203 protein-coding genes and 1 pseudogene (2 of these 204 cut by a window edge) are annotated in these 225,521 nt (G+C 67.0%); 119 read left to right on the forward strand and 85 right to left on the reverse strand.

The window, feature by feature from the left end; genetic code table 11:
- A protein-coding gene (locus BCO18175_RS22455) for a siderophore-interacting protein (RefSeq protein ID WP_174984103.1) crosses the window boundary here: on the forward strand, positions 1-14 show its 3' end. Its footprint begins 808 nt before the window's first position; the window shows 14 of its 822 coding nt (coding positions 809-822); its start codon lies beyond the left edge, outside the window; the stop codon is at positions 12-14.
- Positions 15-187: 173 nt separating this feature from the next.
- Complete coding sequence (locus BCO18175_RS22460) at positions 188-412, forward strand: hypothetical protein (protein ID WP_089446765.1); 225 nt, start codon at positions 188-190, stop codon at positions 410-412.
- Between the two features lie 26 nt (positions 413-438).
- Here the strand turns inward: BCO18175_RS22460 and BCO18175_RS22465 are convergent, their stop codons facing one another.
- Positions 439-1,020 carry an undecaprenyl-diphosphatase gene (locus BCO18175_RS22465; protein WP_174984105.1) on the reverse strand — a complete coding sequence of 194 codons (582 nt, stop codon included), beginning with the start codon at positions 1,018-1,020 and terminating at the stop codon, positions 439-441.
- Between the two features lie 443 nt (positions 1,021-1,463).
- Between BCO18175_RS22465 and BCO18175_RS22470 the strand changes: the two genes are divergently transcribed.
- From BCO18175_RS22470 to BCO18175_RS22485, 4 genes are all read left to right on the forward strand, one after another.
- Positions 1,464-2,204 carry an acetoacetate decarboxylase gene (locus BCO18175_RS22470; RefSeq protein WP_021157498.1) on the forward strand — a complete coding sequence of 247 codons (741 nt, stop codon included), beginning with the start codon at positions 1,464-1,466 and terminating at the stop codon, positions 2,202-2,204.
- 52 nt (positions 2,205-2,256) lie between these two features.
- Positions 2,257-3,042 carry a 3-hydroxybutyrate dehydrogenase gene (locus tag BCO18175_RS22475; RefSeq protein WP_048021178.1) on the forward strand — a complete coding sequence of 262 codons (786 nt, stop codon included), beginning with the start codon at positions 2,257-2,259 and terminating at the stop codon, positions 3,040-3,042.
- Positions 3,043-3,171: 129 nt separating this feature from the next.
- On the forward strand, positions 3,172-4,389 hold the full coding sequence (locus tag BCO18175_RS22480; RefSeq protein ID WP_174984107.1) for a patatin-like phospholipase family protein: 1,218 nt from the start codon (positions 3,172-3,174) through the stop codon (positions 4,387-4,389).
- A 60-nt stretch (positions 4,390-4,449) separates the two neighbouring features.
- A complete protein-coding gene (locus BCO18175_RS22485) occupies positions 4,450-4,914 on the forward strand; it encodes a hypothetical protein (RefSeq protein ID WP_174974402.1) in 465 nt (154 codons plus the stop codon).
- Between the two features lie 73 nt (positions 4,915-4,987).
- Here BCO18175_RS22485 and BCO18175_RS22490 read toward each other — a convergent pair whose 3' ends face one another.
- The gene (locus tag BCO18175_RS22490) at positions 4,988-5,872 is read right to left on the reverse strand and encodes a LysR family transcriptional regulator (RefSeq protein ID WP_174984109.1); all 885 of its coding nucleotides are present in this window, start codon (positions 5,870-5,872) and stop codon (positions 4,988-4,990) included.
- A gap of 120 nt (positions 5,873-5,992) precedes the next feature.
- On the opposite strand from BCO18175_RS22490, the gene argC reads away from it, so the two are divergent.
- Positions 5,993-6,940 carry an N-acetyl-gamma-glutamyl-phosphate reductase gene (gene argC, locus BCO18175_RS22495; RefSeq protein ID WP_174984127.1) on the forward strand — a complete coding sequence of 316 codons (948 nt, stop codon included), beginning with the start codon at positions 5,993-5,995 and terminating at the stop codon, positions 6,938-6,940.
- 159 nt (positions 6,941-7,099) lie between these two features.
- Here the strand turns inward: argC and BCO18175_RS22500 are convergent, their stop codons facing one another.
- Entirely contained in the window at positions 7,100-8,023 is a 924-nt protein-coding gene (locus tag BCO18175_RS22500) for a LysR substrate-binding domain-containing protein (protein WP_174917972.1), read from the reverse strand.
- A 117-nt stretch (positions 8,024-8,140) separates the two neighbouring features.
- Between BCO18175_RS22500 and BCO18175_RS22505 the strand changes: the two genes are divergently transcribed.
- The gene (locus BCO18175_RS22505; RefSeq protein WP_174984130.1) at positions 8,141-9,226 is read left to right on the forward strand and encodes a tartrate dehydrogenase; all 1,086 of its coding nucleotides are present in this window, start codon (positions 8,141-8,143) and stop codon (positions 9,224-9,226) included.
- Positions 9,227-9,730: 504 nt separating this feature from the next.
- Here the strand turns inward: BCO18175_RS22505 and BCO18175_RS22510 are convergent.
- Positions 9,731-10,210, reverse strand: a complete 480-nt coding sequence (locus BCO18175_RS22510) for a DUF1348 family protein (RefSeq protein ID WP_174917974.1) — start codon at positions 10,208-10,210, stop codon at positions 9,731-9,733.
- Positions 10,211-10,273: 63 nt separating this feature from the next.
- A complete protein-coding gene (locus tag BCO18175_RS22515; protein WP_174984133.1) occupies positions 10,274-10,879 on the reverse strand; it encodes a TetR/AcrR family transcriptional regulator in 606 nt (201 codons plus the stop codon).
- A 182-nt stretch (positions 10,880-11,061) separates the two neighbouring features.
- Between BCO18175_RS22515 and BCO18175_RS22520 the strand changes: the two genes are divergently transcribed.
- Positions 11,062-11,700, forward strand: a complete 639-nt coding sequence (locus tag BCO18175_RS22520; RefSeq protein ID WP_174917976.1) for a GNAT family N-acetyltransferase — start codon at positions 11,062-11,064, stop codon at positions 11,698-11,700.
- Positions 11,697-12,113 (forward strand): hypothetical protein, encoded by a 417-nt coding sequence (locus BCO18175_RS22525; RefSeq protein ID WP_174984136.1) that lies wholly within the window; start codon positions 11,697-11,699, stop codon positions 12,111-12,113. Before BCO18175_RS22520 ends, BCO18175_RS22525 begins: the two co-directional genes overlap by 4 nt.
- Before the next feature lie 395 nt (positions 12,114-12,508).
- On the opposite strand, the gene tdh is transcribed toward BCO18175_RS22525, so the two are convergent.
- Positions 12,509-13,537, reverse strand: coding sequence for an L-threonine 3-dehydrogenase (gene tdh, locus BCO18175_RS22530; RefSeq protein WP_011356765.1), 1,029 nt, complete (start codon positions 13,535-13,537; stop codon positions 12,509-12,511).
- Between the two features lie 13 nt (positions 13,538-13,550).
- Entirely contained in the window at positions 13,551-14,750 is a 1,200-nt protein-coding gene (locus BCO18175_RS22535) for a glycine C-acetyltransferase (RefSeq protein WP_174984139.1), read from the reverse strand.
- A 161-nt stretch (positions 14,751-14,911) separates the two neighbouring features.
- On the opposite strand from BCO18175_RS22535, the gene BCO18175_RS22540 reads away from it, so the two are divergent.
- The 3 genes from BCO18175_RS22540 to BCO18175_RS22550 all read left to right on the forward strand — a co-directional run bounded on the left by BCO18175_RS22540 (position 14,912) and on the right by BCO18175_RS22550 (position 17,163).
- Complete coding sequence (locus BCO18175_RS22540; RefSeq protein WP_174917979.1) at positions 14,912-15,523, forward strand: helix-turn-helix domain-containing protein; 612 nt, start codon at positions 14,912-14,914, stop codon at positions 15,521-15,523.
- Positions 15,524-15,663: 140 nt separating this feature from the next.
- Complete coding sequence (locus BCO18175_RS22545) at positions 15,664-16,041, forward strand: DUF2471 family protein (protein ID WP_174917980.1); 378 nt, start codon at positions 15,664-15,666, stop codon at positions 16,039-16,041.
- Positions 16,042-16,143: 102 nt separating this feature from the next.
- The gene (locus BCO18175_RS22550; RefSeq protein ID WP_174974387.1) at positions 16,144-17,163 is read left to right on the forward strand and encodes a tyrosine-type recombinase/integrase; all 1,020 of its coding nucleotides are present in this window, start codon (positions 16,144-16,146) and stop codon (positions 17,161-17,163) included.
- Positions 17,164-17,299: 136 nt separating this feature from the next.
- Here BCO18175_RS22550 and BCO18175_RS22555 read toward each other — a convergent pair whose 3' ends face one another.
- A complete protein-coding gene (locus tag BCO18175_RS22555; protein WP_174984855.1) occupies positions 17,300-18,481 on the reverse strand; it encodes a DNA-binding protein in 1,182 nt (393 codons plus the stop codon).
- Between the two features lie 1,822 nt (positions 18,482-20,303).
- On the opposite strand from BCO18175_RS22555, the gene BCO18175_RS22560 reads away from it, so the two are divergent.
- The gene (locus BCO18175_RS22560) at positions 20,304-21,671 is read left to right on the forward strand and encodes a replication initiation protein (RefSeq protein WP_174984144.1); all 1,368 of its coding nucleotides are present in this window, start codon (positions 20,304-20,306) and stop codon (positions 21,669-21,671) included.
- 92 nt (positions 21,672-21,763) lie between these two features.
- Here the strand turns inward: BCO18175_RS22560 and BCO18175_RS22565 are convergent, their stop codons facing one another.
- On the reverse strand, positions 21,764-22,825 hold the full coding sequence (locus tag BCO18175_RS22565; RefSeq protein ID WP_174917984.1) for a ParB/RepB/Spo0J family partition protein: 1,062 nt from the start codon (positions 22,823-22,825) through the stop codon (positions 21,764-21,766).
- A gap of 23 nt (positions 22,826-22,848) precedes the next feature.
- Positions 22,849-23,511: a ParA family partition ATPase gene (gene parA / locus BCO18175_RS22570; protein WP_174917985.1), complete on the reverse strand. Its 663-nt coding sequence runs from the start codon at positions 23,509-23,511 to the stop codon at positions 22,849-22,851.
- Between the two features lie 1,072 nt (positions 23,512-24,583).
- Between parA and arsC the strand changes: the two genes are divergently transcribed.
- Positions 24,584-24,940 carry an arsenate reductase (glutaredoxin) gene (arsC, locus tag BCO18175_RS22575; RefSeq protein WP_174984148.1) on the forward strand — a complete coding sequence of 119 codons (357 nt, stop codon included), beginning with the start codon at positions 24,584-24,586 and terminating at the stop codon, positions 24,938-24,940.
- Between the two features lie 141 nt (positions 24,941-25,081).
- On the opposite strand, the gene BCO18175_RS22580 is transcribed toward arsC, so the two are convergent.
- Both BCO18175_RS22580 and BCO18175_RS22585 read right to left on the reverse strand, forming a co-directional pair.
- Positions 25,082-25,303 (reverse strand): zf-HC2 domain-containing protein, encoded by a 222-nt coding sequence (locus BCO18175_RS22580; RefSeq protein ID WP_174984150.1) that lies wholly within the window; start codon positions 25,301-25,303, stop codon positions 25,082-25,084.
- A complete protein-coding gene (locus BCO18175_RS22585; RefSeq protein WP_174984151.1) occupies positions 25,281-25,880 on the reverse strand; it encodes an RNA polymerase factor sigma-70 in 600 nt (199 codons plus the stop codon). The genes BCO18175_RS22580 and BCO18175_RS22585 overlap by 23 nt, the downstream gene beginning before the upstream one ends.
- A 367-nt stretch (positions 25,881-26,247) precedes the next feature.
- Between BCO18175_RS22585 and BCO18175_RS22590 the strand changes: the two genes are divergently transcribed.
- On the forward strand, positions 26,248-26,802 hold the full coding sequence (locus BCO18175_RS22590) for an NADPH-dependent FMN reductase (RefSeq protein ID WP_059688142.1): 555 nt from the start codon (positions 26,248-26,250) through the stop codon (positions 26,800-26,802).
- A gap of 46 nt (positions 26,803-26,848) precedes the next feature.
- On the opposite strand, the gene BCO18175_RS22595 is transcribed toward BCO18175_RS22590, so the two are convergent.
- Positions 26,849-29,107 (reverse strand): hybrid sensor histidine kinase/response regulator, encoded by a 2,259-nt coding sequence (locus BCO18175_RS22595; protein WP_174984153.1) that lies wholly within the window; start codon positions 29,105-29,107, stop codon positions 26,849-26,851.
- Between the two features lie 470 nt (positions 29,108-29,577).
- On the opposite strand from BCO18175_RS22595, the gene BCO18175_RS22600 reads away from it, so the two are divergent.
- From BCO18175_RS22600 to BCO18175_RS22610, 3 genes are read left to right on the forward strand one after another with little or no spacing between them, the layout of a single operon-like run.
- Positions 29,578-29,946, forward strand: coding sequence for a response regulator (locus tag BCO18175_RS22600; protein WP_039344648.1), 369 nt, complete (start codon positions 29,578-29,580; stop codon positions 29,944-29,946).
- On the forward strand, positions 29,939-30,565 hold the full coding sequence (locus BCO18175_RS22605) for a chemotaxis protein CheC (RefSeq protein WP_174974378.1): 627 nt from the start codon (positions 29,939-29,941) through the stop codon (positions 30,563-30,565). The genes BCO18175_RS22600 and BCO18175_RS22605 overlap by 8 nt, the downstream gene beginning before the upstream one ends.
- Positions 30,562-31,500 carry a GGDEF domain-containing protein gene (locus tag BCO18175_RS22610; RefSeq protein WP_174984155.1) on the forward strand — a complete coding sequence of 313 codons (939 nt, stop codon included), beginning with the start codon at positions 30,562-30,564 and terminating at the stop codon, positions 31,498-31,500. The genes BCO18175_RS22605 and BCO18175_RS22610 overlap by 4 nt, the downstream gene beginning before the upstream one ends.
- 45 nt (positions 31,501-31,545) lie before the next feature.
- Here the strand turns inward: BCO18175_RS22610 and BCO18175_RS22615 are convergent, their stop codons facing one another.
- Complete coding sequence (locus tag BCO18175_RS22615) at positions 31,546-32,430, reverse strand: alpha/beta fold hydrolase (RefSeq protein WP_174984157.1); 885 nt, start codon at positions 32,428-32,430, stop codon at positions 31,546-31,548.
- A gap of 175 nt (positions 32,431-32,605) precedes the next feature.
- Between BCO18175_RS22615 and BCO18175_RS22620 the strand changes: the two genes are divergently transcribed.
- From BCO18175_RS22620 to BCO18175_RS22640, 5 genes are all read left to right on the forward strand, one after another.
- On the forward strand, positions 32,606-32,938 hold the full coding sequence (locus tag BCO18175_RS22620; RefSeq protein WP_174918643.1) for a hypothetical protein: 333 nt from the start codon (positions 32,606-32,608) through the stop codon (positions 32,936-32,938).
- A gap of 259 nt (positions 32,939-33,197) precedes the next feature.
- Positions 33,198-34,046: a presqualene diphosphate synthase HpnD gene (gene hpnD, locus BCO18175_RS22625; RefSeq protein ID WP_174984159.1), complete on the forward strand. Its 849-nt coding sequence runs from the start codon at positions 33,198-33,200 to the stop codon at positions 34,044-34,046.
- 13 nt (positions 34,047-34,059) lie between these two features.
- Positions 34,060-35,313 carry a hydroxysqualene dehydroxylase HpnE gene (gene hpnE, locus BCO18175_RS22630; protein ID WP_174974371.1) on the forward strand — a complete coding sequence of 418 codons (1,254 nt, stop codon included), beginning with the start codon at positions 34,060-34,062 and terminating at the stop codon, positions 35,311-35,313.
- 11 nt (positions 35,314-35,324) lie between these two features.
- Positions 35,325-37,298 (forward strand): squalene--hopene cyclase, encoded by a 1,974-nt coding sequence (gene shc / locus BCO18175_RS22635; protein ID WP_174984161.1) that lies wholly within the window; start codon positions 35,325-35,327, stop codon positions 37,296-37,298.
- Positions 37,299-37,349: 51 nt separating this feature from the next.
- Positions 37,350-38,006: a phosphorylase gene (locus BCO18175_RS22640; RefSeq protein WP_254599388.1), complete on the forward strand. Its 657-nt coding sequence runs from the start codon at positions 37,350-37,352 to the stop codon at positions 38,004-38,006.
- A 124-nt stretch (positions 38,007-38,130) separates the two neighbouring features.
- Here BCO18175_RS22640 and BCO18175_RS22645 read toward each other — a convergent pair whose 3' ends face one another.
- Positions 38,131-39,090 (reverse strand): MlaA family lipoprotein, encoded by a 960-nt coding sequence (locus BCO18175_RS22645; RefSeq protein WP_174984163.1) that lies wholly within the window; start codon positions 39,088-39,090, stop codon positions 38,131-38,133.
- Positions 39,083-41,716 carry an MMPL family transporter gene (locus tag BCO18175_RS22650; RefSeq protein WP_174984166.1) on the reverse strand — a complete coding sequence of 878 codons (2,634 nt, stop codon included), beginning with the start codon at positions 41,714-41,716 and terminating at the stop codon, positions 39,083-39,085. Before BCO18175_RS22650 ends, BCO18175_RS22645 begins: the two co-directional genes overlap by 8 nt.
- A gap of 323 nt (positions 41,717-42,039) precedes the next feature.
- Here BCO18175_RS22650 and BCO18175_RS22655 point away from each other — a divergent pair, with 323 nt between their 5' ends.
- Complete coding sequence (locus tag BCO18175_RS22655) at positions 42,040-42,636, forward strand: MlaC/ttg2D family ABC transporter substrate-binding protein (RefSeq protein ID WP_034181524.1); 597 nt, start codon at positions 42,040-42,042, stop codon at positions 42,634-42,636.
- Between the two features lie 175 nt (positions 42,637-42,811).
- Here BCO18175_RS22655 and BCO18175_RS22660 read toward each other — a convergent pair whose 3' ends face one another.
- The 6 genes from BCO18175_RS22660 to BCO18175_RS22685 all read right to left on the reverse strand — a co-directional run bounded on the left by BCO18175_RS22660 (position 42,812) and on the right by BCO18175_RS22685 (position 50,201).
- The gene (locus BCO18175_RS22660) at positions 42,812-43,942 is read right to left on the reverse strand and encodes a fimbrial protein (protein ID WP_174984169.1); all 1,131 of its coding nucleotides are present in this window, start codon (positions 43,940-43,942) and stop codon (positions 42,812-42,814) included.
- 82 nt (positions 43,943-44,024) lie between these two features.
- A complete protein-coding gene (locus BCO18175_RS22665; protein ID WP_174984172.1) occupies positions 44,025-45,188 on the reverse strand; it encodes a fimbrial protein in 1,164 nt (387 codons plus the stop codon).
- Positions 45,176-47,803 carry a fimbria/pilus outer membrane usher protein gene (locus BCO18175_RS22670; RefSeq protein ID WP_174984174.1) on the reverse strand — a complete coding sequence of 876 codons (2,628 nt, stop codon included), beginning with the start codon at positions 47,801-47,803 and terminating at the stop codon, positions 45,176-45,178. The genes BCO18175_RS22665 and BCO18175_RS22670 overlap by 13 nt, the downstream gene beginning before the upstream one ends.
- 72 nt (positions 47,804-47,875) lie before the next feature.
- Positions 47,876-48,649, reverse strand: coding sequence for a fimbria/pilus periplasmic chaperone (locus BCO18175_RS22675; protein WP_174984177.1), 774 nt, complete (start codon positions 48,647-48,649; stop codon positions 47,876-47,878).
- An 89-nt stretch (positions 48,650-48,738) separates the two neighbouring features.
- The gene (locus BCO18175_RS22680; RefSeq protein ID WP_174984180.1) at positions 48,739-49,287 is read right to left on the reverse strand and encodes a fimbrial protein; all 549 of its coding nucleotides are present in this window, start codon (positions 49,285-49,287) and stop codon (positions 48,739-48,741) included.
- Between the two features lie 275 nt (positions 49,288-49,562).
- On the reverse strand, positions 49,563-50,201 hold the full coding sequence (locus tag BCO18175_RS22685) for a TetR/AcrR family transcriptional regulator (RefSeq protein ID WP_174984184.1): 639 nt from the start codon (positions 50,199-50,201) through the stop codon (positions 49,563-49,565).
- Between the two features lie 144 nt (positions 50,202-50,345).
- On the opposite strand from BCO18175_RS22685, the gene BCO18175_RS22690 reads away from it, so the two are divergent.
- Positions 50,346-51,866, forward strand: coding sequence for an MFS transporter (locus tag BCO18175_RS22690; RefSeq protein ID WP_174984187.1), 1,521 nt, complete (start codon positions 50,346-50,348; stop codon positions 51,864-51,866).
- Between the two features lie 54 nt (positions 51,867-51,920).
- Here the strand turns inward: BCO18175_RS22690 and BCO18175_RS22695 are convergent, their stop codons facing one another.
- The 8 genes from BCO18175_RS22695 to glcD form a co-directional block, all read right to left on the reverse strand.
- Positions 51,921-52,565, reverse strand: a complete 645-nt coding sequence (locus BCO18175_RS22695) for a response regulator (protein ID WP_174918656.1) — start codon at positions 52,563-52,565, stop codon at positions 51,921-51,923.
- Between the two features lie 29 nt (positions 52,566-52,594).
- Positions 52,595-53,980 (reverse strand): cache domain-containing protein, encoded by a 1,386-nt coding sequence (locus tag BCO18175_RS22700; protein WP_174984190.1) that lies wholly within the window; start codon positions 53,978-53,980, stop codon positions 52,595-52,597.
- Positions 53,981-54,137: 157 nt separating this feature from the next.
- Positions 54,138-55,700 carry a sensor domain-containing diguanylate cyclase gene (locus BCO18175_RS22705; RefSeq protein ID WP_174984193.1) on the reverse strand — a complete coding sequence of 521 codons (1,563 nt, stop codon included), beginning with the start codon at positions 55,698-55,700 and terminating at the stop codon, positions 54,138-54,140.
- A gap of 597 nt (positions 55,701-56,297) precedes the next feature.
- A complete protein-coding gene (locus BCO18175_RS22710; protein ID WP_174984197.1) occupies positions 56,298-58,472 on the reverse strand; it encodes a malate synthase G in 2,175 nt (724 codons plus the stop codon).
- A 46-nt stretch (positions 58,473-58,518) separates the two neighbouring features.
- Positions 58,519-58,923: a GlcG/HbpS family heme-binding protein gene (locus tag BCO18175_RS22715; RefSeq protein WP_174918660.1), complete on the reverse strand. Its 405-nt coding sequence runs from the start codon at positions 58,921-58,923 to the stop codon at positions 58,519-58,521.
- Between the two features lie 20 nt (positions 58,924-58,943).
- Complete coding sequence (gene glcF / locus BCO18175_RS22720; protein ID WP_174984199.1) at positions 58,944-60,164, reverse strand: glycolate oxidase subunit GlcF; 1,221 nt, start codon at positions 60,162-60,164, stop codon at positions 58,944-58,946.
- 24 nt (positions 60,165-60,188) lie between these two features.
- Positions 60,189-61,265, reverse strand: a complete 1,077-nt coding sequence (gene glcE, locus BCO18175_RS22725; protein WP_174984202.1) for a glycolate oxidase subunit GlcE — start codon at positions 61,263-61,265, stop codon at positions 60,189-60,191.
- Positions 61,265-62,764 (reverse strand): glycolate oxidase subunit GlcD, encoded by a 1,500-nt coding sequence (gene glcD, locus BCO18175_RS22730; RefSeq protein ID WP_174984205.1) that lies wholly within the window; start codon positions 62,762-62,764, stop codon positions 61,265-61,267. Before glcD ends, glcE begins: the two co-directional genes overlap by 1 nt.
- Before the next feature lie 219 nt (positions 62,765-62,983).
- Here glcD and glcC point away from each other — a divergent pair, with 219 nt between their 5' ends.
- The 3 genes and pseudogenes from glcC to BCO18175_RS22745 all read left to right on the forward strand — a co-directional run bounded on the left by glcC (position 62,984) and on the right by BCO18175_RS22745 (position 67,422).
- Positions 62,984-63,754 (forward strand): transcriptional regulator GlcC, encoded by a 771-nt coding sequence (gene glcC, locus BCO18175_RS22735; RefSeq protein ID WP_043186328.1) that lies wholly within the window; start codon positions 62,984-62,986, stop codon positions 63,752-63,754.
- Between the two features lie 256 nt (positions 63,755-64,010).
- Positions 64,011-64,451 (forward strand): annotated as a pseudogene (locus BCO18175_RS22740) (DUF6306 domain-containing protein); the annotation flags it as partial.
- A gap of 2,038 nt (positions 64,452-66,489) precedes the next feature.
- A complete protein-coding gene (locus BCO18175_RS22745) occupies positions 66,490-67,422 on the forward strand; it encodes an MBL fold metallo-hydrolase (protein ID WP_174984860.1) in 933 nt (310 codons plus the stop codon).
- Between the two features lie 176 nt (positions 67,423-67,598).
- Here the strand turns inward: BCO18175_RS22745 and BCO18175_RS22750 are convergent, their stop codons facing one another.
- The 5 genes from BCO18175_RS22750 to BCO18175_RS22770 all read right to left on the reverse strand — a co-directional run bounded on the left by BCO18175_RS22750 (position 67,599) and on the right by BCO18175_RS22770 (position 73,933).
- On the reverse strand, positions 67,599-68,450 hold the full coding sequence (locus BCO18175_RS22750; protein ID WP_039340348.1) for a carbohydrate ABC transporter permease: 852 nt from the start codon (positions 68,448-68,450) through the stop codon (positions 67,599-67,601).
- A gap of 17 nt (positions 68,451-68,467) precedes the next feature.
- On the reverse strand, positions 68,468-69,412 hold the full coding sequence (locus BCO18175_RS22755; protein ID WP_174984211.1) for a carbohydrate ABC transporter permease: 945 nt from the start codon (positions 69,410-69,412) through the stop codon (positions 68,468-68,470).
- Between the two features lie 54 nt (positions 69,413-69,466).
- Complete coding sequence (locus BCO18175_RS22760; protein WP_174984214.1) at positions 69,467-70,726, reverse strand: ABC transporter substrate-binding protein; 1,260 nt, start codon at positions 70,724-70,726, stop codon at positions 69,467-69,469.
- A 63-nt stretch (positions 70,727-70,789) separates the two neighbouring features.
- Entirely contained in the window at positions 70,790-72,775 is a 1,986-nt protein-coding gene (locus BCO18175_RS22765; protein WP_174984218.1) for a beta-galactosidase, read from the reverse strand.
- A gap of 9 nt (positions 72,776-72,784) precedes the next feature.
- Positions 72,785-73,933 carry an ABC transporter ATP-binding protein gene (locus tag BCO18175_RS22770; RefSeq protein WP_174984221.1) on the reverse strand — a complete coding sequence of 383 codons (1,149 nt, stop codon included), beginning with the start codon at positions 73,931-73,933 and terminating at the stop codon, positions 72,785-72,787.
- 189 nt (positions 73,934-74,122) lie between these two features.
- Here BCO18175_RS22770 and BCO18175_RS22775 point away from each other — a divergent pair, with 189 nt between their 5' ends.
- Positions 74,123-75,163, forward strand: a complete 1,041-nt coding sequence (locus tag BCO18175_RS22775; protein WP_174984224.1) for a LacI family DNA-binding transcriptional regulator — start codon at positions 74,123-74,125, stop codon at positions 75,161-75,163.
- 98 nt (positions 75,164-75,261) lie between these two features.
- Here the strand turns inward: BCO18175_RS22775 and BCO18175_RS22780 are convergent, their stop codons facing one another.
- Entirely contained in the window at positions 75,262-75,903 is a 642-nt protein-coding gene (locus BCO18175_RS22780) for a GntR family transcriptional regulator (protein WP_174984226.1), read from the reverse strand.
- Positions 75,904-76,034: 131 nt separating this feature from the next.
- Here BCO18175_RS22780 and BCO18175_RS22785 point away from each other — a divergent pair, with 131 nt between their 5' ends.
- Together BCO18175_RS22785 and BCO18175_RS22790 are read left to right on the forward strand one after the other, a co-directional pair.
- On the forward strand, positions 76,035-76,511 hold the full coding sequence (locus tag BCO18175_RS22785; protein WP_174984229.1) for an OsmC family protein: 477 nt from the start codon (positions 76,035-76,037) through the stop codon (positions 76,509-76,511).
- Positions 76,512-76,540: 29 nt separating this feature from the next.
- Positions 76,541-77,185 carry a glutathione S-transferase family protein gene (locus BCO18175_RS22790; protein ID WP_174984232.1) on the forward strand — a complete coding sequence of 215 codons (645 nt, stop codon included), beginning with the start codon at positions 76,541-76,543 and terminating at the stop codon, positions 77,183-77,185.
- Positions 77,186-77,256: 71 nt separating this feature from the next.
- Here the strand turns inward: BCO18175_RS22790 and BCO18175_RS22795 are convergent, their stop codons facing one another.
- Positions 77,257-78,207, reverse strand: coding sequence for a LysR substrate-binding domain-containing protein (locus tag BCO18175_RS22795; RefSeq protein ID WP_174917915.1), 951 nt, complete (start codon positions 78,205-78,207; stop codon positions 77,257-77,259).
- 114 nt (positions 78,208-78,321) lie between these two features.
- Between BCO18175_RS22795 and BCO18175_RS22800 the strand changes: the two genes are divergently transcribed.
- The 14 genes from BCO18175_RS22800 (at position 78,322) to BCO18175_RS22865 (ending at position 96,235) form a co-directional block, all read left to right on the forward strand.
- Complete coding sequence (locus BCO18175_RS22800) at positions 78,322-80,073, forward strand: IlvD/Edd family dehydratase (RefSeq protein WP_174984235.1); 1,752 nt, start codon at positions 78,322-78,324, stop codon at positions 80,071-80,073.
- Between the two features lie 105 nt (positions 80,074-80,178).
- The gene (locus tag BCO18175_RS22805) at positions 80,179-81,108 is read left to right on the forward strand and encodes a dihydrodipicolinate synthase family protein (protein WP_174984238.1); all 930 of its coding nucleotides are present in this window, start codon (positions 80,179-80,181) and stop codon (positions 81,106-81,108) included.
- Between the two features lie 36 nt (positions 81,109-81,144).
- The gene (locus tag BCO18175_RS22810; protein WP_174984241.1) at positions 81,145-82,074 is read left to right on the forward strand and encodes a Gfo/Idh/MocA family protein; all 930 of its coding nucleotides are present in this window, start codon (positions 81,145-81,147) and stop codon (positions 82,072-82,074) included.
- Positions 82,075-82,148: 74 nt separating this feature from the next.
- Positions 82,149-83,162: an arabinose ABC transporter substrate-binding protein gene (locus BCO18175_RS22815; protein ID WP_174984244.1), complete on the forward strand. Its 1,014-nt coding sequence runs from the start codon at positions 82,149-82,151 to the stop codon at positions 83,160-83,162.
- A 20-nt stretch (positions 83,163-83,182) separates the two neighbouring features.
- Positions 83,183-84,745 carry an L-arabinose ABC transporter ATP-binding protein AraG gene (araG, locus tag BCO18175_RS22820; RefSeq protein WP_174972822.1) on the forward strand — a complete coding sequence of 521 codons (1,563 nt, stop codon included), beginning with the start codon at positions 83,183-83,185 and terminating at the stop codon, positions 84,743-84,745.
- Positions 84,746-84,778: 33 nt separating this feature from the next.
- Positions 84,779-85,798 (forward strand): L-arabinose ABC transporter permease AraH, encoded by a 1,020-nt coding sequence (gene araH / locus BCO18175_RS22825; protein WP_069261006.1) that lies wholly within the window; start codon positions 84,779-84,781, stop codon positions 85,796-85,798.
- Between the two features lie 45 nt (positions 85,799-85,843).
- Positions 85,844-86,743: an SMP-30/gluconolactonase/LRE family protein gene (locus BCO18175_RS22830; RefSeq protein WP_174984246.1), complete on the forward strand. Its 900-nt coding sequence runs from the start codon at positions 85,844-85,846 to the stop codon at positions 86,741-86,743.
- A gap of 172 nt (positions 86,744-86,915) precedes the next feature.
- Complete coding sequence (locus BCO18175_RS22835; protein ID WP_174984249.1) at positions 86,916-87,419, forward strand: MarR family winged helix-turn-helix transcriptional regulator; 504 nt, start codon at positions 86,916-86,918, stop codon at positions 87,417-87,419.
- A 232-nt stretch (positions 87,420-87,651) separates the two neighbouring features.
- Complete coding sequence (locus tag BCO18175_RS22840; protein ID WP_174917904.1) at positions 87,652-88,482, forward strand: p-hydroxycinnamoyl CoA hydratase/lyase; 831 nt, start codon at positions 87,652-87,654, stop codon at positions 88,480-88,482.
- 36 nt (positions 88,483-88,518) lie between these two features.
- Positions 88,519-89,967 carry an aldehyde dehydrogenase gene (locus BCO18175_RS22845; protein ID WP_174984252.1) on the forward strand — a complete coding sequence of 483 codons (1,449 nt, stop codon included), beginning with the start codon at positions 88,519-88,521 and terminating at the stop codon, positions 89,965-89,967.
- Positions 89,964-91,865 carry a feruloyl-CoA synthase gene (locus BCO18175_RS22850; protein ID WP_174984255.1) on the forward strand — a complete coding sequence of 634 codons (1,902 nt, stop codon included), beginning with the start codon at positions 89,964-89,966 and terminating at the stop codon, positions 91,863-91,865. The genes BCO18175_RS22845 and BCO18175_RS22850 overlap by 4 nt, the downstream gene beginning before the upstream one ends.
- Before the next feature lie 201 nt (positions 91,866-92,066).
- A complete protein-coding gene (mhpT, locus tag BCO18175_RS22855) occupies positions 92,067-93,272 on the forward strand; it encodes a 3-(3-hydroxy-phenyl)propionate transporter MhpT (RefSeq protein WP_174984257.1) in 1,206 nt (401 codons plus the stop codon).
- Positions 93,273-93,336: 64 nt separating this feature from the next.
- Positions 93,337-94,485 (forward strand): porin, encoded by a 1,149-nt coding sequence (locus BCO18175_RS22860; protein ID WP_174984260.1) that lies wholly within the window; start codon positions 93,337-93,339, stop codon positions 94,483-94,485.
- Between the two features lie 28 nt (positions 94,486-94,513).
- Positions 94,514-96,235 carry a tannase/feruloyl esterase family alpha/beta hydrolase gene (locus BCO18175_RS22865; RefSeq protein ID WP_174984263.1) on the forward strand — a complete coding sequence of 574 codons (1,722 nt, stop codon included), beginning with the start codon at positions 94,514-94,516 and terminating at the stop codon, positions 96,233-96,235.
- Positions 96,236-96,306: 71 nt separating this feature from the next.
- Here BCO18175_RS22865 and BCO18175_RS22870 read toward each other — a convergent pair whose 3' ends face one another.
- Entirely contained in the window at positions 96,307-96,783 is a 477-nt protein-coding gene (locus BCO18175_RS22870) for an Lrp/AsnC family transcriptional regulator (protein ID WP_039340400.1), read from the reverse strand.
- Positions 96,784-96,941: 158 nt separating this feature from the next.
- On the opposite strand from BCO18175_RS22870, the gene BCO18175_RS22875 reads away from it, so the two are divergent.
- Together BCO18175_RS22875 and BCO18175_RS22880 are read left to right on the forward strand one after the other, a co-directional pair.
- A complete protein-coding gene (locus BCO18175_RS22875) occupies positions 96,942-98,174 on the forward strand; it encodes a diaminopropionate ammonia-lyase (RefSeq protein ID WP_174984266.1) in 1,233 nt (410 codons plus the stop codon).
- A 49-nt stretch (positions 98,175-98,223) separates the two neighbouring features.
- On the forward strand, positions 98,224-99,411 hold the full coding sequence (locus tag BCO18175_RS22880) for a M20 aminoacylase family protein (RefSeq protein ID WP_174984269.1): 1,188 nt from the start codon (positions 98,224-98,226) through the stop codon (positions 99,409-99,411).
- 80 nt (positions 99,412-99,491) lie between these two features.
- On the opposite strand, the gene BCO18175_RS22885 is transcribed toward BCO18175_RS22880, so the two are convergent.
- From BCO18175_RS22885 to BCO18175_RS22905, 5 genes are all read right to left on the reverse strand, one after another.
- Entirely contained in the window at positions 99,492-101,342 is a 1,851-nt protein-coding gene (locus BCO18175_RS22885; protein ID WP_174984271.1) for an amidohydrolase, read from the reverse strand.
- A gap of 317 nt (positions 101,343-101,659) precedes the next feature.
- Positions 101,660-101,830, reverse strand: coding sequence for a hypothetical protein (locus BCO18175_RS22890; protein ID WP_174984274.1), 171 nt, complete (start codon positions 101,828-101,830; stop codon positions 101,660-101,662).
- Positions 101,831-101,951: 121 nt separating this feature from the next.
- On the reverse strand, positions 101,952-103,310 hold the full coding sequence (locus BCO18175_RS22895; RefSeq protein WP_174984277.1) for an aspartate aminotransferase family protein: 1,359 nt from the start codon (positions 103,308-103,310) through the stop codon (positions 101,952-101,954).
- 295 nt (positions 103,311-103,605) lie between these two features.
- Positions 103,606-104,115: a GNAT family N-acetyltransferase gene (locus tag BCO18175_RS22900; RefSeq protein ID WP_174917893.1), complete on the reverse strand. Its 510-nt coding sequence runs from the start codon at positions 104,113-104,115 to the stop codon at positions 103,606-103,608.
- A gap of 127 nt (positions 104,116-104,242) precedes the next feature.
- A complete protein-coding gene (locus BCO18175_RS22905; protein WP_174972851.1) occupies positions 104,243-104,878 on the reverse strand; it encodes a helix-turn-helix domain-containing protein in 636 nt (211 codons plus the stop codon).
- Positions 104,879-105,166: 288 nt separating this feature from the next.
- Here BCO18175_RS22905 and BCO18175_RS22910 point away from each other — a divergent pair, with 288 nt between their 5' ends.
- From BCO18175_RS22910 to BCO18175_RS22920, 3 genes are all read left to right on the forward strand, one after another.
- On the forward strand, positions 105,167-105,520 hold the full coding sequence (locus tag BCO18175_RS22910; protein ID WP_043186509.1) for a RidA family protein: 354 nt from the start codon (positions 105,167-105,169) through the stop codon (positions 105,518-105,520).
- 31 nt (positions 105,521-105,551) lie between these two features.
- Entirely contained in the window at positions 105,552-106,802 is a 1,251-nt protein-coding gene (locus BCO18175_RS22915; protein WP_174984280.1) for an NAD(P)/FAD-dependent oxidoreductase, read from the forward strand.
- A 106-nt stretch (positions 106,803-106,908) separates the two neighbouring features.
- Positions 106,909-108,300, forward strand: coding sequence for an amino acid permease (locus tag BCO18175_RS22920; protein WP_174984283.1), 1,392 nt, complete (start codon positions 106,909-106,911; stop codon positions 108,298-108,300).
- 227 nt (positions 108,301-108,527) lie between these two features.
- Here BCO18175_RS22920 and BCO18175_RS22925 read toward each other — a convergent pair whose 3' ends face one another.
- Positions 108,528-109,175, reverse strand: a complete 648-nt coding sequence (locus BCO18175_RS22925) for a glycine zipper 2TM domain-containing protein (RefSeq protein ID WP_046548769.1) — start codon at positions 109,173-109,175, stop codon at positions 108,528-108,530.
- A 464-nt stretch (positions 109,176-109,639) separates the two neighbouring features.
- On the opposite strand from BCO18175_RS22925, the gene BCO18175_RS22930 reads away from it, so the two are divergent.
- The 3 genes from BCO18175_RS22930 to BCO18175_RS22940 all read left to right on the forward strand — a co-directional run bounded on the left by BCO18175_RS22930 (position 109,640) and on the right by BCO18175_RS22940 (position 112,649).
- On the forward strand, positions 109,640-110,839 hold the full coding sequence (locus BCO18175_RS22930) for an amidohydrolase family protein (RefSeq protein WP_174984286.1): 1,200 nt from the start codon (positions 109,640-109,642) through the stop codon (positions 110,837-110,839).
- Positions 110,840-110,923: 84 nt separating this feature from the next.
- Positions 110,924-112,108: an amidohydrolase family protein gene (locus tag BCO18175_RS22935; protein WP_174984288.1), complete on the forward strand. Its 1,185-nt coding sequence runs from the start codon at positions 110,924-110,926 to the stop codon at positions 112,106-112,108.
- A 67-nt stretch (positions 112,109-112,175) separates the two neighbouring features.
- Positions 112,176-112,649 (forward strand): nuclear transport factor 2 family protein, encoded by a 474-nt coding sequence (locus tag BCO18175_RS22940; RefSeq protein ID WP_174984291.1) that lies wholly within the window; start codon positions 112,176-112,178, stop codon positions 112,647-112,649.
- A gap of 113 nt (positions 112,650-112,762) precedes the next feature.
- On the opposite strand, the gene BCO18175_RS22945 is transcribed toward BCO18175_RS22940, so the two are convergent.
- Positions 112,763-113,623: a LysR family transcriptional regulator gene (locus BCO18175_RS22945; RefSeq protein ID WP_174984293.1), complete on the reverse strand. Its 861-nt coding sequence runs from the start codon at positions 113,621-113,623 to the stop codon at positions 112,763-112,765.
- A gap of 185 nt (positions 113,624-113,808) precedes the next feature.
- Between BCO18175_RS22945 and BCO18175_RS22950 the strand changes: the two genes are divergently transcribed.
- Entirely contained in the window at positions 113,809-114,483 is a 675-nt protein-coding gene (locus BCO18175_RS22950; protein ID WP_174984296.1) for an ankyrin repeat domain-containing protein, read from the forward strand.
- 3 nt (positions 114,484-114,486) lie between these two features.
- Here the strand turns inward: BCO18175_RS22950 and BCO18175_RS22955 are convergent, their stop codons facing one another.
- Both BCO18175_RS22955 and BCO18175_RS22960 read right to left on the reverse strand, forming a co-directional pair.
- Positions 114,487-115,176, reverse strand: coding sequence for a nucleotidyl transferase AbiEii/AbiGii toxin family protein (locus BCO18175_RS22955; RefSeq protein ID WP_174984299.1), 690 nt, complete (start codon positions 115,174-115,176; stop codon positions 114,487-114,489).
- On the reverse strand, positions 115,173-115,652 hold the full coding sequence (locus BCO18175_RS22960) for a helix-turn-helix domain-containing protein (protein WP_174972866.1): 480 nt from the start codon (positions 115,650-115,652) through the stop codon (positions 115,173-115,175). The genes BCO18175_RS22955 and BCO18175_RS22960 overlap by 4 nt, the downstream gene beginning before the upstream one ends.
- Positions 115,653-116,119: 467 nt before the next feature.
- Here BCO18175_RS22960 and BCO18175_RS22965 point away from each other — a divergent pair, with 467 nt between their 5' ends.
- Together BCO18175_RS22965 and BCO18175_RS22970 are read left to right on the forward strand one after the other, a co-directional pair.
- Positions 116,120-116,923, forward strand: coding sequence for an ABC transporter substrate-binding protein (locus BCO18175_RS22965; RefSeq protein WP_174917884.1), 804 nt, complete (start codon positions 116,120-116,122; stop codon positions 116,921-116,923).
- A gap of 31 nt (positions 116,924-116,954) precedes the next feature.
- Positions 116,955-117,803 carry a phytanoyl-CoA dioxygenase family protein gene (locus BCO18175_RS22970; protein ID WP_174917883.1) on the forward strand — a complete coding sequence of 283 codons (849 nt, stop codon included), beginning with the start codon at positions 116,955-116,957 and terminating at the stop codon, positions 117,801-117,803.
- Between the two features lie 81 nt (positions 117,804-117,884).
- Here the strand turns inward: BCO18175_RS22970 and hutC are convergent, their stop codons facing one another.
- Positions 117,885-118,622, reverse strand: coding sequence for a histidine utilization repressor (gene hutC, locus BCO18175_RS22975; protein ID WP_174984302.1), 738 nt, complete (start codon positions 118,620-118,622; stop codon positions 117,885-117,887).
- Between the two features lie 30 nt (positions 118,623-118,652).
- Complete coding sequence (locus BCO18175_RS22980; protein ID WP_174984305.1) at positions 118,653-119,195, reverse strand: helix-turn-helix domain-containing protein; 543 nt, start codon at positions 119,193-119,195, stop codon at positions 118,653-118,655.
- Positions 119,196-119,329: 134 nt separating this feature from the next.
- Here BCO18175_RS22980 and BCO18175_RS22985 point away from each other — a divergent pair, with 134 nt between their 5' ends.
- Genes BCO18175_RS22985 through BCO18175_RS22995 form a run of 3 tightly spaced genes read left to right on the forward strand, consistent with a single transcriptional unit; the run spans position 119,330 to position 121,763 of the window.
- Positions 119,330-120,112, forward strand: coding sequence for an aldolase (locus BCO18175_RS22985; RefSeq protein WP_174940598.1), 783 nt, complete (start codon positions 119,330-119,332; stop codon positions 120,110-120,112).
- 50 nt (positions 120,113-120,162) lie between these two features.
- Positions 120,163-121,059: a dihydrodipicolinate synthase family protein gene (locus BCO18175_RS22990; protein ID WP_174984308.1), complete on the forward strand. Its 897-nt coding sequence runs from the start codon at positions 120,163-120,165 to the stop codon at positions 121,057-121,059.
- The gene (locus BCO18175_RS22995) at positions 121,056-121,763 is read left to right on the forward strand and encodes an MOSC domain-containing protein (RefSeq protein WP_174984311.1); all 708 of its coding nucleotides are present in this window, start codon (positions 121,056-121,058) and stop codon (positions 121,761-121,763) included. Before BCO18175_RS22990 ends, BCO18175_RS22995 begins: the two co-directional genes overlap by 4 nt.
- A 21-nt stretch (positions 121,764-121,784) precedes the next feature.
- Here BCO18175_RS22995 and BCO18175_RS23000 read toward each other — a convergent pair whose 3' ends face one another.
- Positions 121,785-122,549 (reverse strand): SDR family oxidoreductase, encoded by a 765-nt coding sequence (locus BCO18175_RS23000; protein WP_174984314.1) that lies wholly within the window; start codon positions 122,547-122,549, stop codon positions 121,785-121,787.
- 356 nt (positions 122,550-122,905) lie between these two features.
- Here BCO18175_RS23000 and BCO18175_RS23005 point away from each other — a divergent pair, with 356 nt between their 5' ends.
- Positions 122,906-123,613 carry a YceH family protein gene (locus tag BCO18175_RS23005; protein ID WP_174972879.1) on the forward strand — a complete coding sequence of 236 codons (708 nt, stop codon included), beginning with the start codon at positions 122,906-122,908 and terminating at the stop codon, positions 123,611-123,613.
- A gap of 90 nt (positions 123,614-123,703) precedes the next feature.
- On the opposite strand, the gene BCO18175_RS23010 is transcribed toward BCO18175_RS23005, so the two are convergent.
- Genes BCO18175_RS23010 through BCO18175_RS23020 form a run of 3 tightly spaced genes read right to left on the reverse strand, consistent with a single transcriptional unit; the run spans position 123,704 to position 125,975 of the window.
- On the reverse strand, positions 123,704-124,969 hold the full coding sequence (locus BCO18175_RS23010) for a hypothetical protein (RefSeq protein WP_174984863.1): 1,266 nt from the start codon (positions 124,967-124,969) through the stop codon (positions 123,704-123,706).
- Positions 124,969-125,391 (reverse strand): hypothetical protein, encoded by a 423-nt coding sequence (locus BCO18175_RS23015; RefSeq protein WP_174984316.1) that lies wholly within the window; start codon positions 125,389-125,391, stop codon positions 124,969-124,971. The genes BCO18175_RS23010 and BCO18175_RS23015 overlap by 1 nt, the downstream gene beginning before the upstream one ends.
- A gap of 29 nt (positions 125,392-125,420) precedes the next feature.
- Positions 125,421-125,975: a hypothetical protein gene (locus tag BCO18175_RS23020; protein WP_174984319.1), complete on the reverse strand. Its 555-nt coding sequence runs from the start codon at positions 125,973-125,975 to the stop codon at positions 125,421-125,423.
- A gap of 402 nt (positions 125,976-126,377) precedes the next feature.
- Between BCO18175_RS23020 and BCO18175_RS23025 the strand changes: the two genes are divergently transcribed.
- The 3 genes from BCO18175_RS23025 (at position 126,378) to BCO18175_RS23035 (ending at position 129,611) form a co-directional block, all read left to right on the forward strand.
- Positions 126,378-127,694 (forward strand): lipase family protein, encoded by a 1,317-nt coding sequence (locus BCO18175_RS23025; protein WP_174984321.1) that lies wholly within the window; start codon positions 126,378-126,380, stop codon positions 127,692-127,694.
- A 194-nt stretch (positions 127,695-127,888) separates the two neighbouring features.
- The gene (locus tag BCO18175_RS23030; protein WP_241019847.1) at positions 127,889-129,019 is read left to right on the forward strand and encodes a 3-deoxy-7-phosphoheptulonate synthase; all 1,131 of its coding nucleotides are present in this window, start codon (positions 127,889-127,891) and stop codon (positions 129,017-129,019) included.
- Positions 129,020-129,182: 163 nt separating this feature from the next.
- On the forward strand, positions 129,183-129,611 hold the full coding sequence (locus BCO18175_RS23035; RefSeq protein WP_046548755.1) for a PRC-barrel domain-containing protein: 429 nt from the start codon (positions 129,183-129,185) through the stop codon (positions 129,609-129,611).
- A gap of 92 nt (positions 129,612-129,703) precedes the next feature.
- On the opposite strand, the gene dapF is transcribed toward BCO18175_RS23035, so the two are convergent.
- On the reverse strand, positions 129,704-130,522 hold the full coding sequence (gene dapF / locus BCO18175_RS23040) for a diaminopimelate epimerase (protein ID WP_174984326.1): 819 nt from the start codon (positions 130,520-130,522) through the stop codon (positions 129,704-129,706).
- Between the two features lie 271 nt (positions 130,523-130,793).
- Here dapF and BCO18175_RS23045 point away from each other — a divergent pair, with 271 nt between their 5' ends.
- The 3 genes from BCO18175_RS23045 to trhA all read left to right on the forward strand — a co-directional run bounded on the left by BCO18175_RS23045 (position 130,794) and on the right by trhA (position 133,905).
- On the forward strand, positions 130,794-132,872 hold the full coding sequence (locus BCO18175_RS23045; protein ID WP_174984328.1) for a carbon starvation CstA family protein: 2,079 nt from the start codon (positions 130,794-130,796) through the stop codon (positions 132,870-132,872).
- Positions 132,873-132,884: 12 nt separating this feature from the next.
- Positions 132,885-133,091 (forward strand): YbdD/YjiX family protein, encoded by a 207-nt coding sequence (locus tag BCO18175_RS23050; protein WP_006480280.1) that lies wholly within the window; start codon positions 132,885-132,887, stop codon positions 133,089-133,091.
- A gap of 193 nt (positions 133,092-133,284) precedes the next feature.
- On the forward strand, positions 133,285-133,905 hold the full coding sequence (trhA, locus tag BCO18175_RS23055) for a PAQR family membrane homeostasis protein TrhA (protein ID WP_085038110.1): 621 nt from the start codon (positions 133,285-133,287) through the stop codon (positions 133,903-133,905).
- 59 nt (positions 133,906-133,964) lie between these two features.
- Here the strand turns inward: trhA and BCO18175_RS23060 are convergent, their stop codons facing one another.
- The 3 genes from BCO18175_RS23060 to BCO18175_RS23070 form a co-directional block, all read right to left on the reverse strand.
- A complete protein-coding gene (locus tag BCO18175_RS23060) occupies positions 133,965-135,344 on the reverse strand; it encodes an MFS transporter (protein ID WP_254608156.1) in 1,380 nt (459 codons plus the stop codon).
- A 23-nt stretch (positions 135,345-135,367) separates the two neighbouring features.
- On the reverse strand, positions 135,368-135,799 hold the full coding sequence (locus BCO18175_RS23065) for a nuclear transport factor 2 family protein (protein ID WP_174984334.1): 432 nt from the start codon (positions 135,797-135,799) through the stop codon (positions 135,368-135,370).
- 115 nt (positions 135,800-135,914) lie between these two features.
- Positions 135,915-136,268: a DOPA 4,5-dioxygenase family protein gene (locus BCO18175_RS23070; protein WP_174984337.1), complete on the reverse strand. Its 354-nt coding sequence runs from the start codon at positions 136,266-136,268 to the stop codon at positions 135,915-135,917.
- Positions 136,269-136,759: 491 nt separating this feature from the next.
- On the opposite strand from BCO18175_RS23070, the gene BCO18175_RS23075 reads away from it, so the two are divergent.
- Both BCO18175_RS23075 and BCO18175_RS23080 read left to right on the forward strand, forming a co-directional pair.
- Positions 136,760-137,137, forward strand: a complete 378-nt coding sequence (locus tag BCO18175_RS23075; protein ID WP_174984341.1) for a hypothetical protein — start codon at positions 136,760-136,762, stop codon at positions 137,135-137,137.
- Positions 137,138-137,360: 223 nt separating this feature from the next.
- Positions 137,361-137,849, forward strand: coding sequence for a hypothetical protein (locus tag BCO18175_RS23080; RefSeq protein ID WP_174984344.1), 489 nt, complete (start codon positions 137,361-137,363; stop codon positions 137,847-137,849).
- Positions 137,850-138,062: 213 nt separating this feature from the next.
- On the opposite strand, the gene hpnH is transcribed toward BCO18175_RS23080, so the two are convergent.
- The gene (gene hpnH, locus BCO18175_RS23085) at positions 138,063-139,223 is read right to left on the reverse strand and encodes an adenosyl-hopene transferase HpnH (protein WP_011353720.1); all 1,161 of its coding nucleotides are present in this window, start codon (positions 139,221-139,223) and stop codon (positions 138,063-138,065) included.
- 12 nt (positions 139,224-139,235) lie between these two features.
- Positions 139,236-140,177: a 4-hydroxy-3-methylbut-2-enyl diphosphate reductase gene (gene ispH / locus BCO18175_RS23090; RefSeq protein WP_166956044.1), complete on the reverse strand. Its 942-nt coding sequence runs from the start codon at positions 140,175-140,177 to the stop codon at positions 139,236-139,238.
- Positions 140,178-140,579: 402 nt separating this feature from the next.
- Between ispH and BCO18175_RS23100 the strand changes: the two genes are divergently transcribed.
- Complete coding sequence (locus BCO18175_RS23100) at positions 140,580-141,767, forward strand: glycosyltransferase (protein ID WP_174984347.1); 1,188 nt, start codon at positions 140,580-140,582, stop codon at positions 141,765-141,767.
- Positions 141,768-141,869: 102 nt separating this feature from the next.
- On the opposite strand, the gene BCO18175_RS23105 is transcribed toward BCO18175_RS23100, so the two are convergent.
- On the reverse strand, positions 141,870-143,336 hold the full coding sequence (locus BCO18175_RS23105) for a phage tail protein (protein ID WP_174984349.1): 1,467 nt from the start codon (positions 143,334-143,336) through the stop codon (positions 141,870-141,872).
- Between the two features lie 108 nt (positions 143,337-143,444).
- Positions 143,445-144,452: a hopanoid-associated sugar epimerase gene (gene hpnA, locus BCO18175_RS23110; protein ID WP_011353724.1), complete on the reverse strand. Its 1,008-nt coding sequence runs from the start codon at positions 144,450-144,452 to the stop codon at positions 143,445-143,447.
- 176 nt (positions 144,453-144,628) lie between these two features.
- On the opposite strand from hpnA, the gene BCO18175_RS23115 reads away from it, so the two are divergent.
- The 3 genes from BCO18175_RS23115 to BCO18175_RS23125 all read left to right on the forward strand — a co-directional run bounded on the left by BCO18175_RS23115 (position 144,629) and on the right by BCO18175_RS23125 (position 147,362).
- Complete coding sequence (locus BCO18175_RS23115; protein ID WP_174918389.1) at positions 144,629-144,925, forward strand: acylphosphatase; 297 nt, start codon at positions 144,629-144,631, stop codon at positions 144,923-144,925.
- A 16-nt stretch (positions 144,926-144,941) separates the two neighbouring features.
- Positions 144,942-145,841, forward strand: a complete 900-nt coding sequence (gene rarD, locus BCO18175_RS23120) for an EamA family transporter RarD (RefSeq protein ID WP_174984351.1) — start codon at positions 144,942-144,944, stop codon at positions 145,839-145,841.
- Positions 145,842-146,237: 396 nt separating this feature from the next.
- Positions 146,238-147,362 carry an OpgC domain-containing protein gene (locus tag BCO18175_RS23125; protein WP_174984353.1) on the forward strand — a complete coding sequence of 375 codons (1,125 nt, stop codon included), beginning with the start codon at positions 146,238-146,240 and terminating at the stop codon, positions 147,360-147,362.
- A 46-nt stretch (positions 147,363-147,408) separates the two neighbouring features.
- Here BCO18175_RS23125 and BCO18175_RS23130 read toward each other — a convergent pair whose 3' ends face one another.
- Together BCO18175_RS23130 and BCO18175_RS23135 are read right to left on the reverse strand one after the other, a co-directional pair.
- Positions 147,409-147,615: a hypothetical protein gene (locus BCO18175_RS23130; RefSeq protein WP_174984356.1), complete on the reverse strand. Its 207-nt coding sequence runs from the start codon at positions 147,613-147,615 to the stop codon at positions 147,409-147,411.
- Positions 147,616-147,731: 116 nt separating this feature from the next.
- Positions 147,732-149,252 (reverse strand): peptide MFS transporter, encoded by a 1,521-nt coding sequence (locus BCO18175_RS23135; protein WP_174984359.1) that lies wholly within the window; start codon positions 149,250-149,252, stop codon positions 147,732-147,734.
- Positions 149,253-149,751: 499 nt separating this feature from the next.
- Here BCO18175_RS23135 and BCO18175_RS23140 point away from each other — a divergent pair, with 499 nt between their 5' ends.
- From BCO18175_RS23140 to BCO18175_RS23170, 7 genes are all read left to right on the forward strand, one after another.
- On the forward strand, positions 149,752-150,333 hold the full coding sequence (locus tag BCO18175_RS23140) for a cupin domain-containing protein (protein ID WP_011353729.1): 582 nt from the start codon (positions 149,752-149,754) through the stop codon (positions 150,331-150,333).
- 179 nt (positions 150,334-150,512) lie between these two features.
- Entirely contained in the window at positions 150,513-152,123 is a 1,611-nt protein-coding gene (locus BCO18175_RS23145; RefSeq protein ID WP_174971489.1) for a peptide ABC transporter substrate-binding protein, read from the forward strand.
- Between the two features lie 11 nt (positions 152,124-152,134).
- Positions 152,135-153,073 (forward strand): ABC transporter permease subunit, encoded by a 939-nt coding sequence (locus BCO18175_RS23150; protein ID WP_174918383.1) that lies wholly within the window; start codon positions 152,135-152,137, stop codon positions 153,071-153,073.
- A gap of 13 nt (positions 153,074-153,086) precedes the next feature.
- Positions 153,087-153,989, forward strand: coding sequence for an ABC transporter permease (locus BCO18175_RS23155; RefSeq protein WP_174971486.1), 903 nt, complete (start codon positions 153,087-153,089; stop codon positions 153,987-153,989).
- An 85-nt stretch (positions 153,990-154,074) separates the two neighbouring features.
- Positions 154,075-155,067 carry an ABC transporter ATP-binding protein gene (locus tag BCO18175_RS23160; protein WP_174984362.1) on the forward strand — a complete coding sequence of 331 codons (993 nt, stop codon included), beginning with the start codon at positions 154,075-154,077 and terminating at the stop codon, positions 155,065-155,067.
- On the forward strand, positions 155,064-156,083 hold the full coding sequence (locus BCO18175_RS23165) for an ABC transporter ATP-binding protein (protein WP_174984365.1): 1,020 nt from the start codon (positions 155,064-155,066) through the stop codon (positions 156,081-156,083). Before BCO18175_RS23160 ends, BCO18175_RS23165 begins: the two co-directional genes overlap by 4 nt.
- A gap of 165 nt (positions 156,084-156,248) precedes the next feature.
- Positions 156,249-157,709 (forward strand): OprD family porin, encoded by a 1,461-nt coding sequence (locus BCO18175_RS23170; protein ID WP_174918379.1) that lies wholly within the window; start codon positions 156,249-156,251, stop codon positions 157,707-157,709.
- 54 nt (positions 157,710-157,763) lie between these two features.
- Here BCO18175_RS23170 and BCO18175_RS23175 read toward each other — a convergent pair whose 3' ends face one another.
- From BCO18175_RS23175 to BCO18175_RS23185, 3 genes are all read right to left on the reverse strand, one after another.
- Positions 157,764-158,759, reverse strand: coding sequence for a DedA family protein/thiosulfate sulfurtransferase GlpE (locus BCO18175_RS23175; protein ID WP_174918378.1), 996 nt, complete (start codon positions 158,757-158,759; stop codon positions 157,764-157,766).
- A gap of 159 nt (positions 158,760-158,918) precedes the next feature.
- A complete protein-coding gene (locus BCO18175_RS23180) occupies positions 158,919-159,188 on the reverse strand; it encodes a hypothetical protein (protein ID WP_011353737.1) in 270 nt (89 codons plus the stop codon).
- A gap of 269 nt (positions 159,189-159,457) precedes the next feature.
- Positions 159,458-161,803, reverse strand: coding sequence for a phosphocholine-specific phospholipase C (locus BCO18175_RS23185; RefSeq protein WP_174984368.1), 2,346 nt, complete (start codon positions 161,801-161,803; stop codon positions 159,458-159,460).
- Positions 161,804-162,379: 576 nt separating this feature from the next.
- Between BCO18175_RS23185 and BCO18175_RS23190 the strand changes: the two genes are divergently transcribed.
- The 3 genes from BCO18175_RS23190 to BCO18175_RS23200 all read left to right on the forward strand — a co-directional run bounded on the left by BCO18175_RS23190 (position 162,380) and on the right by BCO18175_RS23200 (position 165,187).
- Entirely contained in the window at positions 162,380-162,880 is a 501-nt protein-coding gene (locus BCO18175_RS23190; RefSeq protein WP_174984371.1) for a GNAT family N-acetyltransferase, read from the forward strand.
- 272 nt (positions 162,881-163,152) lie between these two features.
- Positions 163,153-164,748 (forward strand): thioredoxin family protein, encoded by a 1,596-nt coding sequence (locus tag BCO18175_RS23195; RefSeq protein WP_174984373.1) that lies wholly within the window; start codon positions 163,153-163,155, stop codon positions 164,746-164,748.
- Between the two features lie 73 nt (positions 164,749-164,821).
- Positions 164,822-165,187: a 5-carboxymethyl-2-hydroxymuconate Delta-isomerase gene (locus BCO18175_RS23200; RefSeq protein ID WP_174918374.1), complete on the forward strand. Its 366-nt coding sequence runs from the start codon at positions 164,822-164,824 to the stop codon at positions 165,185-165,187.
- A gap of 77 nt (positions 165,188-165,264) precedes the next feature.
- Here the strand turns inward: BCO18175_RS23200 and BCO18175_RS23205 are convergent, their stop codons facing one another.
- The gene (locus tag BCO18175_RS23205; protein ID WP_174918373.1) at positions 165,265-165,528 is read right to left on the reverse strand and encodes a DUF4148 domain-containing protein; all 264 of its coding nucleotides are present in this window, start codon (positions 165,526-165,528) and stop codon (positions 165,265-165,267) included.
- 245 nt (positions 165,529-165,773) lie between these two features.
- On the reverse strand, positions 165,774-167,177 hold the full coding sequence (locus BCO18175_RS23210) for a GntP family permease (protein ID WP_174984375.1): 1,404 nt from the start codon (positions 167,175-167,177) through the stop codon (positions 165,774-165,776).
- A gap of 316 nt (positions 167,178-167,493) precedes the next feature.
- Here BCO18175_RS23210 and BCO18175_RS23215 point away from each other — a divergent pair, with 316 nt between their 5' ends.
- The 5 genes from BCO18175_RS23215 to BCO18175_RS23235 all read left to right on the forward strand — a co-directional run bounded on the left by BCO18175_RS23215 (position 167,494) and on the right by BCO18175_RS23235 (position 173,253).
- Complete coding sequence (locus BCO18175_RS23215) at positions 167,494-168,972, forward strand: sigma-54 interaction domain-containing protein (protein ID WP_174984378.1); 1,479 nt, start codon at positions 167,494-167,496, stop codon at positions 168,970-168,972.
- A gap of 54 nt (positions 168,973-169,026) precedes the next feature.
- Positions 169,027-169,554, forward strand: coding sequence for a BON domain-containing protein (locus tag BCO18175_RS23220; protein WP_174971459.1), 528 nt, complete (start codon positions 169,027-169,029; stop codon positions 169,552-169,554).
- Between the two features lie 61 nt (positions 169,555-169,615).
- The gene (locus tag BCO18175_RS23225) at positions 169,616-169,888 is read left to right on the forward strand and encodes a hypothetical protein (RefSeq protein ID WP_174940679.1); all 273 of its coding nucleotides are present in this window, start codon (positions 169,616-169,618) and stop codon (positions 169,886-169,888) included.
- Positions 169,889-169,991: 103 nt separating this feature from the next.
- A complete protein-coding gene (locus BCO18175_RS23230) occupies positions 169,992-170,291 on the forward strand; it encodes an H-NS histone family protein (protein WP_174918369.1) in 300 nt (99 codons plus the stop codon).
- Positions 170,292-170,895: 604 nt separating this feature from the next.
- A complete protein-coding gene (locus tag BCO18175_RS23235) occupies positions 170,896-173,253 on the forward strand; it encodes a GNAT family N-acetyltransferase (RefSeq protein WP_174984381.1) in 2,358 nt (785 codons plus the stop codon).
- A 664-nt stretch (positions 173,254-173,917) separates the two neighbouring features.
- On the opposite strand, the gene BCO18175_RS23240 is transcribed toward BCO18175_RS23235, so the two are convergent.
- Both BCO18175_RS23240 and BCO18175_RS23245 read right to left on the reverse strand, forming a co-directional pair.
- Entirely contained in the window at positions 173,918-174,469 is a 552-nt protein-coding gene (locus BCO18175_RS23240; protein WP_174918367.1) for a hypothetical protein, read from the reverse strand.
- A 173-nt stretch (positions 174,470-174,642) separates the two neighbouring features.
- The gene (locus BCO18175_RS23245) at positions 174,643-175,464 is read right to left on the reverse strand and encodes an IclR family transcriptional regulator (RefSeq protein ID WP_174984384.1); all 822 of its coding nucleotides are present in this window, start codon (positions 175,462-175,464) and stop codon (positions 174,643-174,645) included.
- 666 nt (positions 175,465-176,130) lie between these two features.
- Between BCO18175_RS23245 and BCO18175_RS23250 the strand changes: the two genes are divergently transcribed.
- Entirely contained in the window at positions 176,131-176,979 is an 849-nt protein-coding gene (locus BCO18175_RS23250) for an ureidoglycolate lyase (protein WP_174918365.1), read from the forward strand.
- A gap of 116 nt (positions 176,980-177,095) precedes the next feature.
- Here the strand turns inward: BCO18175_RS23250 and BCO18175_RS23255 are convergent, their stop codons facing one another.
- On the reverse strand, positions 177,096-177,479 hold the full coding sequence (locus tag BCO18175_RS23255) for a VOC family protein (RefSeq protein WP_174984387.1): 384 nt from the start codon (positions 177,477-177,479) through the stop codon (positions 177,096-177,098).
- Positions 177,480-177,756: 277 nt separating this feature from the next.
- On the opposite strand from BCO18175_RS23255, the gene BCO18175_RS23260 reads away from it, so the two are divergent.
- Complete coding sequence (locus BCO18175_RS23260) at positions 177,757-178,377, forward strand: CGNR zinc finger domain-containing protein (RefSeq protein ID WP_254608157.1); 621 nt, start codon at positions 177,757-177,759, stop codon at positions 178,375-178,377.
- A 47-nt stretch (positions 178,378-178,424) separates the two neighbouring features.
- Here the strand turns inward: BCO18175_RS23260 and prpR are convergent, their stop codons facing one another.
- Positions 178,425-180,407 carry a propionate catabolism operon regulatory protein PrpR gene (gene prpR / locus BCO18175_RS23265; protein ID WP_174984392.1) on the reverse strand — a complete coding sequence of 661 codons (1,983 nt, stop codon included), beginning with the start codon at positions 180,405-180,407 and terminating at the stop codon, positions 178,425-178,427.
- Between the two features lie 170 nt (positions 180,408-180,577).
- Between prpR and prpB the strand changes: the two genes are divergently transcribed.
- The 7 genes from prpB (at position 180,578) to BCO18175_RS23300 (ending at position 188,634) form a co-directional block, all read left to right on the forward strand.
- A complete protein-coding gene (prpB, locus tag BCO18175_RS23270; RefSeq protein WP_011353756.1) occupies positions 180,578-181,471 on the forward strand; it encodes a methylisocitrate lyase in 894 nt (297 codons plus the stop codon).
- A 214-nt stretch (positions 181,472-181,685) separates the two neighbouring features.
- Positions 181,686-182,858: a bifunctional 2-methylcitrate synthase/citrate synthase gene (gene prpC / locus BCO18175_RS23275; RefSeq protein ID WP_174984394.1), complete on the forward strand. Its 1,173-nt coding sequence runs from the start codon at positions 181,686-181,688 to the stop codon at positions 182,856-182,858.
- Between the two features lie 77 nt (positions 182,859-182,935).
- Complete coding sequence (gene acnD, locus BCO18175_RS23280) at positions 182,936-185,530, forward strand: Fe/S-dependent 2-methylisocitrate dehydratase AcnD (protein ID WP_174984397.1); 2,595 nt, start codon at positions 182,936-182,938, stop codon at positions 185,528-185,530.
- A 26-nt stretch (positions 185,531-185,556) separates the two neighbouring features.
- Positions 185,557-186,747 carry a 2-methylaconitate cis-trans isomerase PrpF gene (gene prpF / locus BCO18175_RS23285; protein WP_174984400.1) on the forward strand — a complete coding sequence of 397 codons (1,191 nt, stop codon included), beginning with the start codon at positions 185,557-185,559 and terminating at the stop codon, positions 186,745-186,747.
- 173 nt (positions 186,748-186,920) lie between these two features.
- The gene (locus BCO18175_RS23290) at positions 186,921-187,973 is read left to right on the forward strand and encodes a CaiB/BaiF CoA transferase family protein (protein WP_174984403.1); all 1,053 of its coding nucleotides are present in this window, start codon (positions 186,921-186,923) and stop codon (positions 187,971-187,973) included.
- Between the two features lie 141 nt (positions 187,974-188,114).
- Positions 188,115-188,363, forward strand: coding sequence for a type II toxin-antitoxin system Phd/YefM family antitoxin (locus BCO18175_RS23295; protein WP_174918349.1), 249 nt, complete (start codon positions 188,115-188,117; stop codon positions 188,361-188,363).
- Complete coding sequence (locus BCO18175_RS23300; protein ID WP_174918348.1) at positions 188,353-188,634, forward strand: type II toxin-antitoxin system RelE family toxin; 282 nt, start codon at positions 188,353-188,355, stop codon at positions 188,632-188,634. Before BCO18175_RS23295 ends, BCO18175_RS23300 begins: the two co-directional genes overlap by 11 nt.
- A 117-nt stretch (positions 188,635-188,751) precedes the next feature.
- Here the strand turns inward: BCO18175_RS23300 and BCO18175_RS23305 are convergent, their stop codons facing one another.
- A complete protein-coding gene (locus BCO18175_RS23305) occupies positions 188,752-189,195 on the reverse strand; it encodes a PaaI family thioesterase (RefSeq protein ID WP_011353771.1) in 444 nt (147 codons plus the stop codon).
- A 271-nt stretch (positions 189,196-189,466) separates the two neighbouring features.
- Here BCO18175_RS23305 and BCO18175_RS23310 point away from each other — a divergent pair, with 271 nt between their 5' ends.
- On the forward strand, positions 189,467-191,086 hold the full coding sequence (locus BCO18175_RS23310) for a methyl-accepting chemotaxis protein (RefSeq protein ID WP_174984406.1): 1,620 nt from the start codon (positions 189,467-189,469) through the stop codon (positions 191,084-191,086).
- On the opposite strand, the gene BCO18175_RS23315 is transcribed toward BCO18175_RS23310, so the two are convergent.
- Positions 191,059-192,168, reverse strand: a complete 1,110-nt coding sequence (locus tag BCO18175_RS23315) for an AGE family epimerase/isomerase (protein ID WP_174984409.1) — start codon at positions 192,166-192,168, stop codon at positions 191,059-191,061. The genes BCO18175_RS23310 and BCO18175_RS23315 overlap by 28 nt on opposite strands.
- A 114-nt stretch (positions 192,169-192,282) precedes the next feature.
- On the opposite strand from BCO18175_RS23315, the gene BCO18175_RS23320 reads away from it, so the two are divergent.
- Positions 192,283-192,981 (forward strand): MgtC/SapB family protein, encoded by a 699-nt coding sequence (locus BCO18175_RS23320; RefSeq protein WP_089496033.1) that lies wholly within the window; start codon positions 192,283-192,285, stop codon positions 192,979-192,981.
- Positions 192,982-193,167: 186 nt separating this feature from the next.
- Here BCO18175_RS23320 and BCO18175_RS40645 read toward each other — a convergent pair whose 3' ends face one another.
- Positions 193,168-193,458 carry a hypothetical protein gene (locus tag BCO18175_RS40645; protein ID WP_254608163.1) on the reverse strand — a complete coding sequence of 97 codons (291 nt, stop codon included), beginning with the start codon at positions 193,456-193,458 and terminating at the stop codon, positions 193,168-193,170.
- Here BCO18175_RS40645 and BCO18175_RS23325 point away from each other — a divergent pair.
- The 3 genes from BCO18175_RS23325 (at position 193,390) to BCO18175_RS23335 (ending at position 195,545) form a co-directional block, all read left to right on the forward strand.
- On the forward strand, positions 193,390-194,577 hold the full coding sequence (locus tag BCO18175_RS23325; RefSeq protein WP_438820509.1) for a flagellar hook-length control protein FliK: 1,188 nt from the start codon (positions 193,390-193,392) through the stop codon (positions 194,575-194,577). The two genes, BCO18175_RS40645 and BCO18175_RS23325, sit on opposite strands and share 69 nt — an antisense overlap.
- A 175-nt stretch (positions 194,578-194,752) precedes the next feature.
- Positions 194,753-194,908, forward strand: coding sequence for a hypothetical protein (locus tag BCO18175_RS23330; protein ID WP_006481665.1), 156 nt, complete (start codon positions 194,753-194,755; stop codon positions 194,906-194,908).
- Positions 194,909-195,065: 157 nt separating this feature from the next.
- On the forward strand, positions 195,066-195,545 hold the full coding sequence (locus BCO18175_RS23335; RefSeq protein WP_174971403.1) for a GNAT family N-acetyltransferase: 480 nt from the start codon (positions 195,066-195,068) through the stop codon (positions 195,543-195,545).
- 314 nt (positions 195,546-195,859) lie between these two features.
- Here BCO18175_RS23335 and BCO18175_RS23340 read toward each other — a convergent pair whose 3' ends face one another.
- On the reverse strand, positions 195,860-198,943 hold the full coding sequence (locus BCO18175_RS23340; protein WP_174984418.1) for a heavy metal translocating P-type ATPase: 3,084 nt from the start codon (positions 198,941-198,943) through the stop codon (positions 195,860-195,862).
- Between the two features lie 281 nt (positions 198,944-199,224).
- On the opposite strand from BCO18175_RS23340, the gene BCO18175_RS23345 reads away from it, so the two are divergent.
- The 3 genes from BCO18175_RS23345 to BCO18175_RS23355 all read left to right on the forward strand — a co-directional run bounded on the left by BCO18175_RS23345 (position 199,225) and on the right by BCO18175_RS23355 (position 205,526).
- On the forward strand, positions 199,225-199,788 hold the full coding sequence (locus BCO18175_RS23345) for a PH domain-containing protein (RefSeq protein WP_174984421.1): 564 nt from the start codon (positions 199,225-199,227) through the stop codon (positions 199,786-199,788).
- Between the two features lie 382 nt (positions 199,789-200,170).
- Positions 200,171-201,607, forward strand: coding sequence for a DUF1254 domain-containing protein (locus tag BCO18175_RS23350; protein ID WP_174984424.1), 1,437 nt, complete (start codon positions 200,171-200,173; stop codon positions 201,605-201,607).
- Positions 201,608-201,755: 148 nt separating this feature from the next.
- A complete protein-coding gene (locus BCO18175_RS23355; RefSeq protein ID WP_174984427.1) occupies positions 201,756-205,526 on the forward strand; it encodes a DUF748 domain-containing protein in 3,771 nt (1,256 codons plus the stop codon).
- Between the two features lie 59 nt (positions 205,527-205,585).
- Here BCO18175_RS23355 and BCO18175_RS23360 read toward each other — a convergent pair whose 3' ends face one another.
- Positions 205,586-205,810 (reverse strand): hypothetical protein, encoded by a 225-nt coding sequence (locus BCO18175_RS23360; RefSeq protein WP_027790361.1) that lies wholly within the window; start codon positions 205,808-205,810, stop codon positions 205,586-205,588.
- A gap of 317 nt (positions 205,811-206,127) precedes the next feature.
- Between BCO18175_RS23360 and BCO18175_RS23365 the strand changes: the two genes are divergently transcribed.
- Positions 206,128-207,801, forward strand: a complete 1,674-nt coding sequence (locus BCO18175_RS23365) for an alkaline phosphatase family protein (protein ID WP_438820507.1) — start codon at positions 206,128-206,130, stop codon at positions 207,799-207,801.
- Positions 207,802-207,889: 88 nt separating this feature from the next.
- Here the strand turns inward: BCO18175_RS23365 and BCO18175_RS23370 are convergent, their stop codons facing one another.
- The gene (locus tag BCO18175_RS23370; protein WP_174984433.1) at positions 207,890-208,786 is read right to left on the reverse strand and encodes a LysR substrate-binding domain-containing protein; all 897 of its coding nucleotides are present in this window, start codon (positions 208,784-208,786) and stop codon (positions 207,890-207,892) included.
- A 161-nt stretch (positions 208,787-208,947) separates the two neighbouring features.
- On the opposite strand from BCO18175_RS23370, the gene BCO18175_RS23375 reads away from it, so the two are divergent.
- The 6 genes from BCO18175_RS23375 (at position 208,948) to BCO18175_RS23400 (ending at position 213,652) form a co-directional block, all read left to right on the forward strand.
- Positions 208,948-209,799, forward strand: a complete 852-nt coding sequence (locus BCO18175_RS23375; protein ID WP_174918046.1) for an ABC transporter permease — start codon at positions 208,948-208,950, stop codon at positions 209,797-209,799.
- A gap of 7 nt (positions 209,800-209,806) precedes the next feature.
- Positions 209,807-210,850 (forward strand): ABC transporter ATP-binding protein, encoded by a 1,044-nt coding sequence (locus BCO18175_RS23380; protein WP_174984436.1) that lies wholly within the window; start codon positions 209,807-209,809, stop codon positions 210,848-210,850.
- A gap of 26 nt (positions 210,851-210,876) precedes the next feature.
- Positions 210,877-211,965, forward strand: coding sequence for an extracellular solute-binding protein (locus tag BCO18175_RS23385; protein ID WP_174984438.1), 1,089 nt, complete (start codon positions 210,877-210,879; stop codon positions 211,963-211,965).
- A gap of 10 nt (positions 211,966-211,975) precedes the next feature.
- Complete coding sequence (locus BCO18175_RS23390; RefSeq protein ID WP_174984440.1) at positions 211,976-212,809, forward strand: ABC transporter permease; 834 nt, start codon at positions 211,976-211,978, stop codon at positions 212,807-212,809.
- Positions 212,802-213,335 carry a TIGR00725 family protein gene (locus BCO18175_RS23395; protein ID WP_174984442.1) on the forward strand — a complete coding sequence of 178 codons (534 nt, stop codon included), beginning with the start codon at positions 212,802-212,804 and terminating at the stop codon, positions 213,333-213,335. Before BCO18175_RS23390 ends, BCO18175_RS23395 begins: the two co-directional genes overlap by 8 nt.
- A 122-nt stretch (positions 213,336-213,457) precedes the next feature.
- Positions 213,458-213,652 (forward strand): YqaE/Pmp3 family membrane protein, encoded by a 195-nt coding sequence (locus tag BCO18175_RS23400; protein ID WP_174984443.1) that lies wholly within the window; start codon positions 213,458-213,460, stop codon positions 213,650-213,652.
- A 39-nt stretch (positions 213,653-213,691) separates the two neighbouring features.
- On the opposite strand, the gene BCO18175_RS23405 is transcribed toward BCO18175_RS23400, so the two are convergent.
- Positions 213,692-214,597, reverse strand: a complete 906-nt coding sequence (locus BCO18175_RS23405) for a LysR substrate-binding domain-containing protein (protein WP_241020558.1) — start codon at positions 214,595-214,597, stop codon at positions 213,692-213,694.
- 179 nt (positions 214,598-214,776) lie between these two features.
- Between BCO18175_RS23405 and BCO18175_RS23410 the strand changes: the two genes are divergently transcribed.
- Positions 214,777-215,388, forward strand: coding sequence for a hypothetical protein (locus tag BCO18175_RS23410; protein ID WP_254599367.1), 612 nt, complete (start codon positions 214,777-214,779; stop codon positions 215,386-215,388).
- Positions 215,389-215,567: 179 nt separating this feature from the next.
- On the opposite strand, the gene BCO18175_RS23415 is transcribed toward BCO18175_RS23410, so the two are convergent.
- From BCO18175_RS23415 to BCO18175_RS23425, 3 genes are read right to left on the reverse strand one after another with little or no spacing between them, the layout of a single operon-like run.
- Entirely contained in the window at positions 215,568-215,747 is a 180-nt protein-coding gene (locus tag BCO18175_RS23415; RefSeq protein ID WP_174984448.1) for a hypothetical protein, read from the reverse strand.
- The gene (gene cydB / locus BCO18175_RS23420; RefSeq protein ID WP_174918036.1) at positions 215,719-216,726 is read right to left on the reverse strand and encodes a cytochrome d ubiquinol oxidase subunit II; all 1,008 of its coding nucleotides are present in this window, start codon (positions 216,724-216,726) and stop codon (positions 215,719-215,721) included. Before cydB ends, BCO18175_RS23415 begins: the two co-directional genes overlap by 29 nt.
- Positions 216,727-216,756: 30 nt before the next feature.
- Positions 216,757-218,169: a cytochrome ubiquinol oxidase subunit I gene (locus BCO18175_RS23425; RefSeq protein WP_174984451.1), complete on the reverse strand. Its 1,413-nt coding sequence runs from the start codon at positions 218,167-218,169 to the stop codon at positions 216,757-216,759.
- Positions 218,170-218,661: 492 nt separating this feature from the next.
- Between BCO18175_RS23425 and BCO18175_RS23430 the strand changes: the two genes are divergently transcribed.
- From BCO18175_RS23430 to ltaE, 3 genes are all read left to right on the forward strand, one after another.
- Positions 218,662-218,988 carry a hypothetical protein gene (locus BCO18175_RS23430; RefSeq protein WP_174984454.1) on the forward strand — a complete coding sequence of 109 codons (327 nt, stop codon included), beginning with the start codon at positions 218,662-218,664 and terminating at the stop codon, positions 218,986-218,988.
- A 13-nt stretch (positions 218,989-219,001) separates the two neighbouring features.
- The gene (locus BCO18175_RS23435) at positions 219,002-219,556 is read left to right on the forward strand and encodes a YMGG-like glycine zipper-containing protein (protein ID WP_174984456.1); all 555 of its coding nucleotides are present in this window, start codon (positions 219,002-219,004) and stop codon (positions 219,554-219,556) included.
- Positions 219,557-219,714: 158 nt separating this feature from the next.
- Positions 219,715-220,728 (forward strand): low-specificity L-threonine aldolase, encoded by a 1,014-nt coding sequence (gene ltaE / locus BCO18175_RS23440; protein ID WP_174984458.1) that lies wholly within the window; start codon positions 219,715-219,717, stop codon positions 220,726-220,728.
- A 114-nt stretch (positions 220,729-220,842) separates the two neighbouring features.
- Here the strand turns inward: ltaE and BCO18175_RS23445 are convergent, their stop codons facing one another.
- Both BCO18175_RS23445 and BCO18175_RS23450 read right to left on the reverse strand, forming a co-directional pair.
- Positions 220,843-221,055 carry a DUF1059 domain-containing protein gene (locus tag BCO18175_RS23445; protein WP_122948195.1) on the reverse strand — a complete coding sequence of 71 codons (213 nt, stop codon included), beginning with the start codon at positions 221,053-221,055 and terminating at the stop codon, positions 220,843-220,845.
- 254 nt (positions 221,056-221,309) lie between these two features.
- Positions 221,310-222,215, reverse strand: coding sequence for an HTH-type transcriptional regulator ArgP (locus BCO18175_RS23450; RefSeq protein WP_046548680.1), 906 nt, complete (start codon positions 222,213-222,215; stop codon positions 221,310-221,312).
- A 286-nt stretch (positions 222,216-222,501) separates the two neighbouring features.
- Between BCO18175_RS23450 and BCO18175_RS23455 the strand changes: the two genes are divergently transcribed.
- From BCO18175_RS23455 to BCO18175_RS23465, 3 genes are all read left to right on the forward strand, one after another.
- Positions 222,502-223,155 carry a peroxiredoxin gene (locus tag BCO18175_RS23455; protein ID WP_174984461.1) on the forward strand — a complete coding sequence of 218 codons (654 nt, stop codon included), beginning with the start codon at positions 222,502-222,504 and terminating at the stop codon, positions 223,153-223,155.
- A gap of 140 nt (positions 223,156-223,295) precedes the next feature.
- The gene (locus BCO18175_RS23460) at positions 223,296-224,366 is read left to right on the forward strand and encodes an MBL fold metallo-hydrolase (protein ID WP_174984464.1); all 1,071 of its coding nucleotides are present in this window, start codon (positions 223,296-223,298) and stop codon (positions 224,364-224,366) included.
- Between the two features lie 124 nt (positions 224,367-224,490).
- Entirely contained in the window at positions 224,491-225,150 is a 660-nt protein-coding gene (locus BCO18175_RS23465) for a glutathione S-transferase family protein (protein ID WP_174984467.1), read from the forward strand.
- A gap of 103 nt (positions 225,151-225,253) precedes the next feature.
- On the opposite strand, the gene BCO18175_RS23470 is transcribed toward BCO18175_RS23465, so the two are convergent.
- Positions 225,254-225,521: the 3' portion of a phosphatase PAP2 family protein gene (locus tag BCO18175_RS23470; RefSeq protein WP_174984470.1), read on the reverse strand. Its footprint extends 425 nt past the window's final position; only the last 268 of its 693 coding nucleotides appear in the window; its start codon lies beyond the right edge, outside the window; the stop codon is at positions 225,254-225,256.

Below are 225,521 nucleotides of genomic sequence, written 5' to 3' on the forward strand. Positions count from 1 at the left end.
CGCTGGAAGACTGACGGGTGCGGGTACCCGGTAAAGGGGTACCCGGTTGAAGTTGACCGGCCGATGACACAATCGTGGCGTCGGCGCACCAGCGGGCTTGGCACCGCTATCGCGGCTGGTATATATCTGTGTGTGCGACGCCGCTGTCGGGCGACAGCCGCCGCAGCCCGCCCAGGAGCGCCCGGTCATGACAAAAGAAAGCCACGCTTCGCCGTTCCTTCGCAACCTGAAGATCGCCGGCTATTGCGGCCTTGCCGCGGTAGTACTCGCACTGTTCGTCGCGATGTGCGCGATCCTGAAGGAAAGCGCACTCGACCGCGACGCCGCGCAACACCCGGCCGATACGCCGGAACTGCACGATGCGGGCGGCGGCCCGTCCGCATCGGCCGAATCGGCCAAGACACCCGGCTGACGGCGTCCTGCCCGATCTCCTGCCGCTTACGGCGCGTGCCGGCGGCCCATCACGACTGCATGCACCGAATCGCCGAGCCGTTCGAGCAGCGCGGTCGCGCGTTGCCCGTACAGGTGCGCGGCCAGCGCGCCGGCCGTGCCGACCAGCACGCCGCCCGCCATGTCGAACGGCCAGTGCACCCCCGCGTAGATACGTCCCCATGCAATCGCCACGGCCATCGCGGCCATCACGAACCCGGTGAGCCGGGTCGTGCCGCCGAGCATCAGCCCAGCTGCCATGCTCCACGCGAACGTCATGTGATCGCTCGGAAACGAGCTGTCCGGCGCGTGCGGGATCAGTTGCGTGCCGACGCCGGCCATGAACGGGCGCGGCGAAAACCAGAAATGTCCGATGACCTGCGCGAGCGCGAGCGCCACGCACACGCCGACGCCGGCTTCGATCGCCTGGCGCCGTGTCGGGCGCGCACCGAAGATCCAGGTCAGCAGCAGCATCAGGGGCAACGCATAGACGAGCCAGTCGGCGGCGAAGATGGCGAGGCGGGCAACGCCAGGCTGCGGCGCAACCCCGGCGTTGATGGCGGTAAAGAGGGTGAGATTGAGGGTCTGCATGAATCCGGTTGCGTGGGGCGTAAAAAGGCGGCCGGTTGCCCGGCCTGATACGAACGATGCTAGAGCGCACCCGCTTAAGCGATGCTTAATGCGGCGGCCGCGCGCGACGAAGCCCGCCGCGGCGAACGCACTTAGAGCCTGCACCGCAACACAAGTTCACACAATTGTCATATTCCCGCGCGACCGTCTCCCGTAAAGGCTCACCCACCATCCCGTAAAGACTCACCTTTTTCACATCGTGGCGTCATCGACGTGTGCAAACATCGGGACGCCGGGTGCCGACCATGCCGTTTGCGTCATTCATCTCAATATTTACGCTGCGAATGCTTCGAAATCGGCAACAATTAATTCCATATGCGGCATCGCACAACGGCAACGCACAGGCATAGGATTACGAGCTTACGAGCACTCATCCACGAAGCGATCAACAACAAGGAGTCCGCATGAAACCCAGCGATGTCCGATCGAAAGCGTTTGCGATGCCGTTGACCAGCCCTGCCTTCCCGATGGGCCCTTACCGTTTCGTCGATCGTGAGTTCCTGATCATCACGTATCGCACCGATCCGGACCGTCTCCGCGAAATCGTCCCCGAGCCGCTGCAGGTCACCGAGCCGCTCGTGCATTACGAATTCATCCGCATGGCCGATTCGACCGGCTTCGGCGACTACACCGAAAGCGGCCAGGTGATTCCCGTCGAATACAACGGCCAGCCGGGCGGCTACACGCTCGCGATGTATCTCGACGATCACCCGCCGATCGCCGGCGGCCGCGAGCTGTGGGGCTTCCCGAAGAAGCTCGCGTCGCCCACGCTGCACGTGAACACCGACCACCTCCTCGGCACGCTCGACTACGGCAAGGTGCGCGTCGCCACCGGCACGATGGGCTACAAGCACAAGGAACTCGACATCGACGAGCAGACCAAGCGTCTCGCCGGCCCGAACTTCCTGCTGAAGATCATCCCGCACGTCGACGGTACCGCGCGCGTCTGCGAACTGGTGCGCTACTACATGCAGGACATCAAGATGAAGGGCGCGTGGACGGGCCCCGCATCGCTCGAGCTGGCGCCGCACGCGCTCGCGCCGGTGGCCGACCTGCCGGTGCTCGAGATCGTCGAAGCCCGCCACATCGTCGCGGATTTGACACTCGGCCTCGGCGAAGTCGTCTACGATTACCTGGCTCAGTAACACGTCCGCAGTCCTTTCTCCCTGTCAATCCTTTCACCACGGGAATTCGAACATGAGCAACCTGAATGGCAAGACCGCAGTCGTCACGGGCGCCGCGAGCGGCATCGGCAAGGAAATCGCACTCGAGCTCGCGAAGGCCGGCGCGGCCGTCGCGATCGCCGACCTGAACCAGGACGGCGCAAACGCCGTTGCCGACGAGATCGTCAAGGCGGGCGGCAAGGCGATCGGCGTCGCGATGGATGTGACGAACGAGGAAGCCGTGAACAGCGGTATCGACAAGGTGGCCGAAACGTTCGGCTCGGTCGACATCCTCGTGTCGAACGCGGGCATCCAGATCGTCAACCCGATCGAGAACTACTCGTTCTCCGACTGGAAGAAGATGCAGGCGATCCACGTCGACGGCGCGTTCCTGACGACCAAGGCCGCGCTCAAGCACATGTACAAGGACGATCGCGGCGGTGTCGTGATCTACATGGGTTCGGTGCACTCGCACGAAGCGTCGCCGCTGAAGTCGGCCTATGTGACGGCCAAGCACGGCCTGCTCGGCCTGGCCCGCGTGCTGGCGAAGGAAGGCGCGAAGCACAACGTGCGCTCGCACGTCGTGTGTCCGGGCTTCGTGCGCACGCCGCTGGTCGACAAGCAGATTCCGGAGCAGGCGAAGGAGCTCGGGATCAGCGAAGAGGAAGTGGTGAAGAAGGTGATGCTCGGCAATACGGTCGACGGCGTGTTCACGACCGTTCAGGACGTCGCGCAAACGGTGCTGTTCCTGTCGGCCTTCCCGAGCGCCGCGCTCACGGGCCAGTCGTTCATCGTCAGCCACGGCTGGTTCATGCAGTAACGCCCCCGCCTCCTTGAAAGGAGGCGATTCCCGCATCACCGCCTATTCTCACTACTCACGATGGCGTGCCGTCCGTCGACGTCACGCCATCCATCTCCGCCATCGAAGGCGGGATTTCTCGGAGAACTGATGAAACCGCACGCCCGAACAGAAAAACAGGCCGTCGATGCGGCGGACCTGCATCACGAGGTCGGCGCACCGGCCGCCGCGCGCACGCTGCCGTACGAGACGATCGCGCTCGTGCTGCAAGGCGGCGGCGCGCTCGGCGCGTACCAGGCCGGCGTGTTCGAGGGGCTGCACGAGGCGGGTATTCCGCTCGACTGGATCGCGGGCATCTCGATCGGCGCGCTCAACACCGCGCTGATCGCGGGCAATGCGCCCGAGCATCGTGTCGAGCGGCTGCGCGAGTTCTGGGAAACGATCTGCAAGCCGGCGTTCTTCCCGACGGTTCCGGCCGCATTCGAATTCGCGCTGTTCAACAGCATCGACCAGATCCGCACGTTCTTCACCGCGTCGCAGGCCGCGAGCGCGATGATGCAGGGCCAGCAGGGATTCTTCGTGCCGCGCTTTCCGCCGCCCGTGCCGGGCGTGTCCGATCATCCGGAGAAGATCAGCTGGTACGACACGTCGCAACTGCGCGCGACGCTGCTGAAGCTGTGCGATTTCGACCGGATCAACTCGGGCGAGACGCGCGTGTCGGTCGGTGCGGTCAACGTCGGCACCGGCAACTTCGTGTACTTCGACAACACGCGCACCCGCCTCGCGCCCGAGCACTTCATGGCGTCCGGCGCGCTGCCGCCCGCGTTCCCGCCGGTCGAGATCGACGGCGAGTACTACTGGGACGGCGGCGTCGTGTCGAACACGCCGCTGATGGAAGTGCTGCGCGCCCGGCCGCGCCGCGACACGCTCGCGTTCCAGGTGGATCTGTGGAGTGCGCGCGGGCCGCTGCCGCGCTCGATGGCCGATGTCGCCGAACGCACGAAGGACGTGCAGTATTCGAGCCGCACGCGTTTCGTCACCGACACGCTGCAGCGCGAACAGCGCTACCGCAACGTGCTGCGCCACGTGCTCGACCAGGTGCCGGAAGAGCAGCGCAAGTCGGATCCGTGGTGCGTCGAGGCCGATGCGATGTCGTGCAGCAAGAAGTACAACATCCAGCACCTGATCTACCAGCAGAAGGCGTACGAGCATCACTACAAGGACTATCAGTTCGGTCTGTCGACGATGCGTGACCATTGGTCCGCGGGCCTCGACGACATCCGCAAGACGCTCGCAGTCAAGGACGGCCTCGCGCTGCCCAACAACGACTCGGGCTTCGTGACGCACGACATTCACCGCAAGCGGTAATGCCGTGCGCGACGGATCGGCGCGATGCATGCGCCGGTCCGTCCTCTTCTCCGACCAGACATGCCGATTTTCATTGCACTGTTCGCGCTCATCGCTGCCGGATGGGGCGCGGTTCACCTGTTTCACGTCATCGCCGCGCAGTTCGGCCAGCCGGTCGCGATTGCGGCCGCCGTGCTCGCCGCCGCGATCCTGATCGCGCTGGTCGCCTGGTGGATCAAGCGCCGCCGCGACATCGCACCGAATACGAAGGAAGACGGCTGGACCCACGTCGTGCATCGTGCGTGGGGCGAGCTGCGCGTGTCCGCGACGCAGGGGCTGCTGTGGCTGTCGCACGATGGCGCGGACGGCCGCTATACGCTGTCGCAGCTCGACGGCTGCCAGGCCGCGCCGATCGGCGGCCGCTGGCATCTCGTCGTGCGCGTGCGTGATGCCGTGCGCAGCGAATGGAAGCTGCCGATGATGGACAAGCGCGATGCGCAGCGTTGGGCACGCGTGCTGACGCTCGCGAAGGACAACCGGCTCTGAAACGGCGCGCGTCGGATGCGCCTGTGCGCCCGGCACGAACCGCCGCGCCGGCTATCCCGCATCATTCCACGCGCTATCGCGCCTTCAGCGCCCACAACGCATCGAGCACGTGCTGCGTGGCCCGCTCGACCGGCCCCGCCCGATGGGCGATACCCAGTTCACGCCACAGCGCCGGGCGCAGCGCCCGCATCACGATGCGTGCGTCGGGTAGCGGCGCACCCGCCTCGTGCGGCAGCAGCGTCGCGCCGTAACCAGCGGCGACCAGGCTCTTGATCGCATCGTTGTAGTTGAGTTCGATCCGCGGCTCCGGCCGGTGGCCGCCGAGCGCGAACCATTCCGTCGTGAGCCGCGACAGGCGGGTGGTCGCATCGTTGAGAATCAGCGGGCGGGCGGCCAGATAGCCGGGTGTCACGCGCGCCGGAAGCGGCCAGTCCGCCGGCAGAAACGCCATCACCGGATCGCGCCGCCACGCGCGGATCGACAGACCCGCGACCGCCGTCTGCGGCAGCGCCACCAGTCCGATATCGAGCGTGCCCTGCGCAATGCGCGCCAGCGTGTCGTGCGACGTGAGCACCGCAATCTGGACATCGATGTCCGGATGCTGCTCGCGCAACCGGGCCACCGCCTGCGGCAACAAGTGCGCGATCGCCCCGGTCGATGCGCCGAGGCGTACGCGCCCCGCCAACCCCTGCACCTGTCGCTGCACGTCGTCCAGCGTGGATTCGACCTCGGCCAGCAGGCGGCGCGCCCGCTCCACCAGCACTTCACCGATGGGCGACGGCCGCACGTTGCCACGCGTGCGGGACAGCAACGGCGCGCCGATGCGGCTTTCCAGTTCGGCAATGTGAAGACTGACGGTCGGCGGCGCGAGATGAAGCCATTGCGCCGCTGCGACAAAGGACCCTTGGTCCGCAATCGCGACCAGCGTGCGCAGGCGGTCCAGGCTGATCTCGCGCATTCCCCACCTCTCGTTCAAGAAAACTGAATCTGGCAGTCAGTAAATTCAACTTTTCCTATTCTAGGCGTTCGACGGACGATACGGCTTTCCCGACGACCGAACCGAAGGCACGCGACCACCATGAGCCAGCCCACTGTCTACATCGACGGCGATCAAGGCACGACCGGATTGCTGATCCACGAGCGCCTGCGCGGGCGCACCGACCTGCAGCTCGTCACGCTGCCGGATGCCGAGCGCAAGGATCCCGTGCGGCGCGCCGAAGCGATCAACGCAGCCGACATCGCGATCCTGTGCCTGCCGGATGCGGCCGCGCGCGAAGCGGTCGGCTTCATCCGGAATCCGGCGGTACGCGTGATCGACGCGAGTTCGGCCCATCGCACGCAGCCGGATTGGGTCTACGGCTTTCCCGAGATGGCCGACGGGCACGCGCAGACGATTGCGCACGCGCGGCGCGTCACCAATCCGGGCTGCTACCCGACCGGCGCGATCGCGCTGCTGCGCCCCCTGCAACAGGCAGGCTTGCTGCCGCGCGACTACCCGGTGAGCATCCATGCCGTCTCCGGATACTCGGGCGGCGGGCGCGCGGCGGTCGACGCATTCGAATCGGACGGCGCTTCGCACGCGAAACCGCTACAGGTCTACGGCCTCGCACTCGCGCACAAGCATGTGCCGGAGATCCAGCTGCATGCCGGTCTGGCGAACCGACCGATGTTCGTGCCGGCCTACGGTGCCTATCGGCAAGGCATCGTGCTCACCGTACCGATCGAGCTGCGCCTGCTTCCTGCCGGCGTGACCGGTGAGCAGCTGCATGCGTGTCTCGCGCACCATTACGCCGGCGCGCGCCACGTCGACGTCACGCCGCTCGCGGAAACACGCGCGATCACGCATCTCGATCCGCAAGCGCTGAACGGCACCAATGACTTGCGGCTCGGCGTGTTCGTCAATGCCGATCACGGCCAGGTGCTGCTGTCCGCCGTGTTCGACAATCTCGGCAAAGGGGCATCCGGAGCAGCCGTGCAGAATCTCGACCTGATGCTCGGCGCGGCAAGCGCGGCGAAAGCGGCGTAATCCGCGGGCGGGCACCCTCATCGGCCGGCCCGGCACATCGCGGCCGCGATGCGTTGGTGTCCGTTGGATGCTACCGACTCGCGATGCGGTTGCGAGCCGGAAACGGGGGCCTGCCGATGTTCCGCACAGGCCCCCGTAAAAGCTCACCTTAAGCCGGTTTCAGGCTGTTTCGTCACCCGCCGCGGCATTCAAACCGGCCAGCGTCTCCACCAGAAAATCCACGCATACGCGCACTTTCGCCGACGCCGCGACGCGCTCCGGATAGACGGCCCAGATGTTCGCGGGCTGGATGGCATCCGGCAGCACGCGGCACAGTGCGCCGCGCTCGATCAGCGGCGCGGCTTCCCAGATCGAGCGCAACACGATTCCGCGCCCGGCCAGTGCCCATTGCACGGCCACTTCGCCATGGTTCGTCGACAGCGCGCCGCCGACCTTCACCGTTGCCGTTTCGCCGCGCACGTTCAGCCGCCACACGCCGAACGGGTGATCGCGCTCCTTGATGGCCAGACAGTCGTGCGACGCGAGATCCGCGAGCGAGCGCGGCGTACCGCGCCGTGCGAGATAGTCGGGCGATGCGCACAGCACGCGGTAGTTCGCGGCGAGGCGGCGCGCGATCAGGTGATCGGCGATCTCGTCGCCGATGCGCACGTCGAGGTCGTAGCCTTCGCCCGCGACATCGACGAGCCGGTCGAACAGGTCGAGCCGTACGTTCAGCTGCGGAAAGCGCGCGGTGAAGTCGAGCAGCGCCGGCGCGACGATGTGCCGGCCGAAGCCGAAGCTGCTCGAAATGCGCAGCGTGCCGCGCGGCACCGTGCGCGTCGTCGACACGTCCTCGACGAGATGATCGACGTCGTCGAGGATCTTCTCGGCGCGCGCGTACACGCGTTCGCCGGCTTCCGTGACCGTGACGCGGCGCGTCGAGCGATGCAGCAGGCGCGTGCCGAGCTGCGCCTCGAGCAACGCGATGCGCTTGCTGACATAGGCGGGCGATACCGCGAGCTGCTCGGCAGCCGCGCTGAAGCTGGTCAGGCGGACGACCAGGCTGAACACGCGCAGGTCGTCGAGATTCGGCGATTTGTTCACGATTCGTGGAAAGTCGATTAACCTTTCGCGCGATTTTAATCCAGATGGAAATAAATAGAATGGTGTGACGCGCCGCTACCGCCCCGGGCAGCAGGCCGCCCAGCCAAGGAGATTTGCATGACCGACAGGACTTACAAGATTGCCGTGATCCCCGGCGACGGCATCGGCCGTGAAGTGATGCCCGAGGGCCTGCGCGCACTCGACGCCGTGACCGCGCGCTTCGGCGTCCGCTTCGACTTCGTCGAGATCGACTGGGCGAGCTGCGACTACTACGCGCAGCACGGCAAGATGATGCCGGACGACTGGAAAGCGCAGTTGTCGGGCATGGACGCGATCCTGTTCGGCGCGGTCGGCTGGCCCGCGACGGTGCCCGATCACATTTCGCTGTGGGGCTCGCTGCTGAAGTTCCGCCGCGAGTTCGACCAGTACATCAACCTGCGGCCCGCACGCCTGTTCGACGGCGTGCCGTCGCCGCTCGCCGGCCGCCGCGCGGGCGACATCGACTTCATGATCGTGCGCGAGAACACCGAGGGCGAATATTCGTCGGTTGGCGGCACGATGTTCGAAGGCACCGATCGCGAGATCGTGATGCAGCAGTCGATCTTCACGCGCCACGGCACCGAGCGCGTGCTGAAGTTCGCGTTCGACCTCGCGCAGCGGCGCGCGAAGCGCCTCACCGTCGCGACGAAGAGCAACGGCATCGCGATCAGCATGCCGTGGTGGGACGCGCGCGCGGCAGAGATGGCCGAGCGCTATCCCGACATCGCCGTCGACAAGCAGCACATCGACATCCTGTGTGCGCGCTTCGTGCTGCAGCCGGACCGCTTCGACGTCGTCGTCGCATCGAACCTGTTCGGCGACATCCTGTCGGACCTCGGTCCGGCCTGTACGGGCACGATCGGGATCGCGCCGTCGGCGAACCTGAACCCCGACCGCAAGTTTCCGTCGCTGTTCGAACCCGTGCACGGCTCCGCGCCAGACATCGCGGGGCAGTACATCGCGAACCCGGTCGCGATGATCTGGTCGGCGGCCTTGATGCTCGACTTCCTCGGCAACGGCACGGGCCGCGAACGCGAAGCGCACGACGCGATCATCGCCGCGATCGAGGACGTGCTGCGCACGGGGCCGCATACGCGCGATCTCGGCGGCAATGCGGGCACGCAGGAAGTGGGCGAAGCGATCGCCGCGCGAATCGCGGGCTGATGATCACGCCCGGCGCGTTCGCACGCGCCGGGCAGCGACTGCGCGAATCGACGTGCGGTGAGCGGCATGCGGTGAGCAACACGCAATGCGTTTGCACACTCGTGCGAATTCCGATGCCTGCACGGTGAAGTCGAGCGGTGAACAACATCGCACCGCAACGCACACGGCTCGCATTATCCGTCGTCGACGCCGACACGATCGGTGAGTTGCACATCGTACGCATGCACACCGATCGTCAATTCACTGCCGGCCCTGTGCGATCGGTGAGATGCATCATGCGGTGAAGCACACCGTTGCATGCCGATACGCGTATCACGCGATCCCGACGTGTGCGGCCTGTCCGCTTTGCCCGGCACGATGCCGCGTCGAACGGCTCGAAGCACACAGTCCGACGCGACATTTCACCTCGTCCCGAAAAATCTCACCTTCAGGCATCGACTCCCGAATTTCCTCACCGTTGAAGCCCGGTGACTTGTTCGTCGATCCGTCGAGTCGACGCGCGCGTCACAGCCCGAGGTCGGACAGCCCCGGATGATCGTCCGGACGACGGCCGAGCGGCCAGTGATAGAGGCGGTCCTGCTCGCGAATCGGCAGATCGTTGATGCACGCGTGACGATGCGCCATCAGGCCGTTTTCGTCGAACTCCCAGTTCTCGTTGCCGTACGAGCGGAACCAGTTGCCGGCGTCGTCATGCCATTCGTATGCGAAGCGCACCGCGATGCGGTTGCCGTCGAATGCCCACAGCTCCTTGATCAGCCGATAGTCGAGTTCGCGCGCCCACTTGCGCTGCAGCAGCCCGACGATCTCGTCGCGGCCGGTCACGAATTCCGCACGGTTGCGCCATTGGCTTTGCGGCGTATAAGCGAGCGACACGCGCTGCGGGTCGCGCGTGTTCCACCCGTCCTCGGCGGCGCGCACCTTCTGGCGCGCCGTTTCGAGCGTGAAGGGCGGAACGGGCGGACGGACTTCGGGGGATGCGGACATGGGTTGCTCCTGTTCAGGTTGTGGCCACGGACGACCGCGGCCGGTTCGGATTCGCTGCATCGACTACCGCGATACCGCGTCGAGCAGCAGTTCAGCCGTTGCGCGCGCATCGCGCGCAGCGTTTGCATCGCCGGTCACGAGCGCCACGCCGATCGCACCGTCGATCAGCACGAGCCACTGGCGCGCCAGGCGCGCGAGCCCGCGGCGCTCGATTCCCGCTTCGTCGGCATACGCATCGAAGCACTCACGCACGAATGCCAGCAGGCGTGCCTTGTGCGCACGTGCGACGACGCGCACGGGATCGTCAGCATCGGGAATCTCGCCCGATGCGTTCAGGAACGCGCAACCATGGAAATCGGGCTGCCCGAACCAGTCGCGCAGCACGTCGAACATGCCGAGCAACTGCATGCGCGGCGCCTTGCCGCGCGCCAGCGTTGCATCGACGAACCAGCGCATCCAGCGCTCGTCGCGACGTTCGAGCGCGGCCACGACCAGCGCCTCCTTCGATTCGAAATGCGAATAAAAGCTCTTTCGTGCCGCGCCGGATCGCTTGACGATCGCGTCGACGCCGGTTGCATGGATGCCGCCGGAATAGATCAGCGCTTCGGCTGCATCGAGCAGCCGGTCGCGAACGCCCGGTTCGCCGGAGGGGTCGTGATGTGTGTTCATGGGTTTACGGTAGAACGATCGTTCTCCATCGTCAACACCCGCGTGAAAAGGCCCTGTCGACGAGAGGGCTGAATCGCGGCGCGGCCGCACAGTGCGGCCCGCCGCGTTTACGACATTTTTTCTTGAAGCGGACGTGCGACGCTCACTACACTTCGGTCACCCTGTCTGGGCGAAAGGACATCATGCAGCGACCGGAATCCGCGCGCCCCGCGCGCGCCTATGCGGCTTATGCCAAGCGGCTCGACGGCCGCGTCGTCGTGCGGCGCTTCGACCCGCGCAACGATTCGTACGACACGTTGACCGCGCTGCTGCATCGCGCCTTCGCACCGCTCGGCGCGTTGGGCTTCAACTGCCCGGGCGTCGATCAGCCGGCCTCGGCGACGCGCGAACGCGTGCTCACCGGCGAGTGCTTCGTCGCGCTCGGCAACGCACATCTGGTCGCGACGATGACGATGCGTTCGCACGATCCCGATTCCCGCTGCGATCCGTACCGCAGCCGGCACGTCGCGACGCTCGGCCAACTGGCCGTCGATCCCGTCTGGCAGGATCGCGGCATCGGCCGTTCGCTGCTCGCGTTCGCCCAGCGGCGGGCCGCCGCGCGTGGCGCGACGCACCTCGCACTCGACGCACCGTACGCGGCCATCCGGCTCATCGATTTCTATCGCCGCGAAGGATTCCAACCGGTCGACGTGATGCGCTTTCCGGGACACAACTACGACAGCACGATCCTGTGCAAATCCGTCAGTGTCGCGAGCGGCCGCATCGTTGCCGGCGATACGACGCAGATCGACGTCGCGCGGCACATCGGCGCAGCATCATGAAACAAGATGTGCCGAAGCGCGAAGGCGGCGACGATCGCACGCAACTTTCCGTCCGGCAGGCACGCGTGCGTGCGGCACGGCGGCTGCGCGGCGTGTTGAAGCTGACGATCCTCACGATCGCGGTCGCGCAAGCGCTGGCGTTCGCGTTCGAAAACCTGCTGGTGTTGGCCGGCTTCGCGCCCGATGCCGCGACGGTGCTGCTGTTCCGCTTCGTGACGTGCGCGCTCGTCAGCTTCTGGCTGCAGGCAGATGCGTTGCGCGCGTATCAATATGCGGCGCAACACGGGTTCGTCACCGTTCCCGGCACGCACGGCGATCCGGTCGACGTGGCGCCGCAGTGTCCGAAGCGCTGGCTCGTCGTGTTGAGTCTTCAACTCGACCCGCGAGGGTTGAACGGTGAACGGATCAAGTAGCGGTCTGCGCACCGATCGAAGTCGATCGATGTCGATCGCCTCGCACATGAGTGAGTCGCCACGACGTGTGCGCACTCACGGTTGATGCCACGGTTCGGCACGGCATCGCATGACGTGCGTAGCGAACGATCACGCGGCAAGCCAAGAGGGAAGTGCGCGGTAGAGGGGAAGCAGGTGCCGAGCGGCGTGATGGCGGGAAGCGAGGCGGCTGACGACAGGTGAAGTGAACGTGCGACGGCAGGTCACCGATGTGCGATCGTGTCGCGATTCGGCGCGCAAACACAGCTCCCGAATAATCTCACCTTGAGCCCGGATTCGTGCGTTTCGGCCTCGAAAACGCAGACGTAAACAAGAACGGGGCAGCCGGCGAAAGCGCCGCGCTGCCCCTGCGGCACTCAGGCCGTCCAGTCGAGAATCACCTTGCCGCTTTCACCAGACAACATCGCGGCGAAGCCTTTCTCGTAATCGTCGGCCGCAAAGCGATGGGTGATGATCGGCGACAGGTCGAGGCCGCTCTGCAGCATCGCGACCATCTTGTACCAGGTCTCGAACATCTCGCGACCGTAGATGCCCTTGATCTCGAGCCCCTTGAAGATCACCTGGTTCCAGTCGATCGCCGTCTGCGCAGGCGGGATACCGAGCAGCGCGACCTTGCCACCGTGGTTCATTGCCTCGAGCATGCTCGTGAACGCGCTCGGCACGCCCGACATTTCGAGGCCGACGTCGAAGCCTTCGGTCATGTGCAGGTCGGACATCACGTCGCGCAGCGACTCGCGCGCGACGTTGACCGCGCGCGTCGCACCCATCTTGCGTGCGAGTTCCAGCCGGTAGTCGTTGATGTCGGTGATGACGACGTTGCGCGCCCCGACATGCTTCGCAATCGCGACGGCCATGATGCCGATCGGGCCCGCGCCGGTGATCAGCACGTCTTCGCCGACGAGGTTGAACGACAGCGCCGTGTGCGTCGCGTTGCCGAACGGATCGAAGATCGACGCGAGATCGTCGGAGATCTCCGGCGGGATCTTGAACGCGTTGAATGCCGGAATCGCCAGATACTCGGCGAACGCGCCTTCGCGGTTCACGCCGACGCCGACCGTGTTGCGGCACAGATGCCGGCGCCCCGCTCGACAGTTGCGGCAGAAACCGCACGTGATGTGACCTTCGCCGGACACGCGATCGCCGATCGCGAAGCCGCGTACTTCCTGCCCCATTTCGACGATCTCGCCGACATATTCATGGCCGACGTGCATCGGCACGGGAATCGTCTTCTGCGCCCAGTCGTCCCACTTCCAGATATGGATGTCGGTGCCGCAGATCGCCGTGCGGCGGATCTTGATCAGCACGTCGTTGTGGCCGACTTCGGGGCGCTTCACGCGCGTGAGCGTGAGGCCGGGACCGCGTTCGAGCTTTGCCAGTGCTTTCATGATCGCGCCTCCGTCAGATGATGCCGAGCGACTTGCCGACGCGCACGAACGCGGCGACCGTCTGGTCGATCTGTTCAGGCGTATGCGCGGCACTCATCTGCGTACGGATGCGCGCGCGGCCGCGCGGCACGACGGGAAACGAGAAGCCGATCACGTAGACGCCTTCGTCGAGCAGCTTGTCGGCCATGTTCGTCGCGAGCTGCGCGTCGCCGAGCATCACCGGGATGATCGGATGCGCACCCGGCACGAGCGTGAAGCCGGCTTCGGTCATCTGCTTGCGGAATCGCGCGCCGTTTTCGCGCACACGCTCGCGCAGCTTCGCGCCTTCGTCGCTGCCGAGCAGCTCCAGCACCTTCAGCGATGCCGCGGCGATGCTCGGCGTGAGCGTGTTCGAGAACAGATACGGGCGCGAGCGCTGGCGCAGCAGCTCGATGACCTCGCGACGCGCGGCGACATAGCCGCCCGATGCGCCGCCGAGCGCCTTGCCGAGCGTGCCCGTGATGATGTCGACGCGGCCTTCGACGCCACAGTGCTCGGGCGTGCCGCGGCCGTGCGTGCCGATGAAGCCGACGGCGTGCGAATCGTCGACCATCACGATCGCGCCGTAGCGGTCGGCGACATCGCAGATGCCTTTGAGGTCGGCGATGATGCCGTCCATCGAGAACACGCCGTCGGTCGCGATCAGCTTGTGGCGCGCGCCGGCAGCATCGGCTTCCTTGAGCTTCGCTTCGAGGTCGGCCAGGTCGTTGTTCTTGTAGCGGAAACGCTTCGCCTTGCAGAGGCGAACGCCGTCGATGATGCTCGCGTGGTTCAGCTCGTCGCTGATCACCGCGTCGTTCTCGTCCAGCAGTGTCTCGAACAGCCCGCCGTTCGCGTCGAAGCAGCTCGAATAGAGGATGCTGTCGTCGGTGCCAAGAAATGCGGCCAGCGCGCTTTCCAGTTGCTTGTGCACGGTTTGCGTGCCGCAGATGAAGCGTACCGATGCCATGCCGAAGCCGTCCTGGTCGAGACCGGCCTTCGCCGCATCGATCAGGCGCAAATCGTTCGCCAGACCCAGATAGTTGTTCGCGCAGAAATTGAGCACGCCGGCACCGCCGGCGAGCCGCACGTCCGCCGCCTGGGGACTCGCGATCTCGCGCTCGGTCTTGTAAAAACCGTCCGCGCGGATCTGGTCCAGCGTCCCGCGCACCTGGGCGAGAAAGGCATCACGCATCGCAAAGCTCCTGACAGGGTTTCGCATTCCGCAACGCGCCACTCGTGGCGGCGGCGCAACGGCCTGCTACTGTTATAGTCGGTCGTTCGGTTGACCGCATTTATCCGATATTCCGAACTAGAATTCGAAATATCGAACAACTCTAAGCGAACGGAATCCAAATGGCAAGTTCCTCCGGTTCGCGGCGCACGCCTGCCAGCGCCGCACCGCAACCGCCAGCCGCAACGCCGCCGCGTGTCGGCGAGCAGATCCAGCGGCTGCGCACCGAACGCAAGCTGACGCTCGACGACCTGTCGCGCGCGGCGGGCGTATCGAAATCGATGCTCTCCGAGATCGAACGCGACAAGGCCAACCCGACGATCGCCGTTGCGTGGCGGCTGACGAACGCGCTCGGCATCACGCTCGACGAGCTGTTCTCGCAGCCGAAAGCACCCGAGACCATTCGCGTAGACGGCCCGCACGACATCCCGACGCTCGCCGGCCACGACGGCCGGTACCAGTTGCGCGTGTGGGGCCCGATCGACCTCGCCGGCAAGTTCGAGTGGTACGAGCTGACGCTGCCGGGCGGCGGCGCACTGATATCGAACGCACACGAGCCCGGCACGCGCGAGCACCTCACCGTGCTGCAGGGCGCGATGGAAATCGAAGCCGCGGCGGCCAGCCGGCGCCTGAAGGTGGGCGACACCGCGCGCTACCCGGCCGACGAGCCGCACGCTATCCGCAATCCCGGCAAGGCCGAGGCGCGGGCACTGCTGATCGTGATACACCGCTGACGGCGCGGATAGCTGACCAAAAGGCCGATTGCAGGCTGGTTGCGGAAAACACTGTATGTTTGTACAGTATACGGACATTCCGCCATGCATGGGCCGGAGCCGGCGCACCGAGGCGCCCGCCCGGTCGACAGGAGCCTGCAATGACAGAAGAACAAGATTTGGCCGCGCTCAGCTTCAAGGCTGCCGCGCACGACCTCGAGCTGATCGTCCGGCATATTGCCGGGCGCTACATCCACCAGCGTGTCCCGCTGACGTGGCGCCTACTGCACGCCATCGAAGCCGAGGCGCTCGCCGATCTCGGCTTTGCCAGCCGGCACGACGCCGGCATGCGTCAATTGTTCGAACGGCCGTCGGACATGACGTTTCCCGAAACGGACGATCCGATCGACTTCGGGCGCTCGAATGCGCTGCCCGCCGCTTTTTCGTTCGCGGTTCTCGCGTACGAAGCGGCGTCGACGTCGCACGACACCGCGCCTCGCGAGCGTGTTCACCGCCCGTCCAAGGCGTGGGGTGACTGACTGCCCACCCGGGCTGCCGCGCATGGCGGCCTTGTCCAGCCTCTTGCTGCCCGAGACGTTGCGGAAAGGGCTACCATATACGCAACTAACGGAATAAATCACATGTCCCTTCCCGCCTCTCCCGACACCCCAGCACGCCCGGAAGAAACGGATCTGTTCGACCGCGGCGCATCCGACTGGATCGTCTCGCCCGAAGCCGCATTCGATGCGTGGCTCGCCATGCAGGACTATCGCCGCTCGTCGGCCGACGTCTATCGCGCGCAATGGGGCGCGTTTCTCACATGGATGCGTGCACACCAGAAGAATCTGGCAACGGTCGATACCGCAACCATCGCGAATTTCGTCGGCGAACTGCCGATCCGGAAAACCCAGCGAATGCGCTATTTGCGGCTGATCGAGCGCGTGCTCGACCACATCCGGCGCACCGAGTACGCATCGACCAACCCGGCCCGTTTCATTGCTCAGGATGGCGAAGCGAACTGGCGCAAAGCGCGCGACAACGAACCTACCGGTTTCCTCACGCCGGCCGAGCGCGCGACGTTGCTCGCGTACCTGTTTTCACCGATCGGCGTATCCGGTTCCGCGTACTGGAAAGAGCGGCGCGACCGCGCGCTCGTCGCCGTATTTCTCGGTGCCGGCATTAAAACCGGCGAAGCGCGCGCACTCACGATTAGTTGCATCAATACGAGTGGAACGTCGCTGCAGATCGAGTCGACACATCCGGATTTCGCGCGCGAAACCCATCTGGCATCGTTCGCGATCGCCCTGCTCGAAGCCTGGCTCACCGAGCGCAAGCGCCAGGACATTCCGGGGGAACTCGTGTTTCCGGCGTCCCACGCCGGGCGTCCGATGCACAAGGCGACGATGCTGCGCGCGATCGACGCGATCGTCGAATCCGCCGGGCTCACGTCGTCGCGCACCGCGCGCGCGAGCCCGCAAACGCTGCGCAATACCTACGCGGCCGAACTGTTCGAACACGACGTGCCGCCCGAACGCGTCGGCAAATGGCTGGGCTTCATGCGGCCGATCTCGTCGAACCGCCTGCATCGCGCGTGGAAGAACTGGCGCGATGGTCTGGCCGGCAGCAACGGTGAAGCGTCCGACAGCGACGAAACTCACTGATCGCCAAACGGCTGCTCACGCGAAATGATCCGTGAGCAGCCTTGTGTGGCGCAGCCTCACCGTTTCACCACTCCCGAAAAACCTCACCTCAAGCTCCCTGGATCGTCTCACCTGTGCGGTGCAGGTGATTCTCGCGTCACGTGTGCGCAAAACGGGCGACGGCTTCGAATCGGGACGGCCATGCGCCGGAAGCGTGTTCGCACTCGGGGCACGCCACTTCAAAACCGTCTTCGCCGTGTGACAGCTCGGGCTCTGCATCGCAATGCGGACAATGGGCCGGCACCGGAATCTCCTGATCCAGCGAGGTGCCGATCGCGGCAAACGCCTCCGCATCCAGTTGCCCGGCATCGGCGAGGCGGCGGATCAGCGCGGCGATTTCCGGATTCATGCCGCGGCTCGCGCGCAGCGAAGTCACGTCGCGGGTCGCGCGTTCCAGTTCATCGCCCTGGCTGCGCAACTGCTCTTCGAGCCGGTCGGCGCGGGCCTTGGCGGAACTCAACTGCTGCAGGAAATCGAATTCCTTGCGCTGTACGTCGCGCAAACCGCTCTGATAGGTCGACGCCATGCTGCGCAACGAATCCAGCTCGACCAGCATCGGCTTGACGCGGCGTTCGGCTTCGGCCACCGCGTCCTTGATTTGCTGCGCGTAGTGCTCGGTGCGCTGCTGCAGTTCGGCTTGCAGCGCATCGATGCGGTCGCGCAGCGTCGCGTTCTGCGTCTGCTCGGCTTCGACGCGGCCGGCGGCCGCGGCCAGTTCCTTCTCGAGTCGGGCGACTGTGGTGAGCAACGTCGCTTCGCTGGCCGAACCGTGCGTCGTTTGCGACGCGAGCTGGACCTCGAGTTCGGTCACGCGAGCCTGCAATTGCTCGTTTTTCGCTTCGCCACGCGCGAGCGCGCCTTCGAGTGTCTCCTGGCGGACGGTTGCGTCGCGCAACCGCTGTTCAGCGTCGACGACGCCGGCGCGAACCTGCTCGCGATCGCCATCGAGGCTGTCCCGCGCGGCTTTCAATGCTTCTTCATAGAGTGCGCCGAGCAACGCACCGGCCTTTTCCTCGACAGCTTTCGGGATTGCCGCACCATCGAGCCTGACCTTGGAGGCGGAACGGATGCGCTCCCAGAAATGGTCGATGTCTTTCGGGATATCGCTGGCGCTGCCGGTCTGGGTGAGATCGCGGACGTTGGCAGCCGACGGCCGGATGCCGAGATCGAAGAACAAGCGCTTGCAAGCATGCAGCGACAATTCCTGCCGTCGCGCACCGCTTGCACGCAGCGATTCCAGTTCGTCACGAATGGCTTGGCGGATTTCGTCCAGGGTCATCGCTGTGCTCACAGGCATTGAAGTGTGGCAATCATAACGAAATACGTATCTATCGATACTAATTTTGCGTTGCCGTTGTGAATTTACGTCGATCTGCACAGAAATCGGGTCTGTGAGCCAATCCGGACGACTGTGGTCCGAGTTCCCGTGAAACAAAGCGAAGAAAGTCAGCCAAGTCGTTGTCCCACAAGCATTTTCCTGCAAACCCCGAATTTTGGCATTTGTTTCACATGAACACGGATCCGATTGCCTGTGGGTGTTCAGGGGTTGGGGTGTCTGTGGAAAACTCGTCAGCCGATGTCTTGAGAGTATTAGAAGTAAACACCCTTGAACCCTTAGTTAAAAACGTTAACGCCACGGCACAGCCTTATGCTGCAAGGCTTTCCGGCCGACAAGGTGAAGTTTTACGGGAGCCAAGGTGATCTTCTGCGGGAGCTGACGTGATTGGGTTCAGGGAGCAGCGTGAGCCGTTGCGGGAAAGGTCGTGAGCGGATTCGGGAGCACAGTGAAACACGAGATTTCCCAAAGGTGAGGCTTTTCGGGGCCTCACAGCCACAGAACCCGCGCTGTGCCTGACTGCACAGTTTTCTGCCTGTGCAGACATAGGTGAGAATTTGCGGGACCTTCTTCGCGCCCCGATTCTGCCCATCTTTTGGGCAGTTTTTATGAAAGGTGAGGTTTCACGGGACTCCGCGGGTGTTTGGTGTGAGGCTTTCCGGGAAACGAACGCCATTTTGCACAGCAAAAGCGCTCTCGGGGGCCTGTGAAGCCCTAAAGGTGAGGTTTTTCGGGAGGGAAATCCGGGTTTTCCTGCCCGGATCCCGTTGAGGTGAGGTTTTTCGGGGCCTGGATCACAGGCTGTGATTCAGGCCTTGGGTGAGACTTTTCGGGATTGGAAATTGCCCGAAAAATGGTCAAAGGTGAGGCTTTTCAGGACCTGTGAACGGCCGAATTCGCCGAAAAGCCCGCCAGGACTGGAAGAAATCTCGTTTTTGCTGTGCCACTTTTTGGCACAGGTGAGATTTTTCGGGGGGCTGACATGAGGTTGTCGTATGAAGGATTTCCGGTGAAAGGTGAGGTTTTTCGGGGGATGTCGGCGATGCACAGCCAAATGCCTTCTGTGCATAAGTATCGGAAGGCATTGGGATTTTTGATACCGCGACAGTTACGGTGAGGTTTTTCGGGAGCCATTCCCAGGCCGATGGAGGCACAGCGATTTTTCGGTAAGGTGAGCGTTTTCGGGAGGCTCTGGTAGGGAGTCCCGCGCGTGCCGGGCATTCGTTGGTATCCAGGCGAATGAACACGCTGTGCTCGAGGTGAGTATTTTCGGGACCCGATACGATTTGTGCGCTGTACAATGCGCACCCGGGCCGGCAAAGCAGGCCCGATCGGGTCGCGCAGGCTGGTTTCGTAGGCGTCTTCCGTGATGCCGGACCCGATCACGATCTCCCGGTGAGTCGCTCCTGTACATGCATACAGGCTGATGCGGGTCGATCGGGAGGCGCGGTGAGGTGGGATCGCAACCCTGTGCCGAACTCACAGCTGCGCAGTCGTAAAATTACGACAAATCGAAAGGTGAGCCGATACGGGAGCATATTCCGCACGTGTCGTGCACAGGTGAAATTCTGTGAATCGGCGCATCCCGCAGCACGTCTGGACGAGTCCGGAACGCTGCAAATCCGGAGCGGTGAGGGTTTTCGGGAGCGCTTGGGGTGAGTGCCGTTTTGCACGTGCGCTTCACCCGCTATGGTGAGCATGTCGTTCTGGACGCACATCACCGCAGGCGCTATCCTTCCGGAAAACTTCTCCTCCGACCCGACGTATGGCCACGACGAAGCGCGCCAAGAAAACCGATGTGGATGTGGTGAGTGCCAGTTCAGCCGAATTGCGTAAGGCCGTCGAGGCGATCGCAATTCAGCCGAAGAGCGGCAAGATCACGCTCCTCACTCGCAAGCTGTTCAATGTCCTGCTGGCCGTGGCCCAGCAGGCCGACGACTCGGGCGATACGTATCGCGCGCTGCTGTCGGACATCGTTGCCAACTCCGCCTTCGATTCGAACGACACCGCGCTGGTGAAGGAACACCTGCGCCGCATGGTGTCGGTGCAGGTCGAATGGAGCACGGGGACGTCGAGCCAGAAGCCGGGCCGCAAGTGGGGGATCTCGACGCTGATCGCCGACGCGGAAATTCTCGAGGATCCGGCGACCCGCCGCGTGTGGGTCGAATTCTCGTTCGCGCCGAAGATCAAGAAGAAGCTGCTCGACCCGGTCCAGTATGCGCGCCTGAGCCTGCAGTTCCAGAGCCAGCTGCGCAGCAGCGCCGGCCTCGCGCTGTACGAAATCTGCGTGCGCTACCTGACGAACCCGAGCCACCTGACGATGCGCGAGCCGTGGGAATGGTGGCGGCCGATCCTGTCGGGCACGCCCGACACGGAAGCCGGCGACGAGGCGAAGCGCGAGTACAAGTATTTCAAGCGCGATTATCTGCGTCCCGCGATCGCGGAAGTCAACGCGGTCACCAACATCTTCGTCGAGCTGATCGAGCACCGTGAAGGGCGCCGGGTCGCGGAGATCCAGTTCCGCGTGACCGAGCGCAAGCAACCGATGCTCGCGCTCGACGAACACCCGAACGTGTTCGACAGCACGCTGGTCGACCGGATGGTGAAGCTCGGGATCCCGCTGAAGGAAGCGCAGACGCTCTATGCGGACAGCGAGGAGAATCGCATTCGTGCCGCACTGCAGATGACCGAGCAGCGGATGCGCAGCACGACGCTGCCGCCGGTGCGCAGCGCGCCGGCGTTGTTCAAGGACGCGCTGAAGAAGGGTTATGCGCCGCCGGTCGAGTCGGTCGACGCGCTGCCTGCCGGCACGCCGTCCCCGAAGATTGCAGCGGCCCAGCCGGATGATCTGAAGGCACGCCTGCTGAGCGAGTTCGCCGCGTTCCGCCGCAAGGAAGCGAAGGTGCTGTACGAGGAGCAGGGCGACGCGGAGCGCGAAGTGGCGCGCGAGTCGTTCGAATCGGAGGCACTGCCGACGATGGGCTCGCATCTGCGCGATGACTGGCGCAAGCGCGGCCTCGATTCCAAGCTGGCCGAGACGGCCTTTTTCGACTGGCTGGCCCAGAGGACCTGGGGCGAGCCGACGGACGGCGACCTGCTGTCGTTCACGCTGAACCAGTCGCGGGCCGCCTGAGGCCCGCTCTGGCCCGCTGACGGGCCGCCGCCGGCCCCGCCCCTCAGGCGGGTGGGCCCGGCGTCCTCACCAGGCCCTGCCGGCCGTTTCCATCACTCCGACAACAGCATCCGCTCGAGCTGCTCGAGGATCGCGTCGCGCTTGTCCTTCGGGAGACCGCGCAGGCGCAATTCGATGCGATCTTCGCCATACGACTTCAGGTCGCCGACCGACTTGCCGCCGAGCTTGATCTCGAGGCGTTGCGCATAGCGCTGGCGGCCCGCAGCCTTCGGCGTTTCCTGCGCCGCGACGCGGCCCTTGACGATGTCCGACACCTGGCGTGTGCTGAGATCGTCCGACACGATCTTGTTGATCAGCCGCAGCGTGGCCTCGGTGCCGCGCGCGTTGTGATATCGGCCGACCTGATACGCCATGTTCGAACCGAATCGATCGGGGCGCGCGACCATTTCCTGCATGATCGCTTCCGGCAGCTTGCCGATCGACAGCGCGACGGCCACCGTCGATTCGTCGAGGCCGAGGTGCTCGGAGAGCTCCTTCTGGCTCTGGAAATGCTTGTCGTCGAGGAAGCGGCGCCACACGACGGCGTTGTCGAACACCGTCTGCGAATCGCGTTGGACGTTGAGATCGTAGCCGAGCTTGTAGCTCTGGATGCCGATCGGCACGTCGATCACGATTGCCTTGACCGATTCCTTGTTTGCTTCCTTGAGTGCCCGCACGCGGCGGCCGCCGTCGCTGACGAAATACGTGCCCGGGGTGTCGTAATCCGGAATCACGTGGATCGCCTGCTGCTGCCCCTGCTTCGCGAGGTTGACCGCGAGTTCGGCAATCGACGATTTCAGATAGAAGTGCCGCGGATTGAACGGGCTATGCTTGATCGCCTTCAGCGACAGCTCGATCACCTGCCCCGGCGCATAGCGGTTCTCGAGACGCCACGCGCGATATTGCGCTGACTCATCGATCGACGGATCGATGGTGAGCTCGGGAGCGGGCGGCGGCGCGATGTCTTTCTTCGCGGATTTGGTCGGCGCCGGGGTGGGCGTCTCGGACTTGACGATGCCGTCGATCGCATTGAGTCGATCGAGCGCCGTGCGCTTCTCACTCGTCGTGATATCCGGGCGCGCTTGGAATCCTTTGGCAAATTGGGAGGGTTTCATGTGACTCCTTTGTGCGCATAAAGTCAGGGCAGCATGGCGACGATTTCGTCGGCGCATGCGCGAATTTCGGATGCGGCCAGCTTGCCGCCGCGATCGTTCATCTGCAGCACGGTCTGACCGAGCGCCATCGCCTGCTTGTACGCTTCCCGGGTCGGGATCTGCGTTTTCAGCAACGGGAAGCCGAGTTCCTCGAGCGCGCGCTTGAGCTCGCGGGTCAGCATGCGCTTCTCTTCGGTCTTGTTCAGCAGGAAGACGGCGCGGAGGTCTTCGTTCATGACCTGCGCCTGCTGGATCAGTTTGACCAGGCCGACGCTCGACCAGTAATCGGCCGGCGACGACGACGTCGGAATCACGGCAATCGATGCGGCCAACAGGACCACGCCCGATACCTTCTCGGTGATCGACGGCGGGCAGTCCACGACGATGATGTCGTAGTCGTTGATGAACTTCTTGATCTCGCGATGGATCTGGCCATCGGCTTCGGCCAGGTTGACGACCGGAAACGGAATGCCGGTGTCGCTGTCGCCGGATGCGCTCGACCAGTGAACCAGTGTGTTTTGACGGTCTGCGTCGACGACGAGGACGCGCTTCCCTTTTTCATGGAACGCGGCACCGAGGTGCATGGCAATCGTGCTTTTGCCGACGCCACCTTTTTGTTGAGTGACTGCAATGATTTCCGCGGCCAATTTTCACTCCTATTTTGGTCGTTGGAATTCTACAGGACGATATTTGAATTTCAATGAAATTGTCGTTCTGCAACTACGCATTGGCCATTCGGGCTATCGGTTTATGCGCATAAACGAACCGGCGATGAGCGGTGGCTCGAGTGGATGGTGTGGCGGACGCCGGAACGTCGCTGAGCGACTCGGGGTTTGAATCGTCGCGTGTGGGGTCGTCAGGGTGAGTAGCAAGTTGCCGCAGGATCGCGGTGCACTGCCCTTTCGTTCGATGGGGCAGTCTTGCCTGAGAGCCGGGGAGTTTGTGCGCATAAAGTCCGCGGAGCCGGGTCGGTCGATCGTGCTATGGGAAGGCCGGTACTTTCATGAGTGGGTTGTGAGCGGTATGACGACCTGGCAGGGGATGCCGCGTCGAGGTGTGCCACTGAACCCGCGTACGTCGACACAACGCGCTGTCCAGGCGTTACGTTTATGCGCACAAACCGCGAGCGATAGACGGCGAGCGGCGAAGGATCACATCCCGACCGCGCCGGAATCCAGTGTGCGGCGATCTACCTGCGAGGCATCACACCGAAGCAGGCATCACACCGAAGCAGGCATCACACCGAAGCAGGCATCACACCGAAGCAGGCATCACACCGAAGCAGGCGTCACACCGAAGCAGGCGTCACACCGAAGCAGGCGTCACACCGAAGCAGGCGTCACACCGAAGCGCCGAAATGTCCGGATTCACTGCGCCGCGGATCTCGAGACACCTCACCCGGCACACGCACGCTTTATGCGCATAAACCAATCGACCTACGAAGCACCCGCCCGCACCTTTTGCGATCCGAAACGCCCCATCGTATTGATCTGGCGTGGGGACATTTATTCACCGCCACGCGATAGAGTCCCGTCCACCTTTATGCGCATAAACCTACCAACTCCTTGAAGCGCATCCCGAACAGCACTCCCCTTCCGCGATCCGTCGCACTACCCAACCAACCTGCTTCTACATAGTAGCGAGTCCGCGTCCATCACCCCGCCAAGCCCCCGATGCAGACTGGCTACAATACAGGGCTCTCCCCTCCAGGCTTGAACGATGATCACGATCTACCACAACCCCCGATGCTCGAAGTCGCGCGAGACGCTTGCGCTGGTCGAATCGCTGAATACCACCGGTGCACCGCTGAATGTCGTCGAGTACCTGAAGACACCGCCGACGGCCGAGGAGCTGGAAACGCTGCATCGGCAGCTTGGCCGTCCGGTTCGCGACATGTTGCGCGACGGTGAGGAGCCGTACAAGACGCTGGATCTGGCCCGCGCCGACCTGACCGATGCGGAAGCCTACGCGGCGATTGCCGCTCATCCGATTTTGCTGCAGCGGCCCATCGTCGTTTATCGCGGCAAGGCAGCCATCGGCCGGCCGCCTGAATCCGTGCAGGCGCTGTTCGAATAATTCTTGTCCGCCGTATTTTTCTGATTGCGTCAGCCTGGCGCAAGCATTGGTACAAGCACCGGCAATCGAAGCCGGCCCGATCACCGGGCAGCACGCCACTACTCACCACCGTCCGGACGATCGCCGTCACGCGATCCGGGTCTAGCCTTCCCCTGGCGACGCACTGTCATCATCGGGGGAAGGCCCTCGCCCCGCCGCCGCTTTCGCGGCCGTCCGCAGCAGCGCGATCTGTCCGCGATAGGCCCTGCAGCCGCTGCAGGTCGGCAGGTGGACGCGCACCTGCAGGCGCTCATGCAGGGTCAGATGCCGGTCGAGCGCATCCGACAGCAGTCGCGTCACGTCAGTACATTTCCCCGGCAGCATCTTCGGTCGTCAGTCCTTTTTCGCTCAGGCAGGTTCGCAGGCGCGTGCGCGCCCGATACAGCAGCACGCTGCAATGATTCGTGGTCAGCGTCAATTCGCTGCAGATGTCCGTTATTTCGACGTCGAGGAATTCGCGCATCATGAACACGCGCCCGATCTGCTCCGGCAGGTGATCGAGGCAGACCTGGAACAGCGTCCAGAACTGCTGCTGCTGCAACAGCGTTTCGGGGCGCGCCCATGGTCGCGGCTTCGCATGCGCGGCCCAGTGTCCGTTTTCCTTGAACAGCTCGCGATCGAGCACCGATTCGCCGTCGAGTTCGGCATCGAGCGCGGACAGGTTCACCGTCCGCTGCCGCGCGCGCAGCACGTCGATCAGCTTGTTGCGCAGGATACCGAACACCCAGGTCTTGTGTGCCGACAGCCCGGCGAAATCACCCGCGTGTGACCACGCGGCGGCGAGCGCTTCCTGCACGGCGTCTTCGGCCGCGTCGGCATCACGGAGCTGGAGTCGCGCGAAGCGCAGCAGGTCGCTCCGCAGTTGCGCGAGATAGGCGGGGTCGTCGTAGGCGGACGGCATGTCTGGGTTGCGGTGTCTCGAGGCAAGCGCATTTGCGCCACCAAGTGGGCGCGTCGCGGTGCGAGCAGCTTACTGGGCGCGGTGCGGGCCCGCAATGCATGTTCCGTCACGAATTCACGAAACCGGCCGGCGCGCTGCGCTATGCTTGCCGAACCCTGTGTCGCGTGTCGGCGACGACGCGCGGCGGGCAATCTGTAACGTCAGAACATAACGGCCGAGTTATCCACAATTTCTGTGGAAAACCTTGTGGAAAGTCGGCCGGTCGGCCCCGTGGGGCGGTTCGCGGGCTGGCTTGCCTATAAACAGACCTTTGTCGCTCGTTCGGAAGCAATCGGTCCGATTCCTCACTCACCGGAAGGAGAATGCCATGTCCTATCGCATCGCTGTGGTCGTCGGCAGCCTGCGTCGCGCTTCGTGGAACCGCGCGCTCGCGCACGCCGTGATCTCGCTCGCCCCCGCCGATTTCTCGTTCGAGTTCGTCGAGATCGGCGAACTGCCGCTGTACAGCCAGGATTACGACGCGGATTTCCCGGAAGTCGCGAAGCGCTTCAAGCAGTCGATCGAAGCCGCTGACGCGCTGCTGTTCTTCACGCCCGAGTACAACCGCTCGATTCCGGGCGTGCTGAAGAATGCGCTCGACTGGGGTTCGCGCCCGTGGGGTTCGAACTCGTGGGCGGGCAAGCCGGGCGCGGTGCTCGGCACGTCGCCGGGCGCGACGGGCACTGCCCTCGCGCAGCAGCACCTGCGCAACGTGCTCGCGTACCTCGACGTGAAGACGCTCGGACAGCCCGAGATGTTCATCAAGCACGATCCGGCGCGTATCGACGACCAGGGCCAGATCGTCAGCGAAGACACCCGCAAGTTCCTGCAGGGCTTCGTCGATCGCTACACGGGCTGGGTGCGCTTGCTGAAGTCGGCCTGAGCGTCACACCGTTTCATGCCGCCGGCGCCGGCCCGCACGCAGCGGGTCACGTGCCGGCGTGCCGCGCGTGTCGTGCGTCGCGCGCTTCGCGGATGCCCAGCAGGATCTCGTCGAGCAGCGCGATGTCGAACGGCTTCGACAGCACGCGGACGTTGACGGTGCGCGTGCGGTCGAGCTCCTCCGCGTAACCCGTGACGAGAATCACGGGCAGCTTCTCCGGCCGCTGCTCGACCGCTTCGGCGAGGTCGATGCCGTTCAGGCGGCCCGGCATGTGGATATCCGAAATCACGAGGTCGAACGCATCGTTCGCGGCTGCGCCTTCGATCAGGCGCAACGCGTCGTCGGCGGTGGGCGCGTAGGTCACGCGGTGCCCGAGCAGCGACAGCAGCGCTTCGGTGCCGGCCGCAACTTCGCTGTTGTCCTCGACGAGCAGCACGTGCAGGCCGGCAAGCGCGCCCGCCCCCGCTTCATGCACGACCGCCGGCGGCCGTGCGACGACATCCTCGGCCCGCGCGCGCGGCAGGTAGAGACGCACCGATGTGCCGGCACCGACCGCGCTGTCGATCGTCGCGAGGCCGCCCGAGCGTTCGCAGAACGCGAACACCTGCGGCAGGCCGAGCCCCGTCCCCATCCCCTGCGCCTTCGTCGTGAACAGCGGTTCGAACGCGCGCGCGAGCACGTCGGGCGCCATGCCCGAGCCCGTATCGTCGAGCGAGATCTGCACGAAATCGCCGGTCAGCGGAAAGCCGTCCTCGCGACGCAGCGTCACGTTGCGCGCGCCGACCGTGAAGCGGCCGCCAGTCGCCATCGCGTCGCGCGCGTTGACCGCGAGGTTGATCACCGCGAGCTCGAGCTCCGCGACGTCGACGCGGATCGGCCAGACGGCGGGCTCGATCGCGACGACCAGCGACGACTTCGAACCGAGCGACGTCTTCAGCAGTTCGCGGCACGTGCCGACCCATTGCCCGATGTCGATCGTCTCGTTGTGCAGCGGCTGCTTGCGCGCGACACCGAGGAGCTGGCGCGTGAGCGACTGCCCGTTCTTCAGCGCGCGTTCGATCGCGCCGAGTTCCTTGTCGAGATGCTGGACCCCGCGCCGCCGCGCGATCTGCACGTTGCTCGAGATGATCATCAGCAGGTTGTTGAAGTCGTGCGCGACGCTGCCGACGAGGTTGCCGAGCGCCTGCATCTTGCGCGACTGCCGGTACGCCGATTCGATCGAGCGCCGCATCGACGCTTCGGCCTGCCAGCGATCCCACGCCTCCTCTTCCGCCTTCAGCCGCTTGAGCGACAGCCAGATCACGGACCACAGCGCAATCGACGGCGCGAACATCGAGATGAACAGCACGCTCAGGTGTTCGTACCATTCATGCCAGATCGCCGACGTGCGGTATGCGCACGTCACGTACACGGGATAGCTGCCGACCTGGCGATACGCGACGATCTCGCTGCTCCCGCCATCGTGGCGCACGCGCACGACGCCGGCGCGCGGATCGTTGCGCGCGTCGCCGAACGTGACCGCGCGATCGGTGTGCGCGAGTGCCGGCGGCGGCGGATACGATGCGATGACCGCGCCGTCCGAGCGCGCGAGCGCCATCGTCATCGGCGTGCTCGCGCCGCCGAGCAGGTCGCGGTAGAACGCGTTGAAATACGACGACTTCAGCGCGATCGACACCATCCCGGCGAACGAACCGTCGCTATGGCGCCGCGCGACGCCCGTGTTGAACACGGGAATGTTCTCGAGCTTGAGCGGCCCCATCATCAGCCGCGAGATGTGTTCGATGACCTTGCCGTCGCGGATGCCGGCGAAGTCGTCGCGATTCGCGATCGACGCATAGGGCGCCGGATAGTAGAGGCTGTTCGCGAGCAGCATCCCGCTTGCGCCGAAGATCGACACGGCGGCCACCTGCGGATAGCCGCCGCCGATCGTGTTCAGCGCTTCGTGGATGTCGGACTCGCGGTTGCGCACGGTCGCATCGTCCATGTCCTGCACGAGATCGACGATGCGCGCATCGAGCGTTTCGCTCAGGTCGAATACCTTGAGCGCGTGCTCCTCGGCCACCCGCACGGTGCGCATCGTCACGTCGCTCGCGGCGGCCTCGCGCGTCTTCAGGTCGTTGTACGCCATCACCACGACGTAGATGCAGGGCAGCACGATTGCCGCGACGAGCAGCACGATCAGCGTCACGCGGCGCACCGCGAAATCGTGCTCGGGCGCACCGGACGCATAGTTGCCGTCGTCCTGCCAGTCGTCGGCGGGTGTAGAGGCGGGAGCGTGGGAATCGGCGGGCCGGTCGGACGTCATCGAAGAAGCGGGTGAGGCGGAGGTGCCTGCCATCATAAACGAGTTGCGACGGCCCGCCGCACGGCCCCGGACGCACGAAATCCTGTCGATTCCGACAGGGAGAAACTGTCAGATTGAAAACGCGACGAATCCGGCAGCGCAAACGTACACAAGGAAAAATTTTGCGTGCTTATCTCGAAAATGGTCATGGCTGTTTTCGGAATGGCGCGTGTTCGGACCAATTCTGTTCGAAATGGTGAAAATGGCGAGTTGCATCGCCTCCGGTTTACTCCGAGAATCGCGCCTTGCTTTCCCTATGACAGATATATGCGCCCGCCGGCGTTCGCCGCGCGGTGCGTCGCGCGCACCTGCGTCGCGGCGCCCGCGCGCGGCCGCAAGACGGTTGCCCGCGCCCGAACGCATTGCGCCTCAAGAAGCGCGCCGCGCGGTCGTTAACGCGAGAGAGACCATTCCGTATACCGCTTCGCTCCATGCCTTTGCCGATTGTAATTGCCGACGATTCGCTGCTCGCTCGCAAACTTCTGACAAAGGCGCTGCCGGGAGGCTGGGACGTCGAAGTCGCGTATGCCGCGAATGGTCGAGAGGCCCTGGCGCTCTATCGTGACGGCAAAGCTTCCGTAATGTTTCTGGACCTGACGATGCCCGACATGAGCGGATATCAGGTCCTGGAGACACTGCGCCACGAAGATCTGAACACGTTCGTGATCGTGGTATCCGCCGATATCCAGCCGCAGGCGCAAGCACGCGTGCGCGAATTGGGCGCGATCGCATTCGTAGCCAAGCCCGTGACGTCGGAGGCATTGCTGCCCATTCTCAAGGAGTATGGGTTGTATGCCTGACTCGGTGTTCACGGCGGAGCAACGCGACGCGTTGCAGGAGATCGCCAACCTCGCAATGGGCCGCGCCGCCGCGCGGCTTGCGTTGTTGCTCGGGCACTTCATCGAGCTGTCGGTGCCGCGCGTGCGGGTCGTGAAAGCGTCCGACGCGGGCGACGCGCTGCGCGAGATGACGGGCATTCACGACAACGTGACCGCCGTGCGCCAGGGCTTTCGTTCCGACATCAAGGGCGAAGCGATCGTGCTGTGCCGCACTGCGAGCATCGCGCGGCTCATGTCGGTCGTCGACCGCACGTTCGGCGACGGCGTGTACGGCGGGATGGCGACGCCCGACGAAGTCGTGTTCGACGTCGCGAACGTGCTGATGGGTGCGTGCGTCGCGTCGATCCTCGACGAGCTCGGCCGCAAGCCCGTGTTCTTTCCGCCGGGGCTGCTCGGCGCGAACGTGTCGTTTGACGACGTCTTCCAGCCGACCGAGCTGGCATGGAGCGTGGCATTGCTGCTGGAAGTGAACTTCGGGCTCGAGGACCATGCGTTCCGGGCCCACTTCGTGATGCTGATGGCCGAGGATTCGATCCGGCTGATGGGCGACGCGCTCGACGCGTTGCTGTCCGCGCTATGACGGCCGCCACCCCGTCGCTGAGCGACCTCGTGATCGAGCGGGTGGGCTTCGGCCTGTTCGTGCTCGACCGCACGATGACCGTGCTGATGTGGAATCGCTTCATGCAGGACCACAGCGGCATCCCGGCCGCCGACGTGATCGGCCGCAACCTGTTCGACTGCTTTCCCGACCTGCCGCGCGCGTGGCTGTCGCGCAAGCTCGAGAGCGTGTTCCAGCTCGGCAGCTTCGCGTTCAGCTCGTGGGAGCAGCGGCCCTACCTGTTCCGCTTCGAGCACGACCGGCCGATCACGGGCGGTGTCGACTACATGCAGCAGGACTGCACGTTCATGCCGCTCACGCGCGGCCGCGACGTCGAGGCCGTGTGCGTGACGATCTCGGACGTCACGCACGTGAGCGTGATGCAGCGCGAGCGCGAGGAAGCGGTCGCGAAGCTGCGCGAACACGCGAACCGCGACGGCCTGACCGGCATCGCGAACCGGCGTTTCTTCGAGGCACGGCTGGGCGACGAGTTCGCGCGCTGGCAGCGGTACGGCGGCGACATGTCGGTGCTGCTGTTCGACCTCGATCACTTCAAGACGATCAACGACCGTTTCGGGCATGCGGCCGGCGATGCCGTGCTGCGCGAGACCGCGCGCCGCGTCGCGTCGATCGTGCGCGCGCAGGATACGTTCGGCCGCTTCGGCGGCGAGGAATTCGCGCTGCTGCTGCCGTGCACGAATCTCGACGAGGCGATGCTGGTGGCCGACAAGGTGCGCGATGCGATCGGCAGCATGCCGGTCGATGCCGAGGGTGTCAGCGTGCCGGTGACGGCGAGCGTCGGCGGCGCGTGTGCGAAGACGGGCGCACCGACCTGCGACGTGCTCGTCAACGAGGCCGACGCCGCGCTCTATCGCGCGAAGCGGCTCGGGCGCGATCGGTCGGTCGCGTACGCATAGGCGGTGCGTCCGCCCCGCTGCGCGCGGAGCGGACGAGTGCCGGGCTCAGCTTTTCGCGATGTCGGCCAGCACGCCCGCCAGGACGGCCGGCTGCGACATGAACGGCGAATGGCTGCTGTCGAGCTGGTGCACGTGGGTCGGGTTGCTGGGCGCGAATGCGTCGGCTTCGTCGATGAAGCGCTGCTGCAGCGCAGGCAGGATCACGCGATCCTGCAGGCACTTGATGTAGTGGCGGTCGATCGCGCCCCAGCGTGCGGCTGTCGTCGGGATCGCGGTCGCGAACGGCGCGGCCGGCACGTCGCAGGTCATCAGGTTCGCGACGGCCTCGAAGTCGGCCTGCGGCACGTCGTCGTACAGCGCGCGCTTCGCGAGGTCGCGATACGCGGCGTCGCCACTGCGCGGATCGATGCGCAGCGCACCGGCGACGCGCGGGCTCGCCAGCATCAGCGGGCCGAGCATTTCACCCTTGTTTTCAGGGGCCCGCACGTAGTCGAGGCCCGGCACGCCCGACGCGGGCATGAAGGCCGCGAGATAGACGATCTTCGCGATCTTTTCCGGAGCGCGTTCGGCGGCCGCCGTGATCGCGAGGCCGCCCATGCTGTGGCCGACGAGCACGACCTTGCCGTGGCCGAGCGCGTACGCGTCGTCGACCGCCTGCATCACTTGCGTCGCGTAATCGTCGAGCGTCGTGTTCGCGACCGGCGACGGCTCGGCGCCGAACGCGTCCTTGTCGAGCGGGCGTGCGAAGTAGGAAGCGGGAAAGCGGGCATTGATGCCGTGCGCGGGCAGGTCACGCGCGATCGACAGGTGGCCGCGCGCGGCCAGCGCGGCCGCGACGTGCGCGTAGCTCCACGCGCCGTGCCAGGCGCCGTGCACGAGCACGAAAACGGGATGATCGGACTGCGGGGTGGCGCTTGCGTTCGTCTCCATGGTGTCCGGGTCTTTAGATTTTGAGAAAGGTGTCATCTTAGACGAACCCGCGTGCGCCCAGACGGGCCGGATTCGATCTGTCCCTCTTGTCTCGCGCAGGCCACATTTCGTCCGTATCCGATTTGAATTTATCCCGAAGCACGCTAATTTGTTGCTTTGCCTGCGATTGCACCCCATGAACGTCGACTACCTCTTCTACCGGAAGCCGGATAAACCCGGCCCCTATTCGCTCGACGACCTGGGCGACATCGCGCCGCCGATCGGCCCGGGCGACCTGGTGCGCGCGGGCATCGCGCGCGTCTTCGCGCAGATCGACTGGCAGGAATCGCCCGATGTGCCGGGTGCGTGGTTCGGCACGGGCGGCGCGGTTTTCCAGTTCACCGCGGAGCCCGACGGCGGCGTGACGAGCTTCATGGGTTCGCGCCTCGAACGCCGCTCGATGCTGCAGCTCACGCGCGAAATGGGGCTCATTGCGCTCGACCTGCAGCGCGACATCGTTTACGGCTGAAGCGCCGCCGGCGCCGGTTTCCGCCCGGGCCGGCCGCGCTTGCCGGGCAACGGCTTCCGGCATCCCGCCGCACGCGGCGCGTGTCCGCCATCGAACTTCAAAGATTGCTATACTTTCGCCCAATTCCGGCTTCCGGCCGGTAATTTGTGCCTGTCTGCGTCGATCGTTCGCATATCTCGCACGCATTTGACACCCTGACCATCCCAGCCGGGCATGGCTTCTTCAATCGCCCCGCGTGGGTGTCTCCGTGGAGCTCGTCTTGGCCGTTTCCAATTCCGTCGTGGACGAACAAGAAACCGACGCCGCTGCCGTCACATCGGGCAGTTCTTTCTATCTTGCGATGCGCATCCTGCCGGCCGTGCAGCGCGATGCGATGTTCCAGGTCTACGCGTTTTGCCGCGCGGTCGACGACATCGCCGACAGCGACCTGCCGCGCGCCGAGCGCAATGCGGGCCTCGACCGCTGGCGCGCGGACATCGACGCGTGCTTCGCCGGCCGCCCGCCGCGCCACCTGGCCGCGCTCGACCGCGAGATCCGCGCATTCAACCTGCAGCGCGACGACTTCCACGCGATGATCGACGGGATGGCGATGGATGCGGTCGAAGACATCTGCGCGCCCGATGAACCGACGCTCGACCTCTTCTGCGATCGCGTGGCGAGCGCGGCCGGCCGGCTGTCGGTGAGGATTTTCGGGATGCCGGAAGCCGAAGGGATCAAGCTGTCGCATCATCTCGGCCGCGCGCTGCAACTGACGAACATCCTGCGCGACATCGACGACGATGCGGCGATCAACCGTTGCTACCTGCCGCGCGAGCTGCTCGCGCGCGAAGGCATCGCGATCGCCGACCCGGCGACGATCGTGCGCGATCCGGCGCTGCCGCGCGTGTGTGCGACGCTCGTCGAGCGCGCGCTCGAGCACTTCCGCCAGGCCGATGCGGTGATGGATACCTGCGCGCGTGCGCAGGTGAAGGCGCCGCGCATCATGTCGGGCGCGTATCGCTGCATTCTCGAAGCCGCGATCGCACGCGGCTTTGCGTTCCCGCGCGCGCCGCTGCGCAAGCCGAAAGCGCGCATGCTGATGATCGCCGCGCGCTACGCGCTGTTCTGAGCCGACCGAGTCGATGCCCAGGACCGTCCACGTGATCGGCGCCGGCGTTGCCGGCCTGTCGGCCGCGGTCGAGCTGCAACGCCGCGGGCGACGCATCGTGCTGCACGATGCGCACGCGCATGCGGGCGGCCGCTGCCGCTCATGGTTCGACGGGACGCTGAACACGACGCTCGACAGCGGGCTGCATGTCGCTTTCGCGGGGCAGCCGGCGACGCAGCGCTACCTGCGCGCGATCGGCGCGGCGGACCAGCTCGCGGGGCCCGCGTTGCCTGAATTTCCCGTCGTCGACGTCGCGTCGCAGCAGCGCTGGACGCTGCGCTTCGGCAACGGGCGATGGCCGTCGTGGCTGTTCGATGCCGCATCGCGCGCGCCGGACACGACACCGCTCGACTACCTCGCGCTCGCTCCGCTCGCGTTCGCGCGCATGGGCCGTTCACTCGCACAGACGATGCGATGCGACGGCATGCTGTGGGAACGTTGGCTGCGGCCGTATTTCCTCGGTGTGCTGAACGTCGAGCCGCGCCATGCGAGTGCCGAACTCGCACGTGCGGCGCTGTGCAGCACGTTTGCCATGGGGGCACCCGCCTGCCGTCCGCTCGTCGCGCGCCACGGCCTCGGCAGTGCATTCGTCGAACCGGCGCTGCGGATGCTGCAGCACGGCGGCGCGCAGATCCGGCTGAACTCGCGGCTCGACGCGTTCGAATTCGGCGCGCACGGGAATGCGGTCGATGCGGTCTCGGTCGGCGGCGAGCGGATCGATCTCGCACCGGGCGACGCCGTCGTGCTGGCCGTGCCGCCCGAGGTCGCGCAGCCGCTTGTGCCCGAACTCACCGCGCCCGACACGTTCAGCGCGGTCGTGACCGCGTATTTCGCGGCCGAAGCGCCGGCCGGCAATCCGCTGCAGACGTCCGTGGTCAACGGTGTCGTCGATGCGGTGCGCACCGGCGGCGGCCAGCTCGCGGCGACGATCCGCGACGCTGGCCGCTGGCTCGATACGCCGCGCGACACGCTCGCGCAGCGCATCTGGGAAGACGTCGCGCGCGTGACCGGTGCGAACCCGGAAACCATTCCCGCGTGGCAGCTCGTCGTCGAGCCGCGCGCGGGCTTTGCGGCGGTGCCGTCGCAGGAAATGAAGCGTCCGGCCGTGCGTACGCGCTGGACCAATCTCGTGCTGGCGGGCGACTGGATTGCCACCGGCTTGCCCGCCACGATCGAGGGCGCGATCCGCTCCGGCCAGCTGGCCGCGGACGTGCTCCAGACACAATAAGAGAGGGACCGATGAACGATCTCACCGAAATGGCTACCCTGTCCGCCGGCACCGTGCCGGCGGGCGTCGACACGGCCGTCGTGCGTGCGACCGATGCGCTGCTGGCCGCGCAGAACGCGGATGGCCACTGGGTCTACGAACTCGAAGCCGATTCGACGATTCCCGCCGAATACGTGCTGCTCGTCCACTATCTCGGCGAGACGCCGAACCTCGAGCTCGAACAGAAGATCGGCAAGTATCTGCGCCGCATCCAGCAGGCCGACGGCGGCTGGCCGCTGTTCACCGATGGCGCACCGAACATCAGCGCGAGCGTGAAGGCGTATTTCGCGCTGAAGGTGATCGGCGACGACGAGAACGCCGAGCACATGCAGCGCGCACGCAAGGCCATTCACGCGATGGGTGGCGCCGAGATGTCGAACGTGTTCACGCGTATCCAGCTCGCGCTGTACGGCGCGATTCCGTGGCGCGCGGTGCCGATGATGCCGGTCGAGATCATGCTGCTGCCGCAGTGGTTCCCGTTCCATCTGTCGAAGGTGTCGTACTGGGCGCGCACCGTGATCGTGCCGCTGCTCGTGCTGAACGCGAAGCGCCCGCTCGCGAAGAACCCGCGCGGCGTGCGCATCGACGAGCTGTTCATCGATCCGCCCGTCAACGCCGGGCTGCTGCCGCGCCAGGGCCACCAGAGCGCCGGCTGGTTCGCGTTCTTCCGCGTGGTCGACCATGCGCTGCGCGCGGCCGACGGCCTGTTCCCGAACTACACGCGCGAACGCGCGATCCGCCAGGCCGTGTCGTTCGTCGACGAGCGCCTGAACGGCGAGGACGGCCTGGGCGCGATCTATCCGGCGATGGCCAACGCGGTCATGATGTACGACGTGCTCGGCTACGCGGAAGATCACCCGAACCGCGCGATTGCGCGCAAGTCGATCGAGAAGCTGCTCGTCGTGCACGACGACGAAGCGTATTGCCAGCCGTGCCTGTCGCCGGTGTGGGACACGTCGCTCGCCGCGCATGCGCTGCTCGAAACGGGCGACGCGCGTGCCGAGGACGCCGCGATCCGCGGCCTCGAATGGCTGCGCCCTCTGCAGATCCTCGACGTGCGCGGCGACTGGATCTCGCGCCGCCCGCACGTGCGGCCCGGCGGCTGGGCGTTCCAGTACGCGAACGCGCACTACCCGGACGTCGACGATACGGCGGTGGTCGCGGTGGCGATGGAGCGCGCGCAGAAACTCAAGCAGAACGATGCGTATCGCGATTCGATCGCGCGTGCGCGCGAGTGGGTCGTCGGGATGCAGAGCAGCGACGGCGGCTGGGGCGCGTTCGAACCGGAAAACACGCAGTACTACCTGAACAACATCCCGTTCTCGGATCACGGCGCACTGCTCGATCCGCCGACGGCCGACGTGTCGGGCCGCTGCCTGTCGATGCTGTCGCAGCTCGGCGAGACGCCGCTGAACAGCGAGCCGGCGCGTCGTGCGCTCGACTACATGCTCAAGGAGCAGGAACCGGACGGCAGCTGGTATGGCCGCTGGGGGATGAACTACGTGTACGGCACGTGGACGGCACTGTGCTCGCTGAACGCGGCCGGCCTGACGCCGGACGATCCGCGCATGAAGCGCGGCGCGCAGTGGCTGCTGTCGATCCAGAACAAGGACGGCGGCTGGGGCGAAGACGGCGACAGCTACAAGCTGAACTATCGCGGCTTCGAGCAGGCGCCGAGCACCGCGTCGCAAACCGCCTGGGCGCTGCTCGGCCTGATGGCGGCCGGCGAGGTGAACAACCCGGCCGTCGCGCGCGGCATCGACTACCTGATCGCGGAGCAGAATGAAGAGGGCCTGTGGGACGAGGCGCGCTTCACGGCGACGGGCTTCCCGCGCGTGTTCTACCTGCGCTACCACGGCTATCGCAAGTTCTTCCCGCTGTGGGCGCTCGCCCGCTATCGCAACCTGAAGCGCGACAACACGACGCGCGTGACGTTCGGGCTGTAACGCGTGGCGCCGCAACCCACCGGCACGTTGCCCGTCATCGCCGTGACGGGGATGGCGTTCGAGGCGCGCATCGCGCGCGGCGACGGCGTCGAAGCCGTCTTTGCCGCACGGGCGGACCGGCTCGAACGCGCGCTGACCGAGGCGACCGCGCGCGGTTGTGCGGGCATCGTGAGCTTCGGCACGGCGGGCGGGCTCGCGCCCGACCTCGCGCCCGGCGCACTCGTGATCGCGAACGCGATCGACGGGCCGTTCGGTCGCGTCGAGACCGATTCGGGCTGGAGTGAACGGCTCGTCGCCGCGCTGCACGACACGCCGGTCTGGGCGCGCGTCACGCGCGGCACGATCGCGGCCGTCGGCGCACCGGTCGTCAGCGAACAGGAAAAGACGTCGCTGCATCGCGCGAAGGGTGCGCTCGCCGTCGACATGGAGTCGCATATCGCGGCGGCCTTCGCGGCTGCGCGCGGCGTACCGTTCGCGGTGTGCCGCGCGATCGTCGATCCGGCGTGGCGCACGTTGCCGAGCGCGGCAACGGCCGGCCTGCGCGACGACGGCAGCACGGCGATCCTGCCGATCCTGCGTGAACTGCTGAAGCAGCCGTCGCAGCTCGGCCCGCTGCTGCAGGTCGCGAGCGACGCGCGCGCGGCACGCACGACGTTGATCCAGGCACGGCACGCGTTCGAGCGTGCCGGCGCGATGCGGATCGTCTGAGCGGCACGCGCCGCCTTTCTCGCCCTTCTCTTCCCGGTTTTCCGCTTCTCGCGGATCTCGCGGACAAAAAAAGAGCGCTGCAGATGCAGCGCTCTTTGTCTTTGCGGCGGTGGCCGTTGCAGCGTTATTGCGCGGCCGGACTGCTCGCCGGCGTCGCCGGTGCGGCTGCCGAAGCCGCAGCAGGTGCTGCGGCCGAAGCCGCCGCCGGCGCGCTCGCCGGCATCGCGTTGTCCGCGCCCGGATCGTCGTACTTCGGCAACCCCGGTGCGGCCGGCGCGGTGTTCGGCGTAGCACCCGGTGCACCGCCCGAGTCGCCCGGATCCTCATAGTTCGGCAACCCCGGCACGGCCGGCGCGGCGCCCGATTCACCCGGTTCGTTGTAAGTCGGCAGCGTGGCCGACGACGACTGGCTGCGATACGTCAGCGACTTGCGCTGCTGCAGGTACGCGTCGCGCACGAACGAATACGGATCGAGCGCGGCCTGCTTCAGCAGGTCGGTCGCGCCGAGCAGGTCCGAACGCGCGCTGATGAACTGCGCGATATACATCGGGTTGCGCGCGGCCGGCTCGATGTAGTTCAGCAGGTTGAAGCGCACGTCCACCGCGCGGCCGACGCCGTCGCGGATCGTGCTCGGCCCGAACACCGGCAGCACGAGGTACGGGCCCGACGGCATGCCCCAGCGCGCCATCGTCAGGCCGAAGTCCTGGTGATGCTTCGGCAGCCCGGCCGGCGTCGCGATGTCGATCAGGCCGGCGACGCCGAACACCGAGTTCATCGCCACGCGCATCAGATCCTCGGTGGCATCGGTGATGCGGAGCTGCAGCAGGTTGTTCGCGATGTTGCCGAGATCGCCGAGGTTCGAGAAGAAGTTGCTGATCGCGGTGCGCACGGGCGTCGGCGTGACCTTCTGGTACCCCTTCGCGATCGGCTGGGCGATGTTCGTGTCGACGGTGTCGTTGAACTTGTACATCGCCCGGTTCATCGGCTCGAGCGGGTCGTTGGGGTTGCGGTTCGGTCCCGTCGCGCAGCCGGTCAGCACTGCGCTGGCGGCAACGGTCGCCGCAATGATTCGCACCTTATTCATTGATTCCTTGCGATTGGTTCTTGGCGCGTTTGACGCGCGGTTTGCCCATCAGGACGGGCTGGAACACCACGGCGCCGATCAGCGTGCAGGTCAGGGCGAGCGCGAGCAGCTTGCCCATGCTCGACGTGCCCGGGTGGTGCGACAGCCACAGGCTGCCGAATGCGGTCGCCGTCGTCGCGGCGCTGAACAGGACGGCATGCGTGAGGCTCGAGTGCAGCAACCCGGTTTGCCCCGCGCGCCACGCCATCACGAAATACACCTTGAACGCGACGCCGACGCCGAGCATCAGCGGCAGCGCGATGATGTTCGCGAAGTTGAGCGGCATGCCGAGCACGACGCACAGTTCGAGCGTCACGACGCCCGACACGAGCAGCGGCACCAGCGTGCGCAGCACGTCGCCGAAGCGGCGCAGCGTGACCCACAGCAGGATCGTGATCGAGATGATCGACCACAGCGCCGCATGCAGGAACGCGTCGATGATCGTGTCGGCCGAATGCAGGATCGAGATCGGGCCGCCGGTCGCGCCCGGCTCCGCGGCCTTCACGGTCTTCGCGAAGCGGCGCAGCATCGTGTCGTCGTTCGGGTCGACACCCTTCGGCACCTTTGGCGAGATCTGCACGAGCGCATGGCCGTCCGGCGCGACCCAGTCGCGCACGAGCTGCGGCGGCAGCGATTCGCGCGTGATGTCCTGCGGCTGCAGCAGCGACGCGAGCTGGTTGAGCGCGATGCGCAGCGTAGCGGAGAACGCGCGCTCGGCGCGGTCGCGCGTCGCGGTGTCCGCGGCGGCGAGCTTCGCGAGCGACGCCGACAGGTGCTGCGCGGCGGCCGCGCCCGGGCCCGGGTGATCCTCGGCCGCGTAGCTCAGCAGGTCCGACACGCGCTTGAGCGCGGCGACGCGCTGCGCGTCGGTCGCGGGCGGCGCGGGCGGCTGCGTCAGCGCGGGCAGCAGGTCGCCCGCGGCCGTGGCGATCGCCGCGCGCTTGGCCGGCTGGTCGGCGGGTACGAAGGTCGACAGCGTGGTCGTGCGGCCGACTTCGGGCAGCGCGTCGAGGCGCTTCGCGGCCGCGTCGGCCTCCGCGAGCGACGGCGCGAGCAGCGTGACGTCGTTGACGGCGGCTTCCGGCGAATCCTTCAGTGCGAGCAGCGTCGCCATCGATTCGCTGTTCGGATCCTTCAGGTGCAGCGGGTTGAAGTCGAAGCGCAGGAACGCGAGCAGCGGCAGCGCGCCGACCACCACCACCAGTGTGCCGATCAGGATCGGCTTGCGATGGCGATCGAGGTAATCGTCGACCGGCGCGAGCCACGGGAAGCCCGGCGTCTTCGATTCGCCCGGCGGCGCGAACAGGCGCAGCAGCGCGGGCAGCAGCGTGAGCGTGGTGAGCAGCGCGACGAACATCCCGACGCCCGCGATCAGGCCGAGTTCGGACACGCCGCGATAGGCGGTGGGGATGAACGAGAAGAAGCTCGCCGCGACGGCCGCGGTGGCCAGCGCGAGCGGCATGCCCATCGAGTGCGCGGCGCCGATCAGCGCGTGATCGATGCGCGGATCGCGGAAGCGCTCCTCGCGGTACTTCACGCCGTACTGGATCGAGAAGTCGACGCCGAGGCCGACGAACAGCACCATGAACGCGACCGAGATCATGTTCAGCGAGCCGACCATCGCGAGGCCGAGTGCGGCGGTCACGACGAGGCCGACGAACAGCGTGACGAGCACCGAGCCGATCATCCGCTTCGAGCGCAGTGCCAGCCACAGGATGACGAGCACCGCGAGCAGCGTGAAGACGCCGTTGAGCGCGGCGCCGTCTTCGACCGACGCGAATTCGTCGTCGGCGAGCGGCTGCTCGCCGGTCAGGCGCACGGCCGCGCCGAAGCGCTTCTCGAGGTCGAGCGAACGGGCCGCGTCGCGGATCACCTGGCTGGTTTCCGCGCCGGCTTTCAGCGCGCCGTAGTTGACCACGGGCTGCACGGTGACGAACGCGCGCGCGGGCTGCCGCGCGGCATCGTTGTCGACCAGTGCGCGCCACGAGAACGCGGCCGGCTTGCCGGCCAGCACGTCGTCGACCGTCGCGGCGCTGCGTGCGAGCAGCTTCGCCATTCCGGACAGTTTCACCTGGCCGGTCAGCAGCGGCTGGCCGAGCGTGGTGGACAGCGTCGTGGCGAGCCCGGTCAGGCTCGGGTTCTTCGCGAGTTCGTTGACGAGCGGGCGCGCGCTCGCGAGCTGCGAGGTCGTATCGGTCACTTCCTGCGGCGACAGGAACAGCAGCCCGTTGTGCTCGAAGAACGGCCCGCCGCCGGGCTCGGCGACCTGGCCGATGCGGCCGGCGTCGGCATCCTTCTGCAGCGCTTCCGTCAGCGCATGCGCGGCGGCATTCGCGAATTCGGGCGCGGGCGCCTCGACGACCGCGAGGATCGTGCCGTTGCGTTGCGGGAACGCTTTATCGACGGCCTGGCCGAGCGCGGCAAATTGCGGTTCCGCATCGACGAGCTTACTGATGTCGGTGTTGATCTTGAAATGCTGGGCGACATAGACGCCGCTGAGCGCGGCGATGACGAGCGACAGCACGACGACCCAGACGGGTCGGCGTACCGACCATGCAACGAGTCGGACGATGAGAGATGTCACCATGTGGCGGTGGGGAGCGGCTGGCAAGGGCAAAGTAGCCAAGTATACCGGCGCAGCGTGGCGGCGGTCGTGACGTTGGGGGTTTCGGGGAGGGAAGGAGATTTGTTCGTGACGGCGGAATCGATACCGACGTCCGGCCGGTTTGTAAGGGGATATTTACATAAACGGCGCCGCGCTGCTTCGACGCGCCGCTGCGGGCCTGTGACAAAGGAACCTGAAAGGTAACAGTCGGTCACGGCGGCACACCGAAGCGTCAGGCCCGGTATACTTTGCTTCGTCGGCCGGTGCAATGAACCGGTCGTTTTTTCTCATCGAGCGATATTCGTATGAAACGTCATCTGTTTGCTTTCGTCGCGGCGGCCGCCGTGTCGGTTTCCGCTTTCGCGCAGAGCGCGCCGGTCGATATCGTCCGCAATGCGGTCGAGGGCACCGTTACCGCCATGAAGGCCGATCCGGCCGCACGTGGCGGCGACATGGCGAAAGTCACGCAGGTCGTCGAGCAGCGCTTCCTGCCCGCGACCAACTTCGAGCGCACGACCCGCATCGCGGTCGGTGACGCGTGGAAGCAGGCCACGCCGCAACAGCAGCAGGAGCTGTACAAGCAGTTCAGGCTGCTGATGACGCGCACCTACGCCGCGTCGCTCGCGCAGCTCGGCAGCCAGGACGCGAAGTTCTCGTTCAAGGCCGGCGGCGCGTCGGGCGCCGACGCGCTCGTGCAGTCGACGGTCACGACGCCGGGCGACAGCCAGTCGGTCGGCTATCGTCTCGGCAAGGTCGGCAACGACTGGAAGATCTACGACATCGACATGTCGGGCGCGTGGCTGATCCAGGTCTACCAGGGGCAGTTCAAGAGCCAGCTCGCATCGGGCGGGATCGACGGCCTGATCGCGTATCTGCAAAAGCACAATTCGCGGACGAACTGACGGCCGTTGCAAGGCCTCGGTCCGGATGCATGAAGGGCGCCCTCGGGCGCCCTTCTCTTTTTCTTTTGCCCAGGGCGCCTGGTGAGCGGTCGAACGACCGACGTGACCGCGCGTCCGGGCGTGCCGGCGCAGGTCCAGGCCACCTCCGCACACGTCAAGGCTCGCTGCGCGCGGCCTACTGATACGTCATGGTGAAGGTCAGCACCGCGTTCGCGCTGCCGGCCGTTACTTTCGCGGCAGTCTGGTAATAACGGGCCGTGAGCGGGATCGTGTAGGAGCCGCCCGTCGACTTGCTGTAGCTCGTCAGCGTGTACGGCGTGCTGTACTTCAGCGCGTTGCCGCTGCTGTCCTTCAGTTGCAGGCCGATGCCGGTGGCCGTCGAACCGCTCGACAGCGCCAGCACGCCGTTGGTGCTGTCGAGTACGGCATTGACCGGGTCGAACTCGTACTGGATCGAGTTCAGGCCTGTCGGACAGGCGTTGACCGCCACGTTGACCGCGACGGCCTGCTTGGTGGTCGAACCGATGCCGGTGAATTCCGACTGCATGTGCGAGCCCATGTTGACCGTCACGTTCGGTGTGGTGCAAGCCGCCACGCTGACGTTGGTCGACGTCAGCGAAAACGACACGAGAGGCGAGGTGGCGACCGTATACACGTTGCCGCCGGTGCTCGTCGCTGACGCCCCCACGAGCAGCACGCCGCCCGTCACCGTGCCCGCCGTGATCGGGCCGGTCTTGACCAGCGCCGCTTGCGCCATACCGCCGTTACTGATCGAAGTCACAATTCCGTTTGCGTTGCAGGCGTTCCCTGTCCACGGGCTGGGGAACGGTGAAGACGGCACGCCCAGATCCACCCAGGGCAGGCTTCCGCAACCGTTCGCGTAAGAACTCACGCCGATCGCGACACCGACGCCAGGCACATTGGTATTCCAGACCGTATAGGCCACCCCGGTCGGTCCCTTCACGGTCATGCCGGACTTGGTCATCGACAGCGGTTCGAAGACCATACCCGCGGCTGCCGTACCCGATACCGCGCAAGTGTAGTAGTTGGAGACGTTCGGCGTACTGACCCAGGAGGTTAGTACCGTGCCGTTCGGCGCATCGCGGGGGACGGTCACCGAGGGCTGCATCGTCAGCGTCACCGTCTGCGCCGTTCCCGAGCAAGTTATGCTCGAGGCGAACACGGGGCGTGTGCCCAAGCCGAGCATCAGCACCGCCAGCGTGAGCAGCCAGAACGCCAGGCGGCCCAGGCCTCGCGCCGATTTCGCCTGCCTGCGCGTCGCGGCCGGCGTCTTGTTCCGTTTCATGATCTTTCCCAGGTCCATTGCATCCGCACGCTCATTGCGTGCGTACCGCCACCGCATACGTCAAAAATCCGATACGCACTGCTTATTGATACGTCATGGTGAAGGTCAGCACCGCGTTCGCGCTGCCGGCCGTTACCTTCGCGGCAGTCTGGTAATACCGGGCCGTGAGCGGGATCGTGTAGGAGCCGCCTGTCGCACTGCTGTAGCTCGTCAGCGTGTACTTTGTGTTGTAATTCAGCGCATTGCCGCCGCTGTCCTTCAGTTGCAGGCCGATGCCGGTGGCCGTCGAACCGCTCGAAAGCGCCAGCACGCCGTTGGTGGCGTCGAGCACGGCATTGACCGGGTCGAACTCGTACTGGATCGAGTTCAGTCCAATCGGGCAGGCGTTGACCGCCACGTTGACCGCGACGGCCTGCTTGGTGGTCGAACCGATGCCGGTGAATTCCGACTGCATGTGCGAGCCCATGTTGACCGTCACGTTCGGTGTGGTGCAAGCCGCCACGCTGATGACGGTCGACGACAGCGAGAACGACTTGCGACTCGCGGTCGCGACCGTATACGTGCCGGTGGTGCTTTGCGCCGAACCGCCCTCGAACAACACGCCGCCCGCCACCATGCCCGCCGTGACGGCGCCGGTCTTGACCAATGCCACCTGGGCCTGGCCGCCATTGGTGACCGAACCGTTTGTGTTGCAGACCCAGCCTGTCCACGGGCTGGGGAACAGCGCAAACGGCGTGCCGAGATCGAGCCACGCCTGCCATTGGCAGCCGTTCACGTATGAACGTATGCCAATCGCGATGCCGATGCCGGGCACGTTGGTATTCCAGACCGTATAGGTCACCCCGGTCGGCCCCTTCACGGTCATGCCGGACTTGGTCATCGACAGCGGTTCGAAGAGCATGCCCGTGGACGCCGACCCCGACACCGTGCAGCTGTAGTAGTTGTTGGTAGCCGGGGTGCTGATCCAGGCGGTCAGCACCGTGCCGTTTACGGCATCGCGCGGGACCGTCACCGGGGACGGCATCGAGACCGGTATCGTCTGCGCGGTACCCGAGCAGCTGGCGCTCTGGGCGAATGCCGCACGCGAGCCCAGGCCGAGCATCAGCATCGCCAGCGTGAGCAGCCAGAACGCCCGGTGGCCCAAGCCTCGCGTCGATTTTGCCGGTCTGCGCGCCGAGGCCGGCTTCTCGTTCCGCTTCGTGATCTTTCCCGGTGCCATCGCGCCCGCTCCGCTCATCTCGTACATACCGCCTCCACATCGGTCCAGCGTTGCTGGCTCGCCTTGCTTGCCGTGGGCAGCGTGTACGGCAGTGCACAGCGCTCGGCGGCCGTATCGCCCCACTTCACATTCAGCGTGCCGGCATCGGTCTTCACGCCGCGCAACACGACACGGCCATCCTGGGCCACGGTGCCGACGTTCTGCCCCGCCGCATCGCTCACTTCCGCGCCGAAGGGAACCGGCTCGCCATCGCTCATGCGCGCACGCATGATCACCGCGCGCCCGCCGCCCTCGGTCTCGTACTTCAGCCGCACCACCGCGCCCGCGGTCGGCGCGACGTGCTGCGCGCTGGATTTCAGCTCGACGCTCATCGGCACGCCCTTCGGATCGATCTCCACTTCGTTGGTCGAGAACGGCGTCAGGTTCGACACCAGCGCATGACCGAACCGATCGATGCGCAGGCCGCTGCCTGCCGTCACGCGTGCGCCGTTCGCGTCCTTGGCCTCGACGATCGCCATCGTCTCGCCCATGGTCGGCGCAAAGGCCACGCCGCCGGCATAGGCCACCATGCCGCCCGAGATGCCGCCGCCGTACTGCGTAAAGCCGGTGCCCTTCGACGCATTGCCCGAGAAGGTCGCGTACGGCGACATGTAGGCCACGTTGCCGCCCATGTTGACGGTCGCCCCGGCGCCGCCGCCGCTGGTACGGCCGACGTTCACGCCGTAGCTGAGCGCGTTGTCGACGCCGAGCGAGCCCGTCAGCGATTGCTGGACCAGGGTCGCGCCATGGCTGTCGTGCTGCAGGCTGGTCGACGAGTACAACGTGCGCGAGCCGAGGTTCAGCGGGATCGACACGTTCAGCATGAAGCGGTTGTCCCAGCGGTTTTGCGTCGCGTCGAATTGGCGCGCGGCCGACACGCCGTAGTTGATGCGCCGGAAATTGTTGTTGTAGCCGGCCTGGAACTGCGTGTCGTTGCCGCCGCGGTTCCAGTAGTTGACGGTCGAGCCCGACAGGTAGAACGAGCCCCAGCCTTCCGGCAGGCCCTGGTTCAGCATGACCTGGAACTGACCGCGACGTACGCCGCTCGACAGCAGGCCGTTCACGCCGCCCGTCTGCTGGCCGCGCAACTGCATGGCGTCCTGCAGGCCCAGGTAGCCGCTGCTCGAATAGCGGTAGGCGGCCACCGCGATATTGGTATTGGTCGGACTGATCAGCTTGCTGTACGAGAGCTTCACGCTCTGGCCGTGGCGTGTGCCCGTGCCGGGCAGATCGGTGTTGGCCTGCGTGATGTCGAATGCGAACGAGCCCAGCCCGGTGTTGAGTGCGGCGCCGACCAGGCCTGCCAGGTAGCCGGGCGCGGCGGTCATGCCGCCGTAGCCGGTGATCAGGTTGGTGAAACCGTGCTGGACGGTCGCCTGGAACAGCGCCGGCTTGCTCGATAGCAGCGGGCTGCGGTACTGGCCGGCGGTCACGCTGAAACGCGTGATGCCGGGCCGCAGCGAACTGACGGCCGACGCATACGGCACCTTGAAGGTGTGGATGCTGCCATCGGCTTCGGTCACGATGACGTCGAGGTCGCCGCCATAACCGGTCGCATAGAGATCGTCGATCTCGAACGGGCCGGTCGCGACGTTGGCGCTGTAGATGATGTTGCCGTTCTGGCGTACCTGCACCAGCGCATTGCTGTTGGCGATGCCGTGGATGGTCGGCGCATAGCCGCGTTGCGATTCCGGATACATGCGCTCGTCGCTGGCGATCCGCACGCCGCGAAAGCCCACGCTGTCGAACATCGTGCCGTCGGTGAACGCGTCGCCGATCACGAGCTGCGCCTTCAGGCGCGCGATCGAGCGCTGCAGGCTGGTCTGCACGCTCTGGTAGTGCGTGCCGCCGTGCGTGTCGTAGGTGTAGTTGCCGTTGTGGCGGAAGCGCCAGGGCCCGACGTTCAGGCCGGCGATCAGGCCCAGGTAGGCCTGGGTCGCCGAGGCGCCCTGGTTGTCGGCGCGGTAGATGTTGCCGTTGTACGACAGCAGCGCGGCCGGCACGCCCTCGTCCCAGTAGCGCGGGTCCACGTAGCCGCGCGCCGCGCGGCTCAGCGAGGCCTGCGGGATGCTGACGTCGAGCCGCTGCTCGCCATTGTCGAAGGTGGCGACGGCGTCCGGCACCAGCATGCCGATCGTCGCGCAGGCATGGTTCGAGTCCGTCAACCTGCGCGTCGCTTCGGGCGACAGCTTCGCGAGATCCACTCCGACCTGCTGCAACAGCTCGCGATCGAAGCAGGGCTGGACGTTGTTCCGGCTGTCGCCCACCTGGCGCAGCGTGATTTCGGCGCGGCCGATCCAGTTCGTATTGACGTACAGGTCGGCGCGATATGAACCCGGCGCCGCCACATTGCCCTTTTCGAAGCGACTGACGTCCACTCGCTTGCCGCCCGGGCGCTGCAGGAACAGGTCGTCGAACTGGACTTCCGCCACTTGTGTGGCGTTTGTGGTCTCCGCCATCGTGCCGGTCGATGCGAACATCGACAGCGCGAGCAGGAAGCACGGGCGCGGGCGCCAGCGCATGAATGGCGGCAAACTGGAAAGACGTTGGATCACGATTGGCACCCGAGCGTGAGCAAGCCTGCGCCCTGCCCGGGCAGGCATGCTGGGTCTTGCTGTGGAAAGGACGTGGCGCGCTACCCGCGCCTCGCGCAATGGAAGGGGGTCAGCCGCGCATCATCGCGACGGCGCCGCGGTGCCGGACCGCAATGGCGTATCGCCGCTGACCGCGCCGCCGTAGTCGTTCAGCGCCGTGTAATGCACGCTGGCGCCGGCCGCGCCGGACACGTCGCCCTTCAGCGGGAAGGCGCGCGTCTCGCCCGGCCCGACCATGCCGCCATCGTCGAAGGTCGCGCTGCGTCCGCCGGACTGCACGCTGATCATGGTCAACGACACATGGAACGGCGTCGGGTTGTGCACCTCGATGGCCGGTTTGCCGTCGGCCTGCGTGAGCTGCCAGGTGAGCTGCGCCGGCGCATCGGCCGACGAACCCTGAAGTTTTTCCGGACGATAGAACAGCTTGATGCGCGAACGGAACGCGAGCTGGATGCGGTTCATGTCCGCATCGGCCGCGCCCGGTTTGGGCGGTACCTCGAGCACGTTGAGCCAGAACACCGACTCGCGATCCTGCGGCATGGGCTCGCCGGTGTAGACGATGCGCAGCGTCTGCGACTTGGACGGATCGATCCGCGCGATCGGCGGCGTGACGGTGAAGGGCACCTTGATCGTGGACGGCGCGCTGTGCACATCACCTGCATCGACCCACGACTGCACGAGCGCGGGCGACTGGCCGGCGTTCGACAGCTTGAGCGTAACCTCGGACTCGCTCGCGCCATAGATCACGCGCGTGCCGCCGATCACCACCGATGCATTGGCGGGCGTCGCCAGGTGGCCGAGCGATGCGACGCATGCGGTGGCGATCGCACGCCGGAGTGTTTTTCGAAGCTTCATGATAGGGATCGATGCAGGTGGCGAGCACGAGGGGCGGAGCGACGTCGTGCCGCCCCACTCACCCATGCTACGTAGAACTAAATGAGTAATTACTGATAAACGAGCGAATACATCACGCTCGACGTCGCCGCGCCTGCCGTTGCAGCGCCGGTCGCGAGGTACTGCGCGTAGTAGTTCAGCGTGGCGGCGCCGGCCGCGCTGATTGCGACCGTCTTCGAGTTCTGCGACGCGTCAGCCGCACCGATCTTGATCGGCGAATAGCTGCCGTCGCCGTTCAGCAGCTGGATCTCGACGTTGGTCGCGCCGCCGGTGGCCAGGATCAGGTTGCCGGTGGCGGTGTCGACCGTCGGACCCGGCTCGAAGTAGGTGTGGACGGTGCCCGACGCCGGCGTGCAGGCCGTCAGTGCGATGTTGAAGGGCGTGCGGTTGGCCCACTGGCCTGCTGCGGCCAGCGCGCTGGTCGACACCGATTGCAGCGGGACATTGAAGTTGTTCGAGCCGCTGCCGTTGCCGTTGATCGTGCAGGTTTGCGCGAGCACGGTGCCGTTGAACGTGATCGTGCCGTCGGCTGCGGATGCGATTTGCGACGCAGTGGCTGCAGCCACGAACAACACGGCGGTAATGAGTTTGGTTTGCATGGTTTTTGGTTTCTGAAAGAAGCGATCTGGATGGAGATACGACGCCGACGCGATATCCGCTCGATAGCGCGACGCGACATCCAACGGCAACCCGAAAGGCATCACGCGGTCGAATTTTGTGTTTTCGGCCTGGTTACACTTGGACGAAGCGAATCTTACCGACGTCAGTCATTAGTAAGATGAACTATTGTCACATCGCGATTCCACCAACAAAAAATGCCGTCCAGTTCGACTGGACGGCATTAGCTCTCGGGCGCCTGGTACGTTGCTGTGCGTCAGGTGCCGACGCCGAGCATCCGCAGGCAATCGTCGACTACCGCATCGACGAACGCGGCGCGATCCGTTTCCGGCGCCGCGATGATGTGGTCGGTCGCGCCGTGCACGCCCGCATAGATCAGCAGCGCGGTGACCTGCGGGTGCGCGAGCCGCCACGTGCCGGCTCGTGTGCCGCCGTCGAGAATCGCGCCCAGCTGCTCGAGGATCGCGTTCTTGTCGGCATTCGCGCGATCGTGGTGATGGTGGTTCGTGTAGACGATGTCGTGCGTGCGGTAGGTTGCCGCGTAGGTTTCGATGCTGGCGCGGATCCACGCGCGCAGGCGCGCGAGCCAGTCGTCGGTGGCGCATGCGTCCACCGCGTGCTGCAGGCGATCGAGGAACGACGACGTATAGCGCTGCGCGAGCGCGGCGAGCATGTCGGACTTCGATTCGAAGTAGTGATAGAACGTGCCTTTCGCGACCTGCGCGTGCTCGACGATCTCGCTGATGGTCGTCGCTTCCACGCCCCGCGCGAGGAACAGCGTCTCGGCCGCGGCCATCAGTTCCTCAAGGCGCACTTCCGCCGGCTTCGTGCGCGGCTTGCCTGCCGGCGCGTCGTCTTTCACTGTCGTGGTTCCTGCCTTTGTCCTGTCCGTCATCGCGCGGCTCGACGCCCGTTCGTGCAAAGCCCGCAGTTTAGGCTAGCGTCCTGCTGACGGCCAACGCAATCCATTGACCGACGGTCAGTCGATATATATGATGAGAATCATTCTCATCTTCATGCCTGTCAAGGGTTGACCACCATGCCTCGCTACCGTCGCGCCGCACTCGTTCTGGCCGCCTGTCTCGGCACCTTTCTCGCCACGCTCGACATCAGCATCGTCAACGTCGCGTTGCCGACGCTGCAGACGGCACTCGATACCGATATCGGCGGCCTTCAGTGGGTCGTCAATGCGTATGCACTCGCACTGTCCGCGTTCATGCTGTCAGCCGGGCCGCTCGGCGATCGCTACGGACACAAGCGTGTGTGGCTCGCCAGCGTGATCCTGTTCACGGCCGGGTCGGTGGTCTGCGCATGCGCGGGCAGCATCGAGCCGCTGCTGATCGGGCGCGCGATCCAGGGGCTCGCCGGTGCGTTGCTGATTCCCGGCGCGATGCCGATCCTCACGCATGCGTTTCCCGATGCGCGCGAACGCGCCCGCGCGATCGGCGGATGGTCCGCATTCAGTGCGCTTGCGCTGATCCTGGGGCCGCTGGTGGGCGGCCTGCTGGTCGAGCACGGTGGATGGCAGAACATCTTCCTCGTCAACGTGCCGATCGGCATCGTGACCGTGCTGCTCGGCGCGTGGGGCATTCCGGAGCGCCGGCATCCGCAGCATGCGGCATTCGATCCGCTCGGCCAGGCGCTGAGCGTAGTGTGGCTCGGGTTGCTCACGTACGGGCTGATCGGCATCGGCGAAGCCGGGTTGCCGCATGTGAAGGTGCTCGCGCCGCTGGCGGGCGCCGCGGTGGCGTTCGCTCTGTTCGTGCGGGTCGAAACGCGCGTCGAGCGGCCGCTGCTGCCGGTCTGGCTGTTTCGCGACCGGCGGCTGGTGCGCGCCAATCTCGCGTCGTTCGTGCTCGGGTTCTCGGGGTACAGCAGCCTGTTCTTCCTGTCGCTGTTCCTGCAGCAGGCGCAGGGGCGCACGCCCGCCGAGGCCGGCTGGCAACTGATGCCGCAGTTCGTGATGACGGCGATCACGTCGATGCTGTTCGGGCGCATCGCGGCGCGCATTCCGTTGCACGCGCTGATGGTGGCCGGGTATGGGCTGATCGGCGCGATGCTCGCGGTCATGGCCGGCTTCGGTGCGGGCACGCCGTATGTGCCGGTCGGGATCGCGCTGGCGGTGCTCGGCGTCGGCATGGGGCTCGCGGTGCCCGCGACCGGCATGACCGTGATGGAACTGGCGCCGGCCGAACGTGCGGGCATGGCATCGGCGACGATGAATGCATTGCGCCAGACGGGGATGAGCATGGGCATCGCGGTGCTCGGCAGCATGATGAGCGTCGGTGCGCTGCACCGGATGACGGACGCGATACAGGCGATGGGAAGCGCGCAGGCGGATACGCTCGCGCGGCAGGCCGTGATGGAGCATGTGTTCGCTGCCGGCGGGCCGGCACTCCTCGGCGCGTATCGGGAGGCGATGGCGCACGGGTTTTCGATCGCGGTCTTGTGCTCCGGAATCCTGAGTATTTGCGTTGCGGTAATGCTGATGATGCGGCGCGAAACGGAGAGGCAATCGGGACGCGCGGCGGCGTGCGTGACGTCTTCACAGCCGGAATGATATGGCGTGCCGGGCTGGTCTTTCGCAACGGATCGCCACCACCTCCCGATACGCCTACCTTCGCCGATGCTCCACCGCGAACTTGATCAGCTCGGCCTGCCCTTCGATCTCCAGCTTGCGCTTCAGATTGAGCCGGTGCGTCTCGACCGTGCGTACCGACAGCCCCGTCTGTTGCGCGATCTGCTTGCTCGACAGCCCTTGCGCCAGCGCGTCGAGGATGTCGCGTTCGCGCGGCGTGAGCCGGTCGAGCGGCGACGCGGTCGCGCTCGCGTGGATCATCCGCGCGGCGAGCCCTTCGCTGAAGAACGTCTGGCCGGCCAGCACCGCGCCGATCGCGCGCACGATCTCGCTCGCGGGCGAATCCTTCAGCAGGTAGCCGCTCGCGCCGGCACGCACGGCCTGCGTCACGTATTCGATGTTGTCGTGCATCGACAGCATCAGCACGCGGATGCCCGGAAAGCGCTCGTGGAACACGCCCGCGAGCGTGATGCCGTTCATCCCGTTCATGCCGACATCCATCAGCGCGAGATCGGGTTCGAGCGACGCGGCGAGCGCGAGCGCCTCGTCGGCGTTGCCGGCTTCACCGACCACGGACAGGTCGGCCGCTTCGAGCCGCATCCGCAAGCCGTCGCGCACGAGCGGGTGATCGTCGACGAGCAGCAGTCGGGCGACGGGCCGGGCGGTGTCGGGGGCGCTCATGCGTGAAAGGTCTCCTGTTATGGGGCGCGTCATGACGCGGCGCCGGGCAGCGGCACGCGCGCGTCGACGATCGTGTGGCCGACCTGCGACGTGATCGTCAGCATGCCGCCGAGCGCGTCGAGGCGCTCGCGCATGTTGCGCAGGCCGATGCCGCGGCGCGCGTCGGCCTGCGAGCGTTCGGCGTCGAAGCCGCAGCCGTTGTCGGCGATGGTCAGCTTGACGGAGTGCGCGCCGACGTCGAGCGTGACGGCCGCGCGCGACGCCTGCGCATGATGCACGATGTTGCTGAGCGCTTCCTGTGCGATGCGGAACAGCGCGGTGTTGACGGCTTCGGGCAGCGGCCGGGTGCCGCTGTGCGCGACCTGCGTATAGCCGATGTCGATGCCGCTTTCTGCGCCGAGCTCGCGCACAAGCTGTTCGAGCGCGGCCGCGAGGCCGAGGTCGTCGAGCATGGACGGACGCAGCGCATGCGAGATGCGCCGCACTTCGCGTAGCGTGTCACCGAGCCGTCCAACGCCCGACGCGAGCGCCTGCTCGGCCTCGAGCAAGCGCGCCGTGCCGCGTTCGAAGCGTGCGAGCGCGGATTCGAGCATCAGCTTCGCGGATACCATCATCTGGCTGATCCCGTCATGCAGCTCGCGCGACAGCCGCGCCCGCTCCTGCTCCTGCGATTCGACGACGCGCTGCGCGAGCAGCTTGAGCTTCGCGTCCGCACTGCGCGACTCGCTGACGTTCAGCACCAGCGCGCACACGGCGATCGCCGCCGCGCCGGTGAGCGCGATCGCGGTGAGCCAGCTCATCGTGCGCTCGATGTTCGCGGAGGCGCGCGCGTCGATGCGCTGCAGCGCGGTGTCGACGTCGTCGAGATAGATGCCGGTGCCGACCATCCAGCCCCAGCGCTCGAGCGCGACGACGTAGCCGAGCTTCGGCGCGACGCGGCCCGTCGAAGGCCGCTGCCATGCGTAGCGCACGTAGCCGCCGCCGCTCGACGCCGCGCCGATCAGCTTCTGGATCGTCAGCGCGCCCTGCGGATCGCGCATCGACCAGTAGTTGTGGCCGACGCGCTCGGGCTCGCGCGGATGCATCAGCGAATTGCCGTGCAGGTCGTACACGAAGAAATAGCCGTCCGGGCCGAAGTCCATTTTCTGCAGCATCGCAAGCGCCTGCGTGCGCAGCAGCGCATCGTCGCGTGCGTTGCGGCCGCTCGCGTCGTAGAGCGGCATGATCGCGCTCGTCGCGAGCTCGACGTAGTGCTTCAGCTCGACTTCCTTGCTCGACAGGTACGCGGCCTGGATCGTCGCGTGCTGCGTGCGTGCGAGGGACGTCGCCTGCTGGCGCACGCCGAAGCCGATGCCGGCGATCGCGAGCAGGAACGGCACGATGGCCAGAAGGAAGATCTTTGCCTTGAGTCTCATGGTGGTGCGAAGCGGCCGTGCACCCGCGCGGGCCGGCCGGGCGCGTCAGCCGCGCGGCGGCATGTCGAGGCGACATTGTCGGCGATTTTGCGAGCGGGCGGCGGCGGCGGCCCGGCGGCCGCCCTGCCGTCGCCCGGCGGTGTGGCGTCCCGGCCGCTCAGGCCTGCCGCGCCGCGAGGCCGCCGGAAGCGGCCGCGTGCACGACGATGCGGTTGCGCCCGCCTTCCTTCGCGCGATACAGCGCGTCGTCGGCCAGCTTCAGCGCGCCCTGCATGTCGTCGTCGTGTTCGGGATAGCTGGTCGTCACGCCGATGCTTACCGTCAGGCGGCCGGACGTGCCGGCGTCATGCCGAATGCCGAGATCGAGGATGCCGGTGCGGATCGTCTCGGCGATCGTTACCGCGCCGGCCGTGTCGATGTCGGGCAATATCACGACGAACTCCTCGCCGCCGTAGCGCGCCGCGTAATCGGCCGGACGGCGCAGGCAGCCGGCGATGCAGTGACCGACCGCGGCGAGCGCGTCGTCGCCGGCCTGGTGCCCCTGCGTGTCGTTGTAGCGCTTGAAGTAATCGACGTCGATGAACAGCAGCGACAGCGCGTGCTGCGAGCGCGCGGCGCGGCGCCATTCACGCGCGAGCGTGACGTCGAGCATCCGGCGGTTGTCGAGGCCCGTGAGGCCGTCGGTGCGCGCAAGCGCCTGCAGCTCGGTTTCCGCGCGGTGGCGCTTGCGCAGCTGCACGTCGAGCAGCAGCGACAGGCCGACGAAGCCGATCGCGAGCGCGACCATCGCGGAGCCGATCGGAATCGCACGGTCGTACCACGCGGCATAGGTATCGGCTTCCGAGCGCGCGACCATGATGATGAGCGGCAGGTTCTCGAGGTGCCGGAACACGTACAGGCGCCGCACGCCGTCGATTGACGCGGTGTCGGAGAAGCTGCCTTCGTTGGCGGTCATGAACCGCCGGAACGTGCTGGCGTGGCTGATGTCGCGGCCGACGATCTTCGGGTCGTACGGCTCACGCGCGAGCATCTTGCCGTCCGTGTTGATCAGCGCGATCGAGCCGCGATCGCCAAGCGACAGGCGCGAGAACAGGTTCTGGAAATATTCGAGCCGGATCGACATCACGGCGACGCCGCCGAACGAGCCGTCGGGCTTCGTGATCCGCCGGCTGAGCGCGATGCTCGGCGAGCCGCCGCGCAGCCGCGAGTGATACGGGGGGCTGACGTACAGGCCGGCGTCGGGGTGGTCGCGGTGCACGACGAAGTACGGCTCGTTGCCGAAGTTGGCCTTGCGCGGCACGTCGCTCTTGCCGTCGACCTCGATGTCGCCCTTTGCGTCGAGCACGTAGATGCCGCCGAGGTACTTGGCGGTCGTCGCACGGTCGAACAGCACCTGGCGGCGCAGCGACATCGGCAGCTTGACCACGTCGGGGTCGTTCTCGCCTTCGACGACGGCCTGCAGCGACAGCGAATAGATCTCGATGTTGCGCTCGATGTCCCACGACGCCATCAGCGCAAGATTCTGTTGCATCGCGGCGGAGCGGTCGCGCGCGTCGATGCGGCCTTCGTACAGCACGATCCCGCACAGGAGCAGCAGGACCAGCGCGATCACTAGCCCGGTATAGAAGATCAGGTGCGGCAGCAGGAACCGGCGCAGATGAGCGGCGACACGGCTCGTCAGGCCGGATTCGCTGGGCATTGCGTAGTCGGTTTCTGCCATGGTCCGTGGATCGATGGGCATTGCCGCCGGGGAGGCGGGCCGATGCGATTGTTCGTATGACGTGCCGGCGGCGATCCGTTACGCGGCCATTCCGACGCCTTCCTGCCGGCGGGCGCGGAAAATGGACGGCGATTATCGCCAATCGCGGCCAGATATACCGGTAAATCAAGCATTCACTGGTGACATCTGCGCCGATTCAACGATCCGACGAATCGGGCAACGCGAATTCAACGGAGTATAACGCGCGCGTCCGCATGCGCGGAAAATGTTGCGGGCCGTTGATCCGGATCAAATTACCGTGAATTCCCGGGCTTGCGAATTTCCGGCAAAGCGTTCCAGCGCAAGGCTTTGCGGGATGAACGGCCGTGGCGCGCGGCATGCAGTCTTCGATTCCATCCGGTTAACGGCATACGCTCGCGAAAAATGAAGGCAGGCGATATGCGCCGATTATCCGTTTCAGCGTCCGGGCGAACACGAAAATGAAAACGGGCGGCCGTTGCGGCCGCCCGTTTCGTGAAGCAGGCATACGGGCTCCCGGCATACGGGCATCCGGCATACGGGCTCCCGGCATGCCGGGAGCCCGCAGCACGCCCATGTTTATCCGCCGTGCTGTTGCGCCTTGAACGCGAGCCGGAACCGGTGCAGCAGCGGCTCGGTATAACCGCTCGGTTGCGACGTGCCCTGCAGCGCGAGCGCGCACGCGGCCTTGAACGCGGTCGACTGGTCGTAGCCGGGCGCCATCGGGCGATAGTTCGGGTCGCCGGCGTTCTGCTGGTCGACGACGCGCGCCATCCGCTTGAACACGTCGAGCACGAACGCCTCGGTGATCACGCCGTGGCGCAGCCAGTTCGCGATGTGCTGGCTCGAAATGCGCAGCGTCGCGCGGTCTTCCATCAGGCCGACGTCGTGGATGTCGGGCACCTTCGAGCAGCCGACGCCCTGTTCGACCCAGCGCACGACGTAGCCGAGGATGCCCTGCGCGTTGTTCTCGACTTCGCTCAGGATCTCCGCTTCGCTCCACTCGGCGCGCTCGACGACCGGCACGGTCAGCAGGCCTTCGAGCAGCACGTCGCGTTCGCTTGCGTACGGCGTCTTCTCGAGTTCCTGCTGGACGGCCTGCACGTCGACGAGGTGGTAGTGCAGCGCGTGCAGCGTCGCAGCGGTCGGCGACGGTACCCATGCGGTGTTCGCGCCGGCGCGCGGATGCGCGATCTTCTGCTCGAGCATCGCGTGCATCAGGTCCGGCATTGCCCACATGCCCTTGCCGATCTGCGCGCGGCCGCGCAGGCCGGCCGACAGCCCTGCGAGCACGTTGTTGCGCTCGTACGACTGGATCCACGCCGACGATTTCATGTCGCCCTTGCGGATCATCGGGCCCGCTTCCATCGCGGTGTGCATCTCGTCGCCGGTGCGATCGAGGAAGCCGGTGTTGATGAACGCGACGCGCGCGGCGGCTGCGGCGATACACGCGGCGAGGTTCACGCTGGTGCGGCGTTCCTCGTCCATGATGCCCATCTTCAGCGTGTTGCGCGGCAGGTTGTACAGATCCTCGATGCGCGCGAACAGCGTATCGGCGAACGCGACTTCGACCGGGCCGTGCATCTTCGGCTTCACGATGTAGATCGAGCCCGTGCGCGAGTTGCGCTTCGCCTTCAGGTCGTGCAGCGAGCACAGCACCGTGACGACGCCGTCGAGGATCCCTTCCGGAATCTCGTTGCCGTCGCGGTCGAGCACCGCGCCGTTGGTCATCAGGTGGCCGACGTTGCGCACGAACAGCAGCGAGCGGCCGTGCAGCGACAGCGTGCCGCCGGCGGGCATGGTGTACTCGCGGTCGGTGTTCAGGCGGCGCGTGAAGGACTTGCCGCCCTTCGCGACTTCCTCGACCAGCGTGCCCTGCATCAGGCCGAGCCAGTTGCGGTAGAGCTGGACCTTGTCTTCGGCGTCCACCGCCGCGACCGAATCCTCGCAGTCGATGATCGTGCTGACCGCGGCTTCGAGCACGACGTCCTTCACGTTCGCGAGATCGGCTCGGCCGATCGGCGTCGATGCGTCGATCTGGATCTCGAGGTGCAGGCCGTTGTGCTTCAGCAGGATCGCGGACGGCGCGTCGGCCGCGCCCTGGTAGCCGACGAACTGCGCCGGCTGCGCGAGGCCCACGATGCCCTTCGCGGTTTCGACGGCGAGCTGGCCGTCCTGCACGCGATAGCGCAGCGCGTCGCGGTGCGAGCCGCTCGCGAGCGGCGCCGCGTTGTCGAGCACGTTGCGCGCGTAGTCGATCACGCGCTGGCCGCGCGTCGGGTTGTAGGTCGCGGTGCGCTCGGCGCCGCCGTCTTCCGGCAGCGCATCGGTGCCGTACAGAGCGTCGTACAGGCTGCCCCAGCGCGCGTTCGCGGCGTTCAGCGCATAGCGCGCGTTCGACAGCGGCACGACGAGCTGCGGGCCGGCCTGCGTGGCGATCTCGCTGTCGACGTTCGCGGTGGCTGCCGCGACGTTCGACGGGACCGGCACGAGGTAGCCGATTTGTTCGAGGAATGCGCGATACGCGGCGTGGTCGCGCACGGGACCGGGGTGCGCGCGGTGCCAGGTGTCGAGTTCCTGCTGCAGGCGGTCACGTTCCGCGAGCAGTTCGCGGTTGCGCGGCGCCAGGTCGTGCACCAGGGCCGAGAAGCCGCTCCAGAACGCGGCCTTGTCGATGCCGGTGCCCGGCAGCGCTTCGTTTTCAATGAACTGGCTCAGCGCTGGCGCGACTTGCAGTCCTGCTTGGTCGATCATCGTCAATCCTCCCGGGGAATAAAGATTCGCGCGCGGCTTTGGCTGGTTATTCCGCGACGCTTTGTGTACCGGCGCGGGCGATCTGCGCGTCCTGTTCGGACTTTACGCCAGACACGCCGATCGCGCCCGCGATCCGGCCGCCGACCGTGACCGGCACGCCGCCTTCGAGCAACCCCGTCAGCGGCACGCTCAGAAACGCGGTGCGGCCACCGTTGATCATATCCTCATACGCCTTCGTCTCGCGCCGGCCGAGCGCCGCTGCGCGCGCCTTGTCCTGCGCGATACAGGCGCTGGCCGGCGATGCACCGTTCAGGCGCGCAAACGCGAGCAGGTGGCCGCCGTCGTCGACGACGGCGATCGATACGGCCCAGCCGTGGCGTTCCGCTTCCGCGCGGGCGGCGGCGAGCATGCGGTCCGCATCGGCGAGTTCGAGTTCGGGTTTCGTCTGCATGGCATTCCTCCGGAATCAGGTCAGTTGACGAGTTGGTTGTCGACAAGCTCGATCCAGTGGCGCACAGGCGTGCGGCCGGCGCCGTTCAGGTGAGTCTGGCAGCCGACGTTGGCCGTGACAATCAGGTCCGGCCGCGCGGCTTCGAGCGCATCGAGCCGGTTGTCGCGCAGTTTCGTCGCGAGTTCGGGCTGGGTCAGCGAATACGTACCGGCCGAGCCGCAGCACAGATGGCCGTCGGCGACATTCGTCAGATCGAAGCCGAGCCGCGTCAGGATGCGTTCGACCGCGCCGCCGAGGCGCTGCGCGTGCTGCAGCGTGCACGGGCAGTGCACCGCGATGCGGCGTGGCGTCGAACCGGCCAGCGCGTCGAGCGGCTCGGCCGCGATGACCTCGGCGAGATCGCGCGCGAGCGCGCTGACGCGTTGCGCTTTCTCTGCATAGACGGGGTCGGAGCGCAGCAGGTCGCCGTATTCCTTGACGAACGCGCCGCAGCCGCTCGCCGTCAGCACGATTGCTTCGGCGCCGGCTTCGATCGCCGGCCACCATGCGTCGATGTTGCGGCGCGCGCGGGCAAGGCCCGCTTCCTGCGCGTTCAGGTGATATTCGGTCGCGCCGCAGCAGCCGGCTTCGCGCGCCGGGCTCACGCTGATGCCGAGCCGGTCGAGCACGCGCGCGGCGGCCGCATTGGTGTTCGGCGACAGCGACGGCTGCACGCAGCCTTCGAGCATCAGCACGCGCCGCGCGTGGCGCACGGCCGGGCGCGGTGCGGCCGCGGGGACGGCGGCCGGGATCTTGTCCTGCAGCGGGCCGGGCAGCAGCGGGCGCAGCGCGCGGCCGGCTTTCAGCAACGCGGCGAAGGTTGCAGGGCGCGGCACGACGTGGCGCAGCCCCGCGCGCAGCAGGCGCTCGCGCGCGGGCCGTTGCACGCGTTTCTCGGCTTCCGCGCGGCCGATGTCGAGCAGCGTGTGATAGCGCACGCCGGACGGGCAGGTCGTCTCGCAGTTGCGGCACGTCAGGCAGCGGTCGAGATGCTGCTGCGTGCGTTCGCCGCACGGCTCGCCTTCGAGCAACTGCTTGATCAGGTAGATGCGCCCGCGCGGCCCGTCGAGCTCGTTGCCGAGCACCTGGTAGGTCGGGCAGGTCGCATTGCAGAAGCCGCAGTGCACGCATGCGCGCAGGATCGCTTCCGCTTCGTCGGCCCGGGCAAGGGCCTTGCTTGCTTCGCTGAGATTGGTTTGCATCGGCGGATCGGGATCGGGTTCGCGTCAGAAATCGGCGTACAGGCGGCCGGGATTGAAAATCGCATGCGGGTCGAGCTGCGCCTTGAGCTGCCGGTGCACGCGCAACAACGCGGGCGGCAGCGGCTGGAACGGCTCGCGCGTTGCGCCCGGCGTGAAGCAGGTCGCATGGCCGCCCCATTGCGCGGCGAACCGCTGCACGTCATCCGGCGCGGCATCGCTCTTCAGCCAGCGCTGTGCACCGCCCCAGTCGGCGAGCTGCGCGCCGGGCAGCGCATCGAGCGGCGCAGAGGCCGGCACCGACACGCGCCACAGCGGGCGCGGATCGTCGAAGAACGGCAGCGCGAGGTCGCGCAGCCGTGCCCAGAACGCATCGTCACGGCCGTCCAGGCGCTCGCCGCCGATCGTGTCGCGCGCGGCCTTTACCGACCCCTCGCCGCCTTCGATCCGCACGCGCAGCACGCCGTCCGCGTGGCATGCGCCGGCGAGCGGCAGCCCCGCGCGACGCCACGCGGCGATGCGCTGCACGGCTTCGTCCACGGCAAGCGGCAATGCGAGATCGCCCGTCGCACGCGGCTTCGGCAGCACCTTCAGCGACACCTCGGTCACGACGCCGAGACAGCCGAAGCTGCCCGTGAGCAATCGCGACACGTCGTAGCCCGCGACGTTCTTCATCACCTCGCCGCCGAAGCGCAGGTGCTTCGCGTGGCCGGTGATCACGCGGCAGCCGAGCACGAAGTCGCGCACCGCGCCGGCCCACGGGCGGCGCGGGCCCGACAGCGCCGCCGCGAACATGCCGCCGACCGTCGCCGCGCCGCCAAAGGTCGGCGGCTCGCACGGCAGCATCTGGCCGGCCGCGTCGAGCATCGCTTCGAGATCGGCGAGCGGCGTGCCCGCGCGCGCGGTGACGACGAGTTCGGTCGGGTCGTACGACACGACGCCGCGATGCGTGCGCACGTCGAGCGTGCGGCCTTCGACGGGGCGGCCGAGGAACGCCTTCGTGCCGGCGCCGCGGATGTGCAGCGGCTGGCGGTCGTGGATCGCCGCGTCGACCTGCGCGACGAGCGCCGCGCTGTCGTCGATCGATTCGATATCGCGTCGCATCAGAAGCGCTCCAGGTCGGGAAACGGCAGCTTGCCGTGATGGACGTGCATCGCGCCGAATTCGGCGCAGCGGTGCAGCGTCGGGATGTTCTTGCCGGGATTGAGCAGGCCCTGCGGATCGAACGCGGCCTTCACCGCGTGGAAGAACGTGATCTCGTCGGCGTTGAACTGCACGCACATCTGGTTGATCTTTTCGCGCCCGACGCCGTGCTCGCCGGTGATGCTGCCGCCCGCCGCGACGCACAGCTCCAGGATCTTGCCGCCGAGCGCTTCCGCGCGGTCGAGTTCGCCGGGCCGGTTCGCGTCGAACAGGATCAGCGGGTGCATGTTGCCGTCGCCCGCGTGGAACACGTTCGCGACCGGCAGACCGTATTCGGCGGACAGCGCGGCGATCCCTTCGAGCACGCGCGGCAGCTCGCGGCGCGGGATCGTGCCGTCCATGCAGTAGTAGTCGGGCGACATGCGGCCGACCGCCGGGAATGCGTTCTTGCGGCCGGCCCAGAAGCGCTGGCGCTCGGCTTCGTCGCGCGCGACGCGGATCTCGGTTGCGCCCGCGTCGCGCAGCAACGTGGCGACGCGTTCGGCGTCTTCGTCGACGTCGGTCGGCGAGCCGTCGAGCTCGCACAGCAGGATCGCCTGCGCGTCGACCGGGTAGCCCGCGTGAATGAAATCCTCGGCCGCGCGGATCGCGAGGTTGTCCATCATCTCGAGGCCGCCAGGGATCACGCCCGCGCCGATGATTCGCGCGACCGCCGCGCCGGCTTCCGCGACATCGTCGAAGCTCGCCATCAGCACCTTCACGCTTGGCGGCTTCGGCAGCAGCTTCACGGTGACTTCGGTGACGATGCCGAGCATCCCTTCCGAGCCGGTGAACAGCGCGAGCAGGTCGAAGCCGGGTGCGTCGAGCGCGTCGGCGCCGAGCGTGAGCGTATCGCCGTCGATCGTCAGGATCTCGACCTTCAGGATGTTGTGTACCGTGAGGCCGTATTTCAGGCAATGCACGCCGCCCGCGTTCTCGGCGACGTTGCCGCCGATCGAGCAGGCGATCTGCGACGACGGATCGGGCGCGTAGTAGAGGCCGTATGGCGCAGCTGCTTGCGAGATGGCCAGGTTGCGCACGCCGGGCTGCACGCGCGCGATGCCGGCATCGGGGTCGATGTCGAGAATCTTGTTGAACTTCGCCATCACGAGCAGGAGCCCTTTTTCAAGCGGCATCGCGCCGCCCGACAGCCCCGTGCCCGCGCCGCGCGCGACCACCGGCACGCCGAGCGCGGCCGCGACGCGTAGCACCGCGCGCACCTGCTCGACCGTGTCGGGCAGCACGACCGCGAGCGGCACCGTGCGGTACGCGGCGAGGCCGTCACATTCGAACGGCTTGAGCGCCTCGCGTTCGTGCAGCACGTCGAGGCCGGGCGCCGCCGCGTGCAGTGCGGCGACGAGTGTGTCGCGGCCGACGGTCGCCAGCGGGCCGTCGATCCGTTCGTCGTAGGTGAAACTCATCGGGGTTGTCTCCACCATGCAGGCGGCTGCGCGACGCGCGGCACACCGGAAGGGAGGGATTCTTGGCGGGTAGCGCGCGCGTGTCCAGACGTGGCGAATGTGGTCATACCAGTTTTTACAGGATGGCCAGAACGCGGCTGTCTCGATTGCCATAAAACTGAATAACTACAAGGCTTTGTGGGAAAATCGCCGATATCCTTCCGAAGTGGTCATACCAGTATGGAAATGCAGGATCGAGCAGGCCCGGCGCGGAACGTGGCCGACGTCGTTGCCGAGCGTATCGAGAAGCTGATCGTCGATGGCGTGCTGAAGGCCGGGCAGGCATTGCCGTCCGAACGGCGGCTGACCGAGAAGCTCGGCGTGTCGCGCACGGCCGTGCGTGAAGGGATGAAGCTGCTGCGTGCGCGCGGGATCATCGACACCACGCACGGCAAGGGCTCGTTCGTTGCGAGCCTGACCCCGCAGCGCGAGATCACGCCGATGATGCATCTGCTCGGCTCGCAGCCGCGCACGCTGTACGACCTGTTCGAGGTGCGCGGGATGCTCGAGACAGAAGCCGCGCGGCTCGCTGCGCTGCGCGGTACGCCGGCCGATTTCATCCTGATCAAGCGTCGCTATGAGGAGATGACCGCGGCCGATGCGCAGGATCTCGACCCGGCTGCGCGCGCGAAGCTCGATCACGCGTTTCATCTGGCGATTTGCGAGGCGTCGCATAACCCGGTGCTCGTGAATACGCTGCAATCGTTGACGGATCTGCTGCTGAGTTCGGTGTTTGCGTCGGTGAACAATCTCTATCACCGCGAGCCGCTGAAGAAGCAGATCGATCGGCAGCATGCGCGGCTTTATAACGCGGTGACAGGGCGGCTGCCCGATCAGGCGCGCAAGGCGGCTAGCGAACATATTCGCCAGTGTGTCGAGTATCTGCGGGAGATCGAGCAGGAGGAGCAGCGGTTGGTGCGGTCGACGTTGAGGCTTGAGGGGTGGACGTGAGCAGGCGCAGGCACGCTCGCGTGATGACACAGATCAAGCGTGGCTCGCTACCGACGCGACACTACGATCTAATATGTCACAATGTGATGTATTGGATGGGCGATCCCGTCATGGCCCCGGCACATTCGTGCAACACGCGTTGTGTACCGTCGAGCGTGATACGCCACCGATCCTGATCCTGACAGGAGGACGCTGCATGTCGATTCCGACGCGTGACGACGGGCCGGACGCCCGCACCGACCCGATTCCGCATGACAGCCGCACCGCGCTGCTGGCGGCGCTCGACGAACTGCTGGAGGCCGAGCGTGCGGGTGCGCGCGTGGCGTCCGAGACGGCGGCCGATGTGACAGGCGATCCGGAACTGCATCGGCTGATCGCCCATATCCGCCAGGACGAGGCGCATTGGTGCAGCGTGCTCGTCGAGGCGATCCGGTCGCTCGATGCCGTCCCGACACGCGCAACCGGCGCGTTCTACGAGAAGGCGATGGCGATCGACGATCTGGCCGAGCGGATGGCGTTCCTGAACCGTGGCCAGCGCTGGGTCGTGCGGAAGTTGCAGGCGTTGCTGCCGACGCTTGCCGCACCCGACATGCATCATGTGCTCACGCAGATGCTCGTGTCGCACGAGAAGAACATCGGCTCGGTCGATGCGCAGTTGCGTATCAAGGGCGATGACGCCGGATCGGGTACGGTGTAGCGGCGGCGGCAGCAGCGCGAAAAGCATTCTTCGCGGATTTCTGTTGATGTCGCTTTTCGGCACACTTCTGCCCTTTGCCTTTCCCGGAAGCAGACATCCTAGGCCGAGTGCGAAAATGCAGCAGGTGCCGTCGATCGGGTAGCACCGACGCGAATAGTCGATTTGTGTCGGCTATCCAAAAGATCGTATAGCGCGGCAGCCGCAGTTTTTGACAGGAAGCGCCGCTTGGTTGTTGCGGCTAGTCAGCCTCAAAAACAAAAAGAACTCTGGGAGAGGGATGGCGTCAAGCCGCTGGAGGGCATGTCGCGCCTTGATACACCATGATATGGGTGTAATGTCTGTCCCAAGACAGCGGAGCCGCCCCTATAACGCTCCATTCTGCGTAGTCACCAGACACGGTAGTGGCGGTCGTCAATTGTCCGATTCCAACCGTTGCCAACTGCTGCGTCGCGCTCATTATGACATTGCCATACCATTGGACCTGGGTCCCATTTTGGTACCAGTCACCATGCCATCCATGCTGCGTCGTTGAGTACCAGGTGTTATTGGGTTGGAGGCAGACTCCCTGCGAGACATAGGTGGCACCGGTAGTCACTTGATAGAACGTGGCCTGCCAGTAACCGGTCGTCAGCGGGGCAGCTTGAGCAACTCCTGCAAGACCAAAACTGAGAGCTAAGCTAGCAGCGAATTTAGTGAGATTTTTCATTCTGAGCAGTCGCAGTAAATTGATGGGGTAACAACGATGCCGAGACTGTTGTCAGTCTTGGTGGCTCAGAAATTAACGCAGTTAAAAGATTGGCGATTAATAGGATTGAATGGCAAATGCCCGTGTGCTCGTGAATATGCTGCCTCGGCGAATTTGATACGTGCTGCGGGCGAATTTTTTGGCTTGAAAGTTTATTGGTTGATGTGACGTTGAGTTACCCGAGGATGGCAGTTTCGCCAGCCCAAAGAAGCGCACTGATACATGAGCGCGGATGTTAGCAGTGAGCCTTAACACTTCTCCAATCTATACGAAGCGTCGAATCGGTGGAAAGTTGATTGCCCACGATCAACGGAACGGAGTTTATTGACCGAAGTTGGCGCGTCCTGCGATCACGCGCAACTGCCAGGATGCAGTCGCCGTTGAAGCCAATCCTCGCGACCGATGCCATAGACGCGATCACACTCGTCGTACGCCTCTTCGAGTGACATGAATAAGTAATCTGAAGTAGGAGTTGGCGCGTCCAAAGACTCGTACCGCATCAGAAGAAAGATTCCATCATCGAGTTGTTCGATCTCCACCCACATGGTTGTGCCTTCGCTAGCGCCTCGGCCGTCGAGGGATTTTCGTGTCGGTGCCCAGATCAGCATAGGTGGCTCGTGTCCGTTGAACGTGGTGTGTCCAGGCTCTTCCATTGGCGCGCCCCGGAATTGTCGACGATTGAGGTAATCGTGTCGAATGACCCGAACTGGCCGTTCGCGGGCAGCGTGTATCGCGCTTCGCCAATCCGCAAAAAAAGGTTCATCGCGGATTGCCGGGGAACGGCGGTGCGGAATAGTGGAATGCGGCCGAAGGGCGGCACGCAACTTCGCGTTTCGCAAGGGGATCCTGACTCGCAAGCGGCCGGCGGACGGATGAGCGCGTGCACGCCCGACCTCATCACCTCCGGCGCCAACGTGTTCATTCTGGGCGCCGCGCCGACATGCACTATGCTTCGTGACGCGCGCTCGCTTCCCGATCCGCCAGATCACCCTCCGGCGTGCCGAGCAGCTGCTATGAAGCTGTCTTCGATATGACGCGGCGCTGTCATCGAACCGCTGGTCGATCAGTTCGCCACTCGCGTTGCCTTTCGTTTCCCGCCCGTTGTCGATTGTTGTCGCAAGGACAACATGATGTGTGCCTTCTCGGGGCTTCCGGCATTCGTCCCCCTGACTACAATCCGTCTCAAGCCAGTTGAAAGGTGTGCCAAACGAAGCGCGCTAAGTTCGCGGTCGTGCACTTGAACTGCACGTTGCAATGCGGCTTCCCCCCACTTGATAAAGAGGACTATTGAAGATGAGCGAAACCACTCGCAATGTTCAGCCGGTTACCGCCGACCTTGGCAAGGAAGGTTCGGGCGAACTCGTGCCGTCCCGCTACGCCGTTCGCGTGGGTAACGTCGATGTCGTGCTGATCAGCGACGGCGTGCTGCCGCTGCCGACCACCACCATGTCCACCAACGTGAGCGAAGCGGACCGAAACGCATGGTTCGACGGCCGTTTCCTGCAACGCGACATGTTCGACTGGGCGCTGAACATCGCGCTCGTACGCAGCGGTGAACGCCTGATCCTGATCGACTCCGGCGTGGGCGACGGCTTCGAATACTTCTCGCGTGCCGGGAAGTCGGTGATGCGGCTGGAATCGGCCGGCATCGACTTGTCCGCGATCACCGATATCGTGATTACCCATATGCACATGGATCATGTCGGTGGGCTGAACGTCGACGGCGTCAAGGCCAGGCTGCGCCCGGACGTGCGCATTCACGTATCGGCCGCGGAAGTGGCGTTCTGGAAAAATCCGGACTTCAGCAAGACGGTGATGCCGGAAACGGTGCCACCGGCACTCCGCAAGGCGGCTGCGAAGTTCGTGGCACTCTACGGTGAAAATATCGTGCAGTTCGACCAGACCGTTGAAGTCGCGGCAGGTGTGTCGGCGCGCGTGACGGGTGGACACACACCGGGGCACTGCGTCGTGGACGTCGCATCGAACGGCGAGAAGCTCACGTTCGCAGGCGATGCGATTTTCGAAGTCAACTTCGATCATCCCGAGTGGCAAAATGGCTTCGAGCACGATCCTGAAGCGGCTGCCGCCGTGCGTTTCGCGCTGTTCAATGAGGCCGCGGAAACCGGCGCACTATTGGCCGCAGCGCATGTCGCGTTTCCGTCCATCGGTCATATCGCAAAGAACGGAGACGGATTTCGCTTTGTGCCGGTTATGTGGGACTACTGATCGTTGATCGACTGTCGGCGATCGTCATGAGGCCGCCGTGCGCCCACGACGCTCGCCGCGGCTTTTTGTAGACGATCGCTCGCCGCCGCCGCGGCATCGGCAACAAAAAAAGCCCGCCGAAGCGGGCAACCTCACGATGCAGAGGGGGAGATACGAATACGCGGGGCTGCGCGCGTTCAGCCTTTGGTCGCACCAAACGTCAGCCCCGCCACAAAATGCTTCTGCATAGCAAAGAACATCGCGACCGACGGCAGCGCAGCCAGAATCGACCCCGCCGACACAAGATTCCACGACGTCGTCCACTGCCCCTTCAACGCGGCAACGCCTGCCGTGATCGGCGCGGCTTCATCGCCTTGTGTGAGACACAGCGCCCAGAAGTAGTCATTCCACACGAACGTAAAAACGAGAATCGCCAGCGCAGCCAACGCAGGCCGGATCAACGGCAGCACGATCCGCCAGAACACCGTCCATTCCCCCGCCCCTTCGATCCGAGCCGCCTCGATCAACTCGAACGGCAGCTGCTTGATGAAGTTGCGCAGAAACAGCGTACAGAACCCCGTCTGGAACGCGACATGAAAAAGGATCAGCGCCTCGACCGTATTGAACACTCCGAGCCTGAGCGACAAATCCCGCACCGGAATCATCAACACCTGCACCGGCACGAAGTTGCCGGCAACGAACGTTCCGAACAGCGCGGTACTTCCGCGAAACTTGTAAGTCGCCAGCGCAAACCCCGCCATCGCCGCCAGCGCGATCGACCCGACCACAGACGGCACCGTGATCTGCACGCTGTTCCAGAAGTAATGCAGCATCGGCGACGTCGTCAGCGCGTCGCGATAGTTCTCGATCATCGAGAAGTGCCGTGGCCAGCCCCAGTAGTGGCCTTCGACCAGTTCCTCGGTCGAGCGCACCGACGTGACGAACACCGCGATCATCGGCAGCAGCCAGATCAGCAGCGCAACGGGCAGCGACAGCTTGTACAGCCTGCGCGAGACAGGCTTCCATTGAGCAACGGGAGTCGGAAACATGATGGCCACCGGTCAGGTTATTGCTCGTTGCGCAGCAGGCGGCGCAACTGGAACACGATGTAGACGAGCATGATCGCGAACAGCACGACCGCAATCGACGCGGAATAGCCGAGCCGGTAGTACTTGATTGCCTGGTCGTACATGTAATACGCGAGCACGGTCGAGCTCTCGAACGGGCCGCCGCTCGTCATCACCGAGATCAGGTCGAAGCTGCGCAGCGCGCCGATCACCGTGACGACGATCGCCATGAAGGTGGTCGGCCGCAGTTGCGGCAGCACCACATGCCACAGCAGCGCGAAGCCGCGCGCGCCCTCCATCCGCGCGGCTTCGATCTGTTCCGGGTTGAGCGACGTGAGGCCGGTGAGGTACAGGATCATGCAATACGCGGTTTGCGGCCACAGCGCGGCAAACACGATGCCGAACGTCGCATAGCGCGCATCGCCGAGCACCGGGATGCCGTGCCCGGCGATCAGCGCGAGCAGCCCGAACGTCGGATCGTAGAACCACGAGAAGATCAGGCCGACGACCACGCCGGACAGCACGAACGGCGCGAAGAACAGCGACTTCACGAGCCGGATGCCGCCGACTGCCTGGTTCAGGTACAACGCCAGCGCGAGACCGAGCGGTGGCGCGAGCATGAACAGCACGAGCCAGATCACGTTGTTGCGCAGCGCGGTGTAGAACGTCGACGCATGCAGCAGTTCGACGTAGTTCGCGACACCGACGAAGGTACGCTCGGTCATCCCGTCCCAGTTGTACAGGCTCAGCCACAGCGTCGACAGGATCGGCCAGATCACATAGACGGCAACCATGGCGCAGGCCGGCGCGAGAAAGAGCCACGCGGCGCGCCGTTGCCGCCGCACGGCGGGCGACGGGCGGCGTGCGGGCAGTGCGGTGGCGGATGGCCCGCGCGGCGGTGGCGCGGTGCCGGCGGGCGGGGTGGACGTGATCGGACTGGACACGGCAAGCCTCCTGAACGGGCGCGGCGGCGCGGGGCCGCCGGTTGGGTCACGCGGTCACTTCTTGTAGATCCGCTTGCGGGTCTGTTCGAGTTGCGCGAGCACCGTATCGAGCTGCGCGGGATTCGCGAGGAACTGCTGCATGCCCTTCATCCCCTCGTCGGCCATTTCCTTCGTCATGTCGCGGTCGTAGAACTGCGCGACGCCGCCCTTCGTGTCGGCAAGGATCCGGAACCCGATGCGCGAGATCGGATCGGCCGGCTCGGGCGATTTGCTGTTGGCCGACAGCGAGCCGAGCCCTTCCGCGAGCTTCGCGCCCATCTCGGGCGTTTCGACGAACGCGAGGAACGTGTGCGCGTCGGCCTTGTTCTTCGCCTTCGTCGGGATATGCAGCGATTCGACCGGGCCGTCCTCGGCGGTCGGCACCTTCGGGTCGATGATCGGGAAGCGGTAGTAGCCCATTTCCTGCTTCACGTTCGGTGGAAAGCCCGCCGCGATGAAGGTGCCCATCAGCATCATCGCGGCCTTGCCCTGGAACAGGAACGGCTGCGCGCCGTCGAGATCGTAGGACAGCGCGTTGTCGATGAAGTAGCCCGCGTCGATCAGCGATTTCCACGTCGTGTAGACCTTCTTCACGCGCGGGTCGGTGTACGGCACGTCGCCGGCCATCAGTTGCTGGTGGAACGCGTTGCCGTTCAGGCGCAGGTCGAGATAGTCGAACCAGCCGGCGAGCGTCCACGCGTCGCGGCCGCCGATCGCGATCGGCGTGATGCCGGCCGCTTTCAGCTTCTTGCACGCGTCGAGAAACTGGTCCCACGTCTTCGGCTCGTCGGCGATGCCGACCTTGTGGAACAGGTCCTTGCGGTAGAACAGCCCCCACGAGTAGTAGACGGTCGGCGCCGCATACTGCTTGCCGTTGTACGACGATGCATCGCGTGTCGACGCGTACATTGCCCCCCAGCCGTTCTTCGTCCAGTCGCCGCTCAGGTCCTCGAACAGCCCGCGCTTCGCGTAGTACGCCATCCGCTCGCCCGCGTGCCAGTTCACGACATCCGGCGCGACGGTCGTGAGCCATGCGGGAAGCTGTACCTTGTACGCTTCCTCGTCGACGAAAGTCGCCTTCACGTCGATGTCGGGATGCGCCTTGCGAAACGCGTCGAGCGTCGACTGCCAGACCGCGCGCTGGCTGGCGCCCTTGAACGCGATGTTGATCGTCAGCGTGCCGGCATCGGCGGGCGCCGTCATGCCGAGCGATGCCAGTGCGATAGCGGCGGCCGTGGCGAGCCGGGCGGCGGCGCGAAGGGGGCGATGTGTCATACGTGTCTCCAGTCCTGGGTGTCGTTGTGCGTGATCGGCGCGTCGTGGCGCCGGTGGCGGGTGCTACGAACGGCTTCGATACACGGCCACGTCTTGCGGCCCGACTTGCGCCGTGCCGAGCACGAACGCGGACGGCGGCACCGCGTCGATCGTGTGCGGCGCGTCGCCATAGTTGAAAACGTAGGTCAGGCCGCCGCGCCGGCTCACCCGCACGCCGTCGCCGAGCGACGTCGGCGCGAGGCCGGCTTCGGTGGCGACATCGGCGAATAGCCGGGCGGTGGTCGCGTCGTCGAACAGCGCGGCCCAGTAGTGCAGCGTGCCGTGCGACACGCAGGCTGGGTGACCGTCGGCGAAGCGTGCCCGCACGACGCTGCGCGTGTCGTCGTGCAGCTCGACGAAGTCGCGCCAGTGGCGCGCATTGCCCGAGAGCGGCGCGCCGTCGCGCAGCGTGCCGTCGATTCGCTCGGTCACGTTCGGCCGCAGCGATTCGACGCGCCACACGCGTACCGGCAGGATCGACGCGAGCGGGCCGGGCGGCAGCGTCGGCGGGATCTGCAGGTCGACGGTCTTCGAGCCGGTGCGCGGCCCGAACACCGCATGCGCGCCCGAGGCCGCGAGCCGTGCGGCGAAATCGTCCGGCACGACGGGCAGCGGCGGCACGACGACGAGGCGGTAGCCGTCGAGCGGCGTATGCGCGGAAACGATGTCGACGTCGAGGCCGAGCGAGCGCAGCGCCGAGTAGTACTCGAACGCGAAGCGCGGGTAATGGAAATCGGCGCCCTGCGGCTGCACTTCGAACAGCCACTTCGCGTCGTAATCGAAGACCAGTGCGACGGGGGCGCGTACGGCGCCGTTTGCATCCGCGCCGGCGTCGTGCACGGCCGCGATCTCGTGCGCGACGCGCTGCGCCTCGCGGCCGCCTTCGTCGAGTTGGTCATCGGGTGTGTGCAGGCCCGCATGCATCTGCTCCTGTGCGAACGGCGCCTGCCGCCAGCGGAAGTACGACACACAGCCGGCGCCGTGCGCGAACGCCTCCCAGCTCCACAGGCGCACCATGCCCGGCAGCGGCGCGGGGTTCCACTGCGCCCAGTTCACGGGCCCCGGCTGCTGCTCCATCACCCAGAACGGCAGCTTCGACATGCCGCGGTAGAGGTCATGATTGAACGACGCGAAATCGGGATGGCCGGTGCGCAGCCAGCGCGCCTTCACGTCCGGTGCGAACCATTGCTCCTCGAGCGCGCCGAGCGGATAGCTGTCCCACGTCGCAACGTCGAGGTCGCGCGCTACGTCGTAATGATCGAACTCGGTGAACAGCTGCATGAAGTTGTGCGCGACGGGCCGGCCCGGCGAATGCGCGCGGATCACGTCGACCTGCATCCGGTGATAGCGCGCGACTTCGTCCGACGCGAAGCGCCGGTAGTCGAGGCGATGCGACGGGTGGGCCTCGGTCACGGTGCCGACGGGCGCGTCGACTTCGTCGAAATGGCGATATTCCATGCTCCAGAACACGGTGCCCCACGCGCGGTTCAGCGCGTCGATCGTGCCGTAGCGCGCCTTCAGCCACGCACGGAAGCGCACGAGCGCGGCCGGCGAGTAGCTGACGACGGTCTGGTGGCAGCCCAGCTCGTTGTCGGTCTGCCAGTAGCGCACGGCCGGGTGGCGGCCGTAGCGTTCGGCGACCGCCGTGCAGATCTGGCGCGACGCTTCGAGATAGGTCGGCGACGAGAAGTCGTAGTGACGGCGCGAGCCGAACGCACGCGGCCGGCCGTCCGCGCCGATCGCGAGGATGTCGGGGTGGCGATCGACCAGCCATTTCGGCGGCGTCGCGGTCGGCGTGCACATCACGATCTCGAGGCCGGCCGCACCGAGCACGTCGACCGCGCGATCGAGCCAGCCCCAGTCGTATTCGCCCGGCGACGGCTCGATGCGGCTCCACGCGAATTCGGCGATCCGCACCTGCTCGATGCCGAGCGCTTTCATCCGGCGGGCATCGTCGGCCCACATCGTTTCCGGCCAGTGTTCCGGGTAGTAACAGACTCCGAGGCGCATGCCCGATCCTTATGCGTAGTGGTGAACGTGGACGTCGGCGCACGCGGGCACCGCGCGGCCGTCTTCGGTGAAGAGATGGCAGGCCGCGGCCGGCGCATGCACGAGCACGCGTTCGCCGCTGCGCACCTGTGCGTCGCCGGGCATCTTCGCGATGAGCGCGTTGCCGCCGGGCTGGTCGAGATGCACGTAGGTCTGTTCGCCGAGGCGTTCGACGAGCGCGACGTCGCGTGCGAGTGCTGTCGCTTCGTGCGCGGCACCGAGCGTCAGGTGTTCGGGGCGAATCCCGAGCGTTACGGCGGCGCCCGCACCGAGCGCCGAGCCGTCGCGCGGCAGCACGAAGGTTTCGCCGGAAGGCATGAGGGTGACGGTCGTGCGATGCGCATCGCAGGCCGTCACGACGGCCGGCAGGAAGTTCATCCGCGGCGAACCGATGAAGCCCGCGACGAAGCGGCTGGCCGGGTGGTGGTAGAGGTCGAGCGGCGCACCGACCTGCGCGATGCTGCCGTGCTGCGCGGTGTCGGCGCCGGCGTGCAGCAGCACGATCTTGTCGGCGAGCGTCATCGCTTCGGTCTGGTCGTGCGTCACGTAGACGACGCTTGCGCGTTCGAACTGCCGGTGCAGCCGCGCGATCTCGATGCGGGTCTGGCCGCGCAACGCGGCGTCGAGATTCGACAGCGGCTCGTCGAACAGGAACACGCCGGGTTCGCGCACGATCGCGCGGCCGATCGCGACGCGCTGGCGCTGCCCGCCCGACAGCGCCTTCGGCTTGCGATCGAGCAGCGTGTCGAGCTGCAGGATGCGCGCGGCATCGCGCACCTTCCGGTCGATCTCGGCCTTCGGCATGCGCGCGAGCTTCAGCCCGAACGCCATGTTCTCGTAGACCGTCATGTGCGGAAACAGCGCGTAGCTCTGGAACACCATCGCGACGCCGCGCTCGGCAGCGGGCACGTCGTCAACGCGGCGGCCGTCGATCGACAGCTCGCCCGCGCTCAGGTCCTCGAGCCCGGCGATCATCCGCAGCAACGTCGACTTGCCGCATCCGGACGGCCCGAGGAACACGCAGAACTCGTGCGCGCCGATCTCCAGATCGACGTCGCGAATGACCGGCGCGTGATCGCCATAGGCTTTCTGCACGCGCCGCATCGAGATGCTCGCCATTGTCTCCGCTCCATGTTCTAATGCGCTTTCATCAGTGATTAAGCGCTTAATCATCGCGATCAAAAAAAGAGGCGATGCGATCGCGGCCGAGTCGCGCCCGTCGGTCGGGCGGCAGGGTGTGCGGCGATAGTGCGCCGCTTCGGTGAGCGAAGCAAATACTGGATAGACGTCTCATATAGTGAGCAGACGATGGCAACCCTGGATGAAGTGGCGCGCCGCGCCGGCGTGACGGCCGCAACCGTGTCGAACGTGCTGCGCGACCGCGGCCGGGTGGGCGAGGCGACGCGTGCGCGGGTGCTCGAAGCCGTGGCGGCGCTCGGGTATCGGCCACATCTCGCCGCGCGGGCGCTGGCGGAAGGGCGCGCGCCGACGGTCGCGCTGATGGTGTCGAGCATCGCGAACCCGTTCTACCCGGAGTTCGCACTGGCGGTAGAGCGTGCGGTGCGCCGCAACGGGCAGTTCCTGATCGTCTGCAATACGAACGAAGATCCGTTGCAGGGGCGCGCGTATCTCGACCAGATCGCCGGCACGATCTCCGAAGGCATTCTCGTAACCAACGCGAACCTGCATCTGCCGGATCTGCGCGACGTGGCGGCGCGCGGCGTGCCGGTCGTGCTGTGCCTGTGGGAGCGGCCAGAGGCGCCGCCCGACGGATTGCCGTGCGTCGCGATCGATTTCCGCGAAGCGGGGCGGATCGCGACGCGGCACCTGCTCGAGCTGGGCCACGAGCGGATCGGCGTGATCGTCGGCGGGTCGGCGAGCGGCGTGCAGGCGGCGCGCTACGACGGCTTCGTCGACGTGATGCGCGAAGCCGGGCTCGATGCGTCGCTCGTCGCGGCGGAGCCCGATTCGATCGAAGGCGGCGTGCGTGCGGCGGGGCGGTTGCTCGATGCGCATCCGCGGTTGACCGCGCTGGTCGCGACCAACGACCTGCCGGCGATCGGTGCGATGCATGCGGCAGCCGATCGCGGCAGGCGTGTGCCGGATGATCTGTCGATCGTCGGGATCACCGACATTCACCTGGCCAGCGACACGCGGCCCACGCTGACGACCGTTGCGATCCCGACCGCCGAGGCCGCCGGGATCGCGGTCGAGCTGCTCAATACGCTGCGTGAAGCGGGTGGGCACGGCGACGCGGCGTCGCGCGTGCGTGTCGCGTCGCTGCCGAGGCTGGTAGTGCGTGGTACGACTGGTCGCGCGGCCGACGGGAGCGCGAAGCGGTCGACTTGATGAGTCGTGGAGTGAGTACTTTGAAGTAGCCGGCGTGATCCGTGAGACCCGGCATGGGGCCGCGCGCGGTGTAGCAAACGGCAAGCGCACCGCCGGCCTCAACCGCCTTCGACGAGCTGCAGCACGATGCGCCTGGCCGATTCGAGATGCGCGACCGTCATCGAACGAGCCGCACGCGCATTGCGTTCGCGGCACGCCTGCAGAACCTCCTCGTGCTCGACCTGGAACGATGGCGTATCCGCGAGCAGCGTGGTCTGCAGACGCTCGTACCGTTCGACCTGGCTGCGCAGCTCCGCGATCGTCTTCAACTGCCGCGCGTTGCCGCAGCACGAATACAGCAGCGCGTGGAATTCGCGATTCAGTTCGCCCTGCCGGCGCGACACGGCCGCATCGCCGAGCAGGCGATGGACGAGTTCGGCGCGCGCGAGCGTCTCGTCGTCGAGCCGCTTCACGCTCCGGTAGATCGCGTCGCCTTCGAGCAGCGCGCGCAGGTCGTAGATTTCCCGCACGTCCGATGCGGTCAGCATGCGCACGACGGCGCCGCGATTCCTGAAGATGTCCAGCAATCCTTCGCGCTCCAGGCGCTGGATCGCCTCGCGCATTGGAATCCGGCTGATGCCGAACCGGTCGGCCAGGTCGCGCTCGACGAGCCGCTCGCCGGCCTGCAACTCGCCGTTGATGATCATGTCCCGCAACGAGGCGGCGACCGCGTCCGCCGTGGAATCGAGTTTGGCTTCCATGCCTGCATGTTCCGTCAATTTGGAATAATGGTATACCAAATGGGAATCCGGTGCCAAAATGGTGAGCGCAGGCGGGCTTCGCAAAACGACATCCGGCCCGGCCGAAGCAACCCACATCAATGGAGAGCGAGATGGCATCTGGCGAACACAAGTATCGCGTCGCGGTAGAGTGGACGGGCAATCGCGGCACCGGCACGTCGGGATATCGGGAGTACGGGCGGGATCACGTGATCCGGGCCGGTTCCAAACCGGATATTCCCGGTTCGTCGGACGCGGCGTTTCGTGGCGATGCCGCGCGCTGGAATCCGGAAGACCTGCTGCTGGCGTCGGCATCGGCATGTCACAAGCTCTGGTACCTGCATCTGTGCTCCGAAGCGGGCATTCGCGTGCTCGCCTATGTCGACAACGCGGAAGGCACGATGGTCGATAGCGCTGATGAAGGCCGCTTCACGGAAATCGTGCTGCGCCCGCACGTGACGATCCAGGCCGGCGACGATCGCGAGCGGGCCGCACATCTGCATCATGATGCGCACGCGAAGTGCTATATCGCGAACTCGGTCAACTTCCCGATCCGCTGTGAACCCGTGATCGAGTTCGCCGCCGCGTGATACCGACACCCGCCTGAGTGAAATCGACGATGAAGCTCTTCTACTACCCCAGCAATGCCAGCATGGCGCCGCACATCGTGCTGGAAGAAATCGGCAAGCCGTTCGAACTCGAATTCGTCGACCGCACGCACGACCAGCACAAGTCGCCGGACTACCTCGCGCTCAATCCGAACGGGCTCATCCCGGTGCTGATCGACGGCGACCTGGTGCTGTACGAAGCCGCCGCCATATGCCTGCATCTCGCCGATACGCATCCCGAGCAGCGGCTGGCGCCCGAGCTCGGCACACCGGAGCGCGCGCAGTTCTACAAATGGCTCATGTGGCTCACCAACACGCTTCAGACGACGTTGATCACGTACTTCTATCCGGAGCGCTGGGTCGATGTGGGTAACGCGGCGGGCGGCGCGCAGGTGAAGGCGCGCGCGGAGGCGAAAATCGCGGCGCTGCTGGACCAGCTCGACCGTCAGCTGGAGACGAGCGGCGGCCCGTGGCTGCTCGGCGCGCACTACACGGTGCTCGATCCGTATGCGCTGATGCTGTGCCGCTGGACACGCGGATTTGCCGAGCCGGCGCGGCAGCGTCCGGTACTCGGCGGTTATCTGCAGCGGGTGCTCGCGCGCCCGGCGATTCAGCGGGCGTTGCAGACCGAAGGGCTCGCGCAGCCCTGGGTGTAACGCGCGACCCGGGCCGCCCTGCGTGTCAGCCGGCGCGCAGGCGCGCCGGGAACGCCGACGAAGCCGCACCGTCACAGCGCGACGCCATACACTTCCCGCGCAGCCGCGCGGATGGCGTCGGCCATCATCGCGACGGCCGGCGAATGCAGCCGGTCGGTGCGCGTGATGATCCCGAAATCGTCCATCCGGCAATCCATCTCCAGCGGCAGCACCGTGACGATCCCGTGCCGCGCGTAGTAGCGCGCGACGTCCTCGGCCAGCACCGCGATCATGTCGCTCTGTTCGAGCAGCTGCGTGATGAACAGCAGCGCGGAGGTCTCGACGAGGTTCGCCGGCGGCGCGAGGCTCGCGCGCTGAAAGACGAGTTCGAAGCGGTGGCGCAGCACGCTGCCGGCCGGCGGCACGACCCACGCGGCGCGCTGTACGTCCGCGAGCGACAGCGGCGCCTGCGCGAGCAGCGGATGGCCCGTCCGCACGACGGCGGCCACCGGCTCGCCGGTCAGCGGTTCGTAGCGCAGGCGCAGCTTGTCGTGTTCGGCGGAGAGCCGGCCGAGCACGATGTCGATCTTCTCCTGCGCGAGATGTTCGAGCAGCACGTTGCTGGTGTCGATCTCGACCGAGACGTGCAGGCCTGCATGCGTGCCCTTCACGGCGGCGACGGCCGGCGGCACGAGCCGCAGGCCCGGCGACGTGATCGCCCCCACCGCCACATGGCCAAGATGGCCGGCCTTCAGCGCGGCCAGCTCCTCGTGCGCCTGGTCGAGGCTGCCGAGCGCCGCGCGCGCGTGGCGGATCAGCGCATCGCCGTACAGCGTTGGCCGCATCCCGCGCGGCAGGCGCTCGAACAGCACCGCGCCGATCGATTCCTCGAGTTCGCGCAGCAGCTTCGATGCGGCCGGCTGCGTCATGTTCAGCGCGGCCGCCGCGCGGTGAATGCTGCCTTCGTCGGCAAGCGCGACGACCAGCAGAAGCTGGCGCGTCTTCAGGCGGCCACGGTTTCCCCACGGGCTGGCATCGGGCATCGTACGGGTTTATATCGATATCGGAATTGATATCGTAATCGCCAAAAACGTCATTAGCCAGTTATCAAAATTCTGCCTAGACTGCGCCGGTATCCCGTCACCACAGGACTGACGATGTCGGCAACGAAACCCAGGCTGCGCTCCACCCAATGGTTCGGCACGAACGACAAGAACGGCTTCATGTACCGGAGCTGGATGAAGAACCAGGGCATCCCCGATCACGAGTTCGACGGCCGGCCGATCATCGGCATCTGCAATACGTGGTCCGAACTGACGCCGTGCAACGCGCACTTCCGCAAGCTCGCCGAGCACGTGAAGCGCGGGATCTCCGAGGCGGGCGGCTTCCCGGTCGAGTTCCCGGTGTTCTCGAACGGTGAATCGAACCTGCGCCCGTCGGCGATGCTTACGCGCAACCTCGCGTCGATGGACGTCGAGGAGGCGATCCGCGGCAACCCGATCGACGCGGTCGTGCTGCTCGCCGGTTGCGACAAGACGACGCCCGCGCTGCTGATGGGCGCGGCGAGCTGCGACGTGCCGGCGATCGTCGTGTCGGGCGGCCCGATGCTGAACGGCAAGCTCGAAGGCAAGAACATCGGCTCCGGCACGGCCGTGTGGCAACTGCACGAAGCGCTGAAGGCCGGTGAAATCGACCTGCATCACTTCCTGTCGGCCGAAGCCGGGATGTCGCGCTCGGCCGGCACCTGCAACACGATGGGCACCGCGTCGACGATGGCGTGCATGGCCGAGGCGCTCGGCGTCGCGCTGCCGCACAACGCGGCGATTCCGGCCGTCGATTCGCGCCGCTACGTGCTCGCGCACATGTCCGGCATCCGCATCGTCGAGATGGCGCTCGAAGGGCTCGTGCTGTCGAAGATCCTGACGCGCGCGGCGTTCGAGAACGCGATCCGCGCGAATGCGGCGATCGGCGGTTCGACCAACGCAGTGATCCACCTGAAGGCGATCGCGGGCCGCATCGGCGTGCCGCTCGAACTGGAAGACTGGATGCGCATCGGCCGCGACACGCCGACGATCGTCGACCTGATGCCGTCGGGACGCTTCCTGATGGAAGAGTTTTATTACGCGGGCGGCCTGCCGACGGTGCTGCGCCGGCTCGGCGAAGGCGGGCTGCTGCCGAACCCGGACGCGCTGACGGTGAATGGCAAGTCGCTGTGGGACAACGTGCGCGAAGCGCCGAACTACGACGACGAAGTGATCCGCCCGCTCGACCGGCCACTGATCGCGGACGGCGGGATCCGCATCCTGCGCGGCAATCTCGCGCCGCGCGGCGCGGTGCTGAAGCCGTCGGCGGCGAGCCCCGAGCTGCTCAAGCATCGCGGCCGCGCGGTCGTGTTCGAGAACCTCGAACACTACAAGGCGACGATCAACGACGAGGCGCTCGACGTTGATGCCAGCTCGGTGATGGTGCTGAAGAACTGCGGGCCGCGCGGTTATCCGGGGATGGCCGAGGTCGGCAACATGGGGTTGCCGCCGAAGCTGCTGCGCCAGGGCGTGAAGGACATGGTGCGGATTTCCGACGCGCGGATGAGCGGCACCGCGTACGGCACGGTCGTGCTGCACGTCGCGCCGGAAGCCGCCGCCGGCGGGCCGCTCGCGGCCGTGCGCAACGGCGACTGGATCGAGCTCGACTGCGAGGCCGGCACACTGCACCTCGACATTACGGATGACGAACTGCAGCGCCGCCTGTCGGACGTCGATCCGACCGCGGCGCCGGGCGTGGCCGGCCAGCTCGGCAAGGGCGGCTACGCACGGCTGTACATCGATCACGTGCTGCAGGCCGACGAGGGGTGCGACCTCGACTTCCTGGTCGGCACGCGCGGCGCGGACGTGCCGAGCCATTCGCATTGAGCGGCTGCGCGGCAGCCGGTTGCGGGCTTTTTCCTGGCCCGCGCAACGTGAAACCGTAAACGCATGACGGCCGATCGTCACCGAGGCCGAAGCAGGATGCGAACCATGACATCGAGCAGCACGCCGCGCTATCGCGGCATCTTCCCCGTCGTTCCGACGACGTTTGCCGACACCGGCGAACTCGACCTCGCGAGCCAGAAGCGCGCGGTCGATTTCATGATCGACGCGGGCTCCGACGGGCTGTGCATCCTCGCGAACTTCTCCGAGCAGTTCGCGATCACCGACGACGAACGCGACGTGCTCACGCGCACGATCCTCGAACACGTCGCGGGCCGCGTGCCGGTGATCGTCACGACGTCGCATTACAGCACGCAGGTGTGCGCGGCGCGCAGCCTGCGTGCGCAGCAGCTCGGCGCGGCGATGGTGATGGCGATGCCGCCGTATCACGGCGCGACGTTCCGCGTGCCGGAAGCGCAGATCTTCGAGTTCTATGCGCGCGTGTCCGACGCGATCGCGATCCCGATCATGGTCCAGGACGCACCCGCGAGCGGCACCGCGCTGTCTGCCCCGTTCCTCGCGCGGATGGCGCGCGAGATCGAGCAGGTCGCGTACTTCAAGATCGAGACGCCGGGCGCCGCGAACAAGCTGCGCGAGCTGATCCGGCTCGGCGGCGATGCGATCGAGGGGCCGTGGGACGGCGAGGAGGCGATCACGCTGCTCGCCGATCTCCACGCGGGCGCGACCGGCGCGATGACGGGCGGCGGGTTTCCGGACGGGATCCGGCCGATCCTCGAAGCGTGGCGCGACGGCAGGCATGACGATGCCTACGCGTGCTATCAGGCATGGCTGCCGCTGATCAATCACGAGAACCGCCAGTCCGGGATCCTCACCGCGAAGGCGCTGATGCGTGCGGGCGGCGTGATCGCGTGCGAGCGGCCGCGGCATCCGATGCCGGAACTGCATCCGGACACGCGCGCGGAACTGCTCGCGATCGCGCGCCGGCTCGATCCGCTCGTGCTGCGCTGGGCGCACTGAACGACCACCGAACGATTCGCGAAGGAGGCATGCACGATGAGTGATCAGGTTTCGCTGGGTGTCGTCGGCGTCGGCAAGATCGCGCGCGACCAGCATCTGCCGGCGATCGACGCCGAACCGGGCTTCAGGTTGACCGCGTGCGCGAGCCGCCACGCGGAAGTCGCCGGCGTGCGCAACTATCGCGACCTGCGCGCACTGCTGGCCGCCGAGCGCGAGCTCGACGCCGTGTCGCTGTGCGCACCGCCACAGGTGCGCTACGCGCAGGCGCGCGCCGCGCTCGAAGCGGGCAAGCACGTGATGCTCGAAAAACCGCCGGGCGCGACGCTCGGCGAAGTGGCCGTGCTGGAGGCGCTCGCGCGCGAGCGCGGCCTCACGCTGTTCGCGACCTGGCATTCGCGCTGCGCGAGTGCGGTGGAGCCCGCCCGTGCATGGCTCGCGACGCGCGCGATCCGCGCGGTGCAGGTGCGCTGGAAGGAAGACGTGCGGCGCTGGCATCCCGGGCAGCAATGGATCTGGGAGCCGGGCGGCCTCGGCGTGTTCGATCCGGGTATCAACGCGCTGTCGATCGTCACGCGGATCCTGCCGCGCGAGCTGGTGCTGCGCGAGGCGACGCTCATCGTGCCGAGCGACGTGCAGACGCCGATTGCCGCTGAACTCGATTGCGTGGATACCGACGGCGTGCCGGTACGTGCGGAATTCGACTGGCGGCACGGCCCGGTCGAGCAATGGGAGATCGCGGTCGACACCGCCGACGGCGTGCTCGCGATCAGCCGCGGCGGCGCGCAGTTGTCGATCGCGGGCGAGCCGGTCGAGATCGGGCCAGAGCGCGAGTATCCGGCGCTGTATGCGCACTTCCATGCGCTGATCGCGCGTGGCGAAAGCGACGTCGACGTACGGCCGTTGCGGCTCGTCGCCGATGCATTCCTGTTCGGCCGACGCGTACAGACCGAAGCGTTCGGCCGCTGACCACGCGGGCGCGCTGCGGCGCGATCACGCACGACGAATCATTACGGCATGAGCCGACACAAAGGAGACACCGCATGAACCGCACGACCCACTCGATTCGCCGCCATACGTTGCGTGCGCTCTTGGCTGCGCTTTGCATCGCACCGCTCGGCATGCAGGGCGCCGCGCGCGCCGACGCGCCGCTGAAGATCGGCTTCCTGGTGAAGATGCCGGAGCAGGCCTGGTTCATCAACGAGCAGAACGCGGCATCCGCGCTGGGCCAGAAGCAGAATTTCTCGGTCGTGAAGATCGGCACGCCCGACGGCGAGAAGGTGCTCGCCGCGATCGACAACCTCGGCTCGCAGGGCGCGCAGGGCTTCGTGATCTGCGCGCCGGACGTGCGCCTTGGCCCGGCGATCGCCGCGCGCGCGAAGCGCTACAACATGAAGTTCGTGACGGTCGACGACCAGCTCGTCGATTCGACCGGCAAGCCGCTGCCGAACGTGCCGCACCTCGGGATGTCGGCGACCAAGATCGGCAACCAGGTCGGCCAGGCCATTTCCGATGAGATGAAGCGGCGCGGCTGGAAACCCGAGGAAGTCGGCGCGCTGCGGATCACGAACAACGAGCTGCCGACCGCGAAGCTGCGTACCGACGGCGCGACGCAGGCGCTGCTCGCGAACGGCTTCCGCAAGGAGAACATCTTCGACGCGCCGCAGAAGACGACCGACGACGAAGGCGGCTTCAGCGCGGCCGCACCCGTGCTCGCGCGCCATCCGAACGTGAAGAAATGGGTGGTCTACGCGCTGAACGAGGAAACCGTGCTCGGCGCGGTGCGTGCGACCGAGCAGCTGCACATCCCGGCGGCCGACGTGATCGGCGTCGGCATCAACGGCGCGGGCGAGGCGTTCGCCGAATTCCAGAAGAAGGAGCCGACCGGCTTCTTCGGGACGATCGCGGTCAGCTCGACGAACCACGGCAAGGACAGCACGCAGAATCTCGTCGAGTGGATTCGCGACGGCAAGACGCCGCCGGCCGACACGCAGACGAGCGGCAAGCTGATGACGCGCGCGAACTGGCAGGCCGTGCGCGCCGAGCTCGGCATCTGAGCGCACGAGGCGAGAACGCGATGACGACGCAGACGATGACGGCCGTATCCGGCAACGACGGCGATACCGGCGGCGATGCCGGCGCGTCGCGGCCGGGCGGCCCGCTGCTCGCGCTCGACGGCATCACGGTGACGTTCCCGGGCGTGCGCGCGCTCGATGCCGTGTCGCTGTCGGTGCGCGCGGGCGAAGTGCACGGGCTGATGGGCGAGAACGGCGCGGGGAAGTCGACGCTGCTGAAGGTGCTGTCCGGCGTGAACCAGCCGCAGGCCGGCACGCTGACGCTGAACGGCACGGTGCAGCGCTTCGCGTCGACGCGCGCGGCGCTGGAGGCCGGCATCGCGATCATCTACCAGGAGCTGCATCTGGTGCCCGAGCTGACGGTCGCCGAGAACCTGATGCTCGGGCAGCTGCCGAGCCGGCTCGGCGTGGTCGACGAACGCACGCTCGCCGCGCGCGCACTCGATGCGCTGGAGCGGCTCGGCGAGCACATCGATCCGGGCATCCCGGTGAAGTATCTGTCGATCGGCCAGCGCCAGATGATCGAGATCGGCAAGGCGTTGATGCGCGACGCGCGCGTGATCGCGTTCGACGAGCCGACGAGTTCGCTATCCGCGCGCGAGACCACGCAACTGTTCCGGATCATCCGCGCGCTGCGCGCGGAAGGCCGCGCGATCATCTACGTCACGCACCGGATGGAAGAGGTGTATGAACTGTGCGACCGCGTGACGGTGTTTCGCGACGGCCGCCGCATCGACACGTTCGATTCCGTCACCGATCTCGACCGCGACCGGTTGATCGGCTGCATGGTCGGCCGCTCGATCGAGGACGTGTACGGCTACCGGCCGCGCCCGGCCGGCGACGTGCTGATCGAGGCGAAGGGGCTCGCGGGGCCCGGGTTGTCCGAGCCCGTGTCGTTCACCGCGCGGCGCGGCGAGATCGTCGGCTTCTTCGGGCTCGTCGGCGCGGGCCGCTCGGAACTGATGAAGCTGCTGTACGGCGCCGCGCGCCCGAGCGCGGGGCACGTCGAGCTGAACGGGAAGCGGGTCGCATTCGGGAGCCCGCGCGACGCGGTGCGCGCCGGCCTCGCGCTGTGCCCGGAAGACCGCAAGCAGGAAGGCATCGTCGCGATCGCGTCGGTGGCCGACAACCTGAACATCAGTGCGCGCCGGCATTTCAGCCCGGCGCGGATGCTGCTCGACGCACGGCGCGAACGCGAGCTTGCGCAACGCTACATCGAACGGCTCGCGATCAAGACCCGCGACGGCGACACGCCGATCGGCGCGCTGTCCGGCGGCAACCAGCAGAAGGTCGTGCTCGCGCGCTGGCTGGCCGAGCGTATCGACGTGTTCCTGATGGACGAACCGACACGCGGCATCGACGTCGGTGCACGCGCGGAAATCTACAACCTGTTCTACGAACTCGCGGAAGCGGGCCGCACGGTGATCCTCGTGTCGAGCGACCTGGCCGAGGTGATCGGCGTGTCGGACCGGATCGTCGTGATGAAGGAAGGACGGATCGCGGGCGAGGTCGCGAAGGCGCAGGCGACGCCCGATGCGCTGATCAAGCTCGCGCTGCCGCGCTAGCGCCCCGCAACGATCAACCGGAATGCAAATGACATGAGCCAGGCAATGCAACCCCAACGCACGTCCCCGTCCCCCGATGCTGCCGCCGTGCCCGCGCGAGCGCGCGGCGGTGTGTGGCAGCTGATTAACCGCTCCGGCATCGTGATGGTGTTTCTCGTGCTGTTCGCGACGCTGTCGCTGACCGTGCCGGACTTCCTCACGTCGCGCAACATCCAGGGCCTGCTGTTGTCGGTCACGCTGATCGGCTCGATCGCGGTGACGATGATGTTCGTGCTCGCGCTCGGCGAGGTCGACCTGTCGGTCGCGTCGATCGTCGCGTTCTCGGGCGTCGTCGCGTCGACGCTGATCACCGCGACGCACAGCGTCGTGCTCGGCATCGCGGGCGGCGTGCTCGCGGGCGGTGCGGTCGGGCTCGTCAATGGCGTGCTGATCGCGCGGTGGCGGATCAACTCGCTGATCGTCACGCTCGCGATGATGGAAGTCGTGCGCGGGCTCGCGTTCATCACGTCGAACGGCGACGCGGTGATGATCTCCGAGGAGCGCTTCTTCGATCTCGGCGGCGGGTCGTTCCTCGGCATCTCGTATCCGATCTGGAGCAACATCGTCGGCTTCGTCGTGTTCGGCTTCCTGCTGCGCAAGACGGTGTTCGGCAAGAACGTGCTGGCAGTGGGCGGCAACGGCGAAGCAGCGCTGCTCGCGGGGCTGCCGGTGATGCGCATCAAGATCACCGTATTCGTGCTGCAGGGGCTCGTGACGGGCTTCGCGGGCGTGATGCTCGCGTCGCGGATGAGCCTCGGCGATCCGAAGACGTCGGTCGGCCTTGAACTCGGCGTGATCTCCGCGTGCGTGCTCGGCGGCGTGTCGCTGACGGGCGGCGTCGCGACGATCTCCGGCGTGCTGGTCGGCGTGCTGATCATGGGCTCGGTGCAGGATGCGATGAGCCTGCTGAACGTACCGACGTTTTACCAATATCTGATACGCGGCGGAATTCTGTTGCTCGCGGTGCTGTTCGACCAGTATCGTCGCAACCAGCGGCGCGCGATGAAGATCTGACGAAAGCGCGGATGCCTGCGAATGCGACAAATATCGGGAGACGGAATGCAACAGATTGATCCGGCCGCGTCGGCGACGCTGCTGGCGGACACCCGCAACACGCTCGGCGAAGGCGCGACGTGGTGCGACAGGACGCACGCGCTGTACTGGGTGGACATCGAAGGCGCGCAACTGTGGCGCTGCCGCGCGGACGGTTCGGACCTTGCGCACTGGCCGATGCCCGAACGGCTCGCATGTTTCGCACTGACGCACGATCCGGACGTGCTGCTCGTCGGGCTGGCGACGCATCTCGCGTTCTTCGACCTGCGCAGCGGCGCGTTCATGCGAATCGTCGACGTCGAGCCCGAGCTGCCGACGCGGCTGAACGACGGGCGTTGCGATCCGTCCGGCGCGTTCGTGTTCGGGATGAAGGATGAAGGTAGCGAGCCGCCGCGCGCGGTCGGCGGGTTCTATCGGCTCAATGCCGACCTCACGCTGGAGCGGCTCGCGTTGCCGCCGGCCGCGATCGCGAACAGCATCGCGTTTTCGCCGGATGGGTCGAAGATGTATTTCTGCGATTCGCTCGTGCGAGAAATTCTCGTGTGCGATTACAGCCGCGCCGGTGTGGCCGGTGTACGGCCGTTCGCACGGCTGACCGATGCGGACGGTGACCCGGACGGCTCGACGATGGACCGCGACGGCGGCCTGTGGAACGCGCAGTGGGGCGGCCGGCGGGTGGTGCGCTACGCGGCGGACGGCGTCGAGACGGAACGCATTACGGTGCCGACCGCGCAGCCGAGCTGCGTGGCGCTCGACGGCGAAGGCCGCCTGTACGTGACGAGCGCGCGCATCGGGTTGAGCGACGACGCGCTGGCCGGCGACCCGCATGCGGGCGGCGTGTTCGTCGCGCAGACGCGGCATGCGGGGATGGCGACCGCGCGGTTTGCGGGTACGCCGCGTAGCTGATTGCGTACGGGATGCCGTTCATGGGATGCCGCTGACGCAGCGGGATTCGCGGGGAGGCCAGCAGTCCGTCATGCACGCGTGAGCACGCAGCGGCTGTCCGGCATGACTGGAACGCCCCGTTCGCCTCCCGACGTGCTGGTAAGATGGCCCGCAATCCCATCCAGCCCGCGCCATGAGCTCCACCCCGACCAAGCCCGCGAACCCGAAGAACGCCACGAAGAACACCGCCCGCGCCACGGGCGACAAGCCGAAAGCGCGCGTGCAACAACGCCTGACCTACGTGATCGGCGGTCTCGACCGGCTGCTGCGCCGTCACATGACCGACGCGCTCGCGCCGCTCGGCATCACGCTCGCGCAATACACGGCGCTGTCGGTGCTCGAGGCGCGCGGCGCATCGTCGAACGCGCAGTTGGCCGAGCGCTCGTGGATCACGCCGCAATCGGCGAACGAGGTGATGAGCGTGATGGCCGCCCGCGGTTTCGTCACGCGCGAAGCCGACCCGTCACACGGCCGCATCATCCTGCTGAAGCTGACCGACGCAGGCGCGGCGATGCTGCGCGAATGCGAAGCCGTGCTGCGCCCGCTCGAGGCGCGCATGCTCGGCGACATCCCGGCCGACGACGCGGCGCACGTGCAGCGCGCGCTCGAACTGTTCTCGCGCAACCTGCGCGGCTGATCCGTTCCCGACCCCTCACGACGCGCGGCCCGGGGCGGCGCGCGTCCGCTTCGCTTTCCCGCCGACGGTCGCCCGACCGTTCCCCGATTCCACCGTTTCCGCCGCTTTCCGATCCGGGTTTACACCGGCGCTCGTGCCGCTTGCAATATCAGGTAGCCTGATATTAAATGAAGCCGTCCGCAGCAGGAATGCTGCGCACCGAATCGCACAGGAACGAACGACAGGAAACGATATGAGCAAGTACGACAACCGCTGGCAGACCGTTGAAGTGAAGGTGGAGGCCGGCATCGCGTGGGTCACGCTGAACCGCCCGGACAAGCGCAATGCGATGAGCCCGACGCTCAACCAGGAGATGCTGCAGGCACTCGACGCGGTCGAATTCGACGACGAAGCGAAGGTGCTCGTCCTCACCGGCGCGGGCGCCGCATGGACGGCCGGCATGGACCTGAAGGAATACTTCCGCGAGATCGACGGCGGCTCCGACGCGATGCAGGAAAAAGTGCGCCGCGACGCATCGGAATGGCAGTGGCGCCGCCTGCGGATGTACAACAAGCCGACCATCGCGATGGTGAACGGCTGGTGCTTCGGCGGCGGTTTCTCGCCGCTCGTCGCGTGCGACCTCGCGATCGCGGCTGAAGAAGCCGTGTTCGGGCTGTCGGAAATCAACTGGGGCATCCCGCCCGGCAACCTCGTCAGCAAGGCGATGGCCGATACGGTCGGGCACCGCCGCGCGCTGCACTACATCATGACCGGCGACACGTTCACCGGCGCGGAAGCCGCCGAGATGGGCCTCGTGAACAGCAGCGTGCCGCTCGCCGGGCTGCGCGACGCGACGATCGCGCTCGCCGCGCGGCTGATGGACAAGAACCCGGTCGTGCTGCGCGCGGCGAAGCACGGCTTCAAGCGCTCGCGCGAACTCACGTGGGAGCAGTGCGAGGACTACCTGTACGCGAAGCTCGATCAGGCGCAACTGCGCGATCCGGAACACGGCCGCGAACAGGGGCTGAAGCAGTTCCTCGACGACAAGACGATCAAGCCGGGCCTGCAGGCCTACAAGCGCTGACGCAACCCGACGAGAGATTGCATGGCAGGAGACAACATGATCGACAGACGGATGCTGATCGCCGGTGAGTGGTGCGCCGCCCGTGACGGGCGCACCTTCGACCGACTCAACCCCGCGACGGGCGCGCTGGCGTCACGCGCGCCGGCGGCCGGCCTCGCCGACGCCGACGCGGCGATCGACGCCGCGCACCGCGCGTTTCCCGCATGGTCGGCACTGGCGCCCACCGAGCGCCGCCGGCTGCTGCTGAAGGCAGCCGACCTGATGGACGCACGCATCGACGCGTTCATCGCGACCGGCGTGGCCGAAACCGGCGCGACGCCGGGCTGGATCGGCTTCAACGTGACGCTTGCGGCGAACATGCTGCGCGAGGCCGCGTCGATGACGACGCAGATCGCCGGCGACGTGATCCCGTCCGACGTGCCCGGCAACCTCGCGCTCGCGATGCGCGTGCCGTGCGGCGTCGTGCTCGGCATCGCGCCGTGGAATGCGCCGGTGATCCTCGGCACGCGAGCGCTGGCGATGCCGCTCGCGTGCGGCAACACGGTCGTGCTGAAGGCGTCCGAGGCGTGTCCCGGCGTGCACGCGCTGATCGGCGCGGTGCTGGACGAAGCGGGGCTCGGTGCGGGTGTCGTCAACGTGATTACGCATGCGGCGGCCGACGCACCCGAACTCGTCGAGCGGCTGATCGCGCATCCGCACGTGAAGCGCATCAACTTCACCGGGTCGACGCATGTCGGGCGCATCATCGCGCGCCACGCAGCGGCTCACCTGAAACCGGTGCTGCTCGAACTCGGCGGCAAGGCGCCCGTGCTCGTGCTGGACGATGCCGATCTCGACGCGGCCGTCGACGCGATTGCGTTCGGCGCGTTCTTCAACCAGGGGCAGATCTGCATGTCGACCGAGCGCGTGATCGTTGCGCGGCCGATCGCCGATGCGCTCGTCGAACGCCTCGCCGCGAAGGCGCGCACGCTGGTCGCGGGCGATCCGCTGGCCGGCCATCCGCTCGGCACGATGGTCGACGCGGCGGCTGCCGCGCGTGCAGCATCGCTCGTCGAAGACGCACGTGCGCATGGCGCGAATCTGCCGCTCGGCTGTCGCGTCGAAGGCGCGACGATGCAGCCGGCGATCGTCGATGGCGTGACGCGCGACATGCGCCTGTATCGTGAGGAATCGTTCGCGCCGGTCGTCGCGATCCTGCGCGCGGACAGCGACGACGAAGCGGTCGCGCTCGCGAACGACAGCGAGTTCGGGCTCTCGGCGAGCGTGTTCAGCCGCGATGTCGCGCGGGCGATGGCGGTCGCACGACGGATCGAATCGGGGATCTGCCACATCAACGGCCCGACCGTGCATGACGAAGCGCAGATGCCGTTCGGCGGCACGAAGGCGAGCGGCTACGGCCGCTTCGGCAGCCGTGCGTCGATCGCCGAATTCACCGAGCTGCGCTGGATCACCGTGCAGACCACGCCGCGTCACTACCCCATATGAACGACCCGACGATGAATGATGCGACGCTCGCCAGCGGGCCGGTGAACGACACGGACGGCGTGCGTTATCGCGCGGCGGCCGTCGCCGTGGGCGCGGCCGAGATTCGCCGCGCGGAAAACGGCGCGTGGTACCTGAGTTCGCGCGAACCGCTCGGCGACTACCCGATGCGCCTGACCGACTGCCTCGTGAACGGCGCGCAAGCGCATCCCGATCGCGTGCTGGCCGCGCGGCGCGGTGCCGACGGCCGCTGGGTCGAGATCACCTACGCACAGATGCTCGAACGCGCCCGCGCGCTCGGCCAGGGCCTCGTCGATCTCGGGCTGTCGGTCGAGCGTCCGCTCGCGGTGCTGTCCGGCAACGATCTCGAGCATCTGCAGTTGATGTTCGCGGCGATGCTGGCCGGCGTGCCGTACTCGCCGATCTCGCCCGCGTATTCGCTGGTGTCGACCGACTACGGCAAGCTGCGTCACACGCTCGGCGTGCTGCGGCCGGGCGCCGTATTCGTCGCCGAGCGCGCGCCGTTTGCACGTGCGCTCGACGCGACGTTGCCGGCCGATGCGGCGTTGATCGTCACAAGCGATGCCAATGTCGATGCCGAGGGCCGCGCGGTGCCGCTCTCGCGCCTTCTCGCCACAGCCCCGCGCACGATCGACACGATCCACGCGGCGGTCGGCCCCGATCATCTCGCGAAGATCCTGTTCACGTCCGGCTCGACGAAGCAGCCGAAGGCCGTGCCGACCACGCATCGGATGCTGTGCAGCAACCAGCAGATGCTGCGCCAGACGATGCCCGAACTGACGCGCGAACCGCCGGTGCTGGTCGACTGGCTGCCGTGGAATCACACGTTCGGCGGCAGTCACAATCTCGGCATCGCGCTGTACAACGGCGGGACGCTTTATATCGACGACGGCCGTCCGGTGCCGGGGCGCTTCGACGAAACCGTGCGCAACCTGCGCGAGATCGCGCCGACGATCTACTTCAACGTGCCGAAAGGCTGGGAAGAACTGACGGCCGCGCTCGAACGCGATGCCGCGCTGCGCGACACGTTCCTCTCGCGCGTGAAGCTGTATTTCTTCGGCGGCGCGGGCCTGTCGCAGGCCGCGTGGGACCGGCTCGACCGCGTGACCCATGCGCATTGCGGCGAGCGGATCCGGATCATGGCCGGCCTCGGGATGACGGAGGCGTCGCCGTCGTGCCTGTTCACGACGGGGCCGCTGATGCGCGCCGGCTATATCGGGCTGCCCGCGCCCGGCTGCGACGCGAAGCTCGTGCCGTGCGGCGGCAAGCTCGAACTGCGTTTCAAGGGGCCGAACGTGATGCGCGGCTACTGGCACGCGGACGTCGATCCGCGCGACGTGTTCGACGACGAAGGGTATTACCGCAGCGGCGACGCGGGGGTCTTTGTCGATCCGGAGCGGCCGGAGCTCGGGCTGTTGTTCGACGGGCGGCTGACCGAGGATTTCAAGCTGAGCAGCGGCACCTTCGTCAGCGTCGGGCCGCTGCGCGCGAACGCGGTGTCGAGCGGCGCGCCGTACGTGCAGGACGTGGTCGTCACCGGGATCAATCGCGACGACATCGGGCTGCTGGTGTTTCCGCGCGTCGATGCGTGCCGTGCGTTGGCGGGACTCGCCGCCGATGCCGCCATGACCGACGTGCTGCGCGCGCCTGCCGTGCGCGCGGTGTTCGAGAAGTGGCTCATCGAGTTGAACCGGCATGCGAGCGGCGGTTCGACGTTCGTCGCGCGCATCCGGTTGATCGACACCCCGCCGTCGCTCGATCGCGGCGAAGTGACCGACAAGGGTTCGCTGAACCAGGCGGCCGTGCAGCAGCATCGCACGGCGACGATCGACGCGCTGTACGACCCGGCGCGGCGCGATCCCGACGTGATTTACGCGTAACCGGAAGCATACCGAAGCAAGCAGGTACAACGACCGGCCGGCCACGACACCGGCAGGCATTCTTGCGGCCATTGAATCAGGCTGCCTGATAAAGACGGCCGTTCGGACGACACCTTGCGCGCCGCTTCGCCACTGGCCGGCGACGGCGCGCGGCGGCCGTTACCGGGCCGACCGACTACAAGACATGGGACTGGAGACAGGATGAACACTTACGTTGCCGAAAAACCCACGGTCGCGACCACGCTCGCGCTGTGTTTCGCGATCGCCCTCCTCGAGGGGCTCGACCTGCAGTCGGTCGGCGTCGCCGCGCCGCGCATGGCGCGCGAATTCGGGCTGAGCGTGTCGCAGATGGGTATCGCGTTCAGCGCCGGCACCTTCGGGCTGCTACCGGGCGCGATGCTCGGCGGGCGGCTCGCCGACCGGATCGGACGCAAGCGCGTGCTGATCGTGTCGGCCGCGCTGTTCGGGCTGCTGTCGATCGCCACCGCGCAGGTATCGACCTTCGCGATGCTCGTCGTCGTGCGCGTGCTGACCGGCATCGGCCTCGGCGGCGCGATGCCGAACCTGATCGCGCTGTCGTCCGAAGCGGTCGAGCCGCGCTCGCGCAGCAGCGCGGTGGCGACGATGTACTGCGGCATCCCGTTCGGCGGCGTGATCGCGTCGCTGATCGGCGTGCTGCTTGCCGGCGACACCGAGTGGCGGCACATCTTCTACGTCGGCGGCGTGGGGCCGCTGCTGCTCGTGCCGCTGCTGGCGTGGTTCCTGCCGGAGTCGCGCGCGTATCTCGACGTCGCCGGCACGCCGGCTGCGCGCACCAGTGTCGCGCGCACGCTGTTCGGCGACGGCCGCACGACGTCGACCGTCGCGCTGTGGGTCAGCTACTTCTGCACGCTGATCGTCCTGTACTTCCTGCTGAACTGGCTGCCGTCGCTGATGGCCGCGCGCGGGCTCGATCGCGAGCACGTCGGCCTCGTGCAGATCGCGTTCAACGTCGGCGCGGGGCTCGGCGCGCTCGGCATCGGTGCGGCGCTCGACCGGATGCGCGCGTCGCGCGTGGTCGGCGGCATGTACGTCGGGATCGTGCTGTCGCTCACCGCACTGGCGGCGGCGCCCGGCTTCGTGTCGCTCGCGGCCGCCGCGTTCGCGGCCGGGATGTTCGTGGTCGGCGGCCAGTCGGTGCTGTATGCGCTCGCGGCGATCTACTACCCGACCGCGATGCGCGGCACGGGTGTCGGCGCGGCGGTGGCCGTCGGCCGGCTCGGTTCCGTCGTTGGGCCGCTCGCGGCCGCGACGCTGCTGGCCGCCGGCCGCAGCGCGCCCGTCGTGATCGGCGCGAGCATCCCCGTCACGCTCGTCGCGGCCGTCGCCGCGCTGCTGCTGATTCGCCGCCCGCAAGCCGGCGACTGAGGGTTCGTTTTTATCAATGCACGCCGTCAGAGCGCGCTTACTCAAGGTCTGGAGACACAACGAAATGAAAACGAAGACAAGGAACGGCCTGCTGGCCGCCGGCGCGTGCTGCGCACTCGCCGCGCCGGTCGCGCACGCGCAGTCGAGCGTGACGCTGTACGGGATCATCGACACGGGCGTCGAATTCGTGTCGCACGCGAACGCGGCCGGCGACCACGTCGTGCGCATGCCGGGCGTGACGGGCGAGTTGCCGTCGCGCTGGGGGCTGCGCGGTGCCGAGGATCTCGGCGGCGGCTACCAGGCGGTATTCACGCTGGAAAGCGGCTTCAACGTGCGCGGCGGCGATCTCGGCCAGGGCGGCCGGCTGTTCGGGCGGCAGGCGTTCGTCGGGCTGAAGGGCGGCTTCGGCACGCTCGCGTTCGGCCGCCAGTACACGATGACCTACCTCGCGCTGCAGGGCGCGGACATCATCGGCCCGGACATCTACGGGCTCGGTTCGCTCGACGCGTATGTGCCGAACGGCCGCGCCGACAACGCTGTGACCTACGTCGGCACGTACCGCGGCGTGACGCTCGGCGCCGCGTATTCGTTCGGCCGCGACGGCGCGGGCACCGGCAACTCGCCGGGGCAGGGCACGTGCGCGGGGCAAGTGCCGGGCGACTCGGTGCAGTGCCGCAACTGGTCGGTGATGCTCAAGTACGACAGCGCGTATTTCGGTGCGGCGGCGTCGTACGAGGAGCAGCGCGGCGGCACCGGCGCGGCCGCGAACTTCTTCGACGGTATCGCGCCGGTCGCTTTCACCAGCAGCGGCGGCAAGGACGCGCGCACGCACGTGAGCGCGTACGCGCAGGCGGCCGGCGCGCGGATCGGCGCGGGCTGGATCGGGCGGCGCGTGTCGACCGGCTCACCGGCCGCAGCCGGCGCGCATTCGGACCTGTTCTTCGTCGGCGCGTCGTATGCGGTGAAGCCGGATGTCGTCGTCGACGGCGAAGGCTACCGGATCGTCAACAGCGCGCACGACACGCGCGCGACGATGGCCACGCTGCGCGCGACCTATCTGCTGACGAAGCGCACGGCGGTCTACGCGCAATCGTCGTATCTGTGGAACAGCGCGCATGCGCGCTACGCGGTCAGCGGCGGCGGGGCCGGTACGACACCCGGCGAAGGGATGGGGCAGCTCGGCGCGATGGTCGGCGTGCGGCACATGTTCTAATCCGGCAGCCTGACGAACGGGAGATATCTTGAACGGACAATCTGCATTCCTCTGCATTGCACCGCTGACCGCCGTGCTGCTCGCCGGTTGCGGCGGCGACGATTCGGTGAACGCCGTACCGACGCACCTGAGCGCCGCGACACCGGCCGCGATGGCGCAGACCTGCGACGCGCTCGCCGCGAAGCTCGCGTATGCGAACACGTTGTTCACGTCGGTGACGACCGCGGCCGCCGGCGCGCTCACGGTGGCCGGCAAGCCGATCGCCGAGCACTGCGTGATCGAAGGGAAGATGAGCGAGCGCGTGAGCACGGTGGACGGCAAGACCTATGCGATCGGCTTCGAAATGCGCTTGCCGAAGGCGTGGAACGGCCGCTTCTTCTACCAGGCGAACGGCGGGCTCGACGGCAACGTCGTGACCGCGACCGGCGAGATCGGCGGCGGCGGGCCGCTGACCGACGCGCTGAACCAGGGCTTCGCGGTGATCAGCTCGGATTCCGGGCACAGCGCCGCGCAGAACCCGCTGTTCGGCATCGATCCGCAGGCGCGCATCGACTACGGCTACGGCGCGGTCGATGCGCTCACGCCGATGGCGAAGCAGGTGATCCGGCTCGCGTACGGCAAGGCGCCCGACCGCAGCTATTTCGAAGGCTGCTCGAACGGCGGCCGTCACGCGATGGTCACGGCGGTGCGCAACCCGGCCGACTACGACGGCATCATCGCGGGCGATCCGGGTTTTCATCTGCCGAAGGCGGCGATCGGCGAAATGTACGGCGCGCAGCAGTTCGCGAAGATCGCATCGGCGACCGGATCGAACGGGCTGCCGGATATCCGCAGCGGCTTCACCGATGCGGAGCGGCAGTTCGTCGGCGCGAAGATCGTCGAGAAGTGCGATGCGCTCGACGGCGCGGCCGACGGGATGGTGCAGGACGTCGCCGCGTGCCAGGCGCACTTCAGCGTCGAGTCGGACATCCCGACCTGCGCGAACGGCACGCGCACCGGTGCGTGCCTGACGACCGCGCAAAAGAGCGCGCTCGAGAACGTGTTCACGGGCGCACGCAACAGCGCGGGCACGGCGCTTTACGCGGGCTTTCCGTACGATCCGGGCATCGCCGGCAGCGGCTGGGCCGCGTGGAAGCAGTCGAATTCGATCACGCTCGACCCGGCCGCGATGGCGTTCACGTTCATGACGCCGCCGAAAACCGCCGCGACGCTCGCGAACCTGCCCGGTTTCGCGCTCGGCTTCGACATGGACAACGACGCGCCGGCGATCTTCGCGACCAACGGGGTGTACACGCAATCCGCGTGGTCGTTCATGACGCCGCCCGACGAGACCAACCTGTCCGCGCTGAAGGCGCGCGGTGCGAAGCTGCTCGTCTATCACGGCACGGGCGACCCGGTGTTCTCGTTCGACGATACGCGCGACTGGTATGCACGGGTCGCGCAGGCGAACGGCGGCGATGCGTCGGATTTCGCGCGCTTCTATCCGGTGCCGGGGATGAACCACTGCTCGGGCGGGCCGGCGGCCGACCAGTTCGACCTGCTGACGCCGCTCGTCGCGTGGGTCGAGCAGGGGCAGGCACCCGCTGCGGTGGTGGCTGCCGCACGCGATGCGACGAACGCGGTGCCGAATGCGGACGTGCCCGCGTCGTGGGGCGCGGGGCGCACGCGGCCGCTGTGCCCGTATCCGCAGGTGGCGCGCTACAACGGGTCGGGCGACGTGAATTCGGCGGCGAGCTTCAGTTGCCGCTGACGTAGCCGTCGATGGGAGGCGGCCGGCGTGCGCCATTGCATGCCGGCCGCCTCATGTGTGCAAACGCTCACTCACTCGCCCGGTTCGACCGGCACCTCGAGCCCGACCTTCACGCGGCTCATGCTCACCAGCGTCTTGAACCGCTTCACGTTGTTGTTCGCAAAGAACAGCTCGCGCGTGAGCGCGTTGTACTGATCCATGTTCCGCACGGCCAGGATCAGCACGAAATCCCATTCCCCCGTCACGTAGTAGCACTGCTGGATCTGCGGGCAGCGCTCGAAGGTGCGCTTCATCGCGTCGAGCTGGTCGATCTGCTCGCTTTCGACCTCGACGTTGACGACGATCGTCAGCGGATGATCGACCTTGTCCGGCGCGACCACGGCCGTGTAGCGCTCGATCACGCCATCGTCCGCGAGACGTTTCAGGCGCCGGTTCACGGCCGCGGTCGACAGGTTGACGCGTGCGCCGAGTTCGCTTTGCGGCGTTTGCGCATCGCGCTGGATTTCCATCAGCAGCTTGCGATCGAACGCATCGAGTGGGGTGGTCATGATGGCGCGTGAAGCCTCGAAAGAATGAGAAATTTTTGCGTGACGGCCACCGAATTGGCGATTTTATTGACCGGCATGCGCAATATTATTTTTCGAACCGGCGGCGCGTGCAACCCGTGCGCGCCCGACCGGAACCGACTCACGGAGTGCCGCCCGTCATGCTGATCGCCAACCCCCGCGCATCGCGCGCCGCCTATCCCCACGCGCTGCGCCGCGTGATGAACATCGCATCGGCCGACGAAAGCGGCGCGTGGCTGTCGCACTGGCCGCTCGTCGGCAACGCACGCACGCCGCTGCGCACGCTGCCGGATCTCGCCGCGCGGCTCGGCGTCGCGAGCGTCAGCGTGAAGGACGAGTCGTGCCGCTCGCCGCTCGGCAGCTTCAAGGCGCTCGGCGCGCCGATCGCGCTGGTGCGGCTCGTGAAGCGCCTGCGGCGCACGCAGGATCTCGATCCGCAAGGGCTCGTCACCGGCCGCTATGCGGCGGAGCTGGCCGACCTGACGGTGATCAGTGCGACCGACGGCAATCACGGCCGCGCGCTGGCTGCGGCCGCACGTGCGATTGGCTGCGGGTGCGTGATCGTGCTGCACGCGAACGTCGACGCCGAGCGCGAACGCGCGATCTCGGCGTACGGCGCGCGGATCGTGCGCATCGCGGGGAACTACGACGAATCGGTCGTCTGCGCGGCGCAGCTCGCGCAGGCGAACGGCTGGTATGTCGTGTCGGATACGTCGTACGACGGCTACGAGGCGATTCCGCGCGACGTAATGCAGGGCTACGGCGTGATCGCCGCCGAGGCCGCCGCACAGGCGGCGCAGGACGACGGGCGGCCGTTCACGCACGTGTTGCTGCAGGGCGGCGTGGGCGGCCTCGCCGCAGGCGTCGCGAGTTACCTGTGGGAGCGCGACGGCGTGCAGCGGCCGCACTTCATCGTGGTCGAGCCGCGCCAGGCCGACTGCCTGTACCAGAGTGCGCTGGCAGGGCGTGCGTCCAAGGCGACCGGCAGCGTCGATTCCGTGATGGCCGGGCTGGCGTGCGGCGAGGCGTCGCCGCTCGCATGGGATTTCCTCGAGATGTGCATCGACTACTTCATGCTGATCGACGATGAAGACGCGGTGCAGGCGATGCGCGGCCTCGCGGCCGGCAGCGAACGCGACGTGCCGCTCGTGGCCGGCGAATCGGGCGCGGCCGGCGTCGCGGGACTGGAAGTGCTGATGCGCGACCCGGTGCTGGCACGGCAGGTGGGGCTCGACGCGCATTCGCGCGTGCTGGCGATCAATACCGAAGGCGCGACGGCGCCGTCCGTGTACCGGAACTGCGTCGGCGAGACGGCCGATGCCGTGCTCGCGCGGCAGCGCGACTGGCTGGACCGCGCGGCAGTGGCGGCCTGAACGACATCGCGACCGATCCCGACCGACTACGACTGACGAGGCAAACGCCATGGACGCAACCGAAGAAAGCACGCTGCAGGGGCAAATGAAGACCTGGCGCCGCCACCTGCACCAGCATCCGGAAACGGGTTTCGAAGAGGTGAGTACGTCGGACTACGTCGCGCGCATCCTGACGACGCTCGGGCTCGACGTGCATCGCGGGATCGGCGGCACGGGGCTCGTCGCGAACCTGACGGCCGGCACCGGCAAGCGCGCGATCGGCATCCGTGCCGACATGGACGCGCTGAACATCGCCGAGCACGCGCCGGGCCGCGAACATGCGTCGCGCACGCCCGGCAAGATGCATGCATGCGGGCACGACGGCCACATGTCGATGGTGCTCGGCGCCGCGCAGCTGCTGGCCGAGCGCAAGGATTTCGACGGCACCGTGCGTTTCATTTTCCAGCCGGCCGAGGAGCATGGCCGCGGCGCGAAGGCGATGATGGCCGACGGGCTGTTCGAGCGCTTCCCGGTCGACGCGATCTTCGGCGCGCACAACATGCCGGGGATGCGCGCGGGCACGTTCTCGACGCGTGCCGGCGGCATCATGGCGAGCGAAGACAATTTCGTGATCCGGATCGACGGACGCGGCACGCATGCGGCGCGCCCGCACATGGGCATCGATCCGATCGTGATCGGCGCGCAGGTCGTGCTCGCGCTGCAGACGATCGTGTCGCGCAATCTCGACCCGGGCCAGCAGGCCGTGATCTCGTGCACGGAGTTCATCACCGACGGGCTGCGCAACGTGCTGCCGTCGACGGTGACGATCAAGGGCGACACGCGCAGCTATTCGCGCGACGTGCAGGCGCTGCTGGCCACGCGGATGCGCGAGATCAGCGAAGGGATCTGCCGCACGCACGGCGCGGCCTGCACGTTCGAGTACACGCACGAGTTCGCGCCGACGGTGAATTCGCCGGAATGGGTCGACACGGCCGTGCAGGCCGCGGCGCAGGTGGCGGGCGCGGAGAACGTGGACGCGAACGTCCAGCCGATGATGATCTCGGAAGACTTCGGCGCGTTCCTGCAGGCGGTGCCCGGCAATTTCGTGTTCATCGGCAACGGGGAGGCCGCCGGGCGCGGCGGCGTGCCGCTGCATAACGCGGGCTACGACTTCAACGACGAGATCCTGTCGATCGGCGCGCGGTATTTCGAGGCGGTGGCGCGGCTCGCGCTGCGCGAGCCGCGCCCCGTGCGGTGAGCGACGACCGCCGATCACCGGCTTCCGAAGCGGAACGCGTGACCGGCGATCCGGACCGCCCGGCCTCGGGGCGCTGCCGTCTATCGGGTCGCCTTGTCGGACGCCGAGTAAACCTTGCGCCCGCTGACCCAGGTTTCCAGCACCGGGATGTCGCGCAACTGATAAGGATTTCCCGGTTTGGCCAGCAGGGGATCCTGTTCCAGGATCACGAGGTCGGCCTGTTTCCCTTCCTTCAGGGAGCCGACCTGATCGTCCAGGTGGCATTGCCAGGCCGCGTCGATGGTCACCGCGCGCAGCGCTTCGGACGGGCTCAGGCATTCCGCTTCATTCAACACCGCATGCTCCGGGTCGGCTTCCATTACCCGCCCGATTGCCTGGTCCATATAGCGCAATGGCCCCAGCGGAGAGACGAAGCGATCGCTGTGCAGGCTGATGCGAAGACCTTCACGCTGCGCCGACTTGCATCGATCGAGCTTCTGCGCGCGTTCTTCGCCCAGGATGGTTTTCTGGAACGCGCGTCCCCAGTAGCCGACATGGCCGATCAGAAAGCTGGGCGAGACGGACAGACGCTTCATTGTGCGCAGGTCGTCATCGCTGAGCAGCGACGCATGCTCGATCCGGTGACGCAACTCGATCGGTGCCTTGGTGGGGTGGGGCGGGACTGACGGCGGGACCGGCAGCGGGGGCGGGACCTTGCTCAGCGCCAGCTGGTAGGCAGCCAGTACATTGGCGATGGCTTCGTCGCCATTGGCATGGGTCAGGACCGGCCATTCGGCTGCAACGACCTCCTGCATGATTTGACCCAGTGTTTCGATCGGGTTGAAGTTGAACAGACCATTCGGTCCCACGCCGGGAACGCTGTGTTGTTCGCAACACGTGTAGGGCTGGCGTTGCAGGCCGGTCAACCCCTGGTTGGAGCCGTCGGCAATCAGTTTCATGGCCCGGATGGTGAACAACTCCTCGGGCTGGCTGTCCAGTTGAGGTTTGAATTGATTCAGCCACAATTGCCGGAGGTAGCTATTGCCGAACAATGCCGCACCCACACGAACCGTCATCAATCCGGTTTTCGCCAGCGCCTGCATCAGGACGACTTCGTAAAACCCTATCCCCATTCCCAGGCCGGCATCGAACAGGGTGGTGATGCCACGCTTGTTCGCGTCATGCAGAATGTCGCGGATCTTGCTCAACAGTTCGACCGGCTTCGGCTGCGGCATGCACTTCATCACCTGGACGACTTGCGATTCGGTCAGCACGCCCTTGGTCTTGTTGTCCTCAAGCCCGGCGGCTTTCAACGCGGCGCTGTTGGCGTAGCCGAGATGCCCGGACGCATTCACCAGGAACAGGCAGATGTCCGTGCTGATTTTGTTCAGCCAATCACTGTCGATATCCAGCCATTCGCTCATCAGCGATGGATCGACGCCGATTCCGCTCACCCATTGTTCATTCAGATTCCTTGCATTCCGGACGGCATCGTTCAGCCGGGCGGTGATATAGGTTTCGCCATAATCGCGGCGCAGCCGTTGATTTTCGAAAGGTGACAGGTCGATCCAGGGTTTGGTTTCGAACACCGCGCTGGGCAGGATATGCATGTGCGGGTCGATCAGGCCGGGAAGCAAGGTCTGATTGTCCTTGAGCCCCTGCTCGCGCGCGTCGGGAAAATTTTCGCGGACGCGTCGACGCACGTCATCCAGCGTCCCGGCGGCGATGACCTTGTGGTCGGCGATACCCAGCGCGTCGACCTGCTTGCTGGTGTCTTCCGGGTCCGGATAGATATGTCCACCGTGGAAGATCACGGCTTCGGGCGCTCGATGTGCTTCCAGCAGGCTCAATTCCTTGAGCAGATCCTGCCATTCGTGTTCGCCCTGGCCAAGGGCGGTTGCGACCAAATGAGGGCTGCAGCATGCACATCCGAGCTGGTGTCGATGGAACATGATTGAATCCTTTTTGGTTTCTGATGCGTTGGATTGATTTGCTGTCCGTCGCCTATCATTTCGGAATTCGAAATATTTTGAAGAACAAGACACCGGGTATCGCCATACGGCATCGATGTGACTTGTTTCGGGAACCCCGCCCGAGCATGACGCGGACACAGCATCGACGCGATGGTGCCGAGACCATGAAGCGTCAATGCTGAATCGTATGTATAAACACGGCTTGCATACGGATCAAGATCAAAATCCTTACACGTTCTGACGGCTTGCGGGATTCACGATGGTCAACCCGAAGGTCGCGCCGGGTGGCACGCCGGCTACGTTTGGAAGATCACCCGGGTCAGGCCGTGGAGCAGCGGCTTCGGCGAGAAGATCACCCGGGTCAGGCCGTGGAGCAGCGGCTTCGGCGAGATCAATGCCCTGAAGAGCAGCAGGGACGCGCCGGCCCGAAACGGGCGCCATGCCGGCGTGCTCGTGTCGCTGTTCAAGCCCGCCGCGGCGTCGGGCGATGGCGAGCAGATCGGGCGGTAAGCGGGCCCGCGAACCGGAGGGCCCGCGGGCGACGCATGGCGCGAGCCGACGCGCGCATTCGCCCGTTGCGTCACCCCATCACACCAATTCGCCGAGACACGCGTCGAACTGCGTGACAAGCCGGTCGACATCATCGGCCGTCGTCTGCGGACACACGAGCATCATGTTGTGGAACGGCGTGATCAGCACGCCGCGATTCAGCAGGTACAGGTGCACGATGTGTTCGAGTTCGCTGTCGAGCTGCTCACCGGCGAGCGTGCCGTTGCGCGGCGGCGCGGGCGCGAATTGAAACTCGGTGCGCGCACCGATGCGCGTCACGCACCACGGCAGTTTGTGTTTCGCGATCGCCTGCTCGAGCCCCGTCGCCAGCCGCGCGGCGAGTTCGAACATGTGCGCATAGGCGGCGTCGGTCGCGACTTCGGCCAGCGTCGCGCGTGTCGCTCGCATCGCGAGCATGTTCGCGGTGAGCGTCGTGCCGATTCCCGAATGGCCGGGTGGCGCGTTCAGCTTCGCCTGCTTCGCGCGTTCGGCAAATTCCGCGCTGAACCCGTACACCGCGCACGGCACGCCGCCCGCGATCGGCTTGCCGACCACCAGCATGTCCGGCTCGAGATCGTGCGCAACCGCGTAGCCGCCCGGGCCGCTGCTGATCGTGTGCGTTTCGTCGATCACGAGCAGCGTGCCGTAGCGGCGCGTCAGTTCGCGTGCGGCTTCCCAGAAGCCAGGATCGGGCAGCACCATCCCGATGTTCGTCATCGCGGGCTCGGCGAGCACGCAGGCGACATCGCCGCCTTTCAGCGCCGCTTCGAGCGCGGCCAGGTCGTTGAATTCGACGACGCGGGTGTTCGCGAGCAGGTCATATGACTGCCCGAGCAGGCTGTCGCGCTGCACGGGGCGGCCATCGACGAGATCGACGAACACGTCGTCGACCGTGCCGTGATAGCAGCCGTTGAATACCACGATCGTATTGCGGCCGGTGGCGGCGCGTGCCCAGCGCAGCACGAAGCGGTTCGCGTCGCTCGCGCTGAGCGCGAACTGCCAGACCGGCAGCCTGAAGCGGCGCGCGAGTTCGCGTGCGACCCATGCGGCGTCCTCGCTCGGCAGCATCGTCGTGTAGCCGCGCGTGGCCTGCTCGACGAGCGCACGTGCGACGGGTTCGGGCGCGTGGCCGAACATCGCGCCGGTGTCGCCGAGGCAGAAGTCCACGTAGCGATGGCCGTCGACGTCGGTGAACGTCGCGCCACGCGCCTCCTTCACATACAGCGAGAACGGCGTCGACCAATCCTGCATCCAGTGCAACGGCACGCCGAACAGCAAATGCTCCGACGCTTCCGCGGACAGGGCGCGGGAGACCGGCATGGCTTCGGTGAACGCGCGGCGCTCGCGATCGAACAGCGCGCGGGCGCGGATGAGGTCGACTCCGTGGCGGGTAGGCAAAGGCAACTCCTGGGCTGTGAAGGTACGGAAACGATAGCGCGGGCGCCGGGGGGATGAACAGACGCGGAATTACGGAGGCGGGCTGGCGTTGGCGCGGCCGCCAGGGCGGGGCCGACGCGGGGATATTTTTTCTAAAAGTTTTTGCGCATAAACCGGCGACGGGCGGCCCGACCTGTTTTATTGCATGGAAAGTGGGTGGGCGCTCACATCGTTGGCGATGGATCCGGTGTGGACGAAGCGGGCACAAGGACGCGTCTGGCTACGTGCCGCGATGCCCGTTCGCCGCCGTATCGCGTTACGCGAGCGTCTTGATCATGTGGTGCTCGTCGTAGAAGCGGCCATCGACGAACATCGAGCGCGGTTCCGTGCCGAACCGGACAAACCCCTGCGACGCATACAGCCGCTCCGCGGTGGCGTTGACCTCGTTCACGCACAGCATCAGCTGCTTGCATTGCCATGCCTGCGCCGCGTGCGCGGTCGCGCTTTCGAGCAGCGTCTGCGCGATGCCTTGCCCGCGATAAGCGGGATCGACGAACACGCCCCAGATCGTCGCCTTGTGCGCGATCTTCACGCGCGCATCGCGGCGCACGCCGGTGATGCCGACGAGCGTATCGCCGTCGAACGCGCCGAACACGGCACGTTCGTGGGTCGGCGTGATGCGCGTCGCGAATTCGTCGACCGGCACCTGCGATTCTTCGTCGAGCGTCGGCAGGAACGAGGTGGGCGCGGTGTCGACCGCACGCAGGCGAACGGTCTGGAAATGGGCGGCGTCGGCCGCATCGAGCAGGCGAGTCGTGATCGTCATCGGGGGCGTTCCGGTTGAGGGGCGTGCATGCCGGCGCGGGCCGTTACGGCCGCGGGATGCATCGTTGTTATCGTAATAGGAATCCGGATGTCGCGCGGCGACCTTCGGCACCGCCGCGTGCTCGATTTCAGATCGCGTCGCGCGGCCGCTTTGCATCGCCGTCGACGCAGCACGCGAGCACCTCGGCATCGGTGTCGCCGACGCTCAGGTACACGTGCCCGACCGCGCTGTCGAAATAAAGGCTGTCGCCGGCGCCGAGCCGGTATGCATGGCCGTTCTCGAAGCGCAGCTCCAGCTCGCCGCTCAGCACGAACACGAACTCCTCGCCGCTGTGCCGGATGTAGTCGGCGAAGTCCGACAGCTTGCGCGCATGGATCCGCCCACGCACGGGCACCATCCGCTTGCCGGTCAGGTCGTTCGCGAGCATCCCGTATGCATAGTTCGGCGTGTCGTAGACCATCTGCTGGCCTGCCGGCGTGAACGACGGCGTCATCGCGCCGGCGGGCGCGGGGCGGCCGAACATCGTGTCGAAGTCGAGCGCGAGCGCATGCGTGAGCGCCGCGAACTTGTCGTAGGTGAGCGCGATGTCGCCGCGCTCGGCCTTCGAAATCGTCGATACCGCGATGCCGGAGCGCTCGGACAGTTGCGCAAGTGTCAGGCCGCGCGACTTGCGGGCGTCGCGCAGCCGCGCGCCGACCGTCTGGTGGTCGAGCTGCGGCGCGGCATCGGTGGGCGGCGGAACGGGAACGGTGGATTTGGGCATGCGGATACGGGGGCGCGACGTGCGCGGCGTAAATACGGGTTTTGTCGTATACGAGAATTACTTTTCTCGTATATGATAATTTTCGTCGAAATCGCCGATGGAGGGCGTGACGGTCACTCTAGCATCGGACTGCGCGAAACTCGCGCGGCCGGTGCGGCCGGCGTGAACGACACGTGTGCGTATCGGCGCGGCTCGCCCGTGCGGCGGTTGCCCGATCCGGCGCACGGCAGCGGTTTTTCCCAGTCATTTTCCCGGCCGGTCGTGGCCGGACACGCGAAGGTGCTATCCATGTCCAGTGAAATCAAACGTCTGCAGACCGGCGCGCGCATGAGCCAGGTCGTGATCGCGAACGGCTTCGTCCACCTGGCCGGCCAGGTGCCCGATACGGCCGGCGCGCCGATCGCCGTGCAGGCGACCGAAATCCTCACGCGCATCGACGCGCTGCTCGCATCGGCCGGCGTCGACAAGACGCGCGTGCTGACGGCCAACGTGTGGCTCAGCGATGCCGCGCACTTCGACGCGTTCAATGCAGTGTGGGACGCATGGGTGCCGGCCGGCCACGCGCCGACCCGCGCGTGCGTGCAGGCGTTGCTGATGAAGCCCGGTCTCGACGTCGAGATCGCCGTGACCGCGCTCGCCTGACGCTCGCGCCGCGCGCCCCGAGGAACTCCCGATGACATTCGACACGCTCGTCCTGGGTGGCGGCATGATCGGCGTGTCCGTTGCGGTTCACCTGCAACAGCGCGGCCTGTCGGTCGCGCTCGTCGACCGCAAGGCGCCCGGCAACGAGACGTCGCTCGGCAATGCCGGGCTGATCCAGCGCGAAGGCGTGTATCCGTATGCGTTCCCGCGCGGCTTCGGCACGCTGCTGAAATACGCGTGCAACCGCTCGCCCGACGTCCGCTATCACGTCGGCGCGCTGCCGAAGCTGATCCCGTTCCTGTACCGCTACTGGCGCAACTCGCATCCGGCGCGCCATGCCGAGATCGCGCGTGCTTATGCGCCGCTGATCGAACACTGCGTGACCGAGCATCGCGCGCTGATCGCAGCGTCCGGCGCCGGCGCACTGCTGCGCGAAGGCGGCTGGCTGAAGGTGTTCCGCACGGCCGCGACCCGCGATGCCGAAACGCGCGATGCCGAGCGCTGGCGGGCCGAATACGGCGTGACCTTCGACGCGCTCGATGCGGCCGCGCTGCGCGACGCGGAGCCGAACCTGAGCCGCGCGCTGGTCGGCGCGCTGCGTTATACGGGCTCCGATTCGATCAGCGATCCGAATGCACTCGTGACGGCCTATGCGCGCCACTTCGAGCAACTCGGCGGCCGCATCCTGACCGGCGACGCGCTGACGCTGTCGGCCGCGAACGGCTGGCGCGTCGATACCGCGCAAGGCCAGGTCGACGCGCGTGCGGCGGTCGTCGCGCTCGGGCCCTGGTCGGACCTGCTGTGCGAGCGGCTCGGCTACACGCTGCCGCTTGCAGTCAAGCGCGGCTATCACATGCACTACGCGGCGCAGCCGGGCGCACGGCTGAACGGCCCCGTACTCGACGCCGACAGCGGCTTCCTGATCACGCCGATGACGCGCGGCATCCGCCTGACGACCGGCGTCGAGCTCGGCTATCGCGATACGCCGCCGACGCCCACCCAGCTCGCCGCCGTCGAACCGGTCGCCCGCGAGCTGTTTCCACTCGGCGCGCGCGTCGACGGCGCGCCGTGGCTCGGCCGCCGGCCGTGCACGCCCGACATGCTGCCCGTGATCGGCGCCGCGCCGCGCCGCCGCGATCTATGGTTCGCGTTCGGGCATGCGCATCACGGCTTCACGCTCGGCCCCGTGACCGGCCGGCTGGTTGCCGACCTGATGACCGGCACGCAACCGTTCGTCGACCCGGCGCCGTATCGCGTCGAACGCTTTCTGCACGGCCGCTGAACCGGCGACCGTGCGCTGCAGCAGGGCGGCCGGCACACGACGCCGGCCGCTCCATCCAGCGGCTGGCCGATCCGGCTCGCCGCGACGATCAACGACTGGAGACAACATGCAACAGCACACGATGCGGCGCGAGCTCGGCGCGCGCCAGATCTCGTTCATGGCCCTCGGCATGGCCATCGGCGTCGGCCTGTTCCTCGGCTCGGCGTCCGCGATCAAGGCGGCCGGGCCCGGCGCGCTCGTCGCGTACCTGATCGGCGGCGCGATGATCTTCCTGATCATGCGCGCGCTCGGCGAGATGGCGGTGCACCGGCCCGTGTCCGGCTCGTTCGGTGCGTATGCGTTCGAATACGTCGGGCCGTTCGCGGGCTACGTGGTCGGGTGGAGCTACTGGCTGCTGATGGTCGGCGTCGGTGTCGCGGAAACGACCGCCATCGGCATCTATATGGGTTTCTGGTTTCCGGACGTGCCGCAGTGGCTGTGGGTCGTGTCGGCCATCGCTGCGATCTCGGCGTTCAACCTGCTCAACGTGAAGGTGTACGGCGAGCTGGAGTTCTGGTTCGCGATCGTGAAGGTCGTGACGATCGTGCTGATGATCGCGGGCGGCGCGCTGATCGTGTTCACGGGGATCGGACATGGCGGCGAGCCCGTCGGCCTGTCGAACCTGTGGCGCCACGGCGGCGTGTTTCCGCATGGCGTGCTCGGGGTCGTGAGCGCGCTGCCGATCGTCGCGTATTCGTTCGCGGGTGTCGAGATGATCGGCCTCACGGCAGGCGAGGCGCGCGAGCCGCAGAAGATGATCCCGCGCGCGATCAACTCGGTGCTGTGGCGCATCCTGATCTTCTACGTCGGCGCGCTGTTCATCATCATGGCGCTCTATCCGTGGCACGAGCTCGGCGAGCATGGCAGCCCGTTCGTGACGACGTTCGAATCGCTCGGGCTGCGGCAGGCGGCCGGCATCGTCAACTTCGTGGTCGTGACGGCCGCATTGTCGAGCTTCAACTGCATCGTGTTCAGCGGCGCGCGCATGCTGTCGAGCATGGCCGGCAACGGCCTCGCGCCCGCGTCGTTCGCGGCGCTGAGCGCCAGCGGGTCGCCGTCGCGCGCGGTGCGGGCGACCGTGCTGTTCATGTCGGTCGGCGTGGTGCTGAACTACGTGATCCCTGCACGCGTGTTCGGCTGGCTGATGTCGTTCCTGTCGTTCGACGTGGCCGTGATCTGGGCGATGATCGTGCTGACGCACATGCGGTTCCGGCGCGTGCTGGCCGCGCGCGGCGAGACGGTGGCGTTCCGCATGCCGTACGCGTCGGTCACGTCGTGGATCTGCCTGGTGTTCGTCGCGTTCGTGTTCGTGATGCTCGGCGTCGATCCGTCGACACGCGGGTCGCTGTATGCCGGCGCGGCGGTGATGGCGTTGATGGCGATCATCTACCGGCGTTCGCGGCACCTGCAGGCGGCCGCGCGGTCGACGCGTGTCGGGCTTGGCGTCGAGCGCGTGTGACGGTCATGCGCTGAGTCGCGGCTGTTGGTTCGGGGGAGTGGTCGTGCAACGGGGCGCGTGGGAGGCGGGTGCGAAGGCGCCGTGGCGGGGGCGGCGGCGCGTCATGCGCGCCGCGCCGGCACGAAGGATGAGGATGGCGTGAAGCCTGCGCGTCGTCGCGCCGGACTCGCGCCCGACGTCAAACGCACGAAGATGCGCCCGATCGCGTCAGGCGCATCGCATCGAAATCAATACCGCGCCAGCTGATTGCCGTTGATCTGCACGCGATCGCCCGGCCGCAGGTTACCCGGCGACTGCACGTCGAACGAGCGCATCGAGCCGTCGCTGACCTGTACGTCGATCCGGTAGCTGCTCGGGCCTTGCGCGGCACCCATCTGCTGGCCGATCTGGTTGCCGGCCACCGCACCGCCGAGCGCACCGATCACGGTTGCCGCATCGCGGCCGTGGCCGCGGCCGAACTGGTTGCCCACCAGGCCGCCGACCAGCGCGCCGACGACGGTGCCGGCGACACCCGACGGGCCGACCGAGCCGTTGACCGGCTGGATGTTCGAGACCGTGCCGTACTGCGTGCCGTAGCCGTTGCCGTATTGCTGCTGATTGCCGTACTGGTCATACGGCTGCGACCCGTATTGCTGCTGGTTGCCGTACTGATCGTACGGCTGCGGCGCCTGGTTCGGATACGGCTGTTGCTGCTGCACGTAGCCGGGTTGCGAGTACGCGGGCTGCGCGTAGCCGGGCGTCGCGTATTGCTGCTGCTGCGGATACCCCGGCTGCGCGCCGTAGTAACCCGGCGCGACGCAGGCGGTCAGCGGAAGCGCCGCGACGGCGACGAGCGAGGCGAACAGAACGGTCTTCGTGGAAGGCATGCGCATCATGATGGTTCCTGCATCGGCAACGGGTTCGCCGACGAAAGCCGGGACGGGTGGCGAACTCGGCGTGAGTATAAGGAATGGCCGGTGGCGCGTCCGGTGCGGCCGGGTAACAACGTGTAAAGTCTGTTGCCGCGTAAATCGCCGCCCCGGCGGGGCGCTGAAGCGGCGCCCGGCATGGGCACGAGGCAGCCTCCGGACGCCTGCTTTCCGGTGATGCCGACGCGGCTCGGCCCTCGGTTTTTCCCCCGTTTTCCCCGCGATCCCGCCCCATCGCCGTGCCATGTCCCGCGGCCGCGCGTGCCGCGCATCGCGAAATCGAATGCGCGGCATCGCGACTTTTAATTGGCCTCGGGCGGTGGCGTCCGATATCGTGGCCGGATTCCCTGCCAACGGTCGCACCGTGCCGGCTGCGGTTCCTTCCCCTGTCCGCGCCGGTGTCGCGCCGCGACCGCCCCACATTCCGAGCCATGACCGATCGTATCTTCATCAACGCCGTCGACGCCGGCGGCCAGCCCACCAATCTCGTCGTCCGTGACGGCCGCTTTACCGCGATCGGCGCCGATTGCGCCGCCGCGCCCGGCGCGGAAACGATCGACCTCGACGGCCGCGTCGTGCTGCCCGGCTTCGTCGATGGCCACATCCACCTCGACAAGAGTTTCGTCGGCGATCGCTGGGTGCCGCACGAACCGGTCGGCACGCTGCGCGAGCGGCTCGCGGTCGAAAAGCGCCAGCTCGCGGCCGCGCCGCCGATCGTCGAACGCGCGAATACGCTGATCGCGCAGGCCGCCGCATTCGGCACGGTCGCGATGCGCAGCCATGTGGACGTCGATGCGACGACGGGCCTGTCGAACCTGCAGGCCGTGATGGCCGCGCGCGAGCAATGGCGCGGGATCGTCGATATCGAACTCGTCGCGTTCCCGCAGGCCGGCGTCGTCACGTGCCCGGGTACCGCCGAGATCCTCGACGCAGCCGTGCGCGAAGGCGCGGACGTGGTCGGCGGGATCGACCCGACGACGCTCGACGGCGATGCGGACGGCCAGCTCGACATCGTGTTCGGCATCGCCGAGAAGCGCGGCGCGAAGATCGACATCCACCTGCACGAGCCGGGTGAAACGGGCATCGCGCAACTGCTGCGGATCGCGGCGCGCACGCGCGCGGCGGGGCTCGGCGGCCGCGTGAACGTGAGCCACGCGTACGCGCTCGGCCAGGTGAGCGATGACGACGTGCAGCGCACCGCGGCGGCACTGGCCGAAGCCGGCGTGTCGATCCTGACGAATGCGCCGGGCGACTGCGCGTTTCCGCCGGTACAGCTGCTGCGCGATGCGGGCGTGCACGTGTTCGCGGGCAACGACAACATCCGCGACGCTTGGTGGCCGTACGGCAACGGCGACATGCTGCAGCGCGCGATGATGGTCGGCTATCGGTCGGGCTTCTACACCGACGAAGCACTCGGCATCGCGCTGGACATGGCGACGCACGCCGGCGCGCGCGTGATCGGCAAGGATAACTATGGAATCGCGGTCGGCTGCGAAGCGACGTTCGTCGCGGTGCGTGCGCCGAATGCGGCGGCGGCCGTCGCGGGCGTGCCGGCCGAGCGCTGGGTGTTCCGTCGCGGCGAAAGCGACACGGGCGCGCCGTTCGCCCCCGCGCTTCGCTTCATGCGCTGACCGACCTGACCGGCGGCACGGCACTTGCCGTGCCCCCTTCGCACCGACTGACTGACCGCACTGACCGACCACACCGGAACCGACATGACGAACCTGCTGATCCGCAACGTCCGCCCGAGCGCCGACGCCGCGCTCGACATCCTGATCGAAGGCGATCGCATCGCGCGCATCGGCCCGTCGCTCGACGCGCCCGCCGGCTGCGCGATCGAGGACGGCGCGGGCGCGCTTGCATTGCCCGGCCTCGTCGAAGGCCACACGCACCTCGACAAGACGCACTGGGGGATGCCGTGGTATCGCAACCAGGTCGGGCCGCGCCTCGTCGACCGGATCGAGAACGAACGCCACTATCGCGCGACGAGCGGCCATGACGCCGGTGCCGCGTCGCTCGCACTGGCGCGCGCGTTCCTCGCGGCCGGCACGACGCGCATCCGCACGCACGTCGACATCGATACCGAAGCCGGGCTGCGGCATCTGCACGGCGTGCTCGCGACGCGCGAGACGCTGCGCGGGCAGGTCGAGATCCAGATCGTCGCGTTTCCGCAATCGGGCGTGCTCAAGCGGCCGGACACCGACGCACTGCTGTCCGAAGCCCTTGCCGCCGGTGCCGATCTGCTCGGCGGGCTCGACCCGTGCGCGATCGAAGGCGATCCGGTCGAGGCGGTGGACGTGCTGTTCGCGATCGCCGAGCGCCACGGCCGCGGGCTCGACCTTCATCTGCACGAGCGCGGATCGATGGGCGCGTACTCGCTCGACCTGATCCTGCAGCGTACGGCCGCGCACGGCATGCAGGGCAAGGTGACGATCAGCCACGGGTTCTGTCTCGGCGATATCGCCGAACGCGAGCGCGATGCGCTGCTCGCGCGGATGGCCGAACTCGGCGTGGGACTCGTCACGACCGCGCCGGCGGCGGTGCCCGTGCCGCCGGTGGCCGCGTGCCGCGCGGCGGGCGTGACGGTCATCGGCGGCAACGACGGCGTGCGCGACACGTGGACGCCGTACGGGTCGCCCGACATGCTCGAACGCGCGATGCTGATCGGCATGCGCAACGATTTCCGCCGTGACGATGCGCTCGAAATCGCGCTCGACTGCGTGACGCACAGCGCGGCGCGCGGTTGCGGCTTCGACGCTTACGGGCTGCAGCCGGGCAGCCGCGCGGACGTCGTGCTCGTCGATGCGCTGACGTTCGCCGAGGCTGTCGTCGCGCGGCCGGTGCGGCGGCTCGTCGTGTCGTCGGGGAAGATCGTTGCGCGTAACGGTGCGCTGGTCTGAGTGAAGCGTGAGCACAGCGTCGCCCCGGTATGATCCGGTTTTCAGCGGGATTTCCCGGGAGACGACGATGCGATGCACGACAGCGGCACGAGCCGCACGATGGATGGCGGCGGCCCTGTTCGCCGTGAGCGCCGCGCATGCGGTGGCGGCCGGCCCGACGGACTCGCAGCAGGAAGCCAACCGGCGGACGGTGCTCGCGTTCTACGAAAAAGGCCTGAACGAGAAGGATGCGGACGCCGCACTCGCGTATGTCGGCGATCGCTACGTGCAGCACAACCCGAACGCGGCTGACGGCCGCGACGGCTTCCGCAAGTTCGTCGCATTCCTGCGCGACAAATATCCGCAGTCGCACAGCGAGATCAAGCGTTCGTTCGTCGACGGCGACTACGTGATCCTGCACGTGCACGCGGTGCGCGAACCCGGCACGCGCGGCAGCGCGATCATGGACATCTTCAAGCTCGAGAACGGCAAGATCGTCGAGCACTGGGACGTGAATCAACCCGTGCCCGAGCAGGCCGCGAACGGCAACACGATGTTCTGACGAGTAGCAGGCGCGCGGGCGTGTCGATGCGCCCGCGGTCTCGTTGCATCGGCCGTGCCGGTAGCGCCGCTTCCGCGGTGTCCTTCACGTTGCCGCTGCTCCCAGCCTTCTTGCTACTCCTCGAGCTCCAGCATCGTCGCGAGCGCCTTCGTCAGTTCGCTGACCATCGGGTCGGCCGTCGGCCGATGCAGGATCGCGATGTCCATGTGCTCGATCGGCGCGAAACCCTGCTTCGCGGTCAGCACGATGTGCTCGTCCGTCACCACGCGCGCCGGGAGCACGCTGATGCCGAGCCCGTCTGCCACGGCGGCCTGGATGCCGCTCAGGCTCGACGTCGTGAAGCTGATCCGCCAGCGGCGGCCGCGCTCCTCGATCGCCTTGATCATGTCGTCGCGATAAAGCCCGCGCGGCGGGAATACGACGATCGGCACCGGGTCGAGATCGATCGTCGGATGCTTCGCGCTGTCGATCCAGCGCAGCTTCTCGGGCCAGCGCACGACGGCTTCGCGGCTGTCGCGCCGCTGCTTGATCAGCACGAGGTCGAGCTCGCCGCGGTCGTACGCGGCGCTGATGTCGCGGCTCAGCCCGCACATCACTTCGAGCTTCACCTGCGGATGCGCGCGCTTGAACGCCGCGAGCGCATGCGTCGTGCGGCCCGCCGCGAAATCGTCGGGCACGCCGAGCCGGATCGTCAGCGCGACCGTGGCGCCCGACAGTGCTTCCAGCATCTCGTCGTTCAGCGCGATCATGCGCCGCGCATAGCTGAGCACCGTCACGCCCGCGTCGGTCGGCCGCACGTCGCGCGTGCCGCGGTCGAGCAGGCGGTGCCCGGCGATTTCCTCGAGCCGGCGCACCTTCTGGCTGACCGTCGACTGCGTCGAATGCAGGCGCGCGGAGGCCGTCGTGAAGCTGCCGCAGTCGGCGACCATCACGAGCGCGCGCAGCAGGTCGAGGTCGAACAGGGGTCTATTCATTTCTGCACTTTTGCGGATTCGAACATTTCATTTCCAAATGCGTGCGACGACTTTTAACATGGCCTGACGCCGCGGGCAATCGCGGTTTCGCCGGATCCGGCGCGGCGTTGCGCCACACCGCCAGGACGTCTGACGCATTGCATCGGCCGCGCTTCGGTGCGCGCGGCACGCAAGGAGGAAACGGGATGTTTTTCAAGTGGATCGCGATCATCGGCTCGTTTGCGTTGACCACGCTCACGTCCGCGGTGGCCGCCGCCGACGGCGGCGCGCTCGAAGGCCGGCTGCGCAGCGCGGCCGATCGCGGCGATGCGGGCGAAGTGCGCACGCTGCTCGAGCGCGGCGCGCAGATCGATTCACGCGACGGGCAGGGCCGCACGGCGCTCTTGATCGCGACGCACGGCAATCATGTCGATGCGGCGCGCGTGCTGATCGACGCGGGCGCGGACGTCAACGCGAAGGATGCGATCCAGGACAGCCCGTACCTGTATGCCGGTGCGCGCGGCTATCTCGGCATCCTGCAGATGACGCTCGCGCATGGCGCCGACCTGCGCAGCACGAACCGGTATCGCGGCACCGCGCTGATTCCGGCGGCGGAGCGCGGCCATGTGGATACGGTGCGCACGTTGATCGATGTGGGGGTGAACATCAACCATGTAAACCGGCTCGGCTGGACCGCGCTGCTGGAGGCGATCATGCTCGGCGACGGCAGCGAGCGGTATGTGCGGATCGTACAGCTGCTCGTGAACGGGCACGCGAACGTCAATCTGGCGGATTCCAACGGCGAGACGCCTCTGCAGCATGCGCGGCAGCGCGGGTATGGGGCGATCGAGCGGGTGCTGGCGGCGGCGGGGGCGCGGTAGGGGTCATCGGCGGCGTGATTTTTGTTCGGGCGTGCCGCCGGGAAGCTTCTGCAGGAATGCTTCGGCCAGTTCGACGCAATAGTCGAACGACGGCGTGTAGCCGAGTGTCCGGATGTGGTCGAAGCGTGGCTGTACGAACGCACGATGCTCCTTGAGCAAACGCAGAAACGTATCGCGATGCCGGACGAGGAATGCACCGGCTCCCATCAGGTTCTCTGGTTCCCGCTCGATGACCAGGCACAGATCGAACAGGTCCCGCGCGGTCGGTCGATCGCCACGGTGCCACATTTTCTTGGCGACGATCTCCGCGGAAGTCTCGACCTTGACGACGTGATCCATCAGTGTCCATTCGTCGTAGCCGGGAGCCGTCAGATTCCGGGAGACCACGAAATCGACTTCGCCGTCTGGCAGCACGAGCTTCACGAACCCGGCGTGTTCCTCGTAGTTTGTCGTGATGTCGGATGCGGCGTCGCTGATGCGGGGATTCACGTACCCGAGATACTGCGGATCGGGTACGAAGATGTCGACATCCTTGCTGACGCGATGGCCGTGGCGCAGCATCAGGACCGTGCCACCACCAAAAGTCCAGAACGGATTCGACGTGCCGTGCTTCCGTATCTCGTCGACCAGCGTCAGCGCGTGACGGAAAAGACCTTGCCATGGGCCGTCAGGCAAGGGGGATGGTGCAGTCATGCCCATACCTCCCGGTACAGATGAAGATCCTTCGACCATGCGGCTAGGTTTTTCCAGATGGCCCGAAGCGGGGTGCCCGAGCGCTCGGAGGCTTCCTCGGCCGCCTTTACCACGACAGGCAGCGGCACCTCGTCGAGGATGACGGAGAACTGCGATTCGTATCCGTCCGGAATCCGTCCGGTAGCAAGCGCGTCGGCTAACAGTCGTTCGGTCAATTCACCCTGATAGCTAACGTTTGAACTCACGACGGCCTTGTAGAGACCGTTTTGCGGCTGCCGCGGTAGCGCCAGGAGTTCAATGCCGAGCACGCTGAGCAACGGGATCAGCTTGTTGATGCCGAGATCCTTGACCTTGCCGGTTTCGAGCTGGTTCACGGTGAGGCGAGACAAGCCGGCGAGCTTTGCAAGTTGGGCCTGCGTGAGGTCGAGTTCCGCCCGCCGTTTCGCGACGGCTTGACCAATTTCATAGAGTTGCATGGCGACCTCCCGGCAGGGTACAGCGATCTAGAATGTAAGGTATATCTTACATCTCGGGATAAGCTTTCGTCCTTGGAAAATTCCATCGTGGTATAGGGCGCATCGCCCGTAACGTTGGAAAAATATGGGCCGAGACCGTGCTGCGATCGCCAGTATAGACATCGTCATCCCACGGATATCCGGAAAAACACGTCCTGTGGCGGGCGTGCATCGCGCAGGGTAAACACCTCAAATAGGCCAGAAACCCCCCACCAGACAGTCATTCTGCAAGCGCCACCCCGTGCTTCTTTCCCAATCCAAGTCTCCGCCCGCCCTCCACCCACCCCGCCCCCGCTTCCCCCGCTTGCGCTCAAAAATTGAGCGGTCTAGACTGCAACGCAGTTTCATCGAAGTCCCTGTCTTTCGCGCACCGCTCCCCACCGGACGCCGGCGTTCGCCCGCCGCGTCGAGACTCTCAAGGACATGCCATGAACCGCACTGCAAAGCTCCTCGTTACCGCGCTGGCGTTCGCGCCGCTCGTGTCGTTCGCGCAGGACGCGTCGACGATCCGCTGGGGCATCGACCCCACGTATCCGCCGTTCGAGGCGAAGCAGCCGGACGGCTCGCTCGCCGGCTTCGACATCGACCTGCGCAATGCGATCTGCGAGCAGCTGCATGCGAAGTGCGTGTGGGTCGAGCAGGGCTTCGACGGGATGATTCCGGCGCTGCGCGCGCGCAAGTTCGACGTGATCATGTCCGCGATGACGGCTACCGACGAGCGCCTCAAGCAGATCGACTTCTCGAACAAGCTGTATGCGTCGCCGGGCGCGCTCGTCGCGCCGGTCGGCTCGACGCTGCTGCCGACCGCCGCGTCGCTCGCGGGCAAGCGCATCGGGATCGACCAGGGCACGACGCAGGAGGCGTACGCGAAGGCCGAATGGGCGACCAAGGGCGTGACGATCGTCTCGTACCAGAACCAGGACCAGGTGTACCAGGATCTCGTCAACGGCCGCCTCGACGCGACCTTCCAGGACAAGACGCAGGCCGGCTACTCGTTCCTGAAGACCCCGCGCGGTAAGGGCTACGCGTTCGCCGGCCCCGACGTGACCGACGTGCGGATCACCGGCTACGGCGTCGCGATGGGCGTGCGCAAGGGCGACGAAGCGATGAAGAAGCGACTGAACGACGCGATCGTCGCGATCCGCGCGAACGGCACATACCAGAAGATCGCCGCGAAATATTTCGACTTCGACATCTACGGCGCGAAGCAACAGCTGACTTCCGCACCGTGATTCCGTGATTCATTCCATCGACAGGCACACCATGACGAGTATCCAGGATCGCGTCGCGCAAGCCGTGACGCCCGAACTGATCGCCGCGTTCCGCGAAGAAGGGGCGGTCTGCATCAAGGGCATCTTCTCGCCCGACGAAGTCGCCGCGCTGCGCGCCGGCATCGACACGAATCTCGCGCAGCCCAGCGAGCGCGCGAAAGTCGCGAGCCGGCCCGACGATCCGGGCTGGTTCTTCGAGGATTTCTGCAACTGGCAGCACAACGACGCGTATCGCGACTTCATCGTGCGCTCGCCGGCGCCGTCGGTCGCCGCCGCGCTGATGGGCACCGAGCACGTGCGGCTGCATCACGACCACCTGCTCGTGAAGGAACCCGGCACGCGGCAGCGCACGCCGTGGCACCAGGACCAGCCGTACTACAACATCGAAGGCGACGACAACGTCAGCATGTGGATCCCGGTCGATCCGGTGCCGCTCGAATCGACGCTGGAATTCGTCGCGGGCTCGCATCTCGGGCCGTGGCTGATGCCGCGCACGTTCATGGACAAGGAGGCGAAATGGTTTCCGGAAGGCAGCCTGGCTGACTTGCCCGACATCGAAGGCGATCGCGCGGCGTTTCCGATCCGCCACTGGGCGCTCGAGCCCGGCGACATGGTGTGCTTCCGGATGCTCACGCTGCATGCGTCGGGCGGTACGCAGAATCGCCGCCGCGCGTTCTCGATCCGCTTCGTCGGCGACGATATCCGTCACGCGCCGCGCCGCTGGAAGACGTCGCCCGATTTCCCCGGGCTCGCGGAGCAACTGCCCGACGGCGCGCCGCTCGATCACCCGCTGTTTCCGGTCGTGTGGTCGCGTGGCGCGGGGCAGGCCGGCGCGATCTGACAGCCGTATGCAACGAGCAAGGCGGCCGTTTCGTGGCGAAGCGGCCGCCTTGCGCTTTCATGCGCAGGGTGTAACGAAGGATCAGGTCGGGTGGCGTCCGGCACCCGGCTTGAAGCGCGAGCCGAGCCGGTAGCGGTTGCCCGGATGCAGGAAGTGCACGAACGTGACGGGCAGCCCGTTCGTCCAGGTGCGGCGTGTGAGCGTGAGGCACGGCTCGTCGGCGCGCATGTCGAGCAGCCGCGCCTGTTCGCCGGTCGGCAGCGACGCATCGACCACGTGCTCGATCTCCAGTTCGTAGTGCGACACGTTGTTGAACAGGTACTCGGACGGCGGTTCGACCTGGAAATCCTGGTCGATGAAGCCGGGCGCGGCGGCCGGGTTCACGTAGCGATCCTCGAGCTGGATCGGTCGGCCGTTTTCCTCGTGCACGCACACCACGTGAAACACCGGCGTGTTGACCGGCAGGCCGAACGCGGCCGCGACGTCGAACGACGCGGGCTCGCTCGACCGGCTCAGCACGCGGCAGCGATATTCGTGCCCGCGCGCGCGGATTTCGTCGCGGATGTGCGCGATCATCAGCAGGTTCGACTGCGGCTTCACCTCGGCGACGAAGGTGCCGACGCCCGCGATGCGCTTCAGCACGCCTTCCTCGGTCAGCTCGCGTAGCGCGCGGTTGACCGTCATGCGTGCGACGCTGAACTGGGCGGCGAGATCGAGCTCGGACGGAATGCGGTCCCCGGGGCGCCAGTCGCCCGATTCGACGTTCTGGCGAACGAGCGTCTTGATCTGCTGGAACGGTGCGGTGGCCTTCGTGACCATCGGGGATCCTTGCGCGAAGAGGTAACGATGCTAGTCGTCGTGACTGACGACGACCAGGATCTCCGCCTGCGCGGTGCCGAGGCTGCGCGTGCGGTGCGGGATGAGTGCGTTGAAATAGACTGAATCGCCGGTCTTGAGTTGCACCGTCTCGTTCGGAAATTCGATTTCGACGCGCCCCTTGTGCACGAACAGGAATTCCTCGCCTTCGTGCTCGCGGAACGTCGACGCGACGAATTCGTGCGGCGGATGCACGACGAACGGCAGCATCTTCTTCGGCGCGACGCCGGCCGCGATGCTTTCGAAGCGGTGTGCCTGGCTGTCGGCCGCCGCGCCCATCGCCGTACGTTCGCCGGCGCGCGTGACAGTGATCAGCTCGCGGTTGTGACTCTCCGAGAACAACTGCTCGACGTCGACATTCAGTGCCTTCGACAACTTCAGCGCGACCGCGATCGACGGCACGCTCAGGCCGCGCTCGACTTTCGACAGGTAGCTCTTGGTGAGGCCCGTCTCGTCGGCCAGCACATCGAGCGTCCAGCCCTTCTGTTTTCTGAGCAGCTTCAGGCGAATCGTCATGGGGCGCCAGGTGTCCTTCGAAAAACCGATTGTAACGCATGACACAAAGTGTCCTGTGGTGTATCGTGTGTCATGTTTTCCGGGAAAAGCGGCCGCGGACGGCGCGACCGACCCGATCCATTCAGGAGGTGAACATGGCGGAAACGCTGAATCTGACGAAGGAGGCGCTGGTCGCGCTGGCGGAGCGGCGTCTGGACAACGAGGTGGGCGACAGCGGCTGGTCCGCGCGGCAGAAGCTCGCGCTCACGTGCCGGATCCTGTTCGACGCCGGTCACGATTCGGGCCTGGCCGGGCAGATCACCTGCCGCGCGGGCGACGCCGGCACGTACTACACGCAGCGGCTCGGGCTCGGCTTCGACGAGATCTCGGCCGCGAACCTGCTGCGCGTCAACGAGGATCTCGACGTCGTCGACGGCGAAGGTATCCCGAATCCGGCCAACCGGTTCCATACATGGATCTACCGCGAGCGCCCGGACGTGAACTGCATCATCCATACGCATCCGGCGCATGTCGCGGCGCTGTCGATGCTCGAGCAGCCGCTCGTCGTGTCGCACATGGACACCTGCCCGCTGTACGACGATTGCGCATTCCTGAAGGACTGGCCCGGCGTGCCGGTCGGCAACGAGGAAGGCGAGATCATCTCGAAGGCGCTCGGCAGCAAGCGCGCGATTCTGCTCTCGCATCACGGCCAGCTCGTGGTCGGCAAGACGATCGAGGAAGCGTGCATCCTCGCGCTGCTGATCGAGCGGGCCGCGAAGCTGCAGCTGCTCGCGATGTCGGCCGGCGAGATCAAGCCGGTGCCGCCGGCGCTGGCGCGCGAAGCGCACGACTGGATTTCGAAGCCGAAGCGCGATGCGGTGACGTTCGACTACTACGCGCGCCGTGCATTGCGCACGCACCAGGACTGCGTCGCATGAGCGGGCGATTCGTCGCTGCCGTGTCCGACCATCACTGAGGAATACCTATCGTGTCCATCTTGCTGAAAGGCATCATTGCCTACCCGGTTACGCCGTTCACCGTTGACGGCGACATCGACCTGAAAACGCTCGACGCGCTAATCGAGCGCCTGATCGCCGACGGCGTGCACGCAATCGCGCCGCTGGGCAGTACCGGCGAAAGCGCCTACCTGTCCGACGCCGAATGGGAGGCGGTTGCCACCGCGTCGATTCGCGCGGTGCGCCGGCGCGTGCCGACCGTCGTCGGCATTTCCGATCTCACCACGGCGGGCGCGGTGCGCCGCGCGCGCTTCGCCGAACAGGCCGGCGCCGATGCGGTGATGGTGCTGCCGGTGTCGTACTGGAAGCTCGGCAACGACGAGATCGTCGCGCACTATCGCGCGATCGGCGACGCCATCGGCATCCCGATCATGCTGTACAACAACCCGGCGACGAGCGGCGTCGACATGTCGCCCGACCTGATCGCGACGATCTGCCGGACCGTCGACAACGTGACGATGGTGAAGGAGAGCACCGGCGACATCGGGCGGATGCACCGGCTCGCGCAGTTGAGCGACGGCGCGATCCCGTTCTACAACGGCAGCAATCCGATGGCGCTCGCCGCGCTTGCAGCGGGCGCGGCCGGATGGTGCACGGCCGCGCCGAACCTGAATGCGGCGTTGCCGCTGGCGCTGTTCGACGCGATGCGCGTGGGCGACCTGGCGCGCGCGCGGACGGTCTTTCATGCGCAGCTGCCGCTGCTGCAGTTCATCGTCAACGGCGGGTTGCCGGTGACCGTGAAGGCCGGGTTGCGCATGCGCGGCTTCGATGCCGGCGAACCGAGGAAGCCGCTGATGCCGCTCGGCGACGCGCGCACGCGCGAACTCGAACGCCTGCTCGCGGCACTGCCGGACGGTGTGACGACATGAGCGATGCGGCACGGCCGGCGATCTCGGCCGCCATCGGCGCGGTGCGGGTCGGCAAGCGCCGGCCGCTGGCCGGCACGCCGCACACCAGCGCGATCGACAAGCAGGCGGTCGGCTCCCGTCTGTGGCTGGGCACGCTCGGCTTCGCCGGCGACGAGCAGGCCGATGCGCGGCATCACGGCGGCCCCGACAAGGCAGTTCACCACTACGCGTACGATCACTATGCGTGGTGGTCGGCGCAGATCGGCGCGCGTGACGTGCTCGCGCAACCGGGCGCGTTCGGCGAGAACCTGTCGACACACGGCGTGACCGAGCACGACGTGTGTCTCGGCGACGCGTTCACGCTGGGCGGCGCCGTGCTCCAGGTGTCGCAGTCGCGGCAGCCGTGCTGGAAGCTGAACGCGCGTTTCGATCATCCGCGGATGGCCGCGCTCGTGCAGCAAAGCGGCCGGACCGGCTGGTACTACCGTGTGTTGCAGGAGGGCTGGGTGGCGCCGGGCGACGTGCTCGCGCTGCATCGGCGCGACTATCCGCAATGGCCGCTGTCTGGCGTGCTCGACGTGCTGTACCGGCGCACGCTCGACATGACCGCGCTCGATGCGCTGTGCGACGTGCCGATACTGCCGCCCGGCTGGCGCAAGATGCTCGAAAAGCGCCGGACGGAGCGGCAGGTCGAAGACTGGACGAAGCGGCTCGAAGGGCGTTGACGGGCCGCGTGGCCGCGTGACTCAGTGGCTCGGCAGTTCTCGCACGTCGGTGGTCGGCACCGAGCCGAACGCGTCGCTCAGCGCATAGCCGATCAGTTGTCGTGCGGCTGCCTCGGGCGTCGCGAGCACGCCGCTCGACTTCAGCTGGTCGAATTTCTCGCGCATCGGGAAATTGTCTTCGCTGGTCGAGCGGATCGTTGCCTGCATGCCCGTATCGACAACACCCGGTGCGACGCTGCAGATCCGCAGCGCGCGGTTCGCGTCGAGCGCGACCGCGCGCGCATGGTGATCGAGCGCGGCCTTGGTCGCGCAGTAGATGCTCCAGCCCGCGTAAGCGTTGCGTGCCGCGCCGCTCGACACGTGCAGGATCCGGCATTCGGTCGTGGCCGATGCCGCCTGTGCAAGCGCGGCCGACAGCATCAGCGGCGCCGCGACGTTTACGCCGACCGCGCGCGCGACGATCGCCGGATCCTGCGCGGCGAGCGGGCCGATCGGATCGACGATGCCTGCGTTGTTGAACAGCAGCACGATCGACGCGCCGTCGACGAAGCGGCGCAACGTGTCGCCCGCCAGCCAGGCCGCGACGGCCGGCGTGTCGGACAGGTCGAGTTCGATTTCGGCGAAACGGTCGCCGGCTTGCGACGCGAGCGTCGGATGACGGCTGCGCGACACGCCGAGCACGGCGACGCCTTCCAGCAGCAGTTGTTCGGCGAGCGACGCGCCGAGGCCGCGCGTGTGTCCGGTGACGATGGCGCGCACGTGCGGTGCGGAAGAGGATGCGGTCATGGTGGTGAACGGGTCGAAGGGGTGAACGGATGAGCGGCGTCGACGAACGGTGCGCATGCGCGGCGGCATGGCGTGCGGGACGGGCGATGCGTGGTCTGGCGTGCGAAGGCGGTCGTGCTGCGCTGCGGACGTCGGGGTGACGCATATCGTAGCGCCCGCATGCGCGTCGCGCAAACGCCGCCGTGCGGCATCGGCCGGCCAATACGTTGGACGAAAGCCTGCTGCGGCAAGTGCGCGCGCCGGCACGTCGCGCGGCGCCGGGCCACGCGACGCGAGCTATCATATGGCTCGCCCGTGCGCGATGCCGGACGGGCCGCGACCGTTTCCCTTCACTGCTGCATGCTGCGACGCCACCCATGAACACCACGCCGGATACGCCCACGCCACGCGCCCTTCGCGAACTCACGCCCCTCGAGGCCCGCATTCTCGGTGTGCTCGTCGAGAAACAGCACACGGTGCCGGACACCTATCCGCTGTCGCTGAATGCGCTGACCGCGGGCTGCAACCAGAAAACCGCGCGCTCGCCGGTGATGAACGTCAGCGAGGATGAAGTCACGACCGCGCTCGACGGGCTGAAGCACCTGAGCATCGTGATGGAAGGCAGCAGCAGCCGCGTGCCGCGTTTCGAACACAACGTGAACCGCGTGCTCGGCATCCCGAGCCAGGCGATCGCGCTGCTGACGATCCTGCTGCTGCGCGGCCCGCAGACGGCCGCCGAGCTGCGCCTGAACAGCGCACGCCTGCACGGCTTCGCGGATATCTCGTCGGTCGAGGCGTTCCTCGATGAACTGGCAGCGCGCACGCAGCCGCTCGTCGTCCGGCTGCCGCGTGCGCCGGGCGCGCGCGAGAACCGCTGGATGCACCTGATGTGCGGCGAAGTGAACCTGGCCGACTTCGCGAGCGCGGATGCCGGTGGCGCCGATTCTGTGCCGCCTTCGGAATTCGAAGCGCTGAAGGCCGAACAGAAGCGCCTCGCGGATGAAGTGGCGCGGTTGAATGCGCTGGTTCTGCGGATGGCCGGCGAGCTGGGCATCGACGTCGACGCGCAAGGCGACGCGTCCTGATGCAGATGGCGGCGGCGCCTGTCGATCGACCGGCTCCGTCGTTGCACAAGCCGGGCGGGGCGCGATGCGGGTACCCCCCGCATCGCCGCGTTACTTCAGCTTGACGCCCGGTACGAGATAGCGCGAACCGCCCGGTTTCAGGATCGGCGCCAGCGCCGCAAATGGCGCATCGAGTTGCGGCCCGAGGCAGGCGCCCATTGCGTGCCCGATACCTGAGACGCTGAACGACAGCTTGCCGGGCGCATCGAGTTCGAACGCCAGATACTGCGGGAACACATCGGCACACGCCATCGAATCGCGGTCGCCATCCGTCGGGTGAGCGCCGGATTCGGCTTTGTCACGCAGTCGCGTAATGAAACTTACGAGCACGGGGCTCGTTGCCGGGGCGCCGTCCGCGCCCGCCGTCGTCGCGTCGATCACGCGATTCCAGTCGAGGTACGTACCACGCAGCAGGTCGAACGTGACCGGATCGTAGTGATTGTTCGGATGGGCGCCGCCGCAGTATGTACTGCCCGATTCCACGATGCCGAGTGCCGCAGGCGACAGCCACGTGACCGTCACCTGTTCGTCGTCGAAGCCGCCGAGCGAACCGGCGGCCGGCCCGTCGTCGGAATAGCGGGTCGACGCGCATTCGAGCGCAGCGAGATTCATCTGCCAGTGCTGCTGCTCGAGCAGGCGGTTGACTCGGCTCATGACAGCAGGATCGGGATGGCGGCTCAGGCGCGGATACATGAGCTTCGTGCGCGGGTCGCGCCACATCCGGTACGCGACGGTGCCGTCTCCGATCTCGGGGCCGGCCGGCTGCGCGTGCCCGGTGAGCTTCAGCGTCGCATAAGGTGCCTGCCGCATGTCGATGGCCGCGCCGATTGCGATACCACTGCCGACGCCGCCGGCGATGCTGTTGGTGATCGCTTCGACGGCGCCGGGCGCGACTGCGTCGGGATCGTATTCGGCGACGCGGCGCAACGCGAAGGCACGTGACTTGCCGGAGCGCGCATCGGTCCAGCGGCCGCGATAGCCGGCCTTGTCCCGCGTGCCCTGCCAGGTGGCCGCGGCATGATCGAAATCGGCTTGCTCGCGGTATCCCAATGGACTACGGGCATCGTCCGGCAACTGCGTTCGCACGAGCGGCTCGACCAGTTGCGCGGGCGTGCCGTGCAGCGGAATATCGACGCCGTGCTGCGCATAGAAGTAGCGGCCCGAGATCGAGCCGTCCGCAGCCGGGCGATCGTCGAGTTCCATCACGACGGCGCCGGCGCCTTGCAGCGTTCCTTCGTAGACCGTGCGCGGTGCGGCATTCGCGAAGCCCGCGTGCAGCGCGACCAGCACCCACGCCATCCGGATCAGCGGGCGCATCACCAGCGGCACCCGGTTTGTTCGGAGGCGTCGACGTCCATTGCTCTGCCGAACGCGGTCTGCTTGCCGGTGCGCGCGCTGGTATAGGTCATCGAATAGATCATCGCGCCCTGCGACATCATCTCGTAGCGCCCGTTGATCCTGCCGTCGACCATTTCGACCCAGGTCGTCGTGAACTGGTGCGGGCGGCCCTCGGCGAGCACTTCTTCGTCCACGTGCTCGACCACCAGCGGCAGGGCCGTTTTCGCCCTCGCATAGCGGACCATGCCGCCCGACCAGTCGACAGCGTCGTCGTAATAGGTGCGCATCTCGAAGCGTACGGGTTTGTCGCCGTCCGATTTGAAGCAGTACACCTCGGTGGAGACCTTGGCGAACGCGGGCAGCGCCGCGCAGAGCAGCAGGACGGAAAATGTTTTCTTCATGATGGGCCGGTGAAGGATGAAGTGCGGCATCAACCGAGCACGATTCGCGAAGCGCCCGCATCGACGAGCCGGAACAGCAGATCCTCGACGGCCGTCTCGGGCGCGGAACCCAGATCCGCATTGACGCGCCACCCCTGTTCCGTGCGAACCGGTTCCGACAGGTAGTGAACGATCCCGTGCAGGCCGTCTTCGGACGGTGCGTTTTCGTCGTCGACATCGAACCACGCGAAGAACCACGTCTTGAACGCATCGACCGCCGCGCTTTCGTCGAGACCGTCGGCCTCGATCGCGGCCCAGTCCCACGCGAACGGGCGAATCGACACGGCCGCTGTTTCGAGGTCGAATGCCAACGGCTCGAACTCCAGCTGCGTGGCGGAGTCGACCATCGCCGGCTGGCCGGCCGTTTCGCCTTCGGTCGTGATGATATCGGCCCGGCACGGCAACGCGAGCGGCCCTTCGGTGGCGAGCGTGCCGTCGGCGCGCCGGTAGGCCGGTTCGACGATCACGGCCGGTTGCGCAGCCGCGTTCGCGAGCAGGTCGGCATACGGTTGGCGGATGGCGCGGAGCAGTTCGGAGACGGTCATCGTGGCGTGTCGGTTGGGCAGGAAACGATCGGTCGCAGGCAAGTGGTGCACGGTGCGGCCGGCATCGCACGACGCGGCCTTCGGTACCGGACAGCCGTGATCGTACGGCACTTCCGCAAAACACGGGCAGTCGGCCGAATGGCCGGAGCGCACTGCATCTCGCCGCGTCGGTTTTAGACGTTTACCTTCAAACAATGGAAAACGTCCATCGAGCGCGTGCACGTTGTGCTTCAATTCATCCGGTTTGTACTCCTACTAAAACTGCGGATTCAGAACAGCCCGGATTATTCATTCACAGGAGACAGTCGATGGCTCGGAAACGGTTTTGAAGCGGCACACGTGATGGTCTGCAACACCGCGAACTTCCTTCGATGAAAGCAGGTTTTCCCAGGGGCCCCAACCATGTCCTCCAGACGTTTCATGATGGCCGCGGCGGCCGTGTCCGCCGCGCTGGCCATCGCCGCACCGCCGGCCAGCGCCGCCGCGCCGACCGTGTCCGACCCGTTCTACACGTACACCGGCACCGCGCCATTGGCATCGATTCCACCGGGCACGGTGCTCAAGACGCGCAACGTCACCTATCACGTGGCCGGCATTCCCACTGCGCTCACCGCGCAGCAGTTGCTGTATCGCACCAATAACGCGCTGAACCAGCCGGTCGTCAACGTGACGTCGGTGATCCGGAGCCAGGTCAGCAACGGCCAGGCCATCTCGTACCAGTCGGCCTACGATTCGCTGAACCCGTACGACGAGCCGTCGCAGGTGATCGCCGGCGACCGCGACGTCACGAAGGTCATCAACATCGGCACGTTGCTGTACAGCGCGGAATCGATTCCGCTGTCGACGCTGCTGCTGCTGGGCTACAACGTCATCGTGCCCGATACGGAAGGCCAGACGGCCGACTTCGCCGCCGGCCCCGAATACGGGATGACGACGCTCGATTCGATTCGCGCCGCGCTCAATACGCCGTCCACGGGCCTGAATCCGTCGAGCAAGGTCGCGATGATCGGCTATTCCGGCGGCGCGATCGCGACCAACTGGGCCGCGCAGCTCGCACCGAGCTATGCACCAGAGATCAACAAGCAGCTCGTCGGCGCGGCGGAAGGCGGCGTGCTGGTCGATCCCGCGCACAACCTGCGTTACGTCGACGGCAGCATCGTCTGGGGCGGCGTGGCCGCGGCCGCGCTGGCCGGGCTGTCGCGCGGCTACGGTTTCGACCTGACGCCCTATCTCAGCGATACCGGCGTCGCCGTGTTCAAGGACATCCAGAGCCAGTCGCTCGCGTACATCCTGCCGAAGTACACGGGGCTGCACTGGGGCACGCTGTTCAAGCCGCAATACGCGAACGACATCAACAGCATTCCCGTGTACGTGACGTATGCGAACAAGGTGAATGCGGGGCTGGCAGCCTCGCCGACGATCCCCATGTTCATCGGCCAGGGCACGGCGGGCGCGCTCGATGGCACGTTCAGCAGCCAGGTGGGCGACGGCGTGATGATGGCGTACGACGTGCGCGCACTGGCGCAGAAGTTCTGCGCCAGCGGCACGCCGGTTACGTACAACGAATATCCGCTCGAACATGCGGGTGCGATCGTGCCGTGGGTGGCCGGCATGCTGCCGTGGCTCTACGACCGCTTCAACGGGAAAGCCGCGCCGAGCAATTGCTGGCTGACGTCGCTGCTGCCGAGCAATTCGCTGGCGCCCGAGACACTGCACTAGCCGCAACGCCGCGCGTGATGCGGCGCATCGCAGGGCGACCCTTCGCGGGTCGCCTTTTTTCTTTTCTCCTTTTGATCTCCATCGCGCTGCGGCTATGCAGCCGCGCCCGCACCCCCGCCGCAACCCGCCGCGTTCCCGCCCGGGTGCCATAATCGAGCCTGCCCATCATTACAGACGTCCCCCGGAGAATCACCATGCAGAACCTCGACAATCCTTCCCACGATCGCGAGGTAGGCAGCGCCGACGCGACGCAGGACACCACGCGCATCGACGACGTCCGCATCGGCGCCGTGCGCCCGCTGATTTCACCGGCGCTGCTGCTGGACGAACTGCCGGTGCCGGCCGCCACGCAGACGCTCGTCGAGGATACGCGCCGCGCGATCGGCGACATCCTGCACGGCCGCGACGACCGGCTGCTGCTCGTCGTCGGCCCGTGCTCGATCCACGATCACGATCAGGCGCTCGATTACGCGCGCCGCCTGAAGATCGCCGCCGATGCGCTGAAGGACGACCTGCTGATCACGATGCGCGTCTACTTCGAAAAGCCACGCACGACGGTCGGCTGGAAGGGCTACATCAACGATCCGCGTCTCGACGGCAGCTTCCGCATCAACGAAGGGCTGCGCGCTGCGCGGCAACTGCTGCTCGACATCAACGCGCTTGGCCTGCCGGCGTCGACCGAATTCCTCGACCTGCTGAGCCCGCAGTACATCGCCGACCTGATCGCGTGGGGCGCGATCGGCGCGCGCACGACCGAGAGCCAGAGCCATCGCCAGCTCGCGTCGGGCCTGAGCTGCCCGATCGGCTTCAAGAACGGCACCGACGGCGGCGTGCAGGTCGCGTCCGACGCGATCGTCGCCGCGGCGGCGAGCCATGCGTTCATGGGGATGACGAAGATGGGGATGGCCGCGATCTTCGAGACGCGCGGCAACGACGATGCGCACGTGATCCTGCGCGGCGGCAAGAACGGCCCGAACTACGACGCCGAACATGTCGAGGCGAGCTGCGCGGTGCTGCGCAAGGCCGGCTTGCGCGAGCAGGTGATGGTTGACTGCTCGCACGCGAACTCGAACAAGTCGCACGACCGGCAGATCGACGTCGCGCAGGATCTCGCGCGGCAGCTCGCGCAAGGCGAGCACCGGATCGTCGGCGTGATGGTCGAGAGTCATCTCGAGGCCGGGCGCCAGGACCTGAAGCCGGGCGTGCCGCTGAAGTACGGTGTATCGATCACCGATGCGTGCCTGAGCTGGACGCAGACGGAACCCGTACTCGACGTGCTGGCCGAGGCGGTGCGGCACCGGCGCGTGTATTCGCGCAACGCGTGACGGGTGCTGCGTCATCGCGTCCGATGCAGCGTTTCGCGAGTGGCGCTAACATGATCCGGTGCGATGCGTCGTGCGCAGGCCGCCGTGCTTCAGGCGGCGCATGCATGAAGGCGGCTTGGCCGGCCGCCGACACCGACAACAATTCACCGGAGTACATAACAGCATGGCTTTCTACAAGACACTCATCGCAGCAACCGTCCTCGCATCGAGCGTCAGCGCGCACGCGCAGATCGCCGGCGCACAGCCGATCAGCGTGACCGTCGAGCAATCGCAGGCGCTGCTCGAAGGCTGGAGCGTGAAGAAGAGCGTGCTCGGCAAGGCTGTCTACAACGACGAGAACCAGAAGGTCGGCACCGTGCGCGACCTGATCGTCGCACCGGACGGCTCGGTGTCGGCGGCGATCGTGTCGGCCGGCGGCTTCCTCGGTGTGGCCGCACACGACGTCGCGGTGCCGATCGCGTCGCTCGACGTGCGCAACGGCAACATCTACCTGCCGGGTGCGACGAAGGATGCATTGAAGGCGACGCCGGCGTTCCAGTACGCGAAGGTGCCGTCGCCGCCGAAGCCGAAGAAGCTCGACGACAAGCACTGAGCAGGCACTGATTTGCACGGCCCGGCGCGCGATGCGCCGGGCCTGGTCCGGCCGGCCGCGCGCCGGTGAGGCTCGCGCGTTGGCCCGGATCTTCAGCCCTCGGGCGTCTGCTCGCCCAGCCAGTTTCCGCTGAACCCGAACGCGACCGGCCCGCTCAGGAACACACTGCCGGCGCCATCCCAACGCACGGTGACGTCGCCGCCGTCGCACTCGACCCGCACGGTGTCGTCGAGCAGCCCGCGCCGGATGCCATTGACGACCGCTCCGCACGAACACGATCCCGAACCGAGCGGCACACCGCCGCCGCGCTCCCAGATGCGCAGGCGAATATGCGTGCGATCGATCATCTGAACGAAATGCACGTTGGTTTTCTGCGGAAACAGCGGATGCGTTTCGATGGCCGGGCCGAGCGCCGCGACATCGATCGAGCGGAGATCGTCGACGAAGAACGTGCAATGCGGATTGCCCATGTTGCAGGCGGCCGGCGCGCCGGGCAGCGGCAGCGCGAGGGTGTCGAGTGCCTCGGCGGCCGGCACGTCCTGCCAGCCGGTGAGCGGCCTGCCCATCTCGACGGTGATCAGGCCGTTCGCGTCCGTCGAGCAAACGAGATACCCGCGCGGAGTCCGCAGCACGAGCGACGCCATGCCGGTTTCCCGCATCAGTTGCCACGCGACGCCACGCGTTGCGCTGCCGCAGGTATCGAGCGGCGAGCCGTCGGCGTTCCAGAACGCGACGCGGGCCGCCGCGTCGTCGCAGTCCGACACGACCGCGAGCTGGTTGAAGCCGATGCCGCGCTTCCGGTCGCCCATTTGCCTGGCGAGGCGGCCGTCGATGGCGTGCGCGGTGCCGCGCAGGTCGACGATCGCGAAGTCGTCGCCGTTCGCGTGCATTTTCTGAAATCCGATCGGCATGGCGGTTCCGGAATGGAGGCAGGCGAACACTGTACGTGGCTCACCGCTCGCGATCAATCGCCGCACGATGTCGTGCATGCGCCGAGCATCTACGTAATTCTACGTAGCTCCGCATACGTAGTTATCCGCTTGTAAGCGGCCCCGGTCGCGCGGAATACTACGGCCCATCGCCCCGGCCTCAGCGAGACCGTGGCACGACGCATCGACGTCACGTGTGTGCGGCACCCTCGCCGCATGCCATCTAAAACCACATTGGAGACCAGGAGACGCCATGAATCGGGCTTCCAGTACCCTGCTCTGGATTGCGGTCGCGCTGCTCGGCGCGTTCGCGTTCGGCACGATCGCACTCGCACACGGCGAGCGCGTCAGTGCCCTCTGGATCGTGATCGCCGCAGTCTGCGTGTATCTGATCGCGTATCGCTTCTACAGCCGTTTCATCGCCAGCAAGGTCATGCAGCTCGACGGGCTGCGGATGACGCCGGCCGTCAAGTACAACGACGGCCTCGACTACGTGCCGACCAACAAGTACGTGCTGTTCGGCCATCACTTCGCCGCGATCGCCGGCGCCGGCCCGCTCGTCGGGCCGGTGCTCGCCGCGCAGATGGGCTACATGCCCGGCATGCTGTGGATCCTGGCCGGCGTCGTGTTCGCCGGCGCGGTGCAGGACTTCATCGTGCTGTTCATCTCGACGCGCCGCGACGGCCGCTCGCTCGGCGATCTCGTCAAGATGGAGCTCGGCACGGTGCCCGGCGTGATCGCGCTGTTCGGCGCGTTCCTGATCATGGTGATCATCCTCGCGGTGCTCGCACTGATCGTCGTGAAGGCGCTGACGAATTCGCCGTGGGGCACATTCACCGTCGCCGCGACGATTCCGATCGCGCTGTTCATGGGCGTCTATACGCGCTACATCCGTCCGGGCCGCATCGGCGAAGTGTCGATCATCGGCTTCGTGCTGCTGATGGCGTCGATCGCGTTCGGCCAGCACGTGCACGATTCGCCGACGCTCGCCGCATGGTTCACGTTCACCGGCACGCAGCTCACGTGGATCCTGATCGGCTACGGCTTCGTTGCATCGGTGCTGCCGGTGTGGCTGCTGCTCGCGCCGCGCGACTACCTGTCGACGTTCCTGAAGATCGGCACGATCCTTGGCCTCGCGATCGGCATTCTGGTCGTCGCGCCGGAGCTGAAGATGCCCGCGCTGACGAAGTTCGTCGACGGCACGGGCCCCGTGTGGTCGGGCGGCCTGTTCCCGTTCCTGTTCATCACGATCGCGTGCGGCGCGGTGTCGGGCTTCCACGCGCTGATCTCGTCGGGCACGACGCCGAAGCTGATCGACAACGAAACCAACGCACGCTTCATCGGTTACGGCGCGATGCTGATGGAATCGTTCGTCGCGATCATGGCGCTGGTCGCCGCGAGCGTGATCGAACCGGGCATCTACTTCGCGATGAACGCGCCGGCCGCCGTGCTCGGCTCGACGCCGGAAGCGGTGGCCAACACCGTCACGCAGTGGGGCTTCGTGCTGACGCCCGACATGCTGACGCAGACTGCGAAGGCCGTCGGCGAAACGACGATCATCGCGCGCGCGGGCGGCGCGCCGACGCTGGCCGTCGGCATGGCGCACATCCTGCACCAGGTGATCGGCGGCGAAGCGATGATGGCGTTCTGGTATCACTTCGCGATCCTGTTCGAGGCGCTGTTCATCCTGACGGCCGTCGACGCCGGCACGCGCGCGGGCCGCTTCATGCTGCAGGACCTGCTCGGCACGTTCCACCCGGCGCTCAAGCGCACCGAGTCGCTGCCCGCGAACCTGGTTGCGACCGCGCTGTGCGTGGCCGCGTGGGGCTACTTCCTGTACCAGGGCGTGGTCGATCCGCTCGGTGGCATCAACACGCTGTGGCCGCTGTTCGGCATCTCGAACCAGATGCTTGCCGCGATCGCGCTGGTGCTCGGCACCGTCGTGCTGTTCAAGATGAAGCGCGAGCGCTATGCGTGGGTGACGATCGTGCCGACCGTGTGGCTGCTGATCTGCACGCTGACCGCCGGCTGGCAGAAGATTTTCGACGCGAACCCGAAGGTCAGCTTCCTGGCGCACGCCGCGAAGCTGCAGGCCGCGGTGGACGAAGGCAAGGTGCTCGCGCCGGCGAAGTCGATCGCGCAGATGAAGCGGATCATCTTCAACGACTACATCGATGCGGCGCTGGCCGGCCTGTTCATCTTCGTCGTGGTGAGCATCGCGGTGTACGGCGTGATCGCCGTGCTGCGCGCGCGCCGCGAGGCGAAGCCGACCGTGCGCGAGACGCCGTACGAAGCGATGCCGGCCGCGCAGGCGCTCGGCAGCGGACGTTAAGGGGAGGCCGCGATGTTCAGCGATCTTGGCAGCGACCTGCGCAGTGCGGGGCGTTACCTCGGGCAGGCGTTGCGGCTGATGGTCGGCCTGCCCGACTACGACACCTACGTCGCGCACATGCGCGAGACTCATCCGGACCGCGAGCCGATGACGTACGAGGAATTCTTCCGCGAGCGTCAGAATGCGCGGTACGGGTCGGGTGCGGGGAAGTGCTGTTGAACCGCACCGCTACCGCGGTTCGGTGATCGACAGGGAAGCGCTGCGAAGGATTTCGCGGCGCTTTTTCTTTGGCGGCCGGCAGTGCGCATGCGGCGGGAATCGCCGCGCAGTTTGCCGGCGCGCAGCGCGGCAACGGCCGGCGGCCGGTATCATAGGGTTCATTATTCCCGATGGACCCGCAGGAGAACACGTCGTGCATGTCGGTGAGCGTTTCAACAGCATTTCCCATCTCGTCGGCGCGGTGCTGTCGGTGGTGGGTCTCGTGGCGCTCGTGACGATGGGCGCGCTCGAAGGCGATCCGTACAAGGTGGTGAGCTTCAGCGTGTACGGCGCGATGCTGATCCTGCTCTACGCGATCTCGACGCTGTATCACAGCGTGCGCAGCCCGCGCCTGAAAGCGATCCTGCAGAAATGCGACCACTCGGCGATCTACCTGCTGATCGCCGGCAGCTATACGCCGTTTACGCTCGTCACGCTGCGCGGCCCGTGGGGCTGGTCGCTGTTCGGCGTGAGTTGGGGGCTGGCCGTGTTCGGGATCGTGCAGGAACTGACGCTCGGGCGGCGCACGCGCATGCTGTCGATGATCCTGTACGTGGCGATGGGCTGGCTCGCGCTCGTCGCGGTGCGTCCGCTGATCCATGCGCTGCCGCCGGTCGGTACCGCGTGGCTCGTGGCTGGCGGCCTGATCTACAGCGCGGGGATCTACTTCTTCATCAACGACGAGCGTATCCGCCACGGGCACGGTATCTGGCACCTGTTCGTGCTGGCCGGGAGCCTGTGCCAGTTCGTCAGTGTCGCGATGTATGTCGCGTGAGTGGCGGGCGGCACTGATCGCGAGGCGATGAGCAGCCGGCGCGTCTGCCACGGCATGCTCTAGCGGCGCGTGGCGGTTCGCAAGTGCGCGGCCGGTTCGCCGGTTGCCGGTGTCGGCCGCGTGGTGATCCACCATGTCGCCGCGGCGAGTGCCGACAATCCGGTCGCGATGCCGAGCGCCACCCGCATCGCCGCCGGAAACGGCTGCAGCGTCGCGATGCATGCGCCGAAGATCGCCACACCGAGCGCCGATCCGCTCTGCCGCGCCGCGTTCAGCGCGGCCGCCGCCACGCCGGCGCGGCGGCGGTCGACCGTCCCGAGCGCCGGCGACGTAGCGGCCGGCGAGATGAATCCCGATGCGAAGCCGATCGCGAGCATCGGCGCGACGGCGAGCCACGCGGGTGTCGTCGCACCGATGCCCGTCATGCCGAGCGCGCCGGCCGCATAGAGTGCGAACGCCGCGCACATCGAGCCGCGCGCGCCGAAGCGCGCAACCAGCTTGCCCGAACACAGTCCGCCGAGCGCGACCATCGCCGTCATCGGCAGGAACGCGAGCCCCGTATCGAGCGGGCTCGCGCCGCGGATCTGCCGATAGAACAGGCTGAGCACGAACAGCAAGCCATAGAACACGAACGCCGACGCCATCGACACGAACGTGGATCCTGCGAACAGCCGGTTGCGGAAGAACGCGAGCGGCAGCATCGGTTCGCGGTGCCGCGCTTCGATTGCGATGAACGCGATCCACGCGACGACGCTCGTCACCGCCCCGCCGATGATCGGCACCGAGTGCCAGCCGAGTGACGGGCCTTCGATCAGCGTGCCGATCAGCGCCGCGATCGCGACGATGGCCGCGGCCTGGCCGCCCCAGTCGAAATGCCGCGATCCGTCGCCGTCGGTGCGTGCGACCGTGCAGCCGAGCCAGATGCCGGCGAGCCCGAGCGGCAGGTTCACGAAGAAGAGGCTGCGCCACCCGAATAGATGGATCAATACGCCGCCGATCAGCGGGCCCGACGCCATCGCGATGCCGCCGCAGCCCATCCACAGGCTGATCGCCGACGCGCGCGCGGCCGGTTCGGGGAATGCTCGGTTGAGCAGCGCGAGCGAGCAGGGCACCAGCATCGCGCTGCCGACGCCTTGCAACGCGCGGGCGACCGCGAGCGCAGGGAGGGTCGGCGCGACCCCGCACAGCGCCGACGCAGCGACGAATACCGCGAGCCCCGCGATATAGACGGTGCGGTCGCCGAGCCGGTCGCCGAGTGTGCCGCCCGTCATCAGCAGGCTCGCGAACGCGAGCGTGTACGCGTTCACGATCCACTGCAGGCCGGCTACGCGGCTGCCGAACGTGTGGGCGATGTCGGTGAGCGCGACGTTGACGATGGACGCGTCGAGCAGCACGAGCGTGTAGCTCACGCAGGTCGCGGCGAGTACGCGGCGGGCCATGGCGTGGTTCGGTACGGCGGCCGTCATGCGCGGTCGCGTGCCGGCGTGGCGGCCTGCAGTGCGAGAAAGCCGACCCATCCCCAGTACACGCGATGATGCGCGATCAACCCGTCGCGCAGATCCATCACCTCGACGAGATCGACCTGGTCGCCGTCCGGTGTGGCGCGCGGATATTCCCACGTGAGCTGGCGGCCGTTCGAGAAGAACAGCCCGGTGCGGTACCAGCGCCCGAGCCTGTTGCCGGGATTGCGCAGGCCGGCCGCGAAGAATGCGCCGATCGCGGCCTTGCCGTGCAGTACGCCGGAGCCATGATCGGGCAGCGTGACGACGATCAGCGGCGTTTCGAGTACTGCATCGTCGGCATACAGCGCCATCAGCGCATCGACATCGCGCGCGACCACGGCCGCGTGCCAGCCTTCATAAATGTGCCGGGCGTCGGCGTTGGCGTGTGACATGGCGGGTTCCGGAAGCATCGATAACGGAACCCACTGTATGGGCGCACCGCCGCGAGACGTTTCACGTCAACCCGAAACGTGGATGTCGCGGCGGCGCAGTCGGCCGCGAGCGCCGTTATCCGGCCAGCGCGTCGAGGTTCAGCACATACGATTTCCCGATCCACACCGCGCAATCGCGATGGTCGCGCAGTTCGTCGTTCGTATTCGGATGCAGGAAGATATCGAGCGCACCGTGATTCAGCACGAGCCACGGCACGATGTCGTCGAAGCGCGTGGCGTCGAACGCGATCTGGTACGACCAGGCCGGGTGCGGGCCGACGAGGCGTTCATGAAAGCGGCCGAGTTCGATGACCGCGCCGAACCGTTCGTCGACGACCTGGCGAAACGCCCAGGCCGCGTCGCGGCTGGTCGCATCGAAATAGACGTGCGCGTGCCAACTGTGGATGGCGGTGGTGTCGAGGGCAGCCATGGAAGGACTCGAAAAAATGGGAATGCATGAGATGCCGTGCGAAACGGCCGATGCGTGATTATCGCGCGTCCTTGCTGTGCATGTCGTGTCGCTATCCGGCAATCCGGACGCGATGACTTGTCCTGAATCACAAGAATCGTTCGATTCGATCAAGCCGGGGTTTGAAGTATCCGCACGCGCGATATCACGCCGGAAGCCTTGTCGGCAGGTACGCCAGCCGCGATCGCACCGGCAACACGTCATTTCGGAAATTGAAAAAGCGCTGCGTGCGCTGCTTCGGATCGTCTGAACAAATGCGATCAGGGCGTTGAATGAATTAAAGAAATTCCTGTTTGGCGGGATTCGCGCGTGACGCGGTTTGCACGCCGGATTTCGAAGCCGAAAATATCAATTGCGGAATCGGCTATTCATGCGGAATGCAGTGCGTCATACGATGGTTTCAACGCATCGTCGAACACGATCGATGCGGGGACAACCACCTGGAGGCCACTATGCGATCCCTCGTTCCCGTTGCTGTACTTTCCTGCGCACTCGTTGCGCTGCCCGCCGTCAGTTTCGCTCAGTCTGCCGTGACCGACGGCGCATCGAATGCCTCACTGTCGAGCTGGTGGGCGGCGCGTGCCGAAACCGACGCGCAACTGATGCAGATGACGCGCGCCGGTTATCGCGCGACGTCGGCCGGCAACCAGAACTATCCGCTCGCGATGCAGCGTGCGCTCGAACGTGTCCACAACCCGGTGCCGGACCGGTCGCGCGAAGAGCGGGCCGAGATGGAAGCGCGCGCCGCGCGCGACGTGCAGGGCGGCCATCCGGTCAAGGCGTTCTTCGTGAAGACCGCGTACTACCTGAAGGGCGAGAACACGTTCTGATGCAGGAGACGAGCATGGCTTGCACGATCCGATTTGCCGGCGTCGTGCGCGCGTCGGCGCCGCGCCGGCTGCCGGACGCGCGAGCGACGCAACGGCGCGACGATGGACACGGCGCGCGGCGTCGAGCGAAGCACTCGCGCCATGCGCGCCGTGACGCCGTTGCGTGCCGCATCGCATGGCCGGCTTTCGAGGCGAGCGATGCGCCCGCCGACGGGAGCCCATCATGAAGGGCTCCCGGAAGAACCGTCGCCACGTGCCGTTGACCCGCGAGTGGCTGCTGCCGCTGCCGCCCGTGCATGCACGCGACATCTCGCTGAAATGCCACATGGCGCTCGTCGCGCTGCGTGGCGGGCATGGCAACGAGGCGCTGCTGATGCGCTTGCGCACGAGCGTCTACCTGGTGTTCCTGGCGCTCGACGATGCGGTGTGCACGGACGCGGACATCGACCTGTGCGTCGACGCGGAGCGCGCGCTCGATGCGGGCGTGGTGCGCGCGGCACAAAGCGGCGCATGGGCGCTGCGCGACGATGAATGCGTGGTACTCGAGCATGTGCTCGCGGCGAACGACACGTGCGTCACGACGCTCACGCGGCATCGGCTGGCCGAGCTGTGGGAGCACGTCTGCACGTTCGCATCGAGCGGCCAGCCGGCGCTCGTCGCGAGCGCGGCGGAGAAGATGCGCATGCACATGGCCGAATCGCTTGCCGCGTAGCGTCGCACCGGTTTCGCAGGGAGGATGGAGGAGACAGGGCCGGTCGCCGCAACCGCGCTGCTTCGGCGATTGCGCTGCCGTCGCGGTCATACGGTGACGGCGAAACGCGACGCAAAACCCCGGCCCAAAACAAAAGCGCCACGGAGCGGACTCCGTGGCGCTTCATTTTTTGCCGCCGGCGCGGAGGCATGGCCCCCGCGTGGCGATACGCGCTTAAGCGGCTGCTGCCGGCTTCGCAGCCTTCTGCAGCTTGCCCTTGCCGGCGCGCTGGATTTCCTCGAGCTTGATCTCGACGTGACGCGAGAACACGTACTCGGCCGGGCGCTGCTTGTCGATCGGAATGTCCGGTGCGAACGGGCCGTCGGTCTTGATGCCCTTGCGGCTCACGGCGAACGCCTTCAGCGGATGCGCCATCGTGTCCATCACGGCGGTCGCTTCGAAGCCGCAGTGGACCATGCAGTCCGCGCACTTCTCGTAGTTGCCGACGCCGTAGTTGTCCCAGTTCGTGTCTTCCATCAGTTCCTTGAAGGTCTTCACGTAACCTTCGCCGACCAGGTAGCACGGCTTCTGCCAGCCGAACACCGTACGCGCCGGGTTGCCCCACGGCGTGCACTTGTACGTCTGGTTGCCGGCCAGGAAGTCGAGGAACAGCGACGACTGGCTGAACGACCAGCGCTTGCCGCCTTCGCCGCGCTTCAGGATCTCGCGGAACAGGTTCTTCGTCTTGTCGCGGTTCAGGAAGTGCTGCTGATCCGGCGCGCGTTCGTACGCGTAGCCCGGCGACACGGTGATGCCGTCGACGCCGATCGGCTTCAGCGTGTCGAAGAACTTCGCGACGCGTTCCGGCACGGCATCGTTGAACAGCGTGCAGTTGATGTTCACGCGGAAGCCGCGGCGCTTCGCTTCCTTGATGGCCGCGACCGCCTTGTCATACACGCCTTCCTGCGACACCGAGTGGTCGTGCGCCTGCTGGTCGCCGTCGAGGTGGACCGACCAGACGAAGTACGGGCTCGGCTGGTAGTCGTCCATCTTCTTTTCCATCAGCAGCGCATTCGTGCAGAGGTAGACGAACTTCTTGCGCTTCATGATGCCGCGGACGATTTCCGGCATTTCCTTGTGCAGCAGCGGCTCGCCGCCTGCGATCGACACGATCGGTGCGCCGCACTCGTCGACCGCTTCCAGGCATTCCTGGACGGACAGACGCTGATTCAGGATGGGATCCGGGTAATCGATCTTGCCGCAGCCGTTGCACGCGAGGTTGCAGCGGAACAGCGGCTCGAGCATCAGCGCGAGCGGATAGCGTTTGTTGCCGGAAAGGTGTTGGCGCGTGATGTACGCGCCGACGCGGACTTGCTGGAGCAGCGGAATAGACAAGAGATGTCCTCCTTAAACTTCGCGGGCGACAGCTTGCGTGAGCTTCGCCGGCAGCTTGAATTCGACTTTTTCCTCACGGCCCGCCATCGTCGTGACGTCGACGGGCCCCAGCGCGCGCAACGCGCCGATTACATCTTCGACCATTTCCTCGGGCGCGGACGCCCCGGCGGTCAGCCCAACGGTCTTCGCATTCGCGAACCATTCGGCCTTTACTTCCGAACCGTCGGCGACGAGGTAGCTCGGCACACCGCTTTCGGTGCCGATCTCGCGCAGGCGGTTCGAGTTCGAGCTGTTCGTCGCACCGACCACGAGCAGCACGTCAACCTGTTCGCTCAGCTCGCGTACGGCGGCCTGGCGATTCTGCGTTGCGTAGCAGATGTCACGCGTGTCCGGGCCGACGATGTCGGTGAACCGGCGCTGCAGCGCTTCGATGATGCCACGTGTGTCGTCGACCGACAGCGTGGTCTGCGTAATGTACGCGACCGGCGTGTCAACGGGCAGCGTCAGCGTATCGACTTCTGCTTCGCTCTGCACGAGGATCACCTCGGCCGGAATCTGGCCGATCGTACCCTCGACTTCCGGGTGGCCCGCGTGGCCGATCAGGATCAGCCGGCGGCCCGCCGCGACGTACTGGCGGCCCTGCACGTGCACTTTCGTGACGAGCGGGCAGGTGGCGTCGAGCACGTCGAGCCCGCGCGTTTCCGCGTCGCGCTCGACCGTCTGGGCGACACCGTGCGCGCTGAAGATCGCGACAGCGCCGTGGGGCACCTCGTCGAGTTCCTCAACGAATCGGGCCCCTTTATTACGCAGATTTTCGACGACATGCCGGTTATGCACGATCTCATGACGCACATAGACCGGCGCACCGTGCTGTTGCAGCGCGCGATCGACGATCTCGATCGCACGGACAACCCCCGCACAAAAGCCGCGGGGCTGGGCAAGGATGACTCGCATAGGTGAGCGAACTCCGACGACAGACGCCGGGGTTCGAGGAGCTGGCACTCGCTCGCTCGCCCCGGCTTGATGTTATGAAGGCAGGAACGAACCGGCCGGCCAGGCCCCGGAACCCCGAATTAATCGCGCATTTTAACTCTATCGGCAAGTCCTTGCTCTGGTGCCGTATCTGCCGTGTTGCATTTGCGGGAGAGCCGCGTCGGCGCTGGCGCGCGCGGAACCCAGTAAACTATGTGGTTTCGCGGGCAGCCGCTCCGGCTGCCCGGCGTCGCGCTCATTTCAAGGCCATTCGATGACCGTCGATTCTTACGCGTATTGCCCGACCGCCCGTGCGGTTTCGGGTGTTTTGTTCCTGACCCTGATTGATTTTGCCGATGCCGGCGCCCGGCAGGAGGCGTGCCGATGATGCTGGTTCTTGCTTTCCTGGTGTCCGGTCTGTCGCTGATGATCTGGATCGTGCTGCTCGTCGCGCGCGGCGGCTTCTGGCGCGCGGTGCCCGCGCGGCCGCTGCCGCCCGAGGCGCGCGGCGCGGCGGCCGAGGCCGGCTGGCCGGCCGTCGTCGCGGTCGTGCCGGCACGTAACGAGGTCGACGTGATCGCCCGGGCGGCCACTTCGCTGCTCGAGCAGGATTACCCGGGCGAATTTCATCTGATCATTGTCGATGACCACAGCGACGACGGCACCGCCGACGCGGCCCGCGCGGCCGCGCTCGCGATCAACCGCGCCGACCGGCTGACGGTGCTGGCCGCGAAGCCGCTGCCGGCCAGCTGGTCGGGCAAGGTGTGGGCGCAGTCGCAGGGGATCGCCGCGGTGCAGACGCTCGGCCTGCCGGCCGACTACCTGCTGCTGACGGATGCCGACATCGGCCATCCGCCCGACGCCGTCGCGCAGCTCATCACGCGCGCGCAGGCCGAGAACCGCGATCTCGTGTCGCTGATGGTGCGGCTGCGCTGCGATTCGTTGTGGGAAAAGGCGCTGATCCCGGCGTTCGTGTTCTTCTTCGCGAAGCTCTACCCGTTCTCGTGGATCAACAACCCGCGCAACCGGACGGCCGGCGCCGCGGGCGGCTGCATGCTCGTCAAGCGCACCGCGCTCGAGGAAGCGGGCGGCATCGAGTCGATCCGCGGCGCGCTGATCGACGACTGCAGCCTCGCCGCGCAGATCAAGCATCGCGGCGAAGGCCGCCATCCGATCCGGCTCGACCTGGCCGACCGCAGCGTGTCGCTGCGCCCGTACGACAGCTGGCGCGACATCTGGAACATGATCGCGCGCACCGCGTTCACGCAGCTGCACTATTCGCCGCTGCTGCTGGCGGGCACGCTGCTCGGGATGACGATCATCTATCTCGTGCCGCCTGCCGCGGCGCTCGCGTACGGCGCGCGCGCATGGCCGGCGTGGCTCGCGTGGGCGTCGATGTGCGCCGCGTATGCGCCGATGCTGCGCTACTACCGGCGCTCGCCGCTGTGGGCGCCTGCGCTGCCGCTCGTCGCGCTGTTCTACGTCGGCGCGACGTTCGCGTCCGCGTGGCGCTACTGGCGCGGCAAGGGCGGCCAGTGGAAGGCGCGCGTGCAGGCGCCGGTGGATCGCTGAGTATTGCCCGGGAGGCGCGCCTCCCGGCAGCCGGAAAGCAAACAGCCCGATCGGTGGAAACCGGTCGGGCTGTTTCGTTTCGGCGGTGCTGCCTGCCGGCGCTTAGCGCTGGGTCAGCATCATGTACATCTGGACCACGACGTCCGGCGAGAACGTGAACGGCACCCAGCCGTAGCCCGTGTGGCGGGCCACCAGCAGGCGGTCGCCGTTCGTCTGCTTCTGCACGGCCATCATCGGGTTCTTCGTCGTCACGAAGCGCCAGCCGGCCGGGATGCCGGGCGGCGGCTCCGGCTGCATCGACGCGCGCACGTGCGCGAGTTCCTCGATCAGCTGGCCCAGTTGCTCCGGATGCAGCGTGATCGATTCGCCGTTGATGGTCAGCGTGAGTTCGTTCTGCGTCGGGCGCGACACGTGCAGCGTCGATTTGTCGGTCGGGGCCGGGGTGATGGCGTCGGCTTCGACTTCGCCTTCAACCGGCGTTTCGGCTTGCGCCGTCGCGACGATGGCCGTTTCGGCATCGGCCGTTGAATCCACCGTTTCGGCCGCGGCCGGCGCGGGTGCGATCACGGCCGGTTCCGCTGCCGGCGTATCGGCCGGCGCAGGTTCGACGACTTCGGCTGCAACCGCCGGGGCTGCAACCGCCGGCGCTGCAACCGCGTTGGTCGCGGCTTCCTTGACGACGGCCTCGACCAGCGCCTCGGCGTCGGCGATGGCCTTCGCGTGGTGCTGCGCAGCCGCTTCGGCTTGTGCGATCGCTTCGGTGTGGCGCTGCGTGACGGCTTCGGCCTGCGCGGTGGCATCGGCGTGGCGTTGCGCGGCGGCCTCGGCCAGCGCGATCGCTTCGGTATGGCGTTGCGTGACGGCTTCGGCCTCGGCGGTCGCGTCGGCATGACGCTGCGCGGCGGCCTGCGTTTCCGCGATCGCCTGCGTGTGCTGCTGTGCGAGTGCTTCGGCTTCCGCGATCACAGCCGTGTGGCGCTGCGCGGCGGCTTCGGCTTCGGCGATTGCTGCCGCGTGACGCTGCGTGGCCGCTTCGGCTTCGGCGGTCGCTTCCGCGTGCCGCTTCGCAGCGGCCTCGGCTTCGACGGTCGCGGCCGTGTGGCGCTGCGCGGCCGCATCGGCTTCGGTGGCTGCCGCGTGATGACGCTGTGCGGCGGCCTCGGCTTCGGCAATCGCTGCCGCGTGGCGCTGCGACGCCGCTTCGGCATCCGCGTGACGCTGCGCGAGCGCTTCGGTCAGCGCGGTGGCTTCCGCATGGCGCTGCGAGGCGGCTTCGGCCTGCGCGGTGGCATCGGTATGACGCTGGGCGGCGGCTTCCGCGGCGGCGGTCGCGCTGGCGTGGCGCTGCTGCGCGGCTTCGGCATCGGCGGCCGCAGCCGTGTGGCGTTGCGCGGCGGCCTGCGCTTCGGTTTCCGCGGCGGCGTGACGCTCTGCCGCGGCCTGCGCTTCCGTTGCTGCGGCGCGCGCGAAGGCTTCCGCGCTGCGGGCCGCCTGCTGCGCGGCGTGGTGATCGTGGAGGAGCTGATCGACGCCCATGGTGAGCGAAGCGATCTGATCGTTCAGGTTCATGCGTGTCTTCTCTGCGTAAGACCCGCGATTTTAACCGCTGCGCCGGTACCGGGCCGCGCGGGACGTGTAACAAAGTGCGCAAAGCGGCGTGAAGCACGCCGCTTTGTGTTACTTCAGGTAGCCCGCGGAGCCGAACCAGTCGAGCGCATCGCGCAGCCCTTCGCGGTACGGACGCGCACGGTAGCCGAGCTCGCGCTCGGCCTTCGCGGACGTGAAATACATCTTGTTCTTCGACATCCGCAGCCCGTCCACGGTGACGAACGGCTCCTTCTTCGTGAACTTCGCGACCGCTTCCGCACCGACCGCGAGCGGGTAGAGCGGCCAGCGCGGCAGCGCGATCGTCGGCGCCTTGCGGCCCGTCATCTGCGCGATGTCCGCGAGCATTTGCTGCAGCGGCAGGTTCTCGCCGCCGAGGATGTAGCGCTCGCCGATCCGGCCGCGCTCGAGCGCGAGGAAGTGGCCGTGCGCGACGTCGTCGACGTGCACGAGGTTCAGCCCCGTGTCGACGAATGCGGGAATCTTGCCGAGCGCGGCCTCGACGATGATGCGGCCGGTCGGCGTCGGCTTCACGTCGCGCGGGCCGATCGGCGTCGACGGATTGACGATCACGGCCGGCAGCCCCTCGTCGGCGATCATCCGCTCGACCGCGCGTTCCGCGAGCACCTTGCTGCGCTTGTAGACCCCGATCGCCTGCTCGGCCGTGAGCGGCCGGTTTTCGTCGGACGGATCGCCGGCGCTCGTCACCTTCAGCGTCGCGACGCTGCTCGTGTAGACGATTCGCTCGACGCCTTCCGCGCGTGCCGCGCGCATCGTCGCGACCGCGCCCTCGAGGTTCGCACGCTCGATCTCGTCGGGATCGGGTGCCCACAGCCGGTAGTCGGCTGCCACGTGCAGCAGGTAGCGCACGCCGCGCAGCGCGGCGCGCATCGACGCCTCGTCGCGCATGTCGCCGGTGACGATCTCGGCGTCGAGATCCGCCACGTTCGTGCGCGGGCTGGTCGGGCGCACGAGCACGCGTACCGCATAGCCTTTCTGCTGCGCAATGCGCGCGACGGCCGAGCCGACGAAACCGGACGCACCGGTGACGAGAACGAGATCGCGGGAGGTATCAGTCATGCGTTTCCTTCAGGGCCGCGCGCGGGCCGCGCGGCGGTTGAGCGTCGGCGAGATTGTACGTGGTCGGCGCGCGCGGCGACGCCAGGCCGCGACGGGTGCGAACCGGCTGCGGCCCGTGTGCGAAGCGGCCGACGCGACTACAATGCCGGGCTTGAATGCAACGGGAGGGCGACGCGATGAGCCGCAATGAACTGGACGAACGGATCGAGACCTACTACGTGCGGGTGCGCGGCGTCGTGCAGGGCGTCGGCTTCCGTCATGCGACGGTGCGCGAGGCGCATGCGCTGAAGCTGCGCGGCTGGGTCGCGAATCTCGAGGACGGCACCGTCGAGGCGATGATCCAGGGCACCGGCGCGCAGATCGACCGGATGCTCGCGTGGCTGCGTCACGGCCCGCCGGCCGCGCGCGTGACCGAGGTGACGTTCGAGGAACGCCAGACCGAAAGGCGCTTCGAGCGCTTCCAGCAGCAGTAAGAGGCGCAGAACGATCATGACGGGGTATCCGGAGGCCGGGCGCGGCCTCATGTTGTCGGTGGCGGCGTCGACGCTGTTCGCGCTGATGTCCGCCTACGCGAAACTGCTGGCGCCGCTCACGGGGCTCGACATCTTCGCGTGGCGCGTGTTGTGGACCGCACCGGGCGCGCTCGCGCTGATCGCGCTGCGGGGCCGCTTGCCCGCGCTCGTCGATCTCCTTCGGCGCAGCGTGCGCAGCTGGCGTCTGCTGATTGCGCTGCCCGTGAGTGCCGCGCTGCTCGGCGTGCAGTTGTGGCTGTTCCTGTGGGCGCCGCTGCACGGCCGCATGCTCGAAGTGTCGCTCGGCTATTTCCTGCTGCCGCTGACGATGGTGCTCGTCGGCCGCTTCTACTATCACGAACGGCTCGATCCGCTGCAATGGGCGGCGGTCGCGTGCGCCGCGCTCGGCGTCGCGCACGAGGTGTGGGCGACGCGCGCGTTCGCGTGGCCGACGCTCGTCGTCGCGCTCGGCTATCCGCCGTATTTCGTGCTGCGCCGGCGGATCAACGCCGATTCGCTCGCCGCGTTCGCGGTCGAGATCGCGCTGCTGTGCCCGATCGCGTTCGCGATGGTCGTGACGAGCACGACGCGCGTGGCCGACCACCCGGTGCTGTGGGCCGTGCTGCTGCCGGGGCTCGGCGTGCTCAGCACGCTCGCGCTCGCGAGCTACCTGAAGGCGAGCCGGATGCTGCCGATGGCGCTGTTCGGCATTCTCGGCTACGTCGAGCCGGTGCTGCTCGTCGCGGTGTCGCTGCTGCTGCTCGGCGAGACGCTGAGCATTGCGAAGCTCGCGACGTACGGGCCGATCTGGGTCGCCGTTGCGCTGACCGCATGGCACAGCGCCATGCTGATGCGGCGCCTGCCAGCGCGGGGATAAGCGTCGATCGCGATGCGGCGGCTGCATGCAGCGCGCCGCGTCGTGTATCGAAACCATCTGCACGGCAGCGGTCGAACACATCGATGCTGACTGCAAACTGGCGTCGCGCTGACGTGAGTCTGGCAACGCTGCCTGCTTTGCACCACAAGGCTCGCGCGTGTAATCGAACAGAAGATTCGGTTGCACTTTGTTACTTAGGGTCTCCCCGGATCGGCCATTAGACTGGCCTCACCGACTTCCCTACGTATGCAGCCTTTCAATGAACGGTCATCCCCGTGCCTGGCCGGCCGGGTTGGCGCGATGCGGGCATACGCGTATCGCCGCTGATCACGCTCGCCTTCTTCTCCCCGATCCAGTCCCCGGTGCGCGCTGCACCGCCGTCGTGCAGGTGTGCTCATGTCGTTGAGCCCGCCGCCTTCCGCCACGTTTCCACCGTCGCGTAGCGGCCGCCTGATCGAAGTCGATTTCTTCCGCGGCATCGTGCTGTTGATGATCGTCGTCGATCACATCGGCGCAAGCGTGCTGTCGCGCGTCACGCTGCACGCGTTCGCGCTGTGCGACGCGGCCGAGGTCTTCGTCTTTCTCGGCGGCTTCGCGACCGCGAGCGCCTATGGCGCGATTGCCGAGCGACAGGGCGCGCGCGCCGCGCAAAAGCGGTTCGTGCGCCGCGCGATGCAGATCTACCGCGCGTTTCTCGCGACCTCGACACTGATGCTCGTCGTGTCGGCCGTGCTCGACCACTACGGGATCGATGCGCCGAACCTCGCGCTCGACGACGTCAGCGTGATGCTCGCGTCGCCGCTCACGGGCGCAGCCGAGCTGCTGACGTTCCAGCGCCAGCCCTATCTCGCGTCGGTGCTGCCGATGTATGTGCTGTTCGCGCTGGCGTCGCCGGTGCTCGTGCCGTTCGCGCGTCGCCATCCGTGGCTGCTCGTCGCGCTCGGCATCGCGTCGTGGCTCGCGGCGGGCTGGCTCGGCCCCGAGCTGCTGGATACCGACGGATTCCGCTGGAGTTTCAATCCGTTCGCGTGGCAACTGATGTTCGTCGCTGGCGTGCTCGCGCGCTGCCAGCCGTTCTACCGGCGCATCGCGCTCGGGCGCTGGGGGGCCGCGGCGACCGGGCTCGCGTGCGCGGTCGTGCTCGGCTGCGCGAGCTACAAGCTGTTCTCGGGGCTGCCGCTGCCGGAAGGCGTGTTCAAGCGCGATCTCGCACTGCCGCGCGTCGTGAGCTTCGCGGCCATCGCGTGGCTGATGGCCGATTGCGTGCGCTTCGGCTGGATCGCGCGGATCGCGCAGGGCGTGCGGCCCGTCGTGGCCGTGGGCCAGCGCGGGCTGATCTGCTTCGTCGCGGGCGCGGCAATCTCGCTCGTCATCGATTCGCTATTGCATCCGGTCGTGCGGAGTGCCGATCTGCGGCATGTCGGCGTGGGCCTCGTGGCCGACGCGTGTGCGCTCGGGCTGATGATGGCCGTGGCTGGTTCGGGAACGTGGATCGCGCGATGGCGCAGCGCGGCCGCGTGAGCGGTGCGGGAGGCGGCGCGTGCGGCACGGGGTGTGCCGCGCGGCCTTAATGAGGTGAGCCGATACGGGAGCGGGGAACGGCGGTTGCGTCGTCGGATTCGGCGTCGTCGCGTTCGTCGGGCGCCGGATCGTCGCGCTCCGCGAGTACCGCGTCGGCTTCGGCTGCCGCCCGGGCGGCGCGCAACGCAGTGCATCGCTGCGCGTGCCGGATGTCCGAGAGGATTCTCAGAAGCCTCGTGGTCTTGCTTTTCATTATCTTCTCCCGCCAGTGCGCATCTCGGCGGATGCACTGCTTGCAACCAGTGTAGGACGCAATCGCGCAACCGGCGGGAGAAGGTGGCGTGCAGGCCGCGCGCCGAGGGATTTTACTTACTGCGCGGTGGCGACGCCCTGCGCCTGCAGCGCTTCTTCGCGGCGCTCTTCTGCACAACGCTGGTGCTGGCGCGACAGGCGGTTCATCAGCGGCAGCAGCAGCAACGCGAGCAGCATGCCGATCGCGGCGAGCCAGCCGAGCTTCTCGAACAGCGACAGGTACAGCGGCAGCGATTCGGTGGCCGGCAGTTCGTGCGACGGCATCTGCGCGAAGTTCGCGACGACGCTGCCCAGATACTGCGACACGCCCGTCGCGACGAAGTACGCACCCATCATGAAGCCGCTCATGCGCGCCGGCACGTAGCGGGCGATCATCGCGAGGCCGAGGCCGCTCACCAGCAGTTCGCCGAGCGAGTAAAGGCCGTAGCCCCACACCATGAACCACGACGACACACGGCCGTCGACCGCATAGCGGCCGCTGATCGTGAACACCAGGTAGCCCGCGGCCACCGCGCCGAAGCCGAATGCATACTTCGCGGCGACCGGCAGGTCACGGCCGCCCTTCGCGACGGCGTTGTAGACCCACACGAGCACCGGGCTCAGCAGCATGATCCAGATCGGGTTCAGTGCCTGGAACTGCGCGGCGCTCCACGTGAACAGCGTCGTGCCGAACAGCATGAAGCGCGGATCGACGTTGCGCAGCGCGAACAGCGTCAGCGACGTCGACATCTGCACGTAGAAGATGAAGAACAGGATCACCTGGCCGATCAGCACGAGTGCCGCGATCAGGCCTGCGCGCTCCGAGCGCTCCGACTTCGCGATCATGTACGCGAAGATCGCGAGGATCGCGAACGCTGCCGTCCACACGCTGGCGACAGCGAGCTGCTTGTGCTGCAGCACGTACAGCGTGATCAGCGCGAGCCCGACACCGCCCAGCGCGACCGCGCCGAGGCGCTTCCAGCGGATCGGCTGGTCGTCCGGCAGCGAGCCGACGTGCGCGAGCGTGCGATGCATCAGCATGAAGTTGAGGATCGCGAGCAGCATGCCGCCGCAGCAGACCGCGAACGCGGTGTGCCAGCCCCAGTGATCCTTGATCCACGGCGTCGCGAGCATCGACACCGTCGAGCCGATGTTGACCGCCATGTAGTAGATCGTGAACGCGCTGTCGATGCGCGCGTCGTCGCCTTCATAGATGCGGCGCACGAGGTTCGCTGCGTTGGCCTTGAACAGGCCGTTGCCGACGACGATCACGCCGAGCGACGCATACATGTACGTCAGCTGATCGTTCGGTACCGACAGCATCAGGTAGCCGGCGCACAGCACGGACGCGCCGATGATCATCGTGCGGCGGGCGCCGAGCACCTTGTCGCCGATCCAGCCGCCGATCGACGGCGCGGCATAGACGAGTGCGGTGAACGCACCCCAGGTCAGGTTCGCATGGCTGTCGGTGAAACCGAGCCGGTCGACCATGAAGAGGACCAGGAGCGCGGCCATGCCGTAGTAGCCGAAGCGCTCCCACATTTCGATGAGGAAGACCGTCGTAAACGATCGGGTTTGTGAAACAGGTGGTTGCATCATCAATCTCGTTTGAAACGGACGGCACGGATCGCGCGTCGTCTTGGGGTCGAACTGGCGCCGGTGCACAATGGGCCGGGTAGGCTTCGTGCTGGCGGTGGAACAGTCGGGCGGTTAGCCCGGGCCGGGGTCTGACTCCGCCTGGTGTGGCGGGGAGGGGCCCCGACCGGCGCGCGCGTGGTAGCGGCTGCCGGTCCGGTGCGTCAGGTATCTGCCACCTAGGGAAACTCCCAATGTGGCAGTAGCTTTCAGGAACATTCGTCTCATCATCTATTTGTAAGCTTTCGTGCCGGCCCTCCGAAGATTCCCGGAGAGCCGCTTGCAGCTTGCCTGTGAAGCCGGCGAGTCTGGCAAGATAGCGCGTCGTTTCGCTCGCTTCGTGTCCCGTTTAGTGCACCGGGCTCAACACCGAAGGCGTGTGCGAACCCGAAGACTAAGCTATATCGTTCTAACTTAGTTATTTTCCATCAAACATTTTTTGACGATCACTTTTCGGCCTGCTATGGTTCCCCCCACTGAAAACTCGCGGTCTGCAAACGCTACCGCCGCACTGGGCAGCAAGATTCGCGCGTTGCGCCAACGACTCAAGCGCACGCTCGACGACACCGCTACCGCCGCGGGGATTTCGAAGCCGTTTCTGTCTCAAGTCGAACGCGGGCTCGCGTCGCCGTCGCTGACATCGTTGGCCGGTATCGCGCACGCGCTCGGTGTGACGGTGCAGTACTTCGTGGATACGCCGAGCGAGGAACGCTCGGTTTGCCGAGGCGAGCAGCTGCGCTTCTTCGGGTTTGCCGATTCGGCGAACCTGTTCGCGAGGCTGACGAACGTGTCCGAAGGACGCCAGCTGGAGGCGATCCTCGTGAGGATGCCGCCGGGGCAGAAGCGGTCGGAGGTGACGACACATGCAGGAGAGGAGTTCCTGTATGTGATTGAAGGGGAAGTGTCGCTGACGCTGGAAGGCAAGACGTTCGTCCTGCAGGCCGGTGACAGCTCGCACTATCAGTCGACGGTCCCGCACAGCTGGGTCAACACCGCGAAGATCGAGTCGGTGGTGGTCTGGGTGGGTACGCCGAGGCTGTTCTAACGCACAGGTATTCCTTCGTTTCGAAGACGGAATGCCTGTCGAAAGAAACGTAAGGAATACTAAAATGCAATACGAGAATCACGGGCCTCCTCAATCGCTGCACCCGTCAGCGTCTCACGCGTAAACCGCGGCATCCGCCGCGCGACGCTCACCGAACAACCCTTCTCAAGACTGCCACGATGAAATCCTTGCATGCCATGTCGGCCGTGCTGGCCGCGCTCGCCCTGACGCCTGCCGCCCACGCCGTTACCGTTCCGTCGAACGTCGCGCTCGCTCCTCAACAGGACCTGACGCGCCAGGTGCCCGCCGAAGTCGAGTCGCTCGACCCCGCGCACATCGAGTCGTGGACCGGCAACACGATCGGCCTCGACCTGTTCGAAGGGCTGGCCCGCATCGATGCAGGCGGCCAGGTCGTGCCGGGTGTCGCGCTGTCGTGGGAACACAAGACGCCGACGACGTGGATCTTCAAGCTTCGCCGTGACGCGAAGTGGAGCAACGGCCAGCCGGTGACGGCCGCCGATTTCGTCTATTCGTGGCAGCGCCTCGTCGATCCGAAGACGGGCTCGAAATACACGATCCTCGTCGAATTCGTGAAGAACTCGAAGGACATCATCGCGGGCAAGGCCGCGCCGTCGACGCTCGGCGTGCGCGCCGTCGATCCGTACACGCTCGAGGTGACGACCGACGCGCCCGTCGCGTTCTTCCCCGAGCTGACCGCGATGGCGCCGCTCGTGCCGGTGAACAAGGATGTCGTCGCGAAGTTCGGCGACGCGTGGACGCGCCCGGGCAACATCGTCAGCAACGGTGCATACCAGCTGGTCGACTGGCAGCCGAACAACCGCATCGTCGTGACGAAGGACGCGAAGTACTGGAACGCGTCGAAGGTCGTGATCAACAAGGTCACGTTCCTGCCGATCGAAAGCGACGAAACCGCGATGCGCATGTACCAGGCCGGTCAGATCGACTACAGCTACTCGATTCCGTCTGGCATCTTCCAGCAGGTCAGCAAGCAGTTCGGCGGCGAACTGCGCCCGGGCCTGCAGCTCGCGACCTACTACTACTACCTGAACAACAGCGATGCGGCACTGAAGGACAAGCGCGTGCGCCAGGCGCTGTCGATGGTGATCGATCGCGAAGTGCTGACGTCGAAGCTCACGCAGGCCGGCGAGAAGCCGATGTACGGCCTGATGCCGAACGGCACGAAGGGCGTGCAGCCGTTCACGCCGGAATGGGCGTCGTGGCCGATGGCCAAGCGCATCGAGGCCGCGAAGGGCCTGCTGAAGCAGGCCGGCTACTCGGACGCGAAGCCGCTGTCGTTCACGCTGACGTACAACACCAACGACCTGCACAAGAAGGTCGCGCTGTTTACCGCGTCGGAATGGCGCACGAAGCTCGGCATCAACACGAAGCTCGAGAACGTCGAGTTCAAGGTGCTGATGAAGGAGCGGCATGACGGCAAGGTGCAGATCGCGCGCGACGGCTGGTTCGCCGATTACAACGACGCGATGACCTTCTTTGACCTGATCCGCTGCGGCAGCTCGCAGAACACCGTCGGCTACTGCAACAAGCAGGTCGACACGTACGTCGAGGACGGCAACCAGAAGCTCGACGACAAGGCGCGCGCCGCGCTGCTCACGCAGGCGCACGACGCGGCGATGAACGACACGCCGATGGTGCCGCTGTTCCAGTACTCGGCAGACCGTCTCGTGAAGCCCTACGTGGGCGGCTACTCGCTGAAGAACGTGATCGACATGCGTGCTTCGCAGGACATGTACCTGATCAAGCACTGAGCGGAGCGATCATGCTGGCCTACGCACTGAGGCGCACGTTGTGGGCGGTGCCGACGATCCTCGCGGTCGTCACCGTCTGCTACCTGCTCCTGCATTTCACGCCCGGCGGCCCGTTCGATACGGAGAAGCAGCTGTCCGCGGCCACGCTCGCGAACCTGAACGCGAAGTATCACCTCGACGAGCCGCTGTGGAAGCAGTACCTGCTGTACCTGAACGCGCTGCTGCACGGTGATCTCGGCCCGTCGTTCCGCTACGTCGACTGGTCGGTGAACGATCTCGTGAAGAAGGCGCTGCCCGTGAGCCTCGGCGTGGGTGGCGTGTCGATCCCGATCTCGATCGGGTGCGGCGTGCTGCTCGGCACCGTCGCGGCCGTGCGCCGCGACAGCTTCATCGACCGCTTCGTGATGCTGATCGGCAACTTCGGCAACGTGATCCCGCCGTTCGTGCTCGGCCCCGTGCTCGTGTGGATCTTCGCGATCCTGCTGAAGACGTCGTCCGGCAACGGCTGGCTGCCCGCGGGCGGCTGGGGCGACGGCGGCTGGCAGTACCGGCTGCTGCCGATCGTGCTGCTGACCTTCATCAACATGTCGCTGCTCGCACGCGTGATGCGCGGCTCGATGATCGAGACGCTGTCGAGCAACTACATCCGCACCGCGCGCGCGAAGGGCCTGCCGGGCTCGACGATCGTGCTGCGCCACGCGCTGAAGCCCGCGCTGATGCCGGTCGTGTCGCTGTTCGGCACGGTCTGCATCTCGTCGATCACGGCGGCCGTGGTCACCGAATCGGTGTTCGCGCTGCCGGGGCTGGGGCAGCTCGTCGTGAACGGTGCAATCAACCGCGACTACACGCTGGTGCTCGGCCTCGTCGTCCTGACGACGGTCTGCGCGGTGCTGTTCAACCTGCTGGTCGACCTCGCGTACGCGTGGCTCGATCCGCGTATCCGTTATTGAGCGAGGCACAGCGATGACTCCGACTACTCCTGTCGTCGGCCTGCCCGTGCAGACCGACTCGCCGCCGCGTTCGCGCTCGCCGCTCGCGCTTGCGATGGCGCGCTTCCTTCACAACCGTGCGGCCGTGTTCAGCCTCGTGCTGCTCGTGCTGGTCACGCTCACGTGTTTCGTCGGCCCGTGGCTGCTCGCGGCCGATCCCGCCGCGAGCGACTGGGGCTCGATCAGCCTGCCGCCCACCTGGGCGAACCAGCACTGGTTCGGCACCGACGAACTCGGCCGCGACCTGTTGGTGCGTACGCTGATCGGCGGCCGCGTGTCGATCGAGGTCGGCTTGCTCGGCACGCTCGTGTCGGGCCTGTTCGGCGTCGCGTGGGGTGCGACCGCGGGCTTCGCGGGCGGCCGCGTCGACTCCGTGATGATGCGCATCGTCGACATGATGTACGCGATTCCGTACCTGCTGATCGCGATCCTGATGATGACCCTGTTCGGCCGCTCGTTCATGCTGGTCGTGCTGACCATCAGCGCGTTCTCGTGGATCGACATGGCGCGTGTCGTGCGCGGCCAGACGCTGTCGCTGCGCAGCCGCGAGTTCGTCGATGCGGCACGTGCGATCGGCGTGTCGCCGGCATCGATCGTGCTGCGCCACATCGTGCCGAACCTGCTGGGCGTGGTCGTCGTGTACGCGACGGTCTCGGTGCCGGGCATCGTGCTGACCGAATCGGTGCTGTCGTTCCTCGGCCTCGGCGTGCAGGAGCCGATGACGAGCTGGGGCGTGCTGATCCAGGACGGCGCGCAGAAACTGGAATCGATGCCGTGGCTGCTGCTGGCCCCGGCCGTCATGCTGTGCGTGACGCTTTACTGCGTGAACTTCGTCGGCGATGGCCTGCGTGACGCGCTCGACCCGAAGGATCGCTGACGATGAAACGACCCCCACGCTCATTTTATTCGCTGCCCCCCGAGGGGGCGGCCAGCCTCCTTGGGGCGGCCCGGCGGAGGCTGGCATGACCGCACTACTAGAAGTAGACAACCTCGGTGTGCGCTTCACGCGCAAGGACGCGCCGCCGGTCGACGCCGTGAGCGGCGTGTCGTTCTCGCTCGAAGCCGGCAAGACGCTCGGCATCGTCGGCGAATCGGGCTCGGGCAAGAGCCAGACCGTGATGGCGATGCTCGGCCTGCTGGCCGGCAACGGCTCGACGACCGGCGCCGCGCGCTATCGCGGCGACAACCTGCTCGAGATGGATTCGCGCGCGCTGAACAAGGTGCGCGGCGACCGGATCGCGATGATCTTCCAGGATCCGATGACGTCGCTCAATCCGTTCCTGACGATCGAGCGGCAGATGACCGAGACGCTGCAGCTGCATCGCAAGCTGTCGCGCAAGGAAGCCACGAAGCGCGCGATCGAGGCGCTCGAGTCGGTGCGCATTCCCGATGCGGCGCGCCGCATCCGCATGTATCCGCACGAGTTCTCGGGCGGCATGCGCCAGCGCGTGATGATCGCGATGGCGCTGCTGTCCGAGCCGGAAGTCCTGATCGCCGATGAGCCGACCACCGCGCTCGACGTGACGGTGCAGGCACAGATCATCGACCTGCTGCGTGAACTGAACCGCGAGCGCGGCACCGCGATCGTGCTGATCACGCACGACATGGGCGTGGTCGCGGGCCTCGCGGACGACGTGATGGTCATGTATGCGGGCCGCACCGTCGAATACGCGCCGGCCGAATCGATCTTCGCGGCGCCGTCGCATCCGTACACGATCGGCCTGCTCAACGCGCTGCCGCGCCTGACCGACGCGGACGATGCGCCGCTCGTCGCGATTCCCGGCAACCCGCCGATGCCTGGCACCGCGCCGGCCGGCTGCGCGTTCGCGAAGCGCTGCACGTATGCGGAAGAACGCTGCGGCGCGGCGCGCCCCGCGCTCGAAACCTATGGCGCCGTGGGCGCGGTGCGCGCGTGCCACCGTCCCGTGGCCGATCTGACGGGAGGTCTGCGATGAGCGTCAATGAACGCCGCCATGCCGGCGCGACGGACGACACGCTGCTGTCCGTCGATGGTCTGAAAGTGCATTTCCGCGTGCCGCTCGGCGGCTATCCGTGGTCGCCGAAGGGCACGCTGCGCGCCGTCGACGGCGTGTCGTTCGACGTGAAGCGCGGCGAGACCGTCGGGCTCGTCGGCGAATCGGGCTGCGGGAAGTCGACGCTCGCGCGTGCGCTGATCGGCCTCGTGCCGATGACGGCCGGCACGGTGAAATGGCGCGGCGAAGCCGTGGCGCCCGATCACCTGCGCGGCACCACGATGCGGAGCGAAGTGCAGATGATCTTCCAGGATCCGCTCGCGTCGCTCGATCCGCGCATGACGATCGAACAGGTCGTCGCCGAGCCGCTCGTCACGCACCAGGCCGGCCTCGGCCGCGCCGAGGTGCGCCGCCGCGTGGTCACGATGCTCGAACGCGTCGGCCTGAACGCGCATCACCTGCTGCGTTATCCGCACGAATTTTCCGGCGGGCAGTGCCAGCGCGTCGGCATCGCACGCGCGCTGATCGGCGAGCCGAAGCTCGTGATCTGCGACGAACCCGTATCGGCGCTCGACGTGTCGATCCAGGCGCAGATCGTGAACCTGCTGCGTGATCTGCAACGCGAACTGTCGTTGTCCTATCTGTTCGTTGCACACGATCTGGCGGTGGTGAAGGCGATCAGCCAGCGTGTGCTCGTGATGTATCTCGGTCGCGTGATGGAGTTCGGCACGCGACATGACGTGTACGGCGTGCCGCAGCACCCGTACACGAAGGCGCTGCTCGACGCGGCGCCGACGCCGGAGCCGGCGCGCGAGCGTGCTCGCCGCCCGATGCTCCTGGCGGGCGAGATGCCCTCGCCGCTCAACCCGCCGTCCGGCTGCGCGTTCCGCACGCGCTGCCCGGTCGCGATCGAAGCGTGCGCGCAGGACGTGCCGCTGCCGGAAGTTCGGCAGGGGTCGGCAGCGCGTGTCGCGTGCATCCGCGCGGGTGTGGCGTGAGCTGAAGTGACGCAGCAAACATAACCAAGGCAGGTCAACAGGGGTAGGTGCGGCGCGAACGATCTTCGCGCCGCGGGTACAGGCGCGTCCTTAACCGGGCGCGCCGGGGGGCCGGGAGCGGATCGCAACCGGCGTGGACGATATCAACACAAGACGAGAATGACGATGAAAAAACAGAAGACGATCGGGACGGCATCGAAAATGCTGCTTGCATGGGGGCTGCCGGCACTCGCCGGTGTCTCGCTGACGGGCGTCGCGCACGCCGACGATGCGGCCCCCGCACCGCTGACGGTCGCACAGGCCGCACCGGGCACGACCGTTGCGCAGGCAACGACCCCGAACGCCATTATCAACGCCGAAGCGAACCAGGCCGTCACGCCGCCCGACGAGCCGTCGGCCCAGTCGCAGTCGAAGGGCTTCATTGCCGACAGCCATCTGAACTTCCTGTTCCGCAACTATGCGGACGTGCTCGACGCCAAGGGCGGCCCGCATCGTCACGCGTGGGTCCAGGGCGCGATGGCGAACTTCGAGTCGGGCTATACGACGGGCCTGATCGGTATCGGTTTCGACGCGTCGCTGTATGCGGCGTTGAAGCTCGACGGCGGCCAGGGCGCCGGCAGCATGGTGCACATCGCGAAGGGCGGCGGTGGCGGCAACCAGCTCGCATGGGCCTATCCCGGCATCTACGACGTGAAGGCGCGCATCTCGAACACGGTGGTCAAGTACGGTCTGCAGGCCGTCGACAACCCGTTCATGGAACAGCACGACAACCGTGCACTGCCGCCGACGTTCCTCGGCGCGACTCTCGTCAGCAATGAATTCAAGAACGTGATGCTCGAGGCCGGTAGCTTCACGAAGACCGACGCGCGCGGTCACACGACGCTCACCAACCTGACGACGCAGTACGGCGGCACGCGCATCAATCGCCTGTCGTATGTCGGCGGTACGTGGGACTACTCGCCGAACGGCGAAGTCGCGCTGTACGCGAACCAGGCCGACGACGTGTGGCATCAGTACTACGCGTCGGTGAAGCACAGCATCGGCAGCCCGCAGACGATCAAGTGGACGGGCTTCGGCAACGTCTATTCGACGCACGACACGGGCGATGCGCTGCAAGGCAAGATCAACAACAACGCATACAGCCTGTCGCTGGCCGCGCAGCACGGCCCGCACGAGCTGCTGCTCGGCTTCCAGCAGGTGCTCGGCGACCAGTTCTTCGACTACCTGAACGAAACGAACGGCATCTTCCTGACCAACTCGATGGACGTCGACTACAACGCGCCGCACGAAAAGTCGCTGCAGCTGCGTTACACGTTCTACGGCAAGGAAGCGGGCCTGCCGGGCTTCAAGGCGATGGTCTGGGGCGTGACGGGCTGGGGTGCGGACGGTAGCGCGGGCGCGGCGAACGACCCGAGCAAGTCGAGCATCTACTGGAGCAACGGCGCGCCGGTGCAGGGTCGTCACCACGAGTTCGGCTTCATCCCGTCGTACACGTTCCAGAGCGGCAAGCTGAAGGACACGAAGGTCACGTTCATCGCGATGTGGCACGCCGGTTCGGCGCACTACTCGGACGCGACGAACACCGAGTACCGCCTGGTCGTGAACCTGCCGCTGCACGCGTTCTGATCGAAGGGGGCGCATGCGCCCCCGCATCGCACGGCCGGCCTTCGATCGAAACGATCAGGCCGGCTTGTGCAGCCCCGCGACCGGATCGTTCGCGGCGGGCATGTCTTCCACCAGCGACGTGAGCTGGCGGCCCGTATCGCGCCATGCGTCGAGGCCGCCGCGCAGCGCGAGCGCATCGGTGAAGCCTGCGTCGAGCAGGCGCTTCGCCATCAGCGCGGCCGTGAACTCGTTCGGGCACGAGCAATACACGACGAACTTCTGCGTGAACGGGTAGCGCGCGACGATGTCGCCGATCTGGCGTTCGTCCGCGAACTGTGCGCCGGGAATCGTGAACGGATCGAGCTTGCGGTGCTCGGGCGAGCGCACGTCGAGGACCACCGGCGCGGACGTATCGCGCAGCATCGCGTCGAGCTCGTCGACACCGACCCGTGCGCTCGCGAGCTGGCGGATCAGCGCGCGACGGCGCATCCAGCGAATCGCCGCGTACACCGCCAGCACCGCGACGGCTGCCAGCAGCGCCACGCGGCCGAGCTGGCCCGCACCGGCGAACAGCCAGTCGATCTGGCGATAGAACATCACCCCGACCACCAGCCCGACGATCGTCCACAGCGCGGCGCCGAGCGCATCGTAGCCGACGAACGTGCGATAGCGCGTGCCGAACGCGCCGGCCATCGGCACCGACACGAGCGACAGCCCCGGAATGAAGCGCGCGACGGCGAGCACGCGCACGCCGTAGCGGCCGAAGAAGCGCTCGGTCTTTTTCACGCAGCTGTCACGCGACAGCGACAGCCGGCAGATCGTCTTCAGCGTCGTGCCGCCGAAGCGCCGGCCGGCGAGGTACCAGACCGTATCGCCGATCAGGGCGCCGAGCACCGACAGCGCGACCACCGTGACCAGTTGCGAGCCGATCATCGCCGGATGCATCGCGGACATCGCGCCGAACAGCACGAGCGTCGGCATCGCGGGCACCGGCAGCCCGATGGCCGCCGCGAGTACGTTGGCGAAGACGAGAAGCGGCCCGTATTGGGCGACGAGGTCGCGGAGGAGCATGACGGCTGGCCGAAAAGGAAACGCGTGCGGAAAGCACACAGATGGGCCGATTATCGGCCTTTTTCAAGACAACGGCGGGAATGACGGAAAGCGCCTGATGGCGGCAGGGGGATGTCGGTGAGCCGGCGATCTGTGTGCGGCTCACCGTCCGAAATCAAATCAGGAGGAGGTGCGGGCGAGCGACGCTGCGCCGTGGTTTTCGCCGGGCAGCTCGGCGCCGTGCGAGCGGATCGCCGCGATCAGTTCGGCCGGCGTGATCTCGTAGCGGACTTCGCGGTGGATGCCGGGTTTGCGTTCGTCGATCTCGATCAGCAGCACGCTCTTGCCGTCGCCGGTTGCTTCGAGCCTGAGCGAGCGCAGTTCGCGGCCGTCGGCCGGGTCGTGTTCGGTGAGCAGGGTCATTGCCCCGGATGAGCCGGTAGTGCGCATCGAACCTATCCTCGTATCGTGGATGCCGTAGTGGCGAAGATGTCTTTGTTGAATGCAGCTTGACGCAGTTTAACGCGAACGGGCCGCAATTCGGAGCAATTTCGTGGGGCGAAATGAGGGCTGAAGCAGGGTTCCTTCTGATGTTTGAGCCACGCGGGGCGGGCGTTTGCGCAGGATCGGGCGCAACTGCGGCCGGCGCCTGACCGCCGTTCGCGGCCGGGCCGGCTCGGGTGGCGACACGCGGCGCAACGCGGGTCGCCACGGTGGCATCAGAAGCGGTCGGCGAGCCCCATTGCCGGGTCGCTGACCGAGTGGCGGCCGGTTTCGACGCGGCCGGCGACGCGGCGCGAGAAACTCGCGTCGCTGTCCGCGGTGACGATGAAGTCGTACCAGTGGCCGGTCGAGTCGAGCTTCCAGTGCAGTTCGGCCTGGTCGCCGGCGCGCACCGTGACGGTCCACGTGGTACCGGTACCGTGGCCGTGCCCCTGGCTGTTGCCGTCCTCGCTGCCCTGGCCATGACCGCGATCGTCGTGTGCGCCGCGGCCGGACAGCGGCCCGTAGACCTGGTTCGACTTCACGGTGAAGCGCACCGTGCCGCCGCCGTGGTTGCGCAGCCGCAGGTGGAGGTTGCCGCTCGCGCCCGCATAGCCGACGCGAACTTCCGGATGAGGCGCGCGTGCACCGGCCAGGCGGCTCAGGTCGCCGGTGAAGCGGCGGTGATAGCCGTTCGGGCCCAGCACCCACAGGTCATATTTACCGCCATTGTCGGCGCGCGCGGACCAGTCGCCGTGCAGCGTCTTGCCCGGTTCGACGACGTAGCGTTGCGGCAGGCGGTCGAGGTGCAGCTTGTCATAGACGTGGAACACGGCGGCGGCGCGGCCCGTGTTCGCGAACGTCAGCGTGACCGTGCCGTTGCCGGCATCGGCGCGCGCGCTGGCATGCAGTTCGTAAGGCAGCGCGCGCGACGGGCGCACGCCGGTGGCCTGCGCGGGCAATGACGGCACGGCCGGCGGCACGATCTTCGGCGCGGCCTGCTGCGCGGCGCTCAGCGCGTCGACCTGGCTTTTCGTCGTATGGCCGGCGAGCGTCGGCAGCGGTTCGTTGTTCGGCGAGCGGAAGTTGAACGCGCTCGTCAGGTCGCCGCACACCGCGCGGCGGTACGCGCTGATCTGCGGCTCCGCGACGCCGAAGCGCTTTTCGAGGAAAAGCAGCGTCGACGTATGGTCGAACACCTGCGAGTTGACCCAGCCGCCACGGCTCCACGGCGACACGACCCACATCGGCACGCGCGGGCCCGGGCCGTACGGACGGCCATCGGCCGCCGGCTGGCTCGACGTGGCCGGCGTGAAGTCGTGGTACTCGGCGGCGACGTCGGCATCCCGTAGCGTATGGCCGCCCGCGAGCGTGCCGTCGGCGTTGCGCGACGGCACGGCCGGCGACGGCATGTGGTCGAAGAAGCCGTCGTTCTCGTCGTAGTTGACCAGCAGCACGGTCTTGCTCCACACCTCCGGGTTCGCCGTCAGCGCATCGAGCACGGCCTGCACGTACCAGCCGCCCTGCGCGGGGCTCGACGGCCCCGGGTGTTCGCTGTACACGGACGGCGGGATGATCCACGACACCTCGGGCAGCGTGCCGTTGCGGATGTCGTCGCGGAACGATTCGAGGAAGCCGTACGGCATCGTGTTGCCGAACCCTTTCGCGAGCGGGCTCAGCGGATCGTCGATCGCCGGATCGTAGAACGCGCCGGCCGCCGTCACGGGCTGCGTGATGTCCGTCGACGCGACGTACGCGGGCCGGCGAGCCGGCGGCATCTGCTCGATCGCCGCGCGCCAGTGGCGGAAGCTCATCATCTCGTTGCAGCCGAAGTTGTCGATCAGGCTCTGGTAGACCTTCCAGTTCACGCCGGCCTGCTGCAGCCGGTCGGCGTAGGTGGTCCAGGTCCAGCCCTGGCTCGACGGGCCGATGTCGTTGCCGCCGTTGAACTGGTTGTTCAGCGCGGCGATCTTCACGCGGCTGCCGTCGGCCGGGCTGATGCCGTTCGGGCCGTTGGTGCCGCTCCAGTAGAACAGGCGGTTCGCGATCGTGCCCGTGTGCATCCCGCAGTGGTAGTGGTCGCACAGCGTGAACGCATCGGCGAGCGCGCGCTGGAACGGTACTTCCGCCGCGTCGAAGTAGCCCATCGCCAGCGGCGTCTTCGCGTCGGGCCAGCGGTTCATCCGGCCGTGGTCCCACGCGGCCTGCGCATCGGCCCACGTGTGCGGCGTGCCGCCCGCGCGTTGCGCGTTGCCCTGGCTCGCGTCGAGGTGATACGGCGTGACGGTGGTGGCGGGCGTCGGCTTCGTGTACGTCTGGTAGAACACGTTGCGGCCGTTCGGCGACGGCACCGCGAAGCGGTCTCCGTAACCGCGCACGCCCCTGAACGTGCCGAAGTAGCTGTCGAAAGCGCGGTTCTCCATCATCAGCAGCACGACGTGCTTCACATCCTTGATGGTCCCCGTTTCGTGAAACGCGGGAATCGCGAGCGCGCGGCGGATGCTCGGCGGAAACGCGGACAGCGCGGCGGCGGCGAGGCCGGAAGTGGCGGTCTGCTGGAGGAATTTGCGGCGTGACGTCATGGCGTTCGGGTCCTGTGATGATGGGAGCGTTCGTGACTTCGTCTGGAGGCGCCCGTGCATCGCCCCCCTGGGACGATTCGCGCGGCGTGTGCGTTCGAGTGCATCGGCCGATGCGTGGCGGAGGTACGCGCACCGCGCGCGATGCGTGATGTCGCGCGGATGCCTTGGCCGTCGCCGCGATCCTGTGCAACGCGCGCTCGTGATGCGCGGGCCAGGACGTCGGCACACGCCAACCCGGCGCATGCCGGGTTGGGCGACGCCCAGTCTAGGGAGACGGCGTTACGTCGACGTGATGAAGACATGACATCGCATGTCGCTCATGTGACGTTGCGTGCGCAACGATTGATCGAGAGGCGACGCGCGGCGAAAATGCGTCGGAAATTACCGATTGCCGTTTGCGGAACCGGTCAAAATTTTCCTGCTCGTGGCGAGGTGGTGTGATCGCGTGTCGTTGCGGGTGCAACGGCATCGCATGACGACCATGTTTCAAATGCGTGAAATCGGCTAAGCTCGATCTGTTGCTGCGCACGTGTGCAGCCCGCGCGACTGGCGCGACTTTTCGGAACCGGCCCACCCATGACCGACATCACGATCCGGCACAGCGAGACGCACGACGTCGACGCGATCCGGCAGATCGCCGCGCATCCCGCGGTGTACGCGAATACGTTGCAGCATCCGTTTCCGTCGTTCGAGAAATGGCAGAAGCGGCTCGATGGCGTGCGCGAGCACGGCGTGAGCATCGTCGCCGAAATCGACGGCGTGGTGGTCGGCCACCTCGGCCTGCATCCCGAACAGAATCCGCGCCGGCGCCATGCGGCAGGGCTCGGCATGATGGTCGATGCGGCGCGTCACGGGCGCGGTATCGGCGGCCGGTTGCTCGCGGCCGCGATCGATCTCGCGGAAAACTGGCTGAACATCACGCGTCTCGAGCTGACCGTGTTCACCGACAACCGCGCGGCGATTGCGCTCTACGAGAAGCACGGCTTCCGGATCGAGGGCGAATCGCAGGGCTATGCATTGCGCGACGGCGTGCATGAGTCCGTGTATCACATGGCACGGATCAAGGCGCGGCAGTGAAGGCTCGGCCGACGCGTATCTGACAGCACGCGCGGCCGCGATGCCGCGCGTCATATTCATTCGAGAATTCGTTCGTTTTCTGCCGGCTGTGCCCGTCGTATCGTTGAAGGATTTGCCGGTCGCCTCGGCCGGCGTGCACTTCTCCGTAACGATCATGCGCGGCGTTGCACGTCGGCAGGCTTCATCGTCATCGCTTCATGGCTGTCGCTTCACAGCCATCGCTTCGCGCGCCGCACCTTCCCGCAACCGTCTCTTTCAACGGACCCGCTTCGATGAAAACCGCTCTCCGGAATCTGACTGCCGCCTGCCTGCTCGCCGCCGCGGGTGCGGCGCTTGCCGCTGCCACGCCCACGGCCGCCCCGGTGGCGAGCGCGTCGCCTGACGGCGCGCATCTGCCGCCCGGCATCGCATGGCAGCACGGCGACGTCGACGCCGCCTTCGCGTTGGCGAAGCGCACCGGCAAGCCGCTGCTGCTGTACTGGGGCGCGGTGTGGTGCCCGTCGTGCAACCAGGTGAAGTCGACGATCTTCAGCCAGCAGGCATTCAAAGCCCGTTCGTCGTTCTTCGTGCCCGTGTATCTCGACGGCGATACCGAAAGCGCGCAGAAGCTCGGCGAGCGTTTCAAGGTGCACGGCTATCCGACGATGATCCTGTTCCGTCCCGACGGCACCGAAGTGACGCGGCTGCCGGGCGAAGCCGATCTCGATCGCTACATGCAGGCGCTATCGCTCGGGATGACGGCCGCGCATCCGGTGCGGCAGACGCTCGCGACCGCACTGAAGAACGGCGCGTCGCTGACGCCGGACGAATGGCGCCTGCTGGCCGACTATTCGTGGGATACCGACGGCGCGCTGCCGGTGGCGGCCGATCGCGTCGCCGAGACGCTGCAGTCGCTCGCGCAACGCGCGCGGGCGGCCGGCGCGAAGGCCGAATCGGCGCGCTTCGCGCTGAAGTCGGCCGTGGTCGCCGCGTCCGACGATCCGGCGCAGGCCGGCGCGCTCGACAAGGCGGCGCTTGCCGATTCGCTGCGCACGGTGCTGCAGGACCCTGCATTGTCGCGGGCCGATTCGGATGTGCTCGTCGCGGCGCCTGCGCGCGTGGTCACGTATCTCGGCAGCGACGACGCGCAGCGCGCGAAATTGCGAGGCGCATATGACGCGGCGCTCGCGCGCCTGTCGACCGACACCACGCTGTCGTCGATCGACCGGTTGATGGCGCTGCACGGCCGCGTGCTGCTCGCGCGCGGCGATGCACGCAAGGGCGCGCCGCTTGCCGCGCCGGCGCTGGCCGACACGGCGCGCAAGCAGATCGCCGCGTCGGTGCAGGGCGCCGCGAATGCATACGAGCGGCAGGCGCTCGTCAGCGAAGGCGCGGACACGCTGACCGACGCGGGGCTGTACGACGAGTCGGATGCGTTGCTGAAGGCCGAGTTGCCGCGTTCGTCCACGCCGTACTACTTCATGTCCGGACTGGCAGCGAATGCGAAGGCGCGCGGCGACAAGGCCGCGGCGCTCGACTGGTACCGCAAGGCGTACGACGCGGCGAGCGGGCCGGCGACGAAGCTGCGCTGGGGCGCGACCTACTTTGCGAATGCGGTCGAACTGGCGCCGGACGATTCGGCGCGCATCGAAGGGATCGCCGCGAGCGTGCTCGCGCAGGCCGACAAGACGCGCGACGCGTTCTATGGCGCGAACCTGCGCGCGCTGACCAAGGTCGTCACGCAGTTGAACCGCTGGCGCGGCGGCGGCGCGCACGATGCATCGGTCAGGTCGGTCGTGAAGCAGTTCGACGGCATCTGTGGGAAACTGCCCGCCGGCGATCCGCAGGCAAGTGCCTGCGCGCGCCTGATCCAGCCGGTCAAGGCATAGATCCGGTGGCACTGCGTGGGCTTTCGGGATGCCGTCCGGCGCTGTTCCCGATACCCACGAGGCCACCGACTTCATGCCCCACCTGACACTCGAATATTCCGCGAACCTCGACGGGTTCGACGCCGGCGCGACCCTGCGCGCGCTCAATGCCGCGCTTGCCGCGTCCGGCCATTTCGACGAACTCGACATCAAGGGCCGCGCGCTGCGGTTCGATACGTTCGCGATCGGCACGTCGCCGGCGCCGCGCGCGTTCGTCCACGCGAAGCTCGCGGTGCTGAGCGGCCGGACGACTGACGTCAAGCGCGAATTTTCGGAGCAGGTGCTGGCGGAACTGAAGCGGCACGTCGTCGCGCCGCCCGGCACGCACCTGCAGCTGTGCGCGGAAATACTGGAGCTGGAGCGCGAGTCCTACACGAAAGCGAGCATCGAGCCGCGCTGACCGGGCAGGGCGGCGTGTGCTGCGCGGGCCGGCAACGTGGCGCTGACGCGAGCGCCGCCCACGGGTTCGAAACTGGACTATTGGCCCGTGGAGTACGTGCTGCGATTGCCGTAGCCGGCGCCCGTGGCACGCGGCGCACCCTGCTGCCGGGCGATCTTCGCCTCGGCGGCCTGAATGCTGGCCGGGTAGAACCAGTCGCTCGGCTGGAAGCCGGCCTTTCTCAATGCAACCACTTCAGAATGAACTTCGGCGCGCGTGAGCGGCTGGTTGGCTTGCGCGTGCGCGGCGAGGGGCGCGGCGAATGCGGCAGCCAGGGCGATGGTGCGGATCAGCGGGTTCATGAACGGATACCTCCAGGTTTTCGACGGTGCCGATCGCATACGGCGACCGTCGAAACCAGTGTAGGCCTCGCCTGCGTCGCGAAAAATGCCGCTACGCCCAACGTAGTGTTCTGCTGCAGACAACAATGAGTGAGCCGGCGAGAGCGCCTGGACGGCGTTCGGCAAAGGGGGGGAGCGGAGGAGAAGCCGGCCGCATCGACGCGGCCGGCGGGCGGCGGCCCGGAGACGGGCCGCTGCGGAGGGTGTTACACGAGCCCCGTCGTGTAGTACACGGCGATCACGAAGAACACCGCGAGCGTCTTGATGATCGTGACCGCGAAGATGTCGCGATACGACTGGCGGTGCGTGAGGCCCGTGACCGCGAGCAGCGTGATCACCGCGCCGTTGTGCGGCAGCGTGTCCATGCCGCCGCTCGCCATCGCGACGACCCGGTGCAGCACCTCCATCGGGATGTTCGCGGCCTGCGCGCCCTTGATGAACAGGTCCGACATCGCGGCGAGCGCGATGCTCATGCCGCCCGACGCCGAGCCCGTGATGCCGGCGAGCGAGCTGACCGACACGGCCGCGTTGACGAGCGGGTTCGGAATGCTCTTCAGCGCATCGCCGACGACGAGGAAGCCCGGCAGTGCGGCGATCACGCCGCCGAAGCCGTATTCGGACGCGGTGTTCATCGCGGCGAGCAGCGCGCCGCCCACCGCCGCCTTCGACCCGGCCGCGAAGTGTTCGCTGACACGCTTGAACGCGGTGGCGATGACGAGCAGGATGCCGAGCAGCAGCGCGGCCTCCACCGACCAGATCGCGACGACCGTCTTGATCGACGTCGTCACCGGCGTATGCACGCCCGGCAGCACGTCGGGCGCGACCGTGTACGACGCAGCGCCGTACCACGTCGGGATCAGCTTGGTGAGCGCGAAGTTCGACACACCGACGAGGATCAGCGGCAGGATCGCGAGGAACGGGCTCGGCAGCGATTCGGCCGCGACGCGCTCCGGTTCGTTGACGAGCGACGTGCCGTAGCCTTCGCCCTTCGCCATCGCCGAACGGCGGCGCCATTCGAGATACGAGAGGCCGACGACGATGATGAACAGCGAGCCGATCGTGCCGAGCGCCGGGGCGGCCCAGGCGGTCGTCTTGAAGAACGTGGTCGGGATGATGTTCTGGATCTGCGGCGTGCCGGGCAGCGAATCCATCGTGAACGAGAACGCGCCGAGCGCGATCGCGCCGGGCATCAGCCGCTTCGGAATGTTGCTCTGGCGGTACAGCTCGGCCGCGAACGGATAGACCGCGAATACCACGACGAACAGCGACACGCCGCCATAGGTGAGCAGCGCGCACACCGCGACGATCACCGCATTCGCGCGCGAGCGGCCGATGTAGCGGATCGCCGCATGGACGATCGACTCGGAGAACCCGGAGAGTTCGATCACCTTGCCGAACACGGCGCCGAGCATGAACACCGGGAAATACAGTTTGACGAAGCCGACCATCTTCTCCATGAAGATGCCGGAGAAGACCGGAGCGACGGCCGCTGGCTCGGTCATCAGGACCGCGCCGAGCGCGGCGATCGGCGCGAACAGGATCACGCTGTAGCCGCGGTACGCGGCGAACATCAGGAACGCCAGCGCGGCGAGGACGATCACGAAAGACAAGGGAGTCTCCTAATGGCTTTGGTTGTTGTTCGATCGCGCGATGCGCCGCGGACCGGCTCAGGTTCGTGCAGGTTTCGTGCCATCGGCCGGATTGCGCCGCCGGACGTGGGTCCGCCGGAGACTGGCGGGCCCGCGCCGGTCGTTGTCTGAGGATTCTACATAAAACGTCTCCATCCGGAGACGAATTGGCCGTCCGGCCAGCCCGTGGAATCAGGCAGGGCTTTCCCGGACAACGCATTGCGGCGTGTCTCCATAGTGAGATAATCCGTCCCGTTCTGGAGACAACCGGCCAACAATACACGGAGACGACGACACGATGATGAACGACTGGGCCCGCCTGCCCGTCAACTACGGCGACGTGCTGCGGCGCGCCGCCGAGTCGCTGTTCCGGACCTTCGAGGATTCGAGCGCGGGCACGGTGGTCGTCGATCGCGATGCGCGCGTCGTGTGGATGAACGAACGGTACGCGGCGCGCTTCGGGTTCGCCGATCCGCAGCAGGCCGTTGGCCTCGACTGCGAGGCCGTGATCCCGAACAGCCTGATGCGCGAGGTCGTGTCGACCGGGCAGCCGATCCTGCTCGACATCATGGAGACGGGCCGCGAGCCGCTCGTCGTCACGCGCCTGCCGCTGAAGAACGAGGCCGGCGAGACGGTCGGCGCGATCGGCTTCGCGCTGTTCGACCAGTTGAAGACGCTCACGCCGATCTTTTCCCGCTACGCACAGCTTCAGCAGCAGCTGATTGCAACGCAGCGTTCGCTCGCGCAGGCGCGCCGCGCGAAATACACGTTCGCGAGCTTCGTCGGCACGAGCGCCGCGAGTCTCGAAACCAAGCGCCAGGCGCGCCGCGCCGCGCAGGTGGATTCGCCGGTGTTGCTGCTCGGCGAGACGGGCACCGGCAAGGAACTGCTCGCGCATGCGATCCACGCGGCGTCGGCGCGTGCACTCCAGCCGCTCGTGACCGTCAACGTCGCCGCGATTCCCGACACGCTGCTCGAAACCGAATTCTTCGGCGCGGCGCCCGGTGCGTACACGGGCGCCGACCGCAAGGGGCGCGTCGGCAAGTTCGAGCTGGCCGATCGCGGCACGCTGTTTCTCGACGAGATCGGCGACATGCCGCTGCCGCTGCAGGGCAAGCTGCTGCGCGTGCTGCAGGACAAGGAATTCGAGCCGGTCGGCTCGAACCGGATCGTGCGCGCGGACGTCCGGATCATCGCGGCCACCAGCGCCGACCTGCCGGCGCTGGTCGGGGCCGGGCGTTTTCGCGCAGATCTCTATTACCGGCTGAACGTGCTGACGATCCACGCGCCGCCACTGCGCGAGCGCGCGTCCGACATCGCGGCGCTCGTCTACGCAACGCTCGAGGAACTGGCCGCACAGCACGGGCGTGCCGCCCATTGCGAGCTGACCGACGATGCGCTGCGGATGCTGTGTGCGTATCCGTGGCCGGGCAACGTGCGCGAGTTGCGCAATACGCTCGAACGCGCGCTGATGTTGTCGGACCGGTCGGTGATCGATGCGCGTGCGCTTGCGCCGTTCCTCGGGCCGGTGCGCGTATCGACGGACGGTGCAGCGCCGGCGCAGCCGGTTGTCGCGCAGCCGGTCGAGCGGCGTGCGGGCGAAGGGCCTGCTGCGCCGGCCGCTTCGTATGCCGATGCATTGGCGGCGTGGGAGCGCAAGTTCCTGACCGATGCGCTGGCGGCCTGTGACGGGAAGGTGGTGGAAGCGGCCGCGCGCATCGGGATCGGCCGCGCGACGCTGTACAAGAAGCTGGCGGCGCTGGGCATCGACCGGTAGGCCGATCGGCCAGGCCGACGCGCTCGGACGTGACGCATCGAACAGGAGATCACGATGAAACGGATCGGCATCGCGGGGTGGCTGGCCCTGTTGCTGGCGACCTCCGCGCTCGCGCAGCTCGGCGACGCCGACGCGCCCGAGGCGCGGCGCAACTGGTACAACGATCCGTTCATCGCGCTGTCGCGGGACGTGGCCGAATGCCCGTTGCCGCTCGGCCCATGGATGACCCGGGCCGAGATGACGGACGACGCGCATTACCGCGCCGAACGCGGCACCACCTGCTGGCTCGCGCACCGCTGCACGAAGCCGAACTCTTATATGTATGACGCGCCGATCGCCGATGTCGTGAAGGCGCACTTCGCCGGCTCCGACCGGCTGCATGGCACGAGCCTGTGGATCACCGTGCAGCGACGTTTCATTTACGTCGAAGGATGTGCCGATACGGCGTTCGATCGGCAGGCGTTGCAACGCGAACTCGAGGCGCTTCCGGACGTCGAGCAGGTGTTCGTTCGCATCACCGACGATCCGCGCAAGAGCTTGCCGTACAAGGCGCGCGGGCAACCGGGCCGCACGCCGAACTGACGGCGGAAGGGCCGCGCATGGCATACTCGCGACATTCAAAAAAAGGTTGACGGGAACAACAATGAAACACATGCTTGCGTCGGTCTGTCGGTGGCCCCGGGCGGCCGTGGTGTTGGCTCTGGTTGCGGGGCTCGGCGGGTGTGGCGGCAGCGCGCCGCTGTTCACTTCGGACGGGCGTCCGACCACACAGGTGCAATGCACCGGCAGCGACTGGAGCAATTGCACGGACAATGCCCGGGCGATCTGCAACGGGGATTTCGAAGTGCTTCAGCAATCGAGCGATGACGCCACGCGAAATCTTCTCTTCGCATGCAAGAAGAAGAGCGGTTATTGATCCCGAGATAACCGGCTGGGGAGACCCCGATCGGGCGAAGTGTTTTTCTGTTGGCTGAGAGTCATCTATTTTTCACGAATAACACTCACGGAGTCCCATCCATATGGCGACCTACAGGCAACTGACCGCGCAGCTCGAACGGCTTCAGCAAAAGATCGACAAGGAACGCGAAAAGGCGATTGCCGATGCGATTGCCGATATCCGCGCGAAAATCGAGGAATACGACATTACGCCGGAAGAGCTCGGGTTTCGCCCGGTAGGAGCGGCGGCTGCCACGGCGAAGCCGAAGCGTACGTCGCCGCCGAAATACCTGAACCCGAAGACGGGCGAAACGTGGAGTGGCCGCGGGCGATCGCCGACGTGGCTCGGCAAGAATCGCGAGCGTTTCCTGATCAAGGACTGACTCCCGAAAAACCTCACCTTTCGCGTGCTGACTGACGGTGCGAACGGCCATGCGGCCGTCGCACCGTTTTGTTTTTGTGCATTCCCGGTGCGATTTCCGACGGCGTATTGAACTGCGAAGCCGCGCAATTAACGGATCCTGATTTGCGAATTCGCCGCGATTCGACGGTATATCGCGGTGAATTCCGGTAAACAGCACTGCAATTGTGCTGCGCATGCGCATTGGCCTGCGCGATTCTCGCGGTGCATGCGTGCCGCGAATTCGGATCACCTTTCGCGTGTTTGCGCGTGGCGCCGTGCAATTCCCGAAGATCCTCACCATGGCTCCTGTAAATCCTCACCTTTGACGAAGCGGACGCAGCGTCGCACCGCATGCGCGCACCGCGTGCGCCGAGCGAATGTGTACGGCCGGCGCGCGGCGATGGCTTCCGTGCTCGTGTTACAGGCCCATGGTGAGAGCGTTGACGCGTGTCTAATAGTCGGCCGTTCGGCATATAGGCAGCCGCATGCGGTTCGCCTATGCTTGGGGTTCGCGTCGATCGGCGCACGGCACGGTGCGTGCCGCATGCCGATCGGGTCGTCTTTCGTTACCGCAGGGAGCCGATGTGACCGTTCGCCATCTCGATGCGTTGTTCCAGCCCAAGTCCGTTGCGGTCGTCGGCGCGTCGTCGCGCGCGGGCAGTATCGGCGCGATGGTGTGGTCGCGCGTGCTCGACGGTGCATTCCAGGGGCCCGTGTGGCCCGTCAATCCGAAGTATCGTGACCTGCACGGGCATGCGGTCGTTTCCGATGTCGACCGGTTGCCTGCGGCGCCGTCGGTTGCCGTGATCTGCACGCCGCCCGCGACCTGGGCCGGCATCGTTCGCAAGCTCGGCGAGCTCGGCACGCGCGTGGCGGTGATCGTCGGCGAGGCGCGCACGGACGCCGATCGCGCCGCGCTCGATCGCACGCTGAAGGCGGCGAAGCCGTTCGTGCTCCGTGTCGTCGGGCCCGGCAGCCTGGGCGTGCTGTCGCCTGCACGGCATGCGCATTTCGGCGCGCCGGCCTATACGGCGCGATCGGGCGGTGTCGCGTGGGTGTCGCAATCGAATGCGCTGACGAACGCGGTGCTCGGCTGGGCCGATGCACGGGGCCTCGGCTTTTCGCACGTCGTCGCGCTCGGCAGCGAGTCGGACGTCGATGCGGGCGACGTGCTCGACTATCTCGCGAGCGATCCCGGCACGCGCGCGATCCTGCTCGAACTCGATACCGTGCGTGCCGCGCGCAAGTTCATGTCGGCCGCGCGCGCGGCCGCACGCAACAAGCCGGTGCTCGCCTTGCGCACCGGCCGCGCCGATCCCGGCGACGCGCTCTATACGGCGGCGTTCCAGCGCGCGGGGATGGTGCGTGTCGATGCGCTCGACGATCTGCTCGACGAGATCGAGACGCTAGGCGTCGGCCGCGTCACGGCGCGCGGCGCGGCCACGCTCGTGACGAGCGATGCGGGCGTCGCGAAGCTCGCGGTCGATGCAGTGGCCGAGGTGCGCGACGTGCTGGCCGACTGGTCGCCCGCGGCCACGTCGGCCGTGTCGGCCGCGCTGCCGCATCTCGCGGCGCCCGGCAATCCGCTGACGCTGGGCGACGATGCGCGCCCCGAACACTTTGCCGCGGCGGTCAAGGCGCTCGCGCCGTTCCCGCAAACGGGCACGCTGTTCGTCGTCCATTCGACTTCCCACAGCGCGCCGGCCGATGCGGTTGCGCACACGCTGATCGAATCACGGCAGTACGCGCATCGCGGCATCCTCGCGTGTTTCTTCGGCGCGGTCGACTCGGCGACGCGCGATGCGCTGCACGCGAACGGTATTCCCGTGCACACCACGCCGCAGCGGCTTGCACGCGCGTATGCGCGTCTCGTCGACTACAACCTCGGGCGGCAGCTGCTGATGCAAACGCCCGAGGGTACGCCGCCGCAGCCGGCCGAGTGCGTTGCATCCGCGCAGGCCGACGTGCGCCGGAGGGTCGAAGCCGGCCAGCACGAGCTGACCGGCGAAGCCGCGTTGCACTGGCTGTCGCATTTCGGCCTGCACGGCGAACCGCCTGCCGAGCCGGCCGGGAAGAAAGTGGTCGATGTCACCGTCGACATGTACGACGATTCGAACTTCGGCCCGGTGTTTCGCTATGCCGTGCCGCCCGCGGACGGCGTCTCAGCGCCGTTCGTCGTCTATGGCCTGCCGCCGCTGAACAGCGTGCTCGCCCGCGCGGTGATGGAACGTTCACCGTATGCGCGCAGCACGCCCATCGAGCCGACGCTCGATGCATTGACGGCGCTGTCGCAGGTCGTCTGCGACGTGCGGGAAGTCGTTGCGATGTCGGTCACGCTGCGCGTGCTGCCCGACCGCGCGCAGGTGATCGCGCCGCGCATCACGCTGGCTGCGGGGCGCAGCCGGCTCGCGATCATGCCGTATCCGCGCCACCTCGAGCAGACGCTCGAGTGGCGCGGCGAGACGGTGACGATCCGCCCGATCCGTCCGGAAGACGAGGCCGCGCACAACGAGCTGCTCGGCGCGATGACACCGGACGATCTGCGGATGCGTTTCTTCGGCGCGGTGCGCAGCTTCGATCATTCGCAGGTCGCGCGCATGACGCAGATCGATTACGACCGTGAGATGGCTTTCATCGTGTCGTTCACCGATGTGTCCGGGCGCGACCACACGCTCGCGGTGGCGCGTGCGGTTGCGGATCCCGACAACGAGACGGCGGAGTTCGCGATCGCGGTACGACCCGATCAGAAGGGTAAGGGGCTTGGCCGGCTGATGATGAACCGGATCATCGACTATGCGCGTTCGCGCGGAACCGCATGGATGATCGGCGAGGCGCTGCGCGAAAACTCGGCGATGATCTCGCTAGCGAAGTCGTGCGGTTTTGCTGTGTCGACGACGGAGGAGCCCGGCGTCGTGGGCTTCAGGATGAAGCTGCAGCCGTAGCGTCTGCCGGCGGACCGATGCGCGGTGACGTCGCAGCAGTCGATGCCTCCGGCCTGCGGGCACGTTGCGGATGTTTCCAGTCAGGAATGCAGAGCATTCGAACCTGTCTCGCGAGCGAAGCAACCGTGAACGTGGCGGCGCCTGTTCGCAACGGCAATATCGCCGCACAAACGGCACCGGTGAGGCAGCGCGAGACGCGTGCCGCTCGTCGCGATGCCCGTCCCTCGCCGCTGTTTCAGGCAAGGTGTCCGCACGCATTTACCGCCGTATTCCACCCTCGAAAATTCGAACTTGCTCAAAAGGTGAGATTTTTCGGGAGTCGCTGGTGAGCTTCTCCGGGATGGAAGGGGTGAGCCGATACGGGAGCGCTCGGTGAGCCTTCCCGGGAGTGGCCGGTGAGCACCTTCGGGAGGCGCCGGTGAGCCTTTCCGGGGCACATCGGTGAGGGTCTGCGGGAAGTGTCGGTGAGGACATCCGGGAGGCTTCGGTGAGGGTCTCCGGGAGCCTTGGTGAGCTTTTTCGGGAGGTGTAGGTGAGCGCTTGCGGGACGCCAAGGTGAGACTTTTCGGGAGCGCCCGGACGCACGGTTCCCGCAAGCGCAACGCCGGCCAAGGCCGGCGTTGCGCAGGGGGCGGGCACGCACGAACCGTGCCCGCGGCTACCTTCAGGCAGCGAGTTTCAACGCCGCGTCGTTCACCTGGTCGCGCGAAATCGCGAGTTCCTCGAGGTGCGGATCGGCATAGACGGCGCCGGTTTCACGCTCGAGGCGGGCGATCGTCAGCGCACAGCGTGCAGCGTCCTTCGGCATCGCGATGAAGCGCTTGACCGATTCGCCGGACGTGAACGCTTCGAACAGCGCGCCGCGCACGTCGTCCGGAAGCGTCTTGGTCCACTGGTACGGCTTGCCGTTGAACGTGATCGACGGCGGCAGCGTGCGTTCCTTCTTGGTCGCCGTGATGAGCCCATAGGTGCGGGCCGCGTCGCCGATCTGCTCGGGCGAGAAGAGCTCGTCGGGCGTGATGTCGAACTGCTCGATGTAGTTCTCGATCGCCTGCATTGCGGCGGTACGATCGTCGCGCTTCTTCTGCGCGCGCGCGACGATATCGCGCAGCTCGTCCGCCTCTTCGGGCGTGATCGTGAAGCTTGCCTGCTTCTGCTGAAGTTCGGAGAAACGCTGGAATTCTTGATCGTTCAGAAGTTTGGCCATGACATCCATCGGGCACGACAGCCGCGACAACCGGCCGCCGTAGTTTTTGAGAGGGCCGCTATTTTAGCGTAGCGCCGTGAGCGCACGATATGGCACCGTGCGCCGCGCCGCGCGCAGATGTTGCGCGCGACCGGGATCGACGCAATGGCGCCGTACCCGGTGCGCTCCGCCGAGCCTGCGCGTCAGCAGGTTTCGTCGCGGCACATCGACAGCTGGGCGGCCGTGTCGCGCAACCCTTCGACGACCGCGTCGACGGACGGCGCCATGTGCGCATCGATCCGGCGCATGTACGGGCACGTCAGCACCGCGATCGCATGGCCGGACGGCCCGAGGATCGGCGCGGTCAGGTCGGTCACGCCGTACGCCTGGCGGCTGTCCTGGCGCAGGTAACCGTCCTGCCGGATGGACTGGCACGCATACGCGAGTTCCTGCTCGTTCAGTGGCGCTTCGCCCTTGACCTTGCGGTGCTCGACGAGCATGTGCGAGCGCTGCTCGGCGCCCTGGAACGCCAGCATCGCGCGCCCCGATGCGGTATCGGCGAGCCCGACGCGCGAGCCGAGCCGGACCGACACGCCCCACGCGCCGGGCCCGTCGACCTGCGCGATCACGAGCAGGTTGCCGCGATCGTAGACGGACAGGTGGCACGATTGCTCGGAGGAATCGGCGAAACGCTGCATCGGCGGCAAGGCCTCGGCGATCAGCCGGCTCATCGGTGGATGCCGGTGCGCGAGCGAGAACAACTTGAGGCTGAGCGTGTAACGGTCGCCGCCGGTCGAGCGCATCACGTAGCGGCGCGCGACGAGGCGTTCGAGCATCCGGTAGATCTCGCTCGCGTTGCGGCCGAGTTCCTTCGTGATTTCGGTGCGGGTGAGGCCTTCTTTCTGCTCCGACAGGAGTTCGAGAATGTCGAGACCCTTGTCGAGCGCGGGTGCGCGATAGCGGTCGATTGCGCCCATCGATTCCCGTGCGTCGCAGCCGGGAAGCAGGTCGTTGGTTGTTTGCATTGTCGGTGTGAAGTTGGGGGGAATTACTTTCGATCGATTGGCGACGCACGCTGACCAATTCTGCAACTTGCTTGTGTCGAGCCCGCGTGTGGCGACGAACGCCAACCGTTTGAGCTTAACAACAAACATTTAGTGTGCAATGCAGCGTCTTTTTACCGATCGTTACCGGATAAGAACGGATCGATTCCCTATCGGGATGACAGGGAAGCCCCGAATACCCGGTATTCATGACAGGTGGCACCGGTTCAAGGTGTTCGAAAGGAAATGGCGGGCGGTGTCGCCCCCGATGCTGCGCCGCAGCGTCCGCAGGCGCACCAATAGTCGGTATCCGTCGCGCGTCATTTCACGGCGCGCGGCCGATGGTACAAAGGCTGACGGGCCAGCGACGGTGCGGCCGCGCGTGAAGCCGGCCGGTACGGGCCGGACCATGTCGCGGGTGCCGGGCCGTCGTCGCCGATGCGCAGACCGGCGGCCGCCCGTTCGATGTGCGCCGTACTTCCGTGCGGTGCCACGATCGCTGCGCCCGCGCGACCCTCGCGCGTCGAACGGCATGCCGGATTCGGCGCCGACGCGCGCAATCGACGATCGACAATCAGTCCGGCGCGCGGCCGCGGAGGGCCGCGTCGGCCGGTATCCTGTCCCATTCGACAACAGAGGTTGAGCACGATGAAACTGCTTCGCTATGGCCCGTCCGGCCAGGAAAAGCCCGGTATCCTCGACGCGGACGGCCGGATTCGCGACCTGTCCGCACATGTGCCGGATCTGTCCGGCGACGTGCTGTCCGACGCGGGTCTCGCGCGGCTGCGCGCGATCGATCCGGCCACGCTGCCGCTCGTATCAGGCGAGCCGCGCATCGGCGCGTGCGTCGGGCATGTCGGCAAGTTCATCGGCATCGGCCTGAACTATGCCGATCACGCGGCCGAAGCCGGCATGCCGGTACCGAAGGAGCCGGTTGTGTTCGGCAAGTGGACGAGTTCGATCTGCGGCCCGAACGACGGCATCGATATCCCGAAGGGCTCGGTCAAGACCGACTGGGAAGTCGAGCTGGGCGTCGTGATCGGCGCGACCTGCAAGGACGTCGACGAAGCGCGCGCGCTCGATTATGTCGCGGGCTATTGCGTCGTCAACGACGTGTCCGAGCGCGAATGGCAGATCGAGCGCGGCGGCCAGTGGGACAAGGGCAAGGGCTTCGACACGTTCGGCCCGATCGGTCCGTGGCTCGTCACGCGCGACGAGGTGCCCGATCCGCAGCGTCTCGACCTGTGGCTCGAAATCGACGGTCACCGCTATCAGAACGGCAACACGCGCACGATGGTGTTCACCGTCGCGCAGCTGATCGCCTATCTGTCGAGCTGCATGACGCTGCAGCCGGGTGACGTGATCACGACCGGCACGCCGCCGGGCGTCGGCATGGGCATCAAGCCGTCGCCGGTGTTCCTGAAGGCCGGCCAGACCGTACGCCTCGGTGTCGAAGGGCTCGGCGAGCAACTGCAGCGCACGCGCGACGCGCGATAACCGCGCACCCGGCGATCCCGTCGAACGGCCGCCGGATACTGGTTAGTGGTTCAAAGACAAGGGCCCGATTCCGCATTGCGCGGAATCGGGCCCTTGGCATTGGTACACCGGCTCGATTACACGACGTTGTCGAGTTCGCAATGCGCTTCCAGCCGATACCCGTCGGGATCGACGACGAACGCCGCGTAGTAGCCGGGGCCGTAGTGTTCGCGCTTGCCGGGCCCGCCGTTGTCCTGGCCGCCGTGCTCGAGCGCGGCACGGTAGAACGCGTCGACTTCGACCGGCGAAGCGGCCTTGAACGACAGGTGCATCCCCGAGTCGGGATCGGCGACGACGGGGCGAGCCGCATGCTGCAACCACAGCTCCGGCTCGGTCGAGCCGTACCCGATGGATCCGTCGTCGCTATACAGCCGTTTGTAGCCGAGTGCGCCGAGCGTGCTGTCGTAGAACGCCCGGCTGCGGCCGATGTGTGCAACGCCGAACGAAAGGTGATCGATCATGTGTGGCTCCTTGGACTGAAGAGGGACGTCAGTGCGGCAAACCTGCTTATAACCACCATGCCAGCCGCTTGTAGCGGAGTGCGCCGAGTGTGCTGTCGTAGAACGCGCGGCCGCTGTTGTTGTGGATAACGCGGGACAAAAGGCGATCGATCATCTGTGGCTCCTTGAACTGAGGCGGGTGTCAGTGCAGCAAACCTTTTTATAACTACCATGCTGGTTATGTTAGAAAGCGCCCGGATGCTTGTCAACCGGCATGATGGTTAGATACGATCCGGGCATGAGCGATACGCAACCTTCCGTCACGATGGACTGCCTGATTCCGGCGCCGCCCGAAACCCTGAGCATCGATTTTGCGAACACGCTGTACTGGCGCGGCAGCGACCCGCCGACGGAAACCTTCGGCACGATGGGCGACCTGCTCGCGTGGTGCCGCGAGCAGGCGGGCGTGCCGGCTGTCCTGGCCGAAGCGTGCCGCGCGCACGGGAAAGAAGAGGGGGAACCGGCGATGCTGGCGCGCGCGCTCGCATTGCGCGAGGCGCTGTACCGGCTCTTTCGTGCGCAGGCCGAGCAGCGCGAGCCGCTGGCCGACGATCTCGTGCTGCTCGGTGGTTTTCTGGCGGAAGCGGCGCCGCGCGTCGCACTGGCGCGCATCGATGGCGGCTACGCGTGGCGGATCGGGGAGGGGCGTGCGACGCTGGCCGGACTGCTGAGCCCGGTACTGTGGTCGGCGATCGACCTGCTCGGCGGTGCGCGGCTCGCGAAGGTCAAGCGTTGCGCGAACGACGCCTGCCAGTGGCTGTTCATCGACGACAGCAAGAATGGCAGCCGCCGCTGGTGTTCGATGTCGTCGTGCGGCAATCGCGCGAAGGCGTACCGCCACTATCACAAGGCCGACTGACGTACCTCTTCAGGCAAGCGCGCGCCCGCGCGTCGAATCCGTGCCTGTTATTTCACCGACAACTTCCGCCACAGCGTCGTCTTGCTGATGCCCAGCATCGCGCACGCGCGATCGCGGTCGCCGCCGCACGCGTCGAGTACCGCGCGGATCTCGTCGGCTTCCGCGCGACGGCGGCGCGCGTGCAGTGTCTGCGCATCGTCGGCGTCGGCCGCGTCGGGTGGCACCGCGAACAGCTCGGGCGCGATCGCCTGCAGCGCATCGGGATCGAGCGCGGCGCACGCGGCGGCGGAATCGTTTTCATCGGCGTCCTCGGCCAGCTCCACCGCGATTCGCTCGATCACGTTCTGCAGTTCGCGCACGTTGCCGGGCCACCGGTAGCGCGCGAGCGCGGCCTGTGTCGCGCCAAGCACGCGCGCGGCGTCGTCGGCGTCGCGCAGGCGTTCGGCGAGGCGCGGTTCGCGTCGTGCGGCCTGCACGAGCAGCGTGGCCGCGAGCGCCGGAATGTCGGCAGCGCGCTCGCGCAGCGGCGGCAGGCCGACGTTCAGGATGTTGAGCCGGTAATAGAGATCCGCGCGGAACGTGCCGGCCTCGACGGCCGCGAGCAGCGGACGGTGCGTCGCGGCGATCACGCGCACATCGATGCGGATCGGCTCGGTCGAGCCGAGGCGGATCACCTCGCGCTCCTGCAGCACGCGCAGCAGCCGGCTCTGCAGTGACGGCGGCATCTCGCCGATCTCGTCGAGAAACAGCGTGCCGCGGTGCGCGGCTTCGAACAGGCCCGTCTTGCCGCCGCGCCGCGCGCCGGTGAACGCGCCTTCCTCATAGCCGAACAGCTCGCTTTCGAGCAGCGCTTCCGGAAACGCGCCGCAATTGACTGCGACGAACGGGTAGCTGCGCCGCGCGGACAGCGCGTGCAGGCTTTGCGCGATCATTTCCTTGCCGGTACCGCTTTCGCCGAGCACGAGCACGGTTGCGTCGGATTTCGCGTAGCGGCGCACGAGATCGCGCACGCGTGCCATCGGCGCGGAGGCGCCGACCACGTCGTCGAGTGCATAGCGCGCCGCGAACTGCTGCGTGGTGGGTTGCGAACGCAATGCGCGGTCGAGCCGTTCGACCGCGCGCGATTCCTGGAACGTCAGCACGCTGCCCGACGTGACGCCGCGATCGACGAGCGGCCCGCGATGCACGACGTAGCGCACGCCGCGCACGGTCGCGAGTGCGTCGCCGTCCTCGCCGCGCAGCGTGCGCAGCTCGGGCCGCAGGTCGACGAGCGCGCGGCCGACGGCCGCCGCGGGTTCGACCCCGAGCGCCGACGCGAGCCGCTCGTTGATCGCCTCGACACGGCCGCGCGCGTCGAGCGCGACCACGCCGTCGCGCAGGTGCTGGAGCAGGTTGTCGAGCCGCTGGCGGCGGAACGCCTCGGCATGCGTCGCATATGCAACTTCGAGCGCCGTATCGACGGCCTTGCGTACCGATGCATGCGAATACAGGAACACCGCGCCCATGCCGGCGCTGGCCGCGAGATCGGTGACGAGGCCGGGGCCGACGATCGTCTCGATGCCGCGGTCGCGCAGCTCGTGCACGCAGGCTTCCGCTTCCTGCGCAGACTGATATGACGCAAACTGCACGTCGAGGCCGTACGCGGCGACGAAGCGGCGCACTTCGGGCGGCGTTTCCCCGGCGCTGACGAGCGCGATCCGCGACGCGTCGCGCCGGGCGCGCGCGAGCGCCTGCATCACGTCGAAACCGGTCGGCGATACCACCACCACCGGCACCTGCGCACGCGTTTTCAGGAAGGCGCCGTTCGATCCGGCCGCGACGATCACGTCGGGCCGCGCGGTGCCGGCCTCGGCGATCGCGCTGAGCGCATCCTCATAGGCGCGCGTCACGATGCGCACGTCGGCGCGTTCGTCGAATTCACCGGCGATCTCGCGAAAGAGATCGCGCAGGCGGCTGATGCCCATCGCCCAGATGCGCGGGCGCGCCGCGCGATCGGCCGGGCCGACGGGCTTGGTCGAGGAGAGGTCCATGACGGTCGATTATGCGCGTGCGATTTCATTTTTGAAACATGAAATTGCCGAATTGAAATCTCCGGGCGCTCCCTCACCCGTGCCGGTTGCTTAAGAATCAGTGGGTTAGCGACGTTGTGCGAGCTGGCCCGGTCCTTGCTGTTAATGGTCGTTCCTTCAGGAGGCCGTTCATGAGCAATACGCATCTTCAGAGCGCCGGCGCGAAATTCCGCGCGGCAGTCGCGGCGGAGCAACCGCTGCAGGTGGTCGGCGCGATCACCGCCTATGCAGCCAAGATGGCGCAGGCCGTCGGCTTCAAGGCCGTGTACCTGTCGGGTGGCGGCGTCGCCGCGAACTCGCTCGGGATCCCCGACCTCGGCATCAGCACGATGGAAGACGTGCTGATCGACGCGAACCGGATCACCAACGCGACCGACCTGCCGCTGCTGGTCGACATCGATACCGGCTGGGGCGGCGCGTTCAACATCGCGCGCACCGTGCGCTCGTTCATCAAGGCCGGCGTCGCGGCCGTGCACCTGGAAGACCAGGTCGGCCAGAAGCGCTGCGGCCACCGTCCGGGCAAGGAAGTCGTGCCGGTCGAGGAAATGGTCGATCGCGTCAAGGCGGCGGTCGATGCGCGTACCGACGACCAGTTCGTGATCATGGCGCGTACCGACGCCGCCGCCGCCGAAGGGATCGACTCGGCGATCGAGCGCGCGGTGGCTTACGTCGAAGCCGGCGCGGACATGATTTTCCCGGAAGCGATGAAGTCGCTCGACGACTACCGCCGCTTCAAGGCAGCCGTGAAGGTGCCGATCCTCGCGAACCTGACCGAATTCGGCTCGACGCCGCTGTTCACGCTCGACGAGCTGCGCGAGGCGAACGTCGACATCGCGCTGTACTGCTGCGGCGCGTATCGCGCGATGAACAAGGCCGCGCTGAACTTCTACGAGACGCTGCGCCGCGACGGCACGCAGAAGGCGGCCGTGCCGACGATGCAGACGCGCGCCGAGCTGTACGACTTCCTCGGTTATCACGAATACGAGCGCAAGCTCGACGAGCTGTTCGCGCAGGGCAAGAAGTAACGCGCTCGCGCGCCGGGACACGATTCCGGAGAGCTTTGCATGGGGCCGCACTAAGCGCTGAAGCGCTAAGTCCGGCCGGCCGCGAAGCTTGGGGCCGCACTAAGCGCTGAAGCGCCAAGTCCGGCCGACCGCGAAGCATGGGGCCGCACCAGGCGCTAAAGCGCCAAGTCCGGCCGACAGCTGATACCCCCGATACACATTGGAGAACGGAAACATGAGCGAGACGAAAGACGCAGCAGCACCGGCCGCCGCAGGCGCATTCAAGCCGAAGAAGTCGGTGGCGCTGTCGGGCGTGACGGCCGGCAACACGGCGCTGTGCACGGTCGGCAAGACCGGCAACGACCTGCACTACCGCGGCTACGACATTCTCGACGTCGCCGAATCGTGCGAATTCGAGGAAATCGCGCACCTGCTCGTTCACGGCACGCTGCCGAACCTGACCGAACTGGCCGCTTACAAGACGAAGCTGCGCGCGCTGCGCGGCCTGCCGAACGCGCTGAAGGCGGCGCTCGAGCAGATCCCGGCGTCCGCGCACCCGATGGACGTGATGCGCACGGGCGTATCGGTGCTCGGCACCGTGCTGCCGGAGAAGGACGACCACAACCTGCCGGGCGCGCGCGACATCGCCGACCGCCTGATGGCATCGCTCGGCTCGATGCTGCTGTACTGGTATCACTTCTCGCACAACGGCAAGCGCATCGAGACGGAAACCGACGACGACTCGATCGGCGGCCACTTCCTGCACCTGCTGCACGGCAAGACGCCGTCGAAGTCGTGGGTCGAGGCGATGCACACGTCGCTGATCCTGTACGCGGAGCACGAATTCAACGCGTCGACGTTCACCGGCCGCGTGATCGCGGGCACGGGCTCGGACATCTACTCGGCGATCACCGGCGCGATCGGCGCCCTGCGCGGGCCGAAGCACGGCGGCGCGAACGAAGTCGCGTATGAAATCCAGAGCCGCTACAGCTCGCCGGACGACGCCGAAGCCGACATCCGCCGCCGCGTCGAGAACAAGGAAGTCGTGATCGGCTTCGGCCACCCGGTCTACACGATCTCCGATCCGCGCAACAAGGTGATCAAGGGCGTCGCGCACAAGCTGTCGAAGGAAGCGGGCGACCTGAAGCTGTACAACATCGCCGAGCGCCTCGAATCGGTGATGTGGGAAGCGAAGAAGATGTTCCCGAACCTCGACTGGTTCAGCGCGGTGTCGTATCACATGATGGGCGTGCCGACCGCGATGTTCACGCCGCTGTTCGTGATCTCGCGCACGTCCGGCTGGAGCGCGCACATCATCGAGCAGCGCGTCGACAACAAGATCATCCGCCCGAGCGCGAACTACACCGGTCCGGAAGACCTGCAGTTCGTGCCGATCGAAAAGCGCTGATTGCCCACCGCGCACACCGGCCTCCCGCGTGACGGGGGCCGGCGTGCGCCGGACGCCATACCCGAGTTCCCCACACCATGAATACCGCCAACCGCAAACCCCTGCCCGGCACGTCGCTGGACTATTTCGACGCGCGCGCCGCGGTCGAAGCGATCGCGCCCGGCGCCTACGACACGCTGCCGTACACGTCGCGCGTGCTCGCCGAAAACCTCGTGCGCCGCTGCGATCCGGCGACCCTTGCCGATTCGCTGAAGCAGATCATCGAGCGCAAGCGCGAACGTGATTTCCCGTGGTTCCCGGCGCGCGTCGTGTGCCACGACATCCTCGGGCAGACCGCGCTCGTCGATCTCGCCGGCCTGCGCGACGCGATCGCCGACGGCGGTGGCGACCCGGCCAAGGTGAACCCGGTCGTGCCGGTGCAGCTGATCGTCGACCACTCGCTCGCCGTCGAATGCGGCGGCTTCGATCCGGACGCGTTCGCGAAGAACCGCGCGATCGAGGATCGCCGCAACGAGGATCGCTTCCACTTCATCGAGTGGACGAAGAAGGCGTTCGAGAACGTCGACGTGATCCCGCCGGGCAACGGCATCATGCACCAGATCAACCTCGAGAAAATGTCGCCGGTGATCCAGGCGCACGACGGCGTCGCGTATCCCGACACCTGCGTCGGCACCGACAGCCACACGCCGCACGTCGACGCGCTCGGCGTGATTGCGATCGGCGTCGGCGGTCTCGAAGCGGAGAACGTGATGCTTGGCCGCGCGTCGTGGATGCGCCTGCCCGATATCGTCGGCGTCGAGCTGACCGGCAAGCGCCAGCCCGGCATCACCGCGACCGACGTCGTGCTCGCACTGACCGAATTCCTGCGCAAGGAAAAGGTGGTGGGCGCGTATCTCGAATTCCGCGGCGAAGGCGCGGCGAGCCTCACGCTCGGCGATCGCGCGACGATCTCGAACATGGCGCCCGAATACGGTGCGACGGCTGCGATGTTCTTCATCGACGGCCAGACGACCGATTACCTGCGCCTCACCGGCCGCAGCGATGAGCAGGTGAAGCTCGTCGAGACCTACGCGAAGGCGGCGGGCCTGTGGGCCGACACGCTCGCCAACGCGCAATACGAGCGCACGCTGACGTTCGACCTGTCGAGCGTCGTGCGCAACATGGCCGGCCCGTCGAACCCGCACAAGCGGCTGCCGACGTCCGATCTCGCCGCGCGCGGGATCGCCGGCCAGTGGGAAGAGAAGGCGGGCGAGATGCCCGACGGCGCGGTGATCATCGCCGCGATCACGAGCTGCACGAACACCAGCAACCCGCGCAACGTGATTGCCGCGGCCCTGCTCGCACGCAATGCGAATGCGCGCGGCCTCACGCGCAAGCCGTGGGTGAAGAGCTCGCTCGCGCCCGGCTCGAAGGCGGTCGAGCTGTACCTGGAAGAAGCGAACCTGCTGCCCGAACTCGAGAAGCTCGGCTTCGGCATCGTCGCGTTCGCGTGCACGACCTGCAACGGGATGTCGGGCGCGCTCGACCCGAAGATCCAGCAGGAGATCGTCGATCGCGACCTGTACGCGACGGCCGTGCTGTCCGGCAACCGCAACTTCGACGGCCGTATCCACCCGTATGCGAAGCAGGCGTTCCTCGCGTCGCCGCCGCTCGTCGTTGCGTATGCGATCGCCGGCACGATCCGCTTCGACATCGAGAAGGACGTGCTCGGTCACGACCAGGACGGCAAGCCCGTCACGCTGAAGGACATCTGGCCGACCGACGAGGAGATCGATGCGATCGTCGCGTCGAGCGTGAAGCCCGAGCAGTTCCGCCAGGTCTACGAGCCGATGTTCGCGCGTAGCGCCGATGCGGGCGAGCGCGCGGCGCCGCTGTACGAGTGGCGCGCGCAGAGCACGTACATCCGCCGTCCGCCGTACTGGGAAGGCGCGCTGGCCGGCGAGCGCACGCTGCAGGGCATGCGCCCGCTCGCGGTGCTCGGCGACAACATCACGACCGACCACCTGTCGCCGTCGAACGCGATCCTGCTGGACAGCGCGGCCGGCGAGTACCTCGCGAAGATGGGCCTGCCGGAAGAGGACTTCAACTCGTACGCGACGCACCGGGGAGACCACCTGACCGCGCAGCGCGCGACCTTCGCGAACCCGACGCTGATCAACGAGATGGCGGTCGTCGACGGCGCGGTGAAGAAGGGCTCGCTCGCGCGCGTCGAGCCGGAAGGCAAGGTCATGCGGATGTGGGAAGCGATCGAGACGTACATGAATCGCAAGCAGCCGCTGATCGTCGTGGCCGGCGCCGACTACGGCCAGGGCTCGTCGCGCGACTGGGCCGCGAAGGGCGTGCGGCTCGCGGGCGTCGAGGCGATCGCCGCCGAAGGCTTCGAGCGGATCCACCGCACGAACCTGATCGGGATGGGCGTGCTGCCGCTCGAGTTCAAGCCGGGCACGAACCGGACGACGCTCGGCATCGACGGCACCGAGACCTTCGACGTGATCGGCGAGCGCACGCCGCGCGCCGACCTGACGCTCGTGATTCACCGCAAGAACGGCGAGCGCGTGGAGGTGCCGATGACGTGCCGGCTCGATACGGCCGAGGAAGTGTCGATCTACGAAGCGGGCGGCGTGCTGCAGCGTTTCGCGCAGGACTTCCTCGAATCGTCGCAGGCGGCTTGATCGAGTCACACAGGGATAACGCACACATGGCTCACACTCCTCAAATCAGGATTCCCGCGACCTATATCCGCGGCGGCACCAGCAAGGGCGTGTTCTTCCGGCTGCAGGACCTGCCGGACGCCGCGCAGGCGCCGGGCGCCGCGCGCGACGCGCTGCTGCTGCGCGTGATCGGCAGCCCCGATCCGTACGGCAAGCAGATCGACGGGATGGGCGGCGCGACATCGTCCACCAGCAAGACGGTGATCGTGTCGAAGAGCACGCGGCCCGGCCACGATGTCGACTACCTGTTCGGTCAGGTCTCGATCGACAAGGCGTTCGTCGACTGGACCGGCAACTGCGGCAACCTGTCGGCGGCGGTCGGCCCGTTCGCGATCAGCGGCGGGCTCGTCGATCCGTCGCGCGTGCCGCGCGACGGTGTTGCCGTCGTGCGGATCTGGCAGGCGAACATCGGCAAGACGATCGTCGCGCATGTGCCGGTGACGAACGGCGCGGTGCAGGAAACCGGCGACTTCGAGCTGGACGGCGTCACGTTCCCGGCCGCCGAAGTGCAGCTCGAGTTCATGGACCCGGCCGCCGAGGAAGAAGGCGCGGGCGGGTCGATGTTCCCGACCGGCAACCTCGTCGACGATCTCGCGGTGCCGGGCGTCGGCACGCTGAAGGCGACGATGATCAACGCGGGCATTCCGACGATCTTCGTCGAGGCGGAAGCGATCGGCTATACGGGCACCGAGCTGCAGGACGCGATCAACGGCGATGCGAAGGCGCTCGAGAAGTTCGAGACGATTCGTGCGCACGGCGCGCTGCGCATGGGCCTGATCGACACGCTCGATGAAATCGCGACGCGGCAGCACACGCCGAAGATCGCGTTCGTCGCGAAGCCGGCCGATTACGTCGCATCGAGCGGCAAGCGCGTGAATGCGGGCGACGTCGACCTGCTGGTGCGCGCGATGTCGATGGGCAAGCTGCACCACGCGATGATGGGCACGGCGGCGGTCGCGATCGGCACGGCCGCGGCGATCCCCGGCACGCTCGTCAACCTGGCGGCGGGCGGCGGCGAACGCAACGCGGTGCGCTTCGGGCATCCGTCGGGCACGCTGCGCGTCGGCGCGGAAGCGCAGCTCGAGAACGGCGAGTGGACCGTCACCAAGGCGATCATGAGCCGCAGCGCACGCGTGCTGATGGAAGGCTGGGTGCGGGTGCCGGGCGACGCGTTCTGAGCGTTGCCGGTTCCGGCAAGGCAGCCGGAATGAGCGCCGTTCACCCCGATCCCTGCGAAGCGGACCCCGCGGCGCAGGGATTTTTTATTTGTCGCGCGTGACGGACGCGACCCGGTGCGAGGAGCACGGCATCGGAGACCGTCGCGACGCGCGGACATAAACAGGAGATTCGTATGCCGCTCGATGCGCCGCTTTCCGGCATCCACATCGTCGAATTCGAAGGTCTCGGCCCCGGCCCGCTCGCAGGCTGGATGCTCGCCGGGATGGGCGCGCGGATCACGTTGATCGCGCGCCCGTCCGGCCGCACGAGTGCGCCGGATGCGTTGAAGGCCCGCGACGGCGACTTGCTGCGCGAAGGCAAGACGATCGTCGAACTCGACCTGAAGTCCCCGGCCGGTCGCGAAGCCGCGCTCGACCTGATCGCGCAGGCCGATGCGCTGATCGAGGGCCTGCGGCCCGGCGTGATGGAGCGGCTCGGCCTCGGGCCCGACGATTGCGCACGTCGCAATCCGAAGCTCGTGTACGGGCGGATGACCGGCTGGGGCCAGCATGGCCCGCTGGCCGCCGCGGCCGGGCACGACCTGAACTACGTCGCGTTGACGGGGCTGCTGTCGCTGTCCGCGCCGCGCGACGGCCGGCCGGGGTTGCCGCCGACCGTCGTCGGCGACGCCGGCGGCGCGCTCGGGCTCGCGTTCGGGATCGTCTGCGCGCTGTTCGACGTGCGCGGCGGCGGGCCGGGGCGCGTGGTCGACGGCGCGATCGTCGACATCGTGTCGATGCTTGGTTCACTTGCGCTGTGGGCGCGCGCGAACGGGCAGCTCGACGGCGCTCAACCGAGCCTTTTCCACGATGCGCCGTTCTACGACGTATACCGCTGCGCGGATGGCGAATGCGTGACGATCGGCGCGCTCGAGCCGCCGTTCTATGCGCTGCTGGTCGAACGGCTTGGGCTGACCGACGTCGATCCGGCGTCGCAGTACGACCGCGCGCGCTGGCCCGCGCTGAAGGCCCGCTTCGCCGACGTGTTCGCGCAGCAGCCGTCCGCGCACTGGCGTGCGCTGCTCGAAGGCACCGATGCGTGTTTCGCGCCGCTGCTGAGCGTGGCCGACGCGGCCGCGCATCCGCACAACGTGGCGCGCGGGATCTATCGTACGGATGAAAACGGCAACGTGCGGGCGCGCGTGGCGCCGCGGTTTCTGCCGCTGGCGGGGGGCGGGGCGGAGTAGGCACGCCAGCATGTAGAGGTCGATGAGCCCGCCGCGAAACGCATTTCAACGAAAGACTTCGGGAATTTTTGGCTCCAATTATGGCGCTAAATTTGGTGCTAAATAGAGTACAATACACATCCTGTTGAAGACGGAGCCGACATGCCTCATACCATCCTGGCCAACGTTACGGCGAGTGTTTCGGAACTGAAGCGGAACCCGATGGGTACGGTCGCGGCTGGAGAGGGTTTCCCGGTCGCGATCCTGAATCACAACGAACCTGCGTTCTATTGCATCCCGGCGAAGACGTGGGAAGCGATGGTCGAACGTCTTGAAGATATCGAAGACAACACGCTGGCCGACAAGCGCGCCAAGGAGAAGGTCGTCAAGGTCAAGCTGAATGAGCTTTGAGCTTGCCTTTCTCGAACCTGCTCTGAAAGAGTGGAAGAAGCTCGATCGCACCGTTCGCGACCAGTTCAAATCCCGGCTCGCCGAGCGGCTCGAGAATCCTCGCGTACCGTCTGCAAAGCTGCATGGTCATCCGGACCGCTACAAGATCAAGCTGCGCAGCGTCGGTTACAGGCTCGTCTACGAAGTGCGTGATTCGGAAGTGCTCGTACTTGTCGTGGCGGTCGGTCGACGCGAGCGTGATGCAGTCTATCTTGCCGCGATGAAGCGTTAGAACCATATGTGCCGCGCACGGGAGCGGCAAACTTGTCCGCCAATCTGTCCGCTCGGCTCGACTATGCGCCCGTCGCCTTCCAGGTGGATGGGCGATCCTTCAAGCGCGGGGAACCGCTCACGCCGTTTCCTCCGGCGCATCCGGCATCTTGCCGTCGCCGACGCGGTTGATCGTGCCCTGCGCGATCGCGACGAGCCGCTCGTGATCGCCGTCGATGACGAACACGTGACACTGGCAGGTCGCCTGGTGCCGGCCCGCGTAGACGAGCTTCGCGCGGGCGACGAGCGTGCCGTTCACGGCCGGCCGCAGGTAGTTGATCTTGTATTCCGCCGTGATCACGCGCGGGCCGAGCACGAGTGCGCCGGCGAACGTCAGCGCGTTGTCCGCGAGGTAGCTGATGACGCCGCCGTGCACGAAACCGTGCTGCTGCCGCAGTTCCTCGCGCACGGGCAGGCATAGCGACACTTCGTTGTCGCCGATATGCATCAGCTCCGTGCCCAGCAGCATGCTGAACGGTTGCGCACGCAATGCGCCGCGCGCGTGGTCCGTGATGTCGGTCATCGAACTTCCCTCGAAATGAGTGCCCGCTTGCGCTGAACTCTAGGAAGGGGGATGCGGATAAGCAAGGAAATTCGTCCGCATTTCGTGCAATTTGCGGCGCGATGCGACGCGATTATTGCGTCGAATGCCGTGGATTTCCCTGTTTGCGGGCAATTCGACGCGAATGCGCGAGTAACGCGAGCTTTGCCGTCGTCCGTTCCTAAAGTCCGACGAAGAAATGCCGCTAATGCCGGGGCATTGCCTCATCGTCCGCTTTCCAGGAATCTCCCCCATGTTCGGAAAAATCAAGCTCGCGTCGGGTCTGCTCGGCGTGTTGACCGTGTTCTGCCTGTTCCTGTTCGCGATCGAGGCGCTCGGCTTCTGGGCGCTCAAATCGACGCGCAGCGGCGTCGACGATCTGTCGAACGTTGCGATCACGCAGGTCGAGGCGGCCAGCCAGGCGACCCAGCAGCTGCTCGACGCGCGTATCAACCTGTCGCGCGCCGGCACGCGGATGGTGCGTGGCGGCCCGAAGCCGGAAGACATCATCCGCCATGCGGGCGCTTCGCTCGCGGAAGCGGACAAGGCGTTCGCCGCGCTGACCGCCGCGCAGCCGGTCGACGATGCCAACCGCGCGCGCGTCGCGGCGCTCGCCGAGCGCTATCGCGCGCTGCGTGGCGCGCTGGGCGAACTCGTGCAGTTCCTCGACGCCGACAACATCCAGGCCTTCCTCGACCAGCCGACGCAGAGCATCCAGGACGCCTATATCGCCGAGCTGCGCCGCTTCACCGACTACGGCGGCGCATCGAGCCGCACGGCGCTCGACACGATCGACGGCGGCATGCTCTGGTTCAAGTCGGTCGGCATCGTGCTGCTGGTGGCGATGCTCGCGGCGAGCGCGGCGATCTACGCGGCCGCGCGACGCGCGGTCGTCGCGCCGCTGGAAGAAGCCGGCCGCCATTTCGAGCGGATCGCGCAAGGCCGGCTCGATGAAGCCGTGCGGGCAGGCGGCGTGTTCGAGATCGACCGGATGCTGCGCAGCCTTGCCGCGATGCAGACGAGCGTCGCGGGCACCGTGCGCACGGTGCGCCACGCGTCCGACGCGATTCACCTCGGCGCGGGCGAGATCGCGGGTGGCAACGCCGACCTGTCGGCGCGCACCGGCACCCAGGCCGCATCGCTCGAGGAAACGGCCGCGAGCATGGAGGAGCTGACGGCGACCGTCCGGCAGAACACCGACAGCGCACGCGCGGCGAGCGCGCTGGCCGACGCGGCACTCGAGGCGACGAGCCATGGCGGCGGCGTGGTCGACAGCGTGATCGACCGGATGCGCGGCATCGCGCAAAGCTCGGGGCGGATCGCGGAGATCATCTCGGTGATCGACGGCATCGCGTTCCAGACCAACATCCTCGCGCTGAACGCGGCAGTGGAAGCCGCACGCGCCGGCGAACAGGGGCGCGGCTTCGCGGTCGTCGCGGGCGAAGTGCGCTCGCTCGCGCAGCGCAGCGCGCAATCGGCGAAGGAGATCAAGGCGCTGATCGAGGATTCGGTCGCGCAGATCAACGGCGGCGCGGAGCTTGTCGAGCGTGCCGGCGACGCGATGCGGACGGTGTCGGCATCGATCACGCGCGTCGTGCAGACGATGTCCGAGATCACCGCGGCGTCGGTCGAGCAGAGCGTCGGGATCGAGCAGGTGAACCAGGCCGTTACGCAGATGGATCAGCTCACGCAGCAGAACGCGGCGCTGGTGGAGGAGGTCGCGGCGGCGGCCGCGTCGCTGAACGACCAGACCGCGCACCTGATGCAGGCGGTGTCGGTGTTCGAGCTGGGCGATGGGCGTGCCGCACGCGGCGAACGTGCGGCACTGTCGTTCGCCGACGCGGGTTACGCGCCGGCCGGCAGCGCCGCGTAGGCGGTCGCGAGGTGGTAGGGCGTCGTCGACGGCATGTCGGCGCGCGACACCTGCCCGTCAGCCGTCTTGCACTCGAACCAGCCGCGCGGATGCAGGAAGCGCGCGGCGAAGCGTTCGCTCTGCCGCGCGAGCGGCGCGGAGGCCGGTGTGCCGCCGTGCGTCGCGAGCGCGCGCAGGTACTCGGTCTGCGCCCAGATCCGCTGCGTGCCGTCGATACATGCGCCTTGCGCGTCGAGCGCCGCGCAGACGCCGCCCGTCTGCGGGTCGACGCCGTATTGCTCCGCGAACGCGTACGCGCGCGCCAGCGCGCCGGGGAGCCCGGTCTGCGCAAGACGCGCGCCGGCCGCATCGACCAGATAGAACCACTCGAACTGATGGCCGGGCTCGAAACGGTTGTCGGCCGCGCCGAGCGGCAGCTCGGCCACGCAGCCGGTCGCCGCGTCGACGAACGTGCGCTCGACGGCCTGCGCGGTGTGCGCGAGTGCGTCGTCGAATGCCGCATCGCCGAATGCATCGGCCGCCGCGAGCCACGCTTCGGTCAGGTGCATCAGCGGATTCTGCAGCGCCCCGCTGCCGGATGACGAGAAATCGGCGTGGCGCGCCGCATCGAGCAGCGCGTCGCCGGGGCTCGGCGCGAAACGGTCCTGAATCAGCGCGGCGGTCTCCTCGGCCGCCTGGCGCGCGGCGGTGTCACCCGACGCCGCATACCACGCGGCGCACGCGAAGACGATGAAGGCGTGCGTGTAGAGATCCTTGGTCGTGTCGAGCGGTGCGCCTTGCGCGTCGACGCTGTAGTTCCAGCCGCCGTGGCGCGGGTCGCGAAAGCGCCGGCCCAGCGCGTCGAACAGCGTGGCCGCGTGCGCGGTGTCGCCGGCCTGCGCGAACACGAACAGTTGCCGTGCGCAGGCCATGGCGCGATAACGGGTCACGGGCAGCGGCGCGTGGGTGGCCGGATCGACGGCTTCGAACGGCAGCTGTAATGTCTGGTCGAACCCTGAACCCCGCCAGATCGGCAAGACGACGTGCGCGAAATGGTGGCGCAGCTGGGCGGCCTGGGCGGAAGCGGAGTCGGAAACGGACATGACGGGGTTGAGCGCTGGGTTCGAAACGTGTCGGCGCGGCCCGGAGGATCGGCGCGGCCGGGGCCAAGGATAAAACATTCCGCACGGCCGGCACCAAAAAAGGAGATAAATCGCATGCTGAGCAACCTGGAACTCGTGATGCGGCTCGTTCTCGCGGCGGCCCTCGGCAGCGTCATCGGCTTCGAACGCGAGCGCCTGTCGTGGGCGGCCGGCCTGCGCACGCACATGCTCGTCTGTGTCGGTTCGACGCTGATCATGATCGTGTCGGCATTCGGGTTCGCCGATGTGCTCGGCAGCAGCGAGCACATCGTGCTCGATCCGTCGCGGATCGCCGCGCAGGTCGTGTCGGGCATCGGTTTCCTCGGCGCGGGCTCGATCCTGCTGCGCGGCGAGATCGTGCGCGGGCTGACGACCGCCGCGAGCCTGTGGTCGGTCGCCGCGATCGGCCTCGCGGTGGGCGGCGGGCTCTACGTCGCGTCGATTTCGGCGACGATCATCATCCTGATCATCCTGGCCGGCATCAAGCCGCTGGAGCGGCGCTACTTCACGGTGCGCCAGCGGCGCCAGCTCGCGCTGACGGTCGTGAGCGGCACGCTGAACTTCGATTCGCTGCACGCGGCGCTCGGCCCGGACAGTGCGCGCGTGAAGCAGTTCATCGTGCAGCGCGCCGACGACACGGGCGAGCACGACGAGGTGCGCATCGCGCTCGCGCGGGTGTCGGCACTCGAATACCAGGCGATCTGCGACAAGCTGCGCGCGCTGAAGGGCGTTACGCGTTTCGAAGAGGGCAACGGGCTGTCGGGCGACGAATAGGCTGAATCGGCAACGCGGCATGCGACAATGCCCGACCAGATTCCGTTCGACATCCGGTTCCGCGCTTGCGGGCCCCGCCATCCGATTTCCATGACCGAATCCGTTTCCTCGCCTCGCTCCCGTTCCCGTTCCAATCGTTCGTCGGCCCGTTCGCGCCAGCGCTCGGCTGCTGCCGCGGGCAGTACGTCAGCGAGGGCGACAGCACGGTCCGGCAGTGCGCCGGCCGACGCGTCGCGGGACGAACGGACGCTCGACCTGTTCGGCGATCCGGTGCTCGAGCCGGGCGAGCGCGCACCGGCTGCGGCGCGCGACGAAGCGGGCATGCAAGCCGATGCGGCGGTCGATGTCGCGGACGATGTGGCCTCCGGGCGGCAGGCCGCGCTGGACGGGTTCAATGCGCCGGAAGGTGTGCCCGCGGCAGGACATGTGGAAGCAGCGGAAGGTGCTGTGACGCAGGACGTCGCGAAGGTGGCACACGGTGTTTCGGCGCCTGAAGTTGGGGAAGTTGCAAACGCCGATGTCGTGCCGGCTTCTGGCGGCGCTGCAATCGGGGCAGGCGATGTTCCCCTGGCCGATGGCGTGGCTCCGAAGTTCGCCGAGGTGCCTGCGGTCGACGGCGCCACGATGGCGGCGACCAAGCTGCAAGCGGCCGATGGTGCTGCGGCGAAGGCGAGCGAATCGCAAGCGGCTGGTGGTGAAGTCGAGAAGGCTGTTGTCGCCGCCGCTGCCGTCAAATCCCGCGAAGGGCGAGCTTCCGGCGATGCCGCGAAGGAGCGTCGTGCGTCGTCGAGCGGTAAACGCCGGGCGGCTGCGGGTGCAAGCGACGCGACAGCGGAGCAATCCGCGCCGGTCGTGACGAGCGCCGACACGGCGCTGGAAGCGGCTGGGTCGAGCCCCGCGCTGGACGCGGTGTCGGCGGTCGAGCCGCAGACGCCGGCGCAGCCGGCCAAGCCGGTGATTGCTGCGAACGCCGCGAACGCCGCGAACCCCGCGAACCCCGCGAACCCCGCGAACCCCGCGAACCCCGCGAACCCCGCGAACCCCGCGAACCCCGCGAACACCGCGAACACCGCGAACACCGCGAACACCGCGAACACCGCGAAGGCCCACGACGCCGCACCGCAGGCCGGCGCCACCGTATCCCCGGTCACGCAGCCGACGGCTTCCGCTGCCTCCTTTGTCACGAAGCCGTCGGCGGAGCGCATGCAACCGGCCGCGCCGGCCTTCGATCCGGATACGCACCTGCGCCCGCTGACCGACCGGCTCGCCGCCCTGCAGGCCGACGTGGACGGCCTGACGCGCGCGGCCGATCGCGAGATGCGCCGCGTCAACCGCCTGCTGCTGGCGTTGGCCGTCGTCGCGCTGGTCGGGCTTGTCGCGCTGGTGATGCAAACGCGGCAGATTGCGCACCTGAAGCAGGACGTGGCCACGAAGCAGCAGCGGATCGATCGCTTCGCGGCCGATCTGTCGACGCAGCAGGCAACGCTGATGACGCTCGAGGAGCATCACGAAGCGCTGCTGTCGCAAGTCGACCGGCTTCAGCGCAACGCGAATCGCGAGGCGGCCGTCGCGAAGCGTGCTCGCCGCACGCGTTAATTGTTTCGACCCTATCCCGGGAGCCCGACGGAGCAAGGATCGCCGTTCTATCTCGGTGATCGGCCGTTGCGCGCATGCGGCAAACTGATGCGGCACGCTGGCAGAGTTCAGGGAAAACCCTTAGAATGGTGTCCATCTAAGGGAAAACCCTAGTCACATCTGTCAGGAGTCTCACATGAGCTTCATCCTCGCCCTGCTGCAAAAGATCGACGACCTTTTCGTGTCTCCGCACCTGCCGCTCGACGCCGAATACTCGTACGCTGCGCGCCGTGCCGAAGCCGAGCGCGTGCGCCGTGCGCACCTCGTGCCGATCGTCCTGTACCGTCGCTGATTCGCTGATTCGCTGATTCGCTGATTCGCTGATTCGCTGATTCGCTGTCAGCGCGGCGCTCGCCGTACCTGCCTGCCCGCTTTCCGCCGCCGCATCGCGCGCCGGTGCGACCGTCCCGCTACACTGGAAGTCCGATTCCGTTCACGGTGACCGGGCCATGCTGCAGATGCGGCCGATGACGGCCAGCGAATTCCACGCGTACCGCACGCGAGCCATCGACGGCTACGCGAGCGATCTCGTTTCATCCGGACAAAATGCTGTCGAAGACGCGGCCAGCCGGGCGCGCGCCTGCTTCGACACGCTGCTGCCGGACGGCCTGCGTACCTCCGGCCAGACCTTCGTCGTGCTCGTCGACGGCGCCAGCGGCGACGCGGTGGGCGACCTCTGGTATGCGATCGTGCCCGAAGGGCCGAACCGCACGCTGTTCATCTACGACCTCGACATCGTCCCGTCCCGGCGCCGCCAGGGCTGGGCCACGCGTACGCTTGACGCACTCGATGCCGAGGCACGCCGGTACGGTGTCACCGAGATCGGGCTGTCGGTGTTCAATCACAACGCGGCAGCCCGCGCGCTGTATCGGGCGTGCGGCTTCGCGCCGATCACGACGACCTTGATCAAGCCGGTCATTTCGGACTGAATCCACCGGCCGGTGCCGCGTCCTCATGCGCTGGCGATTCGACTCGCCGTGACTGGCCAACACCGCCGACCTCACGATCCTTCCTGTTCGCCAAGCGCCAAGCCGCCAAGCCGCCAAGCCGCCAAGCCGTCAATCCGCCGAACGCCGAACGCCGAACGCCGAACGCCGAACGCCGAACGCCGAACGCCGAACGCCGAACGGCCATCCGGCCGTTCGGCAATCGTCGCCGGCAATCGTCGCCGACACACGCCACCGACACACGTCACCGACACACGTCACCGACACACGTCACCGACACACGTCACCGACACACGTCACCGCGCGCGCCCCTTCCATCTCCGCAACAGCAACGCGTTGGTCACGACGCTGACGCTGGAAAACGCCATCGCCGCGCCCGCGATCACCGGGTTCAGCCAGCCGAGCGCCGCGAGCGGCACGCCGACCAGGTTGTAGACGAACGCCCAGAACAGGTTCTGCTGGATCTTCCGGTATGTGCGTCGGGAGATGTCGATCGCGTCGGCGACGAGCGCCGGGTCGCCGCGCATCAGCGTGATGCCGGCCGTGTGCATCGCGACGTCCGTGCCGGTCGCCATCGCGATGCCGACATCGGCCGCGGCGAGCGCCGGCGCGTCGTTGATCCCGTCGCCGACCATCGCGACGATCCCGCCGTGCGTGCGCTTCAGCTCGGCGACGACGCGCGCCTTGTCGTCGGGCAGCACCTGCGCATGCACCTCGCCGATGCCGAGCGACGCCGCGACGGCTGCCGCGCTGCCGCGGTTGTCACCCGTCACGAGCACGCTGGCGACGCCGCGCGCCGACAGCGCCGCGATCGCGTCGCGGGCGCCCGGTTTCACGGTGTCGCCGAAGGCGATCAGCGCGAGCAACGCGCGCGGCGCATCGGCGCGCATCAGCCACGAAATCGTGTTCCCCGCACGTTCAAGCTCAGCCGCGCGGGCGTCGAGCGCGGGCGGTACCGCGATGCCGAGTTCGTCGCGCCAGCGCGTGCTGCCGAGCGCGAGCAACTGCCCGCCGACGCGCGCTTCCACGCCGCGTCCTGCCACCGCGCGCGCATCGGCCGCGACGGCCGACGGCACCGCATTGCCACGCGCGGCCACGTCGGCGTCGTGCGCGGCGACCACGGCGCGCGCGAGCGGATGGTCGCTCTGACGCTGCACCGCTGCCGCAAGCGCGAGCGCTTCGTCATGCGCCACACCGACCGCTTCGAACGCCGTCACGGACGGTTTGCCTTCGGTCAGCGTGCCGGTCTTGTCGAACGCGATCACGGTCGTGCGCTGCGCGAGTTCGAGCGCCTGCGCATCCTTGATCAGCACACCGTGCCGGGCTGCGACGCCCGTGCCGGCCATGATCGCGGCGGGCGTCGCGAGGCCGAGCGCGCACGGGCACGCGATGACGAGCACCGCGACCGCGTTGAGGATGGCGGTTTCCGTCCCGGCGCCGGCGATCAGCCAGCCGACCAGCGTCAGCAACGCGATGCCGAGGATCGCGGGCACGAACACCTCGCTCACGCGATCGACGAGCCGCTGGATCGGCGCCTTCTCGGCCTGTGCGGATTCGACGAGGCGGATGATGCGCGCGAGCGTCGTCTCCGCGCCGATCGCGGTGGTTTCGACGACGAGCGCGCCTTCGCCGTTGATCGAGCCGGCCGTGACGGCGTCGCCGTCGTCCTTCGGCACCGGCAGGCTTTCGCCGGTGATCAGCGATTCGTCGATGTGCGAGCGGCCCGACACGATCCGGCCGTCGACCGGCACGCGCTCGCCGGGTCGGATGCTGACGCGCGTGCCGACGCGCACCTGCGCCAGCGGCAGGTCACGCTCGACGCCGTGCTCGACGACGCGCGCCCGGTCGGGCCGCAGCGCGTTCAGCGCGCGGATCGCGTCGGTGGTCTGGCGCTTCGCGCGCGATTCGAGCCATTTGCCGAAGCGCACCAGCGTGACGATGACGGCCGACGCCTCGAAATACAGGTGGCCGGGATGCGCGGGGTCGCGCAGCAGCATCCACAGGCTCAGCCCGTACGCGGCCGACGTGCCGAGCGCGACGAGCAGATCCATGTTGCCGGTGCGCGCCTTCACCGCATGCCAGGCTGCGCGATAGAAGCGTGCGCCGAAGCCGAACTGGACGATCGACGCGAGCACGAGCTGGAGCCAGCCGGGCAGCATCAGGTCGACACCGAACGGCGCGACGAGCATCGGCGCGACGAGCGGCGCGCTCAGCACGGCGGCCCCGATGACGAGATTGCGTTCGCGAATCGCTTCGCGGCGCTTGCGGGCATCGGGATCCTGCGCGGGGCCGGCCGGTTGTGCGTCGACGCCGGCCAGCGCACCGGCCGATGACGCGGCGGCGAGCGACGCGCGGTAGCCGGCGGTGGTGACGGCCGCGATCAGCGTGGCGGCGTCGAGCGTGCTGGCGCCGTGCACCGATGCGCGCTCGGTCGCGAGGTTGACGGTAGCGCGCGCGACGCCCGGCACGGCCGCCAGCGCCTTTTCGACGCGGCCGGCGCAGGACGCGCAGGTCATCCCGCCGATGTCGAGTTCGAGATCGGCGGGGGCGGCTGCCGGCGGGATCGCCGCGCCGGCAACCGGTGTCGCGCCATAACCGGCTTGTTTCACGGCTTCGGCGAGCCGTGCGGCGGTCACGTCGGGTGAGGCGTCGACGGTAGCCCGTTCGGTCGCGAGATTGACCGATGCGCGCGTGACACCGGGCACCTTCGCCAGTGCCTTTTCGACGCGCGACACACAGGACGCGCAGGTCATCCCGTCGATGTCGAGTTCGATGCTGGCCGGCGCGGCAGGCGAGGAAGGTGCGAACGCGGCGACGCCTGCATCCGTTACGGCCGGCGTCGCGCCGTAGCCGGCCTGTTTCACGGCTTCGGCGAGCTGCGCGGCGGAGACGTCGGGCGCGGCGTCGACGGTAGCCCGCTCGGTCGCGAGATTGACCGATGCGCGCGTGACACCCGGCACCTTCGTCAGTGTCTTTTCGACGCGCGACACGCACGACGCGCAGGTCATCCCGTCGATATCGAGTTCGATGATGGTGCTATCGGCCGGAAGCGGCCGGCTGGCAATGGAGGCGGCCGCGGCCGTCGGCGCGGGTGACGCTTCGACAGGATGCGCATGCGCCGTCGCGGCGCCTTCGAGCACCGGTGCGCGCACGGCGGCGCGGTAGCCGGCTGCGCTGGCCGCTTCGACGAGTTGTGCGGCTTCGACCGTTTCCTGCGCAGTCACCGTCGCCGCGTGCGCGTCGAGGTCGACCGTTGCATCGACGACGCCCGGCACCGCGGCCAGCGCCCGTTGCACGCGGCCGGTGCAGCCGCCGCAATGCATGCCGTCGACGCTCAGTTCGATCGTGTGCAGCGCTGTGGAGGCAAGTGGTTCAGTCATGTCGGATTCCCTGAATGCGCGGCTCATGCCGAGAATGGTTCCAGTATCAACATTCCCATAATGGTAAGGTCAAGCGCTTCGTGCAAAGGCAGGGAACTGACCGCTCGCGGAGCGTTGGCGATTTCCCTTTGAACGGAGCGGTCCTATGTGGGGCCGATGAAGGCGTACACCAGTTTTACGCTTTCTTTTGAAAGCGCGGCATGGCCGACACCAGATCGACGCAACATGCCGACTCAGGCGGTAAAATCCGACCCTCTATAAAAAAGGCGAGGGGCCACTCGATGTTTGATTTCAAAAATGCCGAAAAAGAAGCGCTGAAGGCCGAATACAAGCGTATTGCTCGTGAAATCGGGGACGATCAGTTCTTCACGAAAAAGGAGTTGAATCATCTTCCGGAGATCCTGATGGACGGCGAGCAGGTGCTGGCCTTCTCGTCCGGGGTGATGGACGGCAACACCTGGTTGATTGTGCTGACCGACCATCGCGTGGTGTTCCTCGACAAAGGTTTGATATACGGCCTCAAGCAGGTATCGATCAACCTCGACAAGGTCAATTCCGTGTCGGGAAAGACCGGCATGATGTTCGGTGAGATTCGGATCGAGGATGGCGCCAGCGAGCGGATCATCAAGAATGTCTGGAAGAAAACGGTTGTACCGTTCACCAACAAGGTGAGAGACGCGATTCGTGATTACACCCGCGCCTCGAAGCCGGTGGTCGCCGCATCAGTGCCGCCTGCCGCGGATGACGTCGTATCGAAGCTGGAGCGGCTTGCTGCGCTGAAGGAGCGGGGCGTGCTGACGGATGCCGAGTTCGCTGAGCAGAAGATGAAGATTCTGGCGTCGTGACCGCGGAGGAGCGGCACTGCGGGGCTCGTCGCATCACGAGGAGGTGACGGGCTTCTGGTCGATGACTGTCAGTTGACGACGGAGGTTTGCCTGCAAAGCCCGCGATTGCGGGCTTTGTTCTTTTTCGTCGATCCAGCTGCTGCTGCGGTGCCAGGCAGGGAACCCGCTCCTTGAGGTTGCTTTCATCTTCACAACGGGCGGGGGCGAGCTAATCGGCGTATTAGGGATTGCCCCGAGGCGCTATGATACCGGCCTGACATCAGCGCCCGCCGTTATGAACCGCAGCGAAACGGTTAGCCGGGCAGGCTGGGGTGCCTTGTTTTCGCCATTCGCAAGTCGAACAAGGCGTTGACTGAAAAGAACGATATTCGGCCAGTAATCGATGATTGAAAACCAGCAGGAATCAGTTTCTCTGCGGCGCGCGTGCGCGTCGCTGGCCATGGCGGCGTTGCTAGCGGGGTGCGCATCGCAACCGGACGCAATCCAGCGGAAAACCGGCTGGATGCGCGCGGAAGTCGCCGACTCCTATGTCTATGCGTATCCGCTCGTGCTGATGGACGTCGCGAAGGAAGCGGCGACGGGCGGTGACGGCGCGCAACCGGGGCAAGCGCCGCTCAACACGCTGCGCCACGCGCAGGCGCTGCCGCCCGTCGGCGCGGTCAATCCGCCGCTGCCGGGCGTCGACACACTCGACTCGACCGGCTGGCTCGACGTCGCCGCCGAACCCGTGATCGTCACGCTGCCCGACGCGCGCGGCCGCTACTGGGATGTCCGTGCGCTCGACATGTGGACGAACGTGCTGTGGTCGTCGTCGAGCGCGCCGATACGCGGTGCCCGTGGCGGTGCGCGATCGCAAACGATTGCCTTCGCCGCGAAGGACTGGCAGGGCACGCTGCCGAAGGGCGCGGTCCGGATCGACGTCCCGTCGGCCAACGCGTGGCTCGAAGTCCGGCTGCAGACGAGCGGCGGGCGCGACCTGACGAACGTGAAGAAACTGCAGCGCGCGATCCGCGTGGTGCCGCTCTCCGTATACACAGGCGCCGCGCGCGGCGCGTCGGTCGCGGTCCATGCCGGCAGCGCGCCGTCCGAAGCGGTGGGCGGCGGCACGCCGGCCGAGCAGGTGGCGGCACTCGACCCGAAGGCGTTCTTCGCGCGCTTCGCACAGGCGCTGCAGGACAACCCGGCACCGGCCGACGACGCGCACGCGCAGTCGCTGCTCGGCGACATCGGCGTATCGGCCGGCTACCCGGTGCTGTGGACGGGCGACCGCCTCGCTGCCGCGACGGCCGGCGTTGCCGAGGCCCGTGCACGGCTCTCGACCCCGCCGTCGAACCTGCTGAATGCGAACGGCTGGAGCTGGATCGGCGATACGGCCGGCAAGTACGGTCAGGACTACACGCTGCGCGCGTACGCGGCCTACACGCAGTTCGGCACCGCGACGCGCGACGACGAAACGCTCGCGGTTGCCCGCGTCGACAGCGACGGTCATTCGCTGAACGGTGCGAACCGCTACGTGCTGCATTTCGCGCCGGGTGCGCTGCCGCCGGCACGCGCGTTCTGGACGCTGACGCCCTATACGACGAACGGCGCGCTGCCCGACGTCGGACCGGCGCGCCGCTCGCTCGGCGATCGCGACCGCCTGCGCCGCAACCACGACGGCTCGATCGACATCGTCGTGTCGGCGTCGCCGGGCGGCACGCAAGCGGCCAACTGGCTGCCGGCGCCGCGCGCCGATTTCGCCCTCGCATTGCGCCTGTACGCGCCGAAGCCGCAGGCGAGCGACGGCACGTGGATGCCGCCCGTCATCGTCCGGAAATGAACGGATGACCGGCGGCGTTGTCCGACCGGCGGGCGCGACGGCGCCCGAACCCCGTACCGTCACCTCCTGAGCCTATACTTTCGGGATAGCGTGCGCGGCCGCCCGGTTGTCCGGTGCGGCCCGGCACCCCATCCCGAGGCATTCAAGCATGGCAAGCGCAGACAAAGAAACCGTATCCTCGACCCTCCATGCCCTCGGTGGCGTTGCACGCTCGCGCCGGACCCGGCGCATCGGCATCGGCCTGCTGATCTTCATCGTTTTATTCGGACTGCTCGGATTCTTCGCGGCGCCGCCGCTGATCCGCCATATCGCCGAACAGCAGTTGAGCAAGCAGCTCGACCGGCCCGCCACGATCCAGCGCATCGCGCTGAACCCGTACACGCTGAACCTCGAAGCCGACGGCATCCATCTCGGCGACAAGGGCGGGCAGGGCGACTTCGTCGACATCGCGAAGCTCGTCGTGCGGCCGTCGTGGTCGTCGCTGTTCCGCGGCGCGCCGATCGTCAATGAAATCCGCCTCGACTCGCCGCGCTTTCATATCGTCCGCTACGACGCGCAGCGCTTCAACTTCACCGACCTGATCGAGAAGTTCTCGACGCCGTCGCCCAAGCCCGAAAGCAAGCCGACGCAGTTCTCGGTGTCGAACATCCAGGTCAACAACGGCCGGATCGACTTCGACGACCGTCTGCTGAACGAAAAGCACGTCGTCGACAACTGGACGCTCGGCATTCCGTACATCGCGACGCTGGCATCGAAGACCGACATCTTCGTCGAGCCGAAGCTGCGCGCGCGCTTCGACGGCAGCCCGATCGCGATCGACGGCAAGACCAAGCCGTTCGCGCAGTCGCGCGAATCGGAGATCGCGCTGAAATTCGACGGCCTCGACGTGCCGAAGCTGATCTCGTACGTGCCGGCGAAGCTGCCGGTGGCCGTGACGAGCGGCCTCTTGAGCAGCGACCTCAAGGTCAATTTCGTGATGAGCGGCGAGACGCCCGCGCTGCGCGTATCGGGCACCGTCGACCTGAACGACGCGAAGGTGACGGACCATGCGTCCGCGCCGCTGTTCGCCGCGCGCGGCGTGCACGTCGCGGCGGCCAGCCTCGAGCCGCTGCGCAACGCGATGCATTTCGACGAGATCCGGATCGACCAGCCGGTGGTCGACCTGTCGCGCGACAAGCAGGGCGTGCTGAACGTCGAGAAGCTCGCCACCGCGCCGACGGCCGCCCAGGGCAAGCCGGCGGCGTCGGGCGCCGCTGCCGCCTCCGCCGCTGCCGAAGCCGTCGCCAGCGGCGCAAAGGTCGAAGCCGGCGCGAAGGAGGCGCCGCCGCTCGACCTGACGATCCGTCATTTCGCGATCGACGGCGGTACGGTCAACGTCGACGACCGCGTGCCGGCAACGCCGACCGCGCTGTCGCTCACGAAGCTCGCCGCGACGCTCGACGGCTTCTCGATGCAGGGCAAGACCCCCGCGAAATACACGCTGTCGACGTCGCTGTCGCGCGGCGGCGACGTGACGGCCGAAGGCACGTTCAATCTCGCGGAGAAGCAGGCCGACAGCAAGCTGACGGTCGCCGCGCTCGCGCTGCCGGCGCTGCAGCCGTACCTCGGCGAAGCCACGCGTGCACGCGTGCTCGACGGCACGCTCGGCGCGACCGTCAACGCGAAGGCCGACTGGGGCAAGACGCCGCTCGACGCGCAGGTCGCCGACAGCACGATCAGCCTGAAGTCGCTGAAGATCGCAACGCCCGACGCGAAGGCGCCCGCGATCGTGCTGCCGGACGCGAGCGCGAAGATCGCGAAGGTCGACGTGGCCACGCGCACCGCGGAGATCGCGAGCGTCGACGCCAGCGGGCTCGCGCTCGACGTGCAGCGCCTGAAGGACGGCAAGATCGACCTGGCGGCGCTGGCCGAGCCCGCGCAGGCGTCGGTGCCGAAGCGCACGGTCGCGCGCAAGGCCGAGGCCGCCGCGCCGTCGTGGCATTACCGCATCGACGCGCTGAACGTGAAGGATTCGTCCGCGAACTTCACCGACCTGTCGACGCCGCGCCCGGTGAAGCTGGCGATCAAGCCGCTGGACCTGTCGGTGCAGAAGATCAGCGACGACATGACGAAGCCGCTGCCGGTGCAGCTGAAGGCGACGCTGAACCGCAAGGGCTCGCTGAACGTGACCGGCGACGTGACCGCGCAGCCGCTGAAGCTCGGCCTGAAGATCAACGGCAACCGCCTCGATGCGGCCGCGTTCGAGCCGTACTTCGGCAGCGCGCTGAACGCGACGATCGCGAGTGCGCTGCTCAACGCGCAGGGCAACCTGACGTTCGCGCAGGTGAAGGACGCGCCGCGCGCGACCTATCGCGGCGACGTCGCGCTCGTCGACGTGCGGATGCTCGACAAGGCGACCTCCGACCCGTTCGCGGGCTGGCGCTCGCTCGCACTGTCGAACCTGAAGGTGAACTACGACGAGAAGGGCACCGACGTCGACGCCGCGCGCGTGACGTTCTCGAACTTCTACGGCCGCGTGCTGCTCGACGCGCAGGGGCGCCTGAACCTGAAGGACGTGGTCGCGAAGCAAACGGGCCCCGCGCAGTCGCTCACGCGTGACGCGAGCAAGGGCGAGCCGGTGCCGCTGTCGCCGCAGGCCGCCTCGGCGCCGGCCGCCGTGCAGCAGGCATCCGCGCCGGCCGCCGCGTCGGCGACGGTGGTCGTGAAGGCCGCGACACCGCCGCAGAACCCGGTGCGGATGCATTTCGGCGAGCTGCTGCTGCAGAACGGCCGTGTCACGTACACCGACAACTTCATCAAGCCGAACTACACGGCGAACCTCGTCGCGATCAAGGGCACGGTCGGCGCGTTCGGCACGGATTCGACGACGTCCGCGCCGGTCGACGTCGCCGCGAACCTCGCGGGCAACGGGCCGATCTCCATCAAGGGTTCGGTGAACCCCCTGATCGAGAAACCGGCGCTCGACCTCACCGCGACCGCGCACGACATCGAGCTGACCAACCTGACGCCGTATTCCGCGAAGTACGCGGGCTACCCGATCACGAAGGGCAAGCTCAACGTCGATCTGCATTACGCACTCGAGAACGACCAGCTGAAGGCGAACAACCACATCTTCATCGACCAGCTCACGTTCGGCGACCGTGTGGAGAACGACACGGCGACCAAGCTGCCGGTGAAGCTCGCGATCTCGCTGCTGAAGAACACGCGCGGCCAGATCGACGTGAACCTGCCGGTGTCGGGCTCGCTGTCGAATCCGGAGTTCAGTGTCGGCGGGCTGATCTGGCGCGCGGTGCTGAACCTGATCGCGAAGGCCGTCACGTCGCCGTTCTCGCTGCTCGCGCATGCGTTCGGCAGCGGCGGCGAGGATCTCGGCTACGTCGAATTCGCGCCGGGCTCGTACCAGCTCGACGACGCACAGCAGAAGAAGCTCGACACCGTCGTGAAGATGCTGACCGAGAAGCCGTCGATCCGCCTCGACCTGATCGGCCGCGTCGATCCGGCGAAGGACACGTCGGGGCTCGGCGACGCATACGTCGAGCGGCTCGTGCGCCAGCAGAAGCTGAAGGACGTGGTCGGGCAGGGCGAGAGCATCGACCCGATGTCGGTGAAGGTCGAGCCGGCCGAGTACAGCAAGTACCTGGCGCGCGCGTACAAGGCCGCCGACTTCAAGAAGCCGCGCAACCTGATCGGCCTGCAGAAGACGCTACCCGACGCCGACATGAAGAAGGCGCTCGCCGACCATGCGCCGGCCGACGACAACGCGCTGCGTGCGCTCGCGCAGCAGCGCGCGCAAGCCGTGCGCCAGTACCTCGACGGGAAGATCGATTCGAGCCGCGTGTTCGTCGTTGCGCCGAAGCTCGACGCGAAGGGCATCGAGGACAAGGGCGCGACCACCCGCGTCGACTTCGGCCTGCAGTAAGCAGGCCATCCGCCGCCGCTGCGTCCGTTCATCCGTTCGGGCGCGGCGGCGTGCTTCCTTCAGCGCGCGGCGATCGCCGGTTCCTCGCGCTTGCCCAGTTCCTTCTTCGCGGCCAGCGGCAGACGCGCGTCGTCCCACTGCGCCAGCCATTCGACTTCCTTCGCCGTGAACACCTGTCCGTAGTTGCGCAACGCGTACTGCAACGCGTCGACGACGTGGTGGCGAATGATTTCGGGGGTGCGTGCATCGTCCAGCACGAACCGGAGGGCTTCCAGGGTCGACATACTCGTGCTCCGGGTCAGGGAAAACCCTTTATCACACGCCAATAGTCATACGCCAAGCCGGAAAAAAAATCGCGGCCGGCGGTGCCGCATGCGCGTTCTGACCGATGCACCGGCGCGGTGCCGGCAGGTGTGCGCGGATCTCGCAATGTGCGCCAGGTCACCTTGCTTTGCGACTGCATCGTGTCACTTGCGATTGGTTACGTTTGACAGAAAACAGAAAGCCCCGCTTCACGCGAGCGACCCACGGCGCGCCCATATTCTTGCGCGGCTGATGGCAAGTCACGCAGTTCAACGTCAATCGATGAGGTGGGGTGATCATGTCTTTCCTTGGTAAGCAGCGGAAGTTGGTGGCGATGGTGGCGGGCGCGCTGGCGCTCGCCGGCGCGGGTGCGCACGCGGCGCAGCAGGACGGCAACAATCAGGGCGAGGACCGCGGCCACGCGAGCCGCGTCGTGAAGCACGTACTGCTGATCAGCGTCGACGGCCTGCACGAGCAGGATCTCGCGCGCTGCATCGGCGCGAACACGTGTCCGAACATCGCGGTGCTCGCGAAGAGCGGCGTGACGTACACGAATGCCTATACGCCTGGCCTGTCGGATTCGTTCCCGGGTCTCGCCGCGCTCGTGACGGGCGGTTCGCCGAAGACGGCCGGCTTGTTCTACGACGTGTCGTACGACCGCAACCTGTACGCGCCGGGCGACACGAGCTGCTCGGGCAAGCAAGGCTGGAACGTCGTGTTCGACGAGACGACCGGCATCGACGCCCAGAACGGCGGCGCGCTCGTCCACCTGAACGGCGGCGGCGCGTTCAACCCGCAGGCGATCCCGAACGCGAAGGTCAACGGCAAGTGCGTGCCGGTCTATCCGCACAACTACGTGAAGACCAACACGGTGTTCGAGGCCGTGAAGGCGGGTATCCCGAACGCGACCACCGCGTGGGCCGACAAGCACGCGTGGGGCTACGACTGGCTGAACGGGCCGTCGGGCACCGGCGTCGACGATCTGATGCGCACCGAGATCAACTCGATCGACCCGGCGACGCAGACGGACTACACGGACGTCTATTCGCATACCGCGCAGTTCGACAACCTGCACGTGCAGGCGCTGATCAACCAGATCAACGGCCGTGATTCGACCGGCACGAAGAGCGCGCTGGTACCGACGCTGTTCGGCGCCGACTTCCAGACGCTGAGCGTCGCGCAGAAGGCGGTGGTGACGAAGGGCGGCGGTTACCTGGATGCGAACTTCACGCCGAACGGGCAGGTCGCGAACGCGATCACGTACGTCGACAACTCGATCGGCCATATCGTCGCGGCGCTGAAGCAGGCGAACCTGTATTCGTCGACGGCCGTGATCGTCACGTCGAAGCATGGCCAGTCGCCGACCGATCACACGAAGCTCGTGAAGAACGGCGACACGCTGACGAAGCTGCTCGAAGCGAACAACTATCTCGACCCGAACGGCAACTTCGGCCAGGCCAACACGAAGACGGGCAACCTGAACGACGGCTCGGGCCTTGTCGACACCGGCTTCGTGCAGACCGACGACGTCGGCCTGATCTGGCTGCGCGACCGCAACCAGCGCACGGCCGTGGTGCAGACGCTGAAGGCGAACCTGGGCTGCAACGCGCCGGGGATCTGCGCGGACGGTTCGCAGGCCTACATCCTGTACGGCGCGGCGCTGGCCGAGCGCTTCGGCGATCCGGCCAACGGTCGTACGCCGGACATCATCGTCCAGCCGAATCCGGGTGTGATCTATACGTCGAGCACGAAGAAGGACGAGGAGCACGGCGGCAACGCGCCGGACGACAGCCACCTCGGCCTGCTCGTGTCGTATCCGGGCATCCATCGCGCACGCACCGTGACCGACGTCGTCGGCACGAAGCAGGTCGCGCCGACGATCCTCGGGCTGCTCGGTGCGAACCCGCGCCTGCTGCATGCGGTCGTGGCCGAGAACACGCGCGTGCTGCCGGCCCTCGGTATCGACCACTGACGACGCCTGCCGGACGCCGCCGCCAGGCGGTGTCCGGAGCGGGGCGCGCGGCGGCGCGCGTCCCGCCGCATGACGAATGCGGGCCGGCTTACGCCGGCCCGCATTCGTCCAGCATCCATTCCCTGAAGTGCCGCAACGCTTCGCTCGTGTCGAGGCGCTCCGGCGCGTAGCACAGGTAGTGCCCCTGCGCGTCGACCTCGACGGGCGCGTCGAACGGTTCGACGAGCGTGCCGGCCGCGAGATTGTCCGCGATCAGGAAGCGCGGCACGAGCGCGAGCCCGAGCCCCGCCTGCGCGGCCTGGATCAGCACCGAATACTGTTCGAAGCGCGGCCCGGCCAGCGCGTTCATCTGCGTGGCGCGATGGCGTTCCGCCCACGCGGACCACGCGATCTCCGCCTGCTCGTGCACGAGGCGCGGCGCCGTGACGGCGTCGGCGGGTGTGCGCAACGCGTGCCGCTCGCCGAATTCGCGTGCACAGACCGGCACGAAGGTCCGGCCGTCCAGGTAATCGCTTCGCACCCCTTCCCAGGCGCCGTCGCCGTAGCGGATCGCCGCGTCGAGCCCGAACGGAAAGATGTCGCCGTGCGCGAGATGGCGGCGAAAGCTCAGCGTGACGCTCGGCGCGACGGCCAGAAAGCGCGAGAGCCGCGGCACGAGCCACTTGGTCGTGAACGTCGGCACGCTGGCGATCGTCAGCAGGTCGCTGTTCTCGCGCGCGCTCAGCAGTTCGATCGACGCGTTGCCGATCTCGCGCAGCGGGCCCGCGACGCGTGCGTGGTACACCTGCCCGGCGCGCGTGAGCACGAGGCTGCGCCCCTCGCGCACGAACAGCTTCACGCCGAACAGCGCCTCGAGATTCGCGATCTGCCGGCTGACCGCGCTGGGCGTCAGGCCCAGTTCGCGGGCCGCGTAGGAGAAGTTCAGGTACTTCGCAGAACAGGTGAATGCGTGCAGTTCCGAGACGTTCGGATACAGGTGCTTCATCGCGACTATTCCTTCGGCGCACAGATCGATGCGGGCTTTGTACGTTTTTTTCATGACGATGCCATGTCGGATCCGCACACTTCGGCCATCCAGAAAACGCGTGACAGCCCCGCCCGGCGGGCGTTGCGCGGTGTCTTCGTCTCTTGTCCGCGAGTGTTTCCATGCCTGCGTCTACCGCCCCGGCACTGGCCGATGGTGTTCCGATTTCGCGTAACAGGCCCGTGCGTCCGAGTGCCGGACGCCTGTTGCTGCACGCGCTCGTCGCGGTGTTCGGGCTCTACCTGCTGCTGCCGATCGCGCTGCTGCTGATCGGCTCGGTGGGCCAGTCGTGGACGAACACGCTGCTGCCGACCGGCTTCACCGGGCACTGGTTCGCCGATCTGGCCGGCAATCGCAGCTTTACGCGCGCATTCGGCGTGAGCCTGACGGTGGCGCTGGCGTGCTGCACGCTCAACGCGCTGATCGGCCTGCCGCTTGCCTATGCGCTGCATCACCGCGCGCAGGCCGGGCGCGGCATGGCGACGCGCATCGTGATGCTGATGCCGGTGGCCGTGCCCGCGCTGACGCTCGGCTTCGGCTACATCGCGATCTTCAGCGGCGACACGCTGCCATGGCTCGGCACGCTGCCGCTGATGATCGCGGCCCACGCGGTGCTGACGCTGCCGTACCTGCTGCAGACGCTGCTCAGCGATCTGCGCCACCTCGGGCTCGCGCGCCTTGAGGCCTGCGCGGCGACTCTCGGTGCGACGCCGTTGCGCCAGTTCTTCACGATCGTGCTGCCGAACCTGCGGCACAGCCTGTTTTCCGGGCTCGTGATGGTGGCCGCGCTGTCGATCGGCGAATTCCAGATCTCGAACCTGATCGCCGGCTTTCGCTACCGCAATTATCCGATCGTGCTGCTGCAGGCGTTCTACGGCGCGTCGGGGATGGCATGCGCGGCCACCGTCGTGCTGCTCGTCCTCGCCGTGCTCGCGACGCTCGTGTCGGTCGGCACCGTGCAACGTATGAAGTGAGTCCGTCATGAGTCTCGAGTTCGAACACGTCAGTTTCCAGTATCCCGGCGCGCGGCACGGCGTCGACGACGTCACGCTGTCCGCCGCGCAAGGCGAACTGCTCGCGGTGATGGGGCGCAGCGGGTCCGGCAAGTCCACGCTGCTGCGGCTCGCGGCCGGCCTGCTCGAGGGCGGCAGCGGCCGCATCGCGATCGGCGGCGCCGACATGGCGGGTGTGCCCGTGTGGCGGCGCGAAGTGGGCATGGTGTTCCAGCACTACGCGCTGTTCCCGAACCTGTCGGTGGCCGACAACGTCGCGTACGGGCTGAGGATGCGCGGCGTCGCGGCGGACGCGCGGCGGCGGCGCGCGCGTGAAATGCTTGAGCGCGTCGGCCTCGCGGCGCATGCGGAGCGTGGCATTGCGATGCTGTCCGGCGGACAGCAGCAGCGCGTCGCGCTGGCGCGTGCGCTCGTGATCGAACCGAAGCTGCTGCTGCTCGACGAGCCGCTGGCGGCGCTCGACGCCGGCATCCGCCATCAGCTGCGCGACGAAATTCGCGCGTTGCAGCGTGCGTGCGGCGCGACGACGCTGCTCGTCACGCACGACCAGGACGAGGCGCTGAGCATGGCTGACCGCGTCGCAATCGTCGACGGCGGGCGGGTGCTGCAGGTGGGCACGCCGCGCGACCTGTACGAGCGGCCCGCGTCCTCGCAGGTCGCGCGCTTCGTCGGGCATTCGACGTTGCTGCGCGGCCGCGTGATCGCACACGACACGGTCGACGTGCGTTTCGCGACGCTGCGCGCCGAGACCGGCCCGCACCAGCCGGGCGCCGAGATCGAGGTGCTGGTGCGGCCCGAGCACGTGGAGGCCGATCCGCTGGAGCACGGCGTGAACCGCATCGACGGCTGTCCGGGCGAAGTGCGCTACTTCGGCGCGACGCAACGCTACGACTTCATTCCCGCCGGCTCGGCCGACCCGCTGCTGTGCGAAGGCCGCGTGCCGGCCACACGACGCATCGCGATCGAACCGCGCCATCTGCTCGTGCTGCCGGCCGCGCCGGCCGTGCAATGACCCCTTTCATTCAACGGAGATCCCCGATGCTTGCAGGCCACCCTCTTGTGAAGACCATGCGCGCCGGCGTGCTGGCGCTGTGCGCGTTCGCGGCGCTGGCTGCCGCGCCGGCGCATGCTGCACCGCTGTATCCGGGCGAGGACGCGCTGTACGCGAAGGCCGCCGACGAAGGGCTCGTCGTGTCGTTCGACACGGGCCCCGAATGGGCGAACTGGAAGGCGCTCTTCGCCGAGTTCCGCAAGCGCTATCCGAAGGTCGAGATCACCTACAACGACATCGGCTCGGCCGCGACCGTCGTCGCGCTCGACAAGTCGCGCCGCCGTCCGCAGGCCGATACCGCGTACTACTTCGCCGCGTCGGCGCTCGATGCGGAAAACAAGGATGTCGTCGCGCCGTTCAAGCCGGTCAACTTCGACAAGCTGCCGAACGTGTTTCGCTCGGCGGACGGCCGCTGGTTCGCGGTGCACTCGCTGAACATCGCATTTCTCGTCAACCGCAAGCTCGTGAAGAACGTGCCGCAGCGCTGGTCCGACCTGCTGAAGCCGGAGTATCGCAACGCGGTCGTCTATCTCGACCCGCGTTCGACCGGGCAAGGGCAGGTCGCCGTGTTCGCGGCCGCGTATGCGAATGGCGGCAGCGTCGAGAACCCGAAGCCCGGCGCTGAATTCTTCGGCAAGCTGAAAAGCGCGGGCAACGTGCTGCGCGTCGAGGGCACGACGCCGTATGCGAAGTTCGTGAAGGGCGAGATCCCGATCCTGATCGGCTATGAGAACGACGGCCTGAAGGCGAAGTACGTCGACGGCATGGGCGATGCGGCCGACGTCGTGATTCCGCAGGACGGCAGCGTCTCGGCGCCGTATGCGATGAGCCTCGTGAAGAACGGTCCGAACCCGTCCGCCGCGCAGCTGTGGCTGAACCTGGTGATGAGCGACGTCGGGCAGGCGCTGTTCGCGCAGGGCTTCGTGCGGCCGGCCGTGCCCGGCACGCCGGTCGCGCCGGACGTCGCGGCGAAGCTGCCGAAGGCGCCGCAGGTGCGTCCGCTCGACGTGGTGAAGGCAGCCACGCGCAAGGCCGAGGTCGACCAGCTCTGGTCGCAGGCAACGCTCGGCAACTAAGGGGCGCGCGATGCAAACCACCCTGGCGGAACGCGGCGTGTTGCGCCGCTTCGGCGCGGTGCCGGCGGCGGTATTGCTGGCGGTGTGCTTCGCGCTGCCGCTCGCCGCGCTCGTCGGCTCGGCCTTCACGGACGGCGGCCGCGCGTTCGGCGCGGTGCTGCGCGATCCGCTTGTCGCCGATGCGATCGCACGTTCGCTGGCGCTCGCGGTGGGCGCCGGCACGCTGTCGGTCGGCGTCGGCGTGCCGGTTGCATTCGCGCTGGCGGGGCAGTCGCCTGCCCGCCGCCACTGGACGCTCGCGCTGCTCGGCGTGCCGCTCGCGTTCTCCGGGCTGGTGATTGCCTACGGCTTCATCCTCGCGTTCGGCCGTGCCGGCTTCGTCACCACGCTGGCGGCGTCGCTGGGTGCGGACCCGAACGTGCTCGGCGGCGCGATCTACACGATGCCGGGGCTGGCGGTCGCGTATGCGTATTACCTGATTCCGCGGGTCGCGCTGATGATCTACCCGGCGCTCACGAACCTCGACCGGCGGCCGCTCGAGGCGGCTCTGACGCTCGGCGCGCGGCCGTGGCGCGCGTGGCTCGACGTCGCGTGGCGCGAACTGTGGCCGTCGGTCGCGTCCGCGTGGTGCCTCGTCACGGCGATCGCGCTCGGCACCTACGGCACGGCGCTCGCGCTGGCCGGCACGCAGATCAACATCCTGCCGCTGCTGATGTATCTGAAGCTGTCGGACGGGCAAACCGATTTCTCGCAGGCGGCCGTGCTGTCGATCGTGCTGACGGCGATCTGCACCTGTGTTCTTGCATTGGGGGAAGGCCTTGTACGGCAACGACGTCATGGATGAGTGGTCGGATGCGGCGTGTGACGCGCTGGCGCAACTCGCGCAGCGGCAGCGCGGCGCGCGGCGGCATTGCATGCCGGTCGGCGTGATCGGTCCGCGTGAGGCGACCGACGAGCAGATGCGGGTTGCGGAGCGAATCGCGCATGCGCTCGCGGCGGCGGGGGTCGCCATCGTCGGCGGCGGCAAGCAGGGCGTGATGGAGGCAGCCGCGCGCGGCGCGCGGGCGGCCGGCGGGTGCGCGATCGGGCTGCTGCCGGAAGACGACGCGACGCTCGCGAATCCCTATCTGAGCGTCGCGCTGCCGACGGGGCTCGGCATCACGCGCAACGCACTCGTCGCACGTGCGTCGCTGTGCCTGATCGCGGTCGGCGGCGGGCTCGGCACGCTGTCCGAGATCGCGCTCGGGTTGCAGTGGGGCAAGCCGGTGTTCGCGATTTGCGACGCGCCGCGCGTGGCGGGCGCCGAATGCTTCGACGAAGCGGATCCGCTCGTTGCGCGGGTCGCGCGGTGGCTGGCCGATTCGGCGTAGGGTGGTGGCCTGGGGTTACGGTTTCTCGCCCGGTGATCGTCTGTAGCGGACTTGAAATGGCGCGGGCAACTCGCCATATTGGCGATGCACGAACGTTCAATGACGCCTCGAGAGGATTCCAGATGCGCCTTCTGCTTGCCCTGCTGCTGCCGTGGTTCCAGTTCTTCACGATCGGCCGCCCGATCGCCGGGATCATCTGCCTGGTCCTGCAAATCACGATCATCGGCTGGCTGCCTGCCGCGATCTGGTCGGTGTATGCGCTGAGCCAGTACAAGACCGATCGGAAGATCGAGGCGGCGCTGCGCGAGCGGCGCTAAAGCAAGCAGCAACGGGGGGCGTCGCCCGCGCCGCGCGGGTTACTGCGGCGGCCTCCCCTCCAGCGCCTCCGCCCGCGCAAACAGCCAGTCGACGAACGTGCGCAGCGACGGATCGTCGTCGTCGCGATACAGGCAATGAAACGGCGGCCCTTCCAGGCGGACTTCCGGAAACAGCGCGACGAGCCGCCCGTGCTCGATGTCGTCGCGCACCACCGCGCGCGGGGCGAGGCACACGCCGAGCCCGCTCGCGGCAGCCTTGGTCATCAGGAAGAATTCGCGATAGAACGGCCCGCGCAGCGTCTCGGTAACGGCCGAGCCCGCCTGGTGGAACCAGTATTGCCACGCCTGCGGCAAGCCCGCGTAATGCAGCAGCGGCGCGTTGCGCAGGTCGGCCGGCGTTCGCGCCTGTTCGAGCACCGGGTGGCCGGGCGCGCACACCGGCACCGCGACGGCCGCGAGCAGCGGCCGAGACACGAACCCCTTGCGGCGCAGCTCCGGCGTATAGCGGCGGACCACGATGTCGCAGGTTTCGTCGAACTGGTCGTGCTCGGCGTCGGGCGTCGTGACGAGCTGCACGTCGATGTCCGGATGCTCGGCCTGGAACGCGGCCAGTTGCGTGAGCAACCATCCGTGTGAGAAAGACACCGATGCGTTGATCCGCACCGGATGGCCGCCGACAGGTTCGAACATCTGCCCCGTCGCCTGCGCGAGCCGGCCGAGGCAGCTTGCGACGTCGACGAGGTAATGCCGCGCGCGCGGCGTGAGCCGCAACGAGCGTCCGTCGCGCTCGAACAGCTTCTGCCCGAAGAACGATTCGAGCACGCGGATCTGCTGCGCGACCGCGCTCTGGGTCACGTTCAGCTCGTCGGCGGCGAGGGTGAGGCTCTGCAGGCGGCCGGCAGCTTCGAAGCTGCGCAGCGCGTTCAGGGGCGGCAATCGGCGCATCGTGAAATCGCGAAGAAAAGCTACACAGTGGGTCAAAAAATGTCGTTTGTGGCGGTTGGGGCGCCTCCCTATGATGGCGCCGACAGGAGAAAACCGCGATGACGATCATAGCGCCACCCGATTGCCGATCAACCGGAATTCGCCGCCGTCTTCGCGACCGGCGCACGGCGCGGCGCGCGATGCGCCGCGAGGCGGCGGTGCCGCCGGTGCGTGGCCGCGGCGCGCTGGCGCTCGCCTGTGCCGGGCTGCTCGCGGTGCTGACCGGGTGCGCGTCGAAGCCGGAAAACGAACGCCAGATCGGCAGCGGCGGATCGCTGGTGCGCTACAGCTCCAGCCAGACCGAAGTCGACCTGTCCGATAGCGAGCAGCAGACGCTGCGCATGATGACCGACCGCCGCTATGCGGGGGCGACGCAGGGGCGCGCACTCGACGCGGTGGCCGGCGTGCTGCGCGCGCAGGGTTATGCGCCGGTGACGGTCGATCGGGATTCGGGGCTGATCGAGGGCGGGCGCAGCGATACGCTGATTCCGAAGTGGCGGCAGCTGCTGCGCGGCGCGCTGAAGGCGCGCATCGGCGGCTTGCCCGCGAAACCGGATCACGAGCGGGTGGCCGCCGTCGTCACGGTTCGCGTGACGGCGGCGCGCGACGCGATCGTGCGTGCGCGATTCGACCGCACGGTATGGGACAGCAACGGCGACTCGCGGATGAAGACCATCGTCGAGCCCGATTACTACCAGACCTTCTTCGGCGCGATGGACAAGGCGATGTGCACGACGTCGTGCGAGCGGTGATCGGCACGCATGTGCCGGCGCCGGGGGCGCAACGGAGGAACGGGGATCGGAGGGCCGCTGCCGCCGGTCGGAGAATGGGCGCGGATGCCGGCGCGGCGCCCGGTGCATCCGGCCGAGGCTGAAGCCGTCGACGAGAAAATGGCTGCCCGGATCGTCGCTCGACCAGGCAGCCGCCTTGCCTACTTCACCGCAAACAGCGTCAGGTTCATGAAGATCTTGAACGCGTAGCCGAGCGAGACGGCGCCGATCACGCCGCCCGCCCACAGGACGACGAACCACATCCAGCCGCGCATCCGCGACCGTGGCGCCGCGGCGGGGCGCCCGGCGGAATCAGTGGTGGTAGTAATGCTGGTCTTCATGGCGCACCTTGCCTCGGAATACCCAGTAACCCATCGTCGTGTAGGCGATGATGATCGGGAGGATAACCGCTGCGCCGACCAGCGTGAAGGTCTGGCTGGAACGCGGCGCCGCGGCTTCCCAGATCGTCATCGTCTGAGGAATCGCATACGGGAACAGCGTGACGAGCAGGCCGACGTAGCCGAGCAGCACGAGCGCCAGCGCGAGCACGAATGGCGTCATGTCGTGGCGGTCGCGCACCGCGCGGCGCATCCACACCGCGCACCCTGCGACCAGGAACGGCACCGGCAGCAGGCGCCAGAACAGCCCCGAATCGAACCAGCGCTGCGCGATGGCCGGATCCTGCAGCGGCGTCCACAGGCTGACGACCGCGATGAAGCCGAGCAGCACGACCGTCAGCGGCCACACGACGCGATGGAGGCGGCGCTGCAGGTCGCCTTCCGTCTTCGCGACGAGCCAGCAGCAGCCGAGCAGCGCATAGGTCACGATCAGGCCGAGGCCGGTCAGCAGGCTGAACGGCGTGAGCCAGTCGAAGGCGTCGCCCGCGAACACGCCGTCCTTCACGTTGATGCCCTGCAGGAACGCGCCGAGCGCGATCCCCTGGAACAGCGTCGCGCCGGTCGAGCCGCCGATGAACGCGAGATCCCACAGCTGCTTCGTGCGCCGCGCCTTCGCGCGGATCTCGAACGACACGCCGCGGAAGATCAGGCACACCAGCATGAAGATCAGCGGCAGGTACAGCGCCGACAGCACGGTCGAGTAGACGATCGGGAACACCGCGAACAGCCCGGCGCCGCCGAGCACGAGCCAGGTTTCGTTGCCGTCCCACACGGGCGCGACCGTGTTCATCATCAGGTCGCGTTCCTTCTCGTCCGGGAAGAACGGGAAGACGATGCCGATGCCGAGGTCGAAGCCGTCGAGCACGACGTACATGAAGAGCCCCAATGCGATGATCGCGGCCCAGATTACGGTGACGTCCATAGGTTTTCTCGTATGCGGAAAGGGTGGGGCTCAGACGGTCTCGAGCGGCTCGTCGACGGCCGACATCGGGCGGCGCGCGGTGTGATCGGGGCGCGTGTCGGGGGTGTCGTCGTGCTTCACGTCGGGCAGCGCGGGGCCGGCCTTCATCAGCTTGAGCATGTAGTACACGCCGGTGCCGAACACGAGGAAGTACACGATCACGAACGTCATCATCGACAGGCTGACCTGCTGCACCGACAGCGGCGATACCGCATGCGCGGTGCGCATCACGCCATACACGACCCACGGCTGGCGGCCTGCTTCCGTCGTCACCCAGCCCGCGAGCAGCGACACGAAGCCGGTCGGGCCCATCACGAGCGCGAAGCGCTGGAACCACTTCGATTCATACAGGCGGCCGCGGCGGCGCAGGAACCATGCGAGCGCGGCGAGGCCGATCATCGCGAAGCCGAGGCCGACCATGATCCGGAAGCTCCAGAACACGACGGTCGAATTCGGGCGGTCTTCCGGCGCGAATTCCTTCAGGCCGCGGATCTCGCCGTCCCAGCTGTGCGTGAGGATCAGGCTGCCGAGGTGCGGCACCTTCACCGCGTAGCGGGTCGTTTCCGCCTTCATGTCCGGAATGCCGAACAGGTTGAGCGGCGTGCCGCCCTTCTCGGTTTCCCACAGCCCTTCGATCGCGGCGATCTTCGCGGGCTGGTGCTTCAGCGTGTTGATGCCGTGCTGGTCGCCGATCACGGCCTGCAGCGGCGCGAGCACGAGCAGCAGCCACAGCGCCATCGAGAACATCTTCTTCACGCCCTTGTCGCGGCGGCCCTTCAGCAAGTGCCACGCGCCGGTCGCGGCCACCACCAGCGCGGCGACGATGAACGCGGCGATCGCCATGTGGAACAGGCGGTACGGGAACGACGGGTTGAAGATGATCGCGAACCAGTCGGTCGGCACGACGCGGCCGTCGACGATCTCGAAGCCCTGCGGCGTCTGCATCCAGCTGTTCGACGCGAGGATCCAGAACGTCGAGATCAGCGTGCCGATCGCGACCATCAGCGTCGCGCCGAAGTGCGCGCGCGGGCTTACGCGGTTCCAGCCGAACAGCATGATGCCGAGGAAGCCGGCCTCGAGGAAGAACGCGGTCATGACCTCGTACATCAGCAGCGGCCCGGTGACGGCGCCCGCGAAGCTCGAGAAGCCCGACCAGTTCGTGCCGAACTGGTAGCTCATCACGACGCCGGAGACGACGCCCATCCCGAACGCGACCGCGAAGATCTTCGACCAGAACAGGCAGAGGGTTTTGTAGTACTGCTTGCCGGTTTTCAGCCAGCGATATTCGAGCACGGCGATGAAGCTGGCGAGGCCGATGCTCAGCGCCGGAAAGACGATGTGAAAGGAGACGGTGAACGCGAATTGCAGGCGGGCCAGATCGAGGGCCGAAAGAGCGGTGTCCATACCAGTTGACCGAGGCTGACGATACCCGCCGGCGGGTGCCGGCGGACCCCGGCGGACGGGCGTCGGGGTTGGCTGGAGTATGTGCCGCGATGTTGCACCGCGAAATGCGCCAACTCGTCGCAGATGTCCAGCCCGTCGCGCGCGATTCCGGGGTAAATCGTTGATTCGTATCAAGAAGGCTGCCTGCGGCGCGCGTAGCCGTGGCGTGGCGGTCTGACGCACGTGCGTCAATATGGCGCGTCGCGTCATCGGAACGGTTCGGTGCGGACGCAAATGTCGCGTGATACCGCTCGGCGCGGCGCCCGAACCGTTGCGGTGCGTTATCGCGTAATGCGCCCGGACGTACCGGCGGGCCGCGGCCGATGGGGTCTGTCACATTGGTAACGTCGCGCAACATTGGCGCGTGTGCCCGTAATGGATGACGGATCGCGTGCGGCGTAGCGTTCGGTATGTCGGGTTCGCATCGACGAACCGCCAGCCGGAGAACGTGACGTGAATGGATTGAAGCTCGCACTGGGCACGGTGGCCGCAGTGGCGATCGCGACGGGCGGCGTGGCGCATGCCGCCCGGGTCGGGGTCTATATCGGCCCCGGCTACCCGTATTACTACCCCGTCGTCCCTGCGCCTTACTACTACCCGCCGCCTGTCGTCGCAGTGCCCGTCGATCCGGGGCCGCCGCCCGAGTACGTCGAGAAGGGACAGCCGCAGGACGAAGGCGACGCGAACCTCTGGTATTACTGCGACGCGTCGAAGCATTACTACCCGTATGTGAAGACCTGCAAGTCGGGCTGGCGATCGGTGCCGGCGCGGCCGCAGTGACGGAGGCGCGACCATGAAATCCGTATTTCGATCTCTGCGCGTGCCGGCCGCGCTGGCGCTGGCCGGCCTGCTCGGCGCGTGCGCGTACATGCCGACCGGGCCGAGCGTGATGGCGCTGCCCGGCACCGGCAAGTCGTTCGACCAGTTCCGCGCCGACGATGCGAATTGCCGTCAGTACGCGTTCCAGCAATCGGGCGGCGTGAGCGCCGGCCAGGCATCGACTGCGAGCGCGGTCGGCAGCGCGGCCGTCGGCACCGCGCTGGGTGCGGCGGCAGGCGCGGCGTTCAACGGCGGTACGGGCGCGGCCGTGGGCGCCGGCGCGGGGCTGCTCGCGGGCAGCGTGGTGGGCGCCGGCGCGGCGCAAGGCTCGGCCTACGACATCCAGCGCCGCTACGACTACGGCTACCTGCAATGCATGTACGCGACCGGCAATCGCGTGCCGGTGCCGGGCGGGATGAGCGGCGGCGGTGGTGGTGGGTATGGCGGTGGTGGCGGATATGGCGGCGCACCGCGCGCGGCACCACCGATGCCGCCGGCGGGCGTTCAACCGCCGCCGCCGCGCTACTGACGGCAGGACGGTCGTTGCCGTGCAGCATGGCGCGCCAGTGCATCGTGCGCGCATCGACCGTCGGTTCACACGCGCTGCGTGAATTGCGTACACTCTGAGTCTCGTTTCGGCAGGGCCGGGCGCATCGGTTCCGGTCCGTGTTTACCCAGGACTCAGTGATGATCGATTTACGCAGCGATACCGTGACACGTCCGAGCCAGGCAATGCTGGCCGCGATGACTGCCGCCGAAACCGGCGACGACGTATGGGGTGACGACCCGACCGTGCTGCGCCTGCAGGCGGTGATGGCCGAGCGGGCCGGCAAGGAAGCCGGCCTGTTTTTCCCGAGCGGCACGCAGAGCAACCTGGCCGCGCTGATGGCCCATTGCGAACGCGGCGACGAATACATCGTCGGCCAGCTCGCGCACACCTACAAGTACGAAGGCGGCGGTGCGGCCGTGCTGGGCAGCATCCAGCCGCAGCCGATCGAGAACGCGCCGGACGGCACGCTGCCGCTCGCGAAGATCGCCGCGGCGATCAAGCCGATCGACAATCACTTCGCCCGCACGCGTCTGCTCGCGCTCGAAAACACGATCGGCGGCCAGGTCTTGCCGGAAGGCTACGTGCAGGAAGCCACCGCGTTCGCGCGCAGCCGCGGGTTGTCCCTGCACCTCGACGGCGCGCGCGTGTGCAACGCGGCCGTCGCGTCGGGCCGGTCGATCGCCGAGCTGTCCGCGCCGTTCGACACCGTGTCGATCTGCTTCTCGAAAGGGCTCGGCGCACCGGTCGGCTCGGTGCTGGTCGGCAACCGTGCGCTGATCGAGCGCGCGCAGCGCTGGCGCAAGGTGCTCGGCGGCGCGATGCGGCAGTCGGGCATTCTCGCGGCGGCCTGCCTGTACGCGCTCGACCACAACGTCGAGCGGCTTGCGGACGATCACGCGAATGCCGCACATCTCGCCGAAGGCCTTGCACGCATCGACGCCGTGAAGGTGCTGTCGCACGCGACGAACATGGTGTTCGCGCAATTCCCCGAAGCCGATTGCGCGCCGCTCGAGGCGTGGCTCAAGGAACGCGGGATCCTCACGCAGATGCTGTACGCGTCGCGCTTCGTCACGCACTGCGACGTGTCGCGCGCGGACATCGATACGTTTATCGACGCGGTCGGTGCGTATTTCGCGCAGCGCCGCGCGTAAGGTGGAATGCGCCGGCCGGCGGGAGCGCCGGCCCGATGGGGCGCGAAGCAGGAGGCGGAGAGGCGACGGGGGCGACGTGGCAACCCGTCTGTCGATATCGGGCGAGCCGGCGGATTACGCTTGCCGGGGTGCATCGGCGGGCGGTGTGCCGTCGCGGAACAGCGCTTTCAGTTGCGTGCGCAGTTCGGCGCTGTCGGTGTGCTGGTGCACCAGGACCGCATGTTGCACGGCGGCCTCCAGCAGTTCGTTGTCGGAGTCGGCAGAAATCGCGACCGAGCAATTCATCGCGCTGGGAAACTCGCGGCAATCGATGTAGCGGCGAGACATGATGTTCTCCTTGCGGGAAAGGGCGCGGCCGGATTTGCGTGATCGACCGCGCGGCGCGTTCGCGAGGCCGATGGAAAAAGTATAGGCGGCGCGGCGGGGATTCTCGTCGCTAGGTGTACTGCGCCGCCCACCGCCCACCGCCCACCGCCCACCGCCCACCGCCCACCGCACACCGCACACCGCACACCGCACACCGCACACCGCACACCGCACACCGCACACCGCACACCGCGGCCGCGTCGCTCACGCGCGCGTCACGGCAGCGGCGCGAGCAGCCGGCGCGCGGCTTCGACGACGCGCTCGGACAACGACGCCATCGTCGGCGACTGCACGGTCCACGCGTGCCAGTACAGCGTGACGTCGGTCGGATGTGCGGGCGCGAGATCGACGAGCCCCTGCGTGTCGAGCGGCGCACTGCCGATCAGCGGCTCCGGCACCATCGCATAACCGAGCCCGTGTCGCACCGCCGCGAAATGCGAATGGGTACCCGGCACGTAGTGGCACGGATAGGCACCCTCGGGCAACCCGAACTTCTCCTTCAGGAACGACGACTGCAGCGTATCGCGCCGCGAATACGCAACGACGGGCGCCTTGCGCGCGCTCGTACGGTTCAGCCCGCGCGGAAACCAGCGCACCGCGAACGCGGCGGCCGCGAGCAGCCGGTAGCGCATCGTGCCGAGCGGCGTCGCGAGGCAGCCGCGCATCGGCTTCGGCTCGGTCGTCACGCAGCCGACCGCCATCCCGCTTTCGAGCAGCGCGAACGTATGGTCCTGATCCTCGACGATCAGCTCGAACAGGATGCGCTCGCCCGCGAGCACGGACGTCAGCGCCGGCAGAAACCACGTGCCGAGACTGTCGGAATTGAGCGCGATCGTGACCGAGATCGGCGATTCGCGCTCGGTCGCGAGCGTGCTTTGCAGGTCGGCCTGCAGCAGCGCGACGCGGCGCAGGTGCTGCAGCACGCGCTGCCCGGCCACCGTCGGGCGGCACGGCCGCGTGCGCAGCACGAGCGGCGTGCCGAGGCTCGCCTCGAGCGCACGAACCCGCTGCGTGACGGCGGAAGCGGTCACGTGCAGCCGCACGGCCGCCTGCTCGAAGCTGCCCGTGTCGGCGACGGCCAGCAGCGCGGCGGCCTGCTTCGGATCGATCGTCATCGACATGTCGGTGGATTTCCTGTGAACGTAAGACGAGAACAGCCGGTAGTGTAAGTCAGTGCGCACTAGCGGCCGGGCGCGGCGCAACGTTCTGCTGCACTGCATTCGTCGTTGGAATCGGTCGCGGCACGACGGTATGCCGCATGCCGATAGCGCGCGCATTTTGACCTACGCTATATGAACGCGCGGAACCCGGCATGTGCCATGCCGGCACTTCGCGCGCGGACGATCGCGCGTCGCGCACAAGCCGCGGCGCGGGCGTCGTGACGATTCCCATTTGACGGAGACGAACATGTCGATTCGACTAGGCGAGGACGCGCCCGATTTCACCGCGGAGACCACCGAGGGAGCGATCCGGTTTCATGAATGGATCGGCGACCACTGGGCGATCCTGTTTTCCCATCCGAAGGATTTCACGCCGGTATGCACGACCGAACTCGGCTACATGGCCGGGCTCAAGCCGGAATTCGACAAGCGCAACACGAAAATCATCGGGCTGTCGATCGATCCGGTCAGCGATCACCGGAAGTGGGTGGCGGATATCGCTGAAACGCAGGGTCATGCGGTCAACTATCCGCTGATCGGCGACGACGAGCTGAAGGTCGCGAAGCTGTACGACATGATTCATCCGAATGCGAGCGGCGGCCCGCGCACGGCGGTCGACAACGCGACCGTGCGCTCGGTGTTCGTCATCGGGCCGGACAAGAAGGTCAAGGCGATGCTCGTCTATCCGATGAGCGCGGGGCGCAATTTCGACGAGGTGCTGCGCCTGCTCGATGCGCTGCAGCTCAACGCGAAGCATACGGTGGCGACGCCGGTCAACTGGAAGCCGGGCGACGATGTCATCATTCCGACGTCGGTGTCGGACGATGCTGCGAAGCAGAAATATCCGGACGGCTTCCGGACGCTGAAACCGTACCTGCGCTACGTGACGCAGCCGAGCTGACACACCGTGCCGGCCGGATGCCGGCCAGGCGGGACCACGACGGGGCGGCCCGCGCGACAGCGACAATCGCGGCGCGGGCCGGACAACATGCATCAAGCACGCATCAAGCAAGCATCAACCAGCGACGGAGCGACTTCGCGATGATCTTCCGGCAACTCTTCGACCCGCAATCGTCGACGTACACGTACCTGCTTGCCGACAGCGCATCGCGCGAAGCGGTGCTGATCGATCCGGTGTTCGAACAGGTGCGCCGCGACGCGGCGCTGCTCGACGAGCTCGGGCTGCGGCTCGTCGCGACCGTCGACACGCACGTGCATGCCGATCACGTGACGGGCGCGTGGCTGCTGAAGCAGCGCACGGGCAGCACGATCGCGATCTCGGCCGCGAGTGGCGCGCAGGGCGCCGACCGCTACCTGAACGACGGCGACCGCTGCGCATTCGGCGCGCGCTACCTGACCGTGCGCGCGACGCCCGGCCATACGAGCGGCTGCATCAGCCTCGAGCTCGACGACGAATCGATGGCGTTCACCGGCGATTGCCTGCTGATCCGCGGCACGGGCCGCACCGACTTCCAGCAGGGCGACCCGCGCGCGCTGTATCGCGCGGTGCACGGCCGGCTCTTCACGCTGCCGGCCGCGTGCCTGCTGTATCCGGCGCACGACTATCGCGGGCTCACGGTGACGAGTGTCGGCGAGGAGCGGCGCTTCAATCCGCGTCTCGGCGGCGACCTGAGCGAAGACGATTTCGCGGGTTACATGCGCAACCTCGGGCTCGCGCATCCGCGCCAGATCGACGTCGCGGTGCCGGCGAACCTGCAGTGCGGTGTCGCCGCGAACGCGCCGGATGTGCAGGCGGCACCCGACTGGGCGCCGCTCGTCTATACGTTTGCCGGGTTCTGGGAAATCGATCCGCAATGGCTCGAGGATCATCTGCAGGCAGTGCAGGTCGTCGACGTGCGCGAGCCGGACGAATTCACCGGGCCGCTCGGCCACCTGCCCGGCGCGACGCCGATTCCGCTCGGCGAACTGGCCGCGCGCGCCGGTGAAATCGCGCGCGACCGGCCGGTCGTGACCGTGTGCCGGGCCGGCGGGCGATCCGCGCAGGCGACCGTCATTCTGCTGAAGGCCGGCTTCGACACGGTGGCGAATCTCGGCGGCGGGATGCTGCGCTGGCGTGCCGAAGGGCGCGTCGTGATGGACGGCCGGTCGTAACGGCCCGAGTCGCACCCAAAAAATATACGGATCGCTGTCGAAACTGCCCGGTGCCGTTCGTCGTCAAGGTATCCGATCACGTGGCGCCGCACGACGCGGCGCCGAAACCCTGAGAGACTCCACGATGATGCCGACGCTTTACGCCCATCCCTTTTCGTCGTACTGCCAGAAGGTGCTGACCGCGCTGTACGAAAACGGCACGCCGTTCGAGTATCGCGTGCTCGCGCACGACGATCCGAAGCCGATGCAGGAACTGACCGCGCTGTGGCCGCTGAAGCGCTTTCCGGTGCTCGTCGATGCCGGCCGCACGGTGGTCGAGGCGTCGATCATCATCGAGTATCTCGGCCTGAACCATCCGGGCCCCGTGCGCCTGCTGCCCGACGATCCGCACGCGGCGCTCGAGGTGCGGGCGATGGATCGTTTCTTCGACAACTACGTGTCGACGCCGCAGCAGAAGGTCGTGTACGACGCGTTGCGGCCGGCAGCCGAGCGCGACGCGCGCGGTGTCGCCGATGCGCGCGCGATGCTCGATACGTCGTATGCGTGGCTGGACAAGAAGATGGCCGATCGCGAATGGGCGGCCGGCGACCGCTTCAGCCTCGCCGACTGCGGCGCGGCGCCGTTCCTGTTCTATGCGGACTGGACGCACCGGATCGATCCGTCGTTCGCGAACGTGATGGCGTACCGCCAGCGTCTGCTGGCGCGACCGTCGTTCGCGCGCGCGGTCGACGAGGCGCGGCCGTTTCGCTCGTTCTTTCCGCTGGGTGCGCCTGATCGCGACTGACCGGCATGGCCGTCGCACGGCGCGCGGCCGCCGCGCATGGCCGGCAGCGCGTGCCGGGGCGGCGGCGGAACGAAAGCAGCGGCAGCATCGTAGTGTCTCCCCGTCACATCGTGTGGGTGGCTGACTGCGCGAGCGTCAGCAACTCGTCGAACTGCGTGATCAGCTCGAAGCACAGCAGGAACGCGAGCGTATAGGCCGGCGCGGGAAAGCGCCGGATCATCGCGAGCACCTGCGGCGCGAAGCGCGAGCGGATCGTGTCGCGCGTCAGCAGCCACGCGAGCGCGATGCCGATCGCGGCGCCCGCGATCAGGTCGGTCGGGTAGTGAAAGCCGAGATACGCGCGCGGCACGCAGATGAACACGACCGCATAC

Origin of the sequence: Burkholderia lata (assembly GCF_902499335.1) — a bacterium.
GTDB lineage: Bacteria > Pseudomonadota > Gammaproteobacteria > Burkholderiales > Burkholderiaceae > Burkholderia > Burkholderia lata_B.

Coding starts and splice junctions, on each gene's coding strand:
- BCO18175_RS23065 (WP_174984334.1), bottom strand. CDS start 135,799: ATGTCACACGCCAACGCCGACGCCCGGCACATTTATGAAGGCTGGCAC.
- BCO18175_RS23460 (WP_174984464.1), top strand. CDS start 223,296: ATGATCTTCCGGCAACTCTTCGACCCGCAATCGTCGACGTACACGTAC.
- BCO18175_RS22590 (WP_059688142.1), top strand. CDS start 26,248: ATGTCCTATCGCATCGCTGTGGTCGTCGGCAGCCTGCGTCGCGCTTCG.
- araH (WP_069261006.1), top strand. CDS start 84,779: ATGAGCCAGGCAATGCAACCCCAACGCACGTCCCCGTCCCCCGATGCT.
- BCO18175_RS22810 (WP_174984241.1), top strand. CDS start 81,145: ATGAGTGATCAGGTTTCGCTGGGTGTCGTCGGCGTCGGCAAGATCGCG.
- BCO18175_RS22650 (WP_174984166.1), bottom strand. CDS start 41,716: ATGGTGACATCTCTCATCGTCCGACTCGTTGCATGGTCGGTACGCCGA.
- BCO18175_RS23070 (WP_174984337.1), bottom strand. CDS start 136,268: ATGGCTGCCCTCGACACCACCGCCATCCACAGTTGGCACGCGCACGTC.
- BCO18175_RS23290 (WP_174984403.1), top strand. CDS start 186,921: ATGCCGCTCGATGCGCCGCTTTCCGGCATCCACATCGTCGAATTCGAA.
- BCO18175_RS23000 (WP_174984314.1), bottom strand. CDS start 122,549: ATGACCGCATCCTCTTCCGCACCGCACGTGCGCGCCATCGTCACCGGA.
- BCO18175_RS23250 (WP_174918365.1), top strand. CDS start 176,131: ATGAAACTGCTTCGCTATGGCCCGTCCGGCCAGGAAAAGCCCGGTATC.
- BCO18175_RS22915 (WP_174984280.1), top strand. CDS start 105,552: ATGACATTCGACACGCTCGTCCTGGGTGGCGGCATGATCGGCGTGTCC.
- BCO18175_RS23445 (WP_122948195.1), bottom strand. CDS start 221,055: ATGTCTCGCCGCTACATCGATTGCCGCGAGTTTCCCAGCGCGATGAAT.
- BCO18175_RS23390 (WP_174984440.1), top strand. CDS start 211,976: ATGCAAACCACCCTGGCGGAACGCGGCGTGTTGCGCCGCTTCGGCGCG.
- BCO18175_RS23415 (WP_174984448.1), bottom strand. CDS start 215,747: ATGAAGACCAGCATTACTACCACCACTGATTCCGCCGGGCGCCCCGCC.
- glcD (WP_174984205.1), bottom strand. CDS start 62,764: ATGAGTTTCACCTACGACGAACGGATCGACGGCCCGCTGGCGACCGTC.
- argC (WP_174984127.1), top strand. CDS start 5,993: ATGAGCCAGCCCACTGTCTACATCGACGGCGATCAAGGCACGACCGGA.
- BCO18175_RS23330 (WP_006481665.1), top strand. CDS start 194,753: ATGAGCTTCATCCTCGCCCTGCTGCAAAAGATCGACGACCTTTTCGTG.
- BCO18175_RS23155 (WP_174971486.1), top strand. CDS start 153,087: ATGACTCCGACTACTCCTGTCGTCGGCCTGCCCGTGCAGACCGACTCG.
- BCO18175_RS22670 (WP_174984174.1), bottom strand. CDS start 47,803: ATGCCTGCCCGGGCAGGGCGCAGGCTTGCTCACGCTCGGGTGCCAATC.
- BCO18175_RS22830 (WP_174984246.1), top strand. CDS start 85,844: ATGCAACAGATTGATCCGGCCGCGTCGGCGACGCTGCTGGCGGACACC.
- BCO18175_RS22505 (WP_174984130.1), top strand. CDS start 8,141: ATGACCGACAGGACTTACAAGATTGCCGTGATCCCCGGCGACGGCATC.
- BCO18175_RS22870 (WP_039340400.1), bottom strand. CDS start 96,783: ATGACCACCCCACTCGATGCGTTCGATCGCAAGCTGCTGATGGAAATC.
- BCO18175_RS22485 (WP_174974402.1), top strand. CDS start 4,450: ATGCCGATTTTCATTGCACTGTTCGCGCTCATCGCTGCCGGATGGGGC.
- BCO18175_RS23225 (WP_174940679.1), top strand. CDS start 169,616: ATGAAACACATGCTTGCGTCGGTCTGTCGGTGGCCCCGGGCGGCCGTG.
- BCO18175_RS22780 (WP_174984226.1), bottom strand. CDS start 75,903: ATGGAAGCCAAACTCGATTCCACGGCGGACGCGGTCGCCGCCTCGTTG.
- BCO18175_RS22545 (WP_174917980.1), top strand. CDS start 15,664: ATGACAGAAGAACAAGATTTGGCCGCGCTCAGCTTCAAGGCTGCCGCG.
- BCO18175_RS23100 (WP_174984347.1), top strand. CDS start 140,580: ATGATGCTGGTTCTTGCTTTCCTGGTGTCCGGTCTGTCGCTGATGATC.
- BCO18175_RS22595 (WP_174984153.1), bottom strand. CDS start 29,107: ATGACGTCCGACCGGCCCGCCGATTCCCACGCTCCCGCCTCTACACCC.
- BCO18175_RS22760 (WP_174984214.1), bottom strand. CDS start 70,726: ATGACACATCGCCCCCTTCGCGCCGCCGCCCGGCTCGCCACGGCCGCC.
- BCO18175_RS23175 (WP_174918378.1), bottom strand. CDS start 158,759: ATGCTCCTCCGCGACCTCGTCGCCCAATACGGGCCGCTTCTCGTCTTC.
- BCO18175_RS22950 (WP_174984296.1), top strand. CDS start 113,809: ATGTTTTTCAAGTGGATCGCGATCATCGGCTCGTTTGCGTTGACCACG.
- BCO18175_RS23005 (WP_174972879.1), top strand. CDS start 122,906: ATGAACACCACGCCGGATACGCCCACGCCACGCGCCCTTCGCGAACTC.
- BCO18175_RS22840 (WP_174917904.1), top strand. CDS start 87,652: ATGAGCAAGTACGACAACCGCTGGCAGACCGTTGAAGTGAAGGTGGAG.
- BCO18175_RS23105 (WP_174984349.1), bottom strand. CDS start 143,336: ATGAACCTGAACGATCAGATCGCTTCGCTCACCATGGGCGTCGATCAG.
- BCO18175_RS22955 (WP_174984299.1), bottom strand. CDS start 115,176: ATGACTGCACCATCCCCCTTGCCTGACGGCCCATGGCAAGGTCTTTTC.
- prpR (WP_174984392.1), bottom strand. CDS start 180,407: ATGGACCTCTCCTCGACCAAGCCCGTCGGCCCGGCCGATCGCGCGGCG.
- glcC (WP_043186328.1), top strand. CDS start 62,984: ATGGAAATGCAGGATCGAGCAGGCCCGGCGCGGAACGTGGCCGACGTC.
- BCO18175_RS22680 (WP_174984180.1), bottom strand. CDS start 49,287: ATGCAAACCAAACTCATTACCGCCGTGTTGTTCGTGGCTGCAGCCACT.
- BCO18175_RS22860 (WP_174984260.1), top strand. CDS start 93,337: ATGAAAACGAAGACAAGGAACGGCCTGCTGGCCGCCGGCGCGTGCTGC.
- BCO18175_RS22600 (WP_039344648.1), top strand. CDS start 29,578: ATGCCTTTGCCGATTGTAATTGCCGACGATTCGCTGCTCGCTCGCAAA.
- BCO18175_RS23145 (WP_174971489.1), top strand. CDS start 150,513: ATGAAATCCTTGCATGCCATGTCGGCCGTGCTGGCCGCGCTCGCCCTG.
- BCO18175_RS22585 (WP_174984151.1), bottom strand. CDS start 25,880: ATGCCGTCCGCCTACGACGACCCCGCCTATCTCGCGCAACTGCGGAGC.
- BCO18175_RS23200 (WP_174918374.1), top strand. CDS start 164,822: ATGCCCCACCTGACACTCGAATATTCCGCGAACCTCGACGGGTTCGAC.
- BCO18175_RS22910 (WP_043186509.1), top strand. CDS start 105,167: ATGTCCAGTGAAATCAAACGTCTGCAGACCGGCGCGCGCATGAGCCAG.
- BCO18175_RS22900 (WP_174917893.1), bottom strand. CDS start 104,115: ATGACGATCACGACTCGCCTGCTCGATGCGGCCGACGCCGCCCATTTC.
- BCO18175_RS23045 (WP_174984328.1), top strand. CDS start 130,794: ATGAATCGGGCTTCCAGTACCCTGCTCTGGATTGCGGTCGCGCTGCTC.
- BCO18175_RS23015 (WP_174984316.1), bottom strand. CDS start 125,391: ATGAAGAAAACATTTTCCGTCCTGCTGCTCTGCGCGGCGCTGCCCGCG.
- BCO18175_RS22480 (WP_174984107.1), top strand. CDS start 3,172: ATGAAACCGCACGCCCGAACAGAAAAACAGGCCGTCGATGCGGCGGAC.
- BCO18175_RS23410 (WP_254599367.1), top strand. CDS start 214,777: ATGCGCCGCGAGGCGGCGGTGCCGCCGGTGCGTGGCCGCGGCGCGCTG.
- BCO18175_RS23080 (WP_174984344.1), top strand. CDS start 137,361: ATGAAGGGCTCCCGGAAGAACCGTCGCCACGTGCCGTTGACCCGCGAG.
- BCO18175_RS23165 (WP_174984365.1), top strand. CDS start 155,064: ATGAGCGTCAATGAACGCCGCCATGCCGGCGCGACGGACGACACGCTG.
- hpnE (WP_174974371.1), top strand. CDS start 34,060: ATGCCCAGGACCGTCCACGTGATCGGCGCCGGCGTTGCCGGCCTGTCG.
- BCO18175_RS22700 (WP_174984190.1), bottom strand. CDS start 53,980: ATGAGACTCAAGGCAAAGATCTTCCTTCTGGCCATCGTGCCGTTCCTG.
- BCO18175_RS23020 (WP_174984319.1), bottom strand. CDS start 125,975: ATGACCGTCTCCGAACTGCTCCGCGCCATCCGCCAACCGTATGCCGAC.
- BCO18175_RS23345 (WP_174984421.1), top strand. CDS start 199,225: ATGTTTGATTTCAAAAATGCCGAAAAAGAAGCGCTGAAGGCCGAATAC.
- BCO18175_RS22660 (WP_174984169.1), bottom strand. CDS start 43,942: ATGAAACGGAACAAGACGCCGGCCGCGACGCGCAGGCAGGCGAAATCG.
- BCO18175_RS22540 (WP_174917979.1), top strand. CDS start 14,912: ATGGCAAGTTCCTCCGGTTCGCGGCGCACGCCTGCCAGCGCCGCACCG.
- BCO18175_RS23405 (WP_241020558.1), bottom strand. CDS start 214,597: ATGCGCCGATTGCCGCCCCTGAACGCGCTGCGCAGCTTCGAAGCTGCC.
- BCO18175_RS22850 (WP_174984255.1), top strand. CDS start 89,964: ATGAACGACCCGACGATGAATGATGCGACGCTCGCCAGCGGGCCGGTG.
- BCO18175_RS22520 (WP_174917976.1), top strand. CDS start 11,062: ATGCAGCGACCGGAATCCGCGCGCCCCGCGCGCGCCTATGCGGCTTAT.
- BCO18175_RS23395 (WP_174984442.1), top strand. CDS start 212,802: ATGGATGAGTGGTCGGATGCGGCGTGTGACGCGCTGGCGCAACTCGCG.
- BCO18175_RS22965 (WP_174917884.1), top strand. CDS start 116,120: ATGAACCGCACTGCAAAGCTCCTCGTTACCGCGCTGGCGTTCGCGCCG.
- BCO18175_RS23115 (WP_174918389.1), top strand. CDS start 144,629: ATGAGCCGCAATGAACTGGACGAACGGATCGAGACCTACTACGTGCGG.
- hpnA (WP_011353724.1), bottom strand. CDS start 144,452: ATGACTGATACCTCCCGCGATCTCGTTCTCGTCACCGGTGCGTCCGGT.
- BCO18175_RS23220 (WP_174971459.1), top strand. CDS start 169,027: ATGAAACGGATCGGCATCGCGGGGTGGCTGGCCCTGTTGCTGGCGACC.
- BCO18175_RS23190 (WP_174984371.1), top strand. CDS start 162,380: ATGACCGACATCACGATCCGGCACAGCGAGACGCACGACGTCGACGCG.
- BCO18175_RS22560 (WP_174984144.1), top strand. CDS start 20,304: ATGGCCACGACGAAGCGCGCCAAGAAAACCGATGTGGATGTGGTGAGT.
- BCO18175_RS23315 (WP_174984409.1), bottom strand. CDS start 192,168: ATGTCCGTTTCCGACTCCGCTTCCGCCCAGGCCGCCCAGCTGCGCCAC.
- BCO18175_RS22645 (WP_174984163.1), bottom strand. CDS start 39,090: ATGAATAAGGTGCGAATCATTGCGGCGACCGTTGCCGCCAGCGCAGTG.
- BCO18175_RS22690 (WP_174984187.1), top strand. CDS start 50,346: ATGCCTCGCTACCGTCGCGCCGCACTCGTTCTGGCCGCCTGTCTCGGC.
- BCO18175_RS22845 (WP_174984252.1), top strand. CDS start 88,519: ATGATCGACAGACGGATGCTGATCGCCGGTGAGTGGTGCGCCGCCCGT.
- BCO18175_RS22675 (WP_174984177.1), bottom strand. CDS start 48,649: ATGAAGCTTCGAAAAACACTCCGGCGTGCGATCGCCACCGCATGCGTC.
- BCO18175_RS23205 (WP_174918373.1), bottom strand. CDS start 165,528: ATGAACCCGCTGATCCGCACCATCGCCCTGGCTGCCGCATTCGCCGCG.
- BCO18175_RS22610 (WP_174984155.1), top strand. CDS start 30,562: ATGACGGCCGCCACCCCGTCGCTGAGCGACCTCGTGATCGAGCGGGTG.
- BCO18175_RS23295 (WP_174918349.1), top strand. CDS start 188,115: ATGCCTCATACCATCCTGGCCAACGTTACGGCGAGTGTTTCGGAACTG.
- BCO18175_RS22470 (WP_021157498.1), top strand. CDS start 1,464: ATGAAACCCAGCGATGTCCGATCGAAAGCGTTTGCGATGCCGTTGACC.
- BCO18175_RS23135 (WP_174984359.1), bottom strand. CDS start 149,252: ATGATGCAACCACCTGTTTCACAAACCCGATCGTTTACGACGGTCTTC.
- BCO18175_RS22580 (WP_174984150.1), bottom strand. CDS start 25,303: ATGCTGCCGGGGAAATGTACTGACGTGACGCGACTGCTGTCGGATGCG.
- BCO18175_RS22815 (WP_174984244.1), top strand. CDS start 82,149: ATGAACCGCACGACCCACTCGATTCGCCGCCATACGTTGCGTGCGCTC.
- BCO18175_RS23350 (WP_174984424.1), top strand. CDS start 200,171: ATGATTGAAAACCAGCAGGAATCAGTTTCTCTGCGGCGCGCGTGCGCG.
- ltaE (WP_174984458.1), top strand. CDS start 219,715: ATGATCGATTTACGCAGCGATACCGTGACACGTCCGAGCCAGGCAATG.
- BCO18175_RS22710 (WP_174984197.1), bottom strand. CDS start 58,472: ATGATCGACCAAGCAGGACTGCAAGTCGCGCCAGCGCTGAGCCAGTTC.
- BCO18175_RS22905 (WP_174972851.1), bottom strand. CDS start 104,878: ATGCCCAAATCCACCGTTCCCGTTCCGCCGCCCACCGATGCCGCGCCG.
- ispH (WP_166956044.1), bottom strand. CDS start 140,177: ATGCGAGTCATCCTTGCCCAGCCCCGCGGCTTTTGTGCGGGGGTTGTC.
- BCO18175_RS22875 (WP_174984266.1), top strand. CDS start 96,942: ATGCTGATCGCCAACCCCCGCGCATCGCGCGCCGCCTATCCCCACGCG.
- BCO18175_RS23125 (WP_174984353.1), top strand. CDS start 146,238: ATGTCGTTGAGCCCGCCGCCTTCCGCCACGTTTCCACCGTCGCGTAGC.
- hutC (WP_174984302.1), bottom strand. CDS start 118,622: ATGGTCACGAAGGCCACCGCACCGTTCCAGCAGATCAAGACGCTCGTT.
- BCO18175_RS23365 (WP_438820507.1), top strand. CDS start 206,128: ATGTCTTTCCTTGGTAAGCAGCGGAAGTTGGTGGCGATGGTGGCGGGC.
- BCO18175_RS22750 (WP_039340348.1), bottom strand. CDS start 68,450: ATGTTTCCGACTCCCGTTGCTCAATGGAAGCCTGTCTCGCGCAGGCTG.
- BCO18175_RS23465 (WP_174984467.1), top strand. CDS start 224,491: ATGATGCCGACGCTTTACGCCCATCCCTTTTCGTCGTACTGCCAGAAG.
- BCO18175_RS23050 (WP_006480280.1), top strand. CDS start 132,885: ATGTTCAGCGATCTTGGCAGCGACCTGCGCAGTGCGGGGCGTTACCTC.
- BCO18175_RS22770 (WP_174984221.1), bottom strand. CDS start 73,933: ATGGCGAGCATCTCGATGCGGCGCGTGCAGAAAGCCTATGGCGATCAC.
- BCO18175_RS23375 (WP_174918046.1), top strand. CDS start 208,948: ATGCCTGCGTCTACCGCCCCGGCACTGGCCGATGGTGTTCCGATTTCG.
- BCO18175_RS22800 (WP_174984235.1), top strand. CDS start 78,322: ATGTCGGCAACGAAACCCAGGCTGCGCTCCACCCAATGGTTCGGCACG.
- BCO18175_RS22995 (WP_174984311.1), top strand. CDS start 121,056: ATGAGCGATGCGGCACGGCCGGCGATCTCGGCCGCCATCGGCGCGGTG.
- BCO18175_RS23130 (WP_174984356.1), bottom strand. CDS start 147,615: ATGAAAAGCAAGACCACGAGGCTTCTGAGAATCCTCTCGGACATCCGG.
- BCO18175_RS22925 (WP_046548769.1), bottom strand. CDS start 109,175: ATGATGCGCATGCCTTCCACGAAGACCGTTCTGTTCGCCTCGCTCGTC.
- BCO18175_RS22985 (WP_174940598.1), top strand. CDS start 119,330: ATGGCGGAAACGCTGAATCTGACGAAGGAGGCGCTGGTCGCGCTGGCG.
- BCO18175_RS23455 (WP_174984461.1), top strand. CDS start 222,502: ATGTCGATTCGACTAGGCGAGGACGCGCCCGATTTCACCGCGGAGACC.
- BCO18175_RS22525 (WP_174984136.1), top strand. CDS start 11,697: ATGAAACAAGATGTGCCGAAGCGCGAAGGCGGCGACGATCGCACGCAA.
- BCO18175_RS23010 (WP_174984863.1), bottom strand. CDS start 124,969: ATGCGCCCGCTGATCCGGATGGCGTGGGTGCTGGTCGCGCTGCACGCG.
- BCO18175_RS23260 (WP_254608157.1), top strand. CDS start 177,757: ATGAGCGATACGCAACCTTCCGTCACGATGGACTGCCTGATTCCGGCG.
- shc (WP_174984161.1), top strand. CDS start 35,325: ATGAACGATCTCACCGAAATGGCTACCCTGTCCGCCGGCACCGTGCCG.
- BCO18175_RS22940 (WP_174984291.1), top strand. CDS start 112,176: ATGCGATGCACGACAGCGGCACGAGCCGCACGATGGATGGCGGCGGCC.
- BCO18175_RS23215 (WP_174984378.1), top strand. CDS start 167,494: ATGATGAACGACTGGGCCCGCCTGCCCGTCAACTACGGCGACGTGCTG.
- BCO18175_RS22765 (WP_174984218.1), bottom strand. CDS start 72,775: ATGCGCCTCGGAGTCTGTTACTACCCGGAACACTGGCCGGAAACGATG.
- BCO18175_RS23230 (WP_174918369.1), top strand. CDS start 169,992: ATGGCGACCTACAGGCAACTGACCGCGCAGCTCGAACGGCTTCAGCAA.
- prpB (WP_011353756.1), top strand. CDS start 180,578: ATGAGCAATACGCATCTTCAGAGCGCCGGCGCGAAATTCCGCGCGGCA.
- BCO18175_RS23310 (WP_174984406.1), top strand. CDS start 189,467: ATGTTCGGAAAAATCAAGCTCGCGTCGGGTCTGCTCGGCGTGTTGACC.
- BCO18175_RS22685 (WP_174984184.1), bottom strand. CDS start 50,201: ATGACGGACAGGACAAAGGCAGGAACCACGACAGTGAAAGACGACGCG.
- BCO18175_RS23160 (WP_174984362.1), top strand. CDS start 154,075: ATGACCGCACTACTAGAAGTAGACAACCTCGGTGTGCGCTTCACGCGC.
- BCO18175_RS23435 (WP_174984456.1), top strand. CDS start 219,002: ATGAAATCCGTATTTCGATCTCTGCGCGTGCCGGCCGCGCTGGCGCTG.
- BCO18175_RS23195 (WP_174984373.1), top strand. CDS start 163,153: ATGAAAACCGCTCTCCGGAATCTGACTGCCGCCTGCCTGCTCGCCGCC.
- BCO18175_RS23355 (WP_174984427.1), top strand. CDS start 201,756: ATGGCAAGCGCAGACAAAGAAACCGTATCCTCGACCCTCCATGCCCTC.
- BCO18175_RS23030 (WP_241019847.1), top strand. CDS start 127,889: ATGCAGAACCTCGACAATCCTTCCCACGATCGCGAGGTAGGCAGCGCC.
- BCO18175_RS22535 (WP_174984139.1), bottom strand. CDS start 14,750: ATGCGTGATGCCTTTCTCGCCCAGGTGCGCGGGACGCTGGACCAGATC.
- BCO18175_RS22465 (WP_174984105.1), bottom strand. CDS start 1,020: ATGCAGACCCTCAATCTCACCCTCTTTACCGCCATCAACGCCGGGGTT.
- BCO18175_RS23335 (WP_174971403.1), top strand. CDS start 195,066: ATGCTGCAGATGCGGCCGATGACGGCCAGCGAATTCCACGCGTACCGC.
- BCO18175_RS23370 (WP_174984433.1), bottom strand. CDS start 208,786: ATGAAGCACCTGTATCCGAACGTCTCGGAACTGCACGCATTCACCTGT.
- BCO18175_RS22930 (WP_174984286.1), top strand. CDS start 109,640: ATGACCGATCGTATCTTCATCAACGCCGTCGACGCCGGCGGCCAGCCC.
- araG (WP_174972822.1), top strand. CDS start 83,183: ATGACGACGCAGACGATGACGGCCGTATCCGGCAACGACGGCGATACC.
- BCO18175_RS23140 (WP_011353729.1), top strand. CDS start 149,752: ATGGTTCCCCCCACTGAAAACTCGCGGTCTGCAAACGCTACCGCCGCA.
- BCO18175_RS23035 (WP_046548755.1), top strand. CDS start 129,183: ATGGCTTTCTACAAGACACTCATCGCAGCAACCGTCCTCGCATCGAGC.
- BCO18175_RS22790 (WP_174984232.1), top strand. CDS start 76,541: ATGAAGCTCTTCTACTACCCCAGCAATGCCAGCATGGCGCCGCACATC.
- BCO18175_RS22695 (WP_174918656.1), bottom strand. CDS start 52,565: ATGAGCGCCCCCGACACCGCCCGGCCCGTCGCCCGACTGCTGCTCGTC.
- BCO18175_RS22715 (WP_174918660.1), bottom strand. CDS start 58,923: ATGCAGACGAAACCCGAACTCGAACTCGCCGATGCGGACCGCATGCTC.
- BCO18175_RS23075 (WP_174984341.1), top strand. CDS start 136,760: ATGCGATCCCTCGTTCCCGTTGCTGTACTTTCCTGCGCACTCGTTGCG.
- BCO18175_RS22970 (WP_174917883.1), top strand. CDS start 116,955: ATGACGAGTATCCAGGATCGCGTCGCGCAAGCCGTGACGCCCGAACTG.
- cydB (WP_174918036.1), bottom strand. CDS start 216,726: ATGGACGTCACCGTAATCTGGGCCGCGATCATCGCATTGGGGCTCTTC.
- BCO18175_RS23450 (WP_046548680.1), bottom strand. CDS start 222,215: ATGTCGATGACGATCGATCCGAAGCAGGCCGCCGCGCTGCTGGCCGTC.
- BCO18175_RS22805 (WP_174984238.1), top strand. CDS start 80,179: ATGACATCGAGCAGCACGCCGCGCTATCGCGGCATCTTCCCCGTCGTT.
- BCO18175_RS22490 (WP_174984109.1), bottom strand. CDS start 5,872: ATGCGCGAGATCAGCCTGGACCGCCTGCGCACGCTGGTCGCGATTGCG.
- BCO18175_RS23255 (WP_174984387.1), bottom strand. CDS start 177,479: ATGATCGATCACCTTTCGTTCGGCGTTGCACACATCGGCCGCAGCCGG.
- BCO18175_RS22795 (WP_174917915.1), bottom strand. CDS start 78,207: ATGCCCGATGCCAGCCCGTGGGGAAACCGTGGCCGCCTGAAGACGCGC.
- BCO18175_RS23060 (WP_254608156.1), bottom strand. CDS start 135,344: ATGGCCCGCCGCGTACTCGCCGCGACCTGCGTGAGCTACACGCTCGTG.
- BCO18175_RS22945 (WP_174984293.1), bottom strand. CDS start 113,623: ATGAATAGACCCCTGTTCGACCTCGACCTGCTGCGCGCGCTCGTGATG.
- BCO18175_RS22515 (WP_174984133.1), bottom strand. CDS start 10,879: ATGAACACACATCACGACCCCTCCGGCGAACCGGGCGTTCGCGACCGG.
- arsC (WP_174984148.1), top strand. CDS start 24,584: ATGATCACGATCTACCACAACCCCCGATGCTCGAAGTCGCGCGAGACG.
- BCO18175_RS23305 (WP_011353771.1), bottom strand. CDS start 189,195: ATGACCGACATCACGGACCACGCGCGCGGCGCATTGCGTGCGCAACCG.
- BCO18175_RS23240 (WP_174918367.1), bottom strand. CDS start 174,469: ATGGATGTCATGGCCAAACTTCTGAACGATCAAGAATTCCAGCGTTTC.
- acnD (WP_174984397.1), top strand. CDS start 182,936: ATGAATACCGCCAACCGCAAACCCCTGCCCGGCACGTCGCTGGACTAT.
- BCO18175_RS23170 (WP_174918379.1), top strand. CDS start 156,249: ATGAAAAAACAGAAGACGATCGGGACGGCATCGAAAATGCTGCTTGCA.
- BCO18175_RS22835 (WP_174984249.1), top strand. CDS start 86,916: ATGAGCTCCACCCCGACCAAGCCCGCGAACCCGAAGAACGCCACGAAG.
- BCO18175_RS23245 (WP_174984384.1), bottom strand. CDS start 175,464: ATGCAAACAACCAACGACCTGCTTCCCGGCTGCGACGCACGGGAATCG.
- BCO18175_RS22605 (WP_174974378.1), top strand. CDS start 29,939: ATGCCTGACTCGGTGTTCACGGCGGAGCAACGCGACGCGTTGCAGGAG.
- BCO18175_RS22655 (WP_034181524.1), top strand. CDS start 42,040: ATGAAACGTCATCTGTTTGCTTTCGTCGCGGCGGCCGCCGTGTCGGTT.
- BCO18175_RS22510 (WP_174917974.1), bottom strand. CDS start 10,210: ATGTCCGCATCCCCCGAAGTCCGTCCGCCCGTTCCGCCCTTCACGCTC.
- BCO18175_RS22565 (WP_174917984.1), bottom strand. CDS start 22,825: ATGAAACCCTCCCAATTTGCCAAAGGATTCCAAGCGCGCCCGGATATC.
- BCO18175_RS23360 (WP_027790361.1), bottom strand. CDS start 205,810: ATGTCGACCCTGGAAGCCCTCCGGTTCGTGCTGGACGATGCACGCACC.
- BCO18175_RS22460 (WP_089446765.1), top strand. CDS start 188: ATGACAAAAGAAAGCCACGCTTCGCCGTTCCTTCGCAACCTGAAGATC.
- BCO18175_RS22775 (WP_174984224.1), top strand. CDS start 74,123: ATGGCAACCCTGGATGAAGTGGCGCGCCGCGCCGGCGTGACGGCCGCA.
- BCO18175_RS23380 (WP_174984436.1), top strand. CDS start 209,807: ATGAGTCTCGAGTTCGAACACGTCAGTTTCCAGTATCCCGGCGCGCGG.
- BCO18175_RS23340 (WP_174984418.1), bottom strand. CDS start 198,943: ATGACTGAACCACTTGCCTCCACAGCGCTGCACACGATCGAACTGAGC.
- glcE (WP_174984202.1), bottom strand. CDS start 61,265: ATGCGACGCGATATCGAATCGATCGACGACAGCGCGGCGCTCGTCGCG.
- BCO18175_RS23185 (WP_174984368.1), bottom strand. CDS start 161,803: ATGACGTCACGCCGCAAATTCCTCCAGCAGACCGCCACTTCCGGCCTC.
- prpF (WP_174984400.1), top strand. CDS start 185,557: ATGGCTCACACTCCTCAAATCAGGATTCCCGCGACCTATATCCGCGGC.
- BCO18175_RS23425 (WP_174984451.1), bottom strand. CDS start 218,169: ATGGACACCGCTCTTTCGGCCCTCGATCTGGCCCGCCTGCAATTCGCG.
- BCO18175_RS22885 (WP_174984271.1), bottom strand. CDS start 101,342: ATGTTCCATCGACACCAGCTCGGATGTGCATGCTGCAGCCCTCATTTG.
- BCO18175_RS22785 (WP_174984229.1), top strand. CDS start 76,035: ATGGCATCTGGCGAACACAAGTATCGCGTCGCGGTAGAGTGGACGGGC.
- rarD (WP_174984351.1), top strand. CDS start 144,942: ATGACGGGGTATCCGGAGGCCGGGCGCGGCCTCATGTTGTCGGTGGCG.
- BCO18175_RS23320 (WP_089496033.1), top strand. CDS start 192,283: ATGCTGAGCAACCTGGAACTCGTGATGCGGCTCGTTCTCGCGGCGGCC.
- BCO18175_RS22640 (WP_254599388.1), top strand. CDS start 37,350: ATGGCGTTCGAGGCGCGCATCGCGCGCGGCGACGGCGTCGAAGCCGTC.
- BCO18175_RS23400 (WP_174984443.1), top strand. CDS start 213,458: ATGCGCCTTCTGCTTGCCCTGCTGCTGCCGTGGTTCCAGTTCTTCACG.
- BCO18175_RS22620 (WP_174918643.1), top strand. CDS start 32,606: ATGAACGTCGACTACCTCTTCTACCGGAAGCCGGATAAACCCGGCCCC.
- BCO18175_RS22555 (WP_174984855.1), bottom strand. CDS start 18,481: ATGACCCTGGACGAAATCCGCCAAGCCATTCGTGACGAACTGGAATCG.
- BCO18175_RS22475 (WP_048021178.1), top strand. CDS start 2,257: ATGAGCAACCTGAATGGCAAGACCGCAGTCGTCACGGGCGCCGCGAGC.
- BCO18175_RS23025 (WP_174984321.1), top strand. CDS start 126,378: ATGTCCTCCAGACGTTTCATGATGGCCGCGGCGGCCGTGTCCGCCGCG.
- prpC (WP_174984394.1), top strand. CDS start 181,686: ATGAGCGAGACGAAAGACGCAGCAGCACCGGCCGCCGCAGGCGCATTC.
- dapF (WP_174984326.1), bottom strand. CDS start 130,522: ATGCCGATCGGATTTCAGAAAATGCACGCGAACGGCGACGACTTCGCG.
- glcF (WP_174984199.1), bottom strand. CDS start 60,164: ATGCAAACCAATCTCAGCGAAGCAAGCAAGGCCCTTGCCCGGGCCGAC.
- BCO18175_RS22615 (WP_174984157.1), bottom strand. CDS start 32,430: ATGGAGACGAACGCAAGCGCCACCCCGCAGTCCGATCATCCCGTTTTC.
- BCO18175_RS22920 (WP_174984283.1), top strand. CDS start 106,909: ATGCAACAGCACACGATGCGGCGCGAGCTCGGCGCGCGCCAGATCTCG.
- BCO18175_RS23300 (WP_174918348.1), top strand. CDS start 188,353: ATGAGCTTTGAGCTTGCCTTTCTCGAACCTGCTCTGAAAGAGTGGAAG.
- BCO18175_RS22980 (WP_174984305.1), bottom strand. CDS start 119,195: ATGACGATTCGCCTGAAGCTGCTCAGAAAACAGAAGGGCTGGACGCTC.
- BCO18175_RS23180 (WP_011353737.1), bottom strand. CDS start 159,188: ATGCGCACTACCGGCTCATCCGGGGCAATGACCCTGCTCACCGAACAC.
- BCO18175_RS22960 (WP_174972866.1), bottom strand. CDS start 115,652: ATGCAACTCTATGAAATTGGTCAAGCCGTCGCGAAACGGCGGGCGGAA.
- BCO18175_RS22550 (WP_174974387.1), top strand. CDS start 16,144: ATGTCCCTTCCCGCCTCTCCCGACACCCCAGCACGCCCGGAAGAAACG.
- tdh (WP_011356765.1), bottom strand. CDS start 13,537: ATGAAAGCACTGGCAAAGCTCGAACGCGGTCCCGGCCTCACGCTCACG.
- BCO18175_RS22935 (WP_174984288.1), top strand. CDS start 110,924: ATGACGAACCTGCTGATCCGCAACGTCCGCCCGAGCGCCGACGCCGCG.
- BCO18175_RS22705 (WP_174984193.1), bottom strand. CDS start 55,700: ATGGCAGAAACCGACTACGCAATGCCCAGCGAATCCGGCCTGACGAGC.
- BCO18175_RS22665 (WP_174984172.1), bottom strand. CDS start 45,188: ATGTACGAGATGAGCGGAGCGGGCGCGATGGCACCGGGAAAGATCACG.
- mhpT (WP_174984257.1), top strand. CDS start 92,067: ATGAACACTTACGTTGCCGAAAAACCCACGGTCGCGACCACGCTCGCG.
- BCO18175_RS22745 (WP_174984860.1), top strand. CDS start 66,490: ATGAGCGAAACCACTCGCAATGTTCAGCCGGTTACCGCCGACCTTGGC.
- BCO18175_RS23385 (WP_174984438.1), top strand. CDS start 210,877: ATGCTTGCAGGCCACCCTCTTGTGAAGACCATGCGCGCCGGCGTGCTG.
- BCO18175_RS22880 (WP_174984269.1), top strand. CDS start 98,224: ATGGACGCAACCGAAGAAAGCACGCTGCAGGGGCAAATGAAGACCTGG.
- BCO18175_RS23150 (WP_174918383.1), top strand. CDS start 152,135: ATGCTGGCCTACGCACTGAGGCGCACGTTGTGGGCGGTGCCGACGATC.